This is a genomic window from Sphingobacterium sp. R2, from assembly GCF_040760075.1.
Classification (GTDB): Bacteria; Bacteroidota; Bacteroidia; order Sphingobacteriales; family Sphingobacteriaceae; genus Sphingobacterium.
In genome coordinates this window covers 4556049-4786734 of sequence record NZ_CP142884.1, presented here as the reverse complement: position 1 = coordinate 4786734, position 230686 = coordinate 4556049, and the positions used below count along the sequence as shown (strand labels likewise).

The window sequence follows — 230686 nt, the reverse complement described above, 5'->3', positions numbered from 1 at the left end:
TTTTCACCATCTGTGCTGAGAAAATCCGTCCAACGGGAAAGCATATTTCCACCTAAATGTTTTACAATTAATGCAATGCTATTGCTTGAATCATTTGGATGCCAAAAGAGCTGTTCAGTGCTTAATTGTGTAAATGTTTTATCACCCAATGATTTATAATATTTAAATTGCTTTATACAAGTCGCTAAGAAATTATCCATTACGCCGAAAGTTTGTCATTTATATGATATTAATATACAAAAATGTCGTGAAACCGAGACCGAAAATAGTTTTTTTTGAGCAGAAATTTGGTGGTGTTATCGTTCTTACTAATTTCCTAATACTGCTTTTTTTCAGGTGATGAATGTGTAAATTTAGAAGGAGAAGGAGAAGTGTGAGTAAACAGGTCAATAAAAGCAAAGGTGATACCGGGGAAGTACCACCTTTTTTGCTAACTAAACATTAAACATAAATAAACAGTCTTTTTCAAGACCACACTAAAAATTACATAACTACTTTGCCGCTAGTTGATTTGTCAACCTGGACATTTTTGGGTTGATTTTTTAATACAATTTTCGCAGACGTAGAAACTTTTCCTTGTAAGTTTTCTTTCACGCTGAGCGTTACATTGGCAGACGAATTCGCTTGTATTTGGGCATTTGTTGTCGAGAAGCGGCTCATATCAACCGATGCCGATGAGTTGGTATTCAAATTTAAATTTGAAGCACTTCCTGAAATGTCTTGGCTGGACGAACTACTTGCAGATACCTGCAAATTTTTACTGCTCACATTCGTTGTTAAACTACTCGAAGAACTTGTTGAAAGGCTTATATCATCCGCAATTAATCTTTTAAGGGATATGCTTGCTGAAGAAGATACGTCGACAGAAATTTTATCGGCCTTAATTGTTTCATCAGTATGAATTGAACTGCTAGAAGACGCCGCAAAACGTGTTGGTATCTTGCTTGAGTAAACAATTACGCGATTGTTTCTCGCATTTCTAATTTGCGTATTTCTTTTATACTGAACGTACAATGTGCCGTTTTTTACGGTCGTTTCGATAAGGGATAAATGCTCGGGATTATCAGCCTCAACAACAACCTCGTTGCGATTAGAATGAATATAATCTACACGTAATGAAGTTGCCGATGAAATGCCATCTGGAGCAGTGATTTTACGTGTTTCGCGTTCTTGTGCCTGAGCTACATATAAAAATGAAATAAAGGCAATGGTTAAGATTCTTTTCATTATTTTTCTGTTATTAGTTTAAATTTATTGTTACTGAAAGTTTCATTTTAATTTCCCTTTTTATCGTTTCTTATGTGCTTATGCACTTATGCACACGCTCTATCGTTAACTGCTACCTATAGTATAATAGTAATGCCAAAACTTTAAATCCGTTTAAAATACTGATTAACACTAGTTTTGTTCCTGAGTGCTATTTTCGTTAATGCTCATTTTTGAACATCAACTGTTCGGTATCGGACAATAGTTTGTTTACCATACCCTTCGTTTGTAGGCTGCTAACCAGAATTGATACTCTAATTGGGAAGCTGTTATAAATACTTGTCGCATCTTCTCCCGTTTTGTTGCAGTAGTTTCTGCAGCAATTTTGTCAACATAGTTTTTGGCCTTGATCACTCCCTGTGCAAAATCATCACCGCTATAGGTTTCTATCCATTTGGAATAGGGATTTCCCTGTGTATTTGCTGTCGATACAATGTGATCTCCGACCTCCTTATAAATCCAAAAACAGGGGAGTGTTGCCGCCATAGCGACCTCGACGCTCTCGAAAGCGGCTACGCTTTTAAGAAAATGGACATAATGATGGCAGGTTGGTTCGATCTTGTTGCTCTCGTCGGCAGCACTTAGACCAAATTCCCGAAAATAATTTTCGTGTAGCGCGCTTTCAACAAGAAGTGCATTACGACCAAATTCAAAATAATCCAATGCCTGTTGGTTGTCTATGCTTTTTGCACCTATAAAGGCGAGTACGCGGCCAAATTCTTCTAAATAGAAAGCGTCCTGCCGCATGTAAAATTGAAATTTATCCAAGGGGAGACTACCATCGCTAAGCTGAACGATAAACGGCATGGCAAGTATATCTGAATAAATAGTTGTTATAGAATCCCAGGCTTGATCAGTCCAGTTCATATTGAATAAGTTTAAGTGGGTTATGGAAGTGATTTAATGGCCCATTTCCTTTGCCAATAAGAAGATCTTTACTACCGGCTATTGCTGCGTGTATATAGGCCAATGCGAACTCTACGGCTTTATCGAGGCTAATACCCTGTGCTAATTGGCTTGCAATTGCTGAGGAAAGCGAACAACCCGAACCATGTGTATTTTTGCTGTTGATTTTTTGGGATTTGAATTCAATCGGAGCGCTCTTGTGCTGGAATAATAGCGATGTTAGCTCTTGACTACGGAGATGTCCACCTTTAATCAAAACGGATTGACAGCCTTTTGCCAGTAGGGTATTTCCCGCTTTTTCCATCTTCAGGACATTGTCTATAACTTCGTCTACCAGGACACCTACCTCATCTAAATTTGGTGTAATCAGCGTTGCTAAAGGAAAAAGAAGTTCAATGCAGGCCTGAATTGTATCATCATGAATGAGCTTGTGTCCACTCGTTGACACCATGACTGGATCAAAGACGATAGGCCCTTTATATTCTTTTAAATAGCTGCTAATAAGCTTCACAAGTTCAATATTGTGTACCATCCCTATTTTGATTGCGTCGGGATAGATATCATCAAAAATCGCATCCAATTGATCCCTGACGGCTGCAGTAGGGATTTCATAAATATTTCTTACACCTTGTGTATTCTGTACTGGCAGGGCGGTTAATACATTCATGGCATAACAGCCTAATGCAGATATCGTTTTGGTGTCTGCCTGTATACCTGCTCCACCACTACCATCGAACCCCGCAATGCTGAGTACGGTAGGGACCCTGTATTTTTTATCTTTTGTCATTTTAATAGTTCTTTTAGTTGTGCACTGGCCTGTCTGGGGTCTTGGCTTCGGCAGATGGCCGAAACGACTGCAATGGAGTCTGCACCTGCTTTCCAAGCCTGTTCAGCGGTTTGCAAATTCATGCTGCCGATTGCAATCAATGGTTTTTCCGTCCTATTCCTAAGTTGCTTTAAACCCGAAATTCCCCATTCGGTTATCGTATCCACTTTTGTTCTCGTTGAAAAAATAGGGCTTACACCAAGGTGGTCGACAGCGCACATTTGTTGACTTTCCAGTTGTTGCATGTCTTCTATGGACCAGCCAATAGTCAATTTGTCGCCATATTTTTCGCGAATTGCGAGCGGCTGCACATCATTTTGACCCACATGTACTCCCCATGCCTCGATTTGGGCAGCGATTGCTACGGAATCATTGATCACGAGCGGAATACCATAATGATCGGTCAGTTTTTTTAAACGGATGGCTTTATCCAAAAATGTGGCCGGATCGTCAGCTTTTTCGCGCAATTGTATAAGATCGACTCCACCAATAATGGCCTCTTCAGCGACATTTAGCCAATTTTGAGGATAACAGTCGCGCTCAGAAATGACTAAATATAAAGGGTAGGGAAACAGCGGATTAATGCGCATAGCGTTTGATCTTGAGCGTTGATTTTAGACGTTCTGCATTGAGCTGATAGAGTTCATCATAGAGATTTAACTGCAGGCTACCTGGGCCAGCTGCGGTTTGGGCAGCGCGTTCTCCCGCTAAGCTCAAAATGGATACACCGGCAACAGCTGCTTCAAAATAGTGGTCCGTAACACCTAAAAATGCCCCGATGAGTGCAGTAGCGCTGCAGCCAAGTCCGGTAACTTGCGTCATTAAAGGGTGACCATTATAGACTTCAACCCGGTATTCTTCCGAAAGGATATAGTCTACTTCTCCAGAAATACAGATAATTGAGCCGGTTTGCTCTTGTAATAATTGGCCAAATCGGAGGGCATCTTTACTGGCTGTCGTGCTGTCGACTCCCTTTGTGTTCGGTTGGTTGAAATTGTACAGCGTCATGATTTCTGATGCATTTCCACGAATAACCGTTGGTTTGAGATCCAGTAGATTGGATAATAAATCATTGCGGAATGCTGATATCCCAGCACCAACAGGATCAAGTACCCATGGACGTCCAATGGTATTGGCATGTTCGGTAGCAACCAGCATAGCTTCGGCAGTAGCTTCACTCAAGGTGCCGATATTAATGACAAGAGCTTGTGCAATATCGACAACCTCGCGTACTTCTAATGGACTGTGTACCATCACAGGGGACGCTCCTAGGGCTAAAAGTGCGTTGGCAGTATTGTTCATCACAACGAGGTTTGTGATGTTGTGTACGAGGGGTTTTTCGACCCTCAGCTGCTCTAATAAATTGATAATTGAATCTTCCATTCCTTTTACATATGCTAAGATGTACTGTATGGCCTTGGCGGGAAGAAGAGCGATAGCCTGTGCAGTAAAGGAGTATGCTGTACAGTGGATTTTTGCTTTTCCCTACGCCGGTATAAACCGAATCAGGTTCAAAGGGACTATCTCAATTCTATACAGAATACCCCCAAAGCCAAACCAAACTTAAACAAAAAAGTGGACTTTTCATATCCGTCATTTTTCGATCACTTAGCTTGTTGAATTAATCGACCGTATTTTGATCGGCACTAATTTCAATATATTCAACAGGGGTATAGGTAACCCGGGCAAAATTTTTGGTCAAAAGTTCGGTTTCCAAAATCTTTCCACCCTGAAATTTTAAAAACTTCTCGCGCCAAATCTCATTTTTACGAAAGAACTGATTGTCAATTTTAAGAAATTGATGTTCTTTTTCAAAGACATGATAGGCAAAGTCAAGTTCTTGATCAATTCTTAATTCACCCTCTAAACATTTGTCTGTAAACCAGAGGTTTATTTGAAAGGTGTAAGGCGTGTTGTTGGTGAACTGATAATCGCGATAATTATAAAAGACGGTAGCTCCACTACCGAATGGCAATACACGGCCATCGTCCGGAAAAGGGTCAAAAGAGTGGTGATAACGTTCGTTGACGGTGAGTGGACTATGGATAACAAGCCAATGGATGAGGTTGGATATTTGACAGATTCCACCGCCAATACCCGCTCTTGCTTCACCAAAGGATAACTCCATTCCAGGCAGATATCCTTTTTTTACAGTGGGTAGTCCAACGAGTTTACAAAATGAAAAGGTTTCCTCCGGTCTGATCAGAATGCTATTAATCTGTGCAGCTGCAATTTTCAGGTTGGTAACTTTGTTAATCTGCAATTGCATATTATTTTCGCCCAGTTTTTTTAATAAGACAGACTGATGCTTCTTAATACGAAAGGGAAGTTTTTCAGCTGATTTAGCTGTGCTGTATTTTTTGTTGTCAATTAGCCAGATGACTTTTCTTTGTACTCTTCTTACCCATACCGCAAAAAAGTAGAGTATGGGATGGCGTTGACTGATCAGTTTTCTTTTTCTCAATTTGACGTTTTTGTATCGCTATCAAAATTAGTGCAGAAATGTGTTTTTAGCCGTATTTTGTCGCATATTTTTTATCAAAGTCAAGAATCTTATTTCCGGAGTTTAGCGCAGTTTTTCAGTTTGTTTAGTTGGTTTTCCTTACCTGTATGTACTTTGCCGTTAACTGTCCCTCCTTGTTGTATACTAGATTTTCAAAGGCACAGTTGCCGCGGTCTTTTACAATTGATTTTTGTTGTAATACACCCTCATAATAAAACTCATCAATCGTTTCGTTGGCTCGGTAGGATCGCTTGATTTCAGCTGTCAGTCGATCGCTTTGATCGAAGGTTTGACGTAGCGAATAGTCACTTGTTTCCGGACTATCATACTGATAGCGGACGCGACTTTCTCTTTGATCATTTCTGCCCGAAATCTCTTCAGTAATTCGATTCTGTTGATCATAACTGTAAATGGTCCAGTCTCTCCGTTGATAGACAAAATGAATGGATTCACTTTTTATAACCTGAAGTTTACTGTTCAAGTGATAAATTATCGCCGATTCAAATGTAGGATCGTAGGAAACAATGGCATTTGGGAGATACCGGTAAATTGTACTGCTGCTCCATTTACTATTTTGAAGGTACTGTATGGAGTCGATAAGTCCGAATTGATTATAGCATCTTTTGTTGTAATAATTATTTCCCCCGGAAAGATTGTTCGATGTGATCTCTTTGCCTTCTTCATATACCGTCGTCATCATTGCACCGGATTGCACCGCATTTTCGTCCGAAAACTGCTGCATTACATAAGTGCCGTCACATATCTTCTTACGCTGACTGTAATAAAGAGGAAGAGCGGGATTTGCGATAATAGCCGCTGCATATTGCCCGGATGGAATAAATTGAACTTGTGCGATTGAGTCAAAGAAATGTGAGGCATTATATTGTGCCGAAGCTTTCGTTGATGCAATTTGTGTGCTGGTGTTTAATAACGGTTTGGCTGCTGCCAGATAGGTATTACTATCGTATATGATCTTGGGTTTGGCTAATCCATCAAACAAGATCATGGCTTGACGTTGCTTCAATGACAATACGTCGATAGTCCATTGGTGATTTTTAACGATGAATGTGAGTTTTTTTGCATCGGTTTTTGTGACCAATAACTTTGTTGTGCTAAAAGGCACTAGTTTGAAAATCTCAGCAGCATTTTTTTCGTGTAGACGCATGATGAAATCAGTTGATTTATCGGACTCATTGGTTACAAAAAGAACTGCATGCGTTGGGCTAGCTATTGTTAGCGATTTTACTGTTTGCGATGCCGCGCTGGGACTATATAACAGCAATATCAACAACTGAATGATAATCTGATAAATGTGCAGTTTCGCGTTACAATTCATTTGGGTCGATATTGCTGTTGTTGATTTTTCTATTTAATTTAATACTTCTTTCAAAAATAATAAGGTGTGCTCCCAGGCACGTTTAGCCATTACGGGGTTATATTCGGCTGACTCGGGATTCGTAAACGTATGTCCAGAATTTGCGTAGGTAATTATTTGCCAGTCTGCTTTTCCTTCATTTAATTCCTTGACCAACCCATCGTAATCTTCTTTTGATACACTTTTATCGGCTGCTGGGTGCTCAATGAGTACTTTTGTTTTGATCGAACCATTGGGTCTGTCGGCAGCTTTGGATAGGCCGCCATGGATACTGACCACCGCATTGACGGGTAAATCCGCTCTTGCGGCTTCGAGCGCGCCCGTACCTCCAAAGCAATAGCCAATGACAGCAATCTTGCTGGGATCCGCACCCTCTTTTTTCAGTTGTTCCAATGCGAGCATTATGCGATGCTGATAAGCTTTATAGTCTGTCTTGTAGTGGCTGGCAATTTTCGAAGCGGCGGTGTTGTCGGAGGGGATATTCCCTTCACCGTAGATGTCGGCAATGAACGCGATGTACCCTTCTTTTTCAAGTTGTAATGCGGCTTGTTTCGCTTCGTTGTCAATTCCTTTCCATGCTGGAAGAATTAAAACAGCTGGGCCTTTTTTTGCCGTATTGGCGGTTACCATGCCGTTGAGTTTCTGTTCACCATCCTGGTAAGAAACCTGTTTTAATTGTTGGGCCTGCGTAGTCATGGTGACCATAGTAAGCATCAATAGTGTCATAACTGTTTTCATCTGTAAAGAATTTGTTCCACTTATTATTTTGTGTGATCAAAAATGAACCCAATTTGGAGTCCATCTCAACTAAATATAATTTTAAATGTACATTTTTTTCCGCTGTCGCCAACCTGAAGTTACGACTTGATGGATTCAATGATACCAATAACATCGAGCTGTCCGAGACCTTGATCGTGTGCTTTCCCGTAGGTTTCGAGTAAAGTCTGGAGGAGGGGATAGTCAGCACCGGCTTGTTGGGCCAGTCGAATATCTTTCAGCATAAGGTCTAGCGCGAATGCAGGACTGTAGTTTTCTTCCACCAATAATGGTGTTTTCACTTTTGTTGCCCCACTGCCGCTGGCACTATCGTTGATGATTTCGAGCATTTGGCCTCGACTAACGCCTAATTTGTCTGAAAACAGGATTGTTTCCGCAAGCCCTTGATAAATGGTGGATAGAAAATAATTTATGGCAAGTTTGGCGGAGATCCCTTGGCCATTTTTACCAAGATGTTTGATCGATTTGCCCATTTGCTCAAGGTAAGGTCTAGCGCGATGAACATCTTCTGATTCGCCACCAACCATAATAATAAGGGTACCTTCAGCCGCTGGTTTAGTACTGCCTGCTACAGGCGCATCAATAAATGCACCGCCTTTTTCTTTTAATTTCGATGCAATAGAAATAGAGCGTTCGCGTGAGATTGTACTCATATCGACAAATAATTTGCCCTTGATCTCCCTTTGCAGGATTTTTTCGTATACTTCGCTGACTGCTTCATCATTGGTGAGCATGGAAAATATAATGTCGCTATGATCGACTAATTCACCTATATCTTCGCTGATAATTGATTGCTCTTCAAAGCTTGCTGCTTTAGCCTTGTTTCTATTGTAAACAGAAAGGGGGAATCCTGCTTTTTCTAGATTTTTAGCCATGGGATACCCCATGTTTCCTAATCCTATAAATCCTAATTTTTCTATCTTCATCTAAAAATTACATTAATTGCTCTTGAAATTTACGTATAACTAAAGATACAAATGTTTTGCTTATTCCACCAATACCCTAATTTCGTTACGTAGCAGCACTATTTTATCTTCATGTTCGAGTTTTTTTAAAATTCGGGAGACAACGACTCGGGATGTATTTAAATCGGAAGCGATATCCTGATGCGTGAGGGTGAGGATTCGGTCGTCATTCAGCTTCACTTTGGCTTTCAAATAATTGATGATGCGTTCTTCCATGTTGGAAAAAGCTAGACTATCAACAGCTTGTAACATTTCGTCCATCCGGCTTGAATAGCTTGATATGATGAAATTTCGCCAGGAAGGGTATTTTCCCATCCAAAGGTTGACAAGCTCATTTGGAATCATGGCTACAGTCGTTGTTTTTTCTGCGAGCGCACGAATTTCACTTTTTTTATTCCCGAGGCAACAGGCTATTGACATTGTACAGGTTTGACCTTTTTCCAGGTAGTAGAGCAACAATTCGCCTTTATCTTCATCCTCCCGGACAATTTTGATTGCTCCATCCAAGAGGAGAGGCATCGCCCTGATATATTGATTGGTATCAATGATGAGATCCCCTTCACGGAAGGTTTTCATATGCGCGTTTTTAGCTATTTCAACGATTAATTCCGGTTCAAGAATGCCTGTATAAGCTTGTTCTATGGATAACATATTTTTTAAATTAGTTAAAGTTAATTATTTATAGGCTTATTTCAGCTGTTATGGGAAGAAAAGTAGGTAGGAGGAAACTACGGATTGAAAGAAACAATTTTTAGCATCTCATGAGGATAGAGTATGAAATCTTGTATTCAATTCATAAAAATCGTAAAATTGATAAATTTTGATTTATTCAAAACAGACAAAATATTATTTTGATTATTTTTGCTGTTTTTCCATGAATAGGATGGATGTGTTGTATTTATTTTAAGTCTGCTGTATTTTTTTTGCCTCTTTTTGCTGAAATTTGCTATTTTTCTGTGGAAGATTAAAATTTATTCTCTCTATATAGAGATACTGCATCATATTGGTATTGTTAAAATTAGTTAAAAAGACAATCAATTCCTAATTTTGCGGCACAAAAACAAAACAATCACATCTAACATGAAAAAGTCTTTACTTTTTTTTGCCCTTGTTTTTGCTAGTTATGGTGCCGTTCAAGGTCAAACAGCAAATACTGGTTCGGTTTCAGGAGTTGTCAAAGAAGCTACTGGACAAACGGTTAAAGGAGCAACCATTAAAATTACCCACATCCCAAGTGGACAAGTAGTAAGTGGCTCAGCCGATGCCCAAGGAAAATTTCAAATTTCAAATCTTCAAGAAGGAGGCCCCTACAAAGTAGAGGTAACTTACATTGGCGAAACGCCTGTTGTTTTCGAAAACATCATGCTGAAATCGGAGGAATCGTTGAATATCAATCCAATTTTTACGGCTGGATCTTCAACAAATTTGGATGAGGTTGTTGTTGTCGGTCATGGGGTTATCGATATTGCAGCAGGAAGAAAGACACCGATTGCCGTTTCGACGATCCGTAAGCAGGATTTAGAGGAAAGGGTAGGAGCACAGGATATTACTTCAGCATTAGCTAATACCCCTTCGGTTTATATCACTGGTCAGGCAAAAGGTTTTGGTGAGTCTTCTATGACAACACGTGGTTTTGATCAGTCCAATACAGCATTTTTGTTGAACGGTCAGCCTATCAATGGTATGGACAATGGAAGTGTATATTGGTCAAATTGGTCGGGACTTACAGATATTGCCTCTTTAGTGCAGATTCAACGTGGTTTGGGATCGTCTAAATTAGCGATTTCATCTGTCGGCGGAACCGTAAATTACGTGACACAATCCACTGCAATGAAAGAGGGTGGTTTTGTTCGTACCACTGTTGGTAACGATATGTTTATGAAGGCAACGGTAGGTTACAATACCGGTCTGATGAAAAACGGCTTTGCTGTTTCGGCTATGTTTACACAGTGGTCAGGTAACGGTTATATGGATCATACAGAAGGTGCTGGACAAAGTTATTTCCTGTCTGTCGGATATAAAGCGAACGAAAAACACAACCTGAACTTTATGGTAACAGGTGCTCCACAATGGCATAACCAAGGGTATACCTCAAAATTGTCCAATTATCTAGCTAATGGCAGACGTTATAACGACAATTATAAGGATGCAAATGGCGTGATGATGAATGCGCAGAAGAATTTTTATCATAAGCCTGTCGCCAACTTAAACTGGGACTGGACGATCGACGATAAATCATCTTTATCTACCGTTGTATACGCTTCTTTAGCAGCAGGTGGGGGGCAATCTTTGCGCAGTGATAAATACAATACAGGTAAATACTTAGCTGCCGATGTGAACAATCACCAATGGTTTGGTATAGTTTCTAACTATAACCGTAAACTTTCGGAATCCTTAAATTTCAATGTGGGTTTTGATGTAAGGGATTATAAGGGTACACATTATCGCAAATTGACTGATCCTCTTGGAAATACAAATGGTGTTGTATTGGGGGGTAATGTTAATTTTCCTAATAAGCCATTGGTTACCAATACATACTCAACAAATCCTTGGAAAGCATTCTCCAGCAAACCTGATTCGCGTGATGAACGTTTAGCTTGGGATTACAACCAATACATCCGTTATGGAGGTCTGTTTGGTCAATTGGAATATGCCAAAGATGGCTTTACGGCATTTTTTCAAGGATCGGTTTCTGAACAGCAAAACAAACGTTCTGATTATTTTCAATACACCCCGGGTAATGAGGATTCTAAAGACGTGAACAACTTTGGATACAATACGAAAGGTGGTGTAAGTTATACCTTGGGGCATCATAGTATTTTTGGTAATGCAGGGTATTATTCCCGTCAGCCTTATCAAAACAATATTTTCATGAATTATGCAAATGATATCAATGAAAATGCCGAAAATGAAAAAATCCTGGGTTTAGAAGCTGGCTATAAGTTTGCCTCTCGATTTTTGGATGTGAACGTCAATGTTTACCGCACAACCTGGGAAAATCGTGTTACTGGAAGCTCAAGTTTAGCGACGGCTGATGATGTGAAAAAATACAATCCAACAAATGATCCTGGTATTTTAGTCGGAGGTGCCTACTTATATACAACAAATTACGGTGTAAAACAGGTGCATAGAGGGGTAGAAGTTGATTTTGAGGCCCGCCCAATCGAAAAATTAAGCCTAACAGGATTTTTATCGATAGGTGACTGGAAATACGATGGTGCAGTAAACTCGGTTGTACGTAACGATAACCGCGTCGAATTGGGACGTTCTCAGGTTAACTTAACCGGTGAACATGTTGGTAATGCGGCACAAACTTCTTATGGATTTGGTGCTAAATATAAAGTGTTTAAGGGGCTATCTGTAGATGCAAATTACAGATACTATGAGCGTTTGTATGCATCGAATTATCGTAGAGAAGTAATCGATGGGCAAACTTATGGTCGCTATCTGAAATTACCGTCTTTTAATCTTTTGGACGCAGGTCTTTCTTACCATCTTCAGGTGAGTGACAAGAACGACATAAGTTTCCGTGTTAACATGAATAATGTGTTGAATAAGTTTTATATTTCTGAAGCAACATCCAGCAACTTGGTTACAGATATTAACAATTCTTGGAATGGTATAGATACATCCAATTTCGTTTTAATCGGACAGGGTAGAACTTGGAACGCATCGGTAAAATTTACCTTCTAGTAAATTTTACTCTAATTACAAAAAGCTCACAATATTTTGTGAGCTTTTTTTGTTTTTAAATAAAAACTTAATAATTTTAGGTGATCTAATTGTCAACCTGATGTTGCATAAATTAATTTGTCTGGAAAGTTTACAGATCGGTACTGTCTATTTTTCTGCTTTTGTCGTTAATCTGGATGGTGGAAATACTGGCTTTGCTCTATTTATTAACCAGGAAAATGATCCAATCTTTATTTTTCGAAAAGAGAAGCACAATGAGGTTTCCTTCCACGTGAATGAGGAGCAATTCTTCTGGATTGTTAAGAACAGCCAGTTTACACCACTCGAGCGTCAGAACTTTTTTGCTGAATTTGTCGAATTTTTGCGTTTGATGGAAGAAAAGGTGTCGAATTATGTTTTCAAGAAGGAAAAATTAATCCGTTTTACCAATTCAAGAGATATTATCCGTTATAAATATTTGTACTTAACAGGCGAGGTAAACGATAAGCTTAAGTAAATATAGCTGTTGATCGATTGTTAAATTTCGTTTGTAATGAAATTTAACTTAGTTTTGAGTATGAAGCATATGTTTTCGAATTTAGCTGTTATTCTTCAAAACAATACTTTTGTAGAATCAGATTTTACACTGCCAGTACCCATCCTTCTTGCTAAGTTCTCTTTTTTGCCCATTGCGTCATTTTTTCCTCAATCTTGTCCGTCTTTTCCGTCTGATTGGCTTGCTGAATTGGGAGATCATGCTCTTCGATGCCTCTTGCAAGGGTTTAATATAGGTATCCTTGAGAATGGTAATCCTGTAGCATTGTTTGAGGAGGCTATTGATTTAACTCATCATGCGCTCGCCTATAGTTATTTGGGACTTTATTATGTTAAGATAGGCAATTATGATAAAGCCGTTGCAACGTTCACAAATGCTATCGAGCACTTTCCAGAAGAACCATTCTTCTATGCCAGCCGTTGTTTAATCTATAGGCAGATCGAGGAAGATGAGGGGGCGTTTTATGATTATCAGATTGCGAAGAGACTAGATTTTAATTACCATAGTGTATTGGAATGGCAGGAAAATCAGGCTGAATTGACTTATTTCGAAGCTGAAAATTTGGTTATTCAGGAGCTGGAATCAAAATCTCAACAGCTAAGTAAGGACGAAATAAATGGGCTGGGTCTTGAATATGTTCATTCCTATAGCTATCTAAAGGCCATCAATCTTTATTCGTGTGCAATTGTTGAAGCTGGCGGTAGCGATAGCAGTCTTTTTGTTTTCAGGGGGAGTTTATACCTGAAATTGACCTGTTTTGAATTGGCATTGTCTGATTTTAATCAGGCCATCGCTCTTGATAAGAACCGATCTGCTGCTTATATATTTCGCGCAAAAGTTTTTGAATCTTACCGCAATTACCAAACAGCTTTGGAAGACTATGCTCAGGCAGAAGAAATAGATGGTCATTCGTCGATTGTGTATGAAGAAAGAGCCTCTTTATTCGAGCGGTTGGGTAATTTTAAGGAAGCATTACTGGATTTTGACCGTCTTGTTAGTCTCAATCCGGAAGATTTTTATGTATATTCATTGCGAGCCGATCTGAATGAAAAGCTCGAGAATTTTGAGGGAGCCCTGGCAGATTATTCCAAAGCGATCGATCTGAATCCATATTATTCTGATTTGTATTCTTATCGTGCCGCAATTCGCGAAAAATTGGGTGATGCTGTCGGAGCGAGAGCCGACTTGGATAAGTTCAATGAATTGGAAGATGAATAAACAAGGCCGACCTGAGTAGGGCCTTGTTTACGCGTACTGTTTCTAGTGATAAACCCTTATTTAATAATCCTTTTTATCTTATTGGAACGGGTAATGAGTTTGTGTAATTTGTCATAATCCTCTGTAGCAATAGCGTCATGCAGGGATTGAAGCTGCTTGATATGCTCTTCGAGCACTTCGAGTACGTTTTCTCGATTCTGCTTGAAAATCGGTGTCCACATATCGGGCGAACTTTTGGCCAGACGAACCGTAGATTCAAATCCGGAGCCCGCCAGTTCAAAGATACGTCCCTGAGATTTTTCTTTTTCCAATACTGTTAAGGCAAGTGCAAAAGAAGTGAGATGGGAGATGTGGGATACATAAGCGGTATGTACATCGTGTTCATCGGCATTCATAAAACAGCTGCGCATCTCCAATTGGTCGGTGATGGCATCGGCGATCTCAAACGCATCCTCATCGGTTTTAAATGCTTCGACATATACCATCATTTTGCCTTTGAACAAGCCGGCTACAGCTGCTTCTGGTCCTGAATATTCTGTTCCGGCCATGGGATGGGCTGCTACATAACGCCCCCTGTTAGGATGATTCTTAATTTTATTGAGAATGTTTATTTTCGTTGATCCCATATCAATGACGACCTGATCGGTGACCAGATCCAAAATTTGAGGAACAACATCTAAAATGGCATCAACAGGGATTGTGAGCACCAATACTTTACACCGCTTAATCGCATCTTCTAAGCTTGCTGTTTCGTCAATGAAGCCGATATGCATTGCTTTATCTAAGTTCTTCTGACTTTTATCTACACCGATGATTTTGTCGCAGAATTTTGTTTCTTTTAGGCGAATGGCAGCCGAGCCGCCGATCAAGCCTACGCCTACAATGGCAATGTTCATATGTAAACAATTATATTAAGCGTATTTTTGTTCAAGGGTTATACAGGAACACCTACACCGTGGTTGTTTGTTGATAAATTATACTAATTAAATTTCTATGCTTTTAGGCCTCCCAGACATTATAAGGGTTAGAAATTATCTTGAATGCGCTGTATTGATTCTTTGAGTACCGCTACTGTAGCGCAGAGACTGATGCGGATATATTCATCGCCTTTATCTCCGAAAATTCCGCCAGGTGTGATGAACACCCTTGATTTCTCCAAAACAGCGTCGCTTAGCGCATACCCATCTTTATATTTTTCAGGTATACGGGCCCAGACAAAGAGGCCTACCTGGTCTTTTTGATAGGAGCAGTCAAGCAAATCCATAATTTCATAAACCTGTTGCCGTCTTTCGGCGTAAATTTTGTTTAGATCGGTATACCAGGATGCATCAAGTTGTAAGGCTTTTGCAGCCGCCAGCTGAACAGGTAAAAACATACCTGAGTCCATGTTGCTTTTGAAACGCAGCACTTGATTTATATGTTCTTCGGCACCGACGAGCACACCAATGCGCCATCCGGCCATATTGGAAGATTTGCTCAGGGAATTTAATTCAATGGCCACGTCTTTCGAACCCGGTATGCTCATAATGCTTCTTGGCGTATCTGTAAGAATAAAGCTGTATGGATTGTCGTGGCAAATCAGTATGTTGTGCGTTTTGGCAAATTGAATCAGCTCCTGATAAAATACATCAGGCGCAGAGGCCCCAGTTGGCATATGGGGATAGTTTATCCACATCAATTTAACTTTTGACAAATCCTGTTTTCTGAGTTCATCCAAATCAATAAGCCAATTCTTCTCTTCCGTTAGGTTATAGGTAATCGCTTCAGCACCACTCAGCCGTACGGCTGCAGCGTAAGCAGGGTATCCAGGATTGGGGATAAGCGCTTGGTCTCCTTCTTGAAGATAAGTCATGCAGATGTGCACAATTCCCTCTTTTGATCCAATTAAGGGGAGTATTTCTGAATTTGTATTAAAAGTTGCCTGATAATAACGTTGATACCAATCCGCAACGGCTTGTCGTAGGTCAGGAGCACCTTTATAATTTTGATAGCCATGCGCATTTGGGAGTTGGGCATTCGTACTTAATGTCTCGATTACCTCCGGATGCGGTGGCAAATCTGGACTTCCGATTCCTAGGTTGATTACACGCGCACCCTGTTTATTTAGCTCGTCTATTTCTCTTAATTTTTTGGAGAAATAATATTCCTCGGTGTGCTGCAATCTTTTGGCAACGTCTATTCGCATTTTATTTTACTAAATATGGTGTTTTAATAAGGCTAAATTAGGAAATTATCCATTAAAATGAGATTTTTTTATCGATTTTTCAAAGCGTACAGGTTAATTGCTTTGTTTTTTCGATGCAACAATTTTATAGTCCCTTAACACGATGGCTGCTTTTGTTGATTAATTTGTTATTTTTGTTCAATTTCCTCCATAAAAATCTGAAAGGAAGAGGAGAGATCGACGAGTTACTATTTTTTTGAAGAGTAGTTTGTCTAAGTTGAAATTAAATGAAAACATATTTTAGGCTCTTATCGTTTGCTAAACCCATTGAGAAATTTGCAATCCCATATGTAATTTTCACGCTGATCACGGTTATTTTTAGTACATTAAATTTAGCATTGCTTGCTCCATTACTCCATACACTATTTAACGCTGGTAATGCGACCGTCGAAGCGGTAAAACCCGAGACTTATACCGACATTCTCGCGTGGTTTAATTACTATGCAAGTGTTGCCAATAACCAGCTTGGAGCCTATGGCGCGTTAAAATACGTGTGTATTGTGATTGTAATTTCAGTTTTTATCAGCAATCTGTTTCGTTATTTCTGCCAACGTATCATGGAGAATTTTCGCATTCATACTTTACTCAAATTGCGCAGAGCGGTTTTTGATAACGTGATGAATCTGCATGTTGGCTATTTTACGGGACAGCGTAAAGGAGATATTGTATCGAAGGTTGCTTCCGATGTACAAGTTGTGCAGTATTCTGTTACAGGAACTTTACAAGTTGTTTTTAAAGAGCCTTTGCAGCTAATAGCGTATATTGTCATGCTGTTTAACATTTCAGCACAATTAACATTCTTTTCGCTCTTGGTTATTCCCATCTCTGGTTTTTTTATCGCAAGGATTGTTAAAAATCTCAAAACTCAGGCCCATGCTGCTCAGGAATCTTATGGAAACATGATATCCTATTTGGATGAAGCGTTGTCTGGCATCAAAATAATTAAAGCTTTTAATGGAGTATCATTTATTAAGGACAGGTTTCATAATGAAAACGAACACTATGCGAATATTGGCCGTACTATGGCTAAGCGGCAACAGTTAAGTTCGCCAGTTTCTGAATTGCTTGGCGTTATTATGGTGGCAATTATTCTTCTGTATGGTGGTCATTTGGTCCTTTCGGGCGACAGAAGTCTGACCGCACCGGAGTTTATTGCCTACATCGCTATTTTTTCACAGGTCATGCGTCCTGCAAAAGCTTTAACGGATTCTTTTAGTGGTATCCACAATGGTCTTGCCGCGGGTGAACGGGTTTTGGAACTTATTGATGAAAAGACTGAAGTGAAGGATTCCGAGGGTGCCAAACTTGTTAAAAGCTTTGAGAAAAGTATCGTATTTAACCAGGTGAGCTTCTCGTATAACCGAGACAAAGAAATCTTACAGCATATTGATTTAACGATAGAAAAAGGGAAAATCGTTGCATTGGTAGGTCCCTCAGGAGGAGGTAAATCGACTTTAGTCGATTTAATTCCGAGATTTATGGACGTTACGGGTGGGCAGATTCTCTTTGATGGTACAGATTTGAGGGCGCTAAACCAGGATTCTTTACGGGATATGATCGGTGTAGTGAATCAGGAATCTATTTTGTTTAATGATACGATCTTTAACAATATTGCTTTTGCCAATGTTTCTGCAAGTCCGGAGGAAGTAGAAGCTGCTGCACGGATTGCGAATGCACATGAATTTATTTTAAAAACGGAGCATGGTTACCAGACCAATATTGGTGATAGGGGTGGCAAATTATCAGGTGGTCAACGTCAGCGCATATGTATTGCGCGAGCCGTCTTAAAAAATCCGCCAATTATGCTACTCGATGAAGCAACTTCGGCTTTGGATACTGAATCTGAGAAATTGGTACAGGACTCTCTTTATAAATTAATGGATAATAGAACAACAGTTGTCATTGCGCATCGCTTAAGTACCATTCAGAATGCAGACAAAATTGTTGTTATTGAAGCGGGGAAGATTGTAGAGATCGGTAGTCATAGTGAGCTGATACAGCGTGAAGGATTGTATCGGAAATTAATCGAAATGCAACAATTTACAGACTAGGACACTTTTTAAGCGCTTTGTCAAATTAGTTGTTGGCACATTTTTTTATTATAACTTTTGTAGCCTTTTCGGTACATTTGATTTAAGATAGGAGATAGATTTAATGAACGCAATGGATAAATTGAATTTCTTGATTAACGACAAAAACTTAGCGGTTGAATTGAGAAATATAGCGGAGAAAGTTTTGCGGGAGCAGCGTATCACGTTTGATGAAGGGGTTCTTTTGTATGAAAAAGGTGAGTTGGGGTATCTTGGTGTACTTGCGAATTATATCCGTGAGAAGCGGCATGGTGACCGTACTTTTTTTAATCGTAATTTTCACATCGAGCCGACCAATGTCTGTGTCTATGACTGTAAGTTCTGTTCATATTCGAGGCTCATAAAAGAGCGCGCAGAAGGCTGGGAGATGGAGGTTGACGGTATGATGGATATTGTCAAAAAATATGACAATGAGCCTGTGACGGAAGTTCATATCACAGGAGGTGTAGTTCCTAAACAAAACCTCGAGTTTTACGCCGATTTTTTCCGTAGATGTAAGGAGCACCGTCCTGAACTGCATATCAAAGGACTTACACCTGTTGAATATTACTATATTTTTAAGAAGGCAAAACTGAGCCATTACGATGGCCTCAAGTATTTGCAATCTTGTGGGTTGGATTCTATGCCGGGAGGAGGTGCAGAGATTTTTCATCCAGAAGTGAGAGTACAGATCGCGCATGATAAATGTACGGCTGAACAATGGTTAGATATTCACGAGCAGGCACACAAGCTAGGTATGCACACCAACGCAACCATGCTTTATGGTCATATCGAACAGTTTTGGCACCGCGTTGATCACATGGATCGCTTAAGACAATTGCAGGATAAGACGGGGGGCTTTCAGACATTTATTCCCTTGAAATTTAGAAATAAAGGGAACCAAATGTCCCATATTCCAGAAGCATCTGTGATAGAGGACTTGAGAAATTATGCCGTTGCTCGGATATACATGGATAATTTTGATCACATCAAGGCCTACTGGGCAATGATTTCAAGAGATACAGCGCAGCTATCCTTGGCCTTTGGCGTAGATGATATCGATGGAACACTGGACGATACAACAAAGATATACAGCATGGCAGGAGCGGAGGAGCAAAAGCCGGGAATGACCACCCAAGAAGTTGTTGAACTCATAAAAAATGTTGGACGTCATCCTATTGAAAGAGATACACTGTATAACGTGGTTACAGATTATAAAGATGTTGTGTTTGATCACGGTAACCAAAAGAAAAGTTATTACGCATTACCTGTTGTTAATTCATAACTAGACTCATACTTTGAAAAAGACATTTTATTTTATACGGCACGGACAGACTGATCTAAATTTAAAAGGCATTGTACAGGGGAGAGGGGTTAATTCGCCGCTGAACACTATGGGGGTAGCGCAAGCTCAGGCTTTCTTTGATCGTTACAGTAACGTGCCTTTTGATAAAATATATACCTCTACCTTATTGCGCACGCATCAAACTGTACAGGGATTTCTTGATTTGAACGTACCTTGGGAACAACTCGTTGGATTGGATGAAATAAGCTGGGGAGTTTATGAGGGAAAAGAGCAAACACCGGAGTTGTTAGCTGGTTTTGAAAAATTAGTCGCAGCATGGCGCAACGGAGAATTGGATGTCAGTATTGAAAACGGAGAGTCTCCCAATGAGCTGATGGCTCGTCAACGGGTCGCTTTGGATCATATGCTTGCTCAGACAGACGAAGAGAATATTCTCGTATGTATGCACGGACGTGCATTAAGGATCATGCTTTGCCTCATGACGGGCGTAGAGGCCCGTTATATGGATGATTTTCCGCACACCAATACTGCTTTATATAAATTGCAGTATGATAATGGTCAATTTGAGATTGTAGACCATTACAATATTGCACACTTAGAAGCATTGATAGATGAATAAAATTAGAGTTTCTGCCGTATCGTATACAAATACGTATCCATTTCTGAACGGTATACGTCAATCAAAAATAATGGAGCAGATTGACTTGAGTGTCGATTATCCAAGCGCATGTGCACAGAAAGTAATTGATAACGAAGCTGATATCGGTATTATCCCGACAGCTGCTTTATTAAGTCTTCCTGAATATTATATTAATACAGATTTTTGTATAGGTACAGAAGGTGCCGTGGATTCCGTATTTATTTTTGCTAATAGACCTATTGAAGAGGTGGAAACCTTACGTTTGGATAAGCAATCGCGTACATCAAATGGATTAGCCCGTATATTGATTAAGAATTATTGGAAGAAAGAAGTAGAATTGGTCACGGACGAATCTGTCGAGGCAGATGCTTATGTGTTAATCGGAGATCGCACCTTCGGCAAAAAGGACACAGTTCCATACCTCTACGATCTGGGAAAAGAGTGGTTTAATTTTACAGGATTGCCCTTCGCTTTCGCTTTATGGGTAAGCAATAAAGAGCTTCCAGTATCTTTTGTGGAACAATTTAATGAGGCTTTATCGTATGGTGTGGAACATGCAACCGACGTTATTGCCGGTCTACCCGAGTTTAAAGGCTTCGATTACTCAAAATATTTAACACAGCATCTCGATTTCCATTTAACAGATAAAAAGCGGGAGGCTGTCCAATTGTATCTTCGTTATTTAAAAGCATTGGATTAATCGTGGGGTCTTCTACCTAAGCGGATTAATGTTTTAAAATTACTACCTTAAATATTTTCGGATTCGATCGCCAGATGAGCTATTTACATTGATATATACTGCTTATCTGGCGATTTTATATGTCGTCTAAACTCGACCTTCATTATTCTCATCATCGAACTTTTCTATCATCAGATTTACATGAATAAGTAAGTCAGATTACCGTATTATTTATCCTTATATTGCCTTTGCTAACGGCTGATTTTAACCATATGTCACTCAATTCGTCATTCGAAATAGTATAACACAAATTCCTGGAAAAAGAAATGCAAGCCCAAAATTTGATTCATACTTGGATTTCTAATAGACTATGTGTGCGTCATTAGGTGCGTCCAATTTTCACTTTACGCCCCTTAATTTTTTGACCATTGGCTTTATTAATAATAATAGAAGCAAATTTTCTTCTAACAGCGACGTAGGCCGATTTGTCTTTTACTTCTATAATACCAATGTCATCCTTCTCAATCCCTTCTAAATTGAGCAAAAATCCGACAATATCAATTTTGTTGATCTTATCCTTTCGCCCGGCACTAATATAAAGTGTTGCAAATGGTGAGTTTTGAGGGAGGTCATAGAATTCCGGAAATTCTTCCTCAGGTATTTCTATTGGAATGTAAGGGTATATTTCTTCTGGTTTGAGGATTACATAGACATCACCTTGCGCTTGCATACGGGCTGTACGTCCATTGCGGTGAATAAAGTCGTCTTCTTTGTGCGGCAACTGGTAATGTATAATGGCATCAACTTCTGGAATATCTAATCCCCTTGCAGCAAGGTCTGTTGTGATCAGTACATGATTAGAATGGTTTCGGAATTTGAGAAGTGCCAGCTCGCGATCCTGCTGTTCAAGTCCGCCATGAAAGGTATCGTGGATAATATTGCGATTGTCCAGAAGTTCACTAATGTGATCTACTGCATCGCGGTGATTGCAGAAGATAATCATTTTTTTTGTGCCAATCTTGCAGATGAGCTTAAGTAGTGCCTCTAATTTCTTCTGAACGGGAGCAACTACTTTTTTAATCGTAATCTGCGGGTTATGTTTCGCGTTATGAAGAAAGTCAACAAGAATAGGCTGCTTTATTTGTGTGAATGGTGGGAGCGTATCCATCATCGTTGCGGAAGTTAATATTCTTGACTTAATCGTAGGGATATGTTGAATAATAAAATCCATTTGATGCTGGAATCCGAGTTCCAATGATTTATCAAACTCGTCAAGCACAAGAGTGTGGATGTTGGAGGGATCAAAATTTTGCTCTTCAATATGCTGTTTTATACGTCCTGGTGTTCCAATGATAATTCCAGGTGCATCCTTGAAGGCATTTTTTTCGATCCGTGTACTATGTCCACCATATGCGCAGGTGATTTTGTGGCCTGTCGCTACCTTGCGCAGCACTTGTTCAATCTGTAAAGCAAGTTCACGGGTAGGCACTACTATTAATACTTGAACTTTTCGGACCTCCATCTTCAATTGTTGCAAAACGAGTAATGAAAAGGCTAAAGTTTTGCCAGACCCTGTGGGCGAAAGTAATAGGAAATCCTGGTCCTTCTGATACGATTCCAGCACCCTTTCTTGCATTTCATTCAACGATGAAATATGTAATTTGTCTAAAATAGCTTTTAACTGCATTCAACAAAAATACGAAATACTAGCAGTCTGCAGAGAAGATATAGGATGAATATCCAGGCCCAAGCTAATCGATACAATAAACACCAGGTTACGGATCTACAAAAGATAATTACCGGGTGCTTATTTGTAGGATAAGTGGAATGTGGATAGTGACACGTCGATTCTTAATAGGTATCGTTTTATAAGATATCAATACCTTCTCTTCTTAAAGACTCTTTTTTGCCCTCTTCCCATATACTGACTTGGACTTCGCCTATATGCTGTTTCTTTAGCATAAACATACAGACGCGGGATTGTCCGATACCTCCGCCCATGGATTCAGGCAATTCATCATTAAGCAGCATGCTGTGAAAAGTCAGTTTTGATTTTTCTGTGCAGTTCCTGATTTCCATTTGATGTGCTAGAGCCATTTTATCAACGCGAATTCCCATAGATGAGAGTTCAAAAGCTGAATTTAAAATTGGGTTCCATACAAGAATATCTCCGTTCAGTCCTTTGTGACCGGCTTCATTAGCTGTACTCCAGTCGTCGTAATCCGCTGCGCGGCCATCGTGAGCTACGCCATTGCTGAGGGCACCTCCAATTCCGTGTAAGAATACGGCACCGTGTTCTTTTGTAATGGCATTTTCACGTTCTTTTGCGGTTAGGTTGGGATATTTTTGCAGCAAGTCTTCAGATGAAATAAAAGTAATGGTTTCTGGAAGAATAGCTTTTATATGTGGATACTTGTTTTCAACCTCTAATTCGGTAAACCGCAAAGCTTCATAAATTTTTAGTACTGTTTCCTTTAACGAAGCCAAATTGCGTTGATTTTTATCGATTACCTTTTCCCAGTCCCATTGGTCTACATAGATGGAGTGAATAGGCGTGTAATCTTCATCAGGACGCAGTGCTTTCATATCTGTAACGATGCCTTCGCCAGATAACATCTCGAGCTCTTTTAAACGTACTCTTTTCCATTTTGCAAGGGAATGTACGACGACAGCTCTTTTTTCATTCAATGATTTTATTGGAAATGATACCGGACGCTCTATTCCATTCAGGTCATCGTTTAACCCGGTCCCGTCCAAAACCACCAGTGGTGAAGAGATTGGAATTAAATTTAAGGCTTTTTTTAATTGTTGAACAAATGTATCTTTAACGAAGCTGATAGCAACTTCGGTATGTATAAGTTTTCTTCCCTCCATATGTGTTAAATGAAATACCATGCGCGGATTGGTACGCATAGTTTTTATTTTTTTATTCAGTTATTTCCTACAAAAGTATGAAAATATCATTGGTTAATGTGTTTAATTGTCTTTTTTAATATTTATCTATTAAAAACTTGAAAAAATAAAAAAAATCTAACAAAAAGGAGATAGCTTAATATTTAATTACAAAACTAATAATCTTTTGAATAGCCAAAAAGTGTTGGGTTGCTTACCAAAAGAGCCTTGAAGTAAATTCAAGGCTCTTTTGTATAGACTGCATTAGCGGTATAAGTTATACGGAGAAGCTTTCGCCGCAAGCGCAAGTGCGACTTGCATTGGGATTGTGAAATTCAAATCCCTTTCCATCCAGACCGTCTGAATAATCCAGCTCTGTACCAGCTAAATATAAAAATGATTTAATATCTAAACAGACTCTCACTCCTTTATCTTCAAAAAATTGATCACCTTTTTTTTCTTCATTGTCGAAGTTAAGCTTATAGCTTAAACCCGAGCACCCCCCACTTTCTACAGCAACGCGCACAAAGTAATTGCTGTCATATTGCTCATCCTTCATGATTTCCTCGATACGAGTTTTTGCCTTGTCAGTAACTGTAATCATAGTATTATCCTTTGTATAAAGCAAAGATACGTACAATCTTGCTATATTTCTGCTGTATTAAAGTTTTTAGAATGTCATAAATTATTTGATCAGCCTATCTTTGTACATTTGCCATATAGGTGACTGATCACGTATTTTTTTGACGGCTTCCTTGATCATTTCCGCGCAATGGAAAATCTCCTCTTCCGTGGTCAATAGGCTTAAGCTAAATCGAATAGCAGATAATGCATTTTCTTTAGACTGTCCCATCGCCATTAACACATGGGAAGGCTCTCTGGATCCAGTCACGCAAGCGGAACCAGAGGAAAGTGCCAGTTTTGGGCAGGCATTCATTATTTCGCCGGCTAGGATATGTCGGAAACTGATGTAACTTGTATTTGGTAGACGCGGTACATTTCCTCCATGAATGATGATTTCGGGAATATCGCTTAACAACTTTTCTAAAAGGTCACGGTTCCTTCCTACTGTGCTATATAATGCGGGATGAATGATTGAGATTGCCTTTCCAAGTCCTACGATTGCAGGGACGTTGTATGTACCGCCTCTAAATTCATTTTCCTGGCCTCCACCTGTGATGAGCGGGCTAATTTGAATGGGTTTAGATTTTCTCCGAATGTAGAGTGCGCCGACTCCTTTTGGTCCATAAACTTTGTGGGCACTTAAGCAGAGTACATCAATATTCAGCTGCTGTAAATCAATATTGACTTTTCCAATGGCCTGTGTTGCATCACAAAAAAATAAAACATTTTTTTCGGTGCAGATTTTGGCAATATCTGTTATCGGAGCCAATATACCTGTTTCGTTGTTGGCCGCCATAATACAGACCAATATTGTTTGCTCGGTTATCGCATTTCTCAGATCATCCAGGGCAATCATCCCCTGGATGTCGACTGGGAGATAGGTAACATGTGCTCCTTTTTTAGCCAATTGCTCACAGCAACTTAATACGGCTTTATGTTCCGTTGCGACGGTGATAATGTGCTTTCCTTTCGATTGATATTTTTCGAATATACCTTTAATGACGGTATTGATACTCTCCGTCGCGCCAGAATTGAAGAATATTTCTTTCGGAGCACAGTTAAGCGCAGCTGCAATATCGCTGCGGGCTTGCTGTACCGCAGAATTGGCTTCACGGCCCATTTGGTGATAGACACTTGATGCATTTGCATAGTTTTGGATGAAGTAGGGTGTCATTTCATTCCATACTTCGTCCAAAATACGCGTGGTGGCATTATTGTCTAAATATATTATATCCTTCATTCGGTTAAAGATATCAATAATGAAAGTTAAGCTGAAGCCTTAACGTCAACTTCCTTTTTTTTGACATTCGGGTCATACCTTAAGCCCGGGGTTAACCAATACATCAGTATGATACGGGAATAGCGGTAGTTAAACGGAGACATTAACACAACGCTCATGATAGCAACTGTGGCATACAGTATAAATGAAGAATCGTTGCCGGTCAAAATATAAGTTGCCATACAAGCGGTAACCATTTCAGCGATTGCGAAAGCATAGGTTACGTACATTGCACCATAGAAATAGCCTGGTTCACGCTCATAGCGCAGACCGCAGTATTCACAATGGCTGTTCATTTTTTGCACTTTCAGACCGTAGGCAGGTCCTTGATACACATGGCCTATTCTGCATCTTGGACATTTTGCTTGCCATGCAGCTTTAAATTCAGATAATTCGTATTTAACTTTTTCCATAGTTATAATTGTTTTCTGAACTCTTCAGGTGTGAGCCCAGCGGATTTTTTAAAAAATTTAGTGAAATAAGAGTTGTCCTTGAATTGCAGTTCATCTGCAATTTCGGTAATATTTAAATTTCGATTGACCAGAAGTCGTTTCGCTTCAAGAACGATACGGTTCCGTATTATTTCTCCAGCAGATTGTCCAATATAGGATTTACAGATAGCATTGAGATGATTTGGTGTGATAAATAACTGATCTGCATAAATACTGGGCAGTTTTGTGGTTTTAAACTGTTGCTCTACTAATTGCTGAAAGCTATTGAATATTTTATGATTGTAAGGGTTGCCTTTTTCGAGGTGCTCCTTTTCTGTACCAATGGATATATATAATATAAACTGCAACAAAAGTGTACGGATGTAGTCTTCCGATAGTTGCTCCGTTTTCGCAAATATGATTTGATCCAAAATTGCTGTTGCTTGATTTCGATATTGTTCTGTCAAAATAAATATTAGATGTTCAATTTTTCCTTGTAAAAAACTAAAGCGTTCGAGGTAATCTGTACGTAGGAGAAAGGATTGAAAATAATCGATAGAGAAATTGACAACATAGCCGGCTTCATCTCCCACAAAATTCCAGGTATGGACCTGGCCAGGAACCATAAAGTAGATCTGATAAGGCTCAATCTTATACTGATTGAAATCGATGATATGTTCGCCCGAACCTTGAGTGAAGAGAACAAAATGAAAAAAATTATGTTTGTGTGGAAACACCATATCTTGATGTTTGATGATATACGCTTTAAGATCATCAATATGAAGTGTTGTGTTGTTGTTAAGATCAATACTACAACTATCAAGGATAGGTATGGCGTTTTTTGTAATCATATCACAAAATTAAGTTAAATATTCTTTTTTAAGTGGTGCTTATTTGTTGTTTTATGGTGTTTTTCAACGATCGTGTTGTTTTGGTTGGTAAGTGATGATGTCGTAGTTCAACGCCTGTTTGAATGCGCAAGTTGTTTTTGTTTCGCTAAATTTTTCAAAAAATGTTCCAACCATCAGAAGAAACATAATTTGCTCGGAAGAAAAAGTAATTGGAAAAGGATTTGGCAATAGCCTTTATCACGAAATTGTGGAATACTGTTTCCAACCCAAGTGGAACAAGGGAGTTTAAAAGTCTAATCCTGTTCGTCTCCCAGTGCGTGGATAAGAACAAAGTACCTGTAGGCAATAATCGCCTGCTGGTACTTTTTTAATTTTAGCGGATCCATCTGACTGTATCGAGGTAAGATGGCCTTATTTACGCTGTTCAACAGCTGATAAAATCTTCTTTTCATTGGTGCAATTATTTATTGATAAACTTCTCCATTGATGATTTGTGGCATTTTTTCACCTCTGATTGCTGCCAATAAATTGTTAGCAGCCATTAAAGCCATATTATCCCTGGTTTCTACGGTGGCCGACCCGATGTGAGGAAGAATGCATACATTGTCCATTCCTAAGAGCGGGTTATCTGGTGTCATCGGTTCAGGGTCTGTCACGTCAAGTCCTGCGCCCCATAATTCGCCAGCCTTCAGTGCCGCTCTCAGATCGAATTCATTGACCAATCCACCTCTTGCTGTATTGACCAATATAGCGGAGTTTTTCATGCGCGCAAATGCATTTTTGTCAAAACTGCTCTTAGTTTCCGCTGTCAAGGCAGCATGTATGGAAAGTACGTCGCTACGCGTTAGCAATTCATCGAAATGTACATATTTAGCACCCAAAACCCGTTCTGCTTCTTCATTTCTACTTCGATTATAGTAGATAATTTCCATGTTATACGCTGCTCTGGCTTTTCGGGCTAGTTCAAAGCCAATACGTCCCAGTCCAAAGATGCCCAGTGTTTTATTGTTGAGTTCGATGCCTAGGTTTTCAGTAGGATCGAACCCTTCCCATTTACCCTGCAATATTCTTTTATGGTTGAAAAATGCTTTTCTTGATACCGCTAGCATTAAAAGAAAAGCGACGTCTGCTGTTGCCCCAGAGAGTATACCCGGGGTGTTACTTACAGGGATTCCGTGCTGTGTGGCGGCTGAAATATCCACATTATCATAGCCGACGCTCATGAGTGATAGGGCTTTCAGGTTGGGGCAGTTTTCGAAAAAATGGGCATCAAACTTTTGCATCCCACCGTTAAGAACATAGTTGCATTGTTGGCTGGCTTCGATGAGCTCATTTTCGGACAGTGGGCTGGCGGATTCGTGAATTGTAATCTCGTGGCCTGCGGATTGTAATAGATCTATGCCTTTTTGTGGAATTTTTTTTGTGATGAATATCTTCATATATATAAATGCTTTTTTATTATCATTAAAACTTATTGACACTATGACAACAAAAAAAGCCATATTGTTGTTTCAATATGGCTTTTTATTCGTGATGTTTTAATCTTTAATTCTGATGGAGGAGATAATTTAAAATAGCTTTACCTTGATCATCGGTAGAGAAAGCTGAATTTGACAGCATGACCACTCCACTTTTTTTATCTGGTGATAAGGCGAGATAGGAACTACTTCCGCCCGTTCCGCCGTTGTGCCAGAAGACTGTAAGGTTGTCAATCAAACTCATATGCCATGCCAAGCCGAGGTCTGTATCGGGTGGTAAAAAAAATGTAAATAATCTGGTATTTGCCATAGCATTTTCCAATGGATTCTGCGGCATCTTGAATTGCGCGTTGGCAAATTTAAGTAGATCTTCGAGGGTGGATTTTAGCCCACCAGCTGGGGCAAATACATTAAACGACCAAGGTAATGCTTCTTGGCCTTCTTTGTTATATACTTTAAAAGTATCTTTTCTCTTAGATTCTAATACTTGAAAAGTATTGTTCATTTCAAGTGGTTTACAGATAATGTCCTTTACAAGCTGATCGTAACTTTTTTTATAAAGACCGCAAATAATATCTCCAAGAACAGCATAACCAAGATTGCTGTACTCATATTCTTCACCCGGATTTTTCGTGTTTTTAAAGCCTGAAAGGTAGTTGTAAAGTGCTTTTTTGTCATATGTTTTGTAAGGATCTTTCTCGTTATAACCGTCTACTTTGCCGAAATTATCCGGAAGCCTAGGTAGGCCGGAGGTATGATTAGCCAACATTTGAAACGTTATTTTCGAAAGCTCTTCATTTTTTTTGAGTGAGTCGGGAAGGAATAGGCTTATAGGCTGATCTAAGGTAACTGTTCCTTCTTCGACAAGATTTGACAAAAGGATAGCGGTAAAAACTTTACTTAACGAACCAATTTCATAAATGGAAGTTTTTGTAGGTGGACTCTGGTTTCCTTTGGCCGCCTCGCCATAAAAATAAGTTTTGGTTTGTCCATTCTTAATAATACCAATGGAAAGGGATTGTGTATTTTGTTGTTTGAGGTAAGCGTGCGCAACAGAATCAATAAATAGGTCGTCGTTATCTACCGATTTTTGTGTAGCTGGCACCATAATCGTTTTTTCGACTTGTGGTGTTGTCGTTGAAGGAGTAAACTTTAACGTATGAAATTTTAGGGTAGGATCCGTTGCGAAGATGACATCGTAAGATTTGCTGTCGAAGTCCATCTGATAAGTTGCGATTCCTTTTTCAAATTCTTTTCGTGTTGAGCTTTTTACTCTTCCTAATGGGTATAAATTTTCGAGTACCTGCGTGAATCGGGCAAGGCTAAATTGTTTTTTAAATGAATCGCTGGCCAAATTGTAGGCTGAGTCGGTCATCTGGGAATTGATAAAAAACTCCAGCTTATTATATACTCCTCTGTTGATTTGTTCTTCGGAACCTGGTTGGGCAAAAGAGTACGATGAGATGCCCAGCAATATTAGTGTAATAAAATGTTTCATAACTATTGATGGGCACAAATCTACGGAATGTTTAAATTCCAATCAATTGTTTTAATCGCGCATAGCCTGATTTACTGATGTTAAGCTTTTCCCCTGACACTAATGCTGCAATGTAAGAATCCTTTTCATAAGGTTCTAGTTTGGCCAATTGGTCGACTTTAATGATAAAAGAACGGTGGATACGGACAAATTGATTTGAATCCAACGCTTTTTCGAAAAATGCCATCGTTTTATTTTTTAGGTACATACCGTCTTTGGTATGAATTTTAACATAGTCATCGTAAGATTCTAGATATTTGACTGTATCAATAGGAATAATCTTGATCTGTGTACCTGTTTTGACAACAATACGGTCAATTTTTGTTTCGTCTTGGGCTGTAAGCACCTCATAGTTGGGCTGTGCTTTTTTTTCTGGAGCCGAGAAGTTTGTCCTAAATTTTTCTATTGCTTTTTTAAAACGCGTAGGTGATACCGGTTTTAATAGGTAATCTAATGCATTTTTTTCAAAAGCCTTTAAAGCATATTCATCAAAAGCAGTTGTAAAAATAACAGCTGGCGGACTGTCAATGAGTTCAAGCATTTCAAAACCCGTTAATTTGGGCATCTGAACATCCAGAAAAATTAAGTCAGGTTCATGAGTATGAATAGCCTTAACGCCTTCAAAACCATCTCCACATTCGGCAACGACAGTTACATCGGTCTCGTTTTTTAAGTAACCGGCAATAATCGAGCGTGCCAATGGTTCATCATCGATAATAACGACTTTAATCATATTGAGGTATTTTTAGGGTACTGATAAATATATTGTCTAGTATTTGCGTTTCCAGCAGGTCATTTCTTCCATAGAGAAGATACAATCGACGTTGAATGCTTGAGAGTCCAAATCCAGTGCCTTTTTTTGGTTTAGATTGTTCTTCAGTGTCGAAAGGATTGGTGATTTGGATCCATAATTGACCTTCGTTTGACTGGCATTTTATTTTTATTTCGACCTGATCCCTCACGTTGTAGAGACCGTGCTTAATCGCATTCTCTACAAGGGGTTGGATGATCATTGCGGGTAGTCTGTTGTTAAAAATTTCTTCTGACGAGGATATGGATGTATTTAGTCTATGTCCAAAACGTACTTTCTCGATATCGAGATAAAGCTGTAGATGGTCTAGTTCTTCTTCGAGTGTGATGATTTGGTTATTTTCCTTCCTTAGCGTCCCTCTCAGAAAATCCGAGAGCTGGAATGTCATATTGCGGGCTTCGTCGGGATTTGCACCAATAAGAGCTATAATGGAATTGAGGCTATTAAATAGAAAGTGTGGTTGCAATTGTTGCCTGAGATTGTATAATTCGGCTTCCCGAAGCAGATTTTCGGACTCTTGTTTTCGTTTGATATTATTGATATTGTCTTCTTGAATATTCCAAACGATATTGATAATGGCAACCGATGTTAATATGAGAAAATTAACAATGCCGCGATACGGTAAAGTTAAATCAAGGAGAGGGGTGAAGTTAGATTGAATAAAATAACTCATTAAGGATCGGCTTAATCCGATGCTTATTCCGCCCATGATTAAGCCGATAATAAGTACTTTCCATATTTCCCTTGGTTGTGGGGTATAGAAGTTTAGTGCAGATGACATGCCATAACAACAGAACATCATGACTACACTATTGATAAAAGAATCTTTGAATGCGAGTTGTTGGTCAAAGCCAGAACGAAGCATCAATAAGTATTGTAACGCGAGATATCCGACAAATACGGATATACATATAATGCCAATTAAACGACTTTTAATACTGAGAAACAGCTTGTTTTTCATTCATTAAGCATTTTTTATGGTTAAATTACCTAGAATACAAGTACCTGTAATATAGATTTTTTTATTCGTGTCGGGGTTATAGATCGTTTGGAAGCGGCGGTCATCGACAGATCCTAAGATGGAAGCAACGTTACTGAACACCGTCCAATGCGGGGGGATTATAATGCGTGCGCTACCAAACAATTGAAACGTATCGATCACAATCGGCTGTTGGATGTCAGCTTTTGTTAAATCCAGTTCTATACTTCCAAATACATTGGTCAAATTACCTCCTCTAAAATTTTTAGAATAAATAACTTTCTTTTGCCTTTGCCCTGAAAAGATCGTGTTCAGATTGAGGTTATCCTCAAATGACTGTTGGAAATGATCTTTTCCATTGTCGCCAAAAGCCTGCTGATTAGGCGAGGCTTGTCGGTTTGGATCATATTGTTCATTAAATGGTCTTGATTCCTGGTCATTGAGGTTGTCGTCTGTCATCCCTTCGGTAGGCACGGTTACTCGCTTGTCCCAGTCATAAGATCCTTGTGGCGGATTGGGATACGTGGGAGGAACCATCGGAGGTTTTCTTTTGCTCATAATAAAGTAAATCCCTAGAGAAATGATAATGATAGGAACGGTTACCGATCCAAAGTCTGTACGCATCATTCTCGAGATGAGGCTTGCTCCACCGATGATCAATAGAATAATCGCCGATTTTTTCTGAAATTGGGAATTTATGCCGATGACTAATCCAATAATAATTAATATCGTTTGCCAACCAAATAACCAATCTGGGAACCAACCTCCTAGATTTAGGTTATTCAGTAATAAGAATATACCTACGATAATTACGATCGCTCCTACAATATTGCGGCTATTATTGCTGTTTGGTATGATGGGTTCTTTTTCCATAATGTTTTTACTATTTATGACTCAAAGATAGCGTCACAAATATATTCTACATATTTGCTTTAGGTAATACAACTTATATTTTCGGTAAATGTAATGATTTCGTCGGTAAAAAATCTGGATGTTTGATTTTTCATCCTATTATAAAAAGGAGTTGACTGCCACTTTTACGCGTTGTTGTGTTTTTTTTTAATATTATTTGGTGGATTAAAATGAATTATTATATATTTAACAAAGATTAAGATTACTTTAAACTTAAATAACAACCAATGGGAGATTTTGAAAACAAAGAACGTGAAGAAGTTTTTTCAAAAAAGGTGAGAGCAGGTAAGCGTACTTATTTTTTTGATGTAAAAGCAACTCGATCGAACGATTACTACATTACTATCACAGAAAGCAAGAAGCGCTTTGAGGATGGCCAGTTTATTAAGCATAAGATTTTCTTGTACAAAGAGGATTTTGAAAAGTTCGCAGAAGGTTTGACGGATGTGGTGAACTACATCAAATCTAACCAGGAGGTAATCGAGAAGCGTTATGAGCCTAACTTTGACGATGCATACGCTGAAGAAGCGGGAGCGCGTTCCAAAGACGAGTTTTCGTTCTAGCATTTTAGCACGAAATTCTAAAAAAAAAGAAATAAAAGCCACTGATGTGGCTTTTTCATTGTTTGACGAGTATTCCCTGTATGCCGGCCTAGGATGAGACTAGCGGAATGCTTCGCAGAAAATCATTTAATACCGTATTGAATTTTTCGGGTTCCTCGAGATTGGGCAAGTGACCAGATTCTTCAAATTCCATATAGCGGACATCGGGTATATTTTCGATGAGTATATTGGTCTGTTCGTCGCTCATCAACTTGTCGTGTTTACCTTTTATAACCAATGTCGGGATAATAATTGTTTTCAGTGAATGGCTTGTGTCTGTCCGGGATGCGAGAGCGAGTTGTGTCGCGCAGATGCTGGCAACTTCATTTCTCCGTATGCAGCTTTTGATCAGTTCAACAGCTTCGGGATTTTCCCGAATTGTTTTCTCGTGAAATACATTGCCTATAAAACCAATGGCAAAAGGCCGTCTGCCATATTTGAGTAAAGCCTGGATCGCATCGAATCTCTTTTGCTTGGCTTTGTTGTCATCAGCAACGGAGTTAGTGTCGCAAAGGATAAGGCCTTTGAGCTGTTGCCCGATCAATTCGTAGGTTCGCAGTGCGATGTAGCCGCCCATGGAAATTCCGCACAGGATGACGTGGTTGAGGTCGAGTTTGCGAATAAATTCTACCAGATCTTTGGCAAAGACATCAATGGAGAAAAAACCATGCCCGTTGGTACTAAGGCCATGTCCTCGAACATCAATTGCTATACCCGTATAGTCTTCATCCAAATTCTGAAGCTGTTGTTTCCAGGTGTTTTTATTAAATGGGAAACCATGGATAAATATAATGGTTTTGGGGGAAGGGGCTAAGATGCTCGGTCTGATGTAATAGGAAATACTAATATCTCCAATGCGTATTTTACTGCGCTTTAATTCTCTTTTGTTCATGAATAATAGCATTTGTCCGTGTCTGAAAAAAAAAGTTTATATTTTAAATATAATATTATCAACGAGATAAAAGAAATGTTGTTGTATAAAGTTGAAAAAAGAGAAAAAATGTTTGTTAAATTGATAAATATCACGATATTTGCATCACCAAAACGGAAATGAATACTGTTTTATTTTGGTTGCCTAGCGCTCCTAGCTCAATTGGATAGAGCATCTGACTACGGATCAGAAGGTTAGGGGTTCGACTCCCTTGGAGCGCACGATACAGATTCTGTATGATAAAAAAGGCATTCCTAGCTCAATTGGATAGAGCGTCTGACTACGGATCAGAAGGTTAGGGGTTCGACTCCCTTGGAGTGCACATAATGAAGCCAATCAATTTGATTGGCTTTTATTTTAGAAGCTGCTTACAAGCAGTCGAAGGGGGGTGATAGACTTCTTTTTGAAAAAAAATTTGTAAAAAAACGAATTCTGACTATATTTGCATCACCAAAACAAATGGGACAGAGTTCTAAACGTATTGGTTTATTGCGCTCCTAGCTCAATTGGATAGAGCATCTGACTACGGATCAGAAGGTTAGGGGTTCGACTCCCTTGGAGCGCACGACTGAAAAGCCTAGTCATCATCTGTGATTAGGCTTTTATTTTTTAACTCGTTTTAATTTCTTAAATAAAACTATGCTAAACCTTGTAATATTTGGCCCTCCGGGTGCAGGTAAGGGAACCCAATCTGCAAAGCTTATTGAAAAATATCAATTGGTGCACGTTTCTACTGGTGATATTTTTAGAGCACATATTAAAGGTCAAACCCCACTTGGTCAGCAAGTGAGCCAGATTATTGCTGAAGGGAATTTAGTGCCAGATTCGATTACAATAGCAATGCTGGAGGAGGAAGTAAAGAAAAATCCGGATGCAAAAGGATTTATTTTTGATGGATTTCCCCGCACTGTTGCGCAGGCTGAGGCTTTGGACGCTTTTTTAGAAGGTATCAACACCTCCATTGCAGTCGTAATCGCACTGGATGTAAATGAGGATGAATTGAAAGATCGTATTGCCAAACGCAGAGAGATTTCTGGACGTGCGGATGATGATGCTGATAAATTGGTGAAGCGTATTGATGAATATTTCACAAAGACAATTCATGTATTGCCTTATTATGAGGCTCAGGGTAAGCTTTCTAAAGTGAACGGTATCGGTGATATCGACACTATCTTTAAGAGCTTAACGGATATCATCGATAATTATTAATTAAGGTAAATACTTTTTAGACTGTAATAAATTATAATGGCGCAAGGTTCGAATTTTGTTGATTATGTGAAAGTGTGTTGTCGTTCTGGACATGGTGGGGCAGGTTCGGCTCATTTGCACCGTGATAAACACACGGCTACAGGCGGGCCTGATGGTGGTGACGGCGGTCGTGGAGGTCATATTATCCTAAAAGGAACGACTAATCTCTGGACGTTACTCCATTTAAAATATCGTAAGCATATTATTGCGTCAAACGGTGAGTCTGGCGGCAGCTCTCTACGTACGGGGGCAACTGGTCGCGATGAGATATTGGAGGTTCCGCTGGGTACTATAGCAAAGGATGCGGAGACTGGCGAGGTGTTATTTGATATTACAGAGGAAGGTGAAACCAGGATACTGGTGCCGGGTGGAAAAGGTGGTCTGGGTAACTGGCATTTTAAGTCGCCTACGCAACAGACACCGCGGTTTTCGCAACCAGGCCTTCCTGGTAAAGAGCAGTGGATGATACTGGAACTGAAAGTTCTTGCTGACGTGGGATTGGTAGGATTCCCAAATGCTGGTAAATCGACGTTGCTTTCGGTCGTATCTGCTGCAAAACCAGAAATCGCAAACTATCCATTTACGACGCTCGTACCTAATTTGGGTATGGTGAGCTATCGGGACAATCGTTCCTTTGTAATGGCTGATATTCCGGGAATTATTGAGGGGGCTTCTGAGGGGAAAGGTTTGGGTTATCGTTTTTTACGACATATTGAGCGCAACTCAGTGTTGTTGTTTATGGTCCCTGCTGATACGGACCGGACTATCCGTGAAGAGTATGCCATTCTTTTAAATGAATTGACCGCTTATAATCCTGAATTGGCCGATAAACCAAAATTGTTGGCTATTACCAAGTCTGATATGCTCGACGAAGAGTTGGAGAAGGAGATGGAACAGGAACTACCGGAAGATATTCCTTATATTTTCATTTCTTCGGTGACTGGTAAGAATATATTGCCATTGAAAGATATGATCTGGAAAGCGATCAACTCTTAGAATTCGAAAACATAAACAGTAAAGGTGCTTTAAGATACGAAGCGCCTTTATTGTTTATAATAATTTGTATAGGCAGTTAAAAAAAGATTTTTTTTTAGATTTTTTTGCTAATTTAACTCCATTATTTTATTCATGATGGGAGGAGGGTTTCTATTCCGTCGCCAAACTAAATCTAAATGAAAACAGAAGACGAAAAGTATTGCGTGCAGTGCGGTAAATTGATTACTATCAAGGCCGAAGTTTGTCCGTATTGCGGTGTAAGACAGCCGATATTTTATGCTAACCAGCCCTTTCAACAACAAAATACTACGTTTCAGGACGATAGATGGTTACCGGCTCTGTTGTTTTGTATTTTTTTGGGACCATTTGGTGCGCATCGGTTTTATTTGGGACAAATTGGTACGGCAGTAATTCAGTTAGTCACTTTGGGCGGCTGTGGTATTTGGTATCTGATCGATTTGATTATGATTATTGTCGGAAAATATAAGGATGCGGACGGCAATTACATTAAAAGTCCGATAAACAATTAATGATTATTTTAGTCCTGAAATACCTAAGACATCATTGGATATACGCGTTGATCATCGGGTATTTCGGGATTGCTATTGGCTTGCACCTTTCCGCAGATATCCACATTCTTATTCCCTGTGTGTGGAAGGCGATAAGTGGATATAACTGTCCGGGATGTGGCCTTACGCATGCTTTTATTGCTTTGTTGCAATTGCGGTGGCAAGAGGCGTGGTTAGAAAATCCATTGATCTACTTGATTGTGCCGGTGTTAATTGCGCTGACTCTGAGAGATTTTATTCGCTTTTGGCGGTTGGAATCAAGGTGAAATAAAAAAATGAAAAATGTTTTCACTTTTAAGCGATAAGTCTTAACTTTGTCTCCCGTGAAAATTAAAGAAAAGACTTTATTGGTAGGTGCCTTAGGAAACGGTTTGTCAATCGTGATGATGCATTGTTAATTGATTTAGCCCATTTGAGGGCTTTTTTTATATCCAATCAAGAAGGCTTTAAAATTCATAAAAGTAAGGATACACATTTTATAATATTACATCGATAATGACCAACTACAGCAAATTGCCTGCAATTTTAGTTTTAGAAGATGGTACAGTTTATCACGGTAAAGCCGCTGGTAAAATTGGTACGACTACTGGGGAAATCTGTTTCAATACGGGAACAACCGGTTATCAAGAGATTTTTACAGATCCATCTTATTTTGGACAAATCATGGTAACGACCAATGCCCATATTGGCAACTATGGTATTGATGAGGACGATACCGAATCAAATCACATTCAGATTGCGGGATTGGTTTGTAAGAATTACAACATCAACTATAGTCGTAAAATGGCTGATGAATCTATTCAAAGCTATTTTGAAGAGGGGAATTTAGTTGGTATTTCTGATGTGGATACGCGTTCTTTGGTAAGACATATACGGGATAAAGGAGCAATGAATGCAATAATTTCTTCCGAAACATTGGATGTGGAAGCATTAAAGCGTCAATTGGCGGAAGTTCCTTCAATGGATGGACTTGAGCTGTCATCAAAAGTAACAACAACAGAACCTTATTTCTTCGGTAATGAAAATGCTTCGTTGCGTGTAGCGGTTTTGGACTTGGGAATCAAGAAAAATATCTTGCGGAATTTTGAAGCTCGTGATGTATTTACGAAGGTATTTCCTGCGAAGACAACATTTGAAGAAATGGAACAATGGAATCCGGATGGTTACTTTATTTCCAATGGTCCTGGTGATCCAGCTCCGATGGATTATGCTATTGAGACAGTAAAAGCTATTTTGAACGCGAATAAACCAATGTTCGGCATTTGTTTAGGTCATCAGATCCTCGCATTGGCAAATGGTATCCGCACCAGTAAATTGCATAATGGACACCGTGGGATCAATCACCCCGTGAAGAATATCATTGCTAATCGTTGTGAAATTACGTCGCAAAACCATGGTTTTGGGGTTGTAGCTGAAGACATTGAAAACTCTGATCGCGTTGAGGTAACACATGTTAATTTGAACGATCAGTCTATTGAGGGGATCCGTATCAAAGGGCAAAAAGCATTCTCGGTGCAATATCACCCCGAATCATCACCGGGTCCTCATGACTCACGTTATTTATTTGATGATTTTGTAGCAATGATCAAAAACTAAAACGTCTAATATTATATAAAAACCCTTCATATTTTGAAGGGTTTTTTATTTAAGCCACCATATCAATTAGTCAAAATATGCACATTTTATTCAGAATAAATGGGGGAATAAATACATTTTTTGTTATATTTGGTTGTGGAAAATGTCTGTAGATAAGAGTGTGTCTTATCTACACTAAGTAATGAAAATAAATTATAGTCTAATAAAGAGATGAGTTTAATTATCGATGTTCATGCGCGTCAAATTTTGGATTCGCGCGGTAACCCTACAATCGAAGTAGATGTTACTACACAAAATGGTTTTGTTGGTCGTGCAGCTGTACCTTCAGGTGCTTCAACAGGTGTTCACGAAGCAGTTGAATTGCGCGATGGCGACAAGTCAACTTATTTGGGAAAAGGTGTTTTGAAAGCTGTTGAGAATGTAAATACTACAATTGCTAAAGCTTTAGAAGGTGTAGATGTTTTTGAACAAAATGCCATCGATAAAATCATGATTGATTTAGACGGTAGCGAAAATAAAGGTAATTTGGGTGCAAATGCAATTTTGGGTGTGTCATTAGCGGTTGCAAAGGCTGCTGCCCAAGAGTCACGCCAACCATTATACCGTTATATTGGCGGTGTAAATGCAAATACATTGCCTATCCCGATGATGAATATTATCAATGGCGGTTCTCACTCTGACGCACCTATCGCATTTCAGGAATTTATGATTATGCCTGTTGGCGCTCCATCGTTCTCTGAAGCTTTGCGTTGGGGTACTGAAGTTTTCCATACGTTGAAAAAAATATTACATGACAGAGGTCTTTCAACTGCAGTAGGTGACGAAGGTGGTTTTGCACCAACTTTTGAAGGTACTGAAGATGCTATTGAAACCGTACTCAAAGCGATTGAGATTGCTGGTTACAAGCCAGGTCAAGACATTTGTTTAGCATTGGATTGTGCTTCTTCTGAGTTCTACAAAGACGGTAAATACGATTATGCCAAGTTTGAAGGGGATAAAGGAGCTGTTCGTTCTAGTGAAGAACAAGCAAGTTATTTGGCTGAATTAACAGCTAAATACCCTATTATTTCTATCGAAGATGGTATGGCTGAAGATGATTGGGCTGGATGGAAAACATTGACTGATAAAATCGGTGACCACGTTCAATTAGTCGGTGATGATCTTTTTGTTACAAATACAAAACGTCTTCAACAAGGAATTGATACCCATACTGCAAATTCAATTTTAGTGAAAGTAAATCAAATCGGTTCATTGACTGAAACGATCAACGCAGTGACTTTAGCGCAAAATTCTGGATATACTTCTGTCATGTCGCACCGTTCGGGCGAGACTGAAGATTCTACTATCGCAGACTTAGCTGTAGCGTTAAACTGTGGTCAGATAAAAACAGGTTCTGCATCCCGTTCTGACCGTATGGCTAAATACAATCAATTGTTGCGTATCGAAGAAGAATTGGGTGGTAATGCCCGTTTTATCGGTAAAAACTTTAAATACGCTAAAAAGTAAGCAAAAGCTTGTTTTTAAATATTAAAGCCGAAGTAGCATATACTTCGGCTTTTTTTAGTAATGAATTTTTCAACGATTTTCTTGATGTTCAACTCATTTACGCTCGTGCTTTGTCTTAATTAAAACAGAGTATTGGGGATATTTTTATTTGGATGAGTCAGATCCAAGTTGAATGTTGTATTCAGTTTTTTAATAAAATGTGTCGCCAGTAATGGTGATTCTACCTCAATATTCTGATGGATAAAGAAATATAATTTTTGCAATCCGTTTTCCCGCCATAGTTTCAGAACATCAATCCATTGATCCAGTCGATCATAATCTGACGAGTGGTTGGCACCAACATAACGGATAAAAGCAGTAGGTGTGGTTAGACGCATATGCAGCATATCTCTTCGGCCTGCAGTATCGACCAGAACATTAGTCACATTGGTCTCTTCCAACAGCGCATATAGTTCTTTTGTGACATCAGGTTTTGAAAACCACTCTTTATTTCGGACTTCCAATGCCAGGGGGACTTCTTTTGGCCAGTCATGTAGGAATAGTTTTAAACGGGCCATATCCTTTGGGTTATAATTGTCGTGCATCTGTAGGAAAGCCATGCCCAGTTTTTCATCGAAATGAACGATAGCGTCTGTAAAAAGTTTTACCTTATCAGCAGTGTTTAACAATCGACTGAAATGACTAATAGATTGTGGAATCTTTGGAAAGAACTTGAAGTTGGCAGGTGTTTTATGTTTCCAAGTCTCTACCTGATCTATGCTAGGCGAATTGTAGAATGTAGCATTGAGTTCGATGCTGTTGAACTGTGTGGAGTAATATGCGAGTTCATCTTTTGTACCTCTTGGGTAAAAGCCCTTTAAATCTTGTTTATTCCATTTTGCGCAACCTACATAGACTTCAAAGGGCTTTTCATTTTTGAAATGCTGCAATAGGTTTAATGTTTCTGGTGGAGTTGGGGGAAGGGTAAAATCGATTTCCTCAGGATGTTCTACTTGACCGAATTTCATATCAGTTTTTTCTTAATTTATAATCAAATAATACATGAGCCAACAAGGCCAGAAGCGTATAGCACGTACCTACGAAAATAACGCCTGGCCATTGAAAATGTTGCCATGCCTGTGCAGCAAAAAAGGTGCCTGTTGATCCGCCGATAAAATAGCTGACCATATATACCGTATTGAGCCGGTTATTGGCGCCAAGGTTTAGCGCATAGAAATCACTTTGGTTTAGGATGTGCATGGATTGTAGGCCAAGATCAATCAAAATAACGCCGAAGATCAGTCCCCAATAATAATTACCAAAGAGGGCAAATAACAACCAGCTCAATAACATTAATAGAATAGCATACAAGATAATTTTTGCTTTACTTATGTATACGGTCAGTTTGTTGACGAAAGCAGCGGCTAGTGCGCCGCTTGCGCCTACGAGGCCAAATGCTCCGGCGGTTGCCGGGCCATCGAAGAAAGGTGGGGCTGCAAGGTGGAACACAAGTGTTGTAAAGAATGCAGAAAAAGCGCCAAAGCCCATGGCTCCACGGAATGCAGCTAATTGCAGTACAGGCTGTTTCTTGGCAAAGTCCCAGACCGAACGCATCAATTCGCTATAGGTACCTTTAAAATTAGGCATCACTTCAGGTAACCTGATGGCTATGGCTATGGCCGTAACGATCATGATCGCTGCGGCGATCCAGTACATTTCACGCCACCCGAATTAAGAACCGATAAATCCGCTTAAAACCCGCGAAAGTAATATGCCGATCAGCAGACCCGACATGACCATTCCTATGGCCGAAGCCTGCTTTTCTTTCTGCGCAAGTTCCGCAGCCATAGGAACAAAAACCTGAGGAATAACCGAAGTAAAACCTATCAAAAAGCTGAATATTAAAATCGATAAAATTGAGGTAGAAATAGCCATGCCGATTAAGGAAAAGATAATAAAAACGAAGTCGATCAAGATCATTTTCTTTCGTTTGAACATATCTCCTAAAGGAACAATCAGTAAGAGACCACATGCATATCCGATTTGAGTCAACATAGCTGAATTGCTCACCGTAGCCTCATCAACATGGAGATCTTTAGCAATCAAGCCTAGTAAGGGCTGATTGTAATAATTGTTGGCGACAACCAAACCAGTGGCAATGGTCATAAGCAACAAGGTTGCTTTCGGTAATTCTTTTTTTGAATCTATTGTTTGCAACATGGGTAATTAATGTAATTCATCCCAAAGATCCTGAAACTTCAGTTTCAACACTGCCACTTCTTCCTCCAATTGAGCTACTCGATCTAATAAGACCTGGTCATTTGAGGCGCTGCCCACGGAACCGCTAGTTTCATCAACTTCAAGATTGATTTCTCCCAATAAATGAATATAACGGACTTCTTTATGTCCTATTTGTTTCGGTAAAGATTTAATGTAACCTTCTTGGGCTAATTTTTCCAATTGTGCATTGATTTCGCTCAACGACTCAAATTCATACAATCTTCCCGAGTTTGAGTTGATTTCACCTGCGGTCATTGTTCCCCTAAGCAGCAATAAACAAATAATGGATAATTCAGAAGGCACGAGTGGAAACTGGATGGCAAAATTGTGTTTATACTTCGTGACACGTGATCCGCCACCTATAACAGTAGCGATCAACCCCTTTTTCTTCAATACATCCAGTGTAGCAACAATATCTTCTTCTGTATACTGTACAACTGGCTTACGGGAAGTTTTTTGATTACAAGCAGCTTGCAAGCTGTTGATGGTCATCGGGTAATATTCAGGGGTAACTCTCGATTTTTCGATTAGTGAGCCTAGCACACGTTGTTCCATGGCAGACAATCGGGGCAAATTAGTTGTTTCCATTTATTTTCAATACTAAAAATTTATGATCGAGTACAAGTATGCTGTTATGGTCTAATAACAATGGCTTACCGGTTGTTCTGTCTCAAAGATGCCCTTTTTCTCATATAACTCCAAAGATCCAATCGATATTGTTGAAACAAATTGGTACGGGTTATGTATTTAGATTTCTTATATTCGCATGAGTAATATAAGATTTAAGGTGCTTAAGATAGCTTTTCGTCCAGAATTTGTCCACCCCCTAAAAGAAGGGCATCGTTTTCCGATGTTGAAATATGAGCTCATTCCTCTACAGTTAAAACATGAAGGGATGGCGGATGAGTCTAATTTTTTCAGTCCTGAACTTGCCAGTTTTGAATCCTGCTGTCTGGTGCATGATCCGGTATATGTAAGGCAGTTGTTTGAGCTTACACTGGATTCCAAAATGGTCCGTAGAATAGGTTTTCCTTTGAGCCAAAGTCTTATTGACAGAGAGCGCTATATTCTCGATGGAACAATCCAAAGTGCAAATTATGCCCGGGCGTATGGGGTAGCATTTAGTATTGCCGGAGGGACCCATCATGCTGGTTATGATTTTGGGGAAGGCTTTTGTTTGATGAATGATCAGGCAACTGCAGCCGGGTATCTACTGAAGCAGCAATATGCCAGTCGTATTCTCATCATTGATCTGGATGTACATCAAGGTAATGGTACCGCGCATATTTTTAAGGGGCATCAGCAGGTATTTACATTTTCGATGCATGGCGAGAAAAATTATCCCTTTATCAAACAGCGCTCGCATCTGGATATAGGCTTATTTGATGATATCTCGGATGCAGAATATCTTGGTGTATTGGAAGATAACTTAGCGGATATATTCAGAAACTTTGAGCCTGACTTTGTTTTCTACCAAGCTGGAGTGGATATTTTAGAAACAGATAAGCTGGGAAAGTTAAATTTAAGTATTAGCGCCTGTCGTCGAAGAGACGAACTTGTCTTTCAGATGTGTTATAAAAATGGCATCCCTGTACAGGTAAGTATGGGAGGAGGTTATTCTCCCGAAATTAAAGATATTGTCAATGCACACTGTCAGACTTTTAAGATAGCAATAGATTTATATAATTTATAAGATAAAAATATGTTTTTTCACCAAGATGCAACTTTTGAAGCGTTATCTATTCATCGCGTGGGCAATAAGACCCAGGATGAATTTTATATTTTGTCAGATGCACCCGTTTCTCTTGCGGACGATGAAGTACTCCCAGGGCTATTGATGCAGTATTTTATGAGTCCCTTTGCTAAGGTGAATGAAGTATATCGTCTGTATCATCCCAATGAAGAATTAGAGCTGAATGAGATTTTCTATTTTGTAAGACAGTATTTCAAGAATCAGCTTCCATTTCATGATTTTTCTCAACAAATTTCAAAACACCTGTATGAAGTTTCCAATCATCCTAAAATCAAAGCAGGTGAGGTGTATATCGTAGCATTGAAGAACGTTCAGATCGAAGGGGAAGAACATGATGCCATCGGTATATTCAAATCGGAGAATAAAGAAACCTATCTGAAAGTATATCCAGAGCAAGGCGCATTTTTGTTGGAGTATGAACAAGAAGCAATTAATATTAATAAACTCGACAAAGGCTGTATTATTATCAACGTAGAAGAGGAAGAAGGATATAAGGTATTGGTGCTTGACCAGACAAATAAGCAGCAGGAGGCAGTTTACTGGAAGGATGATTTTCTTCAACTGCGCGTGCGCAATGATAATTTTAACCAAACAGGCAATTATTTGAAAGTTTATAAGAATTTTGTGGAGGAAAAATTGGATGAGACCTTTGAATTGGAAAAAGCGGACAAGATTGATCTGTTAAATAAATCCATGAACTACTTTAAGCAAAAGGAAACATTTGTACAAGAAGAGTTTGAGGAGGAAGTGCTAGGTAATCCGCAAGCAATTGCTTTATTCCAAGATTTTAAAGCTGGTTTTGAGGATGAATTTGACTCGCCATTTCAGGAAAATTTTGAAATAGCAGATAAAGCTGTAAAAAAAATGGAATCTTCTTATAAGTCTGTTTTAAAACTCGATAAGAATTTTCATATCTATGTTCATGGTAAACGTGAATATCTAGAGAAAGGTTATGATGAGGATAAGGGTATGAATTTCTATAAGGTTTATTTTGAGAACGAAAGTTAATCGTTTTAAAAAGTATTGAATGGAAAAGCGGGATAAAATAGCGGTTTTTACTTTTTTCGCTCTCCTTATTGTCACTTTAATTTTCTCTGCGATCGAGAAAAATAGTCAATGGATTGAGGTATTTTATGCACAGGGACTCTATCAATTTTATAGTCAAGTGCCGAGGTTTGTTTTTGGTTATATTCCCTTTAGTCTAGGCGATCTCTTCTATGTCGCAGTTGTCGTGTTTTTTATCTATTTAGCTGCAAAATTAATTGGAAACTTATGGAAAAGAAGATGGCAAAGTTTTGTTCGTTTAGTATTGTCCATGATCAATTTGTTATTCGGACTCTATTGTTTCTTTTACCTATCTTGGGGGCTCAACTATTACCGTCAGCCAATCAGCACAAACGTACAGCTGCAAGTCGATAGCTTAAGACTAGCCGATTATCTAATGGTATTGAATGATTTTTTAGATAGTACAAATACATTACGTGAACATGTAAATCCATCGCAGTGGGAAGAGCGTAAAGAGGTTATTCAAGAAGAGTTGACCACGTGGATCAAAAATGATACAACGTTTGCGGATTTTTTATCAACAGATCAAATTGGCGCAAAATCACCAATTAATAGCCGTATAATTTCTTTTTTTGGAGTGTCGGGCTATTTTAATCCATTTACCCACGAAGCTCAAGTGAATAAAGCCATGCCGGCAACCTTTCTACCGTTTACTACTGTGCATGAACTTGCTCACCAGCAAGGCATCGGTTTTGAAGATGAGGCAAATTTTATTGCTTTCGTCCGCTTACAGCATCATCCTCAAGCCTTTTACCGATATTCAGCCTATCTACAGACTTCCCTATATATGCTGCGTGAGCTTCAGGGCATGTATCCTGCATTATGGAAAGATTATAAAGGGCGGTTAAGTGTAAAGGTATTGAGAGACTTAGAAAGAGAAAGAAAATTTTGGAGTACATATACTGGATGGGTCGACGATGTCATGGGATTGTTTTATAACCAATACCTAAAACACAATAATCAGCAAGAAGGAATGGCCCGATATGATCGGATGACCCGGCTGGTATTGGCCAATGAGCTTAAAGCAAGAGGGTGTAGGTAGTAGGATGTGGATTATATATAAAAAAAGCCGTATTAAAAAAGAATACGGCTTTTTTTATGATTTTAACTTTATTGTTATTGGGTTGAAATTAGTTCAAATGTTCCTTCTGTACCGGGGCTCCCAGAGAAAATTTGCCCTTGGGGCAGTCCTCTTAATCCGGTGGGTGCGGTTTTAATCCGGTCGTAAATATTTCTTAAGTCCGAATTTGCATTGACTGCACGTCCACCTGCCACTACATCTGCATAAATATAATTTGTCGCTTTCTTGTCTGTTGTTTGAGGTTTAAGGCTTCCGTTTGTTAAGGTGACTTTAACTTTTCCTCCATTTCCATTTGGAAAAGTTTTGGTTCCATTGAAAGCGTCATCTCCTTTTGCAATGATATATAGGGACCCTAATTTTTGAAAATTAGCCTTGATGTCAAAATTAGTTCCGTTATTCTTCCCATCAGTTCCATGGATAGTTGCTTTGTTTCCAATTTCAGCATAACCAATGCTGAGCTTAACATTTTTCTTACCATAGAAAGAAAAAGTAGAGTTATCCTTCATGATCAAGGTATCGATGTGTATAGCGACAGTAGAATCTCTATTATCGATATTTTTTTTTGACTTTTTACCAATTTCTAATTTAGAAATATGTTGCACTTCCTGTGCTTTACCTGTTAAGATCATTGCAAAACAAAGAAAAAAGCCTAGAATAATTTTATATTTCATAACCCTTTTAATTAATAGTGACTACTTATGGTTTGACAAATGAAAGGGAAAAGAGTTTAAATTTTAGCGAGATATTTTACAATCAATTTGGCCGTTTTCTCTGAAGCCCCAGGGGAGCCAAGTTTTTCAGCAAGGATATCGTAGTTTTCCATCACACTTGCGCGATGCACTTTGTTATTGATCAATTCACCCACTTCATAGGAAATATCGTATGCAGTGCAGTCGTCTTGAATCAATTCTCTTACAGATAAAAAGTTATTGATTAGATTTACGAGCGAGATAAATTTGACTTTGACGAGGAGTTTAGCTATCCATACAGATAGTGGGTTAGCTTTATAGACAACTACCTGAGGCACTTTCAAAATACCTGTTTCCAGCGTAGCAGTTCCACTCGTAACGACTGCGGCTTCTGCGTTATTGAGAATATCGTAAGTTTGATTGAAAATTACGGGAATATCAATACCTTTAAAAAACTGCCTGTAGAACGCTTCATCAAAATTAGGAGCACCTGCAATTACAAATTGATGAACAGGAAAAAAGAACGGAAGTTCGGCCATTATAGGCAGCAAATTAGTGATTTCCATTTCCCGGCTTCCAGGCAAAAGGGCGATGAGTGGTTTTTCTGAAAAACCATTTTCTGCCCTGAAATTGGAATTGAATTGGTAGTTTGAAATCGCATCTAATAGTGGGTTTCCAACATAATCTACGGGCATGCGCCATCTTTTGTAAAAATCCACCTCAAAAGGCAGAATGCAAAACATGTGATCGACTATGCGTTTGATTTTCTTTACACGACCCTGATTCCAGGCCCATACTTTAGGGGAAATATAATAACAGGTTTTAATTCCATGTTTTTTTGCAAAATCAGCAATTTTCAAATTGAAGCCAGGGAAATCGATCAGAATGACAGTATCTGGTCTTTCGTTTAATAGATCATTTTTAACTTGATTGAGGTTCCTTGATATCTTTGGCAGATTTTTTATAACTTCTATAAAGCCCATAAAAGCCATTTGCGAAGTATGGATTAATGGTTTTCTTCCTGCCTCTTCCTGCATTAGATTTCCTCCAACAATTTGAAAAGTTGCATCAGGATCTTCAATTTTTAATGCTTTAATAAGGTTTGCGCCGTGTAAGTCTCCTGAAGTTTCACCTGCTATAAGATAGTATTTCATATGTCAATGATTTATTCTTTAATCATCCTATCGAATATACCATTCTATTATAAAATCGGGTATAGTTTTAAAATGGATATTCCCTTGAAATGATCGTTTTTCAACTGTTAAAGATAAGATTATTCTAGGGATATGATGAATTTGCCTTTATTATTCCATATCTTTAATCAAAGATGGTGAACTTGTAAAGAAAAAATCTTGAGTATAAAAGCTAAATAGTATTTTTGCCTTATGCAACGATTGTGGTATTTAATAAGAAATAAGTATTTGTTAGCCGCTTTGGCTTTTTTGGTGTGGATGTTATTTTTTGATAGAAATGACTTTGCCACACAGTACAGTTATCAAAAACAGAAAGCGAACCTGGAGAGTGAGCGCTCTTTCTACCTTAAGGAAAATGCGGCAATCATTAAAACAATTAACGATATTCGATCCAATCCGCAGGAAGTACAACGTATTGCCCGTGAGAAGTATAAGATGAAAAAAGATAATGAGGATATTTATGTTATTTCTAAAGTGCCACCTAAAGAAAATCCTTAATAACTAAAAAGTATATTCAAAACATAAAAAGCAAGCGGCCATCACATTTACACGATGGCCGCCGTTATAAAAAGTGTATAGATGTGGGTATTTTAATTCGCTGCTTGAGCTACTAAACCAATATATAATGGTTTGTTTTCATCATTTGCCTTACCGATGAGTATTAAAGAATAATAATAGCCTTCAGCCAATTTAATTTCGTTCCGGGTCGCGATTGTTTTTCCTGCTTTGTCACGTGCTGTAACAGTAAATGTTCCACTTTTTTGCGCAATAAATCCCTGATTCGCGTTTGCCGAGTTCTGTGTTTCTTTAGCTCTATTTGTCCATTCTGAGGGGGAAGTCTCACTGCCAATCTGAAGGGTTACCTGATCCGTTCCCTCAGCAAGATTAAAGAAACGTAAACCGGATTCGGTGTTTTTAATTTGCTTGTTGATTCTGTCTGTCGTGATTATCTGTACCGGTTTTGATTTTGTTCCAAATAGAAAGGATGTATATATCGTACTGTCTTTTACAGTAATTGTTGTATCTGTTAAGATACCGTTGTATTCAGAGGAAACAGCTATTTTTCGAGCTCCGGTGAATAGTCCAACGATTGGCCTATAGCTTTTAAATTCCATGGGATAATTTGGGTTTTGTAAAGCCCCGCCATCCGCATAATAGACGACAGCATTAGCGTCGCTGTAGCCATTAACCATGGTAAAGAGCGCCATAGGAATTTTTTGGTCATCATTATCTTTCAGACAGCTTGAAAGCAAGAATGTCGCTAGAACAATGGAGATAAAATTGAATAATCTATAGTTTTTCATAACTGTGTAACATTAAATTTTTTGTTGTATAGAACACATTGCGCTTGTGTTGTCTATTATACGCACATTGAACATAGTTTGCTACAGCTCTGGCTATAAAAATAATAAATTTGAGTGTAGCTGTTATTTAATCCAAGGTGCATCGGCTATTCCAAGTGTAAAATGGTTCGTATATCAGCTTGATAGTACATGTTTGCGGTATCATATTTTCACAGTAGTGCAAATAATTTGGTCGTCCTGATTGCGCGTGAGTCAACTGAAAAGTGATTTGCATTATTTATTTAGTAATCCTAATTTTGGGTTATGAACAGTAGAATTAAGAATATTGCAACAGGTCTGTTTGAGCGCTTTAGACAACGTAAAATTACGGAGGAGGAGTTATCACAGGCGGAATCTAAGGCAAAAAACCTAGGTAGCTATGTTGGCGATTTTAAATTACTGATTGCGATGTGTAAAGATGCAATCACAGGTAAGTTTAAGATGAACAACTGGAATCTATCCATCATCATCGGAACGATCATTTATGTGATTTCTCCGATAGATGCGATCCCTGATTTTATTGCTGTTGGCGGCTGGATCGATGATGTTGCCATCGTAGCTTATGCCATCCGTAAGTTGTCGGAGGAGATAGAACGCTATAAGTTCGAAAGATTGAACGTTGAAATAAATAATTAATAAAAAAGCTACTTTGTACAAAGTAGCTTTTTTATTAATTGTTGAAGTCTGCTTAGTGCTTAAAGTGTCTAACTCCCGTTGTCACCATTGAAATTCCTTTTTCATTGGCCATATCTATCGACAACTGGTCCTTGATTGAACCGCCGGGTTGCAATACGGTTGCAATACCTGCTTCCGAAGCGATTTCAACACAATCAGGGAAAGGGAAGAAGGCATCTGATGCCATCGCACATCCTTTAAGATCAAAACCAAAAGAAACCGCTTTCTCAATAGCTTGTTTTAATGCGTCTACACGAGATGTTTGACCTACTCCAGAAGCTAATAAAGTGCCATTTTTGGCAAACACGATTGTATTTGACTTGGTATGTTTAACGATTTTGTTCGCAAAGTATAGGTCTTGAAGTTGTTCGTCAGTAGGTTCTACTTTCGTTACAGTAACCATTTGCTCTGCATTTTCAATTGTTTTGTCTTTATCTTGTAGAATAACGCCGTTCAACAGTGTTTTGAACTGTTGACTAGGTAGTGTAACCTCTTTACGAACAAGAATAATTCTATTCTTTTTCGCGGTAAGTATTGCGATAGCTTCCTCCGAATAAGAAGGTGCGATCAATACTTCGAAGAATAATTTATTAATTTCTTCAGCTGTTGAAGCATCTACTTGACCGTTTGTTATTAAAACTCCACCAAACGCTGAAACAGGATCACAAGCCAATGCGTCTAACCAGGCTTGTTTGATCGTTGGTCTGGAGGCAACTCCACACGCATTTGTATGTTTTAGAATGGCAAATGTAGGTTCTGTAAACTCATCAATTAAATCGACCGCAGCATCAACGTCAACAAGATTGTTATAAGATAACTCTTTGCCGCTTAATTTATCAAACATGTTATCTAAATCGCCAAAGAAAACGCCTTTTTGGTGAGGATTTTCACCATAGCGCAGGACTTGGGCTTTTTGTTCAGATTGCTTAAAAACTTGAAGTGGGTTTTCTTGATTGAAGTAGTTGAAGATTGCCGTATCGTAATGCGACGATGTATTGAATGCGCGTTTGGCAAATTCTTTACGTTGTTCTAGCGAAGTGTTACCTTCTTGATTTGCAAGTATTTCTTCCAATGCTTGGTAATCATTTTTGGAAGAGATAATTACTACATCGTTAAAGTTCTTAGCCGCCGCACGGATCAGAGAAATTCCACCTATATCAATTTTTTCGATAATATCTTGTTCGGATGCACCAGAAGCAACTGTTTCTTCAAATGGGTACAAATCCACAATAACCAAATCGATCTCAGGTATCTCGTATTGGGCAAGCTGCTGTTGGTCAGACGCAAGGGGGCGGCGAGCCAAAATACCTCCAAACACTTTTGGATGCAAAGTTTTTACACGACCACCTAAAATAGAAGGATAGCTCGTGAGTTCTTCCACTGGAACAACATCTATACCTAAATCTTTTATAAATGTTTCTGTTCCGCCAGTGGAGTAGAAGGTAACACCGTATTTGTTTAATAATTCAACTAAAGGAGCTAGGCCGTCTTTATAATAGACTGAAACCAAAGCATTTTTAATCTTTACAGGATGGTTCATTATGATGGATTTGTTTCGTGGCGCAAAGATAGGTATTTAAAATCTTGATATCAATAAATCAACTACTTTAAAAATGAAGGAGAATCTATTTGATAGCTTCTCCTTCGTAATTTTATACCAAATTGAGCTTTAACTTTAGCTCTTCAGAAATTTGATTGGTGATCTCCCATATTGGTTCTGGCTCATCGGTATTATTGAATATGACCTGATCGCAAGTATCTTGATAGGGTAATAGATACTCGTTATAAGATGGGAGTACATGGTTCACCCATTTGTACATCACATCGTCTTCAAAGTAGCCCCTTTCAACCAAATCGCGGTGTAGGCGTCGTCTCAATGCGATATCCTGATCGGCGCTTAAAAATATCTTATGATTGATTAAATCATTAATTTCTGTATAATAGAAAATGAATAAGCCTTCGATAATTAAAATCGGAGCCGGTTTAATCTCTAGAATTTTTGGTGTTAGGGCAGGATTGTTAAAGGTATACTCTTCCTTATGTATTGTTTCACCGTTAAAAAGTGCTTTGATATCTTTGTAAAAAGCTTGTCTGTCGATTGATGTTGGAATATCGAAGTTATAGAGCCTATTTTCCTCCTGAGTTTTGGTATTGGCAGGGATGTAATAATCATCTTGGGAAATTAAGGTGACCTCACTAGGCTTGAAATGTTTTAAAAAACTATTCAAGAAAAAAGTCTTTCCAGAGCCACTACTACCGGCAATTCCTAGGACATACGGTTTGTTATTCATTTGTATTGTGCTGTAAAAGCTATTTGATTGTGTTAATTTTCTAGCGGTAATCCATACGCAATTTCCACTTGGAAGCGTTTATCTAATGCTCCTATACTTGCGGCAGCTGATTTTGACAACACGACAATTGCATTTTGGTTCTCGGCATTATCATTAAATTTTCCCACTACTTTTGCATATGTTACGCTTTTCGTCATCGGATTGGTAATTTTTAGAATAGTGCCTACTGGAGCCGACTTGTGTAGCGCGAGGTTACTGGTGCCCTGAGATGAAAGTCCATCAATCCACACACCAATACCACGTTCTGATTTCTCACGAATTCCATAACGGTTTGTTGAAATTTGATTTTCTTCTTTGTTATCATCGTCTGTGGAGTCGGGGCTTACAATTTCGATTCCTTTAGGCTCTACTAATTTTGGTCTTTCCGGTGGGAGCGGTTGATTGGGGATCATGAGTTTCATTCCACCACTAATAATATTATTTTTTAAATTGTTCGCTTTTTTGATATCTTCAACAGAGATACTAAACCTTTTGGATATCGCGTAAAGTGTTTCTTTTTCACCAACAATGTATTCCGTAAAACCCTCTTGCTGCTGCGGATTACGCAGATTTAGCGCTGCCGGATTGCTACGGTCGTTAGTAATGACAGGTTTCGCTTTTCGACCGGTCGGAATCTTAACGATCTGACCAAGGTTTAGCGTACCATTACCATTTATTTGAGTCAATTGTCCTACCGTTATTTTATACTTCTTACTTAGCTGGTAGTAATTGTCTCCTTTTTCAATTTTGAATAGTATAAATTCTTCACCATTAATCACCTCATTTCCGATTGAATCGGGAATAGAATAAGTAGATAAAGATATTGAATTTTTCGCTTCAACGTGTTGAATAGCTACTACCGCGATGGATAGCATAGCTATTTTTTTATATGTCTTTAATTCGAATAAAACTTTCATATATTTTGCAATTATACTAAATACGAAACAAACTCCCGTTTATTATCTGTCAAAAGGAATATTTGTCTGTGAATAAGAAAATAAATGTTGAAGAGCTTTAATTCCAGTCCCGAAACCGCAAGGATAGACTCTATTAACATTTCTCTTGTCGATTGAACTAACCTGATTTGATAACGATTATTTTTTTGTTTTTCATAGAAAGCCCAAATAAAGTAGTCATTTACGCTATTTATCCAGATATCACCATCAATAGGGAAGTCCTTCAAAAATAGGGGTATTTCACCATTATAGATAATTGGATAGACGAGCTCACTGGTATAAGGTTTAATGGTAATCAAATTTTTGCTTTCAATTGACATCGACTGAATATTCAAAAACAATTGTTGGCCCTGCGCTACCGTTTTGGGCCTAATGAGCAATCCTTGATCAACCAGACTGATGAAAACGTAATTAAACCAGGTTTCTTGATACTGTGGGTTGTAGCAATCGATTACCTGTATCCCAGCATCGATCGGTGAATTATTGGAAATCTTCTTTAGTATTAATTTTTTACATTGGATTCCACCAAGTACCCATTCTCTGGTGATTGCCTTGAAGTCTTGCAGGACGTAAGTTCCTTCAAAAGTGATGACGTTGAAATAAGGGAATGTATCTTCTGGATTTCTTGTTTCTATGGCGATCAATTTATTTTTTGCATCGACTTCTATGCGCCAAATTGGGTATGTAAAAATGAGATTGAGAGCTTTTGAAATTTCCTGATTTGCCATGTGATTTAAATCCAAGGGGACAAACTTAGATAAAGTATGAGTTAAATGCAAAAATAATTGCTAATGGACGTGGCAAAAAAAAGTCCAGACAACGCTGGACTTTCCTGAAGAAAAATATATCTTAAAATTTTGAACCAATTGTTAGTATAACATTTGTTCGTTGGTTTTTTATATCTGCAGCTGGACTTGCAGCGTTCCAATAATTTTCGTCAATAGTATAAGGGCTTTCTTTGTAATTGATAGCATTGTAAGTTCCTGTCAAATCAATATACATGCCACGGCCGAGTTTTGCACCGATGCCTAGCGAGGCTGTATAGTTTGTATAATCTGCATTTTTATAAGGGTTACCACTATAATTAAAGCCAGCTCTTCCACTAAAGACATTATCTAACAAAACTTCACCACCGATCCTGGCATTAAATGCGCCTTGATAGGTATCTTTGATGTTTTGATTCATGTTTTTTTCTAATGTTTTGCTATAGTTACCTACATCTCTAAAACGCATAGCAGCATAATCCACCCACTCCACATCTGCGGTTAATAATCCTCTTGAAAAAATTTGGCTTGCACCCACAGCTAATTTATAAGGTGTATTCATATTGTACTCCAGGTAACTATGTCCTGCGTCATCGCTGGTTCGGTACTCTTTAAATGACTTATCTTCATTAGGTCTGAAATAACGAAATTCTGAATTACTATATGATTCATCCCTGATGCTCATAAATGTTGGCGATTTCGCCGTAAATCCCATGCTGAAAGTAGGCGTGAACTTGTATATGACCCCAAGTTTAAAATCTACACCAGTACCATCCGTTGCTTGCGCATAATCGTCGTATAATTCGTAATCTTTATCCAACATAGCATACTTCTGGGCATTGGTTGGTTTTAAAAACTCTGAATCTTTGTTGATCGCTTTTAATTGGTCGGCTGTCATTGTTTGACCATATTCAGTAAACCAACTTGAGTTGTCATAACTAAACGCTGTAAAGCCTAGAGCAGCTCCGAGATATAGCCTGTTGCTATAGTTTGCTCCAAAAGACAGGACCGATTCAGATTTGCTTCCCTTTTCTAAGATGGAATTGACTTGATTGAACCCATTCTTTCCATCGTAAGTTCCGCCAACCGTAGTCGGTATATATGATCCAGCTTTTTTAGGATCTACGTCGAATAATAGTGAATTACCATAAACTTCCTGTCCCCAGCCATTCATTCCGTCAGGTGACGATAGCCGGTCGGAATAGGCATCCGTAATTGAGCTTGTGTTATTAACACCATTATATTGTGATAAATTGTTGTAGATATTGTTGCGGTTATAGGCAATACCCACATTAAAATTTAACCAGCCTCTATCTAAATTTCCACCATTTCGGTATGTTGGGAGGTGAAAAACAATACCCGCGTTATCGAGATTGAAATTATTCTTACTGCTGTTTGAATTTTGACCAAAATAGTCGGTTTTATTTTTGTTGTTAAGGTATCTGGCTGTTACTGATACGTCAGATTGATTAAAGTACCCCAAACCCGCCGGGTTGCTAGTAATCGAACTTATATCTCCACCTAATGCGGTAGATGCGTTTCCCATGGCTTTAAAACGAGCTGTTCCCCCATTATCCCCTTGGGAGAATAAAAGTACATCTTTCGTATATTGCGCTTGGGAAGTCCCTGCTGCACCTAAAACGAATGCAGTTCCAAAAAGTAGTTTTTTGATTGTCATATGCTGAAATATCATCAATAATAAAGTAGTAGCACACAACAAGGTGTATGCTACTATTCAAAATGCCTTTAATTAGCGAGTACGGCCTCCGCTTGATCTTGAGCTACCTCCTCCTGAGAAACCTCCACCCGAAGATCTTGAGCTTCCGCCTCCAGAAAAGCCTCCACTAGAGCGGGATGAACCACTATCATAACTTCTAGTTGGTGGCGTATAAGATGGTCTAGATGTCGAACTTGGGTTGCTTGAACGTGTGTCCATAGACCGACTCATTGGACGTGATACTTCACCAGAATTGTTTCTAGTTCTCGAACCGTTATTATAGTAACCATTTGTGCTTCTAGTACTATTTTGATAAGAACCATTTACTCTGTTCGATGTTCTTGAGCGTGTGCCATCCGAGTAAGCTCTGTTTGATACACCATCAGACGTTCTCGTTCTGCTTCCTGATCTATCAAAAGAAGAACTGCGTGTTACGGAACCGTCAGAAGTTCTTGACCTGTTGGAAACAGATGTGATACGGCCTCTAGAATCACGAGCTACCCCAGTACGATCGTATCCTCCAGAATTTCTAGCTACACTGTTGCGGTCATATCCTCCCGAAGTGCGGGATCTTGATGATGAACTACGCGTATTAAAGTTGTCTCTATAAACTGATCTACTTGAAGCATAACGTGGTCTTGAGTTGCCCCAGTAGCCACCACCCCAATAACCATTTCCATACCAGCCGGATCCCCAGTAGCCTCCACCGTACCAGCCACCCCAAGGTCTATAACCACCATACCATGGCGATCCCCAGCCCCAGCTCGATCCCCATCCGAGACCAATTGACCAAGACGAACCCCATCCAGAGTTCCATCCCCATTCCATTCCGAATGATGGACCGTATCCGTACCATCCTCCAAATCCATAACCATACCATGGATCAAAAAATGGGTCGAAGTAGGTCATACCTGGACTAGCGTAATAAAAACGGTTGATCCGATTGGCATATTCGAGATCTTCATAAGAATCACTATTGTAATCCTGATCAGAATATTCATCCTCATAGTAGCCGCCTTGAGCCTGTCCATTTGGTTCGGACTGATCAGCGTCTGTGTAATAGTAATCTGGGCTTTGGTAAACCTTTTGTCTAGCCCGCCCGTTATTGCCGTAGACATCGTCGCCATAAATTTGCCTACTTGTACCGCAGGAACCTAAAATGAACGCTCCTGTTATGGCAAGTGCTCCGATAAATAATCTATTTTTTTTCATAATATCCTAAATCGTTATTTTCGATTATACAGCCTTATTTACTATCTTAGACGCAAATTTCTCGAGGTGGTTTAATCGAAGTAATCAAAAATACAAATATTTTTTTTGAACGCTTTTCGCATTGGAATGACAGACGGGATTTGAGGTAATAATGTTACAATAATTTATCAATCACATATGAGTAAAGGAATAACAAGTCGTGCAGAAGATTATTCGCAATGGTATAATGAGCTTGTAATCAAAGCTGATCTGGCTGAAAATTCAGCTGTACGAGGATGTATGGTGATCAAGCCGTACGGATATGCTATCTGGGAAAGAATGCAGGCAATCTTAGACAAAAGATTTAAAGAGACTGGTCATAGCAACGCTTATTTCCCTTTATTCATTCCCAAATCGTTTTTTTCTAAAGAAGCAGCGCATGTGGAAGGTTTTGCTACAGAGTGCGCCGTGGTTACCCACTATAGGTTAAAGAACGATGGTACAGGTAAGATCGTCGTAGACGAAGAGGCGAAATTGGAGGAAGAGTTGATCGTGCGTCCAACTTCAGAAACGATTATATGGAATACTTATCGCGGATGGATTGAATCGTATCGTGATCTCCCTATTTTGGTCAATCAATGGGCAAATGTGGTGCGTTGGGAAATGCGAACACGTCTTTTCTTACGTACCGCTGAGTTTTTATGGCAGGAGGGGCATACTGCACATGCCACAAAAGAGGAAGCTATTGCGGAAACAGAACGTATGCTTGATGTATATGCTGAATTTGCAGAAAAGATTTTAGCTGTTCCCGTTGTCCGTGGAAGGAAAACAGAAAATGAACGTTTTGCGGGGGCATTGGATACCTATTGTATTGAGGCATTGATGCAAGATGGTAAAGCATTGCAAGCAGGGACATCCCATTTTCTTGGCCAAAACTTTGCCAAGGCATTTGATGTGAAATTTACGTCTAAAGAAGGCAAGTTAGAACATGTATGGGCAACTTCGTGGGGTGTTTCTACCCGACTCATGGGCGCATTGATTATGGCCCACTCCGACGATCAAGGGTTGGTATTGCCACCGAAATTGGCCCCGATTCAGGTTGTGATTGTTCCGATTTTTAAGACTGAGGAAGAAAAGGCGCAAATTGATGTATTTGTGAATCAGTTAACCACTGAACTGCGGGTGAAAGATATTTCGGTAAAATATGATGATCGCGATACACAGCGTCCGGGTTTTAAATTTGCTGAATGGGAATTAAAGGGAGTACCTGTTCGCGTCGCTGTCGGTGGAAGAGATATGCAAAATGGTACAGTAGAATTGGCCCGTCGTGATACACAAACGAAAGAAACTGTTGCTCAAGAGGGCCTAGCCAGTACGATTAGTACGTTATTGGATACAATACAAGAAAATATCTATCAAAAAGCATTGAATTTCAGAACTTCTCATTATACGGAAGTAAATTCTTATGAAGAATTTAAAGAAGTACTGGAAGGTAAAGGTGGCTTTATCTCCTGTCACTGGGATGGGACTACAGAAACGGAAAAGCGTGTAAAAGAAGAAACTAAAGCAACAATTCGTTGTATTCCTTTGGATGCAAAGGATGAGCAAGGGGTTTGTATATTTACCGGCAAACCTTCCAGTAGGCGTGTGCTTTTTGCTAAAGCTTATTAATTGTTTGCAATATGAGGATACTCATTTTAGGATGTGGTTGGCTTGGAGAGTCTTTTGCGGTATACATGAAGCATCAAGGCCATGAGATCTGGGCAAGCACAACAACAGATGAAAAATACCATCGGCTAAAAGCTGAGGGTATTTTTTCTTTTATGCTTGATTTTGATGGAGAAAGTTTTCCGGAAGAGGCTGGTATACCCATTCAATTTGACTTCGTGTTAAATAGTATACCAGCAAGTCAGAAAAATAGCACAGAAATGCTTGATAATAGATTTTCTAATATCAAGCAATTTTTTAGCCGGATTAGTTGGCAAGCGCATGTTTTTTTAAGTTCTACTGGAATTTATCCGGCTAAAGATGTGGTGTTTGATGAATCTTTTACGAATAAGGCTGAGCTTGCACCAAAGCTCTTGATGGCTGAAGAGTATATGTTGGAATTGGCCAATACCGTTGTTTATCGTTTAGGAGGCCTATTTGGTAAGAATCGTGTCTTTGCAAAATATTTCTCTGAGCGTATCTGTACCACTGGAGAGCAGCCTGCTAATTTTGTTCATATTGAGGATGTTGTCGCTCTGCTGGAAGCGACCACTAACCGCACACTGAAACATACCGTTTATAATGTTGTTGCTCCCTTACATCCTAAGAAAAAAGATGTCATTCTTGCTTCTGCAAAAAAATATGGTTATGCTTTGCCTCTCGCGTTCGAAGCAGCTGAAACGACTCAGAAAATAGTGAGCGGAGAATTACTGCAAGAAGAGCTGGACTATCAATTTGTTTTACCTGACCCATTGCAGTTTTAGTCTGATCTTTCTTTTTTTAAATGAAAAAGAAATTTTGATTGTCTGGGTGGAGAAAATTAAATAAATTGATTAATTTAACCTTAGTCCTTGTGAAGCAAATTCATTTACGTTAAATTCACTTAAAAGGTCTTATACGCTGAAATTTGTCGATAGCCACGGATCATTTTCAGATATCAGGATTTCCTTTAAACAAACCGAGTAACATATTTATTATTTTAACAGCTTATTATATAAAGCCATGACAAATGTAGAGAGACATCAATATATCTTAAAACAATTAAAAGAAGTCGGCGTAGTTCAAGTCATTGATCTGTGTGAAGAATTGGGAGTTTCTTCTGTAACTATTCGGAAGGATTTGACTTTGTTGGAAGATAGTGGATTGTTGTTTAGAACGCATGGCGGGGCGACACAATATAATCCGTATACGACTGACCGTACTGTATTCGAAAAAGAGAAACTTCGTTCGGATGATAAAAGCAGGATTGGCAAGAAAGCAGCTGAGCTGATTGAGGAAAACGACTCTATCATTATAGCTTCTGGCACGACGATGCAGTCGCTTGCCAAGCAGATTGTTCCAAAAGGCAATATCACTGTAGTAACTTCGGCATTGAATGTTGCTATGGAGTTAATAAAATATCCTTCCGTTGAAATTATGCAGCTGGGAGGGACGCTTCGCAAGACATCTACTTCGGTAACAGGGAAATATGCTGAAAATTTGTTAAAAGATTTTTATTGTAGCAAATTGTTTTTGGGAGTTGATGGTATCGATTTGGAATATGGTGTGTCAACTTCAAGCGCTCAGGAAGCACAATTAAATCGAATTATGATCGATACTGCTCAAAAAGTGGTGGTGCTTGCAGATTCTTCTAAATTTGGTCGGCGAAGCTTTGGGAGAATTTGTGGTTTTGAAAAAATTGATATGCTAATTACAGATGATAAGGTTAATGCAAGTTTTATAGAATCATTGGAAAAAGCTGGTGTAAACGTGATTGTTGTTTAATACGAATTGAGTTCAACACCATTCTGATTTTTTAATTAAAACTCCCCCATAACTGAATAACTTTATGGGGGAATTTCTATTTTTGGGCAGTTCGTTTAAATAATCGCTGGTTCCTGCTGGCTCAGGCAGTGGAAACTTCCCAGTCCCCAAATGATGTCGACCGAATTTATTCCAATGACTTTACGTTTAGGAAAGCAGCTTTGGATAATGTCCAGTGCTTTTTGGTCATTTTTGTCGTTGAAGACTGGCACAACAACAACATCGTTGGCGATATAGAAATTAGCATAAGAAGCGGGTAATCTTGTATCATCATAAATAACAGGGGCGGGCATTGGGAGCTCAATAATATGCAGAGATTCTCCATTTAAGAGTTTAAATGAACGGAGCATTTCCAGGTTTTCCTGAAGAATCTGGTAATTCTCATCTGAAGGATCTTCTTCCACAACTGTTAGTACTGTATTTTCATTGACGAAGCGTGTAATATCATCAATGTGGCCATCTGTATCGTCTCCTACGATACCATCACCAAGCCATAACACTTGTTCTTGACCGTAAAATTCTTTTAAATAGATTTCTATTTGCTCTTTCGTTAAGTGCGGATTTCGGTTTTTATTCAATAGGCACGCCGTTGTTGTCATAATTGTTCCTGCACCATTAAATTCAACCGATCCTCCCTCCATGACGATGTCAGGGCTAAATAAAGGAAGATCCAATTTTTGGGCAATACGAGTTGGAACGATGTCGTCAAGTTCAAATGGCGGATATTTACCACCCCACGCGTTATACCCCCAGTCAACCACTGCTTTTTGATTTGTTGACGGATTAATAACAAAAGCAGGGCCGTGATCTCTACACCAAGCATCATTAGTGGGATTGTAATAGAATTCGATATTGCTAAAATCTTTCGTCACGTCTTTGAGGGCCTGTATAGCAAAATTTTGCATTTCCTCATTAGCGACGTTAATTCTTACTTTTTGGCTTTCGGATACGGCCTTAATGAATTGACAATAAGGTTTGTATATCGTTTCGATTTTTCCAGGCCATGATTCCTCTTTGTGTGGCCAGCTCAGCCATAAGGCCTCTTGCTTAGCCCATTCTGGAGGAAATGAAAACCCCTGTTTTTTGGGGGAATTGTCAAAATAGGTCTGCGTAAATGTATTTTTCTGTTCCATACTTATTTTGCGGGGATTAAAAAAGCCATTTCAGTTCAACTCAGCACAGTTATGTACCTTCGCAACCGAAATGGCGAGTATATGCAATATTAGTCTTCGTCAATAAAACGTTTGGTGATTGGTGAGTATGTCTCAATTCTTCTGTCCCGAAGAAATGGCCAGTGTTTTCTAAAATAATCCGATTCATTTAAGTCCAATTCGACGACCTCAATTTCCTCTTTGTCATGAGAAGCTAGGTAAAGCAATTTTCCCTGTCCATTTGTTACGAAACTTCCGCCCCAGAACTTCATGGCGCCATTTTGTTCATATCCAACACGATTAACAGCTACCACTGGAACGCCGTTAGCAACTGCATGGGAGCGTTGTATGGTTTGCCATGCGTTATACTGATCTTTGTTAGTTTCTTCGTCCTGATCAGTTGCCCATCCGATAGCCGTAGGATAAAATAAAATTTCAGCGCCCATTAAGGCGGTAATCCGAGATGCTTCAGGGTACCATTGATCCCAACAGATTAAAATTCCTATTTTGCCAAATTGTGTTTTGAATACTTTGTAGCCTAGATCACCCGGCGTAAAATAGAATTTTTCATAAAAAGCGGGGTCATCTGGAATATGCATTTTCCGATATTTCCCCAAATATGAGCCATCCGCATCTAATACGGCGGTTGTATTATGGTAAAGTCCTTCGGCTCTTTTTTCAAATAATGAAGCGATAATGACGACTCCAGCTTCCTTGGCGATAGCCGATAGTGCATCGGTGGATGGACCAGGGATGGTTTCAGCCAATGCGAAATTGTCATAATCTTCTACATCGCAGAAATATAAAGAGGTAAATAGTTCTTGCAGACACACGATTTGCGCACCTTTTGCAGCGGCCTCTTTTACTTTAGCGATAGCTTTTTCGAGATTCTCTTGTTTGCTTGCGGTACAGCTCATCTGTACAACTCCAACTTTTACTTTGCTCATTCTTTAATGCTTATTTAATTCAAGCACAAAGATACTATTCTTAATTTGGATTTGGTCTTTAGGTAAAAACAAAAAGAGCTCTTAGAGCTCTTTTCGTAATCTTGCTACAGGGATATTCAATGCCTCCCGATATTTTGCTACCGTTCGTCGCGCAATATTATAGCCTTTTTCTTTCAGGATCTCAGTAAGCTTTTCATCAGCTAGTGGTTTTCTCTTATTTTCTTTTGAAATACACTCCTCCAATATTTTTTTAACTTCCTTATTGGATACCTCTTCCCCAGAGTCTGTTTGGATAGCTTCGGAGAAAAATGATTTTAGGAGAAAAGTGCCGAATTCTGTCTGTACATATTTTGAATTTGCAACCCGCGATACTGTTGATATATCCATGTCAATTTTATCCGCAATATCTTTCAATATCATGGGCTTTAGCTTTCGATCATCACCGGTCAGGAAATAATCATATTGATATTCCATGATGGCGTTCATTGTTTTGAGTAAGGTTTGCTGGCGTTGTTTGATTGCATCAATAAACCATTTTGCTGAATCAAGTTTTTGCTTGACGAATTGTACAGCTTCTTTCATTTTCTTATCCCTTTGATCCGATTTTTCATAATGCTCGAACATGTGCTGGTAATCACGGCTTATACGGAGCTCGGGTGCGTTTCGGCCGTTTAAAGTCAAATGTAGAATACCATCATTGTTACTAATATGGAAATCGGGGATAATATGAAGCTGTTTACCAGCCACTGCGCCAGAGTCTCCAGGCTTTGGGTTAAGTTTTAGGATCTCATTCACTACATTTTTTAAATCCTCCGACGAAATGCCCAATGATTTTTCTAATTTATCATAATGCTTTTTGGTAAATTCTTCAAGGTAGTTTGCTACCACTTTAATAGCAAGTTTAATAGTGGGATTTTGAGTGTCTTTTTTTTGCAGCTGGATCAAAAGGCATTCTTGCAAATCCCGGGCGCCAATTCCGGCAGGCTCAAAATCTTGAATGACTTTTAAGATATCAAGCACTTCATTTTCTTCAGTCATTACATTTTGGCCAAACGCTAGATCGTCTACAAGATTGATAATAGGACGGCGTAAGTATCCGTCGTCATCAAGGCTGCCAATAATTTGTTGACCAATTAGAAAATGTTTGTCATCTAAAGCCAACAGGTCTAATTGCTGTTGTAACTGTTCATAAAACGAATGCTGGATTGCGACAGGCATTTCTTTCCGATCATCGTCATCATCGCCATACTCATAGCCGTTACCATAATCTTTAAAATCGTCCTCCTGGATATAGTCTTCCAAGCTAAAGTCGTCTGAGTCGAATCCCTCTTCATTGTCAAAATTATCATCGGGATCTTTGTCAGGATATTCTTCTATAGGATCGGTCATATTAGTCAAGCTACCATCTTCTAACGCAGGGTTTTCCTCTAATTCTTCCTTGATTCTTGCATCTAATGAAACAGTCGGAACCTGCAACAATTTTATAAACTGTATCTGTTGCGGAGACAATTTCTGTAATAGCTTTTGTTGTAATGTTTGTTTTAACATGCTAATAGTTGACTTTTTTACATCTAAATTTAAACAAATATCATTATTATTTTAAAATAAAATCGATAATAAATAAAAAAGGGGTATAATATTTGTGGAAGACGGCTAAAAAAGGGAAATTAGACCTATCGAGTTATGCTCGATTTGTACGTTATTTTGCGCATACCATTTATTGTTAAAAAATGTAAATAGTTGATTACAGCGATTTATTTAGTTGTATATTTAGCCCCTGAAAAAGATAGAAAGGCATGTCAGGCGGAGTTAAAACCTTTTGCTGGTCGGATGTGTTGAATATAAGGTAAATTTCCATTTATGTTTAAACGTATTAAGAATAGGTTTCTTCGTTATTTCGTTATAGCAATATACTTTGTCATTATATTGGTTTGTGCTATACAATTGAATTTTCTGTGGCTATTCGGTTATTCTCCGACTAAAAAGGATATTGTTATGCCTAGTGTTAATATCTCAACGGAGTTGTATACTGCGGACAGTGTTTTAATTGGCCGGTATTTCGACGAGGATAGAAATCCAATTCCCTTTGACAGTATCCCAAAAACAGTAACGAATGCTTTGATAGCGACCGAGGATGTGCGTTTTTATAGTCATAAGGGTGTCGACTTTTTTGGTTTAGGATCGGGAATTTTATCGACCTTAAAAGGAGATAAGCGTGGTGCAAGTACAATCACGCAGCAATTAGCTAAAAATCTTTATCGTACTCGTTATAATAAGTCGGGTGGTTTGTTGACACGTCTTCCTATTGCCGGATTAGTGGTGACTAAATTTAAGGAGTGGATGACAGCTTACAAGCTGGAGCAGCGTTATTCTAAAAATCAGATATTGGAAATGTATCTGAATACTGTATCGTTCAGTAATAACGCTTATGGAATTGAAACGGCTGCAAAACGATATTTTTCAAAAGGAGCCAATCAGTTGACTCAAAACCAAGCGGCTGTTTTAATAGGGATGTTAAAAGGTACTACATTGTATAATCCAATTCGAAATCCTGAAAATGCATTTGTGCGAAAAAATATTGTATTAAGTCAAATGTATAAAAGTGGTTTCTTAAAAAAAGGAGAGTTTGACAGTCTGATTAAAGAAAAGATTGTTTTGAATACAAATAGTCAAGATATCAATGCTGGTGGAGACTCTTATTTACGTACCGCTGTAGCGAAGTGGTTGGAGAAATGGTCAGAGGAAAATAATTACGACATTTATACCGACGGGCTGAAAATTTATACCACTATAAATTCTAAACTTCAAAAGCATGCTGAGGAAGCGGTGGCTAAGCAAATGGTAGAATTGCAGCAACGTTTAAATAATACCTGGAATGGACAGGAACCATGGCGCGATTTGTCAGGTAAAGTTATTCCTAATTTTTTGGATAATTTGGCTAAGAAGACTACTTATTATGCTTTTTTGAGTAAAAAGTACGCCAACTCTCCTGATAGTATCTCTTATTTCCTCAACGAGAAAAAGAAGATGGAAGTCTATAACTGGAAGGATGGGGGTAAGATCGAAAGGGAGATGTCTACAATGGACTCTTTGAAATATTATGCGATGATGCTGAATGCGGGGATGATGTCAATGGATCCCTATTCAGGTGAAATTAAAGCATGGGTTGGTGGAATAGATCATCAATACTTTAAGTATGATCACGTGATGCAAGCGAAACGGCAGGCGGGATCTACGTTTAAGCCTTTCGTATACTTAGCAGCCTTAGAATCGGGAATGTCGCCTTGTGATAAAATTACGGATAAGCCTGTTACCATCAAGATTGATAAAGGTGATTCTGTTGAGATATGGGAACCTAAAAATGCCGACTGGAATTTCTCCTACCGTGAGATGTCTTTGCGGCACGCGATGGCCCGCTCCATCAATTCAGTTACAGTTCAGTTAACTGATATTGTCACGCCTTCGAAAGTTGTTGATGCTGCTCACCGTTGTGGTATTACGAGTAAATTAAATCCGGTTGCTTCCGTGGGGCTAGGGCCCAATGATGTTTCTGTTTTTGAAATGGTGAATGGGTACTCAACAATGATGAACCATGGTGAGCGCGTGACACCTTTACTGGTTTCTAAGATTGAAGATCATGATGGCAATGTGATTGCAACGTTCCAGGCAGAACGTAAACAGGTCATTAATAAGCAAGATGCGTGGTTAATGACGTATATGCTCCGTGGTGGGATGGAAGAACCAGGTGGTACTTCTCAAGGATTGTGGGAGTGGGATTTATTTACAAAAGAAAATGAAATAGGAGGGAAAACAGGTACTTCTTCTGAATATGTAGATGGCTGGTATATGGGGGTAACAAAAGACTTGGTTACAGGTGTTTGGGTAGGGTGTGACGAGCGGAGCATTCACTTTAAGAATTCGCATACCGGAGAAGGTTCTCGTACTGCATTGCCGATTTTCGGAGTTTACCTCGAATCCGTTTATAAAGATAAGAATTTAGGGTACACTATGGGTAAGTTTCCAAGCCCGACTGTTGAAATTACAAAATCATACAAATGTGAAACTCCGCGTTACAGTGATCCTGAACCAGAGCAGATGGATTCTACTCAGTTAGAGTTGCCTACTGATGAAGGATTTATCGGGCCGGAAGAAGAGGGTGGTGAAGAAGGTCAACTTGAACGTAATAATATTGATCAACTTGATCGTAACAATACTGAAGGTGATTCGGATAGTTTGCAAAGTGACAAATTATCCTTTTCTGAAGATGGGCCTGTTCAAAATAAATAGCCGCTTTTAATACTCATCTTCAAAAATATGAAATAGCCGCCTAGTTTTTATACAGGTGGCTTTTTTGCTAAGCGGCGTAGCTTGTTCCTCTTTTGGCGCAATCTGGGTGTGGCTGCGGGAAAAGATTATTCCAGTTGGGATTAGATCTACGGATAAGTCTTTCAATCTGCATGGCTGTAAAATGCTGTAGTTCGTCTATCTTTTTGTTTGCAGTCTCTAAACTTGTAAAAGCTTCCGTATAGATTATTCTGTTGAGGCTTGAGCCTTGATTGAAGATAAAACTGTTGGATTGCTGTAGCTTCATTACTGTAGTGAATATATTGGTGCTGAGGCCAATTTCGAATCGTTTCCGATTACTATCTGTCGCTATATATAGAATAAAATTGCTCATAATGCTAAATTATTTGGACGTTTAAAATATATTTACTAATTTTATTGGCACAATATTACTAATAAAATTAGTTTTTGCAAAATATTTTTTTGAAAAAATAACATGTCAAATATTTCGTCCAATCTGAAGTTCCTTAGAAAAGGAAAGAAAATTACACAGCAACAATTTGCTGATATTATGGAAATTAAGCGAGCGTCTGTCGGGGCGTATGAGGAAGATAGGGCTGAGCCTAAATATGAGTTGTTGAAGAAGATTGCTGAATTCTATGGGTTGACTATGGATGAACTGGCAAACGATGTTATTGACGACAAGTGGAAGCCAGTTCCAAAAAGTAATGCATCCAATTTAAGGGTGCTAAGCGTTACTGTAGATACGGATAACCGTGAGAATATTGAACTTGTGCCTGTAAAGGCTAGTGCTGGGTATTTAAATGGGTATGGCGATCCGGAGTATGTTGCAGAGCTGCCTAAGTTTTCACTTCCAATGTTTGGTCAGGGCACGTTTCGCGCTTTTGAAATTAAGGGTGATTCAATGTTGCCTTTGCCGTCAGGATCTATTGTCGTGGCGGAGTACGTGGAAAACTGGCATGATATAAAGCCTGGAAGTACATACGTAGTCGTATCGAAGGAAGATGGCGTGGTCTATAAGCGTATCGCTTTTAAATTTAAAGAAGATAAAGGCTTGAAGCTCGTTTCTGACAATAAAACATATGAGCCTTATTGGGTTGAGACGGCAGATATACTTGAAGTGTGGAAGGCGAAGGCTTTTATAAGTACACAGCTGCCTGAACCGACGCCTGAGCCGACAATGGAGACATTGACGAGTATGATGGCACAAATGCAGAAAACGATTAACGCAGTTGTTGACAACTCAAAGTAGTTAAATATTATTAGCATTTTGATTGATATTTGTTTTTTATTTTATAAAGTGCTATATTTGCATATCTGAAAGGAAGGGGGCTCGTATTGCCCCCTTTTTTTAATTCAATTAAATAGCATTTCTAGATAAAGAACAATGCAGCATATAGAGAAACGAGTTGTTGAACTCATAGAAGAGAAAATAGCGGATCGCGATGACTTATTTATTGTCAGCGTGAAGATGCATCCAAATAAAATTCTAGAGATTCTTTTGGATGGGGATAAAGGTATTAATATTGACGATTGTGCGCAAGTTAGCCGTCATGTGGGTTTTCATTTGGAAGAAGAAAATGTAATTGATAATGCCTATCGTTTAGAGGTCTCCTCTCCAGGTATCGATGCTAATTTTGTGAATATCCGGCAGTATCAAAAGAATATAGGTCGTACAATTCAGGTTAAGTTGATTGATAATACTAAAATTGAAGGTACCTTAGTGGCGCTGGATGATACGAAGATCAATGTTCTTCAGAAAGTTAAAGAAAAAGGTAAAAAAGCGCAAGAGGTAGAAAAGAAACTTCCTTTTGATCAAATAAAAGCAACAAAAGTGGTAATTTCATTTTAATAATAATGAGTAACAGCAACATCAATCTTATAGACTCTTTTCAAGAGTTTAAAGAGTTTAAGAATATCGATAGACCTACTGTTATCACAGTATTGGAAGAGGTTTTTCGTAGTATGATCCGTCGTCGTTTTGGTACAGATGAAAATGTGGATGTTATCGTGAATCCAGATAACGGGGATTTGGAGATTTGGAGGACTCGTGTCGTTGTTGAAGATGAATTTTCAGAAGATGATGATCTTGAAATCGAATTAGCTGAAGCTAGAAAACACGACGAAGACTTAGAGGTGGGTGATGATTTTATTGAACAGATCACCTTGGAAAGTTTTGGTCGCCGTGCAATTCTAGCGGCTCGCCAAACGCTTGTGTCGAAAGTTTTGGAATTAGAAAAAGATGAGGTCTTTAAAAAATATAAGGATAGAGAAGGAGAGTTGGTTATTGGTGAAGTGTATCAGATTTGGAAAAAAGAGATCTTGGTACTTGATGAGGATGGTAACGAATTAATTCTTCCGAAGTCTGAACAAATTCCTGCCGATTACTTCAAAAAGGGCGACGGTATACGGGCAGTCGTACATAAAGTTGATATGATGAATAATAATCCAAAGATTATTATTTCACGTACCGCACCGGCGTTTTTACAACGTTTGTTTGAACTGGAAGTCCCTGAAATTTTTGATGGTTTAATTACGATCAAAAAAATCGTTCGCGAACCTGGAGAAAGAGCGAAAGTTGCTGTTGAATCGTATGACGATCGTATTGATCCGGTAGGAGCCTGTGTGGGTATGAAAGGATCCCGTATTCATGGTATCGTACGTGAACTGCGTAATGAGAATATCGACGTTATTAATTTTACGACAAACCATTCCTTGTATATTGCCCGGGCTCTGAGTCCCGCCAGGATTAGTTCAATCAAAATTGATGAAGAAAATAAAACTGCAGCGGTATACCTAAAATCCGATCAAGTTTCGTTGGCAATTGGGCGAGGTGGACACAATATTAAATTGGCAGGAAAATTGACCGGTTATGAAATTGACGTTTATCGTGAGAATGATGAGTTCGATGAAGATGTTGATATCGAAGAGTTCAGCGATGAGATTGAAAGCTGGGTAATCGATGAATTAAAACGTGTTGGTTTGGATTCAGCGAAATCTGTGCTATCTCTTAGTGAGGAAGAGTTAGTGAGACGTACAGATCTGGAAGAGGATACAATTCGCGAGATTGTACGTATTTTACAAGCTGAATTTGAATAAAATTCAGCTTGTTAATTTTTTTCTATCTAACATTCGGAATAAATTGTTTATGGATGGAAAAAAACATATTTTTGTAATTATATTAAAATAGTTTATATTATAGATGACTGAAGGAAAAGGAACAAACTTGCTTAAAGCAGCAAAGGAACTCAACATCGGGATACATACCGCCGTCGAATGTTTAGTGAAAAAGGGATATGATGTAGAAGCAAAGCCTAACACTAAATTGAACGGAGAGATGTATGGTGTGCTGTTAAAAGAGTTTCAGGGAGACAAATCACTGAAAGATGAAGCTAAACAAATTGTTATTGGCAAAATTCGTCGTGAGGAGTCGCCGTCCGCTTCTCCTAAGGAATCATCTAAGAGTGAGGATACCGAAGATCACGATGAATCTAAGGAAATCTTGGTCAAGAATACGGTAGAAATTCCATCTACTAAAGAAGCTACTCCTGAAAAGGTGGAGGAACCTGCACATCAAGGTGGTATGAAGGTTGTTGGTAAAATTGATCTTGACGCTTTACGTAGAGGCGGAAATAAGGTAAAGAAGGAAGAACCTGTTAAGGAAGAGCCAAAAAATACCAAGCAAGTACCTGCAGAGACAAAAGCTGAAGTTAAGGCGGAAGAAAAGAAGGATGCCGAAGTGAAAGCGCCTAGTGTTGAAGTAAAAAAAGAAGAACTAAAGGTTACTGAAAATAAGCAAGAAGCTGTAGTGCCCAAAGCAGAGATCAAAAAGCCGGAAGTAGATAAAACTGAAGTAAAAGCAACTCCGGTTGTAGAGACAAAAACTGAGCCTGTGAAGGTAGAAGATAAGAAAAAAGAAGAAACAGCGCCAAAAGCTGTACCAGTAACTCCAATAGTGGAGCCTGTAAAAAAACAAGGTGATGATATTTTTTCTGCTCGCGCAGAGAGATTGACAGGTCCTAAAGTGGTTGGTAAAATTGAATTGCCAACAGCGAGACCTTCCCACAAACCGGTGGCTTCATCTTCAAATGCTGGAAATAATAACGAGAAACGTAAGCGTAAGCGGACGAATCCAAATGGGCCAGTTAATCCGAACGCGGGTCAAGGTCATGGTGCTAATAATCAAAACCGTGGGCCACGTGATGGTAATAATCCCAACAATCGGGATCAACAAGGTAATCGTGGTGGGAATCATGGTAATAACAATAATCCTAACAATCGTCAAGGACAAACGGGAAATCAACAAGGTCGACCGGGTCAAGGTGGTGGAAATAACCAACACTCAGGCAGACCAGGTCAAGGGACTAGACCGCAATATGGAAATCGTTTTGACAATAGAGGAAAAGGAAGACCTGTTGAGAATAAGGAAGAGCCTACTGAAAAGGAAATACAAGACCAAATTAAAGCGACACTTGCTCGTTTAAGTGGTGCAGGTAAGTCGGGGAAATTTGCGCAGCGCGCCAAATTGAGAAGACAGAAACGTGATGATGTTGCCCAACATGCTGAAGAAGCTGCAATGGAACAAGAAATGATGGCAAAAGTATTGCGTGTTACAGAATTTGTAACTGCAAACGAATTAGCTAACTTGATGGACGTTCAAGTAACTCAGATTATTGCAACTTGTATGAGTTTGGGTATGTTTGTGTCAATTAATCAACGTTTAGATGCTGAAACTTTAGCAATAGTAGCGGATGAATTTGGTTATCAAGTCGAGTTTATCAAACCTGAGGATGAAGAAACTGCTGAGCTTGAAGAATCCGATACTGAACAAAACTTGATTTCGAGAGCGCCTATTGTAACGGTAATGGGACACGTCGATCATGGTAAAACCTCATTATTGGATTACATTCGTAAGGCAAACGTGACTTCTGGTGAGGCCGGTGGTATCACCCAACATATCGGTGCATACGCGGTAAAATTGGAAGATGATCGTAAAATCACATTTTTGGATACTCCTGGTCACGAAGCTTTTACAGCTATGCGCGCCCGCGGTGCCAAAGTTACTGATATTGTTATTATCGTTATTGCGGCGGACGATGCTGTTATGCCACAGACAAAAGAAGCAATCAACCACGCGCAAGCGGCAGGAGTGCCAATTGTATTTGCATTTACCAAAGTGGATAAACCTGGAGCAAATCCTGATAGAATTCGCGAGCAGCTTTCTGCGATGAATATATTGGTTGAAGATTGGGGTGGTAAGTTCCAAGCGCAAGAGATTTCAGCAAAAACGGGAGAAAATGTTGACCTGTTATTAGAGAAAGTTTTATTGGAAGCTGAGATGTTAGATCTAAAAGCTGATCCGAAAAAACGTGCTGTTGGTTCAGTAATTGAAGCAGCTTTGGATAAAGGCCGTGGTATCGTAACAACGGTATTGATACAAAGTGGTACATTACGCGTTGGAGATCCTATATTAGCGGGATCGCATTCCGGTAAAGTTAAAGCATTGACTAATGAAAGGGGTGAACGTGTCAAAGAGGCGGGACCGTCTGTTCCAGTACAAATATTGGGGATGTCAGGAGCGCCAACAGCAGGGGATAAGCTTTATGTTCTTGAGAGTGAATCTGAAGCAAGAACTGTAGCCAACAAACGCCTTCAGTTACAACGCGAACAAGGTATGCGTGCTACTAAGCACATTACCCTAGATGAAATCGGTCGTCGTTTAGCAATCGGTAACTTTAAGGAACTTAATATTATCGTTAAAGGTGATGTGGATGGTTCTATCGAAGCACTATCAGATTCATTATTGAAATTGTCTACTGATGAAATTCAAGTTAACATTATTCATAAATCAGTGGGTGCGATTTCTGAATCGGACGTATTGTTAGCTTCTGCTTCTGATGCAATCATTATAGGATTCCAAGTACGCCCAACACAAAATGCACGTAAGTTAGCTGAGAACGAGCAAATTGATGTACGTTTATATTCGATCATCTATGATGCGATTGATGAAATCAAGTCTGCGATGGAAGGTATGTTAGCTCCGAAATTTGAAGAGAAAATTGTTGCTGAGGTTGAAATCAGGGAAACATTTAAAATTTCTAAAGTTGGTACGATTGCGGGATGTATGGTTCGCGAGGGCAAAATTAATAGAAACAATGATATTCGTGTAATTAGAGATGGTGTTGTTATCCATACTGGTAAACTGGCATCTTTGAAACGTTTCAAAGATGATGTGAAAGAAGTTTCACAGGGTTACGAATGTGGTTTAAATATTGACCGTTTCAATGATATTGAAGTAGGAGACATAGTTGAAGCTTACGAACAAGTTGAAGTGAAACGTAAATTATAATCATTGATTTGATATAAGCATAAAATAGAAGGCGGCATTGATTAAATAAAATCAATGCCGCCTTCTTTTACCCCTCATATAATTCTATTGGGAGCTGATCAGGATCAAAAAAGAATGTAAAGCGTCTATTTGTTAGCTCATCTATTCTGATTCCTTCGTGTGATATGCCTGCTTTCTCTAGCTTATTTAATTCCAAGTCGAGATCATTTACTTCAAACGCAATATGTCTTAAACCTGTAGCTTCCGGGAAACTAAGTCTTTTGTGTGGCGAGGGAAAAGAGAAAAGTTCGATAATATAGTTGTCGTTTAGTCTGAGATCCAGTTTATATGAATCACGTTCTTTACGATAATATTCTTGTATAATCTCCAGGCCAAGTACGTCGGTATAAAATTCTTTTGAACGCTCATAATTGCTACATATAATGGCAATATGATGTATTTTATTGAGGTTTAATTTCATCTATAGAAACTTATAGGTCGGCGCCTTTTGTACAGTTCTTCCTTTATATGATAAAAAACATTTGGTATTATCTTGAAAATTATTTTGCTCTTTCATATTGTTTAGGCCATGCAATGTCAGCCGCTAATTCTTTCGCAAAATGTAAGGGAAGGTGAGGGTCGTCAAGAAATCCCCGAGCGATTAAAATTAAATCAGCTTGTTTGTTTGTAATGATCTCGGAGGCCTCAACAGCTGTTTTGATCAAGCCTACAGTGCCCACCTTATTCTCCGTATCATTTTTAATCGCAGTGGCGAAAGGGAGCTGGTATGCAGGTTTAATATCTATTTTTTGATGCGATACTAAACCTCCGCTAGAAACATCAATGAGATCTACGCCCAATGTATACAATAGTTTTGATAAAGAAATAGACTGTTGTAAATCCCACCCATTCTCGGCCCAATCTGTCGCAGAAATACGGATCCATAAATTTTGAGTTGTTATTTCCTGTTTTACTTTTTTTACGATTTCAACAAGAAAACGGATTCTATTTTCGAATGTACCACCATAAATATCCCTACGCAAGTTGCTCAATGGGGAAAGAAACTGATGGATCAGGTATCCATGTGCAGCGTGGAGTTCAATAATTTCATAACCGGCTTGAATCGCTCTTCTCGTTGCTGCGCCGAATTGTTCAATCAATATTTCAATTGCGGCAATACTGAGCTCTTGTGGTGCGTGGTCTCCCGCATGGAAGGCGATGGGCGATGGCGCCACTGTTTGCCAGCCCTGAGGATCGCTTGGTGAAAGTTGTTTTCGGTCTATCCAAGGTTTATTATTGCTGGCTTTTCGGCCAGCGTGCGCTAGCTGTATGCCCGGAACAGAGCCATTTTCTTTGATGAACGTAGTTATTTCTTTTAATTTTTCGATGTGGCAATCGTCCCATATTCCAAGGTCTCCCGCACTGATTCGACCTTCAGCAGTAATAGCTGTTGCTTCTTGGATTATTGCGGCGGCACCACCGACTGCAAACTGCCCCAAATGTACTAGATGCCAATTATTGGCAAAGCCATCTGTTGCTGAATACTGACACATCGGAGAAACAACCAAGCGATTTTTTAATAGTATATTTCCGATATTTATTGGTGAAAATAATTGACTCATAATTCCTTGTTTAAATGAGCAGGAGTAAAGAACGCTCCTGCCTTAATACATATAATACATAATTAGAATAAGCCTCTTAAAGGCTTTTATTTAGCCCATACCATTTTCTTTTCGATCATTACGGATTTGTAGACCATAAAGAAGCCGATTTCAGCATAGCTCGTCTAGGTAGCTTTAAGTTGGTTACAACCAACTCTGCGAAATCTTCAGGCTGTAAAACTTTTTCTGGATTGCCATCTGTTAGGCCAAGGTCTTTGGACATATCAGAAGCAATAGTACTTGGCATTAGCGTACAGACGCGAATATTGTGTTTCCTTACTTCGCGCATTAACGAATCCGCAAAGCCGATCACGCCAAATTTTGAAGCACTATAGGCAGAGGTGGTTGCAGCTCCATTTAATCCAGCAGTAGATGAGACCATAACAATATCACCTTGATTTTTCTCAACTAATTGTGGAAGAATTGCTTTTGTAACAAAGTATGTGCCCAATAGATTGACATGAATGATGGATATCCATTCAGCAATATCCATATCAAGTACAGTGGAGAAAGATGACACACCAGCGTTGTTAATCAAGATATCAAACTTTCCAAAACTTTCTGTAAGTCGTTGAGTTTCCTGTTGTACGGCAGTATAGTCGGACACATCAAAAACAGCATAAGTAACCTCAGTACCCAGCTCAGCCAACTCAGCAGTTGTAACCTGTAAACTAGATTCATTTCTTCCTGTAATGGCGATATGAACACCTTCTTTGGCCAATGCAAAAGCAATAGCTTTTCCCAATCCTCGAGCTCCTCCTGTAATTAAGGCTCTTTTTCCTGTTATATTTTCCATAATATAAAATTAAGTATGAACATTTTTACTCGTGTCAAATAAAACTCAAAAAAGGTAAGTTACTTTGCTTTTTTTATAATATTTTCGATAATTGGGTAGGTATTTGTCCGTATCTCTTCAAATTGGTCTGCGTGACGCCACTCTGCCTTTGTGATATCTTCAGCTGTTTGCGGTATTAATTTAGGGGCTTTGTTAACACCCATTTCGTACCAATTTGTTGTTTTTAGAACGAATTCACCGTTACGCAAAAAATAAGTATGATACGAGGTCGTAATTTTCTTCCCTAAATAGTCAATTTTTATACCACATTCTTCTTCGACTTCACGCACTGCGGCCTCACGCATTTTCTCATTATCTTCCACTTTGCCTTTAGGAAGATCCCATTTTCCGAGGCGGTAGATGAATAAATAATCTCCATCACCGTTTTTCACCAGCCCCCCGGCGGCCTTAATAATCTTCATTTTGTTTTTTAAGTTTTGAAACACAGTTTCAAAATCTTTGTTGATGTAGAGATATGTTTTTGGAACCTTATCAATTTCAGATTGTTTGAAAAGTTTTTGGAGGTCAATCTCTTGAAAACTAACTGTTTGTGGGTTTTTAGTTTTCGATGGGACGAAATCTGCTAAAATTAGCAGGCTTTCGTTCATATAAATTTTATAAATTTGCGCCATGAATAATTTAAATGAGGTTGAACAAAAAGTTGCTGAATCCTTATTGCAAATTAAAGCAATAAAATTGCAACCTAAAAGTCCTTTTACATGGGCGTCGGGTTGGAAGTCTCCAATTTACTGTGATAACCGTATCACTTTATCTCATCCTGCGATTCGTACATACATTCGTCAAAAGCTTTCTAAGCTTATTCAAGAAGAGTTTGGATCAGTGGATATGATTTCTGGAGTTGCTACGGCAGGTATTCCACAAGGAGTTTTGGTAGCACAGGATTTGGGATTGCCATTTTCTTATGTTAGAAGCTCAGCTAAGGATCATGGTCGTCAAAATTTAATCGAAGGTGAGGTAGTTAGCGGTCAACGTGTTGTTGTAATTGAGGATCTAATTTCGACAGGTAAAAGTAGTTTAGTGGCTGTAAAGGCGTTACGTGAAGCTGGCTGCAATGTCGTTGGGTTAGTGTCTATTTTTACTTATGGATTGCAACAAGCTACTGATAATTTTGCCGATGCGAAATGTCCTTATTTCAGTCTATGTAATTATGATGCTTTGATTCAGGTCGCTGCTGAAAATAGTTATGTATTGGAAGAGGATATTGAGATCTTGAAAAAGTGGCGATTGAACCCGTCTACTTGGGGAGACAGTTTTCAATAAAAAGGATTAATTTATCGTTATGACTACTATTCAGAACACAACAGAAATCAACAAAAATGTCAGCGAGGTGTATGCATTTTTGGCGGATCTCAACAATCATGAACAGTTGATGCCGGAGAATATTTATAATTGGTCTTCGACTACGGACGAAGCTCGATTTACAATACAGAACATGGCAAAATTGGCCCTTAAGGTAGAAGGGCGTAGTGAGAATCAATTCATTAAGTTGGTTCCTTCGGAGAAGGCGCCTTTTGAGGTTACTCTTCGTTGGGAATTGCAAGTTGTTGCTGATACGGTTACAAAAGCAACCTTTATTATAGATGCTGATCTTAACATGATGATGAAGATGATCGCTTCTGGACCACTCCAAAAATTAGTTGATTTTCAGGTCAACAAATTAAAAGAAAAGTTAGGATAGGTTGTTCATAACGGATATAAAAAAAAGCTCGATTTTTACTAATCGAGCTTTTTTTTATGCTAGCCTTTCATTGACTTTTTTCCAATTCACAACATTCCACCAATTTTTAATATAATCAGCTCTTTTGTTTTGATAGTGCAGGTAATAAGCATGCTCCCACACATCGAGACCCAAAACGGGGATACCTTTTACCTCTGCAACATCCATTAAAGGGTTGTCTTGATTTGGAGTAGAAGTAATTTTTAAATTACCTGAGTCATCCAAAATCAACCAGGCCCATCCCGAACCGAATCGTGAGGTTGCTGCTGCGGCAAATTGTTCTTTGAATTTATCTAAAGAACCAAATGTCTTATTGATCATGGTCAATAATTTTTCGGAGGGCTGACTCGACTTATCGGACAGACTTTCCCAAAAAAAGTTATGGTTCCAAGCTCCGCCAGCATTATTTCTTGCTTTTGGAGAGTATTTAGATATGTTTGCTAGAAGTTGCTCCTCTGAGGCTTCTTTGATATTTTCAGCAAGAATGGCTTCGTTAATAGCATTGATATACGCTATATGATGCTTTGTATAATGGATTTCCATCGTCAAAGCATCAATATTGGGCTCCAAAGCGGCATAATTGAACGGTAATTTGACTTGGGAAAACTTTAATGTAGCGGCATTTAATTCGGTTGCTTTCGCGGAGGCAATATCGTGTAATATTGATCCAGATACAGCAATGCCAAGTGTCGCCTTTGCTGCATTTTGAAGGAAGTTTCTGCGTGTTTGCATATAATCTTATTGTGATTAGTTTTGATATAAATATAACGTGAAATTTTGCAATTATTGTTCTCCAATTGTCTGTTAATTGTAATACAATAAAATTGTTATCAATACGACCTTTCCCTTGCCATAGTCTTTGAGATTAGTACCATTGTTAAGATGTGAATCATGGTCATTGTAATTTGGATTGAGATATAGTATAGATTGTATTAACAATGGAGTTGCTTACTTGGTGCTTAGTAGCTTAAGTCAACTTGAAGACGTAATGCATTCGCTCTCAACACTGATTGGACACTTACTCATGTCGCATTGACTGGTCGTGGCAGTCTAATATATTGTTCGTTGTGCTTGAATTGTTTTGGGATAAGTTTATGTAGTTCTTAGGTATTCGAGTCGTGTCCATTTTATCAAAGCACTTATAATTTATGATTTTTATGTAATTTTGAGCTATGTATGCATTAAGGATTTCAAAAATTATCCCCCAACCTAATAATAACATTACTTTTCAGCTTGAGTCTATAGCAGGAGACTATCCTTCCTATAAAGCTGGGCAGTTTATTACACTTTCTTTTGTGTTTGGTGATCGTGAGGTACGTCGTTCTTATTCTTTTAATAGTTCGCCTGATAATAATGAGCCCTTAAGTATCACTGTTAAGCGTGTCGAAAATGGAGAAATATCCCGACTGCTCCACCATACTATTGTGGAGGGGGATATCGTGAATGCAATGGCACCTCAAGGTTTATTTGTATATGAACCTGAAGCAGAAAAGGTTCGGACTTTATTTTTGTTTGCTGCAGGAATTGGCATTACACCCTTGTATGCTATTCTGAAAACAGCGCTCCTTGCTGAAAGTAAGTCCAAAATAGTTTTAATTTACAGTAATAGTACGCTGGAGTTAACACCGTTCCGATCGGAATTGGAGCACTGGGAAAATCGATTTCCTGATCGCTTAACTATTGTGTGGATTTACTCCAATAGTAAATACTTGATGAAAGCCAGGTTAAATAGAGACTATATACATGCTATCGTTAACGATCATTTGTTTGGAAATAAGGAAGATGCTTTGTTTTATACTTGCGGTCCTGTGATTTATATGGACTTATGTCGTTTTACACTTTTGGGGATGGGGTTTGATTCCAATCAGATAAAACGAGAGACATTTCTATTGCCCGAAAATGAAGAGGATGATGATGATGAGACCGAAAAGGAAGTCGATACAACAACCTATGCCATCGAACTATCTTTTCAAGGTAAAACTTATCATCTAGAGGTGCCTTACAATAAATCTATTTTAGATATAGGGCTGGAGCATAAAATTAAGTTGCCGTATTCTTGTAGATCCGGTATGTGTAGTACGTGTATTTCGCAATGTACAAGGGGAAAAGTAAGAATGGACTATAATGAGGTGTTAACAGACCGCGAAGTTGAACAAGGAAGAATACTGTTGTGCACGGGGCATCCGGTAGAAATGAATACAGCTATTGAAGTGCTATAATTGAGCATTCGTATTTAATCCAAAAATATGCTGTGCCAGAAATATTTAAAATTGCATATACACGTAAATTTATCTAAGTTTGGATATAACCGTTTTATAGCTAACTATTATGGGGAAATTACTCTGGAGCCCAACAGAAGAGCAAAAATCTCAATCTGAGATCAATAAGTTTAAACAATATGTCGAGAAGGAGCATGGCTTATTCTTTCCATCCTATCAGGAGCTTTGGGCATGGTCTACGACGGAACTGGCTAGTTTTTGGAAGAGTATAGCCACCTATTTTAATATAAAGTTTCATTCAGGCTTTACAACTATTGTTGATTCGCCAGCAGATCCTACAAGCTTTATCGGAACAAAATGGCTTGCTGGGGCTACCTTGAATTATGCTGAACACGTATTTCGAAACACAACGGAAAAGCGTCCGGCATTAATCTTTCAATCTGAACAGCAAGTTAAAAGAGAGGTGTCATGGACTGAGTTGGAATCCATGGTTCTTAAACTTCAGGTCTATTTGAAAGAACTAGGGGTACAAAGTGGAGATCGCGTTGCTGGTGTATTGATTAATGGCATTGAAGCTGTGGCGTTATTTTTAGCTGCTAATTCCATCGGTGCTATTTGGTCCTGTTGTTCGCCCGATTTTGGGGAGGCGAGTATTCAGGATCGTTTTGAGCAGATTGAACCCAAAGTGCTCTTCGCAAATTCCAGTTATTACTATAATGGACGTCTTTTTGAAAAAGCAGAGAGTATTAAACAGCTTTCTCTGCGGCTACCATCTTTACTGGCTTGTGTTTTGATTGATGACAATATTTGGGAAGAGATTCTGAAAAAGGATCTTGTTCAAGCTGAGCTCCAATTTACGGCAATGCCTTTTGACGCGCCAATATGGATTTTGTATTCTTCGGGAACAACCGGGAAGCCCAAAGCCATTACACATGGAGTTGGCGGTATGCTGCTAGAACATATGAAAGCACTTGGACTGCATCAAAATGTGCAAGACGGGGATCGATTCATGTGGTATTCCACTACTGGATGGATGATGTGGAATTATGCGCTTTCGGCCCTTTTAATGGGAAATACATTGTGTATATATGATGGGGCTACGAATTATCCCGATAAATTAAGTTTATGGAAGTTTGCAAGGGAAAGCAAGGTGGACCATTTTGGCGTTGGTGCTGCTTATCTCATCTCCTGTCAGGATCAAGATTTAAAATCCTTGGCTTATCAGCCTAAAACAATAGGGTCGACAGGTTCACCACTTCCACCAGATGTGTTTGAATGGCTAAATGTACAGTTTCCAGAGAGTCAAATTGTCTCGCTAAGTGGTGGTACAGACGTTTGCAGTGCCTTTCTTTCGGGCTGTACATTGCTTGATGTTTATGCAGGGGAGATTCAATGTCGCGCCCTAGGAGCTAAGATAGAAGCATTTGATGAGCATGGTCATCATCTTTATGGAGAGGTGGGAGAGCTTGTTATTTTAGCTCCCATGCCCTGTATGCCCATCTATTTTTGGAATGATTTGGCGAATAAAAAATACTTTGATAGTTATTTTGATAAATATAGCGGTGTTTGGAGTCATGGTGATTGGATTAAGATCACTGCACATGATGGCATAATTATGTACGGTCGTTCAGATGCGACACTGAACCGGGGTGGCGTACGTATCGGTACTGCAGAGATCTATAATGTTTTAAATAGAACCGAAGGGGTCTTGGATAGTTTGGTTATCTGTGTAGATCATGAAAATGGATCATCTGATATGTTGCTTTTTGTTCAATTGGACAATGAATTATTGAATGATGCGTTAAAAGGGGAGATTAAGCGGGAGCTTCGGCAGCAATATAGTCCGCGACATGTGCCTGACGATATTTTTCAGGTAGCGGCTATTCCTTACACGTTAAGCGGTAAAAAACTGGAGCTGCCTATTAAGAAGATTTTTTCGGGAATGGCTGTAGAAAAAGCGGTGTCAGTAGATATTATGCGGAACAGAGAATCTTTGTTAGACTTTGAAGCGATCAGTAAAATCTGGAGAAGATCTTAAGTATAGTATGCTATAAAAATACCTAATTAGAAAACCCCTCAAATGATAAACTTCATCATCCGAGGGGTTTTCTAATTTAATTTTACTTCACTCAGACCTGTATAACACCTACATTATACCGTTCTAGAATAGGCTTTTCGTTGGCAGCTTCAATTCCCATGCTGATGACTTTTCGTGTTTCTTCAGGCGCTATAATTCCATCAACCCATAATCTTGCAGCAGCGTAATACGGACTCAGTTGCTCGTTGTACCGATCTTCGATGGATTTAAGGAGACTGTTTTTTTCTTCTTCATTGATTTCTTGACCCTTGGCTTTTAAAGCTGATTCTTGGATTTGAAACAGTGTCTTGCCCGCAGCGGCACCGCTCATGACAGCCATTTGGGCGGTAGGCCAAGCGTAGATTAGTCGTGGGTCATACGCTTTTCCACACATCGCATAGTTTCCAGCGCCATAACTATTTCCAACAATAAAGGTGAATTTTGGGACTACGGAATTGGCCATTGCATTTACCATTTTTGCTCCGTCTTTGATAATCCCCCCTTGTTCTGATCGGCTTCCTACCATAAATCCAGTGACGTCCTGAAAAAACACAAGCGGAATGTTCTGCTGGTTGCAATTCATGATGAAGCGCGCTGCCTTATCTGCTGAATCACTATAGATGACCCCGCCCATCTGCATTTCCATTGCGTTGCCGGGTTTCTTGGCTTTGATAATTTCACGTTGATTGGCAACAATGCCGACAGCCCAACCGTCTACACGTGCGAGGGCGCATACAATGGTTTTTCCATAATCGGGTTTGTATTCCTCTAAAGTATCTGCGTCTACAATTGCATTCAAGATATCCTGCATGCGATAAGGTTTTGTCCTGTCTTCGGGAAGAATCTCTACTATTTTACTCGGATCTGTTTTTGGAGGAAGGCTTTGCTTTCTGTTGAAATTAGCTTTTGGATTTCCACCTATTTTATCGATAACATTTTTTATAGCCTCTAAACAACTTTGGTCGTCGGGAAATTTATTGTCTGTCACGCCGGATATCTCCGAATGGGTAGAAGCTCCGCCGAGTGTTTCAGCGTCTACGGTTTCACCTATCGCAGATTTGACCAGGTATGGGCCTGCTAAAAATACAGAGCCTGTTCCTTCGACGATAAAGGCGTAGTCGGACATGATCGGGAGATAAGCACCGCCTGCCACGCAACTTCCCATGATTGCTGCAATTTGAGGGATACCCATGGAAGACATTCGGGCATTGTTACGGAATATGCGGCCAAAGTGTTCTTTATCGGGAAATATTTCATCCTGCATGGGTAAAAACACGCCTGCAGAATCTACCAAATAAATAATTGGAAGATTGTTTTCCATGGCAATTTCCTGTGCGCGTAGATTTTTCTTGGCAGAAATAGGGAACCAGGCTCCTGCTTTTACGGTTGCATCGTTAGAGACGATGACACATAGTTTGGATTTTACATAGCCCAGTACCGCTGCACAGCCTGCATTTATGCATCCACCATGTTCTTTATACATTCCTTCGCCGGCAAACATACCTATTTCCAGATATTCTCGGTCTGGGTCCAGTAGATATTCTATTCGTTCCCAGGCTGACATTTTACCCCTTTCTTTCAGTTTTTTTATTTTATCGATGCCACCACCTAGTTTTAAATTTTCTCTTTTTTGGCGAAGTAATGCGAGTAGCTCCTTCATAATTTATAATCTTGGTTTTAAAAAGCTGTTGAATTAAGAATTTCTTATTTTTAGATAAATTTAAAATAAAATTTTAAAATATTTGCAATTTTATTACTAAATATTTTGATATATTTGAATTGAATTACCGATTGTAAATTTAATATTCATGCTTATGTTTATTGAAAATAAACAACAAATGGATATGATTAGACAAAGTGCACGAGATTTTGCACAGTATCATATCAAACCTTATGTGATGGAATGGGACGAAGCCCAAATATTTCCAATAGAAGTTTTTAAAAAGTTAGGCGAACACGGTTTCATGGGTGTGATCGTTCCTGAAGAATATGGTGGATCGGGACTCGGATACCAGGAGTATATTACCGTTTTGGATGAGATTTCCAAGGTGTGTGGCTCAATTGGACTTTCCGTAGCGGCGCATAATTCGTTATGTACAAATCATATATTAAGCTTTGCCAGTGAAGAACAGAAGAAACGTTATCTTCCAAAGTTGGCGACAGCTGAATGGATCGGTGCCTGGGGACTTACAGAGACAGGTTCTGGTTCGGACGCTGGTGGAATGACGACATTTGCTGAGCGAGATGGTGATCACTACGTGTTAAATGGTTCTAAAAATTTTATTACGCATGCCATCAGTTCTAGTGTTGCTGTCGTTATTGCGCGGACGGGGGCTAAGGGAGATAAAAAAGGGATGTCAGCTTTTATTGTTGAGAAAGGTACACCTGGATTTACCGCAGGAAAGAAAGAAAATAAATTGGGGATGCGTGCCTCAGAAACTGCCTGTCTGTTTTTTGATAATTGTCGGATTCATCGGGATCAACTCATCGGTGAAGAAGGGCAGGGCTTTGTGCAGGCATTAAAACTATTGGATGGCGGACGTATTTCTATTGCGGCACTTTCTTTGGGTATTGCACGCGGAGCTTACGAGTGCGCGTTGAAATATGCGCACGAGCGTGAGCAGTTTGGAAAAAAGATTTACGAATTTCAGGCGGTTTCTTTTGCGCTTGCAGATATGGCTACACAGGTGGAAGCCAGTGAACTGTTGACGAGGCAGGCGGGCTATTTAAAGGATCATGGAGATCGTGTTTCTAAAATTGGTGCGATGGCTAAACTTTATGCGTCGGAGGCTGCCGTTAGCGTCTCGAATGAATCTGTACAAATCTTTGGCGGTTATGGATTTACAAAGGACTATCCTGCCGAGAAGTTTTTTAGAGATGCCAAGTTATGTACAATAGGTGAAGGGACTTCAAGCATTCAGAAAATGGTGATCGCTAGAGAGATTGAGAAAGATATTTTATAGCATATGATGAGGGATCAAGTTGTATTGGTTGATTGCCCAAGAGACGCTGTTCAAGGGTTTCATAACTTTATTAAGACAGATAAGAAAATTAAACATATCAATACGTTAATCGAAAGTGGGCTGTTTGATGTTATTGATTGTGGATCTTTCGTTTCGCCGAAAGCAGTTCCGCAGTTGGCGGATACAAAAGCAGTACTGGAAGGAATCAGAACGAATGATAAAGTGAAGTTGTTGGCGATTGTCGCCAATCTTCGGGGTGCGCAGGAGGCGGTTCTAGAGGAAAAAATCCACTTTTTAGGGTATCCATTCTCAATATCGGAAACATTTCAACTTCGAAATACCAATATGGGCTTGGCGGCTTCTTATCAGCAGGTAAAAGAAATGAAAGCTTTGGCCGACTCGCAGCATAAATCTCTGGTCGTTTATATTAGCATGGCTTTTGGAAACCCATACAGTGACCCTTGGTCCCCGCTTTTGGTAGAAGAGTGGATTGGAAAATTAGGCGATCTTGGCATTAGGGAATTTTCTTTGGCAGACACAACTTCAGAAGCCAATGCAAATCAGATCTCAGCATTATTTAGTTTTGTTAAAGCTCGTTTTCCAACACTGGAAGTAGGCGCACATTTTCATGCAAGGCGAGAGGAGAGTCTTGCAAAGGTTGAAGCAGCTTACATCGCAGGTTGCCGTAAATTTGAAGGCGCATTACTGGGTTATGGCGGCTGTCCATTTGCAAAAGATGATTTGGTTGGTAATATACCATCAGAGCTGTTGTTGCATTATTTTGGACGAGGGACTGATGCTGAAATAATCGGATTGGAGCATAGCTTCAGACAAATGATTTTGTAGATGGAAAAACTGAATTTTATTAAAGTGCACGTTGAGGAGCATGTGTTCAACTTGACCTTAGCCCGTTCGGATAAAAGAAATGCTTTTAGTCCGACAATGGTGAGCGAAATAGCCTATGCATTGAATCTGGCGAATAGCAATCCTGATGTTCGTTTAGTACAACTAGAGGCTGAAGGTCCGGTGTTCTGTGCCGGTATGGATCTTAAAGCTTTTGAGGACCCTACATTAGATATTGGAAATTCGGCAATTCCCAAGGTTGAAAAGTCACTGGCAGAAATATTTGCCTGTTTAGATAAGCCTTCAATCTGTGTTGTTAGGGGAGATGTTATTGCAGGTGGTTTTTTGATAGCATTATCCTGTACGTATTTATTTGCTCTACCACATGTACGTTTTTCTTTGCCTGAAGTGAAAATTGGACTTTTTCCATTTCAGGTGTTGGCGTTGCTTACAGAATATATGCCTGAAAGAAAAGCGATGGATCTCTGTATCAGTGGTCGGTCTTTTTCTGCTGCGGAGGCTTTGGAAAAGGAAATCTTGTATGGCATGCTGGATCCCGAAGAAACAGTATTGACAGAATTGAAAAGGACGATTCTGGAAAATGCTCCCTTGGCTATATCACGGGGATTTGTAACACTGCGAAAATTAAAAGAGCGGGATTATGATGATAAGTATAACTTCCTATTGGAGAGCTTGGCAGATTTACGTAAAACCAATGATTTCAAAGAAGGAATGGATGCAATGCGAAATAAAAGAAAAGCCAACTGGCAAAATAGCTAATTAAAATGATCGAAAACTAGGTCTGCTTGTCAGCGGCGAGAATTCCCAGGGAATGGAGCTAAGGACGATCAGGAGAGCTAGTCCAAACCAGATTAATAATATTTTAAAACGTCGATCGTTTGTATCGGCGTTTTTGCTTTTAAGGGCACCTAATGTTAAGCAGATTGCGGCAATAATCATCATGCTACTGTGTTCCATGCCAAAGAAGCGAATTTGCCTGAGGTGAACAGCCTCGTCGAAATGTTGCAGGAAGTACTGTGTGATGGGGCTCAGTACATAAAGGCTAAAACCCAAAACTAGCTGAATATAAAAAGAACTAACCGTAATTTTTACAAGAAACTGATCGGTAGAGGAGAATGGAAGTTCCTTTTTTCTTTTGTAAAAAAAGTTAACGAGACTAATCGTTAGTACAATCAATACCTCCCATCTCCATAAAGAATGCATCGCTAGAATGAAAGGATAAATGTAATTCATCATGCAGACAAAGATGGTAATAAAATAGATTTAAAGCTATTTTAAGCAATAGCATCGCATAAAATAAACGGCTGTTTGTCATCAGTTGACTAATCTGTTGTTCAAGGGGTGTCATATTTATGTATATTTATTGTTTATATAAGTTTTTTATTGTTTTGACTATTAGTTTGTTTTGTGTTTTGTTTAACTCTTGGTTAATACTGGTGTGACGTATAATTTGTTGTTTGCCGGTCAGGTGGAGAATAACGATTAACTAGTCCAAACACACGGTTCAAATGATTGAAAGAACAAAGGTATTTCGTATTGAGTGATCAATACTACTCTTGTATGTTTTGGTTTTGGCTGTTTTTAGCCTCTCTGAGCTGCTGTTTGTTGTTCTAAAGGAGTTTGTGTGGTTTTAATCTATTTAAGCTTAGAATGGGGTTATTTTCGTTTTGGCGGATAGTTGTAAGTTGTTCAGCTTTTTAACACGGATAACGCATGTCGTTAAAGTTGCTTTTTGTTTACTATGAATTTCATAATTTATTTAAATAAGTGTTTGTTTTTCATTGCATTCTGTTTATTACATAAATTGAATGTTTATATTATCCTATGCCCGATTGGCGCTATTGAAATAAAGTAATGCCTGAGCTTAAGCAAAACCCTCCCTGTATTTTTTTAAAATATTTTTGGAATTATATAAAATTCGTTTCTATATTGGTGTATTAATTAAATAATACAGTAGTATGGTTACTATCCAAAATCTAAATTTCAGCTATAGTAAATCAAGGCCACTCTTTCTTCATATGGATCTTGAATTGAAGCAGGGGCATATCTATGGCTTGTTGGGGAAGAATGGTGCTGGTAAATCAACTTTGCTTAAGAATATTGCTGGTTTGGTATATCCTGTTTCGGGGCGAGTTGATGTGCTGGGGCATAACCCTAATCGAAGGGAACCTTCCTTGTTAAGAGAGATTAGTTTTATTCCCGAAGAGTTTTATCTCCCTGCCGTAAAATCAGAACAGTTTCTGAAGGCTAATGCAGGGTTCTACCCCAACTTCGATCAGGTATATTTTGATCAGCTTATTCGTGAGTTCGATATTCCCATTGACCAAAAATTAGCAAACATGAGTTATGGACAGAAAAAGAAATATATTATTTCTTTCGGTTTAGCGTCTAACACGAAAGTGATCATCATGGATGAGCCAACGAATGGTTTGGATATTCCTTCTAAGGTTCAGTTTCGAAAGATCATGGCTTCTGCCATTACTGACGATCGATGTGTAATTATCTCCACACACCAGGTGCGTGATCTGGATAATCTTATTGATGCTGTTATTTTGCTTGATGATCATAAGGTTGCACTAAACGCTCCGATGCATGTGATTACTGATCGCTTATGCTTTAAAAAAGTAAGAGAGTTGCCTTTGGATACACTCTATTCCGAAGAAGGAGTAGGCGGTTTTAATGTTATTCTCCCAAACTCGGCGGCAGAAGATTCGAAACTGGATTTGGAGTTGCTATTTAATGCAGTGTTACAGTGCAAGGAAAAAATTACGGACCTTATTAAACATGATGAATATGTCAAATCTATTTAATGCTACGCGTTTTTTTGGACTGATTCGAAGACAATGGATTGGTTTTGGACGAATTTATCTGATGTCAATAGGGATTATTGCCGGGGTAATTTTTGGTTTTTATGCAGTTAATTTGGGATCAAATTATGATGGGATCAAAAATCAGACTGCTTATTCGCTGCTAAATTTCAGAGCACCGTTGTTTTGTATCTTGGGACTCTTTTTTGTAACGGTTATCTCCAGCAGTTATTTTGCTGATTTAGGGAAAAAGACCCGGGCGATTTTTGAGCTGATGATTCCGGCGTCACAATTGGAAAAGTTTCTGGTCAGCTTATTCTATACGGTTGTCGTGAGTATTGGTTCATACTTATTGGTCTTTTATTTGATCGATTTGGCATTTGTTTCTTATTTGAGGAGCGTTGGTTCTGTGGTTGTAAATGAAGTACAGCCATCAGGAGAGACGGTCAGTGTGGATCTATGGCAGTACTTTTATAAGGTTCAATACCCTGAGCCGGCTTATTATTTTTGTTTTGTACCAATTCTTCTGAATGCAATTTTCTTACTTGGTGGGATCGTCTACCAAAACTATCAATATGTCAAGACGGCTATTTTTCTTGTGCTTTACTGTGTTGTTTGGATGTGTCTTTTTGTTTGCTTAATGAAGACTCAGACCCAGGATACCGTAGGTACAATGGATAATAACTATTGGTCTGATTCAAATCATATTTTTGCATTGATCGGCGCTGTAGGAGTGTTGCTTACCATAATGATTTGGGCAGTTGCTTTTTTAAGGTTAAAAGAAAAGGAGATTTGATATGGAGTTCAATGCAAATAAAGCCATTTACCTTCAGATTGCTGAGTATGTATGTGATCATATTTTGTTAGCGACCTGGAAAGTGGATGAAAAACTCCCCTCAGTAAGGGAATTGGCAATTCAGATGGAGGTTAACCCCAATACTGTTATGCGGACCTACGATATGTTGCAGCAGAAAGAAATTATAGCCAATAAGCGCGGGATCGGTTTTTTTCTGACACAAGAATCGGTGAAGAATGTGAAGTTATATAGAAAGGCAATTTTTCTAGAAGAAGATCTTCCCTTGTTTTTTCGTAATATTTATTTATTGGAAATCGGTCTGGATGAGTTAGAGCAACGTTATAGACGGTTTGTTAGTCAGAATTTTAATCAAAATGAGTCATGAAATTAAGTACAAAAATAATAATGGGATTAGCAATAGGCTTATTCGCGGTTCCGATGCTTGTTGCGTCCTACCTTGTTCGTATAAATCGAGTGGATGCGAAAAAATATCATGCTGATGTTGAGCAGGAGGTATCTAAGCCAGGTGCAAAGGATGTTTATTACCGGTCGTTCCCCTTGGCAGCTTTCGATAAGCTTTATATTGTAGGTACCAATGCAAGCGGTGTAGGGTTGTATTGGGTGAAAAGCGATAAGTTTATGGTTAAAGTTAATAAAAGTCAAGCCGACTTTGTGAAAGCGAATGTCGATCAATCTGGCAATCTTACCTTAGATCTTTTATCAGGAGGAGAGGGGTTTTATAAGTCAATCTATATTTTTTCACCTGATCTTAAGATTTTAAAATTAAAAAATGCGGGTATCAACGAGTTTTCCGCCAAGTTGAACGAGTTGACTGTTGTAGGTGATAGCGTTGAGGTATTTTCCCTTGCGGAGAAATCTGTTATAAATACATTGAACCTGAACCTGACAAATTCCACTATTGATGATCTTGGCGGGACGGACAGTAAGGGGAATTCTCTTGTTGGTCGTTTATTTGTTAACACGACGAATAGTGTTTTGGGACTTCCGCGTACGAATTATCAAAGTGCAGATATTGTGGCAAACAATTCAGAAGTTTATTTCAATAGGAAAGGACCTGAAGCCAAAGTTGGTCTTCTGATTATCAAAACTGAAGGGAAATCATCTGTCCGTTTAGATAGTTTGCAATGGGGAACATTGAACGGGAATCTATCCAATGATACTAAAATAGATTTGCCTGTCCATGCATTGCGATCATTAATTAAGTAGGGTTTAATTGTTGGATGTTGCGGTCGATCGTTAATAGTAGAGATCGGTATTTTCTGAAAAGGTCAAAATTCCCTAGTGGGATTTTGACCTTTTCTTTAAAGGGATGATGTAGATTTTCGGTGTTCGATACTGCAGTCCAAAAAATACGTCTCGAATTCAAAATAATTCTTTTTGTTTTTTTTATTTAACATCTGCAAGAGGAGTTCTACCGATTTTTTTGCTATAAGCTGTGTTGGTTGGGTGATTGTTGTTAGAGATGGATTGAGACTGTTGGCAAAGGGGGTGTTGCTAAAGCCAATTAAGTTCATATCATCAGGAATTTTCACCTTCAATTTATTTAATATGTGCAAAACTTTTAATGACAAGGTGTCTGTCGTTGAGAGGAGTGCATTTGGAGCGGAGGGCTTATTTAATAACGTGTTTATTTTGCGTTCCAATTCGTCATCGATATTGTCCTTGGGGCTGGAATAGGATATTTCTATAATATTTTCTTCTTTGAAGGGTACGCCGGCGTTGAAGAGTGCATCTTTATATCCTTTTATACGGCTTACATTTCCGCCAATATCTTTACATAGTAAAAGAATGATATTTTCTCTTCTGTTTTTGATCATTTCTTCTGTTGCCTGGTAGATGACCTTGTTGTTTTGGATTCCGATTTTGAATGTATCGAGCTGATGGTTTATTCGGTCGAAAATAATAACGGGACAAACCTGCTCCATCATATAAAACAAAAGCGATAAGCTTGAATCATTTTTCACAGGGGAAATGATCACTCCTTCGATATTGCTTTGTATGCAAAGTTCCAGCGCTTCTTTTTCCTTTTTCTCGTCGTTAAAAGTCTGCAATAGAATCAGTTTATAATTCGTCTGCGATAGAATGTGCGAGATCTCTTCGTAGAAATCAAAGAAAAAAGAGCTTGAGATAAATGGAACAATGATTGCTAATGTGTTTGAACGCCCCGTTTTTAAGCTTTTTGCGGAAAAATTTGGTATATAATTGATTTTCTGCGTAAAATCTAAGATTAGCTTTTTTGTTTCTGCACTTATTTCATGGCTATCGTTTAGTGCTTTGGAAATGGTTCCTGGAGACAGGTTTAACTGTTGGCCAATCTCTTTTAACGTAAATCTCTTCATGTGCTCGATCCTCTTTCATTGATTACAAATGTTCTAGCGTCAATACGATGGTAAGATAGCGCTAGAATTATTCTTGAATTATCGGTTACTATTTTTAATGTATTGACATCGTAAATTCTTGAAATTATAAAGATAAGATAAAAAACATTTTTTCAAATGGAGATCAAGAAAACCATTATGAACGAGAAGTTCGTTTTTTTTTAGTTTTTCATTTTAACAAATCGTTTTTGCGTAAATTAGGTGGGTACTAAACGAAAAAAGCTAATCCTGCGATTAGCTTTTCTTTTGTGATCCCGCTGGGATTCGAACCCAGGACCCATACATTAAAAGTGTATTGCTCTACCAGCTGAGCTACGGAATCCTTTCTGTTTTTGAAAGTGATGCAAAGGTAGAATTTCTTTTGATATATGCCAAATTATTGCGTGCAAATTTTGATGAAAAGGCCTTAACTGCTTAATAAATAAACGGATTATTTTTTATCGCGCTTTTTTTGCATGGATTATTCGGTCTGCTCCATTGATATCTTTGATTAATATAACTTGTTCAAATCCTTTTTTGATCATAAGATCTTTCATTTCTGGACCGAGATATTGATTGATTTCAAAATATAGATCTCCATCTGGGGTTAAATGTTTCAAAGCAAAGGATGAAATAACATCATAAAAAATCAATGGAGCACTTTCTTCAATGAATAATGCGAGCTCAGGTTCATAAGCCAATACGTTTTGATTCATATGCTGCTTTTCTCCCGGGGTTATATAGGGCGGATTGGATACAATGATATTGTATTGTTGGTCGGAGAAAATGTATTCCCATTCAAATATATCCGCATTGATAAATTGAACCTGAGTTTTTAAATTTCTAGCATTTTCCTGTGCCGTCTTTATCGCCTCTTTTGAGATGTCCATCGTGGTTACTTGGGCATTATTAAGATGCTTTGCTAAGATGATAGGGATGCAGCCAGATCCAGTTCCGATATCTATAATTTTAAGGCTTTGAGAAGATTTGTGGTTTTTGATGATCAGATCGACAAGTTCTTCAGTTTCCTGGCGTGGAATGAGGACCGATTCATTGACCTGGAAAACTTCACCATAAAAATCTGCTTTATTGAGAATGTACTGTATAGGTCTGTGCTTTTTTAAATCCTGAAGGATGCTAAGTGCTTCAGCCTTATCCGCCTCGTTGACGATAGCTGTTTTTCTCAATTGATAATTGGTTCTATTTAACCCAAACTTTTCGGCAACAACCACTAAGAATATTGCTTTTATTTCATCCTCCTCATATAACTCCTGAAGCTCATGTTGAAATAATAATTCGAAATCTTGAAGTATTTCCATGTGTCAAAGGTACGATTTTCATAGATTTGTATCTATGGATATGCACAGGCAATATATGCATCGTTGTTTGGAACTGGCCGAAATGGGGGCGGGTTCAGTGAGTCCCAATCCAATGGTTGGGGCTGTCATTGTTTTGGACGGTAAAATTATTGGTGAAGGGTATACTTCTCCGTATGGTGGACCGCATGCTGAAGTCAATGCTGTACAACAGGTTATGCAAAGGTATGGGGAAGAAGCAAAACGGCTTATCGCAGAAAGTACTTTTTATGTCAGCCTTGAACCTTGCGCGCATTATGGGAAGACACCTCCCTGTGCCAATATGATTGCGGAGCTGAAACCGTTGAAAGTTTTTATAGCCTGTTTGGATCCTTTCGCAAAGGTCAATGGCAAAGGAGTAGAAATACTACGGGAAGCTGGTATTGCGGTTGAAATTGGTTTACTGGAAAAAGAGGCCATATGGCTCAACCGTCGATTTTTTACCCGTATCGGTCAATTTCGTCCCTATGTTATTTTAAAATGGGCACAAACCAAGGATGGTTTTATAGGGCAAGAAGGTAAGCAGATTTGGATAAGTAATGCTGCAAGCCAACAGTTGGTTCACCGTTGGCGAGCAGAAGAGGATGCTATTTTGGTCGGTACAAATACTGCAATCGTAGATAATCCCAGTCTGACCGTAAGAGAATGGCAGGGCAAAAACCCATTGCGTATTCTTTTAGATAGAGATCTTGCTATTTCGCTAGATGCCAATATTCTCAATGAGCAAGCTGATACAATTGTGTTCAATGCTAAAAAGACAGAATGGACAGTAAATGTGAAGTATATTGAGCTTGAAAATTATGGTCTATATCTACCGCAAAATATCCTTTATCAACTTTATTTAATGGATGTTCAATCTATAATCATAGAAGGCGGGCGAGCAACCCTGCAAATGTTTATAGATGCGGGCCTGTGGGATGAGGCCAGGGTCTTCGAATCTGAAACGAATTTATTGAGCGGGATTACGGCTCCTCTCTTCAAGGGGCAATTGCTCGAAAGTAAATTAGTTTCCAATGATATTTTAAAGATCTATAAGAAACAGTAATTTTTGTATATTTAAGGAATTATAAGCCATAGCCGGTTAGTTGAATTCTTAAAATACAATTATGTTAGTTACAGAAAACTTAATGCAGTTTATCTGGAAACTTCGGCTATTCCGTGCAAATGGGTTAAATTCCACTGATGGTGGATCCCTAGCCGTCGTTCAAGTGGGACAATACAATACAGATTCTGGCCCCGATTTTCTCATGTCGCACATTAGATATGCAGATAGGGATTGGTTTGGTCATGTAGAAATACATGTTCAATCATCAGATTGGGACCGCCATGCTCATCAAGAAGATGTTACTTACAATAACGTGATCTTACATGTGGTTTGGAAAAATGATAAAGTTATCTACCGAAGTGATGGAACGTCTATTCCTACGTTAGTACTTTCGAACTATGTAGATAAAAATCTATTAGAAAAATATGCCAATATGATGGATACCAAAAGCTGGATTCCATGCGAATATCAACTTGGGCCTATCAATATTTTAAAAAAATCAATGTGGCTGGATACCCTGTCAATTGAACGTTTGGAAATGAAAGTTCAGCGGATTTTCGTAATTCTGAAACATTTTGGCACTGATTGGGAAAAAACCTTCTGGGTATGGATGTGTAGATCTATGGGGTTAAAAGTTAACGCAGATACTTTTCAGGAATTCGGAGAAAAACTGCCGTTGCATATTCTAAAAAAATACCGTTCAAACTTATTTAAAACGGAAGCTATTTTTTTTTGGTATCAGTGGTTTATTGCTTGGTAAACCAACTAGTGGGTATGTGAAGCGATTAGTAGACGAATTTAAATACCAACAGCATATTCACGATATTGAAATCGTTTTTGGTGTATGGAAGAGGTTGAGAATGAGACCCTATAATTTCCCCGAACGGCGGATTGCCCAATTAGCGGTTTTGTTTAGTAAGAATGAGTTGGGGGTGGCAAAGCTTTTGGGCGTTGATAGTTTGGAGGCGGCGAGAAAATTATTTAAAATTGAATCTTCAAGCGATTTTTGGGAATCACGATTTTCTTTAGGCACAAAAGAAAAAGTTAAAAAAAAGTGCTTGGATCGGGAAAGAAACTGTTGATCTTCTGGTTATTAATGTGGTTGTTGTATTTCTTTTTTCATATGGAAAATATTTTGGCATTCAGTCCTATATTGAAATGGCTTTACAGTTATTGGAGGAGCTTCCTGCTGAAAATAATAATATCGTGCGGCGATTTGCTAAACATAATTGGGATGTTAAAGACGCAGGCAAGACGCAAGGAATGTTGCAGCTGAAGGAGTTTTACTGCGATAAGAAACGTTGTCTTCATTGCAGAATCGGTATGGAGATTTTAAAAGGTAACTAGTTCTTTAAAATTTCTGCAATTTCTTTATGGCCTTTTTCATACGCCAGATCCATTGGAGATAGTCCTGAAATGTTGATTATTCTTGTATCTGCTCCGTTTTCAAGTAAGGCAACAATAAAATTTATATTACCATATTGGGCAGCAAAATGAAGCGGAGTTTCGCCTGTGGCGTGAATGGCATTGACATTCGCGCCCGCATCGATAAGCAATTTTCCAATTTCTTCATTGTTGTTTGAGGCGGCAATATGCAATGCTGTAGTGAGCTGTTCATTTTTGGTTACGGTGTTTGGATTTGCACCTTTGGATAGCAATAGACGAACAATGTCTACTTTGTTGAAATATGTAGCTAAGGTCAATGGCGTAAAACCCTGCGATGACCATTTATTGATAACAGAAGGGACCTTCGAAATAATAGCCTCAAGATAGGATGTTAATCCTGCTGCACAAGCCTCATGTACAGTCATGGACTTAGTGTGTTGTAAAAGTACCCTTATGATCTGAGGTTTGTTGTAATAGCATGCTAATAGAAGGGGCGAAATTCCATGACTTGTTGTTTCCTGTAAAAGTTCAGGATTTCCAATCAATAACAGATCTATGTCGTTGCTTTTTCCTTGTTCTATGTATTGTTCTAAAATGGAGAGGCTCATGTGTTTGTTAATTGTCTAAGTTCTTTACTAAAATAAACTTTATTCATGACAATAAATGTTTGATTGGAGAAATTATTGATAATTTATGATGCTCCATATCCGAATTAAAAGTGAGAGGTGCGCTTTTTTTAAAAGGTGTATGGAGATCGAAAAAGCCCAAAAAGCGTATTTTTTGATTTTTTATATACACAAATGTGTAGTAATGCACATAATATTTCCGTAAATTAAAAAGTAGATGTACTTTTGTTAAGCCCCTCCCAAGGGCATGTTTTTCATAGGTAGATGTAGGGTCGGGTGTTTCTCACTACGACCCTTTTTTTATAGCTTTGTTTTATATTTTAAAAGAGATGTCTAAAAGGAAGATAGTTATAGCCATTACGGGAGCTAGTGGCTCAATTTATGCTAAAGTTTTACTTGAAAAGCTGTTGGTGTTAAAAACACAAATCGCTGAAGTTGGTATTGTCATGTCGAATAATGCGAAGGATGTATGGCGTGCGGAATTAGGCGATGAAAGTTACCAGGATGTACCTTTTAAATTTTATGATAAAGGAGATTTTTTTGCTCCTTTCGCATCGGGGTCCGCTCGCTATGATACCATGATTGTATGTCCTTGTTCGATGGGTACATTGTCGCGAATAGCGCATGGCATATCCTCAGATCTGACAACACGCGCTGCTGATGTCATCTTAAAAGAGCGACGACGATTGATTTTGGTTACACGTGAGACACCTTTAAGTATCATTCACATTCAGAATATGAAATTGGTGACAGAGGCAGGTGGCATCATTTGTCCGGCATCGCCTTCATTTTATAGTTTGCCAAAGACGCTTGAAGAAGTAGCAGAAACCGTTGTTGATCGTATTTTGAGTCTTGCTGGATTTGACTTTAAGCATTATCAATGGGGAGAAAATTCCTAGGTAATCGTTGCCGAAATCTATTTTTAATGTTCTTTAATAAATTTGTATTTTGTAACTTTGTTTCTCGAAATGAAGCAATCACAAGCATCAAGCGAAAAAGTTATTTATAGCTATATGATTTATAGTGATAAAGCGCCTTTCTACCTGTTCACAATGCACAAGCTATGTGCTTCGATTAAAACTTTGTACCCTTTTAATTTCAATCACAATCATATATGAAAAGCTTATTGATTACTTCTGTTAAAGTAATTTTACCTGGTAATAAATTTCATCAGCAGCAAGTGGATGTATTTATTGAAGAGGGAAAGATTGCACAGATTGGAAAATCTGTCAAATTAGCGGATAAAGATCGTGAGACCATTGATGGCTCCGGAAAAATTTTAGCGCCTGGTTTTTTTGACTTACATGCCAATTTTGGAGAGCCCGGGCTAGAAACCAAAGAAGATATCTTAAGCGGAACAGCTGCAGCTGCTGCAGGTGGCTTTACTGGAGTAGCCGTGATGCCCAATACTGAGCCACCTATTCAAAGCCGTTCAGAAGTGGCCTTAATTGTCAATACTGCGAAAGGAAATATTGTGGATGTACATCCTATTGGTGCTATCAGCAAAAAGAGAGAAGGCAAAGAATTGGCCGAATTATTTGATATGAAGCAAACCGGGGCTGTTGCTTTTAGTGATGGAAATAGGAGTGTTCAACAAGCGGGACTAATGAGCAGAGCATTGTTGTATGCTAAGGGGTTTAATGGATTAATTTTTTCGCATGCTGAAGATGAGTCGATGGCAGGAGGAAACAAGATGAATGAAGGGGCTATGAGTACTTATTTAGGTATGAAGGGTATTCCAAACCTTGCCGAATCATTGATGGTTTCTCGCGATCTCTATTTAGCAGAATATACAGGAGCACCTATTCATTTTGCTTCCATAAGCACACCGGAAGCTGTTGATCTGATAAAAAAAGCAAAAGCTAAAGGTCTTCAAGTCACATGCGATGTTGCCGCACATCAATTGGTGTTTACTGACGAAGATATTGTTGGTTTCGATAGCAATTACAAGGTTAGCCCCCCATTAAGAACGAAAGCAGATCTTAAGGTATTACTTAAAGGAATCAAGGATGGAACTATTGATGCTGTTGTCTCGCAACATACACCGCAAGAAATAGAATTCAAAAATGTCGAATTCCATATTGCCAAAAATGGCATTATTGGTTTGCAGACAGTGCTGCCGCTGTTGATTCGTGCCGGATTGAACGAAGAACAAATTGTAAATAGCCTGTCCGTCAGACCAAGGCAAATTTTAGGACTTGAAGTACCTCAGATTGAAGAGGGAGCAGAAGCCAATCTTGTTTTATTTGACGCATCGAAAGCATGGAATTTCGATGAGAAAACCAATAAATCCAAATCAAAAAATTCACCTTTATTCGGAAAGACCTTAAACGGTGCTGTCGAATTGGTCATCAACAATAGTCAAATTATTAAAAACGATTAAAAACCATGGAAGCAAATATTAAAGCAGCCGTTGAGGCAGGTATATTAAATTATGGCAAGGTTGATGGAATTTCGACTGCACCGGAATTTCTTGAAAGGATTATTCGCGTATTCAACAACGAAGTAAGCTATTTGGAAAAGTTAGAACTGTTGGATCAGTCTTTCGATGACTATCCTTTGTTTGACGAACTTCGCGAAGTATATGTTGATCTTTTATTGATGAATTTTTTCTCTAACGATGTATTGAAGCTGGAAGATGATTATTTGGATTCAGAAGAATGGGAAGCGATCGAAGATGAAACCATCGATCGTGGAACGGAATTGTTGAATATTTTTCTTTATTTAGGCGAATGTAAAGACGATGAGATTGAACCTGAATTGGATGACTTCTTAAAAGAGTTTTTACTAGTTGATGAAGACGAGTTTCAAGACGAGCATGAAATTTATGAAGATATTATTGCTAACCAAATTGTGGTAGATAGTCCATATGCTGAAATCGCGAAAGTCGGTAAAGGAATAAATCCGAAAAGCGAGGTTTATGAACTTTTCTATCCCATTATGAGCTTTTTTAGTGAATTCAAGCCCTCTGAAAAGCAATTTGAGGAATATGCTGAAGCGTCTTCCAATAAGGCTTTTGATATTGCCCTTTACCAAATAATGAGTACTTATTATAATAAATAGTTTTATGGCAGATTTAATCAACCCAAGTAATGTAGGATTTGATGCGGTAATCGACAAAAAGAAAAGTATTATCTATGGTGTCATACTGGGAATAATTTCTTTTATCCTAGGATTAATTGTCCTGTTTATTGTCAAAGACTTAAATTCCTTTTGGGGTGTAATGTCGATGTCATTTATCGTTAATACAGGGGTTTTCGTTATTATTGCTGCCTTGTTCGCTTTCGCTCTTCGGAAAGCAAATGGTGGTTACTGGAATTTTTCAATAGCATTGAAATCGATCTTTATGATGCTTGCTATTTCCACTATTATTTCCACGATCGGTACACAGCTCTATGTTAACTTCGTTAATCCAACGTTACAAGAAAAGGTTGTAACTCATACCATTAACGTAACCATTGAGTATATGGAAAAGAATAATGTTCCCGACGAAGTTATCGATTCAAAAATAGCGGAGCTTGAAAAACAAGTTGATTCTATCGGCAAAATTACCTTAGGACAAATATTTAAGGGGTTGGCGATCACTTTGATGTTTCAATTTGTTTTTGCATTGTTACTGTCAGCTTTGACAAAGCGAGAAAGATTAACGATTAGACAGGACACCATTTAGTGCCTAACAAAATAAAACTGTTCCTACAAGGTATTGCTGAAAAAGTAATACCTTTGTTACTATTTTAACACTATACTTTTAGCATGATTAACATTCACATGGATATTTCTGTTGTTGTTCCTTTGTTTAATGAAGAAGAATCCTTACCCGAATTGACAGCTTGGATCGACCGTGTTATGGCGGCCAATCATTTTTCATACGAAATTATTTTAGTTGATGATGGAAGTAAAGATCATTCCTGGAAGGTTATCGAAGAGTTAAAGTTAAACAACACGAATATTTCTGCTATCAAATTCCGACGTAACTATGGAAAATCTGCAGCATTAAATGTGGGTTTTGCTGCTGCACAAGGTGATGTCGTTATTACAATGGATGCTGATCTTCAGGATAGTCCCGATGAGATTCCTGAATTGTACGACCGAATCATAAATAAGGGGGCTGACCTAGTATCGGGATGGAAACAAAAACGATATGATCCGTTAACCAAAACCTTACCTACCAAATTGTTTAATGGTGTGACAAGGTCGATGTCTGGCATTCACAACCTGCATGATTTTAACTGTGGTCTAAAAGCCTACAAAAAGGAGGTTGTTAAAAATATCGAAGTGTATGGTGAAATGCACCGTTATATACCTGTAATTGCAAAATGGGCAGGATTTACAAATATAGAAGAACAGATCGTACAGCATTATCCACGAAAATACGGTACAACCAAATTCGGTCCTGGCCGCTTTGTGAAAGGGTTCCTCGATTTATTGTCCATATTTTTTGTTGGTAAGTTTTCAAAGAGGCCGATGCATTTTTTTGGGGGTATGGGCGTTATTAGTTTTCTGGCAGGTTTATTTATATCTATTTATCTAATTTGCCATAAATTGATAAGTATTGCCAGCGGAACACCTTTTAGGGACATAACAGATCAACCATTGTTTTTCTTTGCGCTAACAGCTATTATTTTGGGCACGCAATTATTTCTGACAGGTTTCTTAGCAGAATTAGTCTCTAGAAGCAGCTCCGATCGGAATAATTATCAAATTGAGAAAGTCATTTAAGTCGTTATGCGTATTGTGATTTTAGGATCTGCTTACCCACTAAGGGGGGGTGGGATAGCGTCTTTTAATGAACGGTTAGCATCCCACTTTCAGCAGTTAGGTCATGAAGTGGATATCTACTCGTTCAGTCTGCAGTATCCAAATTTTCTTTTTCCGGGAAAGTCACAATACTCGGATGAGCCTGCGCCAGAGGGACTTCATATCAAAACAAAAATAAATTCCATCAATCCATTTAATTGGATTAGTGTGGGCAAGGAACTTAAAAATGCTAAATATGATCTCCTTATCGTGCGATTTTGGATGCCCTTTTTTGGACCATGCTTGGGTACTATCCAGCGACAGGTTCGTAAGAATAGGCATACTAAAATAGTATGTATCGCTGATAATATAATTCCCCATGAACAGCGGCTAGGGGATAAGCTATTGATTCGGTACTTTTTGAAATCTGTTGATGCTTGTCTCACCATGAGCAAAAGCGTTCTGTCGGACCTCAAATTGCTAAGCCCGAAAATGCCTGCGGTGTATACTCCTCATCCCCTTTACGATAACTATGGCACTCAGCAAAGTAAAAAGGAAGCTCGTAGACGACTTAACATTGATCAAGAGGGGAAAGTGATCTTGTTCTTTGGATTTATTCGTCGATACAAAGGCTTAGATATTTTGTTGCAGGCTTTAGACGATGCCAGGCTGCGTGAGATGGGGGTTAAATTGTTGCTTGCTGGAGAATTTTATGATGACCCTGCGTTATACTTGGATCTTATAAAGAAGTATAAACTCGAAGAGTTTATTCTTATGCATACCGATTTTATTCCAAATCAGGAGGTAGGGTGTTATTTTTCGGCCGCGGATTGTGTCGTGTTACCTTATCGTAGCGCTACGCAAAGTGGGATCACTCAAGTTGCTTATCATTTTGATCTTCCAATGATTGTGAGTAATGTCGGTGGGTTGCCCGAATTGGTTCAAGATAGTTATGTTGGTTATGTTGTTGAACCCAAAGCAGAGGAAATCGCAGAATGCATTTTTTCTTTTTACCATTACAACAAAGAAGAACAATTTAGAACAAATATTAAAGACGAAAAAAGAAAATATAGCTGGGATACTTTCGGTAATGAACTTCTTAAATTGGCGCATTGATCGCTAAGGGTTATTTTATTTGTATATAAAATCAAATTTATCTAAGTTTGGAATACTGAGGAAGAATTTTAAAAGAAGGAGAGATTTTGTTGCCGTTTACACAAAGCAGCTTAACTAAGCTGGAGGAATTTTTTAAGGAACAAGGGTATAAAGTTAGGTACGAAAAGGGGTCATTCCGTACAGGTGCTTGTATGTTGCAAACGACAAAAGTTGTAGTAGTCAATAAGTTTTCGAATCTTGAAATAAAAATCCAGTCATTGTGGAACATATTATTGGATATTGAAATTGATTCGGAGGCCATTTCTGAGAAGCTTCTTCCAATTTATGAAGAGGTATTGAAATCAAAAATTATAGCTTGAGAGTTACATTTTTAGGAACCGGAACATCCCAGGGGGTGCCTGTCATAGCGTGCCAATGTCAGGTTTGCCAGTCTGAAGATCAGCGTGATAAAAGATTACGTTCTTCTATCCTTATTGAGTATAATCAACATACAATAGTGGTCGATACTGGTCCAGATTTTAGGTATCAGATGTTGCGCGAGAAAGTTATGCACTTAGATGCTGTGTTAATGACACACCCACATAAAGATCATATTGCTGGTTTGGATGATGTAAGGGCATTTAATTATCAGCAGCATAGTTCTATTTCCATTTACGGTACAGCTGATCTACACGAAGCATTAAGGCGCGAATTTTATTATGCTTTTACTGAAACGAAATACCCTGGAACCCCGAGGTTGGATTTGGAGGAGATAAGGGCTGGTGTATCTTTGCCTTTGTTCGGGAAGGAAATAATGCCTATCGAGGTGCTTCATTACAAAATGCCAGTCTTGGGCTTCAGGATCGGAGAGTTTGCCTATATCACCGATGCAAAATTTATCAGTGAAGAATCACGGCAGCTATTGAAAGGTGTTAAAGTACTTGTTGTAAACGCACTCCAGAAAGAATCTCATATTTCGCATTTAACCTTGGACGAAGCGATTGAATTTGCCTACGATATTCAGGCAGATAAAACTTATTTTACACATATAGGACACCGAATGGGGTTGCATGAAATTGTTTCGAAAGAATTGCCCGAAAACATGTTGTTGGCCTACGACAGGTTACAGCTGGAGATCAGCTAATCTATTTATTATAAAACTATATTTCCATTTTCTTTGTTATACCTATAAAAATAGATTTAGGTATTAAATTAATAAAAGAAAATGGGAAATTTACTGTATATCATCGCTGTTATTTTGGTCATCATTTGGGCGATAAGTTTTTTTGGAGGTTATGCAGCTGGCAATAACATTATTCACGTCCTTTTGGTGATTGCAATTATTGTGGTATTATTGCGTGTCATCCGCGGTAATGCGTAATACATTTCAAATCAAATTTAAATAGAGCTGGGCAATTTGTAGATCTTGAGGATAGGTGATCTTTATATTTTTAGCATCACCTTCTATAATAGCGATACTGTTGCCCATCTTCTCTACCACAGACGCATCATCCGTAAAAAGGGGATCTTCCACTTGCTGATACGATTTTAATAGTAACTCTCCATGAAATACCTGCGGCGTCTGTATTAACCAAATATGATTTCTATCTACGGCCGAATTAAAGGAAACATCTCCCATCCGGACGGATTCAATACTCTTTTGCCCTAATACAATCGCTCGATGATCATAGGCTCCTTCAAATGCTTTGTTTACAAGGTCTTCAGTAATGATAGGACGAGCCGCATCGTGTACTGCGATATAATCTTCTGAACCGATTTTAAAATTTTGCTCAATATAATTAATTCCATTTTTAACACTTTCGAATCGGGTTCTTCCACCATAAGTGAGATGGATAGGTGAAGTAAATTCATGCTCCGAGCATAGTTCATTCCAGAATTCCGCCATTACCTCACTGATTACTAGTATTACTTCCGATACAATCTTACATTGGCAAAATCGATTAATTGTATGCATGACAATGGGCAGTTCATTTAAACAAACAAACTGCTTAGGAAGGTCGCTATTCATTCTGCTTCCTGTTCCGGCTGCAACGATTATGACAAAATTCATGTTATTGAAAGTTAAGATTTATAAAAAACGTGGATAGCTTGAGACTATCCACGTTTTTTCTTTTTTATTAAACATAGGATTAAACGATTAACATCGCATCGCCATAGCTATAGAATCTATATTTTTCCTTCACAGCAACTTCATATGCATTCATTACATTTTCATAACCTGCAAACGCAGCAATCATCACTAGCAAAGTGGATTCTGGTGTGTGGAAATTTGTGATCATGGAGTTAGCGATACTGAAATCGTAAGGAGGATAAATAAACTTACTTGTCCAATCCGATGCTGCTTTTAAATGATGGTCAGCAGAAACAGAAGATTCTATTGCGCGCATAGAAGTCGTTCCTACAGCACATACGCGACGTTTATTGTCTATAGCTCTATTAACAACTTTTGCAGCTTCGTCAGTTATGATGAACTGTTCAGAGTCCATTTTATGCTTAGTTAAATCTTCCACTTCAACAGTACGAAAAGTTCCAAGACCAACGTGAAGAGTAACCTCTGCAAAATCAACGCCTTTCAATTCTAAGCGTTTCATTAATTCTCTAGAGAAATGAAGTCCAGCCGTAGGAGCGGCAACAGCTCCTTCATTTTTTGCGTAAATAGTTTGGTAGCGGAACTTGTCTTCTGGTGTAGCTTTACGCTTGATGTATTTAGGTAAAGGTGTTTCACCTAAGATCTCGATATTACGGCGGAACTCTTCATCGGTGCCATCAAATAAAAACCGGATCGTACGGCCCCTTGAAGTTGTATTATCCACGACTTCAGCAACTAGTAAGTCTTCATCGCCGAAATATAATTTATTGCCAACACGTATTTTGCGTGCAGGATCGACCAATACATCCCAAAGGCGAAGCTCATTGTTCAATTCACGCAGCAAGAAAACTTCAATCGTAGCTCCAGTTTTCTCTTTATTACCATAAAGACGCGCTGGAAAAACTTTAGTATTGTTTAAAATCATGACATCTTTGTCATCGAAATAATCCAATACATCTTTGAAAATTTTGTGTTCAATTTTACCACTATCTCTGTGTAGGACCATCAAGCGCGATTCGTCACGATTTTCAGAAGGTTCAGAAGCAAGTAATGATTCTGGTAAGTTGAATTTAAATTGAGATAACTTCATCTTTAATGATATATATTTTAATGTCTACCTTTTAGTGCATTACAGTGCACCAAATATTAGGCTGCAAAAAGCATACAAAGTTATAACTTTTTTGGGTATAGACAGGCGGTAATTCTAATTAAGTAGATATTTTTAACGATTTTGACATTAAATCAAAACTATATTGTATTTTAGAATACAAATTATGCAATTTTTTAGATTGATATTGGAGAGTTGTCAGTTTGCTTTTTCAGCATTAAAAGACAATCGTACACGCACTTTACTGTCGCTGTTGGGTGTGACCATTGGTATTTTTACGATTATTGGCGTATTCTCCGCAGTAGATACACTTCGGAATAATATTGAGGAATCAGTAAAGAAGATAGGAAGCAAGACTCTCTACATAGAAAAATGGCCTTGGGATGGAGGACCAAATTTCCCTTGGTGGAAATACTTGAATAGACCGGAACCCACGTATAATAATTATCTGGATTTAAAAAGCCGAATGACAACTGCTGAATATATGGCTTATATGATCAATATCGGCAATACGACAATAAAATATAAAAGTAATTCTGCACAGGGCTCATCGGTTAATGCCGCTACCTACGAAAACCTATATATTCAAAATTTAAATATCGTAGATGGCCGTTACTTTGCCGAAAGTGAATCTAGGGGGGGCGCCCTCGTGACTGTATTGGGAGCCAATATAGCGGAAGGACTTTTTCCTAATGATGAACCGGTTGGCAAATATATCAATATGCTAGGCCGAAAAATTCAAGTTATTGGCGTGTTAAAGAAAGAAGGAAATGGTGTATTAATCAATACCTCACCTGATGATACCGCCTTTATTCCATTTGAGCTCGCGAGGAATTTGGTCAATTATGATAATTTTTCACCAAGTATAGCGATGGTTATTAAACCGAACTATACACTGGCCGAGGCAGAGAGTGAAGCAAAGACATTAATGCGTTCAATTCGTCGTATATCTCCTCAGCGGGAGGAAAATTTTTCTATTAATCAGACAACAATGATTACAGGTGCATTGGATCAGCTCTTTGGAATAATTAATCTTGCGGGTTTTTCGATTGGTATTTTTTCAATCCTAGTCGGTGGTTTCGGTATTGCCAATATCATGTTTGTTAGCGTTAAGGAGCGTACACACATCATCGGAATTCAAAAAGCGCTGGGAGCCAAAAATTTCTTTATTCTTTCGCAGTTTTTAATAGAATCTATCGTGCTCTGCCTCTTGGGGGGAGGGATAGGTCTGATCGTTGTATATTTTTTAGCATTTCTTGTGCAGGCTGCGACTGGTGTTGCTATCGTCGTTAGTTTGAAAATGGTTATCCTGACAATTTCACTCTCTACTTTTATTGGGCTAATATCGGGCATTGTTCCTGCCTTAATGGCGTCTCGATTGGATCCCGTGGAAGCTATCCGAAGCAATTAAGGAGAAGATATGTTTAAAAAAGCTCAATTTTCGATATTGCAGGGATTTTGGCTTTTAATTTTTACCTATAGCTGTCTGCTAATGGCAGAAATCACTCTTCGCTATCGTGGTTTCTCACTCGACGCAAATTTCTTGATGATTAAACAAACGGAAATTGAAGAATTTTGGTGGTATCGCTACGTGTTTTATGTCCATGTTTGCACAGCTATCTTTGCCTTGCCTGCGGGTTTTACGCAGTTTAATACTTATCTATTAAATAAATATCCGCGAGTTCATCGGAGTATCGGGTATTTGTATGTATTCGCCATTTTGCTTTTTGCCGCTCCTTCAGGTTTGCTTATTGGATCCGTGGCAAATGGCGGATTAACATCTATCATTGCATTTGAATTATTGGGGCTTGGATGGTTTTATTTCACCTGGATGGCAGTTCGTTTGGCGAGTCACCGGAAATTCAATAAACACCGCAATTTTATGATCCGTAGTTTTGCCTTAACCTGTTCAGCACTTACGCTACGTTTTTGGAAGCTTGCTTTAGTGTACCTGTTTCAGCCCAATCCCTTGGACGTCTACCAGATTATCGCATGGCTGGGATGGATACCAAATTTGTTATTGGCAGAATTTATTATTTATCAAAAAAATCAAAAATTATGAGGAAGAACCTTTATTTAATAGTAATGCTTGGAGCAATAGTTGGCTGCAAGGACGGGAAAATTAAAAAGAATGAAGCCCATGGGACAAAGGACAGTGTTGTTGTTGAGCATGAGACACATCGGGAACTCTACGGCAACTGGGTGGGAGAATTTGTAGTTGATGAAAATACACTGCAAGAAGGAGACGGTTTGCCAATTACAGATTATTCTCCGAAGATAAATTTGACCATAAAAAAAATTACGGATAAAGGTAATATCTTCGGACAGAATGTGGTTAAAGGAAATCTGCGTCCTTTTGTGGGGAAATTGGAGGAAAATGGTGCCGATATCCGGTTATTATTGGATGAGCCCGGCGACAAAAAGTCCGACGGGCGTTTTGAAATCAAGCTTGATCACGATACGTTAATCGGCAATTGGACCGCATATGACCAAGGGGTAAAGATAAAAAAGAGAAGCTTTAAATTGTTGAAAAAGCAATTCGCATATAATCCTAATCTGATGCTGAAAAATCAGGGTGAGGAAAATGGGACTTTGGTTGACTGGATTAACGAAAAGAGAAAAGAGGAAACCGATGTAGATGGAGATTCAACTTATACATACGTCATCCAATATTATCGGTCGGCATCCCCTGCAGTTTTTACGGTCAATGCATCTAAACAAAAGTTGACCGAGAAAGACCTGAAAAATCTTAAGAAATTGGATCTGGAGATTATTCGGAATACGATTTTTGCCCGTCATGGCTATGCGTTTACTAAGCCAAGCATTCGCCAATTTTTTGAGCCTGTAGACTGGTATTTGCCTATTTCAAAAGATGTGAATGCAGATTTGAGTCCATTGGAAAAAGATAATATAGCTTTATTGACGAGATTTGAAAAATATGCAACGGATAATTATGACACTTTTGGAAGGTAGTGTATAAAATCCATTCCGAAACATTCGAAAGATCAATTTCACAAAAAGGGCTTTACAATGTAAAGCCCTTTTTGTGATTTAAACGGTCTATGTTTTATTATTTTTTTCGAATGGAAATTGCATTTTTATGCGCCTGCAAACCTTCAAGTTCAGCAAGTATTTCAACTACAGTTCCAATGTGTTGGAGCCCAGTTTCGCTAATATGTTGGAAAGTAACTTTTTTTACAAAAGAATCCACCGATACACCCGAGTAGGATCGCGCATATCCCGAGGTAGGCAGCGTGTGATTTGTACCCGAAGCATAATCACCCGCACTTTCGGGCGTCAAGTGCCCTAGAAATACTGAACCAGCGTTACTGATATAGCGTGTCAAAGACTCCCATTGATCCGTTTCCAAAATAAGGTGTTCTGGAGCGTAATCATTTGAAAATTGTAGTGCCTCCTGAAGGTTATCAACAGTGACTGCATAAGAATTGTCAATAGCTTTTGCAGCAAGTTCTTTGCGCGGTAAGACCGCCAATTGGGCTAACAGTTCTGTGTTGACCGCATCAACTATAGCTGTAGAAGTTGCAACCAAGACAGCTTGGCTGTCGACGCCGTGTTCGGCTTGTGCCAAAAGATCGGCGGCAACAAACGCCGGGTTAGCTGAATCATCAGCGACGACTAATACTTCGGATGGGCCGGCAGGCATGTCAATGCTAACATTTGCCAGACCCTGTATAATGGATTTTGCCTTCGTGACAAATTGATTTCCAGGGCCAAAAATCTTATCGACTTTGGGTATTGTCTCTGTTCCAAATCCCATAGCAGCAACAGCCTGAGCACCTCCAACCAAGTATATTCTATTTATCTTCAGTAATTTTAAACAAAAAGCGACAAACCCATTAATTTTTCCGTTGGATTGGGGGGAGAACAAACGACAATTTCTTTGCACCCAGCTATTCTTGCGGGAATACCAAGCATTAAAAGTGTGCTAGGTAAGACCGCTGATCCTCCAGGAATATAGAGACCGACTTTTTCAATAGGACGCACCTCCCGCCAGCATTTTACACCGGGCATGGTTTCAACAGTGCGTTCTCTTTTTAGTTGCGTACTATGGAATTTATGAATATTTTGAAAAGCAATTTCCAGTGCTCTTTGCTGATCACGGTCTATTGTAGATGCCAACGCATCGATATCTTCCTCGTCCAAATACAGTCGCTCAAGTTCAACATTGTCAAATTTAGCAGCATATTCGCGTAGTACGATATCTCCTTGTTGGCGTACCTGTTGAATAATTTCCTGAACAACCTCCTGTATTGCATTGTTCGGATCCGTGTTTCTGGCAACCAGTTGTTGGATTTCGGATTTTCCTAAAGTCTTGTAATCATAGTTTTTTAGCATGGTTGTATAAGTGCATCAAGTTTAAAGAATGATTTTTTCAACGGGCATCACAACGATACCTTGGGCACCTTCAGCTTTTAATTTGTTGATCTTATCCCAAAAGTCATCTTCGGTGATAACGGTATGTACGGCTACCCAGCCTTCTTCTGCCAGTGGAACAACCGTAGGGCTTTTAACGCCGTGGAGTAAAGAAGTAATAGCTGGCAAATTCTTCTTTTCGACATTCAATACCACATATTTGGTTTCTTTTGCTAAAAGAACAGATTCGATGCGTTGTACTAATTCAGTCAAAACTTCATTACCCTCTAATCCTTTTCTTCCCACCAAAATTGCTTCTGAATTTTTAACATCAGCAAAAGGTTTTAAACCATTGCTTTTTAACGTTCCACCCGTAGATACGATATCACAGATTGCATCACTAAGGCCCAAGCCTGGGGAAATCTCAACGGAGCCAGATATCAGACGGATGTCTGCATTAATATTGTACTCGTTTAGAAAGTTCCTGAGTATATTTGGATAAGAGGTCGCGATTGCTTTACCATTAAGGTCTTTAATGTCCTCAATGCTACTATCTTTGGGGATAGCTAATTTCAATGTACATTTTCCAAAACCGAGCCTCTTGACGTATTCTACTTTGGATTCAGTCTCGTCAATGATGTTTTCACCGACTATACCGAGATCGGCTATGCCTTGTTCTACATAACCCGGAATATCATCGTCTCTTAGAAATAATATCTCCAACGGGAAGTTACCTACAGTGGTGATTAAAGAACTTTTGTAGTTTTCGAAGTCTAAACCACAATTTTTCAGTAATTGAACAGATTTTTCGTTTAACCTACCCGATTTTTGGATAGCAATTTTAAGATTTTTCAACGCTTTATAATGTTAGCAGTAAATTATTAATAATAAGAAATCAAACAAGAGGGAAGGTATTCTACGTAAGAACACATTAAATTAACATATCGCCACAACGGCGATGATGGAAATGAAAATGATGTACGTAAGTATAAACCATGTTTGTATTAATAACTGTAAGCAAATGTATAGTAAATTAATTGGAAATCCAAGGCCATCATTTTAAAATTGTCATCTAAACAGGCTTATTATTTAAATGAATTCTAATTTGGATACAAAAATAAGTGGTAAATATAACGAGTGTCGACTACATGCAAATCTTGGCGTATGACCATACTGATTTGATGGCTTGGAGTATACAGTTTAGTATACTTTACAGACCAGTAATGAGTTTGATTCAAATTTAAACGTCTTTAATAAGGTAACAACTCACATAAATTTCCTTACTTTTAAGGGGTGAAGAAATTATAAATAGAGAGATTAATTACTGGATGAAAAGATTAGTTTTTATTTTTGTTTGCTGGTTGAATTGTTCCTATATCGGTGCTTTAGCGCAGGAAATACCTGCTTCTACATTAGATATCCGGATATTGGAGTCGATTGCTGAAACCAGGACTGTGCCGCAAACACAAACATTTAAAGTGCTTTCTGATATCAATAATTATGTTCAGATTGCAGTTCCCGTCGGTTTACTGGTTGCCGGTGCAGTCAATGATGATAAAATAATGCGTCAGAATGCTTTGTATGTTGCTAGCAGTACGGCTGTAACTGCTTTGGTGAATGTGGGTTTGAAACATTTGTTTAAGCGCAGTAGGCCTTTTAAAAAATATCCTAATTTCATCTCGGTTCGTACGGCTAGTGGATATTCCTTTCCCTCTGGGCATACGTCTTCCGCTTTTGCTACCGCATCTGCTTTTTCACGTGCCTATTCGAAGTGGTACGTCGTCGCTCCCTCCCTTTTATGGGCAAGTAGTGTTGGTTATTCACGGATGTATTTGGGCGTACATTTTCCTACCGATGTATTGGCTGGTGCTGCACTGGGAACAGGAGCAGCATTCGCTTTAGATGGATTAAAGAGATAATATAAAATGAAAAAAAATGGTGCAACAGATTGTTAAAATATTAGTTGTTGGATGTGGAAATATGGGCGCATCTCATGCAAGGGCTTACCACGATTTAGATGGCTTTCAAATTGTAGGTCTAGTGGCTCGTGGAGAGAGCAAAAGTAAGCTGAATGAAGAATTGGGAGGAAACTATAGCTTATTCTCGTCTTATGAACAGGCACTTCAGGAAACGAAACCGGATGCGGTGTGTATAGCCACCTATCCAGATACACATAAAGATTATGCTATAAAAGCCTTTCAAGCTGGGGCTCATGTCTTTATCGAGAAGCCTATAGCTGAAAACGTAATTTCAGCACAGCAGGTAGTGAATGCAGCAATAAAATACGATAGAAAATTGGTTGTTGGTTATATCTTGAGATACCATCCATCCTGGATCAAGTTTATCGAGATTTCTAAAACGATGGGAAAGCCACTTGTCATGCGTATGAACCTCAATCAACAGAGTCATGGATATATGTGGGATGTGCATAAAAATTTAATGTCTAGCTTAAGTCCCATTGTTGATTGCGGGGTCCACTATATTGATGTCATGTGTCAAATGGTGGGCGCAAAACCATTGTATGTATCTGCAATAGGTGCACGATTAACTGATGAGATTCCAGCTTGGAACTATAACTATGGGCAACTTCAGTTGCATTTTGAGGACGGTTCTGTAGGATGGTACGAAGCTGGATGGGGACCAATGGTGAGTCAGAACGCTTTTTTTGTAAAAGATGTTTTTGGACCAAATGGTGCAGTTTCCATTGTCGCTAACAAAGCCAGCGATGAGGGGAAATCGGATTCGGTCGCCTCCCACACACAGACGGAAAGCCTAAGAATACATTATAGTGATTTAGATTCAGCCAATGAATTTAAGAAGCCCGATGAATGGATTAACTTATCGGATGAGCCTGATCATCAAGAATTATGTAATCGGGAGCAGCTATTCTTTCTGCGAGCAATTTTAGAGAATTTGGATCTTACTGATTCAATGGAAGATGCTATTAACAGTCTGCGAATCGCTTTGGCATGCGATGATGCTGTGAAAACTAGATTGATGATAAAGTTGTAGTGCTTTTTCATAAACTATCTGATGAATATTGCGCTAGAATATATAGCAACAAAGCGCTTAAATAAAAAAATAGCTTAAAAAATAGACTTTTTGGTCTGTCTTTTGTTATTTAGCTACATATTTAACATTCTTATGAATACTTTACTCAAAGTTGCACTATTATTTGGATTATCAATTTCGACAACTTATGCGCAAGATAAGCAATGGCAGATGGAGTTGGTTTTTAAAGGTGAAATGTCGCCTGAAAAGTTTGAAAATGAAGTTCCAGAATTTGCAAAGGAGTTTTATGAGCCATTTTTGAAAGGAAAAATGGCTTATCGGAATGTAGAGGTTTTGGCTGATGCCGATTATTCTTCCACTATAGTGAATCGAAAAGCCCATGCTGTTTTAAATCGAAAGTTAGCAAAAACTTATTCGTATTCATCAGGAGATGATGTCGTCACTGCTGAATCATATCATCCATCTTATAAGATTGTTGGTGTAAAGCCGGAAGAATCCGAAGGCCCTTATGTGCAGCTACAAGATATGGACGAAATAGAATCAATAGCGGGCATCACCTGTAAAAAAGCAAAGTTGTTTTTCAAAAACAATGCGGATTCGGCTATCGCAACCGTTTGGTATTCGGAAGCAGTACCGACTTATTATTTGACTGCCTTTCCATTTATAAATGATTTGCCTGGTGGTGTGCTTAAATTGTCTTTAGGTGAAAGCAATGAGCTTGGTTTCGAAACAACAAAAGTGGCTAATACATCTTTTGTTGCAGACTTTCAATTGCCTAAAAACGCGAAGGTTATTGATATCTCCGGCGGAGATAATGATAGCCAGGCAGAAGATGTCGGTTTATTTGAAGATACTTTCCCATTGGATAAATCACTAAAATGGACGATGGTTAAGGATAAAAATACCAATGACGAATATTATGGTATAAAAAACATGGCAGGAGAAGAAGTATTTCCTTGCTCTCTTTTCTCTTTAGCATACTTTAGTGAGCAAACTGCCATTGTTTCAGATAAAGATAATTATTTTTGGTTATTGGATAAGAAGGGGGTAAAGGTAAATAAAGAAGGATTTGACTGGCTGACGCCTGCAAATCAAAAAATTGCCATATTCCAAAAAGACGGTAATTTTGGATTGGTCACAGAAGAAGGGAAAATTCTGATCGATAAGAAAGAAAACATCAGTAAATTTTTGGACAATTATCTGATGTTCTCTGAAAATGGGAAAAATGGATTGCTGGATGAACATGGAAAGATTATATTAGAAGCGAATCTACTATTTCTAGATGCTGATCACGTCGGGAATGTTTTGATTCGCGAGAAAGAGGGCGAAGAAACGAAGAAGATGGACCTAAATACTTTCTTAAATGCTTATGTTAAGTAATTTTAATTCCTTACCATCTATGTTTAGCAGTTACAAAAAAAGGCTTTCATACTATTGAAAGCCTTTTTTTGCAACCGCTAATTGAGAAGCAATTCAATTATTAGGGAATATTTAAAAACTTATGTGTTTGTAGCGAAATATCCCATTTCGGATTTTCTTTTACGTATTCAATAATAAAAGGGGTCATTTCTTTGGATTTTGACCATTCAGGTTGAAGATATAATCTGCAGTTTGGTCCAACGAGTTGTGCGTATTCTTCTCCCCATGCGAAATCGCTTTTATTGAAAACGATCACTTTCAGTTCACCAGCAGCTTCTAATACATCTTTGCGAGGCGCTTTGAATTTCTTCGGCGATAAACATATCCAGTCCCATTCACCACTCAGTGGATACGCACCAGAGGTTTCAATAAAGGTTTTAATACCTTCCTGATGAAGCCCTCTCGTTAGGTAATCCAAATTATAGATAAGTGGTTCTCCACCTGTAATGACAACTGTTTTGGCAGGATATTTCTTTGCGTTTTCGATAATCGAATCTGCTGTTGTAAGCGGATGTATAGAAGCATCCCAGCTTTCCTTTACATCGCACCAATGGCAACCCACATCGCAGCCCCCCAATCGTATGAAATAAGCAGCAGTCCCGGTGTGGTAGCCCTCACCCTGAATAGTGTAAAATTCCTCCATCAAGGGCAATAGTGTTCCGTCTTCTGGTACTTGATTTGACATAGTTAAAATTTCAGTCTGCAAAAGTAGCAAATATTAATGAGATGCTCAATTTGTCAATTGGCTTTTATTAACTCACTATCATTTTTTAGTCATTTCAATTCACAACTGGATTTATTTATCAGATTAATTACAGCAAACCGTTTTTGGAAGGGTAATGGTAATCTCTACAGCGAGTCAAATAGATATCACATAGTATACTAACAGCGAGAAAACACTCCTTTCAAAGGGAGATAACAGGGGGGTAACTTGGGTATACCCCTGTTAACCCCCTGTTATCTCCCTGTTAACCCCTTGTTAATACCCTATTAATGCTTAAAGTGGCATAGAGCAATTATCAAAAATTATTCTAAAGCGTGAAAGTTCATTCTTGGCCATAAAAAGGAAGTCCCAATCGAGTTTGAATAGCATGCGCAAGAGAAAAATCATAATGAGACCAGAGATGTATAACGGATTTAAATGATGGGTGGTGGTGAAAGGAGGGGTGGGAAACGTATAGCTCGCGCTCAGCACAAAGTCATGTTATTTATCAGAATTTTTACTAAATTTGTGACACAATTTATTTATTGAAAACGTAAGTGTAATAACATAATTGTACATGTTGTTTTATGTTTTCTATTTTTTAACAATTTAAAGATCATAGTTGTAAATGATTAAAATTACACTACCGGATGGTTCCGTAAGAGATTATCAACAAGGGATCACTGCTGCAGAGATTGCATTGTCAATCTCAGAGGGGCTTGCAAGAAACGTCCTTGCTGCTGAAGTAAATGGTGAAGTATGGGATTCTGCCCGTGCTATTGAAGATGACGCTACTGTCAAATTATTGACCTGGAATGATACCAAAGGTAAATCTACTTTTTGGCATTCCTCTGCTCATTTATTGGCTGAGGCTTTGGAGGCACTGTATCCTGGGATTAAATTTGGTATTGGCCCCGCGATTGAAACTGGATTTTACTACGATGTTGATTTTGGTGATCGTGAATTCTCGTCTGATGACTTTAAAGCGATCGAAGACAAGATGCTGGAGCTGGCTAAACGGAAAGAAACATTTGAACGTAAAGCTGTTTCGAAATCGGATGCATTGTCTTACTTTACTGAAAAAGGAGATGAGTATAAGCTAGATTTAATCAAAGACTTGGAAGATGGAAAGATTACTTTCTATACACAGGGGGAATTTACAGATTTATGTCGCGGTCCTCATATTCCGAATACTGGGTTTATCAAAGCGATTAAATTGACGAATGTTGCCGGTGCTTACTGGAGAGGTGATGAGTCTCGCAAACAGTTGACACGTATTTATGGTGTTACGTTCCCTAAGGCATCGGAGCTTACAGAATATTTGAAGTTTATTGAGGAAGCGAAAAAGCGTGATCACCGTAAACTGGGAAAAGAACTTGAACTTTTTGCTTTTTCTGAAAAAGTTGGTGCAGGTTTGCCTCTTTGGTTGCCTAAAGGAGCTGCATTACGCCAAAAGCTGATAGACTTCTTACAGAAAGCACAGTTAAATTCGGGGTATGAGCCCGTTGTTACGCCACATATCGGACATAAGCAGTTATATGTGACTTCTGGACACTATGAGAAATATGGCGCAGATTCATTTCAACCCATAAAGACTCCTATCGAAGGAGAGGAGTTTTTGTTAAAACCAATGAACTGTCCGCATCACTGTGAAATTTATAAAGTAAAACCACGCTCGTATAAGGACTTACCGGTTCGATTTGCTGAGTTTGGTACTGTATATCGTTACGAGCAATCTGGTGAGCTTCACGGTTTAACAAGGGTTCGTGGGTTTACTCAGGATGATGCCCATTTATTTTGTCGTCCAGATCAGGTTAAAGATGAATTCAAAAAGGTAATCGATTTAGTACTTTATGTTTTTGGAGCCTTAGGCTTTAATGATTATACAGCACAAGTGTCGTTACGTGATCCTGAGAATCGTACGAAGTATATTGGTACTGACGAAAACTGGGCTTTGGCTGAATCTGCAATTATTGAAGCGGCGGAGGAAAAAGGCTTGCCGACAGTCGTAGAGTATGGTGAAGCGGCTTTCTATGGTCCAAAATTGGATTTTATGGTGAAGGATGCTTTAGGTCGTAAATGGCAGTTAGGTACTATACAGGTGGATTACAATTTGCCTGAGCGCTTTGAGTTGGAGTATACAGGAAGTGATAACATGAAACATCGCCCTGTGATGATTCACCGGGCACCTTTTGGATCTTTGGAGCGTTTTGTAGCTGTACTGATCGAACATTGTGCTGGACAATTCCCATTATGGCTTGCTCCTGAGCAATTTATAGTCTTGCCAGTGTCAGAAAAATATGAAGAATATGCTCAAAATGTTTTGAATTCGCTAAATAATTCCGATATTCGCGGACTGATAGACTTACGTGACGAGAAAGTGGGCAGAAAAATCAGAGACGCCGAAGTGAAAAAGCTTCCTTATATGTTGATTGTAGGGGAAAAAGAGGTGGAAAATGGCACAGTTTCTGTACGTAAACATGGCTCAGTGGAATTAGGAACTATGACTGCTGAGGCATTTAGAGATATATTAATTAAGGAAATAACCGTTTAATTTTTAAACATTTGGCATTAAAAAGACCCGGTGGTCCAAGACCACCAATGAGAAAGAAAGAACCAGATCACCGCATTAATGAATTAATAAAGGTACCTGAGGTACGCTTGGTAGGAGATAATGTGGAGCAAGGAGTTTTCCCTACGCGTAAAGCGTTAGAGTTGGCTGATGAGTTGGAACTTGATTTAGTGGAGATTTCGCCAAATGCTGTACCGCCGGTTTGTAAGATTATCGACTACAGTAAGTTTGTTTACGAACAGAAGAAGAAACAAAAGGAAATCAAAGCTAATGCAAAACAGACTGTTATTAAAGAAATACGTTTCGGACCTAACTCTGGTGAGCATGATTTTGAGTTCAAATTGAAGCATGCGATTAAGTTTCTAGAAAGTGGAGAGAAAGTTCGTGCTTATGTACACTTTAAAGGTCGTGCTATTGTACACAAAGATCAAGGTGAGATTTTGTTGTTACGCTTTGCTCAGGCTTTAGAAGATTACGGTAAAGTAGAACTTTTACCGAAATTAGAAGGTAAACGTATGTTTTTGACAGTAGCTCCAAAGGCTCCTAAAAAATAATAAGAATTCTAACAGATTGATATAAAATTTATAAGTATTATGCCAAAAGTTAAAACCAATTCCAGCGCAAAGAAACGTTTCAAATTGACTGGAACAGGTAAAATTGCAAGAAAAAACGCTTTCAAAAGCCACATCTTGACAAAAAAGAGCACAAAACGTAAACGTAACTTAACACAAACAAGTTATGTATCTGATGGCGATATGGGCAACGTAAAACGTATGCTTGCTATCGGTAAATAAGTTTTATTCGATTTTATTAATAATAATTTTTTAACCGGGTATAAGGTTGTAAGTTCATTGAAATACATGACACCTTCTACCAAACTAATTTTAAAAATATGCCACGTTCGGTTAACGCAGTAGCTTCTAGAAGAAGACGCAAAAAAATCCTAGGCCTTGCAAAAGGTTACTTTGGATCACGTAGCAAAGTTTATACTATTGCTAAAAATACAGTAGAAAAAGGTTTACAATACGCTTACCGCGATCGTAAAACCAAAAAACGCGAGTTTAGAGCTTTATGGATTCAACGTATCAACGCTGGAGCTCGTCAACACGGAATTTCTTATTCCCAATTGATCGGTAAATTAAACGCTAAAAACATTGGTTTGAACCGTAAGGTTTTAGCTGACTTAGCTTTAAATAACCCAGAAGCTTTCAAAGCAGTTGTAGACGCAGTAAAATAGAGTTTTTAATCCGCTGTCAATTTGTTAGAGATATTAAAGGAGCCTTTTAGGCTCCTTTTTTTGTTATGACGGTTACTGTATCTTTTTTGGGACGTTATGTGCCAGGTAAACCCAATTCAATGCTATGTTTCATTTTAGTTCTTACTCCCCAATTCTACTCTTGATGCAATCGACGCTGTAGCCAGTTTCCAAGGCTCTAACGAACGATGTGGTTAATCAGCAGGGAAAAGTTATCTCAATTGAAGGGGTGAACAATAATCGTACGATAGAGGCCAAAGGAGGGGAGATTGTACGAATAGAAGGAGCCGACAATAAAGTGGTGATCCGTGGCAATGTGAGTAAATTGATTATTGAGGGGAAGGGGAATACTGTAACAGGGAATGACATCACAACGGTGACCATAGAGGGGGCAGACAATATGGTTAATATTGGTTCAGTAGAGACTGTTCAAATTGAGGGAGTCAAAAACCATGTCCATTATAAGTCTACGAAGAACAAAACTGGACAAGTAAAAGTGTCTACTGAAGGCGCGGATAATATGGTTATGAAAGTGAAATAGTGAATAAAGAAAATGAGCTAATACAAAAGCATTAGCCCATCGTTCAAGTATTTTTTATAATTACAATTTACTTTCTCTTTTCTTCTTTTTCTTAACGACTTTAGGCATCTGAGCCCTTTTTGCTTCATATTGTCGCTCAATGTATTGTATAATTTCTGAGGCAATATCTTTTTTTGTCGCTTTCTCGATGCCTTCCAAACCTGGAGATGAGTTTACTTCCAATACCAGAGGGCCCCTGTCAGAAGGAATCATATCCACACCGCAAACCGTTAGTCCTAATTGCGCGGCAGCAGCGATTGCTGTCTCTCTTTCGGCTTTATTTAATCGAATAATCTGGGCAGTGCCACCCCGATGGATATTTGACCTAAACTCACCCTCTTTGGCAGTACGTTTCATCGCGCCAACAACTTTGCCGTCAACCACAAAAGCCCGGATATCCGAGCCTTTTGATTCTTTAATAAACTCTTGGATCAGGATGTTGTTACCCAGGCCGTAGAACGCTTCAATAACAGAAGAGGCCGCTTTTTTAGTTTCGGCAAGTACTACACCGATGCCTTGAGTTCCTTCCAATAATTTAATGACCAATGGGGCTCCGCCAACCATATTGATAAGATCGTCTACATCGGAAGCCGTACGTGCAAACCCTGTAATAGGTAGGCCGATACCAGCACCGGATAAAATTTGTAGACACCTTAATTTGTCTCGCGATCGCGTAATGGCTTGACTGGGATTCGCAGAAATGACATCCATGACCTCAAATTGTCTAACGATGGCAGATCCATAGAATGTTACCGATGCGCCTATTCGGGGAATAATGGCGTCAATATCACTCAGATCCTGACCTTTGTAATGGATACTTGGTTTACCTTGCTGAATACCGACATAACACTTGCTGTGATCAATGACAACACATTCGTGTCCTCTTTGTTGTGCGGCTTCTACGAGACGACGAGTAGAGTATAAACTCTTTACTGTCGATAATACGGCAATTTTCACGATTTGTATAATGAGTATATTTTGTGCTAAGATAACAAAATAGCTTGGCTATTTGTTTTTATTTTGCCAAGGCCTTCACGGAGAGATTTTCTTTGGAAACATCGACCAAAAACCTTTTGTTTAAGAAGTTTTTACCCAAAAGCATGGGGTAGGTCATTTGTGATCTATTTCTAAAGGAGATTTTAATGCTAAATACCTGGTTATATAATGTTGCTGTTGTACGGATATAGTAACGCTTTTCTTCTTGGCCAAAAGAACTTTTTACGAGTTTTGTTCGATAGAGTTTTAACTTTAGTGTTTTTGTCTCTTTTGTCTCAAAATCTATGATCAGTTCGCAGAAGATCCAGTCTTGACCATCCTCATTAATGATCTTGTATGAATTGCAGTGTAGTACCGACGAGGCCGCACCGGTATCGACTTTTGCTTCTATACCATATATTCCCAATTCAGGTAAATCAAGGGTCTCTTTCCAACCCACAAGAAGTTTTTCTTTCATGTATACCAAATTGAAAATAAAATCCTTGTCTCCTAGGTATGTAGGGGACAAGGATAAAAATCTTTTATTCGTAGATAAATTCTCCGTAAGGAGAGGTTATAGTTACTTTTTTGGATGCAGATTCCTCTACACGGCCTATGATTTGAGCCGGAATCCCGAATGACTCTGAAATGGCGATGATATCCGATGCAATCGATTCAGGTACATATAATTCCATACGGTGTCCCATATTGAATACTTTGTACATTTCTTTCCAGTCTGTATAGGATTCTTTCTGTATTAATGCAAAAAGAGGTGGAATCGGGAAAAGATTATCTTTGATGACATGCACATTATCGACGAAGTGCAAGACTTTTGTTTGCGCTCCACCTGAGCAATGTACCATTCCATCAATTTGCGAACGGTACTTGTCTAGTATCTGTTTGATAACAGGCGCATAAGTACGTGTAGCGGAAAGGACTAGCTTACCTGCGGTTATTTTTTCTCCCGTTTCAACTTCAATTTCATTTGTAAGATCTTGACTTCCGGCAAAAACTAAATTGTAAGGAACAGCCGGGTCATAAGCTTCCGGATATTTTTCAGCTACTTTTTTGTTAAATACATCATGACGTGCAGAAGTTAGTCCATTGGAACCCATTCCGCCATTGTATGCCTGTTCATAGGTTGCTTGTCCATTCGATGCTAAGCCTACAATAACGTTACCGCCTTTGATGCGATGATTTGAAATAACATCTTCACGTTTCATCCGACAGGTTACTGTACTATCAACAATGATGGTGCGAACAAGGTCGCCAACATCAGCCGTTTCGCCACCAGTAGAATAGATGCCTATTCCCAAACCTCGAAGTTCCGCCAAAATCTCTTCTGTACCATTAATGATTTCAGCAATCACATCTCCAGGAATGAGGTTTTTATTTCTGCCAATCGTGGACGATAAAAGAATGTTATCGATGGCACCCACACAAAGTAAGTCATCAATATTCATGATAATCGCGTCTTGTGCGATACCTTTCCAAACTGAAATATCACCAGTTTCCTTCCAGTATACATAAGCCAATGAAGATTTGGTACCAGCACCATCCGCATGCATAATATTACACCAGTCTGGGTCTCCCCCCAAAATATCTGGAATTATTTTGCAAAATGCTTTGGGAAACAGACCCTTATCTATATTTTTTATCGCATTGTGCACATCCTCTTTCCCTGCGGATACGCCGCGTTGATTGTATTTTAAATCTGACATCTTACGGCAAAAATAAGCAATAGGACTGAATTAATGAATCTTATTCGTGTAATTTAATCACTTATTATTATCCGCCAATGTGCAATCAAATTTTCGAGATTGCATCTTGCGTTCGCTGGACTTGTGCTGGGTAAGCATCGGTAAATAATGTCTTCTCTTTTGTTGAAATGCTTTAAGTATAAACTGTATGCTTTTTGCCCGTTGAAAATAATTTGTGTAATTTTAGGGTGGGTCTCTAGCAGCTCAGCAATCGGATTGGGGCGTTCATCTTGTATGGCTAAATCCATGCTTCCAGGGCGAGAGGCTTCAGCACAAACATCCCAAAGACCAATATGGTTTCTGAGTAAGATATTTATCCGCTCTGTATAACTTATCCGCTGACGTGCATTAAACAGATATTCAATGACTTTCCAAAATCGATTTTGGGGATGTGCATAATATTCATTTTCTGCTAATGATTTATCTCCTGGTAACGAGCCAAGTATGAGCGTTTGGGTTGTGCAATTTACGATGGGTAGAAAAGATTTTTTAAGCATATTCAAAAATATAAATTTTACTATTTCATTTGAAAAATTAAAAATAGTATAGTATATTTATGATATTAAAATGATATCAAAAATATATTAACAAATTATGGAAAAACTAATTAAACCCATGTCAGGCTATTTAGCTTTATTGATAGCGGTATTTTCATTTGTAGCAGCGATATTCTCATTTGCCAACGTCGACGAAAGTTCACTGTATGTCGTATTGGGAGTAGCGTTGATGATTGCTACTTTTTTTATCCTTAAAGGACTGATGATTATTAATCCCAATCATTCCCGTGTACTCAATTTCTTCGGAAAATATGTAGGTACGGTTAAAGAAAACGGTCTGTTTTTTGTAAATCCCTTATATTCGACCATTAAAATAAGTCTTCGGTCGGATAACTTACAGGGACAGACACTGAAAGTAAATGACAAGATGGGAAATCCAATCGAGATTGGAGCAGTGATTGTATGGCAGGTAGGAGACACCTATAAAGCTGCTTATGATGTCAGTAATTATACCTCTTATGTACGCACGCAAAGTGAAGCTGCAGTGAGGCATTTGGCCGGAAGCTTTCCGTATGATAACTTGGAAGATGAAGGAGCGGAGATCACTTTACGTGAAGGTGGGGATACAGTCAATCATATTCTTGAACAAGAATTGTCTGATCGGTTGGCTCCAGCCGGGGTTATTATTAAAGAGGCGAGAATCAGTCATTTGGCTTATGCTTCCGAAATAGCAGGCGCTATGCTCCAAAGGCAACAAGCGGCAGCAATTGTGGCCGCTAGGGCAAAGATCGTAGACGGTGCTGTCGGAATGGTGGAAATGGCCCTACATAAGTTATCTGAAAAAGATATTGTAGAGCTCGATAACGAGAAAAAAGCGGCGATGGTCAGCAATTTAATGGTCGTACTCTGTGGAGAAAAAGCAGCGACACCAATTGTAAATACAGGTACTTTGTACCAATAAACGAAGTAAAATGGCGGATAAGAAAAACTTTATGCTACGCTTAGACGACCAGATGTACAAAGCATTGGAAAAATGGGCTGCAGATGAGTTTAGAAGTGTTAATGGGCAGATCGAATATCTTTTATATAAAGCGCTGCAAGAAAATAAAAGGGTGGGTACAGAAAAAAGACTGCCGATAAGAAATAACATAGAGTAAGGAATGAAAACTTGTACCTTTGGCTTCGAAATAGGCGAAACCAAAGGTACTTTTTGTTTAAAATTTTAATGATAGGAGATGAAGGTTAATCCAGCGTACAAGTTATTGGTCGTAAGTACAAGCACGATTCATGGTAGTGATTTTTTAGCTTATATTAAGCACGATTTTGTAGAATTTATTCAGTCCGATGAATTATTATTTATTCCATTTGCGAGACCTTCTGGAATTTCGTTTGATGCCTATACCGCTAAAGTGCAAGATGCGTTGAAAGATAAGGGGGTAACGGTTAGGGGGATACATGAGTTTCCTAATATGAAGAAGGCTATTCAGGATGCCAAGGCTATTTTTATTGGCGGTGGGAATACATTTTTACTGTTAAAAACCTTATATGAACTGGATTTGGTCGAGCAATTGCGTGTACAAGTAGCAAAGGGAATTCCATACGTCGGCACATCAGCCGGTTCCAATTTAACAGGGCTGACTATTGGAACTACAAATGACATGCCTATTGTTTATCCGCCTAGCTTTGATGCGCTTGGTTTTTTACCATTTAATATCAATCCACATTACTTGGATCCAGATCCAAAGTCCACACATAGAGGGGAAACGAGAGAAACGCGGATTAAGGAATTTCATCAGTTGAATATGCAGCCCGTCATTGGTTTACGTGAAGGTAGCTGGTTGTATGTAAATGATGGAAAAATACATCTACAAGGTAATTTGGCTGCGCTGCTTTTTAGACCGGGCCTAGAGCCAATAGAACTACCGCCTGGATTAATTAATTTTTAAGCTATTGTAAAATCTATAGCGATATTAAACCAAATACATCCATTAACGTAGTAGTAGGGGATTTAGGGTCGTATTAGCCAGAACTATCATTAAAAAATAGTGTTTCTATTTGTTGGAAATAATACAAAATAAGCTACTTTTGCCGTAAATCCATTAATTATCTTCCAATGGAACAAAATTCAGCATTACACCCAGCCGATATCGCAGAAGAAATCTCGCGTCTAAATAAAGGGGAACAACATCAGCAATTTATGAACTATCCTTTGGAGGATAGATTAGAAATCTTTTGTTTTTTTGAATTGGATGTTCAGTACACGTTGATCAAATCAATGACAGAACATGAACTTTCTGAATTGCTGAATAATCTGAAGCCGGATACCCGAAATGATCTGTTGTCGGAACTTCCAGATGATCTAATTAAATACCTGATCAATCTTTTGAATGAGCGGGAGAAGCAGATGGCTTTGGAACTGATCGGTTACAAGGAGGATAGTATTGCCCGCCTGATGACGCCAATGTATGTGCAGGTTCGTCCTTATTATACTGTTGACGACGTCTTTCGGCATATCAAGGTGTTCGGGAGAAAGGCTGAGACGCTCAACTTCATCTATGTAGTTGATGAGAAAAATGTCTTGATCGACGATTTGAAAATTGGTCAATTACTGCTATCGGATGCGTCAACAAAGATTTCTGATCTGATTGACTATAATTTTGCTGCGATTAAAGCATCAACACCTATGGAAGAAGCTTTTGAAATTTTTCAAAAATATGATCGAAGTGCCCTGCCTATCGTTACTGAAGCTGGGGTATTAGTCGGAATTGTCACATTTGACGACGTGTTAGACCGAATCGAAGATCGGGATACGGAAGATATACAGCGATTTGGGGGTATGGAAGAATTGGACCTGGCGTATACGAGAACGCCCTTGCTTCAATTGATTCAAAAAAGGGCAGGCTGGTTGATCATCTTGTTTTTCAGTGAGATGCTTACAGCGTCGGCAATGGGATTTTTTGAAGGAGAATTGGAAAAGGCCGTTGTATTGGCTCTATTTGTTCCTTTGATTATATCCAGTGGTGGTAATTCAGGGTCACAGGCAGCATCTTTGATTATCCGTGCGATGGCTCTTGGTGAATTGAAGCTTAAGGATTGGTGGTATGTGATGAAGCGTGAAGTTTCTTCGGGTTTAATTCTAGGAGGAATATTGGGTACGATTGGTTTTCTACGTATACTGGCTTGGCATTTTCTTGGCCTATATGATTATGGTCCTTACTGGATTGCAATTGGTTTTACGGTAGCAGTTTCACTATTGTTTATCGTGCTATGGGGAACGCTATCAGGTTCGTTTATTCCATTTATTTTACGTCGATTCGGTTTGGACCCTGCTACAGCGTCGGCACCATTTGTTGCTACGCTGGTGGACGTATCGGGATTAATCATCTATTTCACTGTCGCTGCTTTCTTTTTGCAGGGAAAGTTACTATAGTTCGATACTAAAGTTAACCATCAAGAGCCTAAATTATACCGCTCATTTTAGGCTCTTTTTATTGAATAATTTCTTATTTTACTAGTAAACTTCTTCCGTTAAAACTTTCATTTGTATTTGCTTTATAGAGGGCATTTTCTGAGCGATACATTTGTAGTTAAATTCGTCCATATTGATTATAGTTATTATACGTATAGAACTTGTAAGCACAGATCCTGTTTATAAATTTAGTCTTTGGTAGAGTCTTCCCTTTAAACCTCCTTTTTGCGCAATATAAATTCCTTTTTTCCCTGAAAAGGTAAACGCGGCTATACATGCTATTGCTATAAATAAAATAGTTTGGCTCCCAAATAATTCATAGCCCATGACAATACAGGCGAGCGGGGTATTTGTAGCGCCTGAAAATACGGCTACAAAGCCCATTGCAGCCAGAAGGCTGATGGGAAGTGGAATAATGGTGCTTAATGCACTACCTAAAGTTGCCCCGATAAAAAATAGCGGGGTGACTTCTCCGCCTTTAAACCCAGCCGAAAGGGTGAAAGTCGTCAATAGTAACTTGATGAAAAAGTCATAATAGTTCGACTGATCAACGAATGCATTCTGAATCATCGGGATGCCAAGTCCAATATATTTGCTGCTGTGAGATATGGTAACAATGAGTACCAAAACAATACCGCCGATCACAGGCCTTAGTAGCGTTGCTTTAATTCGTTTAAATTGCACGCTAAAGAAGTCGCTGGTAAATGTAAAAAGCCATGCGGTGATACCGAAGAGAATGCCTGCGATGAGACTAAATCCAATATTGGTCAAAGTTAATATAGGAATAACATCATGAATTGGATAATGGGTATGCGGAATATTCCATAATTGACAACTGAAGTTCGCAAGATAGGCGGTAAATAAACAGGGAAGGATACCGAAATATCTTTTTTTCCCAATGAGTAGGACTTCCAGACCGAATATCGTTCCGGCGAGCGGGGTACCAAACACAGCGGCAAATCCTGCAGTGATGCCGATCGAAATTAAGATGCGACGTTCAGTTTTATCGAAGTCAAACCAGCGATTAAGCTGATCGGAAACTGCTCCACCTATCTGTACAGCAGTTCCTTCACGACCTGCAGAACCCCCAAACAGATGTGTAAGTAAAGTTCCGAATAGGACAAGAGGCGCCATGATAAGCGGAATGCGGCGTTGGGGATGAAGGTATTCTTCAATCAGCAGGTTATTTCCTTTGCTTGATGTATTGCCCCAATACTTATAGGACACTGCAATGGCAAATCCCGCTAATGGAAGTCCATAAATTATCCAGTGATTAGCTTCTCGGTACTGCGTTACACAATTGAGGGAAAAGAGAAAAAATGCACAAATAGATCCTACGATGAAACCTATCGCACTACAAGAGATAATCCATTTAAGAAGAAAATGAAGATTGCTTTCATTTGAATGTGCCATAGCCATAAGTCTATACTTTATATAAATTGTTGTTTTATACTAAAATAGTAGACGTCATTAGCTTATTAGGGCGGTTCAGGGCAGACATCATTGCCGTATTTACTTCAAATCTACAAAAAGCGAATGATAATAGCAACCCATCCTGCGATCATAAATAATCCGCCGAGCGGCGTAATTGGGCCAAGAAACTTTAGATTCTTTTTCCAGTATTCAGCAAACGATAGAAAATAAATACTTACAGAGAATAAAAGAGTTCCTAGTGTGATCAGATAAAATGCTACTCGTTCAGACTGAAGCTCAAAGTGGAAATTGAATCCTAGAATCAATAGGGTTAGCGCAGCATACATTTGATATCGAACGCCGACCTCAAAGGATTCCAGTTTTTCAGCAGATAGGATTTTTTTGAATGCATGGGCTCCAAATGCACCTAGGATAATAGCGAGGCCGCCAAATAGGGCGGCTGTGATGATTACAACGTTTTGCATGCCTAAATTTACTAAATTGCGGGTTTAATCATATCAATATGAAGGATTCCATAATCGGGGTAGGGCTCGGAGATTTGTTTAAATCCTAATTTTTCATAAAAGGTTTTTAAATGAAATTGCGCGCCTATCTGTATCTCACCTTCACCGAATTCTTTATAGAGCGATTCGATAGAATGCATCATTAATTTTTTACTCAGACCGGTTCCGCGCGCTTCCTCGGCGACGATAACGCGACCAATGGAAGCCTGTGGGTAGGAAATGCCCGGAGGAACTAATCTCGTGTATGCCATAATACGATCATCTTGTTCTGTCCACAGATGTAGACAAGCAAAATCTTTATCGTCCAATTCAGGATATAAACATTCTTGCTCCAAAACAAACACTTCCATTCGAAGCTTTAAAATACGATATAATTCATTCGTGTTGAGTTCGTCAAAACTCTTTAGATTCCACTGATAAGCCATAATTGAAATAAAAACAGAGTCAAATTATGTAATCGATATGGCTGGAAAGACATATCCAATTTAATTTGACTCTATTGATTTGAGCGTTTTATGCAAGAAGACTTTTAACAACTTCAGAGATGGTTTTTCCATCTGCTTGTCCAGCAAGCTTTTGATTAGTGGCGCCCATCACTTTACCCATATCCTTAATGGAAGAAGCTCCTGTTTCGGCGATAATTGCTTTGACTATGGTTTCTACTTCTTCTTTGCTTAACTGTTTTGGTAGATAAGCCTCAATTACTTTCTCTTCCTCAACTTCAATTTCATAAAGATCTTCGCGGTTTTGACTTTTATAAATTTCAGCAGATTCGCGACGTTGTTTTACAAGTTTTTGTAAAACTTTAATCTCTGCCTCCTGGTTAAGATCTTCGGCATGACCCTTTTCTGTCTTTGCTAAGAGGATAGCTGCTTTAATTGCACGTAAACCACGTAATTTTGCCGTGTCTTTTGCGATCATTGCCGCTTTAATGTCTTGGTTTATTTGTATTTCTAATGACATGATATTTAAATTATTTTCGATTGACAATGGTGCCCGTTGCTTGCGCTGTAGGCATTATTAATAGATCGTTGATATTGACATGTGCCGGTCTGGTAATGACGAAAAGGATCGTTTCGGCAATATCTTTCCCTGTAAGAGGTTGTACACCATTGTAAACATTTTTAGCTTTTTCGCGATCTCCATGGAAACGAACTTCCGAAAACTCTGTTTCCACCATTCCTGGGTCGATAGAGGTTACTTTAATCCCCTGAGGTAGCAAATCAATACGCATAGCTTTCGTCAACGCATCAACAGCGTGTTTGGTGGCACAGTACACATTTCCATTCGGATAAACTTCTCTTCCCGCAATAGATCCCAAATTAACAATATGAGCGCCGTTTTCAGTATCCATGAGTGGTATCACGGCCTTACTTACATACAATAGGCCTTTGATATTGGTATCAATCATTCTGTCCCAATCGCCGATATCACCATCTTGGATGGGATCCAATCCTTGACTTAGACCCGCATTGTTGATGAGTATATGTATTTTTTTCCATGCTGCTGGCAGACCATCAATTTGATGCGCAACCCGTTCTTGGTTTCGAACATCAAGTTCAAAAATATGGATTTGAATTGTAGGGTAGGAAGCGAGCAATGTATTTTTTAATGTTTCTAAACGGTTTAACCTGCGCGCGCAAAGTAAAAGATTATAACCCTCTTTTGCTAAAACTTCGGCGCAAGCTTGACCGATGCCTGAACTTGCTCCTGTAATAAAAACTGTTTTAGTCATATAGTGTAACTCGTTGTTATAAAAAATTAATCCAATTTGACTCAATACCACTTCTTAGATGTCGCTATTTTGTAGCAATATAAATCGTACAGATGCCAAATGTCTGTGGTCTAACGATTGTTTCGTTAAAACCTGCTTTTTTGTTTATGGCAACGAACTTTTCTCCATCAGGAAATTGAGCAACGGATTCTGGTAAATATTCATACGCACTGGAATCTTTTGAAAAGAATTTTCCAATAGTTGGTGTGATAAACTTAAAATAAAAATTATACAGCTGCTTAATAGGGAATTTCTTTGGATTCGAAAATTCTAAAATAACAGCCTTTCCACCGGGTTTTAAGACACGGTATATATCTGATAGGCCTTTTTCCAGGTTCTCAAAGTTCCGGACACCAAACGCTACGGTAACAGCATCGAACGTATTGTCTTCAAATTGAAGCCTCTCGGAGTCCCCTAGTGCTATTTCAAATTGATTCTCGAGGCCCTTACTTGCAATTTTTTTCTTGGCAACCTCAAGCATTCCTTGTGATATGTCTACCCCAATGATCTTTTTGGGATTCAAGATTTTAATTGATTCCAATGCAAAATCACCGGTTCCTGTCGCTACATCCAACATCAGTTGCGGTTTTATGGACTTTAAGGCATTGATGGCTTTTTTGCGCCATATAATGTCAATACCCAAAGACATGAAGTGGTTTAAAAAATCATAGGAATGAGAGATATTGTCAAACATATCTGCTACCTGTTTTTTCTTACCGTCGTTGGTATCTTTATAGGGTTTTAATGTTGAAGAGTCGTGCGTCATTTTACAAATATACGATATATGAATATTTTTTAGTGCTTAAAGAGGGATTTGTTTTCATACGAAAGTCGGTTTGTTTTGATGCTAGTCATGGTCATAGATTTATTTTTCAGCATTTTGCTTATTCACAACAGCTTAAGTTATTAACATTTTCTAATGTGCTGACTTTGAGTGTTGGTTATTTGTTTTCAACATCTTTTCAACATTCATTGTTGAAAAGATGTTATGTAAATCTGTGTCCTTCAAAGCTTTTGAGGGTTTTGGCAATGATCATTGAATTTCGCTGTGTGAAACTACGCATGGTTGTAAATTTTATTTTTTATACATTTGTTATCCTATCTACAATTTATACGGATAGCAAAGCTATATTTCTGATATAATATCATGATGAACGACAGTAATTTTGAAGCGAATAACACGGATAATAACAAACGGGGTAATTACGGCGAACGTCGTACCAAATTAAATAATTTGGTGAGTGGTTTGGGTAAACTTCCGCCGCAGGCAGTGGATCTTGAGGAAGCTGTTTTGGGAGCTTTAATGCTTGAAAAGAATGCGCTGAGCGAAATTATTGATATTCTCAAACCGGAATCATTCTACAAAGAATCACATCAAAAGATCTTTGAAGCGATTTTCGGTCTTTTTCAAAAAACTTCTCCAATTGATATATTAACCGTTACCTCGGAGCTTAGACGGATGGGGGCTCTTGAAATGGTCGGTGGTGCCTATTATATTACGCAATTGACAGATCGCGTGGTTTCGGCAGCTAATATTGAGTATCATGCACGTATTATTTCACAGAAATATATTCAGCGTGAGCTTATCAAGGTTTCTACGGAAATTATCAATAGTTCATATGATGAAACCTCAGATATTTTTGATCTTTTGGATCATGCCGAGAAAAGCTTATTTGATATCGCGCAGAATAACTTACGGAGAGATTCCCGAAAAATGGACGATATCATGCGTGAGGCGATTTCTAATCTTGAGATGCTGCGCGACCGTACAGATGGTTTAACCGGAGTGCCTTCTGGCTTAACAGCACTGGATCGTATGACATCCGGCTGGCAGCCTTCTGATCTTGTTATTATTGCGGCACGTCCAGCGATGGGAAAGACCGCATTTGTACTTTCTGTAGCGCGTAATGCCGCTGTGGAACATGGTAAGGCCGTTGCTGTATTCTCGCTGGAGATGTCGTCTGTTCAGCTTGTCAATCGTCTTATTGCCGGTGAAACCGAAATTGAGCAAGAAAAATTAAAAAAAGGAAATCTTGCTGACCATGAATGGCAACAATTACATTCGCGAATTGGTCGTTTAACGGATGCGCCTATTATTATTGATGATACGCCGGCGTTGAACGTGTTCGAATTTAGAGCTAAATGTAGGCGCTTAAAGGCACAATACGATATTCAAATGGTGATAGTCGATTACCTGCAGCTAATGCATGGAAAGGCTGAAGGTAAAGGTGGGGGGAATCGCGAACAAGAGATCGGTAGTATTTCACGTGCTTTGAAATCTGTGGCTAAAGAGTTAAATATTCCTGTGCTTGCATTGTCGCAGCTGAGTCGTGCCGTAGAGTCAAGACCAGGAAATAGTAAGCGTCCTATGTTGTCCGATTTACGGGAGTCTGGTTCTATTGAGCAGGATGCGGATATGGTTCTTTTCTTATATAGACCCGAATATTATGGTTTGACAGAAGATGAAGAGGGGCGTCCTACTGCCGGTGTCGGTGAAGTTATTATTGCAAAACACCGTAATGGGGAGACTGGAATTGTACCACTTCGCTTTGTGGGTAAATTTGTAAAGTTTGTGGATTTAGAAGATGAGTTTTCGGGTCTTGGTGGTGGAGATGGATTCGGCGATGCACCGTCCACATTTTCTGCTTCAGCATTGAATCCGTCACCAAACTTTGCTGATGATTTTAGTGCTGGTGGCTTCAGTGGAGGTATTACGATGCCATCTCGAATGAACGACATGCCTGATGATGCGCCATTTTAGCGATTAATTTTACATAAGTATTCCTAAATAACAGAAAAAACCGAATGATTTAATTCGGTTTTTTCGTTTAAAACGGCATGTGCCGTATACTGCTGATGTGGAGGGGTTGTTATCGAGGTAGGGTATTAGTATCGCCGATTTTCTGTATTGTGTGGTTTGTTTGATACACTTGTTAAATGCAGAATAGATGAAAAGTGAATGAATATAGGAATAGTTGGAGTACAATTTTTGCCTTTTTGATTGGGTTTATTTTAAATAAATTAGAAGTTTACTTAATTTGTACACATACCCAATTTATTAAGATTTTAGGGCTTGGCTAAAGGTCGTGATTCGATTTAAAATTGTCGGAAAAAAGACAAGCGAAATTTTTTGCAAACACTTATAAAACGTCTAGATGAAGATAACATTACTTTGCATAGGTAAGACGGATGAAAAATACCTGATTGAGGGAATTGAAAAATATACGAAGCGATTAAAGTTTTATGTCAACTTTAATATTGTTGTTCTACCCGACATCAAAAATGTTAAAAGTCTTTCTGCTGAACAGCAGAAAGACAAAGAAGCCCTTTTGATTTTAAAGCAGCTACAGCCCCAAGATTTTGTTGTCTTATTGGATGAACATGGAAAAGAATTTAGATCTTTAGAGTTTTCTGTTTATCTGGAGAAGATGATGATACAAAGTGTCCAACATCTGGTGTTTGTTATAGGAGGGCCTTATGGTTTCGATCAAAAAATTTATGATCGAGCGAAGTCAAAAATCTCACTATCCAAAATGACATTTTCCCACCAAATGATCAGATTGTTTTTTACAGAGCAGCTATATCGAGCTTTATCCATTATGAAAGGCGAGCCTTATCATCACGAATAATATGGAAAAAAGTTGTTAACTTCATCATGATTAAAAACAAGCTTATGAATTTGCCAAATAAACGAGATTACCACTATAAAAGTGATGAAGGAGAGAGAAATAGCCAATTGAATAAATACATTATGATTGCTTGTATTATTATAGTGATCATATTGGCATTTTTTTTTGCATAGGTTGATACCCCGCTATACGGATATTATTAGTAAAAGAAATAAATCTCTTACTTAATATCCGTATGGAGGATATCAGCAGATGATTTTAATAAAAATTTGATTGAAGTATTTAAGCTAAAGCGCTTAAATTTTTGGAGAAGGTTGGCAGGTTTTGCGCGTAGTTTTCGGAGTAGCGTTGTTTACGAATCCCCAGTTAGTCATGTAGAACGACAAAGGATTGATCTCTAATAATTTTTTCATTTTTTCTTTTTTAACCATATAATAATTTATTGATACGCTATTATAAAACAATAATCGAGCCAAATTGTGTTATTTGCCATTTTTGGCTAAATAAAGACCTGCTTTACTGGGGTTATTTGTGAATGGGAATTTATGTCTAATTGAAAAGAGCAACCCAGTGGAAAAGGGCTGCTCTACATCAATTCATTTATTTTTTATCAATCTTATATAATTTTCCGAGGTCTGTTATAGCATACAAAGCCCCATCTTTACCCTGTGTAATATCTCTAAATCGCTGTCCTTCATTACCTAGTAGACGTTCTTCTCCAACCACCTTGTTATCTTTTAGTATAATTCTAGCGATATGCATACTGCTTAGTCCGCAAATGAAGAGATTATTCTTCCATTCTGGAATGTTTTGGCCAGTATAGAAAGCTATTCCACTAGGGGAGAGGACAGGATCCCAGTAATAAACAGGTTGTTCTAAGCCATCTTTCTGCTGTATACCCTCACCAACTTTATCCCCTTTGTATTCGATGCCATATGTAATTGTTGGCCACCCGTAATTCTTACCAGATTCAATTCTATTCAATTCATCACCTCCACGTGGACCGAATTCGGTTTCCCAAAGATCGCCAGTTTCCGGATGTATGGCGAGTCCCTGAGGATTGCGATGTCCATAGCTAAAAATTTCAGGACGTGCATTCGAATTGCCCAAAAATGGGTTCCCTTGGGCAGGTTGTCCATCGGTGGTAATACGTAAAATCTTTCCTAATGCTGCATTTAAATCCTGAGCCAAAGGTCTTGTAACTAAATCAGACCTTTCGCCTGTGCTGACAATAATATTTCCATTTTTGTCAAATATAATGCGTCCGCCATAATGCAAGTTGCCTTTATGAGCAGGAGTTGCTTGATAGATCACCTTAGCACCTTCTATGGATTTTTCGTCGGCCGATAATTTTCCTTTGGCAACCGCAGTTAATGTTCCGGCCGCTGTGTTATCGGAAAAAACCCAATATACCATGCGGTTTGATTCGAAATTTGGATCAAGTCGTACACCCAAAAGTCCTCCTTGCCCGCTACTATTGACTGGAGGTAAACCCTTGATTGGTTCACTTAATTCACCATCTTTTGTTGCAATTCTAAAATCGCCCTCTTTTTCTGATATCAATAATCGGCCATCAGGCATTGCGGTAATGCCCCAAGGTGATTTTAATCCCTCTGCAATCACTTTACCTTCATAAGGTGTGGTAGTTTTCACACCCTGAATTCTAGTTTGTCCAGCAAATGCCGGCTTATAATTTGTGTTTGCCTTTTGTGTTTCTACAGCAGGATAGCTCGTTGTATCCACGGGAGCATTAGCACTGCTATCCGAACCTGAAGTCGAACTAGCAGGACTTGAATTACATGCCGTCAATCCTAATGATACTGTTAAAAGGCTTATAGTCAATTTGGTTTTCATTATCAGTAAGTTATTTGGTTTGATTATCGATTTGAAGATATTAAAAATTAACGAGATATTATTTTAAAGGGATGTAATATTATAAATAAGATGAGTACATAACATAATGAAGACAGATGGATCTAGACCGATCCTTTGACAGAAGGTTATAACTCGACATTATCTTTCCGAAAGGCAACTATTTATGATCTGCTGTAGCTCACTATCCTTGTTGACATAATAGTCACTTATATCCAAAATCGTATTGGTGTTTAAATTATAAGTACATACAGGAAGGTAATTGGGCTCTGCAGAAGTTTCTAACGTTTTAAAATACTCCGCACTTTCCTGAATACTTGAAAACTCTTTAGATTCGCAATGCTGTGTATCCTGATTATATGCAATGGTTATAAAGTTCTTTTTCATTTTATTCACCTTTTATTGACAGAATAACGAAAATTGCAGCGTAAAAGTTTTAGAAATTTTTCAATTTTAAAATTGGTATCTTCGAATTTATCAAACGAATATATGGCTAGCGACTATTGATTTTCCAAAAAATATCGTTGCTTTGCTTTCAAAATCATGCGGGTCATCAGTCGTGTAGAATGTCAATTGTTCATCTTGGGAACAAAGTATCTCAATTTCTTTATGTCTATTCAGATAGTCTTTTAAGCTAGCCGCGACAATGGGACCCTGGGAGATAATCTGAATATGGTTTGGTACATACTTCTCTATTACAGGCAATAATAACGGGTAATGCGTGCAAGCAAGCACTATGGTGTCAATCTGAGCCGATTGTTGTAACAGTTCCCGTATATCCTTTTCGACAAAATAATGAGCGCCTTTGGTATTCATTTCATTGTTCTCTACTAATGGCACCCAAAAAGGGCAGTCATGTTGAAAAACCTCAATTTCAGGGTTAAATTTGTGAATTTCTATTTTATAGGATTCTGAATTGACTGTACCCGTAGTTGCTAAAATACCAATTTTATTGGTTTTAGTAAAATTATGAACCATTTCGGTAGTGGGTCTAATTACTCCGAGTACGTTCTTTCCGGGGGAAGGTCATTTTGTTGAATGGTTCTTAATGCTTTAGCTGATGCTGTATTACAGGCCAATATAATGAGGTTACATCCCAAGTCGAATAGTTTAAAAACACATTGTTTGGTGTAATTATAAACGGTCTCAAACGATCGTGTACCATAGGGAACACGAGCATTGTCACCTAAATAGATATAATCATATTGAGGCAAAAGGTGTTGAATTTCTTTAAATACGGTGAGACCGCCATAACCAGAATCAAAAATACCAATAGGACCGGAAGTTTTTAAATTATTCATAACGCACTGTTATATATTCCTTCACTTATAACAGTGCGTTACAAGATTCAGATTTATTGTAGCAAAGATGGTTTCTCTTTATATATTTTCCAAATTAATTCGCCAAATAATGTATTCGTCCAGGCAAACCAATGTCTTGTGAATTTTTTAGGATCATCTTTATGAAAAGATTCATGCATAAATCCGGTTCCACCATGGGTATTTACCAGCGTCTTAATACAGTTACGAATCTCCTCATCACTTGTCGAGGTCTGTGCGCGCATGATAATGGACATCGGCCAGATCATATCTCTGCCTATGTGAGGACCACCAATTCCTTCTGCTGCCGTTCCTTTGAAAAAGAATGGATTTTTATCGGACAGCACAAAGTTACGCGTACGTTGATAAACTTCATTATTGATATCGACAGCCCCTAAGTACGGTAAGGCCAGTAGGCTGGGAATATTGGCATCATCCATCATCAGATGACTTGAAAACCCGTCCACTTCGAAGGCATATATACGACCTAGTGTTGGGTGATCTATTATGCCGTACTTATTTACTGCTGCTTCTACCTCGTTTGCGAGCGCTTCCATTTTATCGGCGAGTGCCTTTTCATTTTTGACTTTTTTCAATATCTCTGCAGATTGTCTAAGACTCACAATTGCAAACAAATTGGAGGGAATCAAGAACGAGAATACGGTAGAATCGTCCGAAGGTCGAAAACTAGAACAGATCAATCCAACCGGATTCACGGGATATCCATAACCATCAACCTGCAACGTATCTGATCCTCTTGCGGTAGTGCGCTCAAATTTATAAGGACCGAGGCTGTCTTTTCGTTGTTGCTCAACGAAAGTTTGATATATTTTATGTTGGGCTTCCAGCCATTCCTCATTAAATGGACTACTGTCTTTGGTTTCTTTCCAGTAATGATAGGCTAATCGAATTGGATAGCACAACGAATCGATTTCCCACTTCCGTTCATGAATCCCTGGTTTCATGTCTGTATGATCGCTAAACCATTCGCCCTTTTTGGTTGGATCATTATAAAATGCATTCGCGTAAGGGTCAATATTGATACATTTACTCTGCTTTTGGATTAGTCCAACAATCAGATCCTGTAATTTTTTATCCTTTTTCATAAAGGGAAGATAGGGCCATACTTGTGCACTGCTATCACGTAACCACATGGCGTCTATATCTCCTGTAATGACGTACGTGTAGTTTCTTCCGTTTTGAACATAGGGGAAGACTGTGGTGTCAAGAGTATTGGGAAAACAGTTATTAAATAACCACGACAGCTCCTTATTTTTAACATTTTTCTGAAATTCTACAATTGCATCTTCTATTACTTTACTCGAAAAAAGCCTCTTCTCTTTGACGGTACGGACTGTAGGAAAAGAATGTTCTTGAGCAAATGAAAATTTGCTGGTTAGTGCACCTGCTGTTAACAGGCTTGCGTTTTGGATAAATGTTCTACGCTTCATGCTTATAGGACTGTTTATTTATGATATAAGGTTATTTATTAACATGCAAGATAGAAATATTTTTGAATAAAAGGAATAGCAAATACGATTTAGCATTATAAAATTGACCAAAGATGTGAATTAAGTCATTTTTATTCGGTTAATTTGCGTTTAGGAATGCATTTTGCTATAAAAAACAATCTTTTAAAAAATTTTATGAGGCTTAATATAACAAAAAACAATAATTTACTTCGATTGGCGTTGGCTAGCATTGGAGTAGGTGTTTCCTTAGGAGCTGTTGCCCAAATTAAGAGCCAGCCTTATTCGTATCATTTTTATCAGAAAATGAACGAAGCTGTTTATTCTACGGAAACCAGGATCCATACTTCTGCTAAACCCTTCGTCATTAAAGACTCTTTATTGTTAGCCAAGTTTGATTCAATTCAATCTAACAAACCCGTGTCATCGTCCAACTGGTTTATGCGCAAGATTTTTAATGAGCATCTTATCCAAGTCGAGAAGGACGATTATACGTTCTATGCTGATTTTTTACCAGATCTTTATATGGGAAAAGATATGCTAGGCGATAAACGGCGTACTTGGATGAATAGTAGAGGATTTCAGGTGGGATTAAATGTGGGGAACAAGTTTACATTCAATACGTCAGCATTTGAAAGCCAAGCAGTTTTTCCCAAATATCTGGATGACTACATTGTTGCGAATAAAGTTGTTCCTGGCCAAGGGAATACGAAATTTCAGTCTAAAAATAAAATGGACTGGATGTATGCTACAGCGAGCATGACTTATGACGCACATAAATATATCCAGGCTACTTTGGCTTACGATAAAAACTTCATTGGAGATGGTTATCGCTCCATGCTTCTGTCCGACTTTTCTTCGAACTATGCCCATCTTAAATTGACCGGAACGATAGGAAATGTTCAATACACTTCAATTTGGGCCTATATGAATGATCCAACACACCCTAGACAAGATTTAACGGGCACATATCCTATGGAGGGGCAAAATAATACCCGTTTGGGAGATGGAAAGAAATGGGGGGCTTTTCAATATTTGGATTGGAATGTAACCAATAAATTATCGGTAGGTTTTTTCCAATCCGTTGTTTGGGCCGCGCAGGATGAAGGAGGAAGAAGGGGTTTTGATTTTAGTTACCTAAGTCCAGTTATCTTTATTCGCCCTGTCGAAAGTAACAATACGACTTCGCCGGATAAAATGTTTTTGGGCTTAACTTCCAAATATAAGCTTCCATATAGATTGACAGCATATGGCCAGTTCTTGTTAGGAGAGTTTACGGCGAAAGAATTTTTTGCAGGAAATGGATACGCACATAATAAATGGGGTGCACAGCTTGGTGTAAGAGGGTATGATATGTTTGGCGTAAAGAATTTAAACTTTCTAGCCGAATACAATACAGCTAGACCCTATACCTACGCGCACTTTAAATCGTATTCAAACTATAGTAACAACGCCGAGCCATTGGCGCATCCAAAAGGCGCAAACTTTAGAGAGCTTGTTGGCCTAGTTAATTATGCATGGGACAGATGGGACTTTTCGGTACAGGGAATGTTTACTCAAAACGGGCTGGATCTACCCGACGGAAGTAACATGGGAGGGAACATCTTTCAGTCCTATAATACAATACCAAACTTATATGGCAATCATATTGCACAAGGTATAAAGAATACTATCTATTATGCAGACGCGAAGGCAGCCTATGTACTTAATCCAAAGTATAATCTTCGTCTAGAGCTCGGATACACCCAACGTTATGCAAAAGCGAAATATGAATCGCCTATCGTCAATAAATCTGGCGTTATCTCATTCGGACTTCGCTCAAGTTTCCGGGCAATTTATAATGATTTATAACAATGATATTCCGATGAAAAAGATCCTTATAATGAATGGCCCAAATTTAAATTTATTGGGTGTAAGAGAAAAATCAATTTATGGTAGCCAGGATTTCGTTAGCTATTTTGAAGCGCTTAAACAGCAGTTTGCAAGTTTGCAACTGCACTATTTTCAAAGCAACTCAGAAGGAGCTCTAATCGATAAGATCCACGAGGTTGGTTTCGACTTTGATGGAATTGTATTAAATGCCGGAGCGTATACACATACCTCCGTTGCGCTTGGCGATGCGATTGCAGCTATTACAACTCCTGTTGTAGAGGTCCACATCAGTAATGTCCACCAAAGAGAAGAATTCCGCCATCATTCGTTTTTAGCGAAGAACTGTCAAGGCGTAATTTGTGGTTTTGGTTTGGACAGCTATCGATTAGGCATCGAAGCTCTTATCAAATAAAAAGCGGGAATTTTCCGCTTTTTTATTTGATAATTAATTACTCCATTCTAACCAATAAGACTTCTAATTTGGGCTTCGTCTGATCTGATCTGCTCTCTCATTGCTTCTAACGATTCGAAACGTTCATCATGACGGATAAAATGAAGGAATTTAACACGCAGTGTTTTGCCGTAAATATCCTGATCGAAATCAAAGAGGCTGATTTCAATAGCTCGGTTCATACCATCGACGGTGGGTCTAGTTCCTATATACCCCATTCCTTTAGCAATTGAAATAGGGCTTTCTTCTTTGTATTCCCCAGTAGTAATGTTTTGGATGTGATTGTAGATATAGACCTCAACAGCATATATCCCATAAGCTGGTATAAGTTTATGCGGTTCGTGAACCTGTAAATTTGCCGTTGGAAATCCAATTGTACGTCCGATTTGGTCTCCTCTAATCACAGTACCTGTCAATTCGAAAGGATATCCCAAATATAGATTTGCCGTTTTTATGTCACCCTTTATAAGTGCTTCGCGTACCCGTGTGGAGGATACGGCAATATCATTAATATCCTGCTCGGGAATTTCGTCGACACTGTAATCAAATATGGAGGCAAACTGTTCTAAATCGCCCATACTTCCCTGTCGATCCTTTCCGAAATGGTGATCGTATCCTATTACAATTTTTTTTGTACCAAGTTTTCCCACAAGGACATTGCTAATATATTCTTCTGGAGTTTGATTGGAAAAATCACGGGAAAAGGGAATTATGATTAAATGGTCAATGCCAACTTTACTCAGCTGACTGACCTTTTCTTCGATATCATTGATTAAGCGCAAACTATCATCATCTGGATTGATAATCAAACGCGGGTGTGGAAAAAAAGTGAGCAAAATTGTCTCTCCACTGATTTTATGAGCAGCTTCCTTTAAGTGAGCCAATATTTTTTGATGGCCAATATGAACACCGTCAAAAGTGCCGATGGTTACAACTGCATTTTCAATAGGTGAGAAATCATCTAAACTTCTGTAGATTTTCATTTATAGGAGTTTTTGCAAAAATAAGATAAAGTATCAATAAAATGGGTTGGTCGAGTTATTTAATGATCTCTTTATGACGTTTTATTTCCGCGATAAGTTTTTCTAAATTCCAGGCATTTTCTACTGAATAATCCCCACTTTTGGTACGCCTCAAAGAACTTAGATGTGATCCACTCTGTAAAGATTTTCCGAAGTCATAGGCCAAGGATCTAATGTATGTTCCCTTTGAACAGGATATGCGGAAATACACGTTGGGAAGCTCAATTTTTTCAATAAGAAAACTATTGATTCGAACTTGACGGGATTTTATTTCAACCTCTTCACCGCGGCGTGCTTTTTCATAGACCCGTTCGCCATTGATTTTTATAGCCGAATGAGCAGGAGGAAATTGTTGAATTTCGCCTTCAAATGCTTTTGCAGATTCCATTATCATATCGTCTGTAATATGATCGATAGGAAATGTTTCGTTAATTTCTGTTTCCAGATCATAGGAAGGCGTGGTAGCTCCCAATGTAATGGTTCCAGTGTATTCTTTGTCTTCGGCTTGGTAACTATCTATTTTCTTTGTGAATTTGCCTGTGCATACGATCAGTAAACCGGTCGCAAGCGGATCTAAAGTTCCTGCATGACCGACTTTTAATTTTAACGGCTTGATGGAGTTTCTGATTTTACCAACCACATCAAAACTAGTCCAAGTCAAAGGTTTATCAATCAACAGCATTTCTCCTTCGGCAAAATGAAACTTCGCTGAGTTTTCACTAACCTTTATATTTTCCATCAAAAGATTTTAAATAATTTGTAAACTATGACCCGAAAGTAGGAGGGTAAGAATAATGACACCAACGATTATTCGATACCAACCAAATGCTTTAAAACCGTATTTAGTCAAGAAGCCGATAAAAGATTTAATCGCAACTATTGCGACAACGAAACCAATTAGATTGCCAATAATAAGCAAATTGAGCTCTTCCCCATTAAAGGTGTTCCCTTCTTTAAAGAACTTTAACAGCTTTACAGCAGAAGCACCAAACATCATCGGCAGGGCAAGAAAGAAGGAAAATTCTGCAGCAGCTTTACGTGTCAGTTTTTCGGCCATACCACCGATAATGGTACTAGCAGATCTTGAGGTACCGGGGATTAATGCAAGGCATTGATACACCCCAATCATAAAAGCTTGTTTGTATGAAACTTTGTCGGAATCTTCTACTGTAGGTTTGTTAAACCACCTGTCAACAAACAGTAATACTAAGCCGCCTACAACCAACATGATCGCGACCATTAGCGGGCTTTCCAATAGGGAGTCGATATAATCGTTAAAAAGCAACCCTAACACGGATGCAGGAATAGCCGCAATGATCAATTTATAGTAAAATGAGAGCGATTTAAAAAAACGCTTGTAGTATAATACCAGAACGGACAATATCGTTCCCATCTGGATGACAATCGTAAATAACTTAACAAATGCCGAGGGCTGTATACCCATTAAGGCAGTGGCTATGATCATATGGCCTGTCGAAGACACAGGCAAAAACTCCGTTAATCCTTCAATGATAGCAAGGATAATCGCTTCAATAATAGACATCTTTTAGAATTAAGATTATACTTTAATTGGATTTGTTCTTGGGACGGTATAAAATTGCTGCAAAACCTATTGCAAAACCGAGAACAACAACAATCGGCGCCAATGTAATTTTGGTAAAGCTATAAATATCGGTTTCACCGGACATCAATATAAATCCAATGATTACAACTAATACGCTAGCTATAAACAGTTGGTAATTTATTTTGGAGAATACAAATGAACCTTTATTAACTGATTCAGTAGATTTCTTTATTTGAGCCATTTTTTATCTGTATAAATCGTTAGATTGTGCCTTTAAGTATTTTGTTACTGCGAAATAAGTGCTAAGTCCCGAAATGAGAATCCCAATGAGGATTACTCCTAAAAATATCACAGCAAATTCAAACCAGTTACGTAAAAATACCAGTTCAGGTATTTGCTGTTGCGCAAACTTCAAGGTTAAAATAAGCAGTAGAATCGCGATCAAGGAACCGAGCAAACCATGAATAATACCATACGTTATAAATGGTTTACGGATAAAGTTTTTAGTAGCCCCAATAAGCTGCATACTTTTAATTAAGAAACGTTGGGAGTAAATAGCAAGACGTATCGTGTTGTTAATTAAAGCAACTGCGATAATTAGCAGGATAACAGCAAATGCAAGTACAATCACCCCTATGATCCGGACGTTTTTGTTCACCATGTCGATCAGAGACTCCTGATAAACCACCTCTTTAATTTTATTGTTTTTGGAGATTTTTTCAATAAAAGTTTTAATACTATCTGTATTGGCATAATTCTCTTTCATATAAACATCCAATGAAGGTAAAAGAGGGTTATGCCCCAGATACTGTACGAAATCTTCGCCAAGGTCTTCCTTTAGATTTTTTGCTGCTAACTCTTTACTGATATATTCGGTACGAAGCACATAGGTGTCTTTCTCGAGATCTTTTTGCAATGAAAGAACATCACCTTCGCTCGTACCATCGTTCACGATGACATTTAAGACGATATTTTCCTTAACGTATTTCGAAAGATTTTTAGCATGCACCAAGAGCAATCCCAACATACCTGTTACCAATAACACTAGAGCGATACTAATAACCGTAGATACATATACAGATTTTGTTTTTCTTTTTTGTGTGCTTAATTCGTATTCTGACATAATAAGCGAAAATTTATTTGCGAAAGTAACTATTTGAGTGGAAGATTTCGAATTAATCTTGTAATTACTTTGATAAAAATCAATTCGAACCCTGTTTTCTACCTATGCTTAATTAACTTTTCAATACTATAATTTATTGTTCAAACTACAAAACTTTTATCACATTTCAGTATTAAATCGTAATTTCGCCAGTCATAAAAATTCCTTAAGAATAAAAATGGAGTATAATCACAAATCATTAGAGAAAAAGTGGCAAAAATTTTGGGCGGATCATCAAACGTTTAAAACTTCTGATACGCAACAAAAGCCAAAATACTATGTATTGGATATGTTTCCTTATCCTTCCGGAGCGGGGTTGCACGTTGGTCATCCGCTGGGCTATATTGCTTCGGATATCTTTTCAAGGTATAAACGTTTAAAAGGTTTTAATGTGTTGCATCCGATGGGGTATGATTCTTTTGGTCTTCCTGCGGAGCAATATGCGATTCAAACGGGCCAGCATCCAGCCGTAACGACTGAAGTCAATATCAATCGTTATCGGGAACAGATGGATAACATTGGATTCTCTTATGATTGGAGCCGGGAAGTGCGTACTTCAGATCCTTCCTATTACAAATGGACGCAGTGGATTTTTATGAGATTATTTGATTCTTGGTATAATAAAGAATCGGATAAAGCCGAACCGATCGAAACGTTGATGGCGAGGTTTGCTACAAATGGATCTGCTGCTATTGCAGCGGTTGCTGATGAGGACGTTTTGGAATTTAGCGCTGAAGATTGGAAATCTTTTGATGAAGAAAAACAACAACGTGAATTGCTGAAGTACCGGATTGCTTATTTACGAGAAAGTACAGTAAATTGGTGTGCTGCGCTGGGAACTGTATTAGCGAATGATGAGGTAATCAATGGGGTTTCTGAGCGTGGAGGATATCCCGTCGAGCAAAAGAAGATGATGCAATGGTCTATGCGGATCACAGCTTATGCTGATCGGCTCCTGAGAGGGTTGGATACGGTTGATTGGCCCGAACCTTTGGTAGAAATGCAACGTAACTGGATCGGAAAATCGGTGGGTGCTTCCGTGAAATTCCCCGTACCACAATTAGATACGGTCATCGAAGTTTTTACGACACGTGTAGATACTATTTTTGGCGTTTCATTTGTCGTTTTAGCTCCAGAGCACGAATTGGTACCAGCATTAACTACCCCTCAGCAACAATCCGAGGTAAGTGCCTATATTGAGAAAACTTCCAAAAAGTCTGAATTGGATCGTATGGCCGATACGAAAACAGTTTCTGGGGCTTTTACGGGTTCGTATGCCAAGCACCCACTTTCGGGACAAGACGTACAGATTTGGATCGCAGATTATGTATTAGCCAGTTATGGAACAGGCGCTGTCATGGCTGTACCTAGTGGCGATCAACGGGATTATGTATTCGCTAAGCACTTTGATCTTCCTATTATTCCTATTTCAGATACTCAAAATATTGAAGAAGAAGCTGATCCCAATAAGGATGGGAAATATATTAATTCCGATTTTATCAATGGTATGACTTATCAAGAAGCTGTACCTGCTTTAATTGCCAAGTTGGAGGCGATCAAATTGGGTAAAGCGAAAATCAACTTCCGTATGCGGGATGCCATTTTTGGACGTCAGCGCTATTGGGGCGAACCCGTGCCTGTATACTTTAAAAATGGATTACCTTATTTAATTAAAGAAGAAGAATTGCCTCTCTTATTGCCGGAAGTTGATAAATATTTGCCAACGGAATCAGGCGAACCCCCTTTAGCAAGAGCAAAAGGTTGGAAATATGAAGATCAATATGAGTATGAATTGAGTACAATGCCCGGATGGGCAGGCTCTTCATGGTATTGGTTTAGATATATGGATCCGAAAAACGACGGTGACTTTGCGTCCAAAGAAGCTGTAGACTATTGGAAAGCAGTAGATTTATATATCGGTGGTTCGGAGCATGCTACCGGGCACCTATTGTATTCGCGCTTTTGGAATAAATTCTTAAAAGATTTGGGCTACCAGAACGAGGAAGAACCATTCCGTAAATTGATTAATCAAGGAATGATTCAAGGGCGCTCTAATTTTGTGTATCGTGTGTTGGATGAAGAGGGTAGAGGAACAAATCAATTTGTGTCTTACGGGCTGAGAGATGAATATAAAACTATACCTTTACATGTTGACGTAAATATTGTACAAAATGATGTGTTGGATTTAGAAAAATTCAAAAACTTCAGACCTGATTTTTCAAATGCTGAATTTGTATTGGAGAATGGCAAGTATATCTGCGGTAGCGAGGTGGAGAAAATGTCGAAGTCCAAATTCAATGTTGTCAATCCAGATGATATTATCGAATCTTATGGAGCGGACACACTGCGGCTGTACGAAATGTTTTTGGGGCCTTTGGAGCAAGCTAAGCCTTGGAATATTAATGGTATAGAAGGAGTTTATAAATTCTTACGTAAGGTATGGCGTCTGTTTCATGATGCAGAGGGTAATTTCAATGTTTCCGACGAAGAGCCTACAAAAGCAGAATTTAAAGCCTTACATAAAATTATTAAAAAGGTGGAAGACGATATTGAGCGTTTTTCTTTCAATACTTCGGTTTCTGCATTTATGATCTGTGTGAATGACTTAACAGATTTAAAATGCAATAAGCGACAGATACTGGAACAATTCATTATCACCCTCCAACCGTATGCACCCCACATTACGGAAGAGCTGTGGACGCTATTAGGGAATGAAGCCGGTACACTTTCTTCTGCTTCTTACCCTATATTTAGACCGGAATATTTAGTCGAATCAGAATTTGCGTATCCGGTATCCTTCAACGGAAAGATGAAATTCAATCTATCGTTAGCGCTCGATCTAGATCAAAAGACGATCGAAGATATCATCAGATCACATGCCGATGTACAACGTCATCTAGATGGGAAAGCCATAAAAAAGATTATTTTTGTTAAAGGGAAAATAATCAATATTGTGGTCTAACCAGATTCACTTTCCAATAAAAAAGCCGTTTTATCGAAAAGATAAAACGGCTTTTTTATGCTAATACATCTTGAAACGCTATTGTCTTTTCAAAGATTGCTTTCGCATATGGGCAATTGGGAACAATTTTAGCGTCGTTCTTTCGTGCATAGTCAACTGCCTCCAATACTAATTTTTTGCCTACACTCATTCCTCTGTATTCTTCGTGCACTTCCGTGTGGTCAATCGAAAATTCATGATCGTTTTGCCACGTATACTCTAAAATTCCGGCTTCATTATTTTCAACCTCTGCAACGAAATTACCTCTTTGGTCTGTCTCAATGTTTTTTATCTCCATAATTTTTTTAAAAAATAACGTCTTAAAGGACGTTTTGTTTTATGTAATTTTTAATTTTTTGCTCACTGTCATGTTTGTCTAATTCGCACTACTTTTCCATCTACTGATAATTAAAGCAAAACACCTATTGTCGTGGGCCAGGAAAGCGAATAAGGATAGGCAATATGCATTTTTAAAGAATTTTTCGTATATTTGCAATTATCTCCTTAGAATACATCGCATTTTTATCTTTTCAACGAAGCTCTAAAGGTCCGAAACCTCCACGGGAACATTTACTTTAATCCATATTGAATGAGCAAAAGCCAAATCACATTTAACAAAAAAGAACGAGAAAAAAAGAAATTACTCAAGAAGCAGCAAAAAAATGAGAAAAAGGAATTCAATAAAACAAACAATGACAAGGGAAAATCTTTGGAAGAATTGTTTGCTTATGTTGATGAAAATGGGAATATCTCAGACAGACCTGCAATAAAATTGAAAGAAGGTGAGAGTCCAAGTATGGTCTCAAATCATCATGATGAGTATTCCTTTGGAAAAGTTGTCCACTATAATAACGATTCCAACTATGGATTCATCAGAGACAACGAAACCCAGCAATCTGTTTATTTCAACGACCGTTTGGTCGGGCAGAAATTGAATTTGAATCAGAAAGTGAAGTTTAAATTTAAGAGTGCTAAGCAAGGCGCGCAAGTGACTGAAGTCTTGATCGAATACTAGAAGAATAAACACTGCAAATTTCAGGTGTTTATGATAGTAAGGCCCTTTGTTTGATGTCAAAGTTGTTGAAGTCAAACAAAGGTTTTTTTTGCATGTACAAATACTTTGCGCAGGAAGCTGACCTATCGTACTAATAGGATTTATTATACGGTTATAAGCTTCATTTTTGCACAGCTTTCATATTACCCATTAGTTTTCCATTCAGATTTCCTAATCTGCATGTTGAGGCTTTTCCAGGTTTCATCCCCAATGGATACTTCCGAACTAATGTTTTCGTTGATCCGAAAACCTACTTCTTGATAGCATCGAATGGCATTGGCATTCCATTCATAGACATTTAGATCAGCTATGCCATAGTTACCGTCTATAAAAAGTAGCTTCAGGAGTGCATTTACAGTGCTTTTGCCATAGCCTCTATTCCGGTCAGAGCTTTTCGCAATTAAAATACGGCAAAGTCTTGGGGTATTCCGCTCGAAGTTTAATTCACAATGACCAATAATTTCTTTAGTTGCTGTATCAGTTATTTTAAAGATTTGTCGCTTTGGATCTGTAATGTATTTTTCAAGTTGCTGGTCGGTAATCGGAAAAGCAAAATAAGGGCCTGCAAACTGTAAGAGTTCCCTCGCTGATCCAATCCACGATTTAAATAGTGTGAAATCTGACTTTTCGAATTGAATAAGTGTTACCATTATTGTTGTTTTTTTTGTAGCCATTCCGATAGCGCAGGTCCAATTTATACAATTTTTGGCAACCGATTCCAAAGATGTCCGCTAATTTCACGAAATTCACACAAAATTTAGTACAGGACATTATGCCGCAGCTTATTTTAGATACCTTTATAGAGGCTCCTTTGTCTGTGGTTTTCGACCTGGCACGTAGTATTGATCTGCATAAGTATTCTGCAAAGAAGACTGGAGAGGAGTCAATTGGAGGGGTGACGACTGGTTTGATCGAGATGGGGCAGCAGGTTAGGTGGCGTGCAAGACATCTCGGGGTCAGGCAAACGTTAACTGTGCAGATAACAGCCATGGAACGGCCTTATTTTTTTGAAGATAAAATGGTCCACGGGATCTTTTATTCCATGGAACATCAGCATTTCTTCGAAGAAGTTGAACATGGAAAAATAATCATGCGCGATATTTTTAATTTCGAAGCACCGTTTGGTGTTCTGGGAAAATTTGCGGAATCTCTCTTTTTAACACGTTATATGCGAAAGTTTATTGAAGAGCGCAATCAGGTAATCAAAGAAGTTGCTGAATCTGGTCGTTATGTGGACTATATACCCGAATAGCTTTTTTACTAGAAGCGAAAGATTGATCGCCTTCGGTTAGCGCATTTTGCTATTGGTCTAAAATCTTATCAAGGGTAGTGTTGACCTTTCCTATTGTTCTCCCGAAAAAATCCCTGAGATTCCCTGTATTTAATCATTCCGTGCAACAACATCCAGGTTTGGATTTTTCTTACGAAGTTGCTCTTGTATAAAATCAAAAGCGCCTTTTTGATTCATAGTCACCTGGTGGATTTTGTTGAATTCATTGAAAAAATAGACGCGGTAGCTATTAGGGCCCCGGTAATTGCGTATGATTTTCGTTTCAATGCGATGGATTTGATCAATTTCAATGCATTTATTTCCGATCAGCGGGAAAAATAGAATCTCATTTTTAAAAAAAACATAAGGTGCTATCGCTGAAAAGATGCGGGTCAATCGCTTGGTGTATTGCTCGTAGGTAGCAAGGTCCTCGCTGTTTAGATCCTGTAGTACCCGAATAAATTTTTGGTTCTTCCTGTAAACTACCCAGCATAAAAGTCCAAATATAAAACCTAAATAAATGAAAAGAATCGATAGGGTAGGGAGTGATTTGTAGAAAAATGTAAGTCTGTCTTCAATGCCTAGCCAATGTTGAAAAAAGGCGGACAGGAAAAATCCATAGCAAAAGGCGAATATAGAGAGGAAAATTCCGATGATCACATTGCGGGTCCTCCTAATCTTTTTGAGCTCTATTTTTAAAAAGAATGGCAATGCTGAAAGTTCGTAGCTCATAAAATTTTTTAAAATTTAAATATACAAAAATGCTTTGTGTTCTTCATTGAAAGTTGAATCTTATCAATTTATAAGCTGCATTTATATGATGTTTAACTTTATGTTTTGTTATATAGTTGATTGTATTATATATATTTATGTTTTTAATATGTTGCTTACGTATTGTCTGTTATTTTTAAGCTCATTTTTACTGATTTGAAGAATTCTATTTTCATTTTTTCTTTTTGTAATTGCCTTTACTCGACTGAGCTGTTTTAGCTCGTATGTGCTATTCTATTTATTGGTGGTGTATTGGGTAGAGGAATAGAATATACTGTCTTAAATCGATTAAAAATACTATTACAAGCTATATCCTAGGGCAACAGTGTATTTGGTCCTTCTGATTGAATCAACTATGTGGAAAAATAGGCAAAATTTTTATTGATTAAGCGTCTTTTCATCTATATTGCCATTTAGAGGCTTTTTGGCTTCATTGTAATTCCCCGCCGCTATAAGTTTGCTTGAATTTCCATTTATTGCTCTAGATCGCGCTAAATGCCTGCTTAATCGAAAGTAAATACATTGCGACGACCCATGTCGTCTATATCGATCTATATCAATGCAGTATGGATAAGTTTAAAGGGGCATGATATAACTGATCGCTATAGAGCGATGCCGTTTAATACAATAAAAAGATTGGATAAAATTTTATCCAATCTTTTTATTGTATTAAATAAGCATTATATGTCATTTTAATTGGTAATTTTTCTATTTATATAAGTTACGTAAAATATTGTTTTTTAAATATTAATAATTATTTATTGCGGTATTTTTGCGACGGTATGCAATATCATGTAAAATCACCTTTATAGTCAGTAAATAGTAACCTTTTTTTAAAATTTAATCCAAAAGAAAGACGGAGAAAGGGCGGTCAAAAAATGATAAGCTATTAGAAAATGTAATCATTTTCCTTGTTTACAACGCTGCTTAACTAAAATGTGTACTATTTTCAATTGTTTGTATGGGGACTGACCTCATTGTTATACCTGTCTCGATATCATGACTGTTTCTCATGCTTCATGTAACTTATCGGTATATAAGACTATTGTATAAATTGAGGTTAGGGTGCCATAGATACTTTTTTTTATATAAAAATCTTATTTTCATATTTATTATGTTCTTTATGTCAAGGTTTAGTTGTGCTTATTTAATAAGCACAGGTCGACACAACATTACCTTGAAGACAAGTCTGCCATCATAATGTTTAGTGTTATTATCAAGCTTTATTTGAAAGGATATGCATTGTAGTCAATAGAATTTTTCCTTTAAAGAGCTCATTATTGAATTGGCTAACGGCCGCTTTTTGAAGCATTGCCGAAAGCTTTTTTGGTATGATCTTAAACTCATGGTGTAATGGGTTTTATGTTGCTGTTTTGAACAAAATTATAGCCCCTTGCCGCAGTTGGCAAAGTTTTGCTAGCAACCAGCTAAAGAGTTTAGTTTGATTGCAACCGCTTTAGGCTATTCCCAAGTTTTGAGGTTTTTTGGATAAAATGTCCATTCAGGAGTTTTTATTATGTTCTGATCTATATCATACCAAGGACTGAGTTTGCTATCATTCCAATTGTTTAAAATTTGTATATCTTGAGCTGGCATGTAGCTTTGGGCGAGTAGCACAATTGTTTTTCCGCTATTATTCTTGGCCAGATCAACAACGATAACTGCATGGCCAATAGGCGATCCTTTTTGAATAAAAGTGTCTCCAATTTTAACTTCTTGGGTAGTGTTTACTTGATGAAGTTCGTCGTGTAGCGAAGCGGTATTTGCATAGGCGAAGATGTATTCCAAGTACTTCCAATAGGTCGGATAGGAGTAGTCTCCCTTTGCGTAGTTTGTATACGCTCGGGGTTTGCCATCCGAGAGAAAGTTAAATTTTATATCCTTATACCGCTTTTGTCCGTATAAATAATCCGCCCTGAGTCGCATGATTGCATCGGCGCACTGATGTAAATCTCGTTTTCCTATGTGCAGTTTTACAACACTATTGTAGATGTTTTCTCTACGTTTAATCTTTCCATTGTAATAATGTACCTCCTGATCGATAGAATAAAGTGGGAGATTTTCAAGAAAACTCCCAAATGCAACAGTTTTGTATTGCAGCCTTTTGAATCCTTCTGGTAATAGAAAGCGTGATTTAATGGTCATTCCATTAGGGTCAATAAATTGGTATCCGTCCGTCCGTATAGCTTCCTTGTATGCCGGCTCCATACTTTGTGTTTTCGATGCGGTGATATTGGGCTGTCCACAACCAAGAAAAGCCTGACAAGAGAACAAGGGGATGAGTATAGTTAGTGGTCTCATAGTTCTACATAGTATATTACAATTTAACGAATATACTTAAATTTATGGGGAAATCGGGAGAAGAGTAAAGCTTTAAAATTAAGAAATTTTTAAGCTATTGATTTGCTCTTTGGATCATTTTCTGATGTAGCTTAGCCGAAGTTAATGAGAATACTATTATGTCAGAAAAACAGATTTTTCAGACGTCGAGCAAAAAGCGCTGGTACGCTTTTTCTTGGATGAGCAGGGCATTGGTGATTGGTTTGATCATTGGTGTTATAGGTGTAATTTATACCTTAGTTAAGATCCAGATTCCTCCGTTCCCAATAATTAATACCAACACGCCGTTGACTGAAAAGTCTACTGCCAGATTAAAGAAATCAAAACAATTCAAGGAATTTACCATTTTAAAATCCGAATTGGAGAAAATCAAATATGATCGTGATCGCAAGCATCTAAAACATATTGGCTCAAAAAGTAGGATCAATATGGGATTTTACGTCAGTTCATGGTCAAACGAAGTACGTGAGCAGTCTCTATCTGATTTACGCCGCAACATCGGTCATTTGGATATGGTCGCCATGGAGTCATTTTTTACAGTACCCAATCAGGATACGGTGGTAGATAAAGCGGATACTGCCGCGCTCAAGGTTATTCATCAGTATAAGCGTAAAGCTATCGCACAGATTTCAAATTTTAATGGTAACGATTTTGACGGGCAAACCGTAAAAGCAATCTTAGTTGATCCAGAAAAACAACAACGTTTTATAGACGATATTCTGTTAAAAGTGAAGCGAGATGGTTTTGGGGGAGTAAATATTGATTTTGAAAACTTACAATTGGACGACCGGAAGGAATTAAATGATTTTATGGCTCACATTTATACCGTGTTTCATACCGAGGGGCTTCTTGTGTCGCAGGATATTTCGCCCGAAAATGATGATTACGACCCGATTGCCTTGCAGAAATATAATGATTACATAATCTTAATGGCCTATGATCAACATTCCATTGAAAGTAATGCAGGCGCTATCTCCCATCAGGCATGGGTCGAAAAAAATCTCGATGAGCTCTGTAGTAAGGTCAATGCGGACAAGGTAATTTTGGCGTTGGCATGTTATGGCTATGACTGGCCTAAAGGTAGTGTTGGACAGACATTGACTTATGATAATGCAGTCATTTTGGCGCATAATTACAATGCCAAGATTGCTTTTAATCCCGAATCGGCAAATCTAAGTTTTAGTTATACCGACGGAGGAGGAATGCATCATGATGTTTACTTCACAGATGCAGCAACCTATTTTAATCTTATCCGTAAAGCAGATGACTGGGGATTAGCCGGTATTGCTCTTTGGCGTTTAGGTAGTGAAGACGCCCGTTTATGGTCTTTTATTTCAAGATCATTAAGTCAAGAAAGCTTAAAGAAAGATCCATTTGACTTTGGAAAGATACAACAAATCCTAGTTGGAGGGATTCAATATATTGGCGATGGGGAGATTTTGGATTTGGTGAATAGCCCGGTTCCTGGGGAAGTTAAATTTATTTACGATTCATCGACGCTAATGATTCAGGACCAAGTGTATGTAAAAACACCGAGCAATTACGTTATTAAGCGCTTTGGAGAAAGAGACAAGACGGTGGTGCTCACATTTGATGATGGGCCTGATCCTACTTATACGCCACAAGTATTGGACATCTTAAAAAAAGAACGTGTTCCGGGAGCTTTCTTTCTTGTGGGTATGATGGCTGAGAAAAATATGGATCTGGTCCGTCGCGAATACCAGGAGGGACATGAAATCGGTAACCATACTTTTTTTCACCCCGATATGTCCACAATAGGGCCAAATCGTGTTAAGTTCGAGTTGAACGCGACCCGAAAGATCATTGAATGTATAACCGGTCATAGTACAATTCTTTTCAGAGCTCCTTTTAATGCGGATGCCGAACCACAGACGGTGGCCGAAATTCTGCCCGTGGCCCAGAGCCGTAAAGAGAACTATATCAATATTGGCGAATACATCGATCCCAACGATTGGGTACCTGGCCGTACAGCAGATGAAGTCTATAATGAAGTCATCAAACAACGCGATAATGGAAACATTATCCTATTACATGATGCTGGAGGCAATCGAGAAGCGACCATAGCCGCCTTGCCACGTATTATTCATTATTTTAAATCTCATGGATATAAATTTGCAACGATTGGTGATTTAATGGGCAAAAAACGAGATGAATTGATGCCACCTGTTGAAAATGCTTCCGATTCGGGATTTAGTGGATCTTCCAACCGCTTGTTCTTAGGAACCTTGTTTTATGGTAACATCTTCTTGAATCTGGTTTTTTCCATTGCCATTGTATTGGCAATTTTTAGAACAGCAATGATCGCTTATTTGGCAATCCGGCAAAAGCGAAGGAGTAAAAAGGAACATTCCCAATTGATAGTTGATCCTCAAGACAAGGTGAGCGTTATTATTCCTGCCTATAATGAAGAAATAACCGTACTGGCTACGATAAAAAGTCTTTTGAATTTGGATTATCCAGATTATGAATTGGTTTTTGTGGATGACGGATCGAAAGACAAAACGTTTGAGCTGGTTAGTAAGGTGTATGGCGACCATCCTAAAGTAAGGCTGTTTACCAAACAAAATGGGGGCAAAGCTTCTGCGCTTAACTATGGTATCCAACAATCCCAAGCGCAGTTTGTGCTCTGCATCGATGCCGATACGCAACTAAAGACAAATGCATTAAAACAATTGATGAAGTATTTTAATAAGGACCAGGTTGCAGCGGTTGCCGGAAGTGTGAAGGTCGGTAATGTACATAATATTTTGACGCATTGGCAATCGATCGAGTACATCACGTCACAGAATATGGATCGACGAGCCTTTGATCTGCTCAATATGATATCGGTAGTGCCTGGAGCAATTGGCGCCTTTCGTAAATCCGCTCTTTTGGAGGTGGGGGGATTTACAACCGATACCCTAGCGGAAGATTGTGATTTAACCATGCGTATATTAAAAGCCGGCTATATCGTTCGTAATGCATCAGAAGCAATCGCGTATACCGAAGCGCCAGATACGGTTGGCATGCTCTTTAAGCAAAGATTCCGCTGGAGTTTTGGTGTATTGCAAAGTTTTTGGAAGAATAAACAGACCTTATTAAATCCGAGATACGGCTATTTTGGTATGGTTGGAATGCCCAATATCCTGATCTTTCAGATTATTCTTCCGCTATTTGCACCTTTGGCCGACATATTTATGCTGTTCTCCTTGGTAAGCGGTCTTTTCTCCCTAAGTGAGGTAAATGGTATCAGCTGGACAGGAATTGCCGGATTGTTTTCATTGCATACGGGTTTTGGTCAGGTGATGTTCTATTACTTCCTATTTGTTGCCGTCGATATTTGCTTTGCGGCTATTGCGTTTAAATTGGAAGGAGAAAAGCTGGTCAACTTAATTTATTTGTTTCCACAACGTTTTTTCTGGCGCCAATTGATGTACTTCGTCTTATTTAAGTCGGTCAAAAAAGCCATTAAAGGAGAATTAAATACATGGGGTACCCTGAAACGAACTGGAGGAGTGAAGCAGGTCATCGCAAGTGAATAGAAAGCGCTCATTGACAGCGAAAGCTTAAATCTGCATGTACATCACTATCCTTAGCCAAAAAGTATACTGATATTTTTATTTGATCTCAGGATTAGTTACTTTCAATAAAAATAAGAAGAACGATGAAGATACTATCCGCTCAGCAAATGAGGAGCATCGATGGCGAAACATTAAAGGATCAAGGTGTCAACAGCCTGGATCTTATGGAGCGTGCTGCAACTGTTGTTTTTGAGGAAGTTAAAAGACTTCATTCCCGGATGGAGCGTGAAACATTTTACATTTTTTGTGGCAAAGGGAATAATGGTGGTGATGGCCTGGTTCTTGCTCGCTTATTGAATCAAGAGCAGGCAATGGTAAAGGTCTACATCGTCGATGTGGAGGAGTATTCCGCTGACAATCTTGCTAATCAAAAGCGTTTGTCCAACCAAGTAATCCAAAAGATCAATCCCGAAGAGCAAGTGGATATTCCTTCCAATGCAATCGTACTGGATTGCCTGTTTGGTTATGGGTTAAATACAGTCCTCACAGCAGAATGGAATGGTATTATTTCGAGTATAAATGGATGCGGTGCAAGAATATACTCAGTGGATATGCCTTCTGGGCTTCTTGCGGATAAAAATACGCCGCCTGATGCTCTAGTTGTTAGGGCAGACTTTGTGTTTACCTTTCAGGCGCCCAAGCTCGCCTTGCTACTGCCGGAAAACCAATGGTATGTCAAAGACTTTAAGGTGTTGGATATCAATCTCAGTCGGCTGGCCATTGACGAAACAGAAACTGATCTCTTTTATGTTGATCAGCTCCTTGTCGCTTCTTTTTATCGAAAGCGACGGAAATTTGATCATAAAGGGACATTTGGTCATACGTTGATTATTGGCGGGAGTAAGGGTAAAATGGGAGCTGTGCAGCTTGCGTTACGAGCAGCCCTTCGCGCCGGATGCGGTTTAGCCACAGCATATGTGCCCGCTTGTGGCCATACGATCTTACAGACTGCTGTGCCCGAAGCAATGATCTTGACAGATACTGAAACGGATTTTATTACCCAAATCCCCAACATCACGAGTTATCAATCTATTGGTATGGGTATTGGCATGGGTACAACGCAATATACTATTGATGCCTTAAAGGTATTTATTTTCACTAAAAGTAATACCCCGTTGGTATTAGATGCCGATGCATTGAATATTCTTGCTCGAGATCCTGATCTATGGGCATTTGTACCGGCAGACAGTATATTGACTCCACATCCAAAAGAGCTTAGTCGAATATTGGGTCCTTGGAAGGATGATTTCGAAAAGATGGAAAAAGTAAAAGCTTTCGCCGTCAAACACCAATTTTATATGCTGGTTAAAGGGGCCAATAGCATGATGGTCATGAACGATGGGGCACTCTATTTCAACAGTACAGGGAATGTTGGGATGGCGACGGGTGGCAGTGGCGATATCCTGACAGGTATCATCGCAGCGCTTCTAGGACAGGGGTATTCATCCAAACAAGCTCTAATTATGGGTGTATATATCCATGGGCGTGCAGCAGATATTGCGGTAGAGAAGATTGGAGTCTATTCCTTGTTGCCTTCCGACACAATCAACTATCTTTCCAGTGCACTGATTGGATTAGAACAGGAGTATGATGGATTGGTACATTGAGCAAGTCTTTGCTGCCCGAACTTGGAAACTGCGAAAAGAAGTCTTTTCTCCCGAGGGGAAGCTTGGTGAAGTAATGCTAGATGGCGATTTTGAAGCCACGCATTTTGCAGCCTACGATGGAAATGATGTCGTTGGTGTTCTCAGCCTGATTTCTCTCGGCGATAACTACAACATCCATTTTCTTGCCGTTGCCCCACATGTTAGAATGCAGGGGATAGGCACGGCATTATTAGGCTACGCTAGACGATTTATAGGTACATTTAATGGTAAAGTTGTGCTAGCCGAAGCCCTTCTTGATCAACAGCACTTTTGGAAAAAGAACGGTTTTGATGCGGTAAAGCAAAAGGATACCACCGTCACCTATTCATTAGCGCTAAGGTAATTTTATTCGCCAAGGTCAGTAAATACAATAATAGGGTGCTCCTGGTTCATCCAGCATGTGTGGCTTTACTAACTTTCGACGTAGTCGATTCGATCCGATTCAGTTATCGGGCGAAGGATCCGGCAAGGATTGCCAGCCGCTATGACGTTTGATGGAATATCTTTAGTAACGACTGATCCAGAGCCAATCACCGTATTTCTTCCAATCCGGACGCCGGGATTGACAACAACATGCCCACCTATCCATACGTTATCTTCAATAACGATTGGCAGCGCAAATTCCCAGCCTTGATTTCTTGCTTCAAAATGAAGGGGGTGACCGGCGGTGAATAGGCTCACATTGGGTCCAAACAGTACATTATCGCCGATAGTAACTGGAGCACAGTCTAAAATAGTGCAACTATAATTGCTGTAAAAGTTTTCGCCAATAGTAATGTTATAGCCGTAGTCACAACGAAATGGAGGCTCAAGAAAAAAACGATGTCCTGTTGCGTTAAATAGTTTCTGAATAATCTGTTTTCTAAATTTGATTTGTTTAGGTTCCGAATCGTTAAATCGCTTAAGCTCTTCTTTGGCGTATTGCCTATCTTTAAATAACTGTCCATCCGAATCAAGATAGGGAAGGCCGGCAATCATTTTTTCTTTTGGTGATTTCATTCAGTACTTCCTTTTAGTTGGCAAACATAGACAAATTGATGATTAAATACAATACTAATCTAACGACCGTTCATAGGGGATTCACCCCCCCAAGTACCTTTTCTTTGAATTCCTCCCGATGTGACAAAACAATTTTCGTCCGAAAAGCATTTAAATAATGTAGCACACATCTGCTTCAGCCTAGTTCTGGGCTTTATCCAATAATTATTATTTCAATGAAGATCGCTTATATAAGTACCTATTTACCGAAAGAATGTGGTATTGCCACCTTTACATCAGATTTGTTGCAGGCTGTTTCGCTGCATAATGAGGAATTGACACAACATGTTTTTGCTGTTGCGGACCGGGATTATGTATATCCCAATGAAGTTGTTTTCCAAATCAACCAACATGCTCAGCTGTCGTATATCGAAGCGGCCAACTATATTAATGAAAACGGTTACGATTGTGTGATATTGGAGCACGAGTACGGTATCTTTGGTGGTAATAGCGGGATGTATATCTTATCCTTGATCAATGCACTGCATATTCCATTACTGGTTAATTTTCACACCATCCTGGAAAAGCCGAATGTCGATGAGAAAGCTATTCTTATTGAAATTGTTAAGCGGGCTTCGATTGTTACTGTGATGAGCAATTATGCGATAACATTACTCAAAAATATTTATAGGGTCAATACGACAAAAGTTGTATTAATACATCACGGAGTGCCAGAATTTACCTTGGATCATGAACTTGCAAAGTTTAAAAAAGGCCTGTCAGGGAAGAAGGTTCTGTTAACTTTTGGTTTTTTGGGACGAAATAAAGGTATTGAAATGGTGATTGAATCTCTACCCGAAGTGGTCAAAAATGAGCCTGATCTAGTATACCTCATCGTTGGTAAAACACACCCGAATGTATTGGCGCATTCGGGGGAGGAATATCGGGAGTATCTCGGCAGTCTAGTAGAAGCCTACCATTTGGAGGAACATGTCCGATTTGTTAATTCCTTCGTCAGCCAGTCCGATCTTGTCGAGTATCTATGCGCCTGCGACGTCTATGTCACTCCTTATATTAACGAGGCGCAAATTACCAGTGGGACATTATCGTATGCCATCGGAGCGGGAGCAGCGGTAGTGTCTACTCCTTATTGGCATGCCAAGGAATTGCTTGCCGATGGAAGAGGGGTACTGGTTGAATTTAAAAATTCAGCCGGAATGGCTGAAGTGCTTAAAAATCTGTTCTCAAATTTAGATTATCGCACCACATTGCGAGAAAATGCGAGCGCGTTCGGAAGAGAGTTAAACTGGAAAAATATAGGCCTTCGTTATACGCGGGTTTTGGAAAGAATCATTCCAACCTCCGACAGCCTGAAAGAAAATGTAGCCTTTACAAAAGATGAAATGCCCAAATTCAGTTGGAAGCATATTGATCGACTTACTAATCAAGTCGGTATCTTGCAGCATGCAACGTATTCACTGCCAAACTACAAAGAAGGCTACTGCATCGACGATAATGCCAGAGCACTTCTACTCACCTTATTGGCTCAAGATGATTTTGCTGATAAGAAGTTAGATCGTCGTATCTCCACTTACCTCAGTTATATCTATTATCACCAGCGCGAAGATGGACTATTTCATAATTTTATGGATTTCCAGCATAATTTTCTCGATGAAGTTGGTTCGGAAGATTCTTTTGGGCGGACAATATGGGCCTTGGGCGTACTTCTTCGTAAAACTGAATTGACTAGCTACTATCAATTGGGACGCGAATTATTTTTTAGAGCTGTGCCAAATTTCAGTCAGTTGCGCTCCATTCGTGCAATAGCATATACCGTATTGGGAATTGCAGAATATTTGCATGACCAATCCAACGATGAAGTAATGATAGAGTTGATGCGTACTCTTATTGGTAAGTTGGTGTGGGAATATGACGCCAGTTCTGATGAACATTGGCAATGGTTTGAATCAGTATTGACTTATGACAATGCGATATTGCCCTATGCGTTGTTGGCCGCAAGTTCATTTTTAAACGATGATAAAATAAAACATTTAGGACTATCTACACTCAAATTTCTCGAAAGCATAACCATACAAAATGGCACGCTTTCATTGGTTGGAAATCAGGAATGGGCCAAGCAAGGCAAGCATATCAGCAAATTTGGCCAGCAGCCTCTTGATGTAACGGCGATGGTATTTATGTATCGCGAAGCATTTAAACTGACGAAGAAGAAAATCTATTTTAACCGAATGATTGCCTCGTTTCGCTGGTTTTTGGGAGAAAATGATCTTCGTCTTGGACTTTATGACGAGGAGACCAAGGGTTGTTGCGATGGTTTGGAATCGTATGGCATCAATAGAAACCAAGGGGCTGAAAGCACCCTGTGTTTCTATTTAGCTTATATTGAAGTATATCGTGCTTTTAAAGATACCGATCAGGGTTTAAGATAGCGAGTAGTAAATCTTCGAGTTTGATAGTTGCGTAAGTGGACTCATAATCAGACATTGCATACGGTAAAATGAGGTAGTCATTGTGTACAATCGCTCCACAAGAATAAATGACGTTAGGTACGTATCCTTCTCGTTCTTCATCATTTGGTGTCATCAAGGGGCTATGTAGGCGACCAATTTCAACATGGGGGTTATCCAGATCCAAAAGGGAGGCCCCCAAAACATACTCACGCATTGGCCCTACGGCATGGGTAAGGATCAGCCAGCCATATTGTGTTTCTATTGGCGACCCGCAATTACCAATCTGCACAAATTCGTATGGATATTCGGGCTCTTGAATGCGGATTGCCGTTTCCTGCCATATATTAATATTATTAGAGTAAGCAATATAATTGTTCTCACCGTCGATGCGGCAGAGCATGGCATATCGTCCGTTTATTTTTCGTGGAAATAATGCGGCACCCTTATTGGCGATTTCACCATAGATAGGTTTCACTTTAAAATGGTAAAAATCTTTTGTGGTCAATAGCTTAGGGAGAATGCTAAATCCGTCATAGGCGGTATAGGTTGCATAATATACGCTCTCACCCTTCTCATCTTTGAACTGCACAAACCGGGCATCTTCAATACCTCTTTTTTCGGTGTCAGCGAGCGGAAATATCACGCGTTCTGAAATAGAAGTGTCCCAGGAGAATGTCATTTCATAATGCGAGGAAGCGAGCCAGAATGCCTGCTGTAAAAATGTCACATTTTCAAGGTTTTCCTCGCTATCATGGCGCACTTCATCAATATACCGCTTCAATTCCTCGTAAGTAAAGGTATCTGTCAGTTTTGCCTCCAGTTTAGACTTTACTTCAGTGGGATCGGCATGTAGCTCATTCATTTTCTTTAAGAAAGATTCCTTATGATAACGATGATTTTTGACCTGAATAGGTTTGTCCAATAAACTACCGACATAGTCAATATGAATATTATTGTTAACATCCAATGTGCCCGAGCGAAAAACAATGGAAGAGACATGGCCTTCGCCAGTGGCCCTGAAACTTAGAATAACACGTTTTTCCCCTTTAAACAATTCTGTCTGGTCCGGATGTTCTATGATGGACGGATTGAACAACGCCGCAGACTCTATCGAATACTCCATGGTAAAGTAAGAGCCAATCAGTAACTTGTCAATATGACTTAGTTTCTCTCTTGAAAAAGGAATCTTTGCTAATAAGTGGCTTACCCGGTCAAAATTTCGTTCAAAGATATGAACAATACTCCGATGCCTTTTCGTATAGCTCCGCAGGACCTGCCCAAAGACTTCTTTCCGCTGCGATTCTTTAAGGGATAAGATGCGTTTAATGACTTTGATTGTGCGATCATCTCCTAAAAAAAAGAAACGTGCTAGCACTCTTTTTTTATCTGGCTTAAAGTAAATATCTTTTCTTTCAACTTGTACTGGTTTATGCATAATATTATGTTCATGTTTACATCCTTATTAGAACGAATGGCGCCTGTCTTTTGTTTTTATTCCCAGTCAATAATCAAAGGATATCTGATAAAAATCGAGTACCTTTGGCTTAGGAAAATTTTAAGATATGATTGAAAATAGTTTAGATACGTTAGAGCCGAAAGCAATTTGGAGGAATTTCTCTGCGCTAAATGGGGTGCCAAGAGCTTCAAAGAAAGAAGCACGCGTAATTGCTTTTATGGTAGACTTTGGAAAATCACTAGGGTTGGCGACGAGCGTAGATGAGATTGGAAATGTGCTTATTAAAAAGCCCGCTACTAAAGGAATGGAAAATCGTAAAACGATTGTATTGCAGTCGCATTTAGATATGGTCCACCAAAAAAACAACGATACTGTTTTTGATTTCGATACCGAAGGTATAAATATGTATGTGGATGGTGACTGGGTAAAAGCAGACGGCACCACTTTGGGCGCGGATAATGGTCTTGGCGTCGCGACAATCATGTCGATTTTGGAATCATCTGCTATTGTGCACCCAGCTATTGAAGCTTTATTTACCGTTGATGAAGAGACCGGAATGACAGGAGCGTTAGGATTAAAAGGTGGCGTGCTTTCGGGCGAAATCCTGTTAAATTTAGATACCGAAAATGACAGCGAGATTGATATTGGCTGTGCAGGGGGGATTGATGTAACGGCAACACAGTCGTATAGTGCAGAACCTTGTCCTTTTGACATGCTATCATTTGAACTTACGGTGAAAGGACTGCATGGAGGACACTCCGGAATGGATATCCATAAAGGTTTCGCGAATGCAAATAAGGTGATGAACCGCTTGCTCTATAAAGCTTATCAGCAGTATGGGCTTCGAATTGCGTCGCTTTTAGGCGGAAGCCTCCGCAATGCTATTCCGAGAGAAAGCGTTGCTAAGGTTGTTGTTGTCAAGGATAAGGCAAGCAGCTTTGTTCAGAATCTGACTCAATTGGCGCAGGATATTAAAATGGAATTTGCAACAACGGAACCGGCTATGGAAATTGTCGTAAAGCAAACTGATGCTGCTTATGCAACAGTAGTTCCAGTAAACGTGCAGGAAAACCTGATCAACAGTGTTTATGCAGCCTTGAATGGAGTATACCGTGTGAGTGCCGATTTTGAAGACCTAGTAGAAACCTCCAATAATATTGCTAAAGTTGAAGTCGGAGGCGAAAAGGTTTCCATCAAATGTTTAACGAGATCTTCTGTCGAAACATCTAAATTTGATTTAGCCCAATCTTTGCAGGCTGCATTCGAACACGGTAATTTTAAGGTTGATTTTTCGGGTAATTACCCCGGATGGGCCCCTAATCCGAATTCTGAAATTTTGGAAGTTCTAAAATCCATTTACACGGTACAACACGGTGAAGCGCCAGAAGTCGTAGCCTGTCACGCTGGACTTGAGTGTGGTATTTTGGGTACAAACTACCCTGGAATGGATATGATTTCCTTTGGTCCCACAATCTTAGGAGCACATTCGCCAGCAGAGCGCGTCTCCATTTCTTCCGTGCAGAAGTTTTGGAGGTTTATCCTCGAAATTCTTAAAGAGATTCCGAAAAAGGAAAGTTAAATAAAAGCATCCTTAGTCCTTGACAGATAGTTGATAAAATACGGCAATAGATCATGAAAAAAGAAAGGTATGGTAATAAACCATACCTTTCTGCTTTATACTAATTTTTCTTTTTTTAAGAAAAAATGAAAAAATATCCTTACTTTGAAATTGAAAAAAACGATTTACTAGACCAAAATAATATGTAATCTCTGCATTTGAGAGAATCCTAATTATGATATAATGACTATAATCCTCATTGTAATCAGCATTTGTTTGCTTATCCTTTGCATAACTTATTTTAAGATCAATGCCTTTCTCGCTTTTTTAGTTATTTCCCTACTCAGCGGACTTTGTTTGGGTATTCCACCGGCACAGTTGGTGGGTACAGTTGAAAAAGGTGTTGCAGGCGTCATGGGAAGCCTAACTTTAATCATTGTTTTGGGCGCAATGTTGGGGAAAATTGTTGCTGAAAGTGGGGCCGCTGAGATAATTGCTGAGCAAATGGTCCGCCTGATGGGAGAGCGATACTTGCAGTGGGGGCTTATGTTGACGGGTTTTATCGTTGGAATACCGCTATTTTATGGAATCGGATTTGTCTTATTAGTCCCCTTGATATTTTCGATTTCCTACCGCTATAAGTTGCCGACAGTATATATCGGATTACCGATGCTGGCAGCCCTGTCTGTGACACATGGCTTTATTCCGCCACATCCTTCCCCGGTTGCATTAGTTGCCCTGTTTCACGCTGATATGGGACTGACACTTATCTATGGTATTTTGATCGCCATACCTGCTATTATTTTGGGTGGGCCAATTTTTGGAAGAAGCCTCAAAAATATACGGGCAAGTCAGGAATCAATTTTCCGCGAGAAAGATCACTCGGAATCAGCGCAGTATCTGCGCCCCACAGTGGCCGTGAGTTTGGTTGTAGCCTTGCTGCCGGTATTGCTCATTGTCTTATTTACATTGCTTCCTTATTGCTATCATACAAGCAATATAGCGCTGCAGCAGGGAGTTAAGTTTATCGGCAACCCCACCGTTGTTATGGTTATTGCGGTCAGTGTAGCAACCTATTTATTAGGATTGAAATTGGGGCGATCGATGGCCAATGTGATGAAAATCTATGAATCTGCAGTGAAAGATATTGCCATGATCCTACTGATTATTGCTGGCTCGGGAATCTTTAAACAGGTGATGGAGGATAGTGGTGTGAGTCTATTATTGGCCAATACCCTGCAGCAGCTGTCGATTTCACCGCTACTATTGGCTTGGTTAATTACAGCTGTTATCAGAGGTTGTGTCGGCTCGGCCACAGTAGCCGCTTTAACGGCCGCTGGTGTGCTGCTACCGATTGTTACAGGGGGAAAAGTGGATCCCAACCTTATGGTGTTGGCGATAGGAGCCGGCAGTTTGATGTTTTCCCATGTTAATGATGCCGGATTTTGGCTATTTAAAGAGTACTTTGGGCTTAGCATAAAGGATACCTTATTTTCCTGGTCCATCATGGAGGCGATTGTTTCCATTGTTGGGCTGCTTGCTGTTTTACTATTGCAATTAATTTTATATTAGCTATTATTTTAAACTTTAAAATCGTTAAAGATGTACAACGCAGATGAACAATTCGAAAAATTAGGTTTGACATTACCACCAGCACCGGCACCTAAAGGTGTCTATAAACCATACGTCATTGACAGCAAGTACCTGTATCTTTCTGGTCATGGTCCTGTACAAGATGATGCTACATTAATTATCGGTCGAATTGGAAGTGATATCAGTCCTGAAGAAGGCAAACTTGCGGCGAGACAAGTTGGTCTAACTATGTTGTCGACCATTAAAACCAACTTGGGCTCATTGAACAAAATCAAGCGTGTGATCAAGGTATTGGGTATGGTCAACTGTACCTCGGATTTTCTTTATCATCCAGGCGTAATTAACGGCTGTAGTGAGCTATTCGCTGCGGTTTGGGGAGAAGAGAATGGTATTGGAACACGTAGTGCAGTTGGATTTGGTTCTTTGCCCGATAATATTCCCGTAGAAATCGAAGCATTATTTGAGTTATACTAATCGGAATTGTATGGAAACTTGGTGCCATATACATGATGTCGATGAGGTCGATTCGCCAGCTTTGCTGGTCTACCCTGATCGCATTGTCAAGAACATAGATCGCGCTTTACATATTGTGCATGGGCGGGCTGATCGATTGCGGCCGCATATCAAAACGAACAAGTGTCGGGAAGTATGCCAACTGATGATGGATAAGGGGATTACAAAGTTTAAGTGTGCAACTATTGCAGAAGCTGAACTATTGGGTGTTATCGGTGCAAAAGATGTTTTGCTGGCATACCAGCCCGTAGGGCCAAAGATAGATCGTTTTTTTAATCTTGTAACCGCCTTTCCAGAGACACATTTTGCCTGTCTTGTGGATCATGTCGATGCAGCACAGGAGATTTCAAAGCGTAGTCTGTCGAAAGACTTACGCAGCGCTGTTTATCTTGATGTTAATATTGGCATGGGACGTACAGGAGTAGCTTTAGAAGGTATTGAGCGTCTCGTTATGGATATCCATCTTTTGGAAGGTATTCAGTTGGTAGGTGTGCATGGTTATGACGGTCATATTCATGACAAAGATTATAAACTTCGCGAAAAGCAATCCCAACATTCGTATAGTATACTCGAAACCGCCTATCTTATGGCGCAGGTGTCTACTTCTAAACCGTTGACTAAAGTTATTGGCGGTTCGCCAAGTTTCCCTTTTCATGCCGAACGCAGCGATGTAGAATGCAGTCCCGGAACGTTTGTGTTTTGGGATTTCGGCTATGCCGAAAATTACGAAGAACAGGATTTTATGCTTGCGGCGGTACTTCTGACGCGTGTCGTCTCGATTGTTGATCACAAGCACCTTTGTTTGGACCTGGGGTATAAATCAGTTGCATGTGAATCGCCGCAACCCCGCGTCAAGTTTTTCGATCCCCGTATAGGCGAAATAAAAATGCAGAGTGAAGAGCATTTGGTTGTTGAAGTTTCCAATACTGCACAATTTAATATCGGCGATGCCCTTTATGCCGTGCCAAGGCATATCTGTCCGACAGTAGCTTGTTATGGCGAACTTCAAGTTGTCAATGAACGGCAGGCAGATCAAATTTGGACTGTTTATGCGCGAAATAGAAAAATAAATTATTGATATGTACGAATTTGAAATGCCATTTCTGGTCGATGCACATTTGGATTTGAGTATGAACGCCATGGAATGGAATCGGGATCTTCGATTGTCGATTACCGAACTGAACCGTAGGGAAAAGGGGATGGATGACAAGCCCGATCGGGCTAAGGCAACCGTCACTTTTGACGAATTGCGTCGTGGTCATATTGGTTTGGTTGTTGCGACACAAATCGCCCGTTTCGTAAAACCCGAGAGCTCTTTACCAGGCTGGTACTCACCGGAACAGGCATGGGCACAAACACAGGGGCAGCTTGCATGGTATAAAGCGATGGAAGCCGATGGACAAATGAAAATGATCTGTACAAAAACTGATCTGGACCAACATTTGGCGCTTTGGTCGGATGGTGGCGATCATGCCGATAAGCCAATCGGGTACCTGCTGAGTCTGGAAGGTGCCGATTCTATTGTAGATGTCAGCTATCTCGAAACAGCCTATAACTATGGTTTAAGAGCGATTGGGCCAGCACATTACGGACCGGGTCGATATGCCAATGGAACAGACTCGTCGGGTAAGCTTAATGAGCAGGGAACAAGGTTATTGGAAGAAATGGAGCGATTGGGGATGATATTGGACGCGACACACCTGAATGATGATGCTTTTTGGGATGCTGTCCAACGCTATCAGGGTGCGATTTGGGCCAGCCATAATAACTGTCGCAAGTTTGTGGACCATAACAGGCAGTTCAGTGATGAAATGATCAAGGCTCTTGTAAAGAAAAAAGCAGTGATCGGGGTAGCGCTCGATGCTTGGATGATGGTACCGAATTGGGTACGCGGTGTATCCGATCCTAAAACAAGCAATTGCTCCATGGATATCATGGCCAACAATATTGATCATATTTGTCAATTGGCAGGAAATGTCGATCATGTTGGCGTGGGCAGCGATTTAGACGGCGCATTTGGCCGTGAACAGTGTCCTTATGATCTGGAAACGATTGCTGATATCCAAAAAGTATTTGGCATCCTGTCAAAAAGGGGGTATAATAACACCGATCTTGAAAAGATTGCCAGCAAGAACTGGCTTAATTTTATGCGAAATGCATTGCCCGAATCATAAGAATAAAATAGAGCTCTATTTGAGCTTGTATAGAGCAATGACAACCGAAGACAATAGCCTGATTAATCGATAGTCACTCGAGGACAACGAGCGCATTACTTCAGTAATCATGTCTCTCTATATTGTTTTGAATATCAATAATATAAGGTGTCTATGTGGTCATTTAAAACCGATGAGATAAATCAAAACAAACACCTCCAACACCAATTAATAGATGAAACCAGTATTACGCTTCCAATTGTCCCTGATGATGTTTTTAGAATATTTTATTAAAGGGGCCTGGTTTGTTACTTTGGGAACATACCTTATTAAATCGCTCAATGCCTCGGGTATGGAGGTCGCGAATATTTTTGCAACACAATCCCTTGGTGCTGTATTTGCTCCTTTTTTTGTGGGTTTTGTCGCCGACAGATATTTTAATGCTGAGCGGGTACTTTCAGCATTACATCTCCTTGGAGCTGCACTACTTTACGGGATGTCGCAGGCACCCGATGCAACACATTTTTATCCCTATGTATTTGTTTATTTTATGGCTTACATGTCTTCGCTATCCTTATCCAATGGGATCGCATTCCGGCATATTGAAGACGCGAAGAAGTATTTTCCGGGGGTACGCGTGTGGGGAACTATCGGTTGGATCTGTTCGGGACTAGTGATCAGTTATTTGTTCCGTTGGGATGCTCCCGAATCGATACAGGCAGGTGCCCTGCATAATACCTTTATTATGGGCGCGGTTTGTTCGTTGTTACTGGCATTCTTTAGTTTGGCCCTGCCAAAAACTCCACCTCAGGTGAAACTCAGGGATGAAAAATTTGATTTTGGAAAGGCAATCGGTTTGGATGCATTGAAGCTTTTAAAACAGCGGAGTTTTCTGATTTTTTTTGTAACAGCAATTGTCATCTGTATTCCCATTTCGTTCTATTATCAAAATGCGAACCCATTTTTGGTCAACGCCGGAATACCGAACCCCACAGCAAAAATGGCATTGGGGCAATTTTCCGAAGCCATCTGCTTGTTGTTGATTCCATTTTTCTTTAGACGCTTGGGGTATAAAAAGATGATTTTACTGGGCATTGCGGCCTGGGCACTCCGTTATTTGTTTTTTGCCTACGGCGACGGACAGGAACGGTCATTCTTATTGCTATCCGGAATTTTATTGCATGGCATCTGCTATGATTTTATGTTCGTAGTGGGGCAGATCTACACCGATCGAATTGCTGGTGAAAAATACAAGGCTTCTGCACAGGGGCTTATTACCATCGCGATGTACGGTGTAGGGATGCTGATCGGATTTTGGGTTGCCGGTGCTGTTTCAGATTACCTGAAAACAGCTTATGCTGCTCAATTTTGGGAATATCTTTGGTTTATTCCGGCAGGTATTTCTGGTTTTTGTCTTTTGCTATTTGCCCTGTTTTTTAAAGAGGATAAAACGGTGCCGGATATGAAAGCCAGTTAAAGATGCGCTATGTTCAATTGAAGGAAGAACGTCCGTAAAAAACAATAACATGGAGCATCTATGATGGGAAGGTGCTCCATGTCTTTAAAATGCCTATTAGATCATATTGAACCATTCCTGGTATTTTTCACCAATGAAGGGGAGTGGTTTCCGCTCTCCGGAAAATGCGGACATTAATCCTAGTATAAGAGCAATAAGTAGGAGCAATCCAACAATACTAATGGCGATTCCGCCAATACCCGGAATAAAACGTAACAATCCCAAAGCCATTCCTGTTACTGAAATGCCTATACTTTGTCGGATATGGAATTGCGCTAAAGCAGTCTTTTCCTTGTTGTTCATGATGATGGCTGCAACAAGGCCGATGATGGTTAAGTAAGAAATAATAGCAATTGTTTTTCCGTCATTTGACGTAGCCTTCTTCATAGGGGTTCTCTCCATGATCCTTTATTGTAAAATGTTTGACTTAAATATTTAAGACAAATTTAGGAGAGATATCCCTTCTATCCTTTAGCTGAATTCAGGGATATTTTATTTATCCTTCGACACTTTCCAGTAATTGCTTTTCATGGAGTTCAAAATATTCACCTTTTTTCTCCATCAATTCAGCATGTGTACCCTGTTCTACAATTTCGCCTTGATCCATCACCAATATATGGTCTGCATTCTTGATCGTCGAGATGCGATGGGCAATAAAAATACAGGTCTTGCCTTTCATGATGCGGCTTAGCGAACGTAGAATTGTTTCTTCTGTTTTTGTATCCACGGCGGAAAGACAGTCATCAAAAATCAATACTTTGGGTTCCTTAATTAAAGCGCGTGCGATGGATACCCGTTGTTTTTGTCCACCGGAGAGGGTAATACCACGTTCCCCAACGGCAGTTTCAAATCCATCTTCAAAAGCTATAATATTGTCGTATACAGCGGCATCTTTGGCGGCCTGTTCCACTTGTTCCTGTGTAAAGTGGTCTAAACCAAAGCCTATATTATTGGCAATGGTATCTGAAAATAGGAAAACATCTTGTGGGACAAATCCAACTTGTTGGCGCAAGCTTTTGAAATCAAGGTTTTTAATTTCTAGACTATCATAATGAATACTTCCTTTGTCGATATCATACATCCGAAGGAGTAAGTTGGCCAGCGTGGATTTTCCGGAGCCTGTTTTTCCGATAATAGCAAGTGTTTTGCCGATCGGAATTTGGAACGATATATTTTTAATCGCCTGAATACCTGTTTCGGGATAGGTAAAGGAGATTCCATCAACCCTGATCTCACCCGCGAGTTCTTTGGTAGCTGTTCCGTTAACAATAGGAGATTCCGTTTGAAGGAATTCGTTGATGCGTTTTTGTGAGGCCGCAGCACGTTGTACCAATGAGGTAACCCAAGCCAAAGACATGGCCGGGAAAGTCAACTGGTTGACATAGATGATAAACTCAGCGATGTTTCCGGCAGTTACTGTTCCTTTGGCAACTTCAATTCCACCGATATAAATGGTGATTACCGTACTGAGCCCAATAAGCAATAGAATAAGCGGAAAGAAAACAGCCTGTACTTTGACGAGATCAAGAGCCGTGTTGCGGTAAATGGTACTTTCCTTCTCAAATTCCTGCATTTTATTTTGTTCTCTGGTATAGGTCTTGATGACGCGGATACCTGCAAAAGTTTCCTGCACGAAAGAAGAAAGCTTCGCCAGTTGTTTCTGTATTTTTAAGCTACGCTTGTTAATAATCTTGTTGACAAATAAAATAATAACCGATAGGACCGGTATTGGCGCCAATGCATAAGTAGCCAAGCGTCCATTGACACTATACATCGCATAGATGACCATGATCGATAAAACTACCGTATTGATCGCATACATGATGGCGGGGCCTAAGTAGTTACGTACCTGATTGACATCTTCGGTGGCTCGGCTCATGAGATCTCCGGTATTGTTCTTCCGAAAGAAACCGAAGTTTAAATCTTGGTAGTGATTATAGATCTCATTTTTGAGGTCGTATTCAATATAGCGCGAGGTTAAAATAATCGTCTGACGCATAAAGAATAAAAATATGCCCCGCAAGAGCGACAGTAGGAGGACGACGAAACCAAAAAACAGGAGGCTGGTGCCAAATACCTTGTAGATGAGTTCCTGTCTGTCGAAACCATCAAATAGACGGTATAGATAGATGTTTTCCTGTACCAAATCAAATGCTTCGCGGATTACCTTTGCAGGCAATACCCCGAAATAGTTGGAGATGATAACAAAAATAACCCCTGGAACCAGTTTCCAGCGGTATTTATAAAAGTACTTATTTAAGTAGGCGAGATCCTTCATATTACGAATACAAAAGTAGGACTAATTCATCAAAATGCTTTACGATTTAAGTGAATTTACTGTCATTCGGAAATCAAATGTTAAGTCTTGGATAAAAAAAGTTGTTATGCACAACGAATAATTTTCCTACTTTTGCATCAAGTACCTTAAAAAATTAAAACAAATTAGAGTAGTACATTTTATGTCAACATCTCAAAATTCTATTTTTGAATTGATGAGCCAGTCTGGCCATCAAAACTTATTTTTCTGTAATGATGAATTAGTGGGCTTGAAAGCTATCGTTGCGATCCATGATACAACCTTAGGGCCAGCGATAGGAGGGGTTCGTATGTTACCTTACGAAAGTACAGAAGAAGCTATTGAGGATGCTTTACGTTTATCCAAGGCCATTACGTATAAATCAGCCATCACTGGATTGAATTTAGGCGGTGGAAGTGCTGTTATTATTGGGAATAGCCGTTTGGACAAATCTGAGGTTTTATTGCGGCGTTTGGGCCAGTTTATTGAAGGATTGAATGGTAATTTCATTGCTTCTTTGGATGTAGGTACCACACAACGCGATTTAGAACATATTTATACCGAAACTGACCATGTTGCTGGTTTACCAAAAGCAATTCATGGCAGTGGTGTCGGTGATCCTTCGATCTTTGCAGCTCAGGGTGTTTATTTTGGTATAAAAGCCTGTTTAAAGGAATTGTACGGATCGGAAAATGTTGCTGGTAAAAAAGTTATTGTGCATGGCGTCGGTGGAGTTGGTGAGCGTTTAATTGCAATGTTACGTGAAGAGAATGCGCGTGTATATGTCAGCGATATTACGGAAGAAAAAATGTTGAAAGTAGCGGCCAAGTACAAAGCTGAGCCAATACCTTACGGTGAAGTATTTGATCACGAATTTGACGTATATTCTCCCTGTGCATTAGGTGGTACGGTAAATCCAGAATCCGCGCAGAAAATGCAATGTAAAATTATTGCCGGTTCGGCGAATAATCAATTGAAAGACGAACATGTTACAAGTTCTATCCTTCATGAAAGAGGTATATTATACGCCCCTGACTATTTGATCAACGCCGGTGCATTAATTGGCTGTTATTCGGAAATTCAAAATTATGGCGTAGATCACACTGAATTTGTGATCAAAAATATTTATAATGCGACTAGAGACGTATTGAAAAAATCAAAAGAAGAGAATATTTCTACTTTTGAAGCGGCTAATCGCATCGCGGAGAAGCGTATCCAAGATATTAAAAAAATCAAGCGATAGTCTTCATCCCAAAATCGTTCTTATTTATTATTTTATAAAAAAATCGTTCTTTAAATTACTATGTTAAACAGGAGACACCTGAGGGTAAAAGTAGTGCAAACGCTTTATGCGTACAGTCTTTCAGAAGATAAAGACATCAAAACATTTGAGAAAGCACTATTAAAAAATGTGGATGAAGTTTATGAGATGTATATGTGGACACTGAATCTTTTAGATGAAGTATCTGATTATGTCTTAATAGATGCAGAGGGTAGGGCTAATAAGTTTTTACCAACTGAAAAAGACTTGTCTTTAACGACCAAGTTAAGTACAAACACTTTTATTGAGTCATTGAGACAAAATCCACAATATGGAGAAGGTGTCAAAAAATATAAGATTTCCTGGAGCTTTGATCCGGAGATCGTGCGCACTGTATTTTTGCAGTTAAAGGATTCTGAAGCTTATTTGGAGTACTTGCAACAAGAAGATCGCTCGATCGGTACGGAAAAGGATATCATCAAGCATATCTTTAAAAAGATCATCTTAAAATCGCCGGTTATTGAGCAGGTTTTTGAAGAAAAATTCATCAACTGGCCGGTGGATAAAGAAGTATTGCAGGCTTTGATCGCGAAGACTTTTAAGAATTTTAGTTCTGAAGATCCACGAAAAAATAAACTTGCAGAAATTACGCAAAATTGGAATGATGATAGCGACTATATTATTGCATTGTTGGGTAAAACAATCCGCAATACAAATGAGTATCAAAAGCTTATCTCGGAGAAAACCAAGAATTGGGAGTCAGATCGTATTGCTTTAATGGATACATTATTGATGCGTATGGCAATATGTGAGTTGGTTAATTTTCCATCGATTCCTGTAAAAGTAACAATAAATGAGTATATTGAAATTTCTAAGGTATTCAGTACATTGAAAAGTAATACATTTATTAATGGTATCTTAGATAAAATATTGAGCGATCTGAATCAACAGGGAAGAATCCAGAAGGCAGGTCGCGGTTTAAAAGATTAAAACCAAACGCGCATAAATAATTTATACGAATGAAAAACTTTGGCAAATATTCAGTTTTAGCGTTGTCGGCAGTACTTTTATTTTCTTGCGGAAATGCACAAAAGGGAAAAGAAGAAGGAACCAAGACAGCGACTGAAACAGCAGCTGCAGATAGCCTTTCTAAGGCAGCGGCACAATTGGGAAAAGTAGAATTTGAAGAGTCTGCATTTGATTTCGGTCAGGTAAAGGAAGGCGCACAGGTAAAACATACCTTTGTGTTGAAAAATTCGGGTGATGCACCTGTTATTATCTCGAAAGTGACTGCTTCATGTGGTTGTACACAGCCTGAGTTTTCGAAAAGTCCTATTTTGCCAGGTGGAAAATCTGAGATCCATGTAACTTTCAATAGTGAAGGACAAGTTGGTAAACAGCAGAAGATCATTACGATTCAATCCAATGCTTCCAATGGCTTAACAACGGTGCAGCTCAAAGGCGAAGTATTAGCGAAATAACACATTATTAAAAGATATAATTACAAATGAACACAGTATTATTACAAGCAGCGGGTGGCAATTTGATGAGTTTTCTACCAATGGTTTTGATTATCGTGGTATTTTATTTCTTCATGATTAGACCGCAGATGAAGAAGCAAAAAGATCACAAAAAATATATCGAAGAACTTGGTGTAAACTCTAAAGTAGTAACGACAGCTGGTATTCACGGCCGTATTGTAGAAGTATCAGACACGACTTTCTTAGTAGACGTAGGTTCGGGTGTAAAAATCCGTTTTGACAAGTCAGCAATCGCGTTAGATGCTTCTAAAGCTGTTAACAACACAGAGAAGAGCGCTTCATAAGCTTTTTCGAGAAAGAAATAAAGCCAGTTTTCTACGAAAACTGGCTTTTATTACGCTCTTAACAGTACCGACTGTTAAGAGCGTTAATATATTGTTATGATAAAAATGCTTTAGACTACTCCACAATAAATGAAAAGAGAAAAATGCAATGAAGCTGCCTGTTTCATTAGAACACGGCACTTTCTGATGCGGTTTCCTGTAAAAATAGGGTTTGCATGTTTCTAAGTTAGCTTAATTTTGAGATAAGAGAAATTTGGCATCATACTGTTCTGTATCTTTTTTCTTTATTCCATATCAAGAATGTCTCCGGGCTTGCAGTCCAGTACTTTGCAGATGGCCTCTAAGGTTTCAAATCGGACACCTTTAGCCTTGCCCGTCTTTAAGATGGAAAGATTGACAAGGCTCAAACCGACTTTCTGCGATAATTCTGTCAAAGACATTTTACGCTTGGCTAAGACAACATCTAAATTAATTATAATGGGCATGTTTAATTAAATAAAGGATTCATTCTCCCTACGTAAAGCGACGCCTGATTTAAAAGCTGCGCCAAAAGCCAATAATACTAAACCAATAACTGTCTCTGTATCGAAAAGATGTGCTCCATTGTGTAGCACATAGTTCGAATTATTTAAACTTAATTTTGTAATACAATTAAGGAAAAATTCCTGTGTAATCCATCTCATAACAGGCAAAAGCATTAGGCAGAATGAGCTAAAAACGATTAGTGAAGCATTTTTATCGGTAAAAAATGTTTTATTACTGAACGATTTAAAAAGTTTCTGAACAACGAGAATTAATAAACCAATTAGAATCCAGTAACACAACTGTGCGGTTTGATAAAGAATAGATGAGAATGAAAGTAACTCTCTCGGGGATTGAAATCTCAGCTGAACTAAGCCCTTGCCTTGATACGGATTGATGATCAATGTGTACTATTTATTTGAGTTATCAACCTATCTTTTGGTTTTGACCAAATTTTAAGCACCTCTTATTTGAATAGATGCATGCGATTGTTTTTTACGTTGGGTGAGGGTGTCTGCCCTTACGAACAGTCAAGTGCTCTTCCTTAACAAAGGTGTTCATGGATTTTTTTGGTGGCAAGTGAGTTGTCGGTCGGCACGTAAGTTTTTATCTACCTATGGGCTGATTTTTACGCAAATTGATTAAGTTTGTATCATGGCGAATACAGTTCGAATAAATAAGATCCAACGACGCAAGATTAATATCTTCATACGTTGTGTTGGAATTTCGTTGTTAGCTTGGCTATTATTTTCGATCTCCAACCAATATACTGTATCCGTCAAGGCGGCAATTGAATACGTTAATCTGCCAGAGAAACGAGCGTTCCACCCGCAGCAGTCTGATACTGTAAAAGTTAAGCTCGAAATGACGGGATGGCAATTTTTATTTTCAAAAGCTACTTTGGAAACACCTAAAGTTCAGGTCGACCTAAGCTCATTAAAAACCAAAGATTGGGTCGTTTTTTCTAATCAGCTAGGATTTATAAATCGGCAATTTCCACATGAACAGCGGGTCGTGTCGGTCAGTCCCGATACTTTGTTTTTTGATTTTTCGAAACAGACACAACGTAAAGTGCCTGTAAATCCCCTAGCTAATATTTCATTTAAACGGGGATACGGTTTTATCGCTGAAACCAAAGTTACACCAGCTTATGTTACCATCACCGGGCCTTACGAGGATGTTTCGGCAATTGAGTACTGGGAAACCGATACCGTCCGGGGGAAAGACGTGGAGACTGATGTACGAACTGTTGCAAATCTGGCGAGAAATCAAAAAGGGAATATCAATGTTTATCCAACGTCTGTTGAGGTGCTGATGCCAGTAGGTGAATTGACCGAGAAAGTAATCGAATTACCTGTCAAGGTGGAAAATGGACAAGGTTATAGTTCGGTCAGGCTTAGTCCAAGTAAAGTTGTTGTCACGGTATTGATGTCCGTGAAAGATTACAATAGATATACGTCGCGCGATTTCGAGGCAGTGGTAGACCTTTCAGATTGGGAGAAGAATCAGGTACAGTACTTACCCATTTTATTGACCAAAGTTCCTGAATATTGTCAGATAATCAGTATTGTGCCGCAAAATGTAGACTTTTTTGTACGTAAATAACGATACTTTCATGAAGATTGGAATAACAGGCGGAATTGGATCAGGTAAAACTTTTATCTGCAAACTATTTAAAGCCATGGCAGTACCGGTTTATAACGCGGATGAGGAAGCTAAAAAACTGATGAATACCGATATTCGGATTAAAGAACGCTTAATCGCGGAATTTGGAGCGGAGACTTATCCGGACGGGAAGCTGGATCGAGCTTTCTTAGCTCAACGTATATTTTCGGACAGCGCGAAGCTCGAACTTGTGAACGGAATTATACACCCTATCGTTATACAGGAGGCCAAGGAATGGGCAGCACAACAAAAATCCCGTTATACACTCAAGGAGGCTGCTTTACTCTTTGAAAGCGGTTCTTATAAGGATCTTGATTATACTATTCTGGTTACGGCACCTTTATCCGTACGTGTTCAACGTGTTATGAAACGCGATAAGGTTACGGAAGGACAGGTCATGGAGCGAATTAATAAGCAACTCGCTGACGAAGAAAAGTTAAAATTGGCCGACTTCGTCATCGTCAACGATGGTACCACACCACTATTGCCACAAGTGTGGAATCTACATCAAAAATTTTTAAAATAATAGTATGTCTATAATATTGCCTGACTTCTTTGTCAGAAAGCCAGAAGGTTATTACTGCCGTTACGGTGATTTTTTTATCGATGCCAGCAATCCGGTTATGCATAATGTCGTATCTCATGCCCATGGCGATCATGCGAGCTCAGGGCACGATTATGTGTATGCTACCCATGCGACAACTTTGTTTATGAGTCACCGTTATAAGCAAAATCGCAAAGACTCCTATCAGGCTAAATTATATAACAGTTCTTTTAAACTCGGTGCTGTCGAGATTACGTTAATACCGGCGGGACATATTCTCGGGTCGGCACAGATTCTTATGGAGTATATGGGCGTGCGATATTTGTATACCGGGGATTATAAATTACAGTTGGATGAGACATGTGAACCGATCGAAATGCATCAAGCTGATGTATTGATTACCGAAAGTACCTTTGCAAATCCAGTTGTCATCCATCCTGACCCAGCCGAGGAAATCAAAAAATTAAATGGACATGCGAGTAATATCCTGTTGGGTACATATGTGCTAGGAAAGGCACAGCGGATCACCGATTTGATCAATAGGTATTGTCCGGATAGAAAAGTGCTCGTGCATAGTGGTATACTGCCATACCATCGCCTTTACGATCAGCACGGCTTAAAGAAATTGTCCTACCAGCCTTATAACAGGAAGGAAATGAAACAGGGCGAACAGAATAAAGTTTATCTGGTCCCCCCAATGACATTTAATAGTTACTTCAGAGCGACCAAAGTATTGCGGGCGTTCGCCTCAGGGTGGAAGCGCCTGCAGGCACAGAACGATATCGAACTCTATATATCCGATCACGTGGACTGGAACGACATTCTCCAGTATATACAAATGGTTGATCCTAGGGAAGTATGGACACTCCACGGTGATGGAACGATTCTGAGAAGTTATTTTGATGATAAATTGATCGTCCGCGACGTCTTTCTCGCGCAAGCGTAAGTCTTTCAGTGCTGAATATAATCGGTAGGGTAAACCCACGCTAAGAAAATGGGGCAACTTATATATTTTGGCGTATCTATAACAGCACCATAGAACTGATTTCGACTGCTCATTTGAAAACTTTGCTGTATGACCAGCGAAGTTTCTATTTCATATTAACAATCTTGTCTACAACATAGACAGTATTTCCGCGCCAAGGAAGCACTCCATGATACTCTTTGTAACGTAAATCAAAATATTTTCCACTGTTTAGCTCCAATTGTTGGAAAACTGAATCGTCTTCGATAGAAAATTCAAATTGATTGCTGGCTATTCCTCCAGTCTTTATGCTTCCAAATCCTTCTTGGATGAGCTTGCCTTCGTAGGTCTTAAAAATATTACCTTTTCTTACAGCGTAATTAAGATAGCCAGACTTGACCCCCTCACCGAATACATAATAATATTTCCAGTAGGCATATGAGCCAACCCCAACGAGTATAAAGAGGATCAGGATGAGCAAAATTTTTTTTAATCCAGATTTCTTCTTTTGTTGTTCAGGTATATTTTCCATTATGCATTTGAATTAAAATGGTTTGAAACAATTTGTAAAACAATTGGAAATGTATCCTTTGGATACCCTATTGTATAACTTCATCTAAAGATAAATAATGAACGTCATAAATGCTAATGATTTTTATTTTAAGTCAATGAAAAAGGTGATATGTTGAATACTAATTCTCTTAGTTATTTTGTCCTTGATGCGTGCTGTTATGCTAATTTTTGTAAATTTGTCCAATGGACTCAGACCGGGCATATCGCAAGATCATTCATTTGGATATGGACGCATTCTATGCGTCTGTAGATCAGCGCGACTTCCCCGAATATCGGGGGAAGGCAATCGCTGTCGGCGGATCTCCAGATGGGAGAGGGGTGGTTGCGACAGCAAGCTATGAAGCAAGAAAATTTGGTGTCAGATCTGCTATGAGCTCAAGAAAGGCTCTGCAACTGTGCCCTCATATCATCTTCACTTATCCTCGTTTTGATGTGTATCGCCAGGTTTCGTATCAGATTAGGGAGATTTTTCTACGGTATACGGACTTAATTGAACCACTTTCTCTGGATGAAGCATATTTAGATGTTACAGTGGATAAACAGGGGATCGGTTCGGCAATCGATATTGCCAAAGCGATTAAAGCAGCTATAAAGGACGAACTGAACTTAACGGTTTCTGCTGGTGTGTCTGTTAATAAATTTGTAGCGAAAATTGCTTCAGATATGGATAAACCCAATGGTTTGACATTTATTGGTCCTTCTAAGATAGTCAAGTTTATGGAGTCATTGCCCGTAGATAAATTTTTTGGCGTAGGGAAAGTCACTGCGAAGAAAATGCACCAACTTGGACTGTTTACAGGGCTTGATTTAAAAAAACAGCGTGAAGATGATTTGGTCCGTTGGTTTGGAAAGACAGGTCATTTTTTTTACCGTATTGTCAGAGGTATTGATGACCGTCCAGTCGTTCCTAATCGCAGCAGTAAATCGATTGGTATTGAGGATACTTTTGAAGAGGATGTAGAAGCATTTGAAGAGTTAAACAGCATTTTGCATCGACTCTGCAAACAGTTGTGGTTTCGTATTGGAAAAAAGGAAGTTTCTGGACGAACGTTAACCTTGAAAGTTAAATATGCGAATTTTGTGCAGCTGACACGTAGCACAACCATAGAAAGTAGTTTCGACTCCGAAGACAAAATTTACGCGACAGCACATCTTTTGTTAAAAAAGGTTGAGCTGCTAAATAAGGTGCGGCTATTGGGAGTTTCAATATCCAACTTTGTGGAAGAAACTGATTTTCCAAAAGAAGGTATACAGCTAAACCTTTTTGAACATCCTACTTAATCAAATAATCCGCACTATTATTCAACTTTTGATAAGCTGCAGAATATACAGGATGTGAATTAAGCTTGTTACAGGCAAAATCATCGTTATTTGTCACAATTCTTTATCTTAGCCTCAATATAATAAACATATCCAAAAAGTAATGAATACGGTATCAAGAATCCTCTTAGGTGCGTCTATCGTTTTTTTTGTGCACGAGACTGGTGTTGCGCAGAAGAAATTGGATTTTGCGCAGTCTTGGGGGCAAAAGCAATCTTTGACTGTTCGCACCAATCAGTATCCTGGCTGGGCAGACGGAACAGCTTACCTGGAGAATGATGTAAACGATGGTCGTTTGTATCAAGTCAACATTAAATCAGGCAACAGAAGTATTTATACCATTCCTGCTAAAGAAGGAACGGTTGTCTACATTGATAAGAACGATATCTTCCTAAAAAGCAGTGATGGAGCCGTAAAGAAGTTGACCAATTCGCCTGACATTGCTGAACAAAACCCAACCTTGTCGCCAGATGGTAAATATGTGGCTTTTACCCGCAAAAGTAATTTATACAGCGTAGATGTGGCGTCAGGAGAAGAGACGCAATATACACATGATGGTACTGACGTCATTTACAACGGTTGGTCATCTTGGGTGTATTACGAGGAGATTCTTGGGCGTCCGACAAAGTACAAAGCTTTTTGGTGGTCTCCGGATAGTCGTAAGATAGCATTTATGCGATTCGATGATACAAAGGTTCCGATGTTTCCTATTTATTCGTCAAAAGGTCAGCATGGTTATCTCGAAGAAACAAGATACCCTAAAGCGGGTGACCCTAATCCAGAAGTCAAAGTCGGTATAGTTCATCTTGAAGGGGGGAAAGTGACGTGGGCTGATTTTAACGAAAAAGACGATCAGTATTTCGGTCAACCTTATTGGGCCTTTGATAGTAAAAATCTAATGGTACAGTGGATGAATCGGGATCAGAACAATTTAAAGTTTTATCAGGTCGATCCGAACTCTGGTTTAAAAAAAGAAATCTATGATGAGCGTCAGTCTTCGTGGATCAATTTGGATCACGATGAGGGTATAACTTATCTTGCTGATAATAAATATTATATATTAAAATCAGACAAGTCAGGTTGGGCTCATTATTATCTTTATAAATTGGACGGTACTTTGGTAAATCCCATTACCTCTGGTGAATGGCAGGTTACTGAATTGAAGCGGATCGATGAAAAAAACAAGGTGATCTATTTTACTGCACGTAAAGAAAACTCAGCGCGGTCTGATCTTTATCGTGTGGATTATTCGGGTAAAAATCTCAAACGTCTGACTTTTGGTGAGTACTCACACGACGTTAGTGTATCGCCTGATGGCCAGTATTTTATTACTAAATATTCTAATGTAAGTACACCAGATAGATTTGCATTGTTGGATAATAAGGGTAAGGTCGTTAGGCAATTGGCAGATAGCAAAGCAGCAGATTTTGCTTCCTATACGTACGGTAAAACCGAATATTTACATATTAAATCGGATGACAGATTGTTTGATCTTCCCCTGACAATAACTTATCCGACAGATTTTGATCAATCGAAAGTTTATCCAGTTGTTTTCAGTATCTACGGTGGACCCGATGCTGGAACAGTGAAAGATACCTGGAAAGGAACAAACAACCAATATTGGGCTAATGAAGGAGTGATTCAAGTCTCCGCAGATCACCGTGCTTCGGGGCATTTTGGCAAAAAAGGTGTGGCCTATATGCACCGTAATCTTGGGCATTGGGAGATTATTGATTATTCAACCATTGTCAAATGGTTAAAATCGCAGCCTTGGGTGGCTAAAAACAAGGTGCTAATCACAGGCCACAGCTATGGGGGATACATGACATGTTTAGCGATGACAAAAGCCGCTGATGTATTTGATTTCGGTATTGCAGGTGCGCCTGTAACGTCTTGGGATCTCTATGATAGTCATTACACAGAACGATGGATGGATACACCGCATGACAATCCGGATGGATATAAAGCCGGATCTGTATTGACTTATGCTAGTCGTTATAAAGGTGTGTTGCGTATTATGCACGGCGATATGGACGACAATGTACATCTGCAGAATACAATCCAGCTCGTCGATAAATTGACTGATCGAGACGTTCCTTTCGAATTGATGATTTATCCCGGAAGCCGGCATGGATTTGACCGATCGAAAAGCAAATATGATTTTAATGAACGTGCGCGTTTTTACTATCAATATTTACTGGAAAAGCCGCTTCCAAAAGAGTTTAAATAAGCCGAATTAAGGTAAAAATATAACTTCCCCTATCACTTCGATAGGGGATTTTTATTATACGGAGTATTTTCGTTTATTCACATTGCCAAATATTCTTCATCGGGCCCTTCTTTATGTTAAATATGACAAAAAAAGTGATTTTTCTATATGTGTAAATTGTTGAAAATTAAAAAATATGGCATCTTTGTAGAAGTTTATTTAAAGATAAAATGATTCAATTCCTAAAGGAAAGTACTTTTGCCGTTAATGAGGTTTTTAATAAGTCATTGGAGTTGCTGAAAAAGCATTATTTTTCTGTTGCCGGACTTTGTTTTCTGTTATTTGTGACTTCTGGACTCTCCAATTATCTCGCAACATCGATTAGTGATTTCAATGTAGTGTTGAGTGGTTTTATGGCGTTTTTTTTCATGGTAATGTATTTCGGATTGAACATGACTTTGTTTAAGTATATTTTGAGTCTGATTGATGGAAACCATGATAAGAAGCTGATTCAATGTATCCCAAGTTCAAAAGAGCTGGTTTACTTTTTCGGAGCTATGCTCAGTATTATGGTGCTTTCAATAATGCTCTTAATGTTATTGGGAGCAGTTTCTTTACCCTTCCTATATTTGTTTGAAAACGGTGAAAACCGTGTGGAGCTGATGAGCAAGTTTACAATGTTTGTCGTTTTTGTGGCAGCCATATTGACCTTTCTCCTAATCATAAGAGTGGCATTTTATCCGTTCTTCATTATTGATAAACACGCGGGAACTTTCAAATCTTTGCGTTTTAGTTTCGCACTGACAAAGGGTAACGTGTTCAAACTGTTGTTGATTTTGGCTGTGTTTGCTTTCTTTCAGTTGCTGCAGATGTATTTTAATTTTCTAGAATATTACATAATTTTTATTATTTTGAACCTCGTTAGTTCTTTTTTGGTTGTACCTTTAGCTTGCATTGTCGTTTCGGTAGCTTATCGTTCAATGATGGCCGATTACCATGGTGGAGAGGACCCAGAGATTTTAAAAAATATATTTTAATAAATAACAAAGGTTTTGAATAAAAAAGGAATTGCCATTTTAGGGGCAACGGGAAGTATAGGCACGCAAGCCTTGGATGTTATAAGAGCCTTTCCTAATAAATTTGAAGCAGTCGTTTTGACATGTGGTAGCAATGCAGCATTGTTAATTCAACAGGCTTTGGAGTTTAAGCCCAAAGCAGTTGTTGTAACGGATTCCCTTCAATATGGTTATGTCCAGGATGCCCTAAAAGGGCATAATATTGCTGTTCTTTTAGGTGAAGTGGGGTTGGTTGAAGTGGTTCAATATGAAGATGTTGATATTGTTTTGAATGCAATTGTTGGATCTGCCGGATTAAAGCCTACTGTGAAAGCGATTCAGTCCAAAAAGGATATCGCTTTGGCTAACAAGGAAACGCTGGTTGTCGCTGGCGAGCTGATTATGGCTTTGGTGCGTGAATATGGCGTTCGAATGCTACCTGTGGATTCAGAACATTCGGCAATTTTCCAGTGTTTGACCGGAGAGGAGCATAATCCAATAGAGAAAATCTACGTTACCGCTTCTGGCGGGCCTTTTAGAGGTAAAAGTAGAGCTGAGCTTCGCTGTGTTACCAAGGCTCAAGCATTGAAGCATCCCAATTGGTCTATGGGAGCCAAAATCACCATTGATTCCGCTTCTTTGATGAATAAAGGCTTAGAAGTCATTGAAGCAAAATGGCTTTTCAATTTGTCCATAGATCAAGTCGATGTCATTGTACATCCTCAGTCTATTGTCCATTCCCTGGTTCAGTTTCAAGACGGTTCTATGAAAGCGCAAATGGGCCTGCCTGATATGAAATTGCCGATCCAATATGCGTTGACATACCCAGCACGTTTCGAAAATAATTTTGAGCGTTTTAATTTTATGGACTATCCAACACTCAGTTTCGAAAAAGCAGATTTGGAAACCTTCAGAAACCTGGCTCTTGCTTATGAGAGTTTACGGACCGGTGGCAATAGAAGCTGCGTCTTGAATGCCGCTAATGAAGTGGTTGTAGATGCGTTCTTGAAAGATCGAGTTGGTTTTCTGGAGATGAGTGATGTGATTGAACAGACACTGGATCAAGTAGAATTTATTGCAGCCCCAACGTTGGATGATTATCTGGAAACGGATCGTATAGCAAGATTAATAACAAAGGAAATAATCAAAGATTAAATTTAAAAAGCATACATGGGTGTTTTAATTATGGTCGGACAAGTGATTCTAGGCTTGTCAATTTTAATTGTTCTACATGAGTTAGGACATTTTTTAGCAGCGCGTGCATTTGGTATCAAGGTAGAAAAGTTTTATTTGTTCTTTGATGCTTGGGGAGTGAAATTGTTTAAATTCAATTATAAAGGATGTGAATATGGTATTGGCTGGTTACCATTAGGTGGTTATGTCAAAATTGCTGGGATGATCGATGAGTCGATGGATACGGAGCAATTGAAGGGCGAACCACAGCCATGGGAATTTCGGTCAAAACCAGCTTGGCAACGTTTAATTGTTATGCTGGGCGGTATTATTGTCAATATTGTAGTCGGTGTTATCGTTTTTTGGATGCTGACTTTTAAAATGGGCAATACAGATATCAAAATGGACCAGCTTGTAAACGGTATTGTGCCGGGATCTATTGGGGAATCCATTGGCTTGAAAGCTGGAGATAAAGTCATTTCAATTGATGGTCACCGTGTCGAAAATTATTCCGAGCTGATCAGTTCTAAAGTATTGATGGGGGGAGTTACCCTTGCTGTTGAACGTGGTGGTGTGACTGAAGATGTCAAAGTTCCAGCCGATTTATTAAATACGCTTTCTGACAAAAAAGGCGAGAAGTTTATTGAGCCCCGAATTAAGACGACCAGCATAGCGGAAGTAGCGCCAGGTTCAGTGGCGAGCAAAATGGGTTTTGTGAAGGGAGATAGCATTATTGCCGTAAATAATATACAGGTTCCTTTCTTTGACCAATTTAGAGCACAGATAAAAGCGAATATCAATAAAACTGTAACAATTAAAGTCGTACGCAAAGGTAATGAAGTTTCCTTGCAAGGAAATGTCCCTGCAGATGCCATGCTTGGGTTTGGTATTAACCGTGATTATTCCATCAAATCTTTTACAACGCAATATACTTTGACAGAAGCATTTACAATTGGTGCAAAGAAGGCTTTTACAGTGATTACCGATAATGCCAAAGGATTTGGCAAAATTTTTAAAGGCGAAGTGCGTGCTGATAAAGCCTTATCGGGTCCTATTGGTATAGCTACTTTGTTTGGTACTGAGGTGGATTGGATCCGTTTTTGGTCTTTGGTCGGAATGTTGTCGATGGCATTGGCATTTATGAACCTATTGCCTATTCCAGCGCTGGATGGTGGTCACGTATTATTCTTATTGATTGAAATGATACAAGGTAAGCCATTGAGCGAAAAATTTCTGGAAAAGGCGCAGATGGTTGGTTTCTTTATTCTTTTGGCCTTAATGGTATTTATATTCGGAAACGATATTTTTAAGCTATTTAAATAGCTCAAACGATCGCCAGCCGAAGCTGACGGCATGTATCTCATAGAGTAAAGGGGGGCTTTGAATTTGGCCCCCCTTTACTCTATGTTATAGGTACGTTTAAAGAAGAAGGTTTCACGTTCTATAATTATCTGCTAGCTGATTTATCCCTTTATATGTTTTCATCGTATATATTTAAGCCTTAGGATGAAGATTTTTACAACAATAAATTCTCTATTTGTATTGCATTTGAAAAACAAATTTTCTAAGTTTGGTCATGGATGGAAGAAATAGAGCAGATATAAAGCCTGGTATGTTGGTGAATATCATCTTAAAAAAAGATCAACGTACTGGAAATCTTACAGAGGGGATTGTGAAGGACTTGTTGACCTCATCCTCTTATCATTCGAGAGGAATTAAAGTGAGATTGATGGACGGCCAAATAGGAAGAGTGGCCGAAATTATTGAAGATGACTTTTAGCAGGTGTTTTACTGATCTTCCGCTCTTTTTTATTTAATCTTTTCTCGTACTATTGATACTGAAAATTTTGCTGCCTATGATGTCCTTTTGAATAAATTCATGTAAAGACTTTGAGTTATTAATAGTGGGCATTTTGAAATAAAACTTGAATAATGACATTATTACCACTAAATTGTTTCTTTATTTTTTATTTTATTACATATTTATATAATATTGTTTTTATAATTACTAAATGACTGTTTTTTCAAATGGATATAAAAAATAAATGTACGATTGTCTATGCTGATGATGCGTTAATTCATCATATACTGATGCGTGCTATGACTCAATCTCATTTATTGAATTTGGTTTATTGTGCTTCTAATGGGATGGACTTAATTGACTACCTCCATGACAACGGACATGAGCTTCCTCAGATATGTATACTGGATCTACATATGCCCGTGCTAAACGGAATAGAAACGGCTAAAATAATGAAAGAAAAGTTCCCTTCCGTCAGGATATTCGGTCTAACATCGAGCAGTGATGAAAATGAACGTATGAAAATGCGGGACGCTGGGGCAGAAGAGATTTTTTCAAAGGAGCAGATGCCTTTATTAATGAAACAACTTGCTTCTTGAATATAAAAAGCTGCACAAAAAAAGCCTAACATCTGTCAGGCTTTTTCTTTGGTTTCTAAAGCATCCTTGAATTTTAACAACCTAATCCAGGACGGACATTTACTTAAGTCTTTTTTCCATAAGCTTACATGGATAAAGCTTGTGCTTAAGAAGCGTTGAACGTCAAAGACTTGCATGTCTTGCTGTATTTCTAGCGTATCAGGCAGATCTTTGGATCTAAAATATTCTTGTAATTCCTCTGGAGTCATACAACAAAGGTAAAGTTTTAAATCTTTATCTCCAACCTCCGCCAAGCGCGCGGTAAAGATCTACAAATGCATCCAAATGCTGCTGTCTTAACTCCACAAGATCGAGGTCACTGTTTAATGCATTGCTTTGCGCTGTAATCACCTCTAGGTAAGTAGCATATCCGCTTTTAAAGAGTAGGTTCGCATTTTTGACCGCAAGTTGCGCATTATCCACTCTTTCTTTTGCCAGAGATAACTGTTCACGTTGTTTGTCTACTGTAACAACTGCGTTAGAGACTTCGGCTACTGCCTCCACAACCTTTTGCTGAAACTGAATTTCGGCCTTATCTCGTTCCAATTTGGCTACTTCGTATTGTGTTTTTAATGTTCTGTTTTTGAAAATAGGTGTGGTCAAATTTCCAGTTATTCCGCCGAGTAATGCTCCAGGGATATGGAACCAATTTTTTGGAAGCATGCTATTAACGCCTAATACGCCACCAATAGTTAAGGATGGATAACGCATGGCTTGTTGGATATTAACGTTCGCATTGGCAGCCATCAATTGGAGCTCAGATGATCGAATGTCAGGTCTATTGCGAAGAATCTCTAATGGAGAACCGAGGGAGATGTTTTTGCTCTCGGCGAAGAGATGTTCGTAAGAAGTACCTCTATTGATACTGTCTGGTAATTTTCCGGTGAGCGTCTGAAGGGCATTTTCCTGAATGACAATTTCTTTTTCCAGTTCAGGCACAAGGGATGCAGCCAATAGGCGTTGAGATTGTGTCTGTTGGATCGCCAAAGCGGTGATTTCACCAGCTTCATATTGTAACCTGATCATGTGGAGCGTACTATCATTTAATTGCACGTTACGCTTAGCGACTTCTATTTTAGCATCAAGCATCAGAAGATTGAAATAGCCTTTTGCTACCGAAGTTATAATGGAGGTTTGTACAGCGTTTTTTGCTTCCTCCGTATCCAAATATTCGGCCAATAGCTGCTCTTGTTTGCTTCCTATCTTCTTCCAGATATCTATTTCCCAATTAAAGTTAATGTCTGAGCCAAACATTGACTGATAGACGAACATATTTTGAGGTGCTTTTTCACCTTTTTGGTCATAGTATTTGGTCAGTGGGCCGCTGCCAAAATTCTGCGACCGCCAAGTCCGGTTTCCATTGGCGATAGTTGCATGTATACTTGGTAGGTAATTTGCCCTATTTTGTGCTAATAGCCGGTTTGAAATCTGCAGGTTAAGCAGGGCGGTCCTCATCTCAAAATTGTTTGACAACGCAGAATCAATTAATAACTTCAACGTCGGATCGTGGAAGAAAGATTTCCAATAAATTAGTCCCATACTTGAAGTGTCTCCGAAGAGGTCTAGTGTATCGCCACGAAAATTTTCAGGAAGTTTTACTTTGGGCTGCACATAATCTTTTCCTACTTTACAGGCGTTCATCATTCCTAATAGGCCTATGATTATACCGATTCCAGAAATGTATTTTCTTATGTTTTTCATTATTCTTCCTCTTGTTTAGCTAGTTTATCATGTAGTTTTTCATCCAGGCTTTTAAATACAACAAATAATACCGGGATGATGAAGATACCAAATGCTACGCCAAAGAGCATACCGCCGGCGGCGCTGAAACTGATTGAGTGATTGCCGATGGCTGATGGCCCTACCGTCCACATTAGTGGTACTAGACCGGCAACAAATGCCAAACTGGTCATCAAGATAGGCCTTAATCTAAGTTTGGACCCATTGATGGCCGCTTCGACGATACTCTTACCATTTTTGCGTTCCTGGACTGCGAATTCTACGATCAAAATTGCGTTTTTGGCCAAAAGACCAATCAGCATGATGAGCCCTACCTGAACATAAATATTGTTTTGAAGTCCCACCAAGTTGATGACAGCGAAAACGCCGATAAGTCCCACTGGTATCGACAATAGTACTGCCCAAGGAAGGATATAGCTTTCATATTGAGCCGAAAGCAGGAAGTATACAAAAAGAATACTAAGTGCAAAAATCAGCACGGTCTGTGAGCCAGATTGGCTCTCTTCGTAGCTCATGCCTGTCCATTCAAATCCATAATTCCCAGGAAGATTGCTATCGGCCATTTTTTGGATAGCCTGCATAGCATCATCTGTACTGTAACCGTCGGCTGTGGTAATATTTACAGCGATAGCATTGTACAGATTATAACGGGTTATGGTTTCGGGTCCCACCGTCTTTTCTAACGTCAGGAGGGTATTTATAGGAACCATTTCACCTTTGCTGTTCCTTACAAAAATTGAATTGAAAGATTCGGGATCTTTACGAAAATCGAAATCGGATTGAACATAAACGCGATATTGGCGGCCAAATCGATTAAAATCACTCGCTTGTACACGGGCAAAGTAAGATCTGATGGTGGACATGAGATCTTTGATATCGACGCCCAACGATTTTGCTTTCACAGCATCAATATTAACTTCGTATTGCGGGAAGTTTGATTTGAAGCTTGTGTAGGCGCTTCGTATCTCTGGTAAGGTATTTAATTGGTTGATAAATGTGTCGGCAATAGTGTTAAAGTCTCTGATATCGCCACCCATACGATCCTGAAGAATCATTTCAATGCCGGCAAAGTCCCCAAAACCCTGCACAGTAGGGCGAGGGAATACTGTAAACGTGGCTTCATTAATCTGGGATAGATCTTTTCTGATGGTATCCATAAAGGCATTGATATTCTGGATATGCTCACGCTTGGCGTGCGGTTTTAGGGTAATGTAACCAGCAGCAAATGCCGGACTTGAACTGCCATCTAGGGCATTAAAACCTGAAACTGTCGTCATTCCATTGATATCCTCCCTTTTCTTTAGAATACTATCGGCACGGTGAAGTACCTCTGTCGTCCGGCTCAAAGAGGCACCAGGGGGGAGGGCTATATTGTACGTGATAAAACCATCGTCTTCGGTCGGAATGAAACTTTTAGGGGTGTTGATCATAAAAAATGCGCCAAGTGCAGTAATCAAAATTAAACCTGTCCAAGCTATTTTTTTGTTCTTGATGAGGACTGTTACCACGGCAACATACCGCAAAGTAATTCTATCAAAAGACGTATTAAACGCCTTAAAGAACCGGTTTTTAAACTGATTTATCCTGCCGGTTTTTTGATCGTTGTTATGTTGTGGCGTTTTAAGCAGGAGTGCACATAGCGCAGGGCTTAGAGTCAATGCATTGAGCGCTGAAATCAGAATTGCCGTTGCCAGCGTGTACGCAAACTGTCGATAAAATATTCCAGCCGGCCCTTCCATAAATCCAACGGGCAAAAATACGGCGGCCATGACCATAGTTATTGACAGAATGGCGCCTGTAATTTCGGACATTGTCGATAATGTCGCAGCTCGGGCTTTCAATCCTGTGCTGTGCATCTTTTCGTGAATCGCCTCAACGACAACGATCGCATCATCCACCACAATTCCAATGGCTAATACCAAGGCAAACATGGTTAGGACATTCAGTGAAAATCCAAAAAGTTGCAGAAAAAAGAACGTTCCTATCAGGGATACCGGGATTGCAATAGCTGGAATCAAGGTAGATCTAAAATCTTGTAAAAAAATAAATACAATAACAAATACGAGAATAAAGGCTTCAAAAAGTGTGTGTTCGACTTGGTTGATCGATTCGTCGATCTGATCCCTTACCGAGTATGTCACTTCGTAGTGTATGCCTTTTGGAAATGTTTTTGATTGTTCTTCGAGTACTTTTCTGACGGCTATATCGATATCATGAGCGTTAGAGCCACTAGTCTGTGTTAGATTGAGGGTTAGGCCCGGATGCCCATTTACCTTATTATCGCTACTTAGATTTGTCGCTCCGAATTCTATTCTTGCGACATCTTTTAGATAGAGTACTGATCCATCTTCATTGGTCTTGATCACAATATTTTGGAATTCCTCCGGCGTTGTGAAGCGCCCTTTATGACGGATCACAGTCTCAAAGGCTTCGTCTGAGGTCTCTCCAAATTTACCAGGAGCGATCTCAAAATTCTGATCTTTTATTGCGTCAGTGACATCCTGTGGAACCAAGTTGTAAAGGGCGAGCTTTTCAGGATTTAACCAAAGTCTCATGGCGTAATCCCTAGCCCCTAGGCGGGACACTTGAGCTACTCCGTCTACGCGCAGTAAAGGCCGCATCAGGTTAATCTGTGCAAATGCCTGTAGAAAAGTTTCGTCATAGGCGCTATCTTGATGATCAGAGTATAAGTTGATGGTCATGATGACACCGGTTTGACGTGGCATGACCGTGATACCTGCTTCATTTACTTCCGCGGGAATCGCGCTAATGGCTTTGGAAATCCGAGTCTGTACGTTAACTGACGCAATGTCTGGATTGGTCCCTGTTTTGAAATATACAGAAACACTCCCAGACCCTGAGTTGGAAGCAGAGGATTTGATGTAAGTCATATCCTCTACACCATTAATGGCTTCTTCGATAGGTAATAAAACACTTTTTGCCACTGTTTCAGCATTTGCTCCAGGATAACTAAGTGAAACAAGTACACTGGGTGGGGCGATTTCTGGAAAGCGCGAAACAGGCAGCAATTTTAGGCCTACTAGACCTAAAATAACCAATATAATGGAAACCACCGTGGCCAATACGGGTCTATTTATAAATGTTTTAAGCATATATATAGAATTTTAAACATGCAACTTTCAGTGCTCAGTATCACTGGCACTGTAGCATGCAAAAATGATCAATAATTATTTCTGTAAAATTGGGGTTACCGGTGATCCATCAGTCAATTTATCAAAGCCGCTGGTAATAACACGATCGTTTTCCTTTAAACCTGAATAGACGATATAATTGTTTTTACTTTTGCCCGTAAGCTGGATATTTCGTTTCTGTGCTTTATTGTTTTGGTCCAATATATAAACAAAGGTTTTATCTTGCAATTCGTTTACAGCAATCTGAGGGATTTGAAGTACACCTTTCTTAATCTCAGCGATTTTAAGTGTGCCGCTACTTCCAGATCGGAGAATGTTATCATCATTTTGAAAGGTAGCCCGTAGGGAGATTGCTCCCGTGGTACGGTTGATTTGGCCATTGACCGCATCAACTATACCCTTTTTCGCATATTCTTCACCGTCGGCGAGAACTAAAGTCACCTCAGGAAATACAAGTTTTTTATTCTGGTTGTATTTCTTACCTTCCAAGCTATCTTTTTTTGCCTGTGCTTTTGAAAAATACAGAAAATCAGATTCATTCATGGAAAAATAAACATACACTTCCTGAATGTCGGAAAGATAGGTGAGGGGTTCTTTATCACCCTTTGATACCAAATTCCCGATACGCTTTGGAATCCGGCCAATGTAACCGCTTACCGGCGCCGTGATAACGGTAAAATCTTTACTGATCTGCGCCGAGCGTACGGCCGCGATAGCTTGGTCGAGTGTTGCCTTGGCAACTTGATAATCTGACTTGGCAGAGGAAAGTCTGACTTCCGAAATAACATCATTTTGAACAAGCGGTTTCAATCGGTCTACTTCAAGTTGTGCATTTTTAAGTTTGGCTTTAGCGACCTGTGCTGTAGCAACCATATTATTGAGGTTTTCCTGATAGGTGGAAGGATCAACTTTAAATAGCTTTTGGCCTTTTTGTACAAAAGAACCTTCATCAACATAAATTTCCTGAAGTAATCCCTCGACCTGGGGGCGAACTTCTACATTAACCTTACCTTCGATTGTTCCCAAATAATCCTTGATGGTAATAGCATCTGATTTCTTTACAGTATAAACCGGTAAGGCGACTTTTTTTTCTTTGCTTTTATTTTCTTTTGAAGAACTTGAAGAACAACTTACCTGAGTGGCTAAGGCTGAACAAATCAATAGAGATACGTTGAAAATAGATAATGTTTTTTTCTTCACAATGATTGATTAATTTTTACGATATATGTGTGTGTAATATGAATATTACAATATAAACGTCAAATAGTTTAATTATTGTGAAGATTAACATTTGTTAACATCTCCAATTGGAGTTAGTAATCCTTGAATTATTAATCAATATTAATGATTAATAGTTTCACCTGTTTGATAATGAATTTTTTAGGGGAAGGGATACATCATATTTTCCCCCGGAGGAAAATATGATGTTATTAAAATAAATATTTAAAATTTTAGGTGCTTTACGGTCAGCCCGTTATTAATAAGTTGTTTTAAGGCATCAATTCCTATGCTAATATGGGCCTCTACATATTTAGCCGTAACAGTCACGTCACTGACAGATGTTTTAACTCCTTCTGGAACCATTGGTTGATCCGAAACAAGTAGTAAAGCACCGGTAGGAATTTTGTTGGCAAAGCCGACACTAAATATCGTTGCTGTTTCCATATCAACGCACATCGCACGGATTGATTTCAAATATTTTTTAAAGGCCTTATCATGTTCCCAAACTCGTCTATTGGTAGTGTACACCGTTCCTGTCCAGTAATCCCGTTGGTGATCCCTTATCGTAGTTGATATAGCCTTTTGCATAGCGAAGGCGGGCAGGGAGGGGACTTCGGGCGGAAAATAATCATTCGATGTTCCTTCGCCTCGGATAGCAGCAATGGGTAAAATCAATTCACCCACGGGAATCTTTTTCTTGATACCACCGGTTTTGCCTAGGAATAGTACTGCTTTTGGCGCAATGGCTGATAATAGATCCATAATGGTTGCGGCCATAGGGCTTCCCATACCGAAGTTGATGATGGTGATTCCGCCAGCGGTGACCGACTGCATCGGCTTATCTTCGCCGTATATGGGCGCATTATCATGCATTTCGGAAAACAGTTGTATATATTTTGAAAAATTTGTCAAAAGGATGTATTCTCCAAACTCTTCTAAAGGTCTTCCTGTATATCTTGGAAGCCAATTGTTTACAATTTCTTCTTTACTTTTTAAACCTGGTGTTATCGGACTATTTACGGTACTTTTGCCACTTTCCTTTTTTGTCATAGTCATTATATTTAGTTTTTCGAATCTCTTATATTACTATAAACATTCCATTATGCGTATGTTATTATTGTAATATAAGATTTTTAATTCTTTTTAAAAAAAAATCCCGTTCAGCTGAACGGGATTTTTTTAAGCGACTTTAAGCTTTTTCAAATCGGACTTCTCGAATTTTTTCTTCGCGTAGTCCAGGGTGATTTCCAAAGCCTTCTGTCCCGTTTGCTCTTTTGTTGATGGAATCTCAAACATCGCATCCAGCATAATGGCTTCACAGATACTGCGTAAACCCCTAGCTCCGAGTTTGAATTCATCCGCTTTATCGACAATAAAGGTATAAACATCAGGATCAAATTTTAGTTCGATACCTTCATATTCGAATAACTTCTTATACTGTTTTACCAATGCATTTTTGGGTTCAGTCAAAATGCTTAATAAAGTCTCTTTATCCAACGGATTCAGATAAGTCAATACCGGTAGACGCCCTATAAGCTCTGGAATCAAACCAAAATTCTTTAAGTCTTGAGGAGTAATATATTTATATAAGTTATTCAAATCAATTTCCTCTTCGTCTTCATTCATTTTATAACCTACAGTCTGTGTACGTAAGCGGTTAGCAATTTTCTTTTGGATACCATCAAATGCACCGCCACAGATAAAGAGTATATTACTAGTGTTTACAGCGATCATTTTTTGATCAGGATGCTTACGACCCCCCTGAGGTGGAACGTTAACCACTGTACCTTCAAGAATTTTCAACAAAGCCTGTTGAACACCTTCACCTGATACATCCCTGGTAATCGAAGGATTATCGCTTTTACGCGCAATTTTATCTATTTCATCAATATAGATGATTCCCCGCTCCGCCGATGCTACATCATAATCTGCGGCTTGAAGTAAGCGTGTTAAAATACTTTCTACATCTTCGCCAACATAACCTGCCTCTGTCAGCACTGTTGCATCTACAATACAAAATGGTACGTTTAATATCTTGGCAACTGTCTTTGCTAACAATGTTTTACCCGTACCTGTTTCTCCGACGATAATTAGATTCGATTTTTCGATCTCAATTTCGTCTTTATCCACTTTTTGATTTAAACGTTTATAGTGATTATAAACTGCTACCGAAATTACTTTTTTTGCATCATCCTGACCGATCACATATTGATCCAAGTGAGTTTTGATTTCAAAAGGGCGGATCAACTTTAATGCCGTCTGTAATGTTTTGCTTTTTCGTTGTTTTAATTCTTCTGCTAAGATTTCGCCTGCTTGCTGGATGCATCTATCACAGATATGTGCACCGTTACCTGCAATGAGCATCTGAGCTTCATTTTTGCTTATCCCACAAAACGAACAATGAATGTCTCTGTCGTTATTCTTTGCCATTGTTATTTAATATTCTCCTTCTTAGGAAGTAAAATCTCGTCAATCATACCGAATTCTTTCGCCTCATTGGCTTTCATCCAGTAATCACGATCAGAGGATTTTTCTACCCATTCGTAAGTTTGTCCAGAATGATCTGAAATAATGGTGTATAATTCTTCTTTTAATTTCATCATTTCACGTAAGTTGATTTCCATATCAGCTGCAACTCCTTGAGCACCACCAGAAGGTTGGTGAATCATAACGCGTGAATGACGTAACGCTGCACGTTTTCCTTTTGCACCCGCAACCAAAAGCACAGCTCCCATTGAAGCGGCAATACCAGTACAGATTGTTGCTACATCTGGAGTGATATATTGCATGGTATCATAAATCCCCAGCCCAGCATACACACTCCCTCCTGGAGAATTAATGTAGATCTGGATATCGCGTTGCGCATCGGTAGACTGTAAAAACAAAAGTTGTGCCTGAATAATGTTGGCAACCTGATCATCAATACCGCTACCTAAAAATATGATGCGATCCATCATCAAACGTGAGAATACATCCATCTGTGCAACGTTCAATTGACGCTCTTCAACAATGTACGGCGTAAGATTTGTAGGAATGCTTGTCTCTGTGCGAGCGATGAAGCTATCAACGTGTTGACTTCCAATACGGTGATGCTTTACTGCATATTTTCTGAATTCGTTTTTATCTATATTCATCTTTTTATTTTTTTCTGTTCTGTAGGACTAATATAAAACTATATTTTATAAATCAAATAAATTGAAAAGATGTTTTACATCTACTTTACATTTTTTTTGTGGGCTCGACTCACCGTCTTGCGATTAAGTTATAGACTAGCTCCCTTTTTATATGTTTCATGCATAGCTTCTTAACCAATTTCATTATAGCTGGGGAGGTCTTCTAAAAATTCGTAGGATTCAGTCTTGAAATTAATTTTGCAATAGTAATGATTTATGCCGTTGCTCACTACTAAGTAGGGGATGCGATGAACGGTATTATAATTTGCAATTTGCTCAAATACTTGTTGGGTAATTTTTATGTGCGGTGCCTTAAATTCCGCCAAAACAACTTTATGACCATTGCTGTTGTATATTAACAGATCACTTCTTCTCTGAAGGTTATTTAATTTTAATCCGCCTTCGATATTCATCAGTGATTTAGGGTAATTTTTACTGATTGACAAATAGTTAATCCAATGCTGTCTCACCCACTCTTCGGGAGTTAATACCAGATCCTTTTTCCTGAGCTCATCAAAGATGTAAATCGCATTGTTCTTTTTGGATATTTTCGCTTTAAACGGAGGCAAGTTCAGTGGAGTGGGTGAAAACATGAACAAATGTACTAAAATTTTGGTAATACTAATAAATTGCCTCTGTCTGAAATATACTGTTTTTTTTATAAACTCTGTCTTTCTACGGCAAAGAAGTAAACCAACCGCTAGTTTGCCAGCTGCATTTTCTCGACTTTAAAGCAGTCAATTACTGCAGAGCTAAGCAATGAAGATAGATATAAAAGTATAACTTTGGGAAGTTCCAGGTTGATTTGCTATTAAAATTGTAATTTTGCTTCTCATGCACACCCTTTATTTAATATTTTGGAGATTTTTTGAAGATGCATAACAACATCCTTAAGAGTTGTCGAAGAAAGATCTCAAATTTGCGTGTGGCAGTACGAAAAGTGTTATTGAGGCCGAAGAAAACGAAAAATATCGATAGTTTTTACATATGAACATACATCCGATCTTATCCGATATTAAAAGCAGAGCTTTTAAACCTGTATATCTATTGCAGGGGGAGGAAAGCTATTTTATCGATACCATTGCTGATGCGCTTGAAGCGACGGTATTGACCGACGCACAAAAGGGGTTTGACCAATCCATTTTTTATGGAAAGGATGTTGATATGTCTACAATAGTCAATTCGGCTAAACGATATCCGATGATGAGCGATAATCAGGTTATCATTATTAAAGAGGCGCAAGAGTTAAAATGGAAGTCCGATACCGAAGAGCAGTTGACCAAGTACCTGGAGCATCTTACACCAACGACTATTCTTGTTTTTTGCTATAAACATGGCAAATTTGATAAGCGTAAAAAAATTTACAAAGTCTTCGAGAAAGCAGGATTGGTGATTGATGCTGCTAAACTGTATGATGATAAGGTAGCCCCGTGGATTGGATCCTACATGAAAGACGCAGGTTGGCGTATTCATCCCCAGGCTAGCGTATTGATTGCTGATTATCTCGGTAATGACTTGTCCAAAATATCCAATGAACTGGATAAGCTTATGCTCAATGTTCCCAGAAATCAGGAAGTAAGTATGGATGACGTCGAGCGTAATATTGGTATTTCCAAAGATTTTAATGTTTTTGAATTAAATACTGCATTAGCAAAACGGAATGCCTTAAGAGCGTATCAGATTGTCGATTATTTTGTGGCAAATCCCAAAAATAATCCTTTAGTTATGATCATTGGTCAAGTAGCGACTTACTTTACAAAAGTTCTAAAATATCATTATCTTATTGATAAGACTTCTGCCGCAAAGGAATTAGGCGTACATCCATTCTTTATAAAAGAATATGAACTTGCGGCGAGAAATTACAATCGTAGAAAAACTTTCGACGTGCTTAATGTTTTAAAAGAGACTGATTTAAAATCGAAAGGTGTTCATGTTCCCAGTAATTTTAATAGCGCAGAGATTCTCAAAGAGATGATCTATCGGATACTCAATTAACTAGCCAAACGGAGTTTGAAGCAGACAGACAAACTTGCCCAGCTATAAGACACCCCATAAGGTGTCTTTTTTTTACACAAATTTAATAATTAAACATTTGTTTAAATTAAACGTTTGTTTAACTTTGTCCCGCATTTAATAATAACGAGTTTAGTTTCGTTGCTTTAGATGCGAATGTATCTTTAAAGAGATAGGTGTTTTTATAATGGAATTTAACGAAAAACAGATTGATATTCTCCTCGCAGCAGAACGTCTTTTTGCAACAAAAGGGTTTGATGGAACTTCCGTCCGTGATATCGCCAATGAAGCGAATGTCAACGTGGCGATGATCAACTATTATTTTGGTTCTAAAGACAAGCTATTGGATACTTTCTTTGAATGGCGTGTTCCTGATTTTATGATCAATGTGGATGAACTTGCAGGTATTGATCATGCGTTGGATAAAATTGATGCGATGGTGGATCGATCAATTAAATCGATGAACTCTCATCGAAAGCTATATCACATTATTACCATCGAAAGTTCACTAAAACAACGGATGCTTATATCTGAAGCTTTTAGGAAACTCAAATTACACAATTTAGAAGTGATCTCTTCCGTAATCAATGATGGGGTTGCACAGGGGGTATTTAAGGAGGGGTATGACCCGATCTTAATTCATTCGATGATGATGGGAACTTTTATGAATTTCCAGATGAACCATAGCTTTTTACAGGATCAGTTGCATATCGATAATGATAAAGACTATGCATGTTATATAGAAACAACTTTGACAGAATTTATACAGAAAACAATTAAAGCTTTATTGACATATGAAAAATAAGTTGGCCAATTTAAGTGCTTTATTACTTCTAAGTCCCATGGGTTTATTGGCACAAGACAATAAGCATATGACTTTGGAAGAGATAATTCACTTGGCCGCAAATCAAAGCGTGGAAGCGAAGTCTGCTGATACCAAGATATTTGGAAGGCAGCTCGAAGTCGAAACTGCCAAATCAAAGCAACTTCCCGACGCAAAATTGGGGGGACAATACATGGCGATGACTACTCCAAATGTGAATTTAAAGTTGGCATTGGGTGAAGGAGGGGCTGCGCCAGATATTGCCGCGAATCAATTGTGGTTAGGACAGGCATCGGTAAGCCTGCCAATCTATACCGGCGGAAGGATCAAGGGGGGCATTGATATTGCAAAAGATGTATTAAGAGCCGAAGAATACAACGCTGTAGCAAATAAGGAACAATTGGCTATACGCGCAATTAATCTTTATCTAAGCCTTTATAAGGCTCAGCAAACCAATTTGTTGATTGCAGAAAATATTAAACAGTCTGAGCAGCGGGTTTCGGATTTTAAAGCTATGTTAGACAATGGATTGATCGCTCGTAATGACTTATTGAAAGCTGAGTTGCAGTTATCTAATTATCAGGTATCGCTTCAGGAAGCGCAGAAAAATATCAAGGTACTGAATTATCAATTGGCTAATTTCCTGAAGATTGACGAAGATACACAGTTGGATCAGATTAATCTAGCGGATGTGAGGGGTGTTGATTTGGGCTTAAAGGCATCATTTGATGCTGCGAGAAGCACCCGTTCGGATGTGAAATCGATGGAATCTCAACGTCTGGTTGCTGAAGATCAGTTGAAAGTAACTAAAGCTGCTGCCATGCCAACTGTCTCTGCAACGGCAGGTTATAATGCTTTTGGCCTTCAAAAAGTGGTTACTGTAACCAATGCAGCGATGATAGGCGTGGGGGTATCGTATGATATAGGTTCGCTTTATAAGAACAAAAGGGAGGTTAATGTCGCCAAAAATCGTATTAAAGAAATCGATGAACATATTGAACTATTAAACGACAAAGTGAAAGTTCAGGTACAGCAGGCGAACGAGAACTATATGTTGGCACAAAAGCAGGATGTAGTATATCATCAGGCGCTGGATCAGGCAGTTGAAAATTATCGTATTACCAAAGATAAGTATGATAACGGTATTGCAGATACAGATGATTTGTTGACGGCAGATGTACAGCAACTTCAAAGTAAAATTAACCTTGCGATCAGCAAAGCAAACACAATCGAAAAATACTATGACCTTCTATTGGCAAATGGGTCGTTAAATATTAAATAGCAATTAATCTAGACATGGAAAATACAATAGAAAACGCACCTGAGAAAAAAGGTACAAATAAAAAATTCACCATTGTTTTGGCTGCACTCGTTATTTTCGGTGGGGCTTACGGTGGCTATAAATACCTGCATGGTCAAGCACACGAAACGACTGATGACGCACAAGTAGAAAAAAACATGAGTCCGATTATTCCCCGTGTTGGTGGATTCATTTCGAAAGTCTACGTAAAGGATAACGATTTGGTTAAAAAAGGCGATACCTTGTTTACCATTGAAAGCCAGGATTATCAGGTTCGCGTAGATGAAGCTTTAGCAGCACTTGCAGCGGCTCAAAGCAGTTTTGATGTTTCAAAGGCGGATGTGTCTGCGTCTTCGGCAAATGTAGCTATCTCTGATGCAACGATCCAATCGAATTTGGGAAGCATTGAAGCAGCACGTATTCGTGCCAAGCAAGCGAATAATGATTATATCCGCTATCAAAACTTATACAACAACCAATCGATTACGAAGCAACAATATGAGCAAGCTTTAACCGCTAAGCTAGAAGCTGATAAGCAGGTTGAAATTTTGCAACAACAACGTAATGCAAGTGCATCTCAACGCAATGCAATCGTTAGTAAAACAACAGTAGCTTCTAAGCAAACTTCCGTTGCTGAAGCAAATATAAAGAGAGCGAATGCGCAGCTTGAAGCGGCTAAATTGAACCTTTCATATACAGCTGTACTTGCATCGGTTGATGGGCAGGTGTCTAACATTAAGGTTCAGCCCGGTCAAATGGTCAATCCAGGTCAATCTTTGTTCTACATTGTCGATAATATTGAAACTTGGGTCGTTGCCAACTTTAAAGAGACGCAATTGGAAAAAATGAAGCCTGGTCAAAAGGTGGGAATCAAAGTGGATGCTTATCCTAATATCGAATTTGAAGGTGAAGTAAATTCTTTTTCACCAGCTACTGGTTCACGATTCTCTTTATTGCCGCCAGATAATGCAACGGGTAACTTTGTGAAAACTGTGCAGCGTTTGCCAGTAAAAATTAAATTGACAAAAGACAATAAAGCAGAAAACGTGGCTTTGCTCAGACCGGGCATGAATGCTGACGTAGATGTGCATGTTCAATAACTATGGAAAATTTAAATCAACAAGATAGTCTGGTTGAATATGGTTTTCGACGCGTCGTAATCACGATTACAGCAGTGCTTTGTGCGCTGTTGGAAATCGTGGATACAACCATCGTCAACGTGGCTCTGAACGACATGAAAGGTTCGTTGGGAGCGACATTGACCGATGTCGCTTGGGTTATTACAGCGTACGCAATCGCTAACGTAATTGTGATACCGATGACCAGCTGGTTGTCCCAACAATTTGGTCGAAGAAATTACTTCGCGGCTTCTATTATCATCTTTACAGTATCTTCATTTTTATGCGGTAACGCGACCAATATTTGGGAGCTTGTTGCATTTCGTTTTATACAAGGGATGGGCGGTGGAGCCTTGTTGGTAACGGCACAAACCATCATCACAGAGAGTTACCCGAAAGAAAAACGTAGTATGGCTCAGGCCATCTATGGTATGGGGGTTATTATTGGTCCTACATTAGGTCCTCCTTTAGGTGGATATATTATCGATAATTTCTCTTGGCCTTATATATTTTATATCAATGTGCCCTTAGGGATTATTGCTACATTGTTGACCTTATCTTTTGTGCGCAGCCCTAAATATAGCCAAAAGCAATCTGCAAATGAAGTGGATTGGTTTGGTATGATCTTTTTAATTATGTTTATCGGTTCTCTTCAATTCGTTTTGGAGCACGGACAGCAGGATGACTGGTTCGACGACCCTTTGATATTAGGCTTATCAATCTTATCTGTTTTCGGGCTATTGTTCTTTATCTGGCGGGAACTGGTGTATGACAAACCCATTGTTAACCTGCGTGTATTGAAGGATAAGAATTTGCAGGTAGGTGTGGTGATGAGCTTTATCCTCGGTTTTGGCTTGTTTGGTTCGACCTTTATTATTCCCATCTATACGCAGTCAATTTTGGGATGGACAGCGACCGATGCGGGTTTGCTCTTATTACCAAGTTCGATCATGACAGGTATCATGATGCCTTTTATAGGAAAGATGATCCAAAATGGTGTTCCTCAAAAATATATGGTTGCCGTGGGACTTAGTATCTTTTTTGGCTTCTGTTTTTGGATGTACAGTTTAATGACGAATGACACGGGCTCGGAGCACATGTTTTGGCCACTGATTCTACGCGGAGTTGGACTGGGTTTGTTGTTCGTACCTGTTATGACGCTTTCTTTATCGACATTGCAAGGTAAATCAATTGGTGAAGGTGCTGCCTTTACAGGGATGATGCGTCAGTTGGGTGGTTCGTTCGGAATTGCCTTGATCACGACATTTATTGCCCGTGATAGCCAAAAACATCGTGTCGACCTGGTTGCCAATTTAGATCCAAGTAAATTTGATGTGCAACAACGGGTGCAACAATTGCAAATGAGTTTTCAGTCGAAAGGCTTTTCGCCTAATGAGGCGCTGGCCAAAGCGCATCAAATATTAGACATGAGTGTGATGAAACAAGCGACCGTTTTATCTTATATGGATGTGTTTTTGTATCTCGGGGTTGTCTTTCTGATTTGTGTTCCTTTTGTATTGATGATCAAACAAGGGAAAACACAGATCGATATGTCCAGTGTACATTAGTATTAGATTCGTCTGCTGCGCTGTTATTATAGTGCAACATCCTTGAAGAACAATTTATCGTTCAATTAAGAAGTCCTCAAAAAGTGTTTAACTTTTTGAGGACTTTTTTTATGCAGATTCTTTCTTGGTAGGGAAGCACTTTGGGTTGACGTTTCTTCTTGTTTGGACATGGTGTATCAAGCAAGCAAGCAAGCAAGCAAGCAAGCAAGTTCTATAAACAAAGTCTTTTGAAGAGCTTTTCCGCGTGGATGACAGAAGCAGTCAACCTGATGCAGTATTACGGTCAATTATTTATCTGCTGCTGTAACTAAGTCTGCAAATGATTGGCAATAAGATCTAGCCATAATATCCCAGCTATATTGTTTTAGGGTATTCTGTTTGAACTGTAGGCTCAGGCTTTTATAATGGACTGGATTTGCTAAAATGGCTTGAAGTTGTTCGATCCATGCGTTTTGGTTTTCGCTTGGCAGTAGAAGCCCATTGTAATTGTGTGCAACGGCGCTTTTAATTCCTTCTAATTCGGCGGCGATAACGATGGTGCCTGCGGTGGAAGCTTCCAGACAGACGAGGCCAAAGCCTTCCATATCACCGGCCACTTCAATATTGGGCATCAAAAACGCCTGTGAGTTGGTCAAGAGACCTTGCAGTTGTTCGAATGAAACCTTTCCAAGATGTTCAATTTTTTCGGGGTATGCTTTCAGTAGCTTTCGGATCTCTTGCTGATCGGTCGGAAATCCGAGGAATAAGGTGATTAAATGATTTATCTTTTTGGGTATAAGCTGCAATAGGCGTTCTTTCCATGTAGGTTCGTGATCGAATGGACCTACCATCAGTAATTTGAAATCACCCTGGATAGCGGGAATGACATGTTTCATCAACCACGAGAAGCCCTTCCGTTTAACAGGGCGTCCCAAAGTGATAAAATAGGGTTTGCTTTCGCAGGCTGGTTCATTGTTTTCAGTGGAGTAGTGTATCGGATCTACACCGTTGGGTATAACAATAATTTTGGATGGATCGATACCACGTAACTGGGCGGCGTCGGCGGTAGCTTGGCTAACCGCAATAAGCTGATCAAATGTATTAAACCGCGGTATGATCTTACGCTGAAAATAGCGAAAGGGAAAGACGATATCCAGTCCGTGAAGCGTGGCAACTCGTTTTAAATGTGAATATCCTTTGTGAAAAGAGGCTAAAGACGCAATTAAGCCATCATTAAAGTGAATAAGCTTGATGCCGGGGTTATCGTTAATTTTGGCTAGAATTCGGCGATTCAGCTGGAAGAAAAAAGCTAAAAGAGGTTCCCGGTTGTCAAAGACTAAGGTGTGTACCTTCAAGTAAAGAGCCGCAGTATTGATCAGTTCAAAGCTTTGTTTTTCCATACCGCCAACATTTGGGGGATATTTGTGGCTGACAAATAGTATTTCTATTTCAGATGGATACATGTACTGGTTTCCTTTTGATGCATAGATAAAATATAAACCCCAACGCTACCCAGGTGAGCTGTCGACCGCGACGTAATAATGAAGCACTGAGCCAAATACTACCCCCAGTAATACCGATCATATGGAGTAGGAGTTTATTGGCGATTTCTTCAATGCCCAGTTGCCCTGGAATAAAAGCACCGATGCTTTTCAGCACAATGACACTCATATCTACTATTAGACCATGTATTGGTTGTACTGCAACACCCAAAAATTTTAGAATATAATAGAATTCAAGGCTGCCAATAATCCAATGTAGTGCAAAAAGTAAGTAAGAATACCAAAAAACCTTATTTTGATGCTGATAAAAGTCTTTAACGTTCCAAAGTAGTGACTGAACATGCGCTTTTGCTTTTCCAAAAAGTGTTGCTGTTGAAGCCCTGGTTTGCGAGGGACTTTTTGCAACTATTAACCAATAAAGTATCAGGATCATCAAAAGGAACAAAAATAGACAGATCATATATATTACTGGGCCTGCGTAGCGTATAATTTCATTTTTTAAAGGAGAAAATACCAACCAAAGCATAGCAATCAAAAAGAGTGTCAATTGAGACAGTACGGCGGTAATACGGGATATTGCAACTGAATTCAATCCTTCTTTTAAGGGAATGTTATAATGGGTTATCAATTGTGCCTTTAATAAATCACCACCTATAATGCTTGTAGGGTTGAATAGTCCAACGGTTTCCCCGATTTGACGGATGGCAAAGAGTTCGATCAGATTGACCTTCTTTTTTGCGGAGCCCAAGCATATCCACCAAGCTAATGTGCCTACAAAGTAGGCCGCGAAAGTCGTAAACAAAATAATTATAAAACGATAACCAACGGAGGAGAGCTCTTTTTTCAAGGCATTTAAGTCGCTTTTCGCTAAAAAGAAAGTTATGGACGCCAGAATCAAAAATAGAAAAATACCTTTGATGAGTTGGCTTGGGTTTGTTAGTTTGCCCATGCCAAATCGACTTCCTGTGTTTTGTCAATCAATAGTTCAATGTCATTAAAATAGCACCCAGATAGTCTATTCCAATCCAGTTGTCCGACATAGGATAGACCTTCATTGATGAGATTCTTTTTTAGGCTCACGTCAGAGAGAATTTTTTTGAGGTAGTAAACATATCCAGCTGCATTTTCAGGTTGACACTTAAATCCATTTTTCCCGTGCTGAATTAAGGAAGCCGAACCTCCTCCATCAGCGATAACACAAGGAAGTCCGGATGCCAATGCTTCGACAACGACATTTCCGTAAGTTTCTGAGACCGACGGAAAAACAAAGGCATCTGCCGAAGCATATAGGATTGCAAGCTCATCATGGCTTTTCTTTCCTAAGAAAATGGCATTAGGCATCTCTTGCATTGCAATTATTTTGGCTATTCCTTCACCGACAACAATGAAATTATAGTCGAGGTTTTGTGCCTGTATCTGTTGATAGATTTCAATAAGCATTTTAATATTTTTTTCCCAGACGATACGGCTGACAAAAAGGATTGTTGGTTTATCATTCTTTGTGATGGTCTGCAGTTGAGATAGATTCTTTTTTTTGGGGTTAAACAGAGCTGTGTCTATTCCTCTTTGCCACAGCTTTAATCCTTCTTGTTGTAAGCCGATCTGCTGTAATTCGTTTAGAATAGATTTGGTGGGTACATAGACAATATCACATTTGTTATAAAAGTTATTCATTGCTTTTTTCATCCATTGTTCAGTTGGCTTGACCAAGGGGAGTATGTTTTTGAAATAATAGGCAATGTATGAAATGAAGTGTGTATGATAGATCGTAAGGACAGGAATACCTTTCCGTTTGGCATAATTTAATGCAAAAAAACCTAAAAGCGAAGGCGTTGCAATATGGATCATGTCGGGAGCAAATTTATCTAAGGCGAGCTCAAGTTTCTTTTTAATAAGCTGTGGAATAGCGAGACAATAATCGTCGTTGACCGGTATTTTGAATGTGGGTACCTTGTAAGAATGAAAATTGCGAAATTGCGTAGGGCCGCCACCATAAATAAAAAAATAGTTGAATTTCTGCTGGTCTATACGGTTTATTAGCTGAAACATTGTCCGTGATGCACCGTCGAAATCCTCGACGAGTATCTCTGTAAAGAAGGCTACCTTTCTCATGTTATTCTTATTAGGGGTTGTATAAAAATAGCTGAAAGCTGTAACCCCTATGCTATGCAGGTATTAACCTTTTGTCATTATAGTGTTTATAAATTATTAGTTTTTAATAATTTGTGCATAATTATTAAAAATAGAATTAATTGAATATGATAATAGAACTAATGTTGGCGCAGTAGCTTTGGAGTGAACGAAATATTCAATCCATGCTATTAGATCTATTGTTCGAAAAAAAAATTAGACCTAAGGGTTTTCGAAAGATTGTCATCTTATTTATTTGTGCGTCTGCCGGTGTTATGTTGGGTTTTAAGTTGAAGCCAAAACAACAGCCAAAGCTCAGTAATGCTGTGTATGCAGCTATGCCGGAAGCGACTTACGGAAAGCTAAATTTGTTAACGTACAATATAGCTGGCCTTCCTGAATTGATTTCCAGTGCTGTAACCGAACGGTCTTCCAGTATTACGTCGATCGGCAATCGGATCAATGGGTTTGATATTGTCAATGTGCAGGAAGATTTTAACTACAACAAGTTCCTCTACAGCGAAAATAAGCATAGCTACCGAACGGCAAATATGGGTGGGGTACCTTTTGGGGACGGACTGAGTACACTTTCAAAATATCCGATTGTTGAGTTTGAGCGGGTAGGCTGGACTGATTGCAATGGTGCAGATTGTCTGACTCCTAAAGGCTTTTCTTATGCTCGAATTCAATTGGCCAAAGAGGTATTTATTGATGTTTATAATGTACATGCGACATCTCAGGATGATCCGAATGCAACGATTGCCCGGCAGAAGAATATAAATCAGCTAAAAGCCTATATTAAAATGTATTCGGCTGGCAGACCGCTTTTGATTATGGGCGACTTTAATGCACATTATGCTTACGAGCTGGATAACATCGGTTCTTTTCAGAAGGACTTAGGTTTGGTAGATGCGTGGGTAAGTTTACGCAACAAAGGTGATATTCCCGGGCACCAAGCGAATTTTGAAGCGAAAACAGCATTGGAGCTGACAGAGGACTGCGAAGGTATCGATAAAATTTACTATCGCAATAACCATCATTTGCTATTTGAGGCAAAGAATTATCAGGTTCAAAAAAAGCTTTTCCAAAACGAAAAGGGCCAAGATTTATCCGATCATTGTGCAGTGTCTTTACAATTAGGCTGGCGTATTGTCAAACCTTCGGTTCAATAAAATAAAAACTTTCTCAATTCTTTCATATCAATCGCGATTAGCACTGAACCCCTCAGTGCTTTTTTTAATGGGCATCAAAAAAGCCCCATAAAATGAATTATAGAGCCTTTATTAAATTGGGATAAATTATCTTATTTATACATTTCTTCACGTTGTGCTTTCACCACATCGCTATTGATGTATTCATCGTAAGTCATCAATTTGTCGATGATACCTTTTGGTGTCAATTCAATAATTCTATTGGCAACCGTTTCAGTCAATTCATGGTCACGGGATGTAAACAACATGGAACCTTTAAAATCAGACATACCGTTGTTTAATGCGGTAATAGATTCCAAATCCAAGTGATTGGTTGGTTCATCGAAAATTAAGAAGTTGGCACCCTGAAGCATCATGCGAGAGAACATACAACGCATTTTTTCTCCCCCAGAAAGTACAGACACTTTCTTCATAACTTCTTCACCGGAGAACAACATTTTTCCTAAAAATCCACGTATAAATTGCTCGTCTGCTTCTGGGTTAGTGGTATAATTTCTTAGCCAGTCGACCAAATTTTCATTTTTACCTTCAAAGAATTCTGCATTTTCAATTGGCATATCGGCAGGAGTGATCGTAACACCCCACTTGAATTCGCCACCGAAATTGGTATCTCTACCCGTCAGGATATCGTAGAATGCGGTAGTAACCAATGAATTTGGACCTAGAACAGCGATTTTATCGCCTTTATTAATCATAAACGTGATATCCTTAAAGAATACCTCGCCATTGACTGTTTTGCTTAATCCTTCAACTTGTAGCGTTTGATCTCCTGGTTCACGATTCATGGTATTGAACATGATAGCCGGATATTTACGGTTGGATGGTTTAATCTCGTCAATATTGATCTTATCCAAGGCTTTTTTACGAGAAGTAGCTTGTTTGGATTTGGAAGCATTGGCAGAGAACCGACGGATAAATTCCTGAAGTTCTTTCACTTTATCTTCCATTTTCTTGTTTTGATCAGAACGTTGCTTTAACGCTAATTGAGAAGATTCGTACCAAAACGAGTAGTTACCGGTATAGATTGTCATCTTACCAAAATCAATATCCACTGTATGCGTACATACAGCATCCAAGAAGTGACGGTCGTGGGATACAACTAAGACGATTGCCTCGTAACTCGCTAAAAAATCCTCTAACCATGCGATGGTATTAATATCCAAATCATTGGTAGGCTCATCGAGAATCAAAATATCTGGTTTGCCAAATAATGCTTGCGCTAAGAGTACGCGGACTTTTTGGTTACCGTCAATTTCAGAAACCAACTTATAATGTAGTTCTTCTTTAATGCCCAAACTGCTCAATAAAGTTGCGGCATTAGATTCGGCATTCCATCCATCCATTTCAGCAAAAAGACTTTCCAGTTCGCCAGCACGTTCGCCGTCGGCATCAGAGAAATCCTCTTTCATGTAAATGGCATCTTTCTCTTTCATGATTTTGTAAAGCTCTTGGTTACCCATCATGACAGTTTCAAGAACAGTAAACTCATCGAAAGCATAGTGATCCTGACTTAAAACAGACATGCGTTCGCCTGGCGTGAATGCCACTGAACCTGTCGAAGGATCAACTTCCCCTGAGATAATTTTTAAGAAAGTAGATTTACCTGCTCCATTAGCGCCAATAATACCGTAACAGTTTCCAGGTGTGAATTTTAGATTGACATCTTCGAATAGTACACGTTTACCAAAACGAAGGGAGAGATTTGACACATTAATCATGCTGCAAAGATACGTTTTAATATTGTATTTTTAACTATTTACGGTGATCAGTTTCAGGAGAAATTGAAGAGAGTAATGTTGGGGAAATCCACTGTTTTTAGCTTCTTTGGCAAACCTATATGCGCTGAAATTTCAATGGATGGAGAGGATCTTTGAAATGAAGCGTGAAATCAGGCAATGTGCGCAAACACTGAATTAATAAATTATAAATATTGTGTTGATGATTTAAATTGGCTTCTTTTTTGTGGGCAAGAGCTGAAATAAAATCAATTATGAAAAGAAATAGAATAACCGGTGTTGTTATACTTACAGTAGCTTTTTTATTTAATGTCCAAGGAGCCTCGGCCCAATTTGGAGGGCTATTGGATAAGGCAAGCAAAGCCGTTGCTTCCAAGGGAAGCAAAATGTTGGGTTTCGATAAACTGCTAAAGGAACCAGAAGCGATTAGTACAAGTTTTGAAGATGTAAATAGGAAGGGGGAGCAAATGCCCGATTTTCAAAATACGGCAGTTTACAAACCGTTAGAAAATCTACAAAGAAATGGAAGTGATGGCTATATATTGGAAGCCGGACATTTTGAAATGACCAATAAGAGCTATTGCTTGAAAGCAGGTACTTATGCGCCTTCGAAAGGTGATGGGTATATGTATGCACCTACGTTGGGCAAGAAGAGAGACGTGGTCATTGCAATTTTGAAAAGCGCTGAAAAGCACCCGGAAGTTGCACAATCTGATATACAGATGCTATTGTGGACGATCATAGCGAAGACAAAATTTATTGATTACTCGGGGCCAGTGAAAGAGACAGCCTTAAAGCTACTGACCGCTGAACAAATTTTACATTTGGAAGGTGGGGCTCTCGGCGTGCTGCCATTTGATGTTCTCCAAAAAGCCAAAGACCAGATGCCTCCAGCGGTTCAGACCATCTTTGAAGCGGAAAATAATATTCGACAACTGGTATCGTCCGGAAACTACTCCTATGCAGAGTTTGAACAATATGCAATAATGGCCGGTATGGCCGAACCTCGTGCGGATGTGCCAAGTGGGATTTGGACGCTTCATCCCAATGGTTATTATGTCCGATATTTTCCAAGCGGGTATTCAATGACAAAAGTGCAGGTGTATGTTCCACAGGAATTAATCGCAAAGTTGAATGGGAAGAGACTAGTCTACGACGCAACGGACGATATTGCTTGTCCAGCGAATACTGGATCGCAGCGGTTAGCGCAAACAAATGAGCCGATTCGGCATTAAGGCTTAGTAGGTATTGAAAGATCGGTGGGGAACTTGAGACACATGGGAGGAAATTTAATGAATAAGGGAGATCTACTGATCTCCCTTATTCATTAAATTTCCTCTTTTGCCTCCTGTATAATATATAAACAATGACAATAATAGCGATGATTGCTAAAATAATGTAATGGGAACCTGAATGTTGGGTTTTATCCTCTGTCGTCTGCGCATATGTAAAATTTGCCACGAAAAGAAGTACCATGAAAATCCACTTCTTGCACATAATAAACGGTTTATTAACTATAGTAGCAAGCTAAGTATTTTTTGCAACAAAGCCAAATTAATTTGGTAAAATAACTGCGCTTTTTATAAATTTTAATACATAACACCAGCATCTTACCATGATCTCTTTTTTATTTCGGTGCTCGGCTCATTTATTGCTCATAAAATTTAGATAATTCACTTGTTTATCCTTTGTTAAGGATCTGCATTTATGGGGGGGGATATTCCATAAATGGCCATAAAATCGTATCTTATGAACCTTTGTAAGCGTTTTTAGATATTCAAATCATGTCAAAACTTATCAATTTAACTGTCTTTAGAGAATTCTTAAAATCCAGCTTTTCAGGTGGAATTATACTTTTTTCTTGTGTTATTCTAGCATTGATCGTTGCAAATACACCTTTGTATGCCAGTGTAATGGAATTTCTGAACAGGGAAGTAGGCTTTGACAGCGATCATGTTCATTTAAAATATTCGTGGTTATTGTGGGTCAACGATGGTTTGATGGCTATTTTCTTTTTACTGGTGGGGCTTGAGATCAAACGTGAAATTGTAGAGGGTGAACTCTCATCACCAAGTAAAGCAATCCTGCCCATTTTGGCTGCGGTTGGTGGGGCACTTTTGCCTGCCATCATTTATTTTGCATTAAATCAGGGAACCGATACTGCAAACGGCTGGGGAATTCCTATGGCAACGGATATTGCATTTGCTTTAGCAGTTATCACGCTTCTGGGAAATAAGGTACCTGCCAGTCTTAAGATCTTTTTGGCTGCGCTAGCGATTGTTGACGACCTACTTGCCATATTGGTGATTGCGATCTTTTATAGCAATGGTATTCATGCGACCTATTTATTTATTGCTTTAGGTATATTTCTGTTTTTGATCGTGTTAAATAAATTGGGCGTTAAAGCGATATGGGCTTACCTGATTCCGGGTCTATTTATTTGGTACTTTGTTCACCACTCGGGAATTCATGCAACAATAGCTGGCGTGTTGGTGGCTATGACGTTACCAACAACACCGGACGCGGAAGAATCTTCCCTGGAAAAATTGGAACATATATTGACCAAACCTGTCAATTTCATTATCATTCCTTTGTTTGCATTTGCAAATACACTTATTCCAATCCATGGGGAAATGATTGGTGGTTTGACTTCAAAATTGGGGATCGGTATTATCCTCGGCTTAATCGCTGGTAAATCAATTGGGATATTTTTGATCTGTTTTATTGCTAAAAAATTGAAGATTGCGCAATTACCGGAAGGGGCTGGCTGGAAACAGATTTTTGGTGTAGGCTTGTTGGGGGGAATCGGTTTCACGATGTCGATCTTCATCTCGATACTATCTTTTGATGATAGCATGCTGATTGAAGAAGCAAAGTTCGCCGTTCTGATCGCTTCTTTATGCGCTGGCTTGCTTGGTTATACTGTTTTGAGTCTAGTGTCATCTGTAAACAAAAAACAGATTATAGATTAATTTCATCTACAGGAACATGCTATGTTTGGCTGCAACTTCATGCCTAATTTCTGCGTGGATTAGTCCTATGGCGACGTTGTTTGGAATAAGTAACGAGCTATAGGTATTAATTTTAGACTTTTATGAATTAGATTTAGTAATTTAGGGCACAACAATAAAAACAATACGTTGAGATTTGATGAATTTGGCTTTGTTCCAGCTTTGGAAGAAGGTTTAGAAAGTATGATGTTTGAGGAGGCTACGCCGATCCAAGAACAGACCATCCCGATTATTAAAGAGGGAAAAGATATGATTGCTTGTGCACAGACAGGTACAGGTAAAACAGCAGCTTATATGTTGCCGATCCTCGATGCAATAGCACGGAATGCAAGGGAATCTATCCTCGCCATTATCCTTGTTCCGACCCGGGAACTTGCTATGCAAATTGACCAGCAGATTATGGGCATGTCTTATTATACGGGTGCAACATCCATAGCCATTTATGGTGGTGGTGATGGTATGGGGTATGAACAGCAAAAACGGGCCATACGAGAGGGGGTAAATATCATTGTTGCTACGCCGGGAAGGTTGATAAGCCATCTTACCTCCATGAAGATTGATCTCTCTCATTTAAAGCACTTTGTTTTGGATGAAGCCGATAGTATGCTGGATATGGGATTTCAAGACGATATTTTACGTATTGTAAGTTATCTACCGAAGAAAAAGCAGATGCTTTTGTTTTCGGCTACGATGCCGATAAAGATCAGGTCTTTTGCCCGAAAAATTCTACAGGAGCCTGTGGAAGTCAATATTGCCATTTCTAAACCGTCGGAAGGGATAGATCAACGTGCACATCTTGCCTATGATCAACAGAAAATGGAGCTTCTGAAGTATATACTGAAGGATCCCAACTATGTATCTGTTATTATTTTTGCATCCCAAAAAACTACAGTCAAACTTCTCGCTCAGGAATTACAGAAACAGGGGATTGATGCAGAGGGTTTCCATTCGGATCTTGAACAGTCGAAACGGGAAGATATCATGGCCAGATTCCGGTCTCGTCAGGTGCGGGTACTGGTAGGGACAGATGTGATATCTCGCGGTATCGATGTGGTGGGGATCAGTTTGGTCGTTAATTACGATGTTCCACCGGATCCGGAAGACTATGTACACCGTATTGGACGTACTGCTCGGGCAGCAACTACAGGAACGGCCATTACCTTTGTCAATGAGAAGGATCAAAACCGTTTTGCTCAGATTGAGAATTTAATAGGTTATCCGATTGAACAGCTGCCATTGCCAGAGGGGTTTGAAGCGGGGCCCACTTATAATCCTGCCAAAAAAAAACCACAGCATAAGAAGAAGCGTTTCAATAGGAATAAAAATAAAAACTATCAGAAAGCTAAAAGAGCCTGATTTTAACATACGAAGCCCCCATATGAGAAAAATATGGGGGCTTTGTATTTTAGTAAATATTGTATTCAACTTTTATTCAATAGTCCATACGGCCAATTCATATCCGTCAGGATCCTGGAACTGAAATCTTTTTCCGCCCGGGAAACTAAAAATATCTTGTAATATCGTGCCGCCAGAACGGATAACCTGATCGCGCGTAACTTGCAGATCATCTGCATAAATAACGACAAGAATGCTGCCGTTTATTGGAGTGCCGAGCGTAAAGCCACCGTCAACATATTTTCCTCCAAAAGATGTGTATTCCGGTCCGTAGTCTGTAAACTCCCAACCGAAGCTCCCCGTATAGAATGCTTTGGCACGTTCAAGGTCACTTGATACAAACTCAAGGTATTGGATCTGCTGGTTAACAAATCTTTGTTCATTATCGGTATTGCTCATAAAGTAAATATCTATTTAATGTATGTAGAATAAATTGTTTGATCTGTTGTTCCGCCACCCAGCGCACGATAAAGATCTATGGCTGCGTTGAGCTTTTCCCGTTTTACTGTAATCCATTCCAAATCATTTTGGAGCGCATTGTTTTGGGCAGTTATCACTTCCAAATAGTTTGCCATCCCACTTTTATAAAGTAAGGCTGCATCAGCGGTGGCTTTGGCGAGGGCATTTGATTTGGCCTGGATAAGTTGCAGGCGCTGTTCCGTATGTTTGATTTTTGCCAAGGCATCCGAAACTTCTGAAACGGCGACCATAACCGACTGTTTAAACTGCAATGCTATCTTTTCGCGTTCGATGACTGATATCTCATAGTTTGTTTTTAAAGCCCCTTTCTGGAAAATTGGCTGTGCAATATTCCCCGCTATTGTTTTCACAATCGAACCTGGTAGATCAAACCATTTGTTAAATTGAATGGAGTTTGTACCAATGGATGGTGTCAAGCTTATGGAAGGGTACATCGCTGCTTTAGCGAGTCCCATTCTGCTTGTCGCAGCCACAACGGCGTATTCAGCTGCTCTAACATCTGGTCTGCGGCTCAAGAGTTCGGCCGGCACCCCTGCGGCAAGTCCGTCTCCAACAATCGTATCATCTAAACTTGCTGTACGTTGAATGCCCTCGGGGAAACCTCCGCAAAGAATGCTCAGTGCATTTTCTTCTACAGCCATGTTTTGATGGGCTAGGGGAATCAACAATTCAGCAGTTTTCTTCTGAGCTTCGGCTTGCTCCACGGCAAGCGAACTGACCAGTGATGAATTGTATTGCAAACGTATCATGCTAAGTGTGCTATCGCTCAATTGAACATTTCTTTGTGCAATCTTAAGCTGCTCATCCAAAGCAATCAGATTATAATAGGACTGGATGACCTGTACAATAACCCGGGTTTTCAGGGCCGATAAATTTTCCTTTTGGCCAAAAAAATTGGCCAAGGATTCCTCTTTTTGCATTTTTACCTTTCCCCAGATATCGGCTTCCCAAGACAATCTGAGCGTGGCGCTATAATCGTCCATATAAGGCGTCCCAATAAATTGGTCGCTCAGTGAGCCATTCAAGGAGTTGCTCGATAACCAGGTTCTGTTCGCTCCGATGCTTAAATCAGCTGTTGGTAGTAACCCCTTCTTAGACTGCTTGTACGCGAGTTCCAATTGTTGCATGTTGAGGAGTGCAACATTGACGTCTGTATTGTTAGATAATGCCTTCTCAATGAGTGAGGTCAACACGGGATCCTGTACAAATTTACGCCAGGATAGCTGTAGCGTATCAGACGTCAGCACAACCTCGCTGTTTTTAAAATTTTCGGGCATGGCTATCTCCTGACGTGTGTATTTTTTGCCCACGCTGCATGCGGACAACAACACGGTAGTGCTTGCGAAAATTGTTATATAGTGATGAAATTTTTTCATTTTAATTGTTTGTATTGTGTACTGTATTGTCCGTAAGCTTTTTACCTGAAACTCTTTCTTGCAAATATTGGAATACCAGGTACAGTAATGGTATAATAATTACCCCGAGGATAACACCGCTTAACATACCCATTGCTGCTCCGGTACTGATGGAATGGTTACCTGTAGCCGTCCCGCCGGTCGCAAACATCAAGGGTACCATGCCGGCAATGAAAGCCAATGAAGTCATCAAGATTGGGCGTAGACGAGCTCTTGCGCCTTCAAAAGCCGAATCAATGAGTGAGGAGCCTGCTCTTCTCCGCTGTAAAGCAAATTCAACAATCAAAATGGCATTTTTTGCCAAAAGACCGATGAGCATGATCAAACCGACCTGGACGTAGATATTGTTGTCCAATCCAATGGCACGTGTTCCTAGGAAGGAGCCGATTATACCTGTTGGGATTGATAACAGGACGGCAAGGGGCAATAAATAACTTTCATACTGTGCTGATAATAAGAAATATACAAATAGTAGGCTTAATGCTAGGATAAGTACGGTTTGGTTGCCCGAAGACTTCTCTTCCAAGCTAAGTCCCGTCCATTCGTAGCTATAGTCTCCCGGTAACTTGGTCAATACATTTTTCTCCAATGTTTCCATGATCGCACCATTACTGATACCAGGTGTGCTAACCACGTTTATCGTGAGTGAATTGTATAAATTATAACGAGTCACCGACTCAGGACCATACACTTTACGAAGTGTAATCAAAGTGTTCACCGGAACCATTTGGCCAAGATTATTCTTGACAAATATTTCGTTGAATGCTTCTTTATCGGTTCTATAGATCCCATCCGCTTTAACTGTTATCCGATAGAATTTACCGAAACGATTGAAATTCAATGATTGATCACCCGCAAAGTAGGTTTGAACGGACGAAAGCATTTCACTGACATCTACGCCAAGTTGGGCCGCTTTGTCTTCATCGACCTCCAGTTCCATTTGTGGATAATCTGCTCTGAACATGGTGTAGGCAAGCTGTATTCCCGGTTGTTTCATAATCTGTGCAATAACGGAGTCGGACATTGCTTTGAGCTCTACCGGCGATTTACCAGCCCGGTCCTGCAAAACGAGTTCCGCGCCATTCATCATACCATAACCATCAACAGGAGGGGAGCGAAAGGCCATTGCGTTACCTTCTTTGACACTGGATAATTTTTGTGAGATCACTTGGTGAATCTGGTCGATATCGTTCATCTCACCACGTTTCTTTTTATCTTTCAGGCGTATGAATCCTGTTGCATAGGCTGCGCTGGAGTTGTTGCCGATCATATTGAATCCAGTAATACTTGTATGGCTTTCAATAGAAGGTATATCGGCTAGTAGTTTTTCGATTTTTTCTACTGCTTTTGTGGTTCGATCAAGTCCCGTTCCTGGGGGCATTTCTAAACTGTATACGACAAAGTTATCGTCTTCCATTGGTACAAAACTTTTGGAAGTGCTTGTCATGAGGTATCCGGCAACACCGATCGTAGCCAGGATCAAAAGTGCCGAAATCCATTTTTTCTTTGCCAGGAATTTTAATGAACCAATGTATCGGTTGGTCATGTTTTCGAAGCCAGCGTTAAATGCTTTAAAAAAACGTTGAGAAAATCCTGTGTTCGGGGTCTGCCCATCGTGATTTTCGGCGTGTGTATTTTTAAGCAATAATGCGCAGAGTGCTGGTGTCAGTGTCAAAGCATTGATCGCAGAAATCACAATGGCGATAACAAGGGTATAGGCAAACTGTTTATAAAACATCCCCGATGAGCCTGTCATAAATCCAATGGGAATAAAAACTGCACACATAACCAAGGTAATGGAGATTACAGCCCCTGTGATTTCATTCATGGCACTATGGGTAGCCTGTTTGCCTGTTAAAGTGGAAGTCTCCATCTTTCCATGTACTGCTTCGACCACGACAATTGCATCATCGACAACAATACCAATGGCGAGTACTAGGGCAAATAACGTCAATATATTGATGGTAAAGCCAAACACCAGCAGGAAGAAGAACGTACCTACGATAGCTACTGGTACTGCGATTGCTGGAATAATAGTCGATCGTATATCCTGCAGGAACAAAAATACAACGAGGAAAACCAATATGAAGGCTTCAATCAATGTCGAACGTACTTGAGCCGTACTTTCATCCAAGCGTTCTTTGGTACTGATCAATTTAAAAATCTTGATCCCAGGAGGGAAAGAGCGTTGCGCTATTTCAATCTGTTTGTCGATTCCGATTTCAATTTCATTGGCGTTGGAGCCTGATGTCTGGAATATACCAATGGTAACGGTATTGAGGCCGTTATTTTGCGAATTACCACTATAACTAATTGAGCCAAACTCGATACGTGCCACATCCTTTAAGCGTACGATCTGAACGTCATTGTTTTTGACGATAATGTTTTCATACTGTTCAGGAAGGTTCTTTTTCCCTTTATAGCGTATGACATATTCCAGTGGTGCTTTTGATTCTTCCCCTAATTTTCCAGATGCAGATTCCAAACTTTGTTTGGAAATTGCAGCAATGACTTCTTGTGGCACAAGTCCATAACTCGCCATTTTTTGCGGATTCAACCATACACGCATCGAATAGTCTTTGGAACCGAATACCATGGCCTGACCAACGCCAGGTACACGCTTGATCTGTGGGATCAAGTTGATGTTCACATAATTCTGTAAAAATAGTTCATCATATTTTTTATTATCTTCTGTATAGATATTAAATATCATGATCATACTATTTTGTTGCTTGGAGGTCGTTAATCCCATTCGGACAACTTCCTGTGGCAGGATAGGAGTAGCCTGTTGTACTCTGTTTTGCACATTAACGGCTGCCTGATCTGGATTTACACCTGCTTTAAAGACAATACGCACAGAGAATGTACCATCGTTACTTGCAGTAGATGTAATGTATTCCATGTCCTCCACACCATTGATTTGCTCTTCAAGGGGTGTAACAACTGATCTCAATACTGTTTCGCTATTTCCTCCGGGATAGCTTCCGGTAACTTGAACCGTGGGCGGGGCGATATCCGGGAATCGCGTTTGAGGCAGCCTAAAAAGACCGATAACCCCCAATATGACAAATATGATCGATATAACAGTTGCCAAAACTGGCCTGTCAATAAATTTCTTTAACATTTTAGTTTAAATTTTATAAAGCTTTTAGTACCGTTTTTTTTCAAAAGTGAATACTGAATAGATAGGCTTGTTGCCTTTCTTTGAGCAGTTCTGCTTTTGCTATACCTGCTATCTTTTTTACATGGTGGATTTTTTAGTCGGTTGAACTTGCATTCCATCATTCAGCATGTCAATTCTATTCATAACGATTTTTTCACCAGCTGTGAGTCCCGATTTTAGTAAATAGGCGTTAGCGGTATTTCCTGCAATTTCAATCTGTTTCATGGAAATTTTATTTTTCTCACCAATAACATACACGAAATAGCGGTCTTGAATATCCTTGACAGCAGCCATAGGGACCAACAATACGTTTTCATGCGCTTTTTTCAAGATTACTTTTGCTGAGCCACCCGAACGGAGAATTTTGTCAGGGTTGATGAAACTTGCTTTAAGTGCCATGCTTCCGGTTGTTCTGTCGATGTTACCGCTGGCTAACTCTACTTTCCCCGAATGGTTGTATGCTGTTCCATCAGCCAATAAGAGCGTTGCTTGTTGATTGGATGATTTGTTATTCTGATCTTTGATAAAGGCTATAAAGTCGGCCTCACTCAATGAAAAATACACATTTACGGTATTAATTTCAGATAGCGTTGTTAAAGGTGTCGCGTCTGCTGCGGTAATTAAATTTCCGATCCGATTAGGGATACGGCCGATATAACCACTCACTGGTGCATTAATCAACGTAAATTTGGCATTTATTTGCGATGAACCTAGTGCAGCCTGTGCTTGCGCTACCTGTGCTTTGGCTGCGGCATAATTGGCCTCTACAGTTTTTAACTGTAATTCGGTATACACTTTACCTTCAACAAGGGGTTTGATTTTTTCAATCTCCAATTTAGCGTTTTGTTCTGCCGATAAAGCAGCTTGGTAAGCTGCCTTGCTGTTGTTTACTTGTTCGTTGTAGACATCAGCTTTTATTTTGAAAAGGGGTTGACCCTGGGATACATAGTCTCCTTCTTTGACATAAATCTGCTCGAGATATCCCGTTACCTGCGCTTTGACATCGACGTTGACGGTCCCCTCTAATGTACCAGGATATTTTTTTTCGGTCTCCGCGTGGGTGGGAGATAATTCGATAAAGTCAACAGTAACTGCTTGCTCTTGCGGTTGTTCTTGGTTGCCTCCACAGGACGATAATAATGCTGCTGCTGTAATAAGTGTAAGGAAAGGTTTTAAAGTCATCGTTCTTTGTGCCATTTTATCATTTTATAATGAAACAAATAAAAGAATTCTTTTAGGTTATAAGGCATAGAAATCTACCGAGACGTTACAATTGCTTACTGAAACGTATCAGTGATGATCTGAATTTTACGATATTAAATGGTCCGATCCAATTGTGTTGGAGATATTGGTCTTATCGATTGACATTCCCTTGTTCATCGCGAAAAACTTATTTTACCTTTCTGACGTAAAGGAGCAAACGGATCAGCTTTAACATCAATAGTCTAACCAAGTTTTCAGCAGTTGAGCCTTTTCTCTGCTCACAAGGATTTCCACTTGATCGTTATTTTTCATTTCTATTTTTAGTTTTCCGTTGAAGTGGTTATGTAATCTTTTGATCGCATCTATATGTACAATGAATTGCCTGTTGGCGCGGAAAAATACTTTTGGATTCAATTGCTGTTCGAGTTCTTCCATTGTTTGAGGTACAATTTCGACAGTACCACATTTGAGTTGCGCATGGGTGAGTTTAAATTCGGAATAGAAGTATAATATCTCTTCAACAAGAACGGTTTTATAGCCGTCTTTGAATGGAATTAGAAAGCGTGAGCGAAAATCTTTCGGATAGATAAAATCCAATAAACCTTGAAGCGGTTGTTGGTTGATCTGAAGATCTTTTTGATAGTCAAGTTTTTGGATGGCATTTTCCAGCTCTATTTTTTCTACAGGTTTAAGCAAATAATCTATGCTATAGAATTTAAAGGCCCTCACAGCGTATTCGTCAAATGCAGTCGTAAATATGATTGGGCAGTCTATTTTTATAGTCTCTAATATTTCAAAGCTTAAACCATCGGATAGACGAATATCCATCATCACCAAGTCGGGAAGTTCATTGCTATTGAACCAGTTGATGCTATCAGCGATATTATCTAGTACATCTAAAATAACGATGGATGGCTTCATTTCCTTCAAAAGTCGTTTTAAACGATCGGCATTGAGTTTTTCGTCCTCGATGATTAATACTTTGGTTATATTCATTATGCTTGCGCTAAAAGTGGGAGGATAACGTTAAATGTTTTGCCATCATTCTTTATTTGCAGTTTTAAGTTGGATAGCAAATCATATCTCTTAATGATGTTTGAAATCCCGATTCCCGATGATTCGGATACATTCTCAATAGGAATTAATATATTTTCAACAACAAGTTGATTCTGGGCGTTGGTGTAGACTTTAATTTTCAGCGGTTTTCTCTTATTTGTCTGATTATGCTTTAATGCATTTTCTACCAATAATTGTAAGGTAAGAGGAGGCAATTGGAAATTGCGTTTCGCAGGATTAACGTTTATCTCGAAGTTAACTCCAGCGCCGAATCGGCTTTTGATAAGAAATATATATGCATTTAGAAAATTGAGTTCTTCTTCAAGTGAGATAATATCTTTTTTAGAATTGATAAGAAGGTAGCGATATATTTTGGAGAAGTTTTCTGCATATTCATAACCTGATTGCTGGTCTTCGAGAATGATTTCTGAGAGTACGCTCAGGTTATTAAATACGAAATGTGGGTCGATTTGTAATTTTAACGATTGAAGTTCTGTTTCTAGAATGACCTGATCAAGCTTTGCTGCACGCATCGACTCATTTTTCCAGTTGGTGATCAAATGACTACCGATATTGATACCCATTATCATGAGCGCAATCAAAACACTAATTGTAATATTTTGAATCATGCCTCTTTTTTCCTCCAACGATGGTGCTATAGTAACATTCTGGGGACCAACGTAATATTTTGAGATGAGGTACTCCAAGAGTAAGTTGATAAATAATACCGTCAAGAGATTGATGACGGTTTCAAGTAGTAGTCGCTCCGTAGGGCTGTCTTTCCAAGTTAAAAACTTGTCAAGTTTGTCATGGACAATGATGCTGAATTCGGATATGATAAAGCTGTAGATGATCGTAAAAGTCCACTCGCCAAGTATTTCGAACATGTTTCTTTGAAAGTAGCCATCCCAACAATTCGAGAAAGGATCTATAATATAGGCGACCAAATAAATGAGCAGAAAGGACAGAAAGGTGAATATCAGCCTTCTTTTATTTTTACTAATTAGATTATTCTCGTCTTTATAGATCCTAATGTCCCGCATTTGCTTAACTTATATTTCTAAATGAAATATATACAAATTTTGTAATTTCTTTTAGTATTAGACGACAAATTTCTGCTGAAGCGTATAAAGCCACTACTGAAATATCAATTTTATGCACTCAGACGTATAATGCTGGAGCAAACAAAAGATGGAGACCCTAGGGTCCCCATCTACCAGATATGTATAAATAAAATTAGAAAATGCTTGTTTAAAGTATTAATTATTGCTCCATCCTCCACCTAATGAACGATACAGGTCAACAACAGCAGAAAGCTCCGCTTTCTTTACCTGAGCCAGTTCGAGCTCACTTTGCAAGATATTGCTTTGTGCTGTAATTACTTCCAAGTAAGTGGCCATTCCTGTTTCAAATAAAAGATTGGCGTGCTTCGTTGCTTCCTTTAGACGCGTCGTTCTATCCGAAGTAATCTTTTGTTTTTCCTTCAATTTTTGAATTGAAATTAAAGCATCGGAAACTTCTCCAGCTGCTGAGATTACTTTTTGCTTGAAGATCAATACGTTCTTTTCTTGTTCGACACGCGCCAGTTCATATTGAGTTTTCAATTCCTTCCGCTGTAAAATTGGCTGCGTAATACTTCCTGTAATTGCCCCAAATAATGAAGCCGGTAAGTTGAACCAATTGCTTGCCTTGAATGCATTTACTCCTGCTTCGGCGCTAATAAGCAAGGAAGGGTACATGCGTGCCTTTGCGTATTGTTGATAAGCTTGTGAGGCTGTAATAGCCAGTTCAGCTTGTTTTACATCCGGACGATGACTTAACAAATCGGCTGGGACGCCAGTTGCTAATTCTTCGGGGAATTGAATATTCGACAATTTCTCCGCTATTTTAATTTCCTGCGGGAGTTTTCCGCTAAGAATCTGAATGGCATTTTCCTGAATACGGATCTGTTGTTCAAAGTCGGGGATCAAGGCAGCTGCAGACAACCGCTGCGCATCGACCTGCTCCAATGCAAGCAGCGTAATGTCACCAACTTCATATTGTTGCTGGACAATACGTAAAGTTGTATCGCTTAATTCCAAGTTTTGTTTGGCGATATCACGCAATTGATAAAGCATCAGTAGTTGATAATAACCTTGTGCAACTTGTGCAATTAATTGGGTTTGAATTACTTTTTTCGCTTCTTCTGTCTGTAAATAGGAAGCTAAAGCAGCGATATTTTGATTTTTGATTTTACCCCATATGTCGGCCTCCCAGGATAAACCTAAGGATGCCGTATAATCTTCTACATGGTGTTGACCTAAAAACTGCCCCAGGCTCAATCCATTCATACTGTTATTGGATGGGTTGGTGCTATTTCCGCGGATCTGCAGTTGGGCCGTGGGAAGATAGTTGGCTTTTGCTTGTTTCAGGCTCAGTTGAGACGCTTCTATATTTTTTAGTGCCAGTTGCATATCTAAGTTATGTTGTATAGCACTATCGATCAAGGTTTGTAAGACTTGATCCTTAAAAAAATCGCGCCATGGAATAGAACCTATGCTAGTTTCCTGCGAAGCTTTGGCCTGGTCGCGGTACTGTTCGGGCAAGTTGGGGGCAAGGTGTTGATTGCTGACCAACTTATCTGTTTTGCAAGACCATGCAACAAAAGATAAGATGAAAACCGTCAGTAATTTTGATTTACTATTGATATATTTAAATGCTGTCATGATGTACTAATTGTTTGTATGCACGGGTATTTCTAATGAAACGACATCGCTTTCATGCTGTTTTTGCCGTGGAGCACCTCCGATTTTCTCTTGGATAAATTGGAAGAAAATAAAGAGAATAGGGATAATAAAGAGCCCTAAAACTACTCCAGTAAACATCCCTCCCGCAGCGGCAATACTGATTGAGTGATTTCCTTGCGCTGATGGACCTACTGCTGTCATCATTGGAATCATACCAACGATAAAAGCTAAAGAAGTCATAATAATAGGTCTCAAACGTAATCTCGATGCTTTAAGTGCGGCACTAGGAATTGATAGTCCCTGTTTGCGCCCTTGGATGGCAAATTCTACGATCAGAATGGCATTTTTGGCCAATAATCCAATCAACATAACGAGTGCGACTTGTACATAGATGTTGTTGGCAATATCAGTGAAGCTAATTGCTGCAAAGACCCCAAATATACCTGTAGGAATAGAGAGAATAACCGCCAATGGAATGATATAGCTTTCATATTGTGCTGCAAGCAGAAAGTAAACGAATATCAAACAGAGAATAAAAATCAATGTGGATTGGCCTCCTGAGACAATTTCTTCTTTCGTCATACCTGAGAACTCATAAGTAAATCCAGTCGGCAATTGTTGTTTTGCAACTTCTTCAACTGCACGGATAGCATCTCCAGAACTATATCCTGGTTTTGGTATCGCATTTATTCCAATCGAATTGAATAAGTTGTAACGAGATGCTGTTTCCGGTCCATATACACGCTCTAATTTGACCAATGTATTGATGGGAACCATGTCTCCCAATCTGTTCTTTACAAAAATTCCGTCCATTGAAGTTGGTTCACTTCTATCCTTGGCATCAGCTTGGACCATCACACGATAATACTTTCCAAAACGATTAAAATCTGAGGCTTGGGCACTACCAAAATAGGCTTGCATAGTCTGTAAGATGCTTTTTGTACTTACGCCAAGTTGTTCTGCTTTGATATCATCTACCTGGAGTTCATATTGTGGATAATCCGCTCTAAAGGTTGTGAAAGCCATCATAATTTCTGGACGTTTCATCAATTCGCCAATAAACTTTTGGCCTATGCCACTGAATTTTCCAAGTTGTCCACCGGTCCGGTCCTGCAGTACCATATCCAAACCATCCACATTACTGAATCCTGGTACAGTAGGGAAGGTAAAGACAAAGAAATTTGCGCCTTTGATATTTGCCAAGCGCTGATTGACATCAGCCATAATAGCATTGATGTCTTTTATCTTACCACGTTCTTCATGTGGTTTAAGGAGGATAAATGCAACACCTGCTGATGGACTTGTAGATTGTGTCAAAATATTGAAACCAGCAAGTACATTTAAAGTTTTGGTAAAATCAGCATGTTGAAGTTGCTTCTCTGCTTCGGCTAATGCTCCAGATGTACGATCCAAAGAAGCACCTGCTGGCATAGATAAGGATACAGCAATGAATCCTTGGTCTTCTGATGGGATAAATCCAGTAGGTGTTTTACGGATCATAAATACAGTCAAAAGTAGGGTAATTCCCAATCCTGCAAATGCAACCCACTTATAACGGATCAAAAAGCGTAAACTACCTAAATAATTCTTCGTCAACCGATCAAATCCAACATTGAATCCAGCAAAGAAACGTTCCTTGAAATTAAGGCTTTTAGCGTCAGAATGACCATCATGATTCGTTGGTTTTAAGAAGAGCGCACATAACGCAGGGCTTAGTGTCAAGGCATTGATTGCTGAAATAACGATTGCAATCGCCAGGGTGAAAGCAAATTGTCTATAAAACACTCCGGTAGAGCCTTCCATAAAGCCGATCGGAAGGAATACGGCAGACATCACCAATGTAATCGAGATGATGGCGCCTGTAATTTCACTCATGGCAGATGTCGTTGCCAATTTAGGTGGGAGGTTCTCATGCTCCATCTTGGCATGAACAGCCTCCACGACCACAATCGCGTCATCGACGACAATACCAATGGCTAGCACCAGAGCAAACAAAGTCAGTAGGTTGATTGAAAAGCCGAAGAGCTGCATGAAGAAAAATGTTCCCACGATGGCTACCGGAACCGCAATCGCTGGTATTAATGTCGATCTAAAATCCTGAAGGAATAGAAAGACAACTAAAAATACCAATATAAATGCTTCAACGAGCGTATGTTTTACTTGGTCAATGGATTGATCAAGTGCATCTTTTGTATTGTATAGAACGAGATATTTGACACCTTTCGGAAAGCTTAAAGAGGCTTTCTCCATGAATTTTTGAATGGCAATCTGAATTTCATTTGCATTCGAACCTGCAAGCTGCATGACCCCAATATTCAATCCTGCTTTGCCGTTGATGCGCGTATGACTCGCATAGGTATAAGATCCCAGTTCGACACGAGCGACGTCTTTAAGTTTTAGTACAGAACCGTCTGTGTTGGAGCGGATAATAATATTTTCGTAGTCACTTGGCTGGTTGAGTTTACCTTTATATTTGATTACAAATTCAAAAGCTTCACGGCTGCTCTCTCCGAATTTACCCGGAGCAGCTTCGACGTTTTTATCTTGGATGGCGGCCATTACTTCCTCAGGTGTTAATTTATAGGTCGCCATTTGATTTGGATTGAGCCATACGCGCATGGAGTAGTCTTTACTACCACCAAATGCCAATGCTTGTCCTACGCCGGGTATCCGTTTCAGTTCAGGAATAATATTGATCTGCGCATAATTGGTAATAAAAGTCTGATCGTATTTACTCTGATCTTCCGTGTAAAGGTCCAATACCATGATCAAGCTGTTTTGCTGCTTTGCGGTGGTGATCCCGGCTTGTACAACTTCAGCAGGCAATTGGCTGGTTGCCTGAGCCACACGATTTTGGACGTTTACAGCAGCTTGGTCAGGGTCTGTACCAAGTTTAAAATATACCGTAATCATTAACGAACCGTCGTTGCTGGCGGTAGAGCTCATGTAGCTCATATTTTCAACACCATTAATTGACTCTTCAAGTGAGGGAGCTACGGCACGGAGCACCGTTTCGGCATTTGCCCCGGGATATAATGCCGTTACTTGCACCGCGGGCGGTGCAATATCGGGAAACTGCTGCAAAGGCAGTTTTAGGATACCAATCACCCCCAATATGACAAGTAATATGGAGATAACGGTAGCAAGTACAGGTCTTTCTATAAATTTCTTAAGCATGTGATTTTCTAATATTATAATGAATTGATGCTATCTCTTGATAAGGCTTGTGGTGTAATTTTCTGCCCATCCTGAAGCAAGTCAATGCCTTTGTAGACAATTCGATCTCCCGCATTCAATCCTTTACTTACAAGGTAATTTGCACCACTTTTTCCAATGACAGTAATAGGTTGTTGAACAACTTTATTTGCTTTACCAACGGTATAAACGAAGATTTTATCCTGCATTTCAAGGGTAGCAAGTTGTGGTACCAATAATGCTTGTTCATACTTCTTCTGTAGTCTTACACGCCCCGTATTTCCGTTGCGTAAAACTCCCTCCGGATTGTTGAACGTTGCACGAAGTGTAATCGCACCAGTATTTTTATCAAACTGGCCATCCACCATATCTATTTTTCCTTTTTGATCATAGATTGTCTGATCCGAAAGAACTAAGCTGATCGGAGGGAGGTTGTGAAGCTTTTGTTGTAAATTACTACCTTCTGTATTGTTTTTGAATGCGATAAAGTCATTTTCTCCCAGTGAGAAATAAACATGAAGATCTCTTACATTTGACAATGCGGTAAGTGGTTGGGGGTCTGTAGGACCAACCAAACTCCCTTGCTTGCGCTGTAATCTACCGATGTATCCTTCGGCAGAAGCCCGTATTAGCGTATATCCGACATTGATTTTTGCAGTTTCAACGGCCGATAGTGCCAACTGTACGTTTGCTTTAGCGGCATTACGTGCGCTAATAGCTGTTTTTAGCTGGAAGTCGGTCAGTACTTTGGTATTCACCAGCTTTGTTTTCTTTTCGACTTCTAACTCCGCATTTTCCAGACTAGCTTTTGCTGCCAGTAAATTTGCCTTCGCTTGGTTTAACTGTTCCTGATAGGGGCGGTCGTTGATCTTGAAAAGTGCTTGACCTTTCGTTACTTTGGCTCCTTCATCGACATAGATATTTTCCAAAATTCCCTCTATCTGAGGTCTGATCTCAATATTGGCGGAAGCTTCAATAGTCGCTGGATACTCCTGGTAAACTGTCTCGTTACCGTTCTCGATGGTAACGACTGGGAGGTTAACTGGTGGTGGATCAATGGGTTTACTAGTTCCGGTTGAGCAACTGTATAGAAAGATTGCACTCAACACATATGCAGTCTTTACGATATTAATTCGTTTAACACTGTTAAGTGTTGAGACGTAAATCTTTTTAAGACTTGGTGATAAATTTGTTTTCATGTGATATTAAAAATTGAAGTTTTGGTGTATTTAACGGTGTTAGATTTCTTAACGTTGTATTTTTTCCTATAAAAAAATTTAGTCAGTTAGCGAGCGCGTGATGCCATAAATAGCATCTTTTAAGACCTCTTGATTGGTTGTGTCACCATTTCCCTGATTCACCAGATTGATCGAGACCAGTCCATGTATGATCGACCAATAGGTGAAATACTTTCTACAGATCAATTCTTCGGATGGATTTTTCTCTTTCATGATTTCTCGGATGACATCGCTAATAAGTTTTCCGTGAGACTCTGCACATTTATATGTTTTTTCAAAACCACAACAGGCAGTTCCTACTCCAAACATCAATTGGTACAATTCGCGTTCTTCAAACGCAAAATCCCAATAGCTAAACCACATTGCTTCTAATTGCTTCTCGAGATCGGTTTCAGTTGATTTAGCTTTTTTAACTTTATTAGCTAGTAAGAGATAGCCTTGGCTGGCGAGCTCCATTAAAATAGCATCTTTATTGGCGAAGTACTCATATATCATGGGGGCAGTATACTCAATGATATCTGCAATTTTGCGCATACTCAAGGCCTGCCATCCTTCTTCTTTGACGATTTGGAGCGCAGCATCTAGAATATTAGTTCTATTCTCATCTTTGAGCCGTTGTATGCGTTCTTTGCTACCCATGCTAATGCGTAAATAATTTAACAGTGTTAGGCAAAAATGATACTTTTAATTTTATTTATTGACATCTAAAAGTCATTAAATAAAAATACATCGACACGTACGCTCAACATCCTCATTTTAGGAGTTTTTAGACAAACAGAACTACATCTCCTGAGGAGATGTTCATTTGAAAGCGTTGCTATCCAATTGGTATACGCACACTGTCGCCACCGTTTGGATGCTAGATGCAGAAATCTTTCGAACTAACCGCGATAAGTCTCTTTGAAATAGCTGCATTTTCTAAAAAAGGAACTGAAATTTTTTGATTCTTTGCTTTAAAAGGTGAACTTTATCACAATTAGACATCGAGGCCACCAACATTCTGTCTATATCGACTGTTGATTTCTCGGAGACCCGACATAGATAAAATGAGAAGAATCTTTACATTAATTGCCTGCTGCTGTATTTTTAGTTCACAAGCGCAGCGTATAGACAGTATGACCACCGTGATCGCACCTGAATATGACCGTGTGGGCTTATTGCATCGATTTTGGCTTGGAGATAGTTACCGTAAATTATATAATACTCCTGTTAGGATGCGTGTGATGGATCTCGGCACAGAGCGGGGCGGGCTTCATATTGTTAAGTTGGGTGGTGGTATGCAGACCCAGTCACTTCGACTGGTAGATTCTATGGGTAGAGAGTGGGTGCTCAGGTCTATCCAAAAATATCCTGAACGCAGTCTGCCAGAAAGCCTCCGAAAGACATTTGCAAAAGATATTGTACAAGATCAGATTTCGATACA

At 39.1% G+C, this 230686-nt stretch carries 216 protein-coding genes, 4 tRNA genes, 2 pseudogenes and 2 riboswitches (2 of these 224 only partly in view); of the genes and pseudogenes, 110 read left to right on the top strand and 112 right to left on the bottom strand.

The features are described 5' to 3' along the window. The 11 genes from VXM68_RS20240 to VXM68_RS20190 all read right to left on the bottom strand — a co-directional run. Positions 1–200: the beginning of a DUF1572 family protein gene (locus VXM68_RS20240; RefSeq protein ID WP_367209817.1), read on the bottom strand. Its footprint begins 379 nt before the window's first position; the window shows 200 of its 579 coding nt (coding positions 1–200); the start codon lies at positions 198–200; the stop codon falls past the left edge of the window. A 283-nt stretch (positions 201–483) separates the two neighbouring features. Further along, the gene (locus VXM68_RS20235; protein ID WP_367209816.1) at positions 484–1227 is read right to left on the bottom strand and encodes a DUF2807 domain-containing protein; all 744 of its coding nucleotides are present in this window, start codon (positions 1225–1227) and stop codon (positions 484–486) included. 249 nt (positions 1228–1476) lie between these two features. Beyond that, entirely contained in the window at positions 1477–2133 is a 657-nt protein-coding gene (gene tenA / locus VXM68_RS20230) for a thiaminase II (RefSeq protein WP_367209815.1), read from the bottom strand. After that, on the bottom strand, positions 2120–2959 hold the full coding sequence (thiD, locus tag VXM68_RS20225) for a bifunctional hydroxymethylpyrimidine kinase/phosphomethylpyrimidine kinase (protein WP_367209814.1): 840 nt from the start codon (positions 2957–2959) through the stop codon (positions 2120–2122). Before thiD ends, tenA begins: the two co-directional genes overlap by 14 nt. After that, a complete protein-coding gene (thiE, locus tag VXM68_RS20220; protein ID WP_367209813.1) occupies positions 2956–3588 on the bottom strand; it encodes a thiamine phosphate synthase in 633 nt (210 codons plus the stop codon). Before thiE ends, thiD begins: the two co-directional genes overlap by 4 nt. Continuing rightward, the gene (thiM, locus tag VXM68_RS20215; RefSeq protein WP_293954611.1) at positions 3578–4381 is read right to left on the bottom strand and encodes a hydroxyethylthiazole kinase; all 804 of its coding nucleotides are present in this window, start codon (positions 4379–4381) and stop codon (positions 3578–3580) included. The genes thiE and thiM overlap by 11 nt, the downstream gene beginning before the upstream one ends. An 82-nt stretch (positions 4382–4463) precedes the next feature. Then, a riboswitch (TPP riboswitch) is annotated at positions 4464–4556 on the bottom strand. Between the two features lie 63 nt (positions 4557–4619). Further along, on the bottom strand, positions 4620–5462 hold the full coding sequence (locus VXM68_RS20210) for a VanW family protein (RefSeq protein WP_294182789.1): 843 nt from the start codon (positions 5460–5462) through the stop codon (positions 4620–4622). Between the two features lie 124 nt (positions 5463–5586). After that, positions 5587–6837, bottom strand: a complete 1251-nt coding sequence (locus VXM68_RS20205) for a hypothetical protein (RefSeq protein WP_367209812.1) — start codon at positions 6835–6837, stop codon at positions 5587–5589. Positions 6838–6870: 33 nt separating this feature from the next. After that, positions 6871–7614: a dienelactone hydrolase family protein gene (locus VXM68_RS20200; protein ID WP_294182787.1), complete on the bottom strand. Its 744-nt coding sequence runs from the start codon at positions 7612–7614 to the stop codon at positions 6871–6873. Positions 7615–7733: 119 nt separating this feature from the next. Continuing rightward, complete coding sequence (locus VXM68_RS20195; RefSeq protein WP_367209811.1) at positions 7734–8579, bottom strand: NAD(P)-dependent oxidoreductase; 846 nt, start codon at positions 8577–8579, stop codon at positions 7734–7736. Between the two features lie 60 nt (positions 8580–8639). After that, complete coding sequence (locus VXM68_RS20190) at positions 8640–9269, bottom strand: Crp/Fnr family transcriptional regulator (RefSeq protein WP_294182782.1); 630 nt, start codon at positions 9267–9269, stop codon at positions 8640–8642. Between the two features lie 429 nt (positions 9270–9698). Here VXM68_RS20190 and VXM68_RS20185 point away from each other — a divergent pair, with 429 nt between their 5' ends. The 3 genes from VXM68_RS20185 (at position 9699) to VXM68_RS20175 (ending at position 14064) form a co-directional block, all read left to right on the top strand. Beyond that, the gene (locus VXM68_RS20185) at positions 9699–12311 is read left to right on the top strand and encodes a TonB-dependent receptor (protein WP_367209810.1); all 2613 of its coding nucleotides are present in this window, start codon (positions 9699–9701) and stop codon (positions 12309–12311) included. 100 nt (positions 12312–12411) lie between these two features. Then, on the top strand, positions 12412–12807 hold the full coding sequence (locus VXM68_RS20180) for a hypothetical protein (protein WP_293954622.1): 396 nt from the start codon (positions 12412–12414) through the stop codon (positions 12805–12807). A 36-nt stretch (positions 12808–12843) separates the two neighbouring features. Further along, on the top strand, positions 12844–14064 hold the full coding sequence (locus VXM68_RS20175) for a tetratricopeptide repeat protein (protein ID WP_367209809.1): 1221 nt from the start codon (positions 12844–12846) through the stop codon (positions 14062–14064). Between the two features lie 56 nt (positions 14065–14120). Here VXM68_RS20175 and VXM68_RS20170 read toward each other — a convergent pair whose 3' ends face one another. Together VXM68_RS20170 and VXM68_RS20165 are read right to left on the bottom strand one after the other, a co-directional pair. Next, positions 14121–14960, bottom strand: a complete 840-nt coding sequence (locus tag VXM68_RS20170) for a prephenate dehydrogenase (protein ID WP_294182775.1) — start codon at positions 14958–14960, stop codon at positions 14121–14123. A 128-nt stretch (positions 14961–15088) separates the two neighbouring features. Then, on the bottom strand, positions 15089–16249 hold the full coding sequence (locus tag VXM68_RS20165; protein ID WP_367209808.1) for a pyridoxal phosphate-dependent aminotransferase: 1161 nt from the start codon (positions 16247–16249) through the stop codon (positions 15089–15091). Between the two features lie 266 nt (positions 16250–16515). Here VXM68_RS20165 and VXM68_RS20160 point away from each other — a divergent pair, with 266 nt between their 5' ends. From VXM68_RS20160 to VXM68_RS20145, 4 genes are all read left to right on the top strand, one after another. Beyond that, a complete protein-coding gene (locus VXM68_RS20160; protein WP_367209807.1) occupies positions 16516–18339 on the top strand; it encodes an ABC transporter ATP-binding protein in 1824 nt (607 codons plus the stop codon). 103 nt (positions 18340–18442) lie between these two features. Next, on the top strand, positions 18443–19642 hold the full coding sequence (gene mqnE, locus VXM68_RS20155; RefSeq protein WP_367209806.1) for an aminofutalosine synthase MqnE: 1200 nt from the start codon (positions 18443–18445) through the stop codon (positions 19640–19642). A 13-nt stretch (positions 19643–19655) separates the two neighbouring features. Next, positions 19656–20282 (top strand): histidine phosphatase family protein, encoded by a 627-nt coding sequence (locus VXM68_RS20150; RefSeq protein ID WP_293954628.1) that lies wholly within the window; start codon positions 19656–19658, stop codon positions 20280–20282. Continuing rightward, complete coding sequence (locus tag VXM68_RS20145; protein WP_294182763.1) at positions 20275–21003, top strand: menaquinone biosynthetic enzyme MqnA/MqnD family protein; 729 nt, start codon at positions 20275–20277, stop codon at positions 21001–21003. The genes VXM68_RS20150 and VXM68_RS20145 overlap by 8 nt, the downstream gene beginning before the upstream one ends. Before the next feature lie 361 nt (positions 21004–21364). On the opposite strand, the gene VXM68_RS20140 is transcribed toward VXM68_RS20145, so the two are convergent. The 12 genes from VXM68_RS20140 to VXM68_RS20085 all read right to left on the bottom strand — a co-directional run bounded on the left by VXM68_RS20140 (position 21365) and on the right by VXM68_RS20085 (position 32737). Continuing rightward, complete coding sequence (locus VXM68_RS20140; RefSeq protein WP_293954632.1) at positions 21365–22669, bottom strand: DEAD/DEAH box helicase; 1305 nt, start codon at positions 22667–22669, stop codon at positions 21365–21367. Positions 22670–22848: 179 nt separating this feature from the next. Next, complete coding sequence (gene asnA / locus VXM68_RS20135; RefSeq protein WP_367209805.1) at positions 22849–23895, bottom strand: aspartate--ammonia ligase; 1047 nt, start codon at positions 23893–23895, stop codon at positions 22849–22851. A 256-nt stretch (positions 23896–24151) separates the two neighbouring features. Continuing rightward, positions 24152–24478: an iron-sulfur cluster assembly accessory protein gene (locus tag VXM68_RS20130; protein ID WP_293954636.1), complete on the bottom strand. Its 327-nt coding sequence runs from the start codon at positions 24476–24478 to the stop codon at positions 24152–24154. An 81-nt stretch (positions 24479–24559) separates the two neighbouring features. Next, positions 24560–25738 (bottom strand): cysteine desulfurase family protein, encoded by a 1179-nt coding sequence (locus tag VXM68_RS20125; RefSeq protein ID WP_367209804.1) that lies wholly within the window; start codon positions 25736–25738, stop codon positions 24560–24562. A gap of 26 nt (positions 25739–25764) precedes the next feature. Beyond that, positions 25765–26190: a DUF983 domain-containing protein gene (locus VXM68_RS20120; RefSeq protein ID WP_293954640.1), complete on the bottom strand. Its 426-nt coding sequence runs from the start codon at positions 26188–26190 to the stop codon at positions 25765–25767. Between the two features lie 2 nt (positions 26191–26192). Beyond that, complete coding sequence (locus VXM68_RS20115; RefSeq protein WP_293954641.1) at positions 26193–27059, bottom strand: helix-turn-helix transcriptional regulator; 867 nt, start codon at positions 27057–27059, stop codon at positions 26193–26195. A 293-nt stretch (positions 27060–27352) separates the two neighbouring features. After that, a complete protein-coding gene (locus VXM68_RS20110; protein ID WP_293954643.1) occupies positions 27353–27511 on the bottom strand; it encodes a hypothetical protein in 159 nt (52 codons plus the stop codon). Positions 27512–27523: 12 nt separating this feature from the next. After that, on the bottom strand, positions 27524–28498 hold the full coding sequence (locus tag VXM68_RS20105) for a 2-hydroxyacid dehydrogenase (protein ID WP_367209803.1): 975 nt from the start codon (positions 28496–28498) through the stop codon (positions 27524–27526). A 106-nt stretch (positions 28499–28604) separates the two neighbouring features. Continuing rightward, positions 28605–30035 (bottom strand): serine hydrolase domain-containing protein, encoded by a 1431-nt coding sequence (locus VXM68_RS20100; protein WP_367209802.1) that lies wholly within the window; start codon positions 30033–30035, stop codon positions 28605–28607. A gap of 31 nt (positions 30036–30066) precedes the next feature. Next, positions 30067–30807, bottom strand: coding sequence for a LytR/AlgR family response regulator transcription factor (locus tag VXM68_RS20095; RefSeq protein WP_367209801.1), 741 nt, complete (start codon positions 30805–30807; stop codon positions 30067–30069). Continuing rightward, positions 30800–31846 carry a sensor histidine kinase gene (locus VXM68_RS20090; protein WP_367209800.1) on the bottom strand — a complete coding sequence of 349 codons (1047 nt, stop codon included), beginning with the start codon at positions 31844–31846 and terminating at the stop codon, positions 30800–30802. Before VXM68_RS20090 ends, VXM68_RS20095 begins: the two co-directional genes overlap by 8 nt. 3 nt (positions 31847–31849) lie before the next feature. After that, positions 31850–32737 (bottom strand): LiaF domain-containing protein, encoded by an 888-nt coding sequence (locus VXM68_RS20085; protein ID WP_367209799.1) that lies wholly within the window; start codon positions 32735–32737, stop codon positions 31850–31852. A gap of 266 nt (positions 32738–33003) precedes the next feature. Here VXM68_RS20085 and VXM68_RS20080 point away from each other — a divergent pair, with 266 nt between their 5' ends. After that, positions 33004–33339, top strand: coding sequence for a DUF3276 family protein (locus tag VXM68_RS20080; RefSeq protein ID WP_293954654.1), 336 nt, complete (start codon positions 33004–33006; stop codon positions 33337–33339). Positions 33340–33427: 88 nt separating this feature from the next. Here VXM68_RS20080 and VXM68_RS20075 read toward each other — a convergent pair whose 3' ends face one another. Then, positions 33428–34270, bottom strand: a complete 843-nt coding sequence (locus VXM68_RS20075) for an alpha/beta hydrolase (protein WP_293954656.1) — start codon at positions 34268–34270, stop codon at positions 33428–33430. Positions 34271–34456: 186 nt separating this feature from the next. On the opposite strand from VXM68_RS20075, the gene VXM68_RS20070 reads away from it, so the two are divergent. The 6 genes from VXM68_RS20070 to VXM68_RS20045 all read left to right on the top strand — a co-directional run bounded on the left by VXM68_RS20070 (position 34457) and on the right by VXM68_RS20045 (position 37083). Continuing rightward, positions 34457–34530: transfer RNA gene (locus VXM68_RS20070), tRNA-Arg, on the top strand. A gap of 27 nt (positions 34531–34557) precedes the next feature. Continuing rightward, positions 34558–34631, top strand: a tRNA-Arg gene (locus VXM68_RS20065). Positions 34632–34800: 169 nt separating this feature from the next. Continuing rightward, positions 34801–34874, top strand: a tRNA-Arg gene (locus tag VXM68_RS20060). A gap of 74 nt (positions 34875–34948) precedes the next feature. Continuing rightward, positions 34949–35518, top strand: coding sequence for an adenylate kinase (locus VXM68_RS20055; protein WP_293954658.1), 570 nt, complete (start codon positions 34949–34951; stop codon positions 35516–35518). Positions 35519–35554: 36 nt separating this feature from the next. Continuing rightward, positions 35555–36553, top strand: coding sequence for a GTPase ObgE (obgE, locus tag VXM68_RS20050; RefSeq protein WP_209574762.1), 999 nt, complete (start codon positions 35555–35557; stop codon positions 36551–36553). 176 nt (positions 36554–36729) lie between these two features. Beyond that, a complete protein-coding gene (locus VXM68_RS20045; RefSeq protein WP_293954660.1) occupies positions 36730–37083 on the top strand; it encodes a TM2 domain-containing protein in 354 nt (117 codons plus the stop codon). Positions 37084–37106: 23 nt separating this feature from the next. Here the strand turns inward: VXM68_RS20045 and VXM68_RS20040 are convergent, their stop codons facing one another. Then, the gene (locus tag VXM68_RS20040; RefSeq protein WP_293954662.1) at positions 37107–37253 is read right to left on the bottom strand and encodes a hypothetical protein; all 147 of its coding nucleotides are present in this window, start codon (positions 37251–37253) and stop codon (positions 37107–37109) included. Between VXM68_RS20040 and VXM68_RS20035 the strand changes: the two genes are divergently transcribed. The 3 genes from VXM68_RS20035 (at position 37203) to eno (ending at position 40224) form a co-directional block, all read left to right on the top strand. Then, the gene (locus VXM68_RS20035; RefSeq protein ID WP_366770006.1) at positions 37203–37388 is read left to right on the top strand and encodes a DUF2752 domain-containing protein; all 186 of its coding nucleotides are present in this window, start codon (positions 37203–37205) and stop codon (positions 37386–37388) included. The genes VXM68_RS20040 and VXM68_RS20035 overlap by 51 nt on opposite strands. Positions 37389–37617: 229 nt before the next feature. After that, complete coding sequence (gene carA, locus VXM68_RS20030; RefSeq protein ID WP_294182735.1) at positions 37618–38718, top strand: glutamine-hydrolyzing carbamoyl-phosphate synthase small subunit; 1101 nt, start codon at positions 37618–37620, stop codon at positions 38716–38718. Between the two features lie 210 nt (positions 38719–38928). Beyond that, positions 38929–40224, top strand: a complete 1296-nt coding sequence (eno, locus tag VXM68_RS20025; protein WP_293954666.1) for a phosphopyruvate hydratase — start codon at positions 38929–38931, stop codon at positions 40222–40224. Positions 40225–40343: 119 nt separating this feature from the next. Here the strand turns inward: eno and VXM68_RS20020 are convergent, their stop codons facing one another. Genes VXM68_RS20020 through VXM68_RS20005 form a run of 4 tightly spaced genes read right to left on the bottom strand, consistent with a single transcriptional unit; the run spans position 40344 to position 43071 of the window. Next, positions 40344–41231, bottom strand: a complete 888-nt coding sequence (locus tag VXM68_RS20020; protein ID WP_367209798.1) for a DUF72 domain-containing protein — start codon at positions 41229–41231, stop codon at positions 40344–40346. Position 41232: 1 nt separating this feature from the next. Beyond that, positions 41233–41919 (bottom strand): hypothetical protein, encoded by a 687-nt coding sequence (locus tag VXM68_RS20015; protein WP_367209797.1) that lies wholly within the window; start codon positions 41917–41919, stop codon positions 41233–41235. Positions 41920–41934: 15 nt separating this feature from the next. Continuing rightward, positions 41935–42423 (bottom strand): MFS transporter, encoded by a 489-nt coding sequence (locus tag VXM68_RS20010; RefSeq protein ID WP_367209796.1) that lies wholly within the window; start codon positions 42421–42423, stop codon positions 41935–41937. Positions 42424–42429: 6 nt separating this feature from the next. Beyond that, a complete protein-coding gene (locus VXM68_RS20005; protein WP_367209795.1) occupies positions 42430–43071 on the bottom strand; it encodes a YceH family protein in 642 nt (213 codons plus the stop codon). Between the two features lie 178 nt (positions 43072–43249). Between VXM68_RS20005 and VXM68_RS20000 the strand changes: the two genes are divergently transcribed. From VXM68_RS20000 to VXM68_RS19990, 3 genes are read left to right on the top strand one after another with little or no spacing between them, the layout of a single operon-like run. Next, entirely contained in the window at positions 43250–44176 is a 927-nt protein-coding gene (locus VXM68_RS20000; RefSeq protein WP_293954674.1) for a histone deacetylase, read from the top strand. Positions 44177–44185: 9 nt separating this feature from the next. Further along, complete coding sequence (locus tag VXM68_RS19995; RefSeq protein ID WP_312362208.1) at positions 44186–45244, top strand: nucleoid-associated protein; 1059 nt, start codon at positions 44186–44188, stop codon at positions 45242–45244. Between the two features lie 19 nt (positions 45245–45263). Then, positions 45264–46343 (top strand): DUF3810 domain-containing protein, encoded by a 1080-nt coding sequence (locus VXM68_RS19990; protein ID WP_367209794.1) that lies wholly within the window; start codon positions 45264–45266, stop codon positions 46341–46343. Between the two features lie 74 nt (positions 46344–46417). On the opposite strand, the gene VXM68_RS19985 is transcribed toward VXM68_RS19990, so the two are convergent. Beyond that, positions 46418–47053, bottom strand: coding sequence for a hypothetical protein (locus VXM68_RS19985; protein ID WP_294347015.1), 636 nt, complete (start codon positions 47051–47053; stop codon positions 46418–46420). Positions 47054–47109: 56 nt separating this feature from the next. Continuing rightward, a complete protein-coding gene (gene lpxB, locus VXM68_RS19980) occupies positions 47110–48225 on the bottom strand; it encodes a lipid-A-disaccharide synthase (protein ID WP_294347016.1) in 1116 nt (371 codons plus the stop codon). A 231-nt stretch (positions 48226–48456) separates the two neighbouring features. Here lpxB and VXM68_RS19975 point away from each other — a divergent pair, with 231 nt between their 5' ends. Continuing rightward, positions 48457–48762 carry a septum formation initiator family protein gene (locus VXM68_RS19975; protein ID WP_293954684.1) on the top strand — a complete coding sequence of 102 codons (306 nt, stop codon included), beginning with the start codon at positions 48457–48459 and terminating at the stop codon, positions 48760–48762. Between the two features lie 92 nt (positions 48763–48854). On the opposite strand, the gene VXM68_RS19970 is transcribed toward VXM68_RS19975, so the two are convergent. Next, positions 48855–49568, bottom strand: coding sequence for a DUF4397 domain-containing protein (locus VXM68_RS19970; RefSeq protein ID WP_367209793.1), 714 nt, complete (start codon positions 49566–49568; stop codon positions 48855–48857). A gap of 303 nt (positions 49569–49871) precedes the next feature. Between VXM68_RS19970 and VXM68_RS19965 the strand changes: the two genes are divergently transcribed. Then, a complete protein-coding gene (locus VXM68_RS19965) occupies positions 49872–50243 on the top strand; it encodes a DUF1232 domain-containing protein (protein ID WP_293954688.1) in 372 nt (123 codons plus the stop codon). Positions 50244–50295: 52 nt separating this feature from the next. On the opposite strand, the gene purH is transcribed toward VXM68_RS19965, so the two are convergent. The 6 genes from purH to VXM68_RS19935 form a co-directional block, all read right to left on the bottom strand. Beyond that, the gene (gene purH, locus VXM68_RS19960) at positions 50296–51822 is read right to left on the bottom strand and encodes a bifunctional phosphoribosylaminoimidazolecarboxamide formyltransferase/IMP cyclohydrolase (protein WP_294182721.1); all 1527 of its coding nucleotides are present in this window, start codon (positions 51820–51822) and stop codon (positions 50296–50298) included. Between the two features lie 112 nt (positions 51823–51934). After that, positions 51935–52573 (bottom strand): uridine kinase, encoded by a 639-nt coding sequence (locus VXM68_RS19955; RefSeq protein ID WP_293954692.1) that lies wholly within the window; start codon positions 52571–52573, stop codon positions 51935–51937. Between the two features lie 32 nt (positions 52574–52605). Next, positions 52606–53529 carry a LysM peptidoglycan-binding domain-containing protein gene (locus tag VXM68_RS19950; RefSeq protein WP_367209792.1) on the bottom strand — a complete coding sequence of 308 codons (924 nt, stop codon included), beginning with the start codon at positions 53527–53529 and terminating at the stop codon, positions 52606–52608. An 11-nt stretch (positions 53530–53540) separates the two neighbouring features. Beyond that, positions 53541–54296: a hypothetical protein gene (locus tag VXM68_RS19945; RefSeq protein ID WP_293954695.1), complete on the bottom strand. Its 756-nt coding sequence runs from the start codon at positions 54294–54296 to the stop codon at positions 53541–53543. A gap of 121 nt (positions 54297–54417) precedes the next feature. Continuing rightward, complete coding sequence (locus tag VXM68_RS19940; protein WP_367209791.1) at positions 54418–56010, bottom strand: hypothetical protein; 1593 nt, start codon at positions 56008–56010, stop codon at positions 54418–54420. Between the two features lie 72 nt (positions 56011–56082). After that, complete coding sequence (locus VXM68_RS19935) at positions 56083–57261, bottom strand: hypothetical protein (protein WP_367209790.1); 1179 nt, start codon at positions 57259–57261, stop codon at positions 56083–56085. Between the two features lie 177 nt (positions 57262–57438). On the opposite strand from VXM68_RS19935, the gene proS reads away from it, so the two are divergent. The 3 genes from proS (at position 57439) to agaR (ending at position 60711) form a co-directional block, all read left to right on the top strand. Then, positions 57439–58911, top strand: a complete 1473-nt coding sequence (gene proS / locus VXM68_RS19930; RefSeq protein WP_293954701.1) for a proline--tRNA ligase — start codon at positions 57439–57441, stop codon at positions 58909–58911. An 11-nt stretch (positions 58912–58922) separates the two neighbouring features. Next, on the top strand, positions 58923–59711 hold the full coding sequence (locus VXM68_RS19925) for a GDP-L-fucose synthase (RefSeq protein WP_294182717.1): 789 nt from the start codon (positions 58923–58925) through the stop codon (positions 59709–59711). A gap of 238 nt (positions 59712–59949) precedes the next feature. After that, positions 59950–60711 carry a transcriptional repressor AgaR gene (agaR, locus tag VXM68_RS19920; RefSeq protein WP_293954705.1) on the top strand — a complete coding sequence of 254 codons (762 nt, stop codon included), beginning with the start codon at positions 59950–59952 and terminating at the stop codon, positions 60709–60711. A gap of 95 nt (positions 60712–60806) precedes the next feature. On the opposite strand, the gene VXM68_RS19915 is transcribed toward agaR, so the two are convergent. The 3 genes from VXM68_RS19915 to rpoN all read right to left on the bottom strand — a co-directional run bounded on the left by VXM68_RS19915 (position 60807) and on the right by rpoN (position 64396). Then, the gene (locus tag VXM68_RS19915) at positions 60807–61883 is read right to left on the bottom strand and encodes an agmatine/peptidylarginine deiminase (RefSeq protein ID WP_293954707.1); all 1077 of its coding nucleotides are present in this window, start codon (positions 61881–61883) and stop codon (positions 60807–60809) included. 89 nt (positions 61884–61972) lie between these two features. After that, complete coding sequence (locus tag VXM68_RS19910) at positions 61973–62848, bottom strand: carbon-nitrogen hydrolase (protein ID WP_293954709.1); 876 nt, start codon at positions 62846–62848, stop codon at positions 61973–61975. Between the two features lie 81 nt (positions 62849–62929). Then, entirely contained in the window at positions 62930–64396 is a 1467-nt protein-coding gene (gene rpoN, locus VXM68_RS19905) for an RNA polymerase factor sigma-54 (protein ID WP_293954711.1), read from the bottom strand. A 447-nt stretch (positions 64397–64843) separates the two neighbouring features. On the opposite strand from rpoN, the gene VXM68_RS19900 reads away from it, so the two are divergent. After that, complete coding sequence (locus VXM68_RS19900) at positions 64844–67135, top strand: transglycosylase domain-containing protein (protein ID WP_294182715.1); 2292 nt, start codon at positions 64844–64846, stop codon at positions 67133–67135. A 67-nt stretch (positions 67136–67202) separates the two neighbouring features. Here VXM68_RS19900 and VXM68_RS19895 read toward each other — a convergent pair whose 3' ends face one another. Then, positions 67203–67526, bottom strand: a complete 324-nt coding sequence (locus VXM68_RS19895) for a hypothetical protein (RefSeq protein WP_293954715.1) — start codon at positions 67524–67526, stop codon at positions 67203–67205. A gap of 102 nt (positions 67527–67628) precedes the next feature. On the opposite strand from VXM68_RS19895, the gene VXM68_RS19890 reads away from it, so the two are divergent. The 4 genes from VXM68_RS19890 (at position 67629) to infB (ending at position 73502) form a co-directional block, all read left to right on the top strand. Next, complete coding sequence (locus VXM68_RS19890; protein ID WP_293954717.1) at positions 67629–68405, top strand: LexA family transcriptional regulator; 777 nt, start codon at positions 67629–67631, stop codon at positions 68403–68405. 135 nt (positions 68406–68540) lie between these two features. Beyond that, on the top strand, positions 68541–69005 hold the full coding sequence (rimP, locus tag VXM68_RS19885) for a ribosome assembly cofactor RimP (protein WP_294182713.1): 465 nt from the start codon (positions 68541–68543) through the stop codon (positions 69003–69005). 5 nt (positions 69006–69010) lie between these two features. After that, complete coding sequence (nusA, locus tag VXM68_RS19880; protein ID WP_046675481.1) at positions 69011–70252, top strand: transcription termination factor NusA; 1242 nt, start codon at positions 69011–69013, stop codon at positions 70250–70252. A 103-nt stretch (positions 70253–70355) separates the two neighbouring features. Next, a complete protein-coding gene (infB, locus tag VXM68_RS19875; protein WP_294182712.1) occupies positions 70356–73502 on the top strand; it encodes a translation initiation factor IF-2 in 3147 nt (1048 codons plus the stop codon). Between the two features lie 67 nt (positions 73503–73569). Here infB and VXM68_RS19870 read toward each other — a convergent pair whose 3' ends face one another. The 4 genes from VXM68_RS19870 to VXM68_RS19855 form a co-directional block, all read right to left on the bottom strand. Next, positions 73570–73962 carry a VOC family protein gene (locus VXM68_RS19870; protein ID WP_367209789.1) on the bottom strand — a complete coding sequence of 131 codons (393 nt, stop codon included), beginning with the start codon at positions 73960–73962 and terminating at the stop codon, positions 73570–73572. Positions 73963–74041: 79 nt separating this feature from the next. Further along, positions 74042–75103: an NADH:flavin oxidoreductase/NADH oxidase gene (locus VXM68_RS19865; protein WP_312330492.1), complete on the bottom strand. Its 1062-nt coding sequence runs from the start codon at positions 75101–75103 to the stop codon at positions 74042–74044. A 118-nt stretch (positions 75104–75221) separates the two neighbouring features. After that, positions 75222–75938: a 3-ketoacyl-ACP reductase gene (locus VXM68_RS19860; RefSeq protein ID WP_294182706.1), complete on the bottom strand. Its 717-nt coding sequence runs from the start codon at positions 75936–75938 to the stop codon at positions 75222–75224. Positions 75939–75997: 59 nt separating this feature from the next. Continuing rightward, positions 75998–76609 carry an NUDIX domain-containing protein gene (locus VXM68_RS19855; protein WP_367209788.1) on the bottom strand — a complete coding sequence of 204 codons (612 nt, stop codon included), beginning with the start codon at positions 76607–76609 and terminating at the stop codon, positions 75998–76000. Between VXM68_RS19855 and pyrE the strand changes: the two genes are divergently transcribed. Next, a complete protein-coding gene (gene pyrE / locus VXM68_RS19850; RefSeq protein WP_293954732.1) occupies positions 76608–77258 on the top strand; it encodes an orotate phosphoribosyltransferase in 651 nt (216 codons plus the stop codon). The genes VXM68_RS19855 and pyrE overlap by 2 nt on opposite strands. A gap of 19 nt (positions 77259–77277) precedes the next feature. Beyond that, entirely contained in the window at positions 77278–77676 is a 399-nt protein-coding gene (locus VXM68_RS19845) for an SRPBCC family protein (RefSeq protein ID WP_293954734.1), read from the top strand. A 54-nt stretch (positions 77677–77730) separates the two neighbouring features. Here VXM68_RS19845 and VXM68_RS19840 read toward each other — a convergent pair whose 3' ends face one another. Next, positions 77731–78447, bottom strand: a complete 717-nt coding sequence (locus VXM68_RS19840) for a superoxide dismutase (RefSeq protein WP_367209787.1) — start codon at positions 78445–78447, stop codon at positions 77731–77733. Positions 78448–78887: 440 nt separating this feature from the next. On the opposite strand from VXM68_RS19840, the gene VXM68_RS19835 reads away from it, so the two are divergent. Further along, positions 78888–79934, top strand: a complete 1047-nt coding sequence (locus VXM68_RS19835) for a 2Fe-2S iron-sulfur cluster-binding protein (RefSeq protein WP_367209786.1) — start codon at positions 78888–78890, stop codon at positions 79932–79934. A gap of 109 nt (positions 79935–80043) precedes the next feature. After that, a complete protein-coding gene (locus VXM68_RS19830; RefSeq protein ID WP_367209785.1) occupies positions 80044–81972 on the top strand; it encodes an acetoacetate--CoA ligase in 1929 nt (642 codons plus the stop codon). A gap of 91 nt (positions 81973–82063) precedes the next feature. On the opposite strand, the gene VXM68_RS19825 is transcribed toward VXM68_RS19830, so the two are convergent. After that, entirely contained in the window at positions 82064–83671 is a 1608-nt protein-coding gene (locus VXM68_RS19825; RefSeq protein WP_367209784.1) for an acyl-CoA carboxylase subunit beta, read from the bottom strand. 154 nt (positions 83672–83825) lie between these two features. On the opposite strand from VXM68_RS19825, the gene VXM68_RS19820 reads away from it, so the two are divergent. The 3 genes from VXM68_RS19820 to VXM68_RS19810 are packed head-to-tail and all read left to right on the top strand — an operon-like array spanning position 83826 to position 86597. Then, complete coding sequence (locus tag VXM68_RS19820) at positions 83826–84974, top strand: acyl-CoA dehydrogenase family protein (RefSeq protein ID WP_070567729.1); 1149 nt, start codon at positions 83826–83828, stop codon at positions 84972–84974. A gap of 3 nt (positions 84975–84977) precedes the next feature. Next, positions 84978–85820, top strand: coding sequence for a hydroxymethylglutaryl-CoA lyase (locus tag VXM68_RS19815; protein ID WP_293954746.1), 843 nt, complete (start codon positions 84978–84980; stop codon positions 85818–85820). Then, entirely contained in the window at positions 85821–86597 is a 777-nt protein-coding gene (locus VXM68_RS19810) for an enoyl-CoA hydratase-related protein (RefSeq protein WP_294182693.1), read from the top strand. Here the strand turns inward: VXM68_RS19810 and VXM68_RS19805 are convergent, their stop codons facing one another. After that, positions 86598–87074: a hypothetical protein gene (locus tag VXM68_RS19805; protein ID WP_294182691.1), complete on the bottom strand. Its 477-nt coding sequence runs from the start codon at positions 87072–87074 to the stop codon at positions 86598–86600. 722 nt (positions 87075–87796) lie between these two features. Here VXM68_RS19805 and VXM68_RS19800 point away from each other — a divergent pair. The 4 genes from VXM68_RS19800 to VXM68_RS19785 are packed head-to-tail and all read left to right on the top strand — an operon-like array spanning position 87797 to position 90668. After that, positions 87797–88648, top strand: coding sequence for an ATP-binding cassette domain-containing protein (locus VXM68_RS19800; RefSeq protein WP_367209783.1), 852 nt, complete (start codon positions 87797–87799; stop codon positions 88646–88648). Continuing rightward, positions 88632–89441, top strand: coding sequence for a hypothetical protein (locus tag VXM68_RS19795; RefSeq protein ID WP_367209782.1), 810 nt, complete (start codon positions 88632–88634; stop codon positions 89439–89441). Before VXM68_RS19800 ends, VXM68_RS19795 begins: the two co-directional genes overlap by 17 nt. 1 nt (position 89442) lies before the next feature. Then, the gene (locus tag VXM68_RS19790; protein ID WP_367209781.1) at positions 89443–89826 is read left to right on the top strand and encodes a GntR family transcriptional regulator; all 384 of its coding nucleotides are present in this window, start codon (positions 89443–89445) and stop codon (positions 89824–89826) included. Continuing rightward, the gene (locus VXM68_RS19785) at positions 89823–90668 is read left to right on the top strand and encodes a hypothetical protein (RefSeq protein WP_367209780.1); all 846 of its coding nucleotides are present in this window, start codon (positions 89823–89825) and stop codon (positions 90666–90668) included. Before VXM68_RS19790 ends, VXM68_RS19785 begins: the two co-directional genes overlap by 4 nt. A gap of 95 nt (positions 90669–90763) precedes the next feature. Here the strand turns inward: VXM68_RS19785 and VXM68_RS19780 are convergent, their stop codons facing one another. The 3 genes from VXM68_RS19780 to prmC form a co-directional block, all read right to left on the bottom strand. Then, positions 90764–91801: a LacI family DNA-binding transcriptional regulator gene (locus VXM68_RS19780; RefSeq protein ID WP_367209779.1), complete on the bottom strand. Its 1038-nt coding sequence runs from the start codon at positions 91799–91801 to the stop codon at positions 90764–90766. A 288-nt stretch (positions 91802–92089) separates the two neighbouring features. Beyond that, positions 92090–92162, bottom strand: a tRNA-Lys gene (locus VXM68_RS19775). 115 nt (positions 92163–92277) lie between these two features. Continuing rightward, the gene (prmC, locus tag VXM68_RS19770; RefSeq protein ID WP_367209778.1) at positions 92278–93138 is read right to left on the bottom strand and encodes a peptide chain release factor N(5)-glutamine methyltransferase; all 861 of its coding nucleotides are present in this window, start codon (positions 93136–93138) and stop codon (positions 92278–92280) included. Between the two features lie 34 nt (positions 93139–93172). Here prmC and ribD point away from each other — a divergent pair, with 34 nt between their 5' ends. The 5 genes and pseudogenes from ribD to VXM68_RS19745 all read left to right on the top strand — a co-directional run bounded on the left by ribD (position 93173) and on the right by VXM68_RS19745 (position 95566). Beyond that, the gene (gene ribD, locus VXM68_RS19765; protein ID WP_367209777.1) at positions 93173–94219 is read left to right on the top strand and encodes a bifunctional diaminohydroxyphosphoribosylaminopyrimidine deaminase/5-amino-6-(5-phosphoribosylamino)uracil reductase RibD; all 1047 of its coding nucleotides are present in this window, start codon (positions 93173–93175) and stop codon (positions 94217–94219) included. 61 nt (positions 94220–94280) lie between these two features. Further along, positions 94281–94979 (top strand): DUF2851 family protein, encoded by a 699-nt coding sequence (locus tag VXM68_RS19760; RefSeq protein ID WP_367209776.1) that lies wholly within the window; start codon positions 94281–94283, stop codon positions 94977–94979. Between the two features lie 16 nt (positions 94980–94995). Further along, a complete protein-coding gene (locus VXM68_RS19755; protein ID WP_367209775.1) occupies positions 94996–95301 on the top strand; it encodes a DUF2851 family protein in 306 nt (101 codons plus the stop codon). A gap of 16 nt (positions 95302–95317) precedes the next feature. Then, positions 95318–95362 (top strand): annotated as a pseudogene (locus VXM68_RS19750) (hypothetical protein); the annotation flags it as partial. A gap of 15 nt (positions 95363–95377) precedes the next feature. Continuing rightward, positions 95378–95566 carry a hypothetical protein gene (locus VXM68_RS19745; protein ID WP_367211318.1) on the top strand — a complete coding sequence of 63 codons (189 nt, stop codon included), beginning with the start codon at positions 95378–95380 and terminating at the stop codon, positions 95564–95566. Here the strand turns inward: VXM68_RS19745 and VXM68_RS19740 are convergent. After that, a complete protein-coding gene (locus VXM68_RS19740) occupies positions 95563–96213 on the bottom strand; it encodes an ankyrin repeat domain-containing protein (protein ID WP_367209774.1) in 651 nt (216 codons plus the stop codon). The genes VXM68_RS19745 and VXM68_RS19740 overlap by 4 nt on opposite strands. 347 nt (positions 96214–96560) lie before the next feature. On the opposite strand from VXM68_RS19740, the gene VXM68_RS19735 reads away from it, so the two are divergent. The 8 genes from VXM68_RS19735 (at position 96561) to VXM68_RS19700 (ending at position 103444) form a co-directional block, all read left to right on the top strand. After that, a complete protein-coding gene (locus VXM68_RS19735) occupies positions 96561–97130 on the top strand; it encodes a UbiX family flavin prenyltransferase (RefSeq protein ID WP_293954769.1) in 570 nt (189 codons plus the stop codon). 215 nt (positions 97131–97345) lie between these two features. Beyond that, a complete protein-coding gene (locus tag VXM68_RS19730) occupies positions 97346–98614 on the top strand; it encodes a dihydroorotase family protein (protein WP_294182673.1) in 1269 nt (422 codons plus the stop codon). A 5-nt stretch (positions 98615–98619) separates the two neighbouring features. Then, positions 98620–99294: a hypothetical protein gene (locus tag VXM68_RS19725; RefSeq protein WP_293954773.1), complete on the top strand. Its 675-nt coding sequence runs from the start codon at positions 98620–98622 to the stop codon at positions 99292–99294. Positions 99295–99298: 4 nt separating this feature from the next. After that, entirely contained in the window at positions 99299–99901 is a 603-nt protein-coding gene (locus tag VXM68_RS19720) for a DUF4199 domain-containing protein (protein ID WP_293954775.1), read from the top strand. Between the two features lie 98 nt (positions 99902–99999). Then, positions 100000–100950: a glycosyltransferase family 2 protein gene (locus tag VXM68_RS19715; RefSeq protein WP_293955087.1), complete on the top strand. Its 951-nt coding sequence runs from the start codon at positions 100000–100002 to the stop codon at positions 100948–100950. Between the two features lie 6 nt (positions 100951–100956). After that, the gene (locus tag VXM68_RS19710; RefSeq protein ID WP_294182670.1) at positions 100957–102084 is read left to right on the top strand and encodes a glycosyltransferase; all 1128 of its coding nucleotides are present in this window, start codon (positions 100957–100959) and stop codon (positions 102082–102084) included. Between the two features lie 355 nt (positions 102085–102439). After that, the gene (locus VXM68_RS19705) at positions 102440–103207 is read left to right on the top strand and encodes an MBL fold metallo-hydrolase (RefSeq protein WP_367209773.1); all 768 of its coding nucleotides are present in this window, start codon (positions 102440–102442) and stop codon (positions 103205–103207) included. 81 nt (positions 103208–103288) lie between these two features. After that, positions 103289–103444, top strand: a complete 156-nt coding sequence (locus tag VXM68_RS19700) for a lmo0937 family membrane protein (RefSeq protein ID WP_209574636.1) — start codon at positions 103289–103291, stop codon at positions 103442–103444. 6 nt (positions 103445–103450) lie between these two features. On the opposite strand, the gene ispD is transcribed toward VXM68_RS19700, so the two are convergent. Both ispD and queA read right to left on the bottom strand, forming a co-directional pair. After that, positions 103451–104134: a 2-C-methyl-D-erythritol 4-phosphate cytidylyltransferase gene (ispD, locus tag VXM68_RS19695; protein ID WP_367209772.1), complete on the bottom strand. Its 684-nt coding sequence runs from the start codon at positions 104132–104134 to the stop codon at positions 103451–103453. Positions 104135–104213: 79 nt separating this feature from the next. Then, positions 104214–105263 carry a tRNA preQ1(34) S-adenosylmethionine ribosyltransferase-isomerase QueA gene (gene queA, locus VXM68_RS19690; protein WP_293954783.1) on the bottom strand — a complete coding sequence of 350 codons (1050 nt, stop codon included), beginning with the start codon at positions 105261–105263 and terminating at the stop codon, positions 104214–104216. A 184-nt stretch (positions 105264–105447) separates the two neighbouring features. On the opposite strand from queA, the gene VXM68_RS19685 reads away from it, so the two are divergent. The 3 genes from VXM68_RS19685 (at position 105448) to VXM68_RS19675 (ending at position 108254) form a co-directional block, all read left to right on the top strand. Then, on the top strand, positions 105448–106692 hold the full coding sequence (locus VXM68_RS19685) for an ABC transporter permease (protein ID WP_293954785.1): 1245 nt from the start codon (positions 105448–105450) through the stop codon (positions 106690–106692). 81 nt (positions 106693–106773) lie between these two features. Beyond that, positions 106774–107343: a DUF2306 domain-containing protein gene (locus VXM68_RS19680; RefSeq protein ID WP_367209771.1), complete on the top strand. Its 570-nt coding sequence runs from the start codon at positions 106774–106776 to the stop codon at positions 107341–107343. Next, on the top strand, positions 107340–108254 hold the full coding sequence (locus tag VXM68_RS19675; protein WP_367209770.1) for a YARHG domain-containing protein: 915 nt from the start codon (positions 107340–107342) through the stop codon (positions 108252–108254). Before VXM68_RS19680 ends, VXM68_RS19675 begins: the two co-directional genes overlap by 4 nt. A 97-nt stretch (positions 108255–108351) precedes the next feature. Here VXM68_RS19675 and hisD read toward each other — a convergent pair. Next, positions 108352–109637 (bottom strand): annotated as a pseudogene (gene hisD, locus VXM68_RS19670) (histidinol dehydrogenase). A 21-nt stretch (positions 109638–109658) separates the two neighbouring features. Then, a complete protein-coding gene (hisG, locus tag VXM68_RS19665) occupies positions 109659–110510 on the bottom strand; it encodes an ATP phosphoribosyltransferase (RefSeq protein ID WP_293954793.1) in 852 nt (283 codons plus the stop codon). 473 nt (positions 110511–110983) lie between these two features. Between hisG and VXM68_RS19660 the strand changes: the two genes are divergently transcribed. The 3 genes from VXM68_RS19660 to VXM68_RS19650 all read left to right on the top strand — a co-directional run bounded on the left by VXM68_RS19660 (position 110984) and on the right by VXM68_RS19650 (position 114047). Then, positions 110984–111574, top strand: coding sequence for a phosphatase PAP2 family protein (locus VXM68_RS19660; RefSeq protein ID WP_367209769.1), 591 nt, complete (start codon positions 110984–110986; stop codon positions 111572–111574). A 16-nt stretch (positions 111575–111590) separates the two neighbouring features. Next, on the top strand, positions 111591–112667 hold the full coding sequence (locus VXM68_RS19655) for a Gfo/Idh/MocA family oxidoreductase (protein WP_293954797.1): 1077 nt from the start codon (positions 111591–111593) through the stop codon (positions 112665–112667). Positions 112668–112799: 132 nt separating this feature from the next. Continuing rightward, positions 112800–114047, top strand: a complete 1248-nt coding sequence (locus VXM68_RS19650) for a hypothetical protein (RefSeq protein WP_367209768.1) — start codon at positions 112800–112802, stop codon at positions 114045–114047. A gap of 100 nt (positions 114048–114147) precedes the next feature. Here VXM68_RS19650 and VXM68_RS19645 read toward each other — a convergent pair whose 3' ends face one another. Beyond that, a complete protein-coding gene (locus VXM68_RS19645; protein WP_294182655.1) occupies positions 114148–114771 on the bottom strand; it encodes a 7-carboxy-7-deazaguanine synthase QueE in 624 nt (207 codons plus the stop codon). Between the two features lie 646 nt (positions 114772–115417). On the opposite strand from VXM68_RS19645, the gene thrS reads away from it, so the two are divergent. The 5 genes from thrS (at position 115418) to VXM68_RS19620 (ending at position 119157) form a co-directional block, all read left to right on the top strand. Next, the gene (gene thrS / locus VXM68_RS19640; protein WP_367209767.1) at positions 115418–117343 is read left to right on the top strand and encodes a threonine--tRNA ligase; all 1926 of its coding nucleotides are present in this window, start codon (positions 115418–115420) and stop codon (positions 117341–117343) included. An 11-nt stretch (positions 117344–117354) separates the two neighbouring features. Then, the gene (gene infC / locus VXM68_RS19635) at positions 117355–117915 is read left to right on the top strand and encodes a translation initiation factor IF-3 (protein WP_075993338.1); all 561 of its coding nucleotides are present in this window, start codon (positions 117355–117357) and stop codon (positions 117913–117915) included. Between the two features lie 39 nt (positions 117916–117954). After that, positions 117955–118155 (top strand): 50S ribosomal protein L35, encoded by a 201-nt coding sequence (gene rpmI / locus VXM68_RS19630; RefSeq protein ID WP_002993964.1) that lies wholly within the window; start codon positions 117955–117957, stop codon positions 118153–118155. Between the two features lie 98 nt (positions 118156–118253). After that, positions 118254–118598 carry a 50S ribosomal protein L20 gene (gene rplT, locus VXM68_RS19625; protein ID WP_046674462.1) on the top strand — a complete coding sequence of 115 codons (345 nt, stop codon included), beginning with the start codon at positions 118254–118256 and terminating at the stop codon, positions 118596–118598. Between the two features lie 208 nt (positions 118599–118806). Further along, the gene (locus VXM68_RS19620) at positions 118807–119157 is read left to right on the top strand and encodes a DUF3060 domain-containing protein (protein ID WP_367209766.1); all 351 of its coding nucleotides are present in this window, start codon (positions 118807–118809) and stop codon (positions 119155–119157) included. 60 nt (positions 119158–119217) lie between these two features. On the opposite strand, the gene rimK is transcribed toward VXM68_RS19620, so the two are convergent. From rimK to VXM68_RS19600, 4 genes are all read right to left on the bottom strand, one after another. Next, a complete protein-coding gene (gene rimK / locus VXM68_RS19615) occupies positions 119218–120153 on the bottom strand; it encodes a 30S ribosomal protein S6--L-glutamate ligase (protein ID WP_293954807.1) in 936 nt (311 codons plus the stop codon). A 58-nt stretch (positions 120154–120211) separates the two neighbouring features. Next, positions 120212–120649 carry an ATP-dependent zinc protease gene (locus VXM68_RS19610; protein WP_367209765.1) on the bottom strand — a complete coding sequence of 146 codons (438 nt, stop codon included), beginning with the start codon at positions 120647–120649 and terminating at the stop codon, positions 120212–120214. Positions 120650–120713: 64 nt separating this feature from the next. Continuing rightward, entirely contained in the window at positions 120714–121892 is a 1179-nt protein-coding gene (locus tag VXM68_RS19605) for an AIR synthase related protein (protein WP_367209764.1), read from the bottom strand. A gap of 53 nt (positions 121893–121945) precedes the next feature. Beyond that, positions 121946–122428, bottom strand: coding sequence for a DNA-deoxyinosine glycosylase (locus tag VXM68_RS19600; protein ID WP_367209763.1), 483 nt, complete (start codon positions 122426–122428; stop codon positions 121946–121948). 97 nt (positions 122429–122525) lie between these two features. Here VXM68_RS19600 and VXM68_RS19595 point away from each other — a divergent pair, with 97 nt between their 5' ends. From VXM68_RS19595 to mgtE, 4 genes are all read left to right on the top strand, one after another. Then, positions 122526–123389, top strand: a complete 864-nt coding sequence (locus VXM68_RS19595; protein WP_294182643.1) for an SPFH domain-containing protein — start codon at positions 122526–122528, stop codon at positions 123387–123389. 10 nt (positions 123390–123399) lie between these two features. Further along, entirely contained in the window at positions 123400–123585 is a 186-nt protein-coding gene (locus tag VXM68_RS19590) for an Arc family DNA binding domain-containing protein (RefSeq protein WP_367209762.1), read from the top strand. A 78-nt stretch (positions 123586–123663) separates the two neighbouring features. Next, complete coding sequence (gene pepE, locus VXM68_RS19585; protein WP_293954818.1) at positions 123664–124374, top strand: dipeptidase PepE; 711 nt, start codon at positions 123664–123666, stop codon at positions 124372–124374. Between the two features lie 167 nt (positions 124375–124541). Continuing rightward, positions 124542–125858, top strand: a complete 1317-nt coding sequence (gene mgtE, locus VXM68_RS19580; protein ID WP_294182637.1) for a magnesium transporter — start codon at positions 124542–124544, stop codon at positions 125856–125858. Positions 125859–126077: 219 nt separating this feature from the next. Here the strand turns inward: mgtE and VXM68_RS19575 are convergent, their stop codons facing one another. The 6 genes from VXM68_RS19575 to ubiE form a co-directional block, all read right to left on the bottom strand. Further along, entirely contained in the window at positions 126078–127310 is a 1233-nt protein-coding gene (locus VXM68_RS19575; protein ID WP_294182634.1) for a voltage-gated chloride channel family protein, read from the bottom strand. Between the two features lie 41 nt (positions 127311–127351). After that, a riboswitch (Fluoride riboswitch) is annotated at positions 127352–127414 on the bottom strand. Between the two features lie 6 nt (positions 127415–127420). Beyond that, positions 127421–127795, bottom strand: coding sequence for a DUF423 domain-containing protein (locus VXM68_RS19570; RefSeq protein WP_293954825.1), 375 nt, complete (start codon positions 127793–127795; stop codon positions 127421–127423). A gap of 11 nt (positions 127796–127806) precedes the next feature. Continuing rightward, the gene (locus tag VXM68_RS19565; RefSeq protein ID WP_294182629.1) at positions 127807–128259 is read right to left on the bottom strand and encodes a GNAT family N-acetyltransferase; all 453 of its coding nucleotides are present in this window, start codon (positions 128257–128259) and stop codon (positions 127807–127809) included. A gap of 88 nt (positions 128260–128347) precedes the next feature. Next, positions 128348–128797 carry a GatB/YqeY domain-containing protein gene (locus VXM68_RS19560; RefSeq protein ID WP_294182627.1) on the bottom strand — a complete coding sequence of 150 codons (450 nt, stop codon included), beginning with the start codon at positions 128795–128797 and terminating at the stop codon, positions 128348–128350. 10 nt (positions 128798–128807) lie between these two features. Next, entirely contained in the window at positions 128808–129569 is a 762-nt protein-coding gene (locus VXM68_RS19555; protein ID WP_367209761.1) for an SDR family oxidoreductase, read from the bottom strand. 64 nt (positions 129570–129633) lie between these two features. Next, a complete protein-coding gene (ubiE, locus tag VXM68_RS19550; protein WP_293954833.1) occupies positions 129634–130374 on the bottom strand; it encodes a bifunctional demethylmenaquinone methyltransferase/2-methoxy-6-polyprenyl-1,4-benzoquinol methylase UbiE in 741 nt (246 codons plus the stop codon). 381 nt (positions 130375–130755) lie between these two features. Here ubiE and dnaB point away from each other — a divergent pair, with 381 nt between their 5' ends. Further along, positions 130756–132369, top strand: a complete 1614-nt coding sequence (dnaB, locus tag VXM68_RS19545; protein ID WP_294182623.1) for a replicative DNA helicase — start codon at positions 130756–130758, stop codon at positions 132367–132369. Between the two features lie 394 nt (positions 132370–132763). Beyond that, positions 132764–133237: a 23S rRNA (pseudouridine(1915)-N(3))-methyltransferase RlmH gene (gene rlmH / locus VXM68_RS19540; protein ID WP_367209760.1), complete on the top strand. Its 474-nt coding sequence runs from the start codon at positions 132764–132766 to the stop codon at positions 133235–133237. 600 nt (positions 133238–133837) lie between these two features. Here the strand turns inward: rlmH and VXM68_RS19535 are convergent. The 5 genes from VXM68_RS19535 to VXM68_RS19515 form a co-directional block, all read right to left on the bottom strand. Next, a complete protein-coding gene (locus VXM68_RS19535; protein WP_367209759.1) occupies positions 133838–135091 on the bottom strand; it encodes a PQQ-dependent sugar dehydrogenase in 1254 nt (417 codons plus the stop codon). A 159-nt stretch (positions 135092–135250) separates the two neighbouring features. Then, positions 135251–135496, bottom strand: coding sequence for a hypothetical protein (locus tag VXM68_RS19530; RefSeq protein ID WP_293954841.1), 246 nt, complete (start codon positions 135494–135496; stop codon positions 135251–135253). A 90-nt stretch (positions 135497–135586) separates the two neighbouring features. Further along, a complete protein-coding gene (locus VXM68_RS19525; RefSeq protein WP_367209758.1) occupies positions 135587–136087 on the bottom strand; it encodes a glutamate racemase in 501 nt (166 codons plus the stop codon). A 17-nt stretch (positions 136088–136104) separates the two neighbouring features. After that, the gene (locus tag VXM68_RS19520; RefSeq protein WP_367209757.1) at positions 136105–136410 is read right to left on the bottom strand and encodes a glutamate racemase; all 306 of its coding nucleotides are present in this window, start codon (positions 136408–136410) and stop codon (positions 136105–136107) included. Between the two features lie 53 nt (positions 136411–136463). After that, complete coding sequence (locus VXM68_RS19515) at positions 136464–137879, bottom strand: glycoside hydrolase family 125 protein (protein ID WP_294182616.1); 1416 nt, start codon at positions 137877–137879, stop codon at positions 136464–136466. Positions 137880–138074: 195 nt separating this feature from the next. Here VXM68_RS19515 and VXM68_RS19510 point away from each other — a divergent pair, with 195 nt between their 5' ends. Both VXM68_RS19510 and aroQ read left to right on the top strand, forming a co-directional pair. Further along, positions 138075–139748 (top strand): gliding motility protein RemB, encoded by a 1674-nt coding sequence (locus VXM68_RS19510; RefSeq protein WP_293954847.1) that lies wholly within the window; start codon positions 138075–138077, stop codon positions 139746–139748. A gap of 13 nt (positions 139749–139761) precedes the next feature. After that, complete coding sequence (gene aroQ, locus VXM68_RS19505) at positions 139762–140181, top strand: type II 3-dehydroquinate dehydratase (RefSeq protein ID WP_294182615.1); 420 nt, start codon at positions 139762–139764, stop codon at positions 140179–140181. A gap of 47 nt (positions 140182–140228) precedes the next feature. Here the strand turns inward: aroQ and VXM68_RS19500 are convergent, their stop codons facing one another. The 5 genes from VXM68_RS19500 to VXM68_RS19480 are packed head-to-tail and all read right to left on the bottom strand — an operon-like array spanning position 140229 to position 143929. Next, positions 140229–141203, bottom strand: a complete 975-nt coding sequence (locus tag VXM68_RS19500) for a bifunctional riboflavin kinase/FAD synthetase (protein WP_294182614.1) — start codon at positions 141201–141203, stop codon at positions 140229–140231. A gap of 55 nt (positions 141204–141258) precedes the next feature. Beyond that, the gene (truB, locus tag VXM68_RS19495) at positions 141259–141981 is read right to left on the bottom strand and encodes a tRNA pseudouridine(55) synthase TruB (protein WP_293954852.1); all 723 of its coding nucleotides are present in this window, start codon (positions 141979–141981) and stop codon (positions 141259–141261) included. Positions 141982–141990: 9 nt separating this feature from the next. Further along, a complete protein-coding gene (locus VXM68_RS19490) occupies positions 141991–142785 on the bottom strand; it encodes an undecaprenyl-diphosphate phosphatase (RefSeq protein WP_293954854.1) in 795 nt (264 codons plus the stop codon). A 22-nt stretch (positions 142786–142807) separates the two neighbouring features. Beyond that, positions 142808–143047, bottom strand: a complete 240-nt coding sequence (locus VXM68_RS19485) for a DUF3098 domain-containing protein (protein WP_293954856.1) — start codon at positions 143045–143047, stop codon at positions 142808–142810. 3 nt (positions 143048–143050) lie between these two features. After that, positions 143051–143929 (bottom strand): ABC transporter permease, encoded by an 879-nt coding sequence (locus VXM68_RS19480; RefSeq protein ID WP_293954858.1) that lies wholly within the window; start codon positions 143927–143929, stop codon positions 143051–143053. 217 nt (positions 143930–144146) lie between these two features. On the opposite strand from VXM68_RS19480, the gene leuS reads away from it, so the two are divergent. Then, positions 144147–146930 carry a leucine--tRNA ligase gene (leuS, locus tag VXM68_RS19475; protein ID WP_367209756.1) on the top strand — a complete coding sequence of 928 codons (2784 nt, stop codon included), beginning with the start codon at positions 144147–144149 and terminating at the stop codon, positions 146928–146930. Positions 146931–146985: 55 nt separating this feature from the next. Here the strand turns inward: leuS and VXM68_RS19470 are convergent, their stop codons facing one another. Continuing rightward, positions 146986–147267, bottom strand: coding sequence for a GNAT family N-acetyltransferase (locus VXM68_RS19470; RefSeq protein ID WP_293954862.1), 282 nt, complete (start codon positions 147265–147267; stop codon positions 146986–146988). A gap of 291 nt (positions 147268–147558) precedes the next feature. Here VXM68_RS19470 and VXM68_RS19465 point away from each other — a divergent pair, with 291 nt between their 5' ends. Next, positions 147559–147984, top strand: a complete 426-nt coding sequence (locus tag VXM68_RS19465) for a cold-shock protein (RefSeq protein WP_293954864.1) — start codon at positions 147559–147561, stop codon at positions 147982–147984. 182 nt (positions 147985–148166) lie between these two features. Here VXM68_RS19465 and VXM68_RS19460 read toward each other — a convergent pair whose 3' ends face one another. After that, the gene (locus VXM68_RS19460) at positions 148167–148673 is read right to left on the bottom strand and encodes a GNAT family N-acetyltransferase (RefSeq protein WP_367209755.1); all 507 of its coding nucleotides are present in this window, start codon (positions 148671–148673) and stop codon (positions 148167–148169) included. A gap of 74 nt (positions 148674–148747) precedes the next feature. On the opposite strand from VXM68_RS19460, the gene VXM68_RS19455 reads away from it, so the two are divergent. Next, positions 148748–149275 carry an SRPBCC family protein gene (locus VXM68_RS19455; protein WP_294182608.1) on the top strand — a complete coding sequence of 176 codons (528 nt, stop codon included), beginning with the start codon at positions 148748–148750 and terminating at the stop codon, positions 149273–149275. A 129-nt stretch (positions 149276–149404) separates the two neighbouring features. On the opposite strand, the gene VXM68_RS19450 is transcribed toward VXM68_RS19455, so the two are convergent. Further along, a complete protein-coding gene (locus VXM68_RS19450; protein WP_367209754.1) occupies positions 149405–150025 on the bottom strand; it encodes a hypothetical protein in 621 nt (206 codons plus the stop codon). A 1500-nt stretch (positions 150026–151525) separates the two neighbouring features. Continuing rightward, positions 151526–152365: a DUF4846 domain-containing protein gene (locus VXM68_RS19445; RefSeq protein WP_367209753.1), complete on the bottom strand. Its 840-nt coding sequence runs from the start codon at positions 152363–152365 to the stop codon at positions 151526–151528. Between the two features lie 158 nt (positions 152366–152523). Between VXM68_RS19445 and VXM68_RS19440 the strand changes: the two genes are divergently transcribed. The 3 genes from VXM68_RS19440 (at position 152524) to VXM68_RS19430 (ending at position 157974) form a co-directional block, all read left to right on the top strand. Beyond that, a complete protein-coding gene (locus VXM68_RS19440) occupies positions 152524–155946 on the top strand; it encodes a glycosyltransferase (RefSeq protein WP_367209752.1) in 3423 nt (1140 codons plus the stop codon). Positions 155947–156068: 122 nt separating this feature from the next. Further along, on the top strand, positions 156069–157592 hold the full coding sequence (locus VXM68_RS19435) for an NAD(P)H-hydrate dehydratase (RefSeq protein ID WP_367209751.1): 1524 nt from the start codon (positions 156069–156071) through the stop codon (positions 157590–157592). Next, positions 157573–157974, top strand: a complete 402-nt coding sequence (locus VXM68_RS19430; RefSeq protein ID WP_294182597.1) for a GNAT family N-acetyltransferase — start codon at positions 157573–157575, stop codon at positions 157972–157974. The genes VXM68_RS19435 and VXM68_RS19430 overlap by 20 nt, the downstream gene beginning before the upstream one ends. 68 nt (positions 157975–158042) lie before the next feature. Here VXM68_RS19430 and VXM68_RS19425 read toward each other — a convergent pair whose 3' ends face one another. Continuing rightward, a complete protein-coding gene (locus VXM68_RS19425; RefSeq protein WP_367209750.1) occupies positions 158043–158630 on the bottom strand; it encodes a sugar O-acetyltransferase in 588 nt (195 codons plus the stop codon). A gap of 215 nt (positions 158631–158845) precedes the next feature. On the opposite strand from VXM68_RS19425, the gene VXM68_RS19420 reads away from it, so the two are divergent. Beyond that, positions 158846–161059, top strand: coding sequence for a glycosyltransferase family 4 protein (locus tag VXM68_RS19420; protein ID WP_367209749.1), 2214 nt, complete (start codon positions 158846–158848; stop codon positions 161057–161059). Here the strand turns inward: VXM68_RS19420 and VXM68_RS19415 are convergent. Further along, positions 161031–162515, bottom strand: coding sequence for a glycoside hydrolase family 130 protein (locus VXM68_RS19415; RefSeq protein WP_367209748.1), 1485 nt, complete (start codon positions 162513–162515; stop codon positions 161031–161033). The two genes, VXM68_RS19420 and VXM68_RS19415, sit on opposite strands and share 29 nt — an antisense overlap. A 127-nt stretch (positions 162516–162642) precedes the next feature. Between VXM68_RS19415 and VXM68_RS19410 the strand changes: the two genes are divergently transcribed. The 6 genes from VXM68_RS19410 (at position 162643) to VXM68_RS19385 (ending at position 169830) form a co-directional block, all read left to right on the top strand. Continuing rightward, positions 162643–164115, top strand: a complete 1473-nt coding sequence (locus VXM68_RS19410) for an aminoacyl-histidine dipeptidase (protein WP_367209747.1) — start codon at positions 162643–162645, stop codon at positions 164113–164115. Positions 164116–164337: 222 nt separating this feature from the next. Beyond that, positions 164338–165666 carry a gluconate:H+ symporter gene (locus VXM68_RS19405; RefSeq protein WP_367209746.1) on the top strand — a complete coding sequence of 443 codons (1329 nt, stop codon included), beginning with the start codon at positions 164338–164340 and terminating at the stop codon, positions 165664–165666. 30 nt (positions 165667–165696) lie between these two features. Further along, positions 165697–166161, top strand: a complete 465-nt coding sequence (locus VXM68_RS19400) for a RidA family protein (RefSeq protein ID WP_294182581.1) — start codon at positions 165697–165699, stop codon at positions 166159–166161. A gap of 10 nt (positions 166162–166171) precedes the next feature. Beyond that, positions 166172–167278 carry a D-TA family PLP-dependent enzyme gene (locus VXM68_RS19395; protein ID WP_367209745.1) on the top strand — a complete coding sequence of 369 codons (1107 nt, stop codon included), beginning with the start codon at positions 166172–166174 and terminating at the stop codon, positions 167276–167278. Position 167279: 1 nt separating this feature from the next. After that, entirely contained in the window at positions 167280–168374 is a 1095-nt protein-coding gene (locus VXM68_RS19390) for a dipeptidase (protein WP_367209744.1), read from the top strand. A 214-nt stretch (positions 168375–168588) separates the two neighbouring features. Beyond that, positions 168589–169830: an MFS transporter gene (locus tag VXM68_RS19385; protein ID WP_367209743.1), complete on the top strand. Its 1242-nt coding sequence runs from the start codon at positions 168589–168591 to the stop codon at positions 169828–169830. Positions 169831–169926: 96 nt separating this feature from the next. Here the strand turns inward: VXM68_RS19385 and VXM68_RS19380 are convergent, their stop codons facing one another. Both VXM68_RS19380 and VXM68_RS19375 read right to left on the bottom strand, forming a co-directional pair. Beyond that, the gene (locus tag VXM68_RS19380; protein WP_367209742.1) at positions 169927–170271 is read right to left on the bottom strand and encodes a hypothetical protein; all 345 of its coding nucleotides are present in this window, start codon (positions 170269–170271) and stop codon (positions 169927–169929) included. A 94-nt stretch (positions 170272–170365) separates the two neighbouring features. Further along, complete coding sequence (locus tag VXM68_RS19375) at positions 170366–172147, bottom strand: ABC transporter ATP-binding protein (protein WP_367209741.1); 1782 nt, start codon at positions 172145–172147, stop codon at positions 170366–170368. Between the two features lie 181 nt (positions 172148–172328). Here VXM68_RS19375 and VXM68_RS19370 point away from each other — a divergent pair, with 181 nt between their 5' ends. From VXM68_RS19370 to yajC, 4 genes are read left to right on the top strand one after another with little or no spacing between them, the layout of a single operon-like run. Then, positions 172329–173408 carry a Glu/Leu/Phe/Val dehydrogenase dimerization domain-containing protein gene (locus tag VXM68_RS19370; protein ID WP_294182569.1) on the top strand — a complete coding sequence of 360 codons (1080 nt, stop codon included), beginning with the start codon at positions 172329–172331 and terminating at the stop codon, positions 173406–173408. Between the two features lie 60 nt (positions 173409–173468). Further along, complete coding sequence (gene nusB / locus VXM68_RS19365; RefSeq protein WP_294182567.1) at positions 173469–174416, top strand: transcription antitermination factor NusB; 948 nt, start codon at positions 173469–173471, stop codon at positions 174414–174416. A gap of 29 nt (positions 174417–174445) precedes the next feature. Then, positions 174446–174907, top strand: a complete 462-nt coding sequence (locus tag VXM68_RS19360) for a DUF1573 domain-containing protein (protein WP_182331274.1) — start codon at positions 174446–174448, stop codon at positions 174905–174907. 26 nt (positions 174908–174933) lie between these two features. Continuing rightward, on the top strand, positions 174934–175251 hold the full coding sequence (yajC, locus tag VXM68_RS19355) for a preprotein translocase subunit YajC (protein WP_293954907.1): 318 nt from the start codon (positions 174934–174936) through the stop codon (positions 175249–175251). Between the two features lie 284 nt (positions 175252–175535). Here yajC and VXM68_RS19350 read toward each other — a convergent pair whose 3' ends face one another. After that, entirely contained in the window at positions 175536–175736 is a 201-nt protein-coding gene (locus VXM68_RS19350; protein WP_293954908.1) for a helix-turn-helix transcriptional regulator, read from the bottom strand. Between the two features lie 691 nt (positions 175737–176427). Here VXM68_RS19350 and VXM68_RS19345 point away from each other — a divergent pair. The 3 genes from VXM68_RS19345 to VXM68_RS19335 are packed head-to-tail and all read left to right on the top strand — an operon-like array spanning position 176428 to position 178928. Next, on the top strand, positions 176428–177378 hold the full coding sequence (locus VXM68_RS19345) for a CdaR family protein (RefSeq protein WP_294182562.1): 951 nt from the start codon (positions 176428–176430) through the stop codon (positions 177376–177378). Positions 177379–177388: 10 nt separating this feature from the next. After that, entirely contained in the window at positions 177389–177964 is a 576-nt protein-coding gene (gene coaE, locus VXM68_RS19340) for a dephospho-CoA kinase (protein ID WP_367209740.1), read from the top strand. Between the two features lie 4 nt (positions 177965–177968). Beyond that, positions 177969–178928 carry an exonuclease gene (locus VXM68_RS19335; RefSeq protein ID WP_367209739.1) on the top strand — a complete coding sequence of 320 codons (960 nt, stop codon included), beginning with the start codon at positions 177969–177971 and terminating at the stop codon, positions 178926–178928. Between the two features lie 145 nt (positions 178929–179073). Here VXM68_RS19335 and VXM68_RS19330 read toward each other — a convergent pair whose 3' ends face one another. Beyond that, on the bottom strand, positions 179074–179478 hold the full coding sequence (locus VXM68_RS19330) for a hypothetical protein (protein ID WP_294182556.1): 405 nt from the start codon (positions 179476–179478) through the stop codon (positions 179074–179076). A gap of 224 nt (positions 179479–179702) precedes the next feature. Between VXM68_RS19330 and dinB the strand changes: the two genes are divergently transcribed. From dinB to VXM68_RS19295, 7 genes are all read left to right on the top strand, one after another. Continuing rightward, on the top strand, positions 179703–180800 hold the full coding sequence (gene dinB, locus VXM68_RS19325; RefSeq protein WP_367209738.1) for a DNA polymerase IV: 1098 nt from the start codon (positions 179703–179705) through the stop codon (positions 180798–180800). A gap of 142 nt (positions 180801–180942) precedes the next feature. Next, on the top strand, positions 180943–183069 hold the full coding sequence (locus VXM68_RS19320) for a DPP IV N-terminal domain-containing protein (protein ID WP_367209737.1): 2127 nt from the start codon (positions 180943–180945) through the stop codon (positions 183067–183069). A gap of 209 nt (positions 183070–183278) precedes the next feature. Beyond that, complete coding sequence (locus VXM68_RS19315) at positions 183279–184085, top strand: beta-carotene 15,15'-monooxygenase (protein WP_294182551.1); 807 nt, start codon at positions 183279–183281, stop codon at positions 184083–184085. 15 nt (positions 184086–184100) lie between these two features. After that, positions 184101–185258: a 1-deoxy-D-xylulose-5-phosphate reductoisomerase gene (locus VXM68_RS19310; protein ID WP_367209736.1), complete on the top strand. Its 1158-nt coding sequence runs from the start codon at positions 184101–184103 to the stop codon at positions 185256–185258. A 15-nt stretch (positions 185259–185273) separates the two neighbouring features. Then, entirely contained in the window at positions 185274–186599 is a 1326-nt protein-coding gene (rseP, locus tag VXM68_RS19305; protein ID WP_367209735.1) for an RIP metalloprotease RseP, read from the top strand. A gap of 253 nt (positions 186600–186852) precedes the next feature. Then, entirely contained in the window at positions 186853–187056 is a 204-nt protein-coding gene (locus tag VXM68_RS19300) for a YwbE family protein (protein ID WP_293954928.1), read from the top strand. 248 nt (positions 187057–187304) lie between these two features. Then, entirely contained in the window at positions 187305–187676 is a 372-nt protein-coding gene (locus tag VXM68_RS19295) for a response regulator (protein ID WP_293954930.1), read from the top strand. A 35-nt stretch (positions 187677–187711) separates the two neighbouring features. Here the strand turns inward: VXM68_RS19295 and VXM68_RS19290 are convergent, their stop codons facing one another. From VXM68_RS19290 to VXM68_RS19255, 8 genes are all read right to left on the bottom strand, one after another. After that, positions 187712–187924 (bottom strand): hypothetical protein, encoded by a 213-nt coding sequence (locus VXM68_RS19290; RefSeq protein WP_293954932.1) that lies wholly within the window; start codon positions 187922–187924, stop codon positions 187712–187714. A 25-nt stretch (positions 187925–187949) separates the two neighbouring features. Continuing rightward, positions 187950–189416, bottom strand: a complete 1467-nt coding sequence (locus tag VXM68_RS19285) for an efflux transporter outer membrane subunit (RefSeq protein WP_367209734.1) — start codon at positions 189414–189416, stop codon at positions 187950–187952. Then, positions 189416–192568 carry an efflux RND transporter permease subunit gene (locus VXM68_RS19280; RefSeq protein ID WP_367209733.1) on the bottom strand — a complete coding sequence of 1051 codons (3153 nt, stop codon included), beginning with the start codon at positions 192566–192568 and terminating at the stop codon, positions 189416–189418. Before VXM68_RS19280 ends, VXM68_RS19285 begins: the two co-directional genes overlap by 1 nt. Positions 192569–192643: 75 nt before the next feature. Further along, positions 192644–193807: an efflux RND transporter periplasmic adaptor subunit gene (locus tag VXM68_RS19275; protein WP_294182541.1), complete on the bottom strand. Its 1164-nt coding sequence runs from the start codon at positions 193805–193807 to the stop codon at positions 192644–192646. 243 nt (positions 193808–194050) lie between these two features. Then, a complete protein-coding gene (locus VXM68_RS19270; RefSeq protein ID WP_294182539.1) occupies positions 194051–194884 on the bottom strand; it encodes an AMP nucleosidase in 834 nt (277 codons plus the stop codon). Positions 194885–195007: 123 nt separating this feature from the next. Next, on the bottom strand, positions 195008–196258 hold the full coding sequence (gene clpX / locus VXM68_RS19265; RefSeq protein WP_209574484.1) for an ATP-dependent Clp protease ATP-binding subunit ClpX: 1251 nt from the start codon (positions 196256–196258) through the stop codon (positions 195008–195010). Between the two features lie 2 nt (positions 196259–196260). Next, a complete protein-coding gene (gene clpP / locus VXM68_RS19260; RefSeq protein ID WP_209574482.1) occupies positions 196261–196962 on the bottom strand; it encodes an ATP-dependent Clp endopeptidase proteolytic subunit ClpP in 702 nt (233 codons plus the stop codon). Positions 196963–197132: 170 nt separating this feature from the next. Then, a complete protein-coding gene (locus VXM68_RS19255) occupies positions 197133–197594 on the bottom strand; it encodes a type I restriction enzyme HsdR N-terminal domain-containing protein (RefSeq protein WP_294182536.1) in 462 nt (153 codons plus the stop codon). A gap of 394 nt (positions 197595–197988) precedes the next feature. Between VXM68_RS19255 and holA the strand changes: the two genes are divergently transcribed. The 5 genes from holA (at position 197989) to VXM68_RS19230 (ending at position 203823) form a co-directional block, all read left to right on the top strand. Then, positions 197989–198996, top strand: a complete 1008-nt coding sequence (gene holA, locus VXM68_RS19250) for a DNA polymerase III subunit delta (protein WP_294347104.1) — start codon at positions 197989–197991, stop codon at positions 198994–198996. A gap of 205 nt (positions 198997–199201) precedes the next feature. Continuing rightward, positions 199202–199819 carry a TetR/AcrR family transcriptional regulator gene (locus VXM68_RS19245; RefSeq protein ID WP_294182532.1) on the top strand — a complete coding sequence of 206 codons (618 nt, stop codon included), beginning with the start codon at positions 199202–199204 and terminating at the stop codon, positions 199817–199819. Continuing rightward, positions 199809–201119 carry a TolC family protein gene (locus VXM68_RS19240; protein ID WP_312330460.1) on the top strand — a complete coding sequence of 437 codons (1311 nt, stop codon included), beginning with the start codon at positions 199809–199811 and terminating at the stop codon, positions 201117–201119. Before VXM68_RS19245 ends, VXM68_RS19240 begins: the two co-directional genes overlap by 11 nt. A 14-nt stretch (positions 201120–201133) precedes the next feature. Further along, on the top strand, positions 201134–202237 hold the full coding sequence (locus tag VXM68_RS19235) for an HlyD family secretion protein (RefSeq protein ID WP_209574472.1): 1104 nt from the start codon (positions 201134–201136) through the stop codon (positions 202235–202237). 2 nt (positions 202238–202239) lie between these two features. Further along, positions 202240–203823 carry an MDR family MFS transporter gene (locus VXM68_RS19230; protein ID WP_294347108.1) on the top strand — a complete coding sequence of 528 codons (1584 nt, stop codon included), beginning with the start codon at positions 202240–202242 and terminating at the stop codon, positions 203821–203823. A gap of 287 nt (positions 203824–204110) precedes the next feature. Here VXM68_RS19230 and VXM68_RS19225 read toward each other — a convergent pair whose 3' ends face one another. The 3 genes from VXM68_RS19225 to VXM68_RS19215 are packed head-to-tail and all read right to left on the bottom strand — an operon-like array spanning position 204111 to position 207416. After that, positions 204111–205202: a glycosyltransferase family 4 protein gene (locus VXM68_RS19225; protein ID WP_367209732.1), complete on the bottom strand. Its 1092-nt coding sequence runs from the start codon at positions 205200–205202 to the stop codon at positions 204111–204113. 49 nt (positions 205203–205251) lie between these two features. Beyond that, a complete protein-coding gene (locus VXM68_RS19220) occupies positions 205252–206253 on the bottom strand; it encodes a lysylphosphatidylglycerol synthase transmembrane domain-containing protein (protein WP_367209731.1) in 1002 nt (333 codons plus the stop codon). Beyond that, on the bottom strand, positions 206241–207416 hold the full coding sequence (locus VXM68_RS19215) for a glycosyltransferase family 4 protein (RefSeq protein WP_367209730.1): 1176 nt from the start codon (positions 207414–207416) through the stop codon (positions 206241–206243). Before VXM68_RS19215 ends, VXM68_RS19220 begins: the two co-directional genes overlap by 13 nt. A 203-nt stretch (positions 207417–207619) precedes the next feature. Between VXM68_RS19215 and VXM68_RS19210 the strand changes: the two genes are divergently transcribed. Further along, on the top strand, positions 207620–208606 hold the full coding sequence (locus VXM68_RS19210; RefSeq protein WP_367209729.1) for an endonuclease/exonuclease/phosphatase family protein: 987 nt from the start codon (positions 207620–207622) through the stop codon (positions 208604–208606). Positions 208607–208737: 131 nt separating this feature from the next. Here the strand turns inward: VXM68_RS19210 and VXM68_RS19205 are convergent, their stop codons facing one another. Further along, positions 208738–210363: an ABC-F family ATP-binding cassette domain-containing protein gene (locus VXM68_RS19205; protein WP_294347116.1), complete on the bottom strand. Its 1626-nt coding sequence runs from the start codon at positions 210361–210363 to the stop codon at positions 208738–208740. Positions 210364–210635: 272 nt separating this feature from the next. Here VXM68_RS19205 and VXM68_RS19200 point away from each other — a divergent pair, with 272 nt between their 5' ends. From VXM68_RS19200 to VXM68_RS19190, 3 genes are all read left to right on the top strand, one after another. Further along, positions 210636–211616, top strand: coding sequence for a hypothetical protein (locus VXM68_RS19200; RefSeq protein ID WP_367209728.1), 981 nt, complete (start codon positions 210636–210638; stop codon positions 211614–211616). Positions 211617–212165: 549 nt separating this feature from the next. Beyond that, positions 212166–213353, top strand: coding sequence for a Na+/H+ antiporter NhaA (nhaA, locus tag VXM68_RS19195; protein ID WP_294182517.1), 1188 nt, complete (start codon positions 212166–212168; stop codon positions 213351–213353). Positions 213354–213521: 168 nt separating this feature from the next. Further along, a complete protein-coding gene (locus VXM68_RS19190) occupies positions 213522–214748 on the top strand; it encodes a DEAD/DEAH box helicase (protein WP_367209727.1) in 1227 nt (408 codons plus the stop codon). Positions 214749–214820: 72 nt separating this feature from the next. Here the strand turns inward: VXM68_RS19190 and VXM68_RS19185 are convergent, their stop codons facing one another. The 10 genes from VXM68_RS19185 to VXM68_RS19140 form a co-directional block, all read right to left on the bottom strand. Continuing rightward, positions 214821–215186 carry a VOC family protein gene (locus VXM68_RS19185; RefSeq protein ID WP_294182515.1) on the bottom strand — a complete coding sequence of 122 codons (366 nt, stop codon included), beginning with the start codon at positions 215184–215186 and terminating at the stop codon, positions 214821–214823. A gap of 11 nt (positions 215187–215197) precedes the next feature. Then, complete coding sequence (locus VXM68_RS19180) at positions 215198–216643, bottom strand: efflux transporter outer membrane subunit (protein ID WP_367209726.1); 1446 nt, start codon at positions 216641–216643, stop codon at positions 215198–215200. A 1-nt stretch (position 216644) separates the two neighbouring features. Next, positions 216645–219806: an efflux RND transporter permease subunit gene (locus tag VXM68_RS19175; RefSeq protein ID WP_367209725.1), complete on the bottom strand. Its 3162-nt coding sequence runs from the start codon at positions 219804–219806 to the stop codon at positions 216645–216647. Between the two features lie 117 nt (positions 219807–219923). Continuing rightward, positions 219924–221042, bottom strand: coding sequence for an efflux RND transporter periplasmic adaptor subunit (locus VXM68_RS19170; protein WP_294182512.1), 1119 nt, complete (start codon positions 221040–221042; stop codon positions 219924–219926). 240 nt (positions 221043–221282) lie between these two features. Beyond that, positions 221283–222044: a LytR/AlgR family response regulator transcription factor gene (locus VXM68_RS19165; RefSeq protein ID WP_367209724.1), complete on the bottom strand. Its 762-nt coding sequence runs from the start codon at positions 222042–222044 to the stop codon at positions 221283–221285. After that, positions 222044–222991 carry a sensor histidine kinase gene (locus tag VXM68_RS19160; RefSeq protein ID WP_294182510.1) on the bottom strand — a complete coding sequence of 316 codons (948 nt, stop codon included), beginning with the start codon at positions 222989–222991 and terminating at the stop codon, positions 222044–222046. The genes VXM68_RS19165 and VXM68_RS19160 overlap by 1 nt, the downstream gene beginning before the upstream one ends. Before the next feature lie 372 nt (positions 222992–223363). Next, positions 223364–224809: an efflux transporter outer membrane subunit gene (locus VXM68_RS19155; protein ID WP_367209723.1), complete on the bottom strand. Its 1446-nt coding sequence runs from the start codon at positions 224807–224809 to the stop codon at positions 223364–223366. Positions 224810–224815: 6 nt separating this feature from the next. Further along, positions 224816–228007 carry an efflux RND transporter permease subunit gene (locus VXM68_RS19150; RefSeq protein ID WP_367209722.1) on the bottom strand — a complete coding sequence of 1064 codons (3192 nt, stop codon included), beginning with the start codon at positions 228005–228007 and terminating at the stop codon, positions 224816–224818. A gap of 14 nt (positions 228008–228021) precedes the next feature. Next, positions 228022–229224 (bottom strand): efflux RND transporter periplasmic adaptor subunit, encoded by a 1203-nt coding sequence (locus VXM68_RS19145; protein ID WP_294182506.1) that lies wholly within the window; start codon positions 229222–229224, stop codon positions 228022–228024. A 78-nt stretch (positions 229225–229302) separates the two neighbouring features. After that, entirely contained in the window at positions 229303–229902 is a 600-nt protein-coding gene (locus VXM68_RS19140; RefSeq protein ID WP_367209721.1) for a TetR/AcrR family transcriptional regulator, read from the bottom strand. Between the two features lie 407 nt (positions 229903–230309). Between VXM68_RS19140 and VXM68_RS19135 the strand changes: the two genes are divergently transcribed. Next, on the top strand, positions 230310–230686 hold the start of the coding sequence (locus tag VXM68_RS19135) for a BamA/TamA family outer membrane protein (RefSeq protein WP_367209720.1). The gene runs 2179 nt beyond the window's last position; the window shows 377 of its 2556 coding nt (coding positions 1–377); it begins with the start codon at positions 230310–230312; the stop codon falls past the right edge of the window.

Excerpts from the sequence above, each read along its gene's own strand:
- VXM68_RS19685 (WP_293954785.1), top strand. The coding sequence starts at position 105,448 with ATGCAATTTTTTAGATTGATATTGGAGAGTTGTCAGTTTGCTTTTTCA.
- VXM68_RS19925 (WP_294182717.1), top strand. The coding sequence starts at position 58,923 with ATGAGGATACTCATTTTAGGATGTGGTTGGCTTGGAGAGTCTTTTGCG.
- VXM68_RS20235 (WP_367209816.1), bottom strand. The coding sequence starts at position 1,227 with ATGAAAAGAATCTTAACCATTGCCTTTATTTCATTTTTATATGTAGCT.
- VXM68_RS19935 (WP_367209790.1), bottom strand. The coding sequence starts at position 57,261 with ATGAAAAAAAATAGATTATTTATCGGAGCACTTGCCATAACAGGAGCG.
- VXM68_RS19565 (WP_294182629.1), bottom strand. The coding sequence starts at position 128,259 with ATGGCTTATCAGTGGAATCTAAAGAGTTTTGACGAACTCAACACGAAT.
- VXM68_RS19825 (WP_367209784.1), bottom strand. The coding sequence starts at position 83,671 with ATGAAGGAGCTACTCGCATTACTTCGCCAAAAAAGAGAAAATTTAAAA.
- rpoN (WP_293954711.1), bottom strand. The coding sequence starts at position 64,396 with ATGTTAAAACAAACATTACAACAAAAGCTATTACAGAAATTGTCTCCG.
- VXM68_RS19470 (WP_293954862.1), bottom strand. The coding sequence starts at position 147,267 with ATGGAGATAAAAAACATTGAGACAGACCAAAGAGGTAATTTCGTTGCA.
- infB (WP_294182712.1), top strand. The coding sequence starts at position 70,356 with ATGACTGAAGGAAAAGGAACAAACTTGCTTAAAGCAGCAAAGGAACTC.
- purH (WP_294182721.1), bottom strand. The coding sequence starts at position 51,822 with ATGAACCATCCTGTAAAGATTAAAAATGCTTTGGTTTCAGTCTATTAT.
- VXM68_RS19415 (WP_367209748.1), bottom strand. The coding sequence starts at position 162,515 with ATGCATAAACCAGTACAAGTTGAAAGAAAAGATATTTACTTTAAGCCA.
- VXM68_RS19170 (WP_294182512.1), bottom strand. The coding sequence starts at position 221,042 with ATGGCACAAAGAACGATGACTTTAAAACCTTTCCTTACACTTATTACA.
- tenA (WP_367209815.1), bottom strand. The coding sequence starts at position 2,133 with ATGAACTGGACTGATCAAGCCTGGGATTCTATAACAACTATTTATTCA.
- ispD (WP_367209772.1), bottom strand. The coding sequence starts at position 104,134 with ATGAATTTTGTCATAATCGTTGCAGCCGGAACAGGAAGCAGAATGAAT.
- VXM68_RS19320 (WP_367209737.1), top strand. The coding sequence starts at position 180,943 with ATGAATACGGTATCAAGAATCCTCTTAGGTGCGTCTATCGTTTTTTTT.
- VXM68_RS20145 (WP_294182763.1), top strand. The coding sequence starts at position 20,275 with ATGAATAAAATTAGAGTTTCTGCCGTATCGTATACAAATACGTATCCA.
- VXM68_RS19785 (WP_367209780.1), top strand. The coding sequence starts at position 89,823 with ATGAAATTAAGTACAAAAATAATAATGGGATTAGCAATAGGCTTATTC.
- VXM68_RS19700 (WP_209574636.1), top strand. The coding sequence starts at position 103,289 with ATGGGAAATTTACTGTATATCATCGCTGTTATTTTGGTCATCATTTGG.
- truB (WP_293954852.1), bottom strand. The coding sequence starts at position 141,981 with ATGGAAAATATAAAGGTTAGTGAAAACTCAGCGAAGTTTCATTTTGCC.
- obgE (WP_209574762.1), top strand. The coding sequence starts at position 35,555 with ATGGCGCAAGGTTCGAATTTTGTTGATTATGTGAAAGTGTGTTGTCGT.
- VXM68_RS20120 (WP_293954640.1), bottom strand. The coding sequence starts at position 26,190 with ATGGAAAAAGTTAAATACGAATTATCTGAATTTAAAGCTGCATGGCAA.
- VXM68_RS19910 (WP_293954709.1), bottom strand. The coding sequence starts at position 62,848 with ATGAGCAAAGTAAAAGTTGGAGTTGTACAGATGAGCTGTACCGCAAGC.
- rseP (WP_367209735.1), top strand. The coding sequence starts at position 185,274 with ATGGGTGTTTTAATTATGGTCGGACAAGTGATTCTAGGCTTGTCAATT.
- VXM68_RS19205 (WP_294347116.1), bottom strand. The coding sequence starts at position 210,363 with ATGATTAATGTGTCAAATCTCTCCCTTCGTTTTGGTAAACGTGTACTA.
- mqnE (WP_367209806.1), top strand. The coding sequence starts at position 18,443 with ATGAACGCAATGGATAAATTGAATTTCTTGATTAACGACAAAAACTTA.
- VXM68_RS19510 (WP_293954847.1), top strand. The coding sequence starts at position 138,075 with ATGAGGCTTAATATAACAAAAAACAATAATTTACTTCGATTGGCGTTG.
- VXM68_RS19810 (WP_294182693.1), top strand. The coding sequence starts at position 85,821 with ATGGAAAAACTGAATTTTATTAAAGTGCACGTTGAGGAGCATGTGTTC.
- VXM68_RS20010 (WP_367209796.1), bottom strand. The coding sequence starts at position 42,423 with ATGTTGCAAACAATAGATTCAAAAAAAGAATTACCGAAAGCAACCTTG.
- VXM68_RS19525 (WP_367209758.1), bottom strand. The coding sequence starts at position 136,087 with ATGGTTCATAATTTTACTAAAACCAATAAAATTGGTATTTTAGCAACT.
- VXM68_RS20125 (WP_367209804.1), bottom strand. The coding sequence starts at position 25,738 with ATGAAGGATATAATATATTTAGACAATAATGCCACCACGCGTATTTTG.
- VXM68_RS19230 (WP_294347108.1), top strand. The coding sequence starts at position 202,240 with ATGGAAAATTTAAATCAACAAGATAGTCTGGTTGAATATGGTTTTCGA.
- VXM68_RS19515 (WP_294182616.1), bottom strand. The coding sequence starts at position 137,879 with ATGAAGCGTAGAACATTTATCCAAAACGCAAGCCTGTTAACAGCAGGT.
- VXM68_RS19300 (WP_293954928.1), top strand. The coding sequence starts at position 186,853 with ATGGATGGAAGAAATAGAGCAGATATAAAGCCTGGTATGTTGGTGAAT.
- VXM68_RS19860 (WP_294182706.1), bottom strand. The coding sequence starts at position 75,938 with ATGGAAAATATAACAGGAAAAAGAGCCTTAATTACAGGAGGAGCTCGA.
- VXM68_RS20080 (WP_293954654.1), top strand. The coding sequence starts at position 33,004 with ATGGGAGATTTTGAAAACAAAGAACGTGAAGAAGTTTTTTCAAAAAAG.
- VXM68_RS19945 (WP_293954695.1), bottom strand. The coding sequence starts at position 54,296 with ATGGCAAATCAGGAAATTTCAAAAGCTCTCAATCTCATTTTTACATAC.
- VXM68_RS19570 (WP_293954825.1), bottom strand. The coding sequence starts at position 127,795 with ATGCAAAACGTTGTAATCATCACAGCCGCCCTATTTGGCGGCCTCGCT.
- VXM68_RS19710 (WP_294182670.1), top strand. The coding sequence starts at position 100,957 with ATGCGTATTGTGATTTTAGGATCTGCTTACCCACTAAGGGGGGGTGGG.
- VXM68_RS19590 (WP_367209762.1), top strand. The coding sequence starts at position 123,400 with ATGGCGGATAAGAAAAACTTTATGCTACGCTTAGACGACCAGATGTAC.
- VXM68_RS19900 (WP_294182715.1), top strand. The coding sequence starts at position 64,844 with ATGCCTAGTGTTAATATCTCAACGGAGTTGTATACTGCGGACAGTGTT.
- VXM68_RS19270 (WP_294182539.1), bottom strand. The coding sequence starts at position 194,884 with ATGACTATGACAAAAAAGGAAAGTGGCAAAAGTACCGTAAATAGTCCG.
- VXM68_RS19180 (WP_367209726.1), bottom strand. The coding sequence starts at position 216,643 with ATGAAAAAATTTCATCACTATATAACAATTTTCGCAAGCACTACCGTG.
- VXM68_RS19745 (WP_367211318.1), top strand. The coding sequence starts at position 95,378 with ATGGCTTTACAGTTATTGGAGGAGCTTCCTGCTGAAAATAATAATATC.
- VXM68_RS19490 (WP_293954854.1), bottom strand. The coding sequence starts at position 142,785 with ATGTCTATTATTGAAGCGATTATCCTTGCTATCATTGAAGGATTAACG.
- VXM68_RS19295 (WP_293954930.1), top strand. The coding sequence starts at position 187,305 with ATGGATATAAAAAATAAATGTACGATTGTCTATGCTGATGATGCGTTA.
- VXM68_RS20105 (WP_367209803.1), bottom strand. The coding sequence starts at position 28,498 with ATGAAGATATTCATCACAAAAAAAATTCCACAAAAAGGCATAGATCTA.
- coaE (WP_367209740.1), top strand. The coding sequence starts at position 177,389 with ATGAAGATTGGAATAACAGGCGGAATTGGATCAGGTAAAACTTTTATC.
- VXM68_RS19970 (WP_367209793.1), bottom strand. The coding sequence starts at position 49,568 with ATGAAAAACTATAGATTATTCAATTTTATCTCCATTGTTCTAGCGACA.
- VXM68_RS19350 (WP_293954908.1), bottom strand. The coding sequence starts at position 175,736 with ATGCCCATTATAATTAATTTAGATGTTGTCTTAGCCAAGCGTAAAATG.
- eno (WP_293954666.1), top strand. The coding sequence starts at position 38,929 with ATGAGTTTAATTATCGATGTTCATGCGCGTCAAATTTTGGATTCGCGC.
- rpmI (WP_002993964.1), top strand. The coding sequence starts at position 117,955 with ATGCCAAAAGTTAAAACCAATTCCAGCGCAAAGAAACGTTTCAAATTG.
- dnaB (WP_294182623.1), top strand. The coding sequence starts at position 130,756 with ATGATGAACGACAGTAATTTTGAAGCGAATAACACGGATAATAACAAA.
- VXM68_RS19345 (WP_294182562.1), top strand. The coding sequence starts at position 176,428 with ATGGCGAATACAGTTCGAATAAATAAGATCCAACGACGCAAGATTAAT.
- VXM68_RS20160 (WP_367209807.1), top strand. The coding sequence starts at position 16,516 with ATGAAAACATATTTTAGGCTCTTATCGTTTGCTAAACCCATTGAGAAA.
- prmC (WP_367209778.1), bottom strand. The coding sequence starts at position 93,138 with ATGGAAATACTTCAAGATTTCGAATTATTATTTCAACATGAGCTTCAG.
- thiM (WP_293954611.1), bottom strand. The coding sequence starts at position 4,381 with ATGGAAGATTCAATTATCAATTTATTAGAGCAGCTGAGGGTCGAAAAA.
- VXM68_RS20095 (WP_367209801.1), bottom strand. The coding sequence starts at position 30,807 with ATGATTAAAGTCGTTATTATCGATGATGAACCATTGGCACGCTCGATT.
- VXM68_RS19280 (WP_367209733.1), bottom strand. The coding sequence starts at position 192,568 with ATGCTTAAAACATTTATAAATAGACCCGTATTGGCCACGGTGGTTTCC.
- VXM68_RS19210 (WP_367209729.1), top strand. The coding sequence starts at position 207,620 with ATGCTATTAGATCTATTGTTCGAAAAAAAAATTAGACCTAAGGGTTTT.
- VXM68_RS20100 (WP_367209802.1), bottom strand. The coding sequence starts at position 30,035 with ATGAAACATTTTATTACACTAATATTGCTGGGCATCTCATCGTACTCT.
- VXM68_RS19790 (WP_367209781.1), top strand. The coding sequence starts at position 89,443 with ATGGAGTTCAATGCAAATAAAGCCATTTACCTTCAGATTGCTGAGTAT.
- thiE (WP_367209813.1), bottom strand. The coding sequence starts at position 3,588 with ATGCGCATTAATCCGCTGTTTCCCTACCCTTTATATTTAGTCATTTCT.
- VXM68_RS19395 (WP_367209745.1), top strand. The coding sequence starts at position 166,172 with ATGGAAACTTGGTGCCATATACATGATGTCGATGAGGTCGATTCGCCA.
- VXM68_RS19380 (WP_367209742.1), bottom strand. The coding sequence starts at position 170,271 with ATGGAGAGAACCCCTATGAAGAAGGCTACGTCAAATGACGGAAAAACA.
- VXM68_RS19235 (WP_209574472.1), top strand. The coding sequence starts at position 201,134 with ATGGAAAATACAATAGAAAACGCACCTGAGAAAAAAGGTACAAATAAA.
- VXM68_RS19385 (WP_367209743.1), top strand. The coding sequence starts at position 168,589 with ATGAAACCAGTATTACGCTTCCAATTGTCCCTGATGATGTTTTTAGAA.
- carA (WP_294182735.1), top strand. The coding sequence starts at position 37,618 with ATGACCAACTACAGCAAATTGCCTGCAATTTTAGTTTTAGAAGATGGT.
- VXM68_RS19335 (WP_367209739.1), top strand. The coding sequence starts at position 177,969 with ATGTCTATAATATTGCCTGACTTCTTTGTCAGAAAGCCAGAAGGTTAT.
- VXM68_RS19680 (WP_367209771.1), top strand. The coding sequence starts at position 106,774 with ATGGCAGAAATCACTCTTCGCTATCGTGGTTTCTCACTCGACGCAAAT.
- dinB (WP_367209738.1), top strand. The coding sequence starts at position 179,703 with ATGGACTCAGACCGGGCATATCGCAAGATCATTCATTTGGATATGGAC.
- VXM68_RS20055 (WP_293954658.1), top strand. The coding sequence starts at position 34,949 with ATGCTAAACCTTGTAATATTTGGCCCTCCGGGTGCAGGTAAGGGAACC.
- VXM68_RS19985 (WP_294347015.1), bottom strand. The coding sequence starts at position 47,053 with ATGAAATATAAAATTATTCTAGGCTTTTTTCTTTGTTTTGCAATGATC.
- pyrE (WP_293954732.1), top strand. The coding sequence starts at position 76,608 with ATGAATAATTTAAATGAGGTTGAACAAAAAGTTGCTGAATCCTTATTG.
- VXM68_RS19535 (WP_367209759.1), bottom strand. The coding sequence starts at position 135,091 with ATGAAAACCAAATTGACTATAAGCCTTTTAACAGTATCATTAGGATTG.
- VXM68_RS20195 (WP_367209811.1), bottom strand. The coding sequence starts at position 8,579 with ATGAAGATAGAAAAATTAGGATTTATAGGATTAGGAAACATGGGGTAT.
- holA (WP_294347104.1), top strand. The coding sequence starts at position 197,989 with ATGAACATACATCCGATCTTATCCGATATTAAAAGCAGAGCTTTTAAA.
- VXM68_RS20040 (WP_293954662.1), bottom strand. The coding sequence starts at position 37,253 with ATGCGTAAGGCCACATCCCGGACAGTTATATCCACTTATCGCCTTCCA.
- VXM68_RS19465 (WP_293954864.1), top strand. The coding sequence starts at position 147,559 with ATGAGCAAAAGCCAAATCACATTTAACAAAAAAGAACGAGAAAAAAAG.
- VXM68_RS20075 (WP_293954656.1), bottom strand. The coding sequence starts at position 34,270 with ATGAACAAAAGAGAATTAAAGCGCAGTAAAATACGCATTGGAGATATT.
- VXM68_RS19440 (WP_367209752.1), top strand. The coding sequence starts at position 152,524 with ATGTCAGAAAAACAGATTTTTCAGACGTCGAGCAAAAAGCGCTGGTAC.
- VXM68_RS19995 (WP_312362208.1), top strand. The coding sequence starts at position 44,186 with ATGTTTTTTCACCAAGATGCAACTTTTGAAGCGTTATCTATTCATCGC.
- VXM68_RS19605 (WP_367209764.1), bottom strand. The coding sequence starts at position 121,892 with ATGTCAGATTTAAAATACAATCAACGCGGCGTATCCGCAGGGAAAGAG.
- VXM68_RS19530 (WP_293954841.1), bottom strand. The coding sequence starts at position 135,496 with ATGAAAAAGAACTTTATAACCATTGCATATAATCAGGATACACAGCAT.
- VXM68_RS19865 (WP_312330492.1), bottom strand. The coding sequence starts at position 75,103 with ATGAGTCAATTATTTTCACCAATAAATATCGGAAATATACTATTAAAA.
- VXM68_RS19655 (WP_293954797.1), top strand. The coding sequence starts at position 111,591 with ATGGTGCAACAGATTGTTAAAATATTAGTTGTTGGATGTGGAAATATG.
- VXM68_RS19820 (WP_070567729.1), top strand. The coding sequence starts at position 83,826 with ATGTTTATTGAAAATAAACAACAAATGGATATGATTAGACAAAGTGCA.
- VXM68_RS19560 (WP_294182627.1), bottom strand. The coding sequence starts at position 128,797 with ATGTCATTAGAAATACAAATAAACCAAGACATTAAAGCGGCAATGATC.
- VXM68_RS19460 (WP_367209755.1), bottom strand. The coding sequence starts at position 148,673 with ATGGTAACACTTATTCAATTCGAAAAGTCAGATTTCACACTATTTAAA.
- VXM68_RS19160 (WP_294182510.1), bottom strand. The coding sequence starts at position 222,991 with ATGTTCGAAATACTTGGCGAGTGGACTTTTACGATCATCTACAGCTTT.
- VXM68_RS19795 (WP_367209782.1), top strand. The coding sequence starts at position 88,632 with ATGTCAAATCTATTTAATGCTACGCGTTTTTTTGGACTGATTCGAAGA.
- VXM68_RS19610 (WP_367209765.1), bottom strand. The coding sequence starts at position 120,649 with ATGAAAGAAAAACTTCTTGTGGGTTGGAAAGAGACCCTTGATTTACCT.
- VXM68_RS19225 (WP_367209732.1), bottom strand. The coding sequence starts at position 205,202 with ATGGAAAAACAAAGCTTTGAACTGATCAATACTGCGGCTCTTTACTTG.
- VXM68_RS20205 (WP_367209812.1), bottom strand. The coding sequence starts at position 6,837 with ATGAATTGTAACGCGAAACTGCACATTTATCAGATTATCATTCAGTTG.
- VXM68_RS19220 (WP_367209731.1), bottom strand. The coding sequence starts at position 206,253 with ATGGGCAAACTAACAAACCCAAGCCAACTCATCAAAGGTATTTTTCTA.
- VXM68_RS20200 (WP_294182787.1), bottom strand. The coding sequence starts at position 7,614 with ATGAAAACAGTTATGACACTATTGATGCTTACTATGGTCACCATGACT.
- rplT (WP_046674462.1), top strand. The coding sequence starts at position 118,254 with ATGCCACGTTCGGTTAACGCAGTAGCTTCTAGAAGAAGACGCAAAAAA.
- VXM68_RS20130 (WP_293954636.1), bottom strand. The coding sequence starts at position 24,478 with ATGATTACAGTTACTGACAAGGCAAAAACTCGTATCGAGGAAATCATG.
- asnA (WP_367209805.1), bottom strand. The coding sequence starts at position 23,895 with ATGCGTACCAATCCGCGCATGGTATTTCATTTAACACATATGGAGGGA.
- VXM68_RS19600 (WP_367209763.1), bottom strand. The coding sequence starts at position 122,428 with ATGCTTAAAAAATCTTTTCTACCCATCGTAAATTGCACAACCCAAACG.
- VXM68_RS19715 (WP_293955087.1), top strand. The coding sequence starts at position 100,000 with ATGGATATTTCTGTTGTTGTTCCTTTGTTTAATGAAGAAGAATCCTTA.
- VXM68_RS20165 (WP_367209808.1), bottom strand. The coding sequence starts at position 16,249 with ATGCGAATAGACGTTGCCAAAAGATTGCAGCACACCGAGGAATATTAT.
- VXM68_RS20000 (WP_293954674.1), top strand. The coding sequence starts at position 43,250 with ATGAGTAATATAAGATTTAAGGTGCTTAAGATAGCTTTTCGTCCAGAA.
- VXM68_RS20110 (WP_293954643.1), bottom strand. The coding sequence starts at position 27,511 with ATGAAAAGAAGATTTTATCAGCTGTTGAACAGCGTAAATAAGGCCATC.
- nhaA (WP_294182517.1), top strand. The coding sequence starts at position 212,166 with ATGTCAAAACTTATCAATTTAACTGTCTTTAGAGAATTCTTAAAATCC.
- queA (WP_293954783.1), bottom strand. The coding sequence starts at position 105,263 with ATGAAGTTATCTCAATTTAAATTCAACTTACCAGAATCATTACTTGCT.
- VXM68_RS19435 (WP_367209751.1), top strand. The coding sequence starts at position 156,069 with ATGAAGATACTATCCGCTCAGCAAATGAGGAGCATCGATGGCGAAACA.
- VXM68_RS19915 (WP_293954707.1), bottom strand. The coding sequence starts at position 61,883 with ATGGAACAGAAAAATACATTTACGCAGACCTATTTTGACAATTCCCCC.
- VXM68_RS19650 (WP_367209768.1), top strand. The coding sequence starts at position 112,800 with ATGAATACTTTACTCAAAGTTGCACTATTATTTGGATTATCAATTTCG.
- VXM68_RS19200 (WP_367209728.1), top strand. The coding sequence starts at position 210,636 with ATGAAAAGAAATAGAATAACCGGTGTTGTTATACTTACAGTAGCTTTT.
- proS (WP_293954701.1), top strand. The coding sequence starts at position 57,439 with ATGAGTAAAGGAATAACAAGTCGTGCAGAAGATTATTCGCAATGGTAT.
- VXM68_RS19575 (WP_294182634.1), bottom strand. The coding sequence starts at position 127,310 with ATGGCACATTCAAATGAAAGCAATCTTCATTTTCTTCTTAAATGGATT.
- rlmH (WP_367209760.1), top strand. The coding sequence starts at position 132,764 with ATGAAGATAACATTACTTTGCATAGGTAAGACGGATGAAAAATACCTG.
- ubiE (WP_293954833.1), bottom strand. The coding sequence starts at position 130,374 with ATGACGCACGACTCTTCAACATTAAAACCCTATAAAGATACCAACGAC.
- VXM68_RS19145 (WP_294182506.1), bottom strand. The coding sequence starts at position 229,224 with ATGAAAACAAATTTATCACCAAGTCTTAAAAAGATTTACGTCTCAACA.
- thrS (WP_367209767.1), top strand. The coding sequence starts at position 115,418 with ATGATTAAAATTACACTACCGGATGGTTCCGTAAGAGATTATCAACAA.
- VXM68_RS19425 (WP_367209750.1), bottom strand. The coding sequence starts at position 158,630 with ATGAAATCACCAAAAGAAAAAATGATTGCCGGCCTTCCCTATCTTGAT.
- VXM68_RS19735 (WP_293954769.1), top strand. The coding sequence starts at position 96,561 with ATGTCTAAAAGGAAGATAGTTATAGCCATTACGGGAGCTAGTGGCTCA.
- VXM68_RS19845 (WP_293954734.1), top strand. The coding sequence starts at position 77,278 with ATGACTACTATTCAGAACACAACAGAAATCAACAAAAATGTCAGCGAG.
- agaR (WP_293954705.1), top strand. The coding sequence starts at position 59,950 with ATGACAAATGTAGAGAGACATCAATATATCTTAAAACAATTAAAAGAA.
- VXM68_RS19390 (WP_367209744.1), top strand. The coding sequence starts at position 167,280 with ATGTACGAATTTGAAATGCCATTTCTGGTCGATGCACATTTGGATTTG.
- yajC (WP_293954907.1), top strand. The coding sequence starts at position 174,934 with ATGAACACAGTATTATTACAAGCAGCGGGTGGCAATTTGATGAGTTTT.
- clpP (WP_209574482.1), bottom strand. The coding sequence starts at position 196,962 with ATGAATATAGATAAAAACGAATTCAGAAAATATGCAGTAAAGCATCAC.
- VXM68_RS19400 (WP_294182581.1), top strand. The coding sequence starts at position 165,697 with ATGTACAACGCAGATGAACAATTCGAAAAATTAGGTTTGACATTACCA.
- VXM68_RS20015 (WP_367209797.1), bottom strand. The coding sequence starts at position 41,919 with ATGTACTGGATCGCCGCAGCGATCATGATCGTTACGGCCATAGCCATA.
- VXM68_RS19990 (WP_367209794.1), top strand. The coding sequence starts at position 45,264 with ATGGAAAAGCGGGATAAAATAGCGGTTTTTACTTTTTTCGCTCTCCTT.
- VXM68_RS19155 (WP_367209723.1), bottom strand. The coding sequence starts at position 224,809 with ATGACAGCATTTAAATATATCAATAGTAAATCAAAATTACTGACGGTT.
- rimP (WP_294182713.1), top strand. The coding sequence starts at position 68,541 with ATGCAGCATATAGAGAAACGAGTTGTTGAACTCATAGAAGAGAAAATA.
- VXM68_RS19165 (WP_367209724.1), bottom strand. The coding sequence starts at position 222,044 with ATGAATATAACCAAAGTATTAATCATCGAGGACGAAAAACTCAATGCC.
- VXM68_RS19255 (WP_294182536.1), bottom strand. The coding sequence starts at position 197,594 with ATGTTTTCACCCACTCCACTGAACTTGCCTCCGTTTAAAGCGAAAATA.
- VXM68_RS19175 (WP_367209725.1), bottom strand. The coding sequence starts at position 219,806 with ATGTTAAAGAAATTTATTGACAGGCCAGTTTTGGCAACTGTTATATCG.
- VXM68_RS20190 (WP_294182782.1), bottom strand. The coding sequence starts at position 9,269 with ATGTTATCCATAGAACAAGCTTATACAGGCATTCTTGAACCGGAATTA.
- VXM68_RS19455 (WP_294182608.1), top strand. The coding sequence starts at position 148,748 with ATGTCCGCTAATTTCACGAAATTCACACAAAATTTAGTACAGGACATT.
- VXM68_RS19780 (WP_367209779.1), bottom strand. The coding sequence starts at position 91,801 with ATGAAGAGATTTACGTTAAAAGAGATTGGCCAACAGTTAAACCTGTCT.
- VXM68_RS20045 (WP_293954660.1), top strand. The coding sequence starts at position 36,730 with ATGAAAACAGAAGACGAAAAGTATTGCGTGCAGTGCGGTAAATTGATT.
- VXM68_RS19405 (WP_367209746.1), top strand. The coding sequence starts at position 164,338 with ATGACTATAATCCTCATTGTAATCAGCATTTGTTTGCTTATCCTTTGC.
- VXM68_RS19185 (WP_294182515.1), bottom strand. The coding sequence starts at position 215,186 with ATGAGCAATACCGATAATGAACAAAGATTTGTTAACCAGCAGATCCAA.
- VXM68_RS19725 (WP_293954773.1), top strand. The coding sequence starts at position 98,620 with ATGGAAGCAAATATTAAAGCAGCCGTTGAGGCAGGTATATTAAATTAT.
- VXM68_RS20180 (WP_293954622.1), top strand. The coding sequence starts at position 12,412 with ATGTTGCATAAATTAATTTGTCTGGAAAGTTTACAGATCGGTACTGTC.
- VXM68_RS19410 (WP_367209747.1), top strand. The coding sequence starts at position 162,643 with ATGATTGAAAATAGTTTAGATACGTTAGAGCCGAAAGCAATTTGGAGG.
- VXM68_RS19245 (WP_294182532.1), top strand. The coding sequence starts at position 199,202 with ATGGAATTTAACGAAAAACAGATTGATATTCTCCTCGCAGCAGAACGT.
- VXM68_RS19940 (WP_367209791.1), bottom strand. The coding sequence starts at position 56,010 with ATGACAATCAAAAAACTACTTTTTGGAACTGCATTCGTTTTAGGTGCA.
- VXM68_RS19140 (WP_367209721.1), bottom strand. The coding sequence starts at position 229,902 with ATGGGTAGCAAAGAACGCATACAACGGCTCAAAGATGAGAATAGAACT.
- VXM68_RS19500 (WP_294182614.1), bottom strand. The coding sequence starts at position 141,203 with ATGAAAATCTACAGAAGTTTAGATGATTTCTCACCTATTGAAAATGCA.
- VXM68_RS20005 (WP_367209795.1), bottom strand. The coding sequence starts at position 43,071 with ATGGAAACAACTAATTTGCCCCGATTGTCTGCCATGGAACAACGTGTG.
- VXM68_RS19660 (WP_367209769.1), top strand. The coding sequence starts at position 110,984 with ATGAAAAGATTAGTTTTTATTTTTGTTTGCTGGTTGAATTGTTCCTAT.
- VXM68_RS19720 (WP_293954775.1), top strand. The coding sequence starts at position 99,299 with ATGGCAGATTTAATCAACCCAAGTAATGTAGGATTTGATGCGGTAATC.
- leuS (WP_367209756.1), top strand. The coding sequence starts at position 144,147 with ATGGAGTATAATCACAAATCATTAGAGAAAAAGTGGCAAAAATTTTGG.
- VXM68_RS19555 (WP_367209761.1), bottom strand. The coding sequence starts at position 129,569 with ATGACTAAAACAGTTTTTATTACAGGAGCAAGTTCAGGCATCGGTCAA.
- VXM68_RS19420 (WP_367209749.1), top strand. The coding sequence starts at position 158,846 with ATGAAGATCGCTTATATAAGTACCTATTTACCGAAAGAATGTGGTATT.
- aroQ (WP_294182615.1), top strand. The coding sequence starts at position 139,762 with ATGAAAAAGATCCTTATAATGAATGGCCCAAATTTAAATTTATTGGGT.
- VXM68_RS19895 (WP_293954715.1), bottom strand. The coding sequence starts at position 67,526 with ATGAGCAATTTTATTCTATATATAGCGACAGATAGTAATCGGAAACGA.
- VXM68_RS19290 (WP_293954932.1), bottom strand. The coding sequence starts at position 187,924 with ATGACTCCAGAGGAATTACAAGAATATTTTAGATCCAAAGATCTGCCT.
- nusA (WP_046675481.1), top strand. The coding sequence starts at position 69,011 with ATGAGTAACAGCAACATCAATCTTATAGACTCTTTTCAAGAGTTTAAA.
- VXM68_RS20020 (WP_367209798.1), bottom strand. The coding sequence starts at position 41,231 with ATGAAATTCGGTCAAGTAGAACATCCTGAGGAAATCGATTTTACCCTT.
- VXM68_RS19975 (WP_293954684.1), top strand. The coding sequence starts at position 48,457 with ATGCAACGATTGTGGTATTTAATAAGAAATAAGTATTTGTTAGCCGCT.
- lpxB (WP_294347016.1), bottom strand. The coding sequence starts at position 48,225 with ATGAAATACTATCTTATAGCAGGTGAAACTTCAGGAGACTTACACGGC.
- VXM68_RS19675 (WP_367209770.1), top strand. The coding sequence starts at position 107,340 with ATGAGGAAGAACCTTTATTTAATAGTAATGCTTGGAGCAATAGTTGGC.
- VXM68_RS19150 (WP_367209722.1), bottom strand. The coding sequence starts at position 228,007 with ATGCTTAAGAAATTTATAGAAAGACCTGTACTTGCTACCGTTATCTCC.
- VXM68_RS19315 (WP_294182551.1), top strand. The coding sequence starts at position 183,279 with ATGATTCAATTCCTAAAGGAAAGTACTTTTGCCGTTAATGAGGTTTTT.
- VXM68_RS20115 (WP_293954641.1), bottom strand. The coding sequence starts at position 27,059 with ATGATTACAAAAAACGCCATACCTATCCTTGATAGTTGTAGTATTGAT.
- VXM68_RS19740 (WP_367209774.1), bottom strand. The coding sequence starts at position 96,213 with ATGAGCCTCTCCATTTTAGAACAATACATAGAACAAGGAAAAAGCAAC.
- VXM68_RS19730 (WP_294182673.1), top strand. The coding sequence starts at position 97,346 with ATGAAAAGCTTATTGATTACTTCTGTTAAAGTAATTTTACCTGGTAAT.
- VXM68_RS19890 (WP_293954717.1), top strand. The coding sequence starts at position 67,629 with ATGTCAAATATTTCGTCCAATCTGAAGTTCCTTAGAAAAGGAAAGAAA.
- VXM68_RS19370 (WP_294182569.1), top strand. The coding sequence starts at position 172,329 with ATGTCAACATCTCAAAATTCTATTTTTGAATTGATGAGCCAGTCTGGC.
- VXM68_RS19835 (WP_367209786.1), top strand. The coding sequence starts at position 78,888 with ATGTATGCATTAAGGATTTCAAAAATTATCCCCCAACCTAATAATAAC.
- VXM68_RS19450 (WP_367209754.1), bottom strand. The coding sequence starts at position 150,025 with ATGAGCTACGAACTTTCAGCATTGCCATTCTTTTTAAAAATAGAGCTC.
- ribD (WP_367209777.1), top strand. The coding sequence starts at position 93,173 with ATGGATATGCACAGGCAATATATGCATCGTTGTTTGGAACTGGCCGAA.
- clpX (WP_209574484.1), bottom strand. The coding sequence starts at position 196,258 with ATGGCAAAGAATAACGACAGAGACATTCATTGTTCGTTTTGTGGGATA.
- VXM68_RS19830 (WP_367209785.1), top strand. The coding sequence starts at position 80,044 with ATGGGGAAATTACTCTGGAGCCCAACAGAAGAGCAAAAATCTCAATCT.
- VXM68_RS19645 (WP_294182655.1), bottom strand. The coding sequence starts at position 114,771 with ATGTCAAATCAAGTACCAGAAGACGGAACACTATTGCCCTTGATGGAG.
- VXM68_RS20085 (WP_367209799.1), bottom strand. The coding sequence starts at position 32,737 with ATGGAAAAAGAACCCATCATACCAAACAGCAATAATAGCCGCAATATT.
- VXM68_RS19595 (WP_294182643.1), top strand. The coding sequence starts at position 122,526 with ATGGAAAAACTAATTAAACCCATGTCAGGCTATTTAGCTTTATTGATA.
- VXM68_RS20090 (WP_367209800.1), bottom strand. The coding sequence starts at position 31,846 with ATGAAAAACAAGCTGTTTCTCAGTATTAAAAGTCGTTTAATTGGCATT.
- VXM68_RS19855 (WP_367209788.1), bottom strand. The coding sequence starts at position 76,609 with ATGGCGCAAATTTATAAAATTTATATGAACGAAAGCCTGCTAATTTTA.
- VXM68_RS19840 (WP_367209787.1), bottom strand. The coding sequence starts at position 78,447 with ATGCAAACACGCAGAAACTTCCTTCAAAATGCAGCAAAGGCGACACTT.
- VXM68_RS19360 (WP_182331274.1), top strand. The coding sequence starts at position 174,446 with ATGAAAAACTTTGGCAAATATTCAGTTTTAGCGTTGTCGGCAGTACTT.
- VXM68_RS19240 (WP_312330460.1), top strand. The coding sequence starts at position 199,809 with ATGAAAAATAAGTTGGCCAATTTAAGTGCTTTATTACTTCTAAGTCCC.
- VXM68_RS19215 (WP_367209730.1), bottom strand. The coding sequence starts at position 207,416 with ATGAGAAAGGTAGCCTTCTTTACAGAGATACTCGTCGAGGATTTCGAC.
- nusB (WP_294182567.1), top strand. The coding sequence starts at position 173,469 with ATGTTAAACAGGAGACACCTGAGGGTAAAAGTAGTGCAAACGCTTTAT.
- VXM68_RS20170 (WP_294182775.1), bottom strand. The coding sequence starts at position 14,960 with ATGAACATTGCCATTGTAGGCGTAGGCTTGATCGGCGGCTCGGCTGCC.
- thiD (WP_367209814.1), bottom strand. The coding sequence starts at position 2,959 with ATGACAAAAGATAAAAAATACAGGGTCCCTACCGTACTCAGCATTGCG.
- VXM68_RS19870 (WP_367209789.1), bottom strand. The coding sequence starts at position 73,962 with ATGAAATTAAACCTCAATAAAATACATCATATTGCCATTATATGTAGC.
- pepE (WP_293954818.1), top strand. The coding sequence starts at position 123,664 with ATGAAGGTTAATCCAGCGTACAAGTTATTGGTCGTAAGTACAAGCACG.
- VXM68_RS19330 (WP_294182556.1), bottom strand. The coding sequence starts at position 179,478 with ATGGAAAATATACCTGAACAACAAAAGAAGAAATCTGGATTAAAAAAA.
- VXM68_RS19375 (WP_367209741.1), bottom strand. The coding sequence starts at position 172,147 with ATGAAGGATCTCGCCTACTTAAATAAGTACTTTTATAAATACCGCTGG.
- VXM68_RS19950 (WP_367209792.1), bottom strand. The coding sequence starts at position 53,529 with ATGAAAGTTTTATTCGAATTAAAGACATATAAAAAAATAGCTATGCTA.
- VXM68_RS19520 (WP_367209757.1), bottom strand. The coding sequence starts at position 136,410 with ATGAATAATTTAAAAACTTCCGGTCCTATTGGTATTTTTGATTCTGGT.
- VXM68_RS19800 (WP_367209783.1), top strand. The coding sequence starts at position 87,797 with ATGGTTACTATCCAAAATCTAAATTTCAGCTATAGTAAATCAAGGCCA.
- VXM68_RS20175 (WP_367209809.1), top strand. The coding sequence starts at position 12,844 with ATGAAATTTAACTTAGTTTTGAGTATGAAGCATATGTTTTCGAATTTA.
- VXM68_RS19445 (WP_367209753.1), bottom strand. The coding sequence starts at position 152,365 with ATGAGACCACTAACTATACTCATCCCCTTGTTCTCTTGTCAGGCTTTT.
- VXM68_RS19815 (WP_293954746.1), top strand. The coding sequence starts at position 84,978 with ATGATGAGGGATCAAGTTGTATTGGTTGATTGCCCAAGAGACGCTGTT.
- VXM68_RS19805 (WP_294182691.1), bottom strand. The coding sequence starts at position 87,074 with ATGATGAATTACATTTATCCTTTCATTCTAGCGATGCATTCTTTATGG.
- VXM68_RS19480 (WP_293954858.1), bottom strand. The coding sequence starts at position 143,929 with ATGTCAGAATACGAATTAAGCACACAAAAAAGAAAAACAAAATCTGTA.
- VXM68_RS19430 (WP_294182597.1), top strand. The coding sequence starts at position 157,573 with ATGATGGATTGGTACATTGAGCAAGTCTTTGCTGCCCGAACTTGGAAA.
- VXM68_RS19760 (WP_367209776.1), top strand. The coding sequence starts at position 94,281 with ATGTTAGTTACAGAAAACTTAATGCAGTTTATCTGGAAACTTCGGCTA.
- VXM68_RS20140 (WP_293954632.1), bottom strand. The coding sequence starts at position 22,669 with ATGCAGTTAAAAGCTATTTTAGACAAATTACATATTTCATCGTTGAAT.
- VXM68_RS20185 (WP_367209810.1), top strand. The coding sequence starts at position 9,699 with ATGAAAAAGTCTTTACTTTTTTTTGCCCTTGTTTTTGCTAGTTATGGT.
- VXM68_RS19965 (WP_293954688.1), top strand. The coding sequence starts at position 49,872 with ATGAACAGTAGAATTAAGAATATTGCAACAGGTCTGTTTGAGCGCTTT.
- VXM68_RS19955 (WP_293954692.1), bottom strand. The coding sequence starts at position 52,573 with ATGAATAACAAACCGTATGTCCTAGGAATTGCCGGTAGTAGTGGCTCT.
- VXM68_RS19285 (WP_367209734.1), bottom strand. The coding sequence starts at position 189,416 with ATGAAAAACATAAGAAAATACATTTCTGGAATCGGTATAATCATAGGC.
- mgtE (WP_294182637.1), top strand. The coding sequence starts at position 124,542 with ATGGAACAAAATTCAGCATTACACCCAGCCGATATCGCAGAAGAAATC.
- VXM68_RS19485 (WP_293954856.1), bottom strand. The coding sequence starts at position 143,047 with ATGGCTCAAATAAAGAAATCTACTGAATCAGTTAATAAAGGTTCATTT.